Below are 230,686 nucleotides of genomic sequence, written 5' to 3'. Positions count from 1 at the left end.
GGTTACTCGCTGGATGGCAACTACCGGGCGATGGTTGCGCGTTACCTCAACCAATGAAAAACACAGACTGTACTTGATCTTCCACAACGCATCCGGCAACTTGCGCGCTTCTAAAGACAAGGAGCAACCGATGTCCGGTTCAATGGCCCAGGCCTTCGCGCAAAACTTTCTCGGACACTCGCCACGCTGGTATAAGGCGACCATCGTCGGTTTTCTTATCCTCAATGCGCTGGTGCTGTTCACGGTTGGCCCGGTCGCGGCCGGCTGGTTGCTGGTGATTGAATTCATCTTCACCCTGGCGATGGCGCTCAAGTGCTATCCGCTGATGCCCGGCGGTTTGTTGCTGGTCGAAGCGCTGCTGCTGAAGATGACCACCCCGCAGGCGCTTTACGATGAACTGGTGCACAACTTCCCGGTGATCCTGCTGCTGATGTTTATGGTCGCCGGCATCTACTTCATGAAAGATCTGTTGCTGTTTCTGTTCTCGCGACTGCTGTTGGGCGTGCGCTCAAAAGCAGTCCTGGCGTTGATGTTCTGCTTTCTTTCCGCATTCCTGTCGGCATTTCTCGATGCGTTGACGGTGACTGCTGTGATCATCAGTGCGGCGGTCGGTTTCTATTCCGTTTATCACCGTGTCGCGTCCGGCAACGATCCGCGCCAGGACAGCGAGTTCGCTGACGACCAGAACCTGCCGAAACTGCATCACGATGATCTGGAACAGTTCCGCGCCTTTCTGCGCAGCCTGCTGATGCACGGTGCGGTCGGTACGGCATTGGGCGGCGTCTGCACGCTGGTCGGCGAACCGCAGAACCTGTTGATCGGCCACGAAATGGGCTGGCACTTCGGTGAGTTCTTCCAGAAGGTCGCACCGGTTTCGCTGCCAGTGCTGGCGGCGGGTCTGGTCACCTGCGTGCTGCTGGAGAAATTGCGCTGGTTCGGTTACGGCACACTGCTGCCGGACAATGTTCGCGCCGTGCTGGCCAATTACGCCGCCGAAGACAACGCCGAACGCACGGCGCGCCAACGCGCTGCGCTGCTGGTGCAAGGCGCCGCCGCACTGATTCTGATCGGTTGCCTGGCCTTTCACATTGCTGAAGTCGGCCTGATCGGTTTGATGGTAATTGTGTTGATCACCGCGTTTACCGGTATCACCGACGAGCATCGTCTGGGCAGCGCATTCAAGGACGCCATGCCGTTCACGGCGTTGCTGGTGGTGTTTTTTGCGGTGGTCGCGGTGATTCACGATCAACAACTGTTCGCGCCGTTGATCCAGTGGGTGCTGGCCCTGCCGGTCGAGCAGCAACCGGGCATGCTGTTTATTGCCAATGGCCTGTTGTCAGCCATCAGTGACAATGTGTTTGTCGCGACGATCTACATCACCGAAGTGAAACAGGCGTTCCTTGCCGGGCACATGAGCCGCGAGCATTTCGAGACGCTGGCGATTGCGATCAATACCGGTACCAATCTGCCGAGCGTAGCGACGCCGAATGGTCAGGCCGCATTCCTGTTCCTGCTGACCTCGGCGATTGCGCCGCTGGTGCGCTTGTCGTATGGGCGGATGGTGTGGATGGCGTTGCCGTACACCTTTGTGATGGGGTTGCTGGGCTGGTATGCCGTGAGCTACTGGCTCTAACCAACACTGAATAAACCTGTGGGAGCGAGCCTGCTCGCGAAGAGGGAGTGTCAGACAACGGATTTGTTGAATGACACACCGCTTTCGCGAGCAGGCTCGCTCCCACATTGGTTTTTCGGTGGTGTCAGTGAGGAAGGATGTATTTCTCGATCGCCTGGGCCACGCCGTCTTCGGTGTTCGGCGCGGTGATCACGTCGGCCTGACGCTTCACTGCCTCCTCTGCCTGGCCCATGGCGATCGACAATCCCGCGCAATGAAACATCGCCGGGTCGTTGCCACCATCGCCAATCGCAGCGGTCTGCTCCAGCGGTATCCCCAAGTGCTCAGCCAGAGTCGCGAGAGCAGTGCCCTTGTTGGCCTCCAGCGCCGTGACATCGAGATACACCGGTTGTGACCGCGACACTTGCGCCATGCCATTGACCTTGGGCAGCAGGCGCGCTTCCAGTTCGATCAACAGTTCAGTGTTGTTGCTGGTCGCGACGATCTTGTCGATACGCTCCAGATACGGCTCGAAACTCCCCACCACCACCGGCGGATAACCGAGGCCGTGCTGTTCGCGCGGCACCATCGGCCCGTGCGGATCCTTGAGCAACCAGTCGCCACCGCTGAACACCCAGATTTCGACATCAGGCTGATCGGCGAACGTAGCCAGTGCAATCAATGCTGTCGTGGCCGGCAAGTAATGCGCCACCAACAGACTGCCGTCGGGATTGACGATAGTGCCGCCATTAAACGCGGCTGTTGGCAGATCGACGCCCAAGGCTTCGATCTGCTGCAGCATGGCTTTCGGCGGTCGACCGGTGGCGAGGCTGAACAGCACGCCCGCCTCACGCAGCGAACGCACCGCGTCGATGGTGCGCTGGCTCAGTGTGTGATCGGGCAGCAATAGCGTTCCGTCCATGTCGCTGAGCAAAAAACGAATCGGTTGGTTCGGCAAGTCACTCATCCCAGACCATGCCAGACGCGACCATCGCGAGTCAGCAAATCTTCCGCAGATTGCGGGCCATCTTCACCGGCGGCGTAGGTTTGCACACTGGCGTCCTGCTGCCAGGCGTCGAGGAACGGCTGCACCGCGCGCCAGCCGTTCTCGATGTTGTCAGCGCGCTGAAACAGCGTCTGATCGCCGGTCAGGCAGTCATAGATCAGGGTTTCGTAGCCGGTCGACGGCTGCATCTCGAAAAAGTCTTTGTAGGCAAAACCCAGCTCGATGTTGGCCATGTTCAACGCTGGGCCTGGCCGTTTGGCCAGCAGGTCGAACCACATGCCTTCGTTGGGCTGGATCTGGATGCGCAGGTATGTCGGCTGCAACTCGTCGACTTCAGTGTCACGGAACTGCGCGTACGGCGCCGGTTTGAAGCAGATGACGATCTCGGTGTCACGCACGCTCATGCGCTTGCCGGTGCGCAGGTAAAACGGCACGCCGACCCAGCGCCAGTTGTCGATCATCACTTTCAGCGCGACGTAGGTTTCGGTGCTGCTATCCGGCGAGACGTTGGCTTCCTGGCGATAACCGTTCAACGGCTTGCCATCGACTTCGCCGGCGCTGTACTGGCCGCGAACCGAGTTGGCCCGCGCCTCTTCAGTGGTCCACGGGCGAATCGCACCCACAACCTTGGCCTTCTCGCCGCGCACCGCATCGGCGCCGAAAGCGGCCGGCGGTTCCATGGCGACCATGGCGAGCAACTGGAACAGGTGATTGGGCACCATGTCGCGCAGTGCGCCGGTGTGTTCGTAAAAACTGCCACGGGTTTCGACGCCGACGGTTTCCGCGGCGGTGATTTGCACGTGGTCAATGTAATGGTTGTTCCAGAAGGCTTCGAAGAGGCTGTTGGAGAACCGGCTGACCAGAATGTTCTGCACGGTTTCCTTGCCCAGGTAATGGTCGATCCGATAGATCTGCTTCTCGGACATCACCTTGAGCAAACAGGCGTTCAGCGCTTCGGCAGTTTGCAGATCGGAGCCGAACGGCTTTTCGATCACCACCCTTCTGAACGCTTCGGGAGTTTCTTCAAGCAAACCGGCGCTGCCGAGTCGGCGCACCACTTCGCTGAAGAAACGCGGCGCGGTGGCCAGGTAGAACACCGCATTGCCGGTGCCGCTGTCGGCGATTTTCGCCGCCAGCGCGGAATAAGTGCTGTCGTCCAGAAAGTCGCCCTGGACGTAGCTGATACCTTTGGCGAGCTTGGCCCACAAGGCCGGATCAAGCATCTGATCGCCCTTGCCGACCTTCGCCGCCACTTCGGTACGGATGAAGTCTTCGAGCTTTTGCGCGAAGGCCTCATCGGTAATGGCGTTGTGGTCAACGCCAACGATCCGCAGATTTTCGTCAAGCAAGCCGTCGCGACTGAGGTTGTACAGCGCCGGCATCAGCAAGCGCTTGACCAGGTCGCCGTGGGCACCGAACAAAAACAGCGTGGTCGGTGGTGCGGGTTCTGCCTTGGATTTTCTGCGGATCGTATGGGTCATTTCTTCGGTGTCTCCACGTGGCCGCCGAAGCCGAAGCGTTGGGCCGAAAGAATCTTGTCGCCAAAGGTGCCCTGACCGCGCGAACGGTAGCGCGAGAACAGCGAGTTCGACAGCACCGGTACCGGCACCGCTTGTTCCATGGCCGCTTCGATGGTCCATTGACCTTCGCCGCTGTCGGCAACCGAGCCGGAGAAGCCGTCAAGCTTCGGATCGCTGGCCAGTGCATCGGCGGTCAGATCGAGCAACCACGAAGACACCACGCTGCCGCGACGCCAGACTTCTGCGATGTCAGCCACGTTGAGATCAAAACGCTGATCTTCCGGCAGGCGCTCGCTGGACTTGGTCTTGAGGATGTCGAAGCCTTCGGCGAATGCGGCCATCATGCCGTACTCGATGCCGTTGTGAATCATCTTCACGAAGTGCCCGGCACCGGCAGGACCGGCGTGGATATAACCGTGCTCGGCGCGATGGTCATCGGACTTGCGATCCTTGGTGCGCGGGATGTCGCCCATGCCCGGCGCCAGTGCGGCGAACAGCGGGTCGAGGCGCTGCACGGTTTCAGCGTCGCCGCCGATCATCATGCAATAGCCGCGCTCCAGGCCCCAGACGCCGCCGGAGGTGCCGACGTCGATGTAGTGCAGGCCTTTCTCGGCCAGAGTCTTGGCGCGACGAATGTCATCCTTATAGTTGGTGTTGCCGCCGTCGATGATGGTGTCACCGGCTTCGAGCAGCGTGCTCAGGGTGTTGATGGTGTCTTCGGTCGGTGCGCCGGCCGGCAGCATGACCCATACCGCACGCGGTTTGGCCAGGCCGGCAACCAGAGCCGGCAAATCGGCGACGCCAGTGGAGCCCTCGGCGACCAGGTTATCGATGAAAGCGGTATTGCGGTCGTAAACAACGGTGGTGTGACCGTTGAGCATCAGACGCCGCGCAATATTGCCGCCCATGCGGCCCAGTCCAATAATCCCGAGTTGCATGTGCTGATGCTCCTTACTACAAATAAATGTGTGTCATTGGTTATAGCCCAACGCGACTGATGGAGGTTAGTCCAGAGCGTTGCGATGAAGTTTCCGGGCATTGTGCCCGATCCAGACTGATAACGCCCCGAATCCTGCAGAAGACACACCGACCATGAAAAATAAAAAAGTTCCATTCACAGGCAAAAGAAATCAAAATCGGCGCCGATAGTAGATCAGTCCCGCAAACCGGGACGACCTACAGTTGATGCACGCCATTTGCGAGGTGAGCAATGGGCACAGTACACACAGCAATGCCGCCACAAACCCTGTACGTGACGATCCGTCGCGATGAATTGCGTCAGTTGAAAGACGAACGCGACCAGTTGAAGCAGGAGCTGGCGCAGCTGCGCCTGTTGACCCAAGGTGCGCAACCGCAACCTTTGCCGGTCGTTCAGCGTCACCCCCACGCCTGATCCCCGCCTGATTCGGGAACGGCAGCCGCTGTTCCCGACACGTTTAGCTCTGGTTGCCTCAGTCAACTAACAAACTTTTCACATTCTCTTGGTAATACTCCGCGCCATTCTGGCCGTACCTGCGTGTACGGCTTCCGTTCGTCGGCTTCATGGATGTTCCGGCGGTGGTTGTAACGAATGAGCTGGAGCGCCGAATGGCATTGTTCAAACGCAGCAAAACGACTGCGACAGGTTTCGATTGGGCCGGTTTTCTCTGGCTGTTCGTATTCTTCTGGTACTTCTCGGGTATCACCCAACTGCTGATCCAACTGACCGGTACCTCCGGTTTCACCGGCTTCCGTCAGGCGTTCGTCATGAGCGCAATCTGGCTGGCACCGATGCTGCTGTTCCCCAAGCGCACCAAACTGCTCGCCGCCATCATCGGCGTGGTGTTGTGGGCCTGCTCGATGGCCAGCCTGGGCTACTTCTTCATCTATGAGCAGGAGTTTTCCCAGAGCGTCATCTTCATCATGTTCGAGTCGAATGTGTCCGAAGCCGGCGAGTACATGACCCAGTACTTTGCCTGGTGGATGGTGCCAGCGTTCCTCGCCCACACCGCCTTCGCTTATTTCTTGTGGACGCGCCTGCGTCCGGTGTACATGCCCCGTGGTCGCGCATTCGTCGCGGCGATGGCCATCCTGATTGCCGTGATCGGTTATCCGCTGGTCAAACAAACCCTGCGCATGGGCACTTTCGCTCAAGGCTTCGAGAAGTTCGAAACCCGCATCGAGCCCGCAGTGCCGTGGCAGATGGTGGTCGCTTATCACCGCTACCAGGAAACCCTCGCCGACATGCAGGGCATGCTGCACAACGTGAGCAAGATCCCGCCGCTGAAAAATCTTCAGGACGCCTCGGCCGATCAACCGAAAACGCTGGTGCTGGTGATCGGTGAGTCGACCAACCGTCAGCGCATGAGCCTTTACGGCTATCAGCGCAACACCACGCCGGAACTGGACAAGCTCAAGGATCAACTGGCGGTGTTCGACAACGTCGTCACCCCTCGCCCGTACACCATCGAGGCCCTGCAGCAGGTTCTGACCTTTGCTGATGAGGAAAGCCCGGATCTGTACCTGTCCACGCCGTCGCTGGTCAGCATGATGAAACAGGCCGGCTACAAGACCTTCTGGATCACCAACCAGCAGACCATGACCAAGCGCAACACCATGCTCACGACCTTCTCCGAACAGGCCGACGAGCAGGTGTACCTGAACAACAACCGCAACCAGAACGCCGCGCAATACGATGGCGACGTGATCGAGCCGTTCAACAAGGCCCTGGCTGACGCGGCACCGCGCAAGTTGATCGTCGTGCATTTGCTCGGTACGCACATGAGCTACCAGTACCGTTATCCGCCGACGTTCGACAAGTTTCAGGATCGCAAAGGCGTACCGCCCGGCGTGCGTGACGACCAGGTACCGACCTACAACAGCTACGACAACGCCGTGCTGTACAACGACTTCGTGGTCTCGAGCCTGATCAAGGATTACGCCAAATCCGATCCGAACGGCTTCCTCCTGTACCTCTCGGACCACGGTGAAGACGTGTTCGACTCGGTGGGCCACAAGACCCTGGGCCGCAACGAAAACAAACCGACCGCGCCGATGTACACCATCCCGTTCATGGCCTGGGCATCGCCGAAGTGGAAGGAAGCCCACGACTGGAACTTCGCCGGCGACCTTGATCGCCCCTACAGCAGCTCGCACTTGATCCACACCTGGGCGGATCTGGCCGGTTTGAGTTTCGATGAACTCGACCGCAGCAAGAGCCTGGTCAGCGACAGCTTCAAGGCGCGACCATTGCTGATCGGCGACCCGTACCAGACCGATCAGCGCGCGCTGATTGATTTCAGTTTGATGAAGCCGAAGAAACCCGATAACGCCGTCGCCGACGCGGCGGAGCAGTAACACCGAAGGGGCCTTGAACGGCCCCTTTTTCATGCGTTATCAGGGACAGACCACCTTTCCCTTCAGATCTTCGCCCGACTTTTAGCCTTTAAACTGGAATGTTTAAAAGACACCTCCAGACACGCCTCCAAGGCTACACATCCTTGCGCCTTTGCCTACAGCTACGCCAAAATCCGCCGGCTTGTGCGTCTTGGGGTCGGGTTCTATTGTGGTGCGGTCGCTGACGAATCAGCGATCGGGTTTCGCAGCCCGGATCAATCAAGGCGCACAGCGCTCCGGTTCATTGCCATCAAGTTTCATGGCAATGGTGCTTCATGGCGGCTGTGCGCGGGATACCTTCGGGTATGCCGGGTTCCTTGATTCCCGGTCTGCGAACCTGCGTACAGCTGCCACCTCTCTTCGTTTCGCAGCGAAATGTGGCGGCTCCAATAATCAAGGAGTTTCACCATGATCAAACCAACACCCAACCCACCCGAAACCGACGCCACTTCCCCCTACGAATCCCTCGATTCAAAAAAACTCAACGACGCCGCCGAGCGCGCCCTCGATCACTACCTCTGCCCACCCGGCTCCACCCCACCGCCCCGTAGAACCCGCCGGATGTACGCCGTCACAGCCGACTTCAAAAACGAGGAACTGCTGGCCGATGCCAGCGAAACCCTCGCTTCAGCCAGAACCATTGCCCATGACTTCGCCCACCTCATACCCGCGTCACAGCGCAGGACGCTGCTGGGGATCGCGCAATTGATCATGCTCGGCGAGCTGGCAGTGAATCGGGTGATGGATAATCTGGAGTTGCCGGGGTGATGCGGTTCGGCTAAGTGATTCGGTGACAGTGCCGGCCCCTTTGCGAGCAAGCCCACATTTGTTCCAAGGCGAATACAAAACTTGTAATCAATGAAGATTCCTGTGGGAACTTGCTCACGAAAGCGCCCTCGCGGCCACTACATGTCTTGAGGCGTAAAAAACCGCAGCCCCTTGTATCGGGACAGCGGTTTTTTCGTTTCGGCTACTTTCCTTTGCCTCAGCGGACTGAAGGCGACGCTTAAGGTTTTAGACAAATCTCTGTTTGGCTGTTGATACCCTTTGAGTGAGTCCCCCCCGGTCACCAATTTTTTACAATGTTAAAAAAGGTTGGGGTTAATGGGCACAGATCTTTCTTCCCAACTCCAATCCCCCCACGGTAACGCTCGTGCCGGTACCGAATAGACTGATTGCAAATCCGGTCGGACCGCTCCCGACCGGTAGTCGCCAAAACTCAAACCTTCGCCGCATCAATCACCGATACGACATTATCAATTCTCGCGCATATAAAAACGCGGGTACCGTCCGGGCTGAAGGCCACTCCGGCCGGGTTCCACCCGAGTTCGATGGTCTTGAGGACTTGGTTCGATCTCGTGTCAATCACCGAATATTCCCTTGCAGATAAGCTGACATACATGCGGGTACCATCCGGGCTGACAGCGATTCCCGTTGCGTTGCTGTCAAGTGGGATGCTCGTCAGGACCTCGGCCATCGCCGTATCAATCACCAAGACCGTGCGGTCGTGGGTGCCGACATAAACGTAAAGACCGTCCGGGCTGACGACGACATGGGACGACTTGCTCCCGATTTGGAACCTCGTCAGGACTTGATCCGTCGCCGTATTAATCACCAAGAACGTGTCCGTACTGCCGCTGCAGGCATAAACTCGTTTACCGTTCGGGCTGACGGCAATACGGTATGGGCCTGGATCGACCGGGATGCTCATCAGGACTTGATCCGTCGCGGTATCAATCACCGAGACCGTGTCGCTGTAAAAGTTGCAGACATAAGCGCGCTTACCGTCCGGCCTGATGGCAAGCCCGCGCGGAAAGTCCCCGACCGGGATGCTTGTCAAGACCTGATTTGTCGCCGTATCAATCACTGCGACCGTGTTGTGGTTACGCAAGCCGACGTAAGCGCGGTTACTGTCCGGGCTGACGACAATCCCTTCCGAATTGGAGCTGACCAATATGTCCGTCAGAACTCGATTCGTCGTCGTATCAATCACCGAGACCGTGCCACCTGACAGGGAGACATAAGCGCGGGTACCGTCCGGGCTGACAGCGATTTCTACCGGATAGCCGTCGACCGGGATGTTATCGACCGGCCCCAGCTCTGTAACGGTTACGGTTGCCCTGGCGGTCAGATTACCACTGGTAGCGGTCAGACTGTAATCGCCGAGGACGGGAGCGGCCTTGACGCCCTTGACCTTGATCATACCGTTCTCGTCGGTGATGAAGTCGCGCTGGCCGCTGCCGCCATCGGCGTACGTAAAGTTGGCCGGGAGAATCAGCTTAACCTTGCCTCCGGGGACGGGATCAACACTGCTGGTGAGTATCAAGTCAATGTTTTTGAGCCGGCCAGACGGGGCGATGTTAATGAGATGGGGCTCGGTGCCGAAATTTGAGTAATAGATCGTTCATGGGGTGAGACTCCTGTCGCGGGTGGTATGGATGAAGCTTTATTTACACCTGCGACAGGCAGGGACGGCTACTGTCAGAAATTACAGGTAGGCGCAGATTTCCGACGGACGGCATTGCGGCACAAACACAAAAATCAGACCATCAGTAGCTGTTAAATTTTGCGCGTCGCACCTACATTCCAATGAACGAAGTTGTCTATCATCCACACCTCCCCCCTACGAATCCCTCGATTCAAAAAAACTCCACGAAGCCGCCGAACGCGCCCTCGATCACTACCTCTGCCCACCCGGCTCCACGCCACCGCCCCGTAGAACCCGCCGGATGTACGCCGTTACCGCCGACTTCAAAAACGAGGAACTGCTGGCCGATGCCAGCGAAACACTCGCTTCCGCCAGAACCATCGCCCATGACTTCGCCCATCTCATACCCGCGTCGCAGCGCAGGACGCTGTTGGGGATCGCGCAGTTGATCATGCTCGGCGAGCTGGCGGTGAATCGGGTGATGGATAATCTGGAGGTGCCGCAGTAGCGGGCCTCGACGATCGTTCCCACGTTCTGCGTGGGAATGCCTCAACGGATGCTCCGCGTTCGGCTTTGGAAGGGACGCGGAGCGTCCCGGGCTGCATTCCCACGCGGAGCGTGGGAACGATCAACACGGGCACGATCTTTTGCTTTGGCAAAACTGGCGGAAGGCAGCCGGAGTCGAACCTGCCCGGGAACGGATGCCGTCCCCAACCGGGTTTGAAGCCCGGCCGCGCCACCGGGCGCGATTGCCTTCCTTGAACTCATTGCGCGTTGGCGTGGGCCAGCGCGTTGTCGGGGCGGATCTGGCGGGATTCGCCGAGGCGTCGGGTCAGGCCGACGCGGTCGAAATATTCCAGATACTGAATGCAGCGTTTGCGTCCCAAGCCTAGCGCATCGCGGAAGGTTGTCACCTGGATCTGCGGATTTTCCTTGGCGAGCTTCAGGAGCATGTCGGCCATTTGGCGCAGTTGCACGTCACTCAAAAACAAGTCGCGCACCACTTGATGCATCAGCCCGAGCCGCGCCAGTTTGCGCAGCAGCAAGCGCACGACCGCATCGTCCTGGCCAAGCATTTTCGCGATGTCGCGCACCCACGGCGGGTCGAATCCGGCGTTTTCGAACAGCGGTTGTAATACCTGCCAGAGGCTTTCGTCCTCGGCGTTCAGGCGCACCTGATGATCCGGCAGATGCAGCCATGGGCCGCTCGCCTGCACCGATCCGGCCGCGAGCAACTCATCCAGCAAACTGACAAACGTTGAACGCTCTAGCGCCAGACCACTGAAGCGCCGCAAGCGATCGCGATCGGGGCCCATCTGGTCGGGTTCCAGCTCATGGAACTGTGCGAGTTGTTCCAGCAAGGTGAATTTCAATTGCGCCCAGCGCTGCACGTTGAACAGCAGCGGGCCTTGGCGGGTGTCGATCAGGCGCACGTTTTCCGCTAACGCCCAGGTTGAACACGGACGATTGAACTGACGTTCGAGCCGTTGCGGGTCGAGGCCGCCGGCACTGTGATTGAGCAACACGGGCAAGACTTGTTCAAACTCGTCGCCCGAGACCAAAGCGCGCAGTTGCGCCAGACGTTCGGGGCTGCGACGTTGTCGCGCCGGGGCGAACGGGTCGAGGACCTGACCGCCGCCCAAGGTGCGTTGCGCACTCTGATCACGCAGGATCAGTCGATCGCCCTTCACCGCGTGCACGGGCGCATTGATCAACAGTTGCGCGAACATGTGCTCGCCGGGACTCAAGCGCGGACCTTCGAGCAAGGCCACCCGGGCGATGACATCCTGGGTGCCGAGGTGCACGTGCACCGGGTGAAAGTGTTGGAAAGTGCGTTCGCCGGGCAGCAGTCGAAAGTCGATGTCGATCCGTTGCGTCGGCGCATGCAGCCATTCGCTCAGTAGCCACTGACCGCGATGGATCTGCGCCAGTTCGAGGCGTTCGCCGGTCAGGTTCAACGCCACTCGCTGGCCGGCGAAGGCTTGCTCGGCGGGTTGATTCTGCGCATGCAGGCCGCGCACTCGCACTGTTTTTCCGGAAGGCGCCATACCCAGTTTGTCGCCAACCGCAACCGTGCCCGACAACGCTGTGCCCGTGACCACAATCCCCGCACCCGCGACGCTGAACGCCCGATCGATCGCCAAACGAAAACCGCCCTCAAAACTGCGCGCCTGCACCACGTTTTGCACCTGCATCAGCGCCGCGCGCAATTCATCAACGCCCTTCCCGCTCACACTCGATACCGTAAAAATCGGCGCCTCGACAAACGGCCCGGGAGCAAGCAGATCGAGCACCTGACGCTGCACTTCTTCCACCCTGCCCGCTTCGACCCGGTCGCATTTGGTGATCGCCACCAACGCGCGGGGGATGCTGAGCAATTCAACAATCGCCAGATGCTCGCGGGTTTGCGGCATCACGCCGTCGTCCGCCGCGACCACCAGCAACACCAGATCAATGCCTTGGGCGCCAGCGAGCATGTTGTGGGTGAATTTCTCGTGGCCGGGGACGTCGATAAACCCGGTCAGCCCCGCGCCGGGTTCGAGCTCGGCATACAGATAACCGAGGTCGATGGTCATCCCGCGCTCGCGTTCCTGCGGGCGGCGGTCGCCGGTTTGACCGGTCAGGGCTTGCAGCAGCGACGTCTTGCCGTGGTCGATGTGCCCCGCCGTGCCGACGATCACGGGGCGACCTGCAAGTGCGGTAACTGCGCGAGCCACGCTGGTTCATCGTCGAGCTGACGCAGATCCAGCCACAGGGCATCGTCATCAATGCGCCCGAGCACCGGGGTCGGCAAGGCGCGCAACGCCGCTTCCAGATTCAGCAGGCAATGCCCGCGCAAACGCTTGGAGACTTGCGGGCGCATACACAATGCCGCACTCGGCAAACGCGCGACCGGTTGGCTGCCGCTGCCGATCATGCCCAAGGCCTCAACTGCACTGACCTGCCAGCGCTCACCCAACAACTCAGCCATCAACGGCTGCAAACGTAAGGCCTGGGCGAAGATGTCAGCTTGCGGGCGAGTCAACAGACGCAAACTCGGCAGACGTTCAGCGAGACGATCAGGATCGCGGTACAACCCGAGCACCGCTTCCAGTGCCGCCAAGGTCAACTTGTCCACGCGCAAAGCACGTTTCAACGGGTTCTTCTTGATCTTCGCGATCAGCTCTTTGCGCCCGACGATCAACCCGGCCTGCGGGCCGCCGAGCAACTTGTCACCACTGAAAGTGACGATGTCCGCGCCATCCAGCAACGCCTGACGCACCGTCGGTTCCGCCGGCAAGCCCCAGCGTGTCAGGTCCAGGAGACTGCCGCTGCCAAGATCCTCCAGCAACGGCAAGCCATGTCGATGCGCGAGCTCGGCCAATTCCGCGGTCGGCACGCGGGCAGTAAAACCTTCAATGCTGTAGTTGCTCGCGTGCACACGCATGATCAAACCGCTGCGTGGATTGATCGCCGCTTCATAGTCGCGAGCATGGGTGCGATTGGTCGTACCGACTTCGTGCAGGCGCACGCCGGCGCGGGCCATGATGTCGGGGATGCGGAAGGCGCCGCCGATTTCGATCAGCTCGCCACGGGAAATGATGCCTTCCTTGCGCGCGCCCAGACTGTTGAGCGTCAGCAGCACGGCGGCGGCATTGTTGTTGACCACGGTGACGGCTTCGGCGCCGGTCAGTTCGCGGATCAGGCCTTCGATCAGATCATCGCGATCGCCGCGTTTGCCGCTGGCCAGATCGAATTCCAGATTGAGCGGATAACGCGCGGCCATTTGCACCGCGTCGATGGCTTCGTCGGGCAACAAGGCACGGCCCAAATTGGTGTGCAGGACGGTGCCGGTGAGGTTGAACACTCGGCGTACGTTGCTGCGCTGCTGCTGGGCCAGACGTTCGCCGACGCGGCCGGCGAGCACTTCGGGGCTGATTTCGACGGCGGATAATTGCCCGCTTAACACGCTGGGGCGCAATTCATCGAGCAACTGCCGCAAACCCGCCAGCAGCGATTCACGACCGTGGCGTTCGAGCAAAGGCACACACGCCGGATGACGCAACACACCATCAATGGAAGGTAACCGCAGGGACATCAGTCACTCCTGGAGACAGATCACTGCGCAAGAGTGTAGACCCTGCTGTCATTCGTCTCCCGGAGCCAGCAACAGATTCGGTGCCAGACGCTGATAGCCATCCTGCGCCAGGCGCATGTCCAGCAACAAACTACTCAAGTCTGCCGACAAGGCTTCGGCGTCGGCATCGTTTTCCAGATAGACCAGTTTCAGATAACTGTTGCAGCCAGGACAGACTTCCGCCCTTAGCGGCGCCTGATTGGCGGCGTGGCGATCATCCTCAAGGCTCAGATAATCCAAGCCCTTGCTCGACTCGCAATACACGCACTTGACCCGCACCACATGCCATTCGCAGGCACACAGCGAACACACCAGATAACGCAAACCGTTGTGCTTGCCGCGATGGCGGATCACCCCGGCCATCGCCGGCGAACCACAGGCCGGGCATTGGCTGAGGCTGTCGCCGGGTTTGAGTTTCAGGTCCGGCGCGCTGAGCAACCAATGACTCCACGCCACTTGCAGCGCCGCGCCGAGAAACGGCACCAGTTGCGCCGGTACCATTGAATATTGACCACTGACCAACGCCACCGCCCACGCGCGCAACTGGCCGGGACTGGCTGAGCGCAAGGTGTCCACCGCATCAATAACGGCGGGTTGTTCAACCGGCGCATAGCGTTTCAATAAAGCATCGAGATAAGCCTGCCAGCCCTCTTCACGCACCAACGTGTCGGCAGCAAATGGCGGCAAACCATGCTGCTGGCAAGCCTCGATCCGTTGCTGATCGAACGGTGCCGGCAACGGCGGATCGTCGAATACCTGTTGCTGAACCCGGCACAACCCGGCGATCAAGCATAGGTACTCGCTCAACGGGTGCCCTTGCGCCAAAAACTCTAGACGATCAGCCCGCAGCGCAAACAGGTTCGAAGGTGGCAGATGCAGAAACGGCGGCGAACTGGCCGCCGCTTCGATTTCCCCAGGTTCCAGAATCGTTGGCAAAAGTCAGCCCTTTTTGGTGATCGATCGCTCCGGCACGTCAGGATGACGCTCATCGCGGGTGACTTCGCGATACCAGAGTTCATGGTGTTTCTTTGCCCAGGGGCGGCTCACCCAGCCATGCAGCATCGCGTCCACCGAACCCTTGATCCACAGCCCCGCGTAGATGTGAATGATGATGCTCAGCACCAGAATAAATCCGGCCAGCGCATGCAACAGCATCGCCCAACGGATCACGGTGATGCCGAAATACGCACTGAACCAAGCGCGCCAGATCACCAGCCCGGTAAACAGCAAACCGAGCATGCACAGCAGTAAAGTCCAGAACAGCAGCTTCTGCCCGGCGTTGTATTTGCCCACGGGCGGCACGCTTTCTTCGTCGTTGACCAGCACCCGGTCAATGCGCCGCAACCACTTGCCGTCGTTGCTGATGAAGAAGTTGGCGCGCCAGAAACTCAGCACCAGACCGAGGAAAAACACAAACATCGCGATACCCATGTACGGATGCAGAATCCGCGTCCACGGCCCACCGCCGAACAGGTTGCTCAGCCAGAACAGCGACGGATGAAACAACGCCAGCCCGGACAGCCCGGCCATGAAAAACAGGATCGCCACCAGCCAGTGATTGGTGCGCTGGTTGGCGGTGTAACGCAGGATCGTCTTGTTGCTCATGGCCGGTCCTCCCCGCGTGGATCGAAGGTGTGCACTGCCGGATCGACAACGTGCACCGAGGTGTCGGGTGGCGTTGGATGTTCATCTTCTTCGACCCGGTTCGGACCGATGCGCACGTAATGGAAGAACCCGGCCAACACTGCCGCGCCCATGGCCAGCAAGCCCAGCGGTTTGCTGATGCCTTTCCATAGGCCCACCAACGGACTGATCGCCGGATCCTGCGGCAGGTTGGCGTAGATGGTTGGCGTGTCGGCGTGGTGCAACACGTACATCACATGGGTGCCGCCAACGCCTGCCGGGTCATACAGACCGGCGTTTTCGAAACCACGGCTTTTCAGGTCGACGATGCGTTCGGCAGCGTGTTCCTTCATGTCTTCCTTGGTGCCGAAGACGATGGCGCCGGTCGGGCAGGTTTTCACACAGGCCGGTTCCAGCCCCACGGCCACGCGATCTGAACACAAGGTGCATTTGTAAGCCTTGTGGTCTTTCTGCGAAATGCGCGGAATGTTGAACGGGCAACCGGTGATGCAATACCCGCAACCGATGCAATGATCCTGATCGAAATCGACGATGCCGTTGGCGTGCTTGATGATCGCGCCGGGACTCGGGCACGCTGCCAGACAACCCGGCTCGGCGCAGTGCATGCAGCCGTCCTTGCGGATCAGCCATTCGAGGTTGCCGGCGTCGGTTTCGTGCTCGGTGAAGCGCATCAACGTCCAGGTTTCCGCGCTCAGATCCTGCGGGTTGTCGTAGGTGCCGTGGTTGTGGCCGACTTCGTCGCGCAGCTCGTTCCATTCCGAGCAGGCGACCTGGCAGGCCTTGCAGCCGATGCATTTGGTGGTGTCGATCAGCTTGGCCACCGCCTCCTGATTCCTCACCGACGGCGGCACGGTCGTGGTGGCCGAGCGGGCAATGATGTCTTGGCTGGCCATTTAAAGATTCTCCATCAGAGCTTCTCCACGTTGACCAGGAATGACTTGGATTCCGGGGTCTGAGTGTTGCCATCGCCGAGGAACGGCACCAGGGTGTTGGTCAGGTAACCGTGGCGCGTCAGGCCGGTGAATCCCCAGTGCAGCGGGATACCGATCTGATGCACGACCTGGCCGTTGACCTGCAGCGGCCGGATCCTTTTCGTCACCACCGCCACCGCTTCGATAAACCCACGCTTGCAACTGACGCGCACCCGATCTCCGGCAGCAATGCCCTTCTCTTTCGCCAGCACTTCGCCGATTTCCACGAACTGCTCAGGCTGAGCAATCGCGTTCAACTTGCAGTGCTTGCTCCAGAAGTGGAAATGCTCAGTTAGCCGGTAACTGGTGCCGGCGTACGGGAAGTCCTTGGCCTCGCCGAGGGTTTCCCAGACCGAATCGAAGATCCGCGCCGCCGGGTTGCTGGTGGCCTTCTTGTTTTGCGGGTGCAGCGGGTTGATGCCGATCGGCGTTTCGAACGGCTCGTAGTGCTCGGGGAATGGCCCTTCGTTCATCTTGTCGACGGCGAAGAACCGCGCCACGCCTTCGGGGTTCATGATGAACGGGTTCATCCCGGCTTCCGGTGGTACGTCGGCTTTGTAGTCCGGCACGTCGGTGCCGGTCCAGGCCTTGCCGTTCCACCACACCAGGCGTTTTTTCGGATCCCACGGTTTGCCGGCGACGTCTGCCGAAGCGCGGTTGTAGAGAATCCGCCGATTCGCCGGCCACGCCCACGCCCAGCCCAAATGCTGGTGCATGCCATACGGATCGGCATTGTCGCGTCGGGCCATCTGATTACCCGCTTCAGTCCAGCTACCGGCGAAAATCCAGCAACCAGACGCGGTGCTGCCGTCATCCTTGAGCAAGCCGAACCCGGCGAGTTGCGAGCCGGCCTTGACCGCGACGCCAGTGGCATCGGTGAAATCAGCCACGGCGCTGCCGTTGATTTCCTTGGCCAGTTCTTCCGGCGAAGGCTCGTCGGGGATCTTGTACGGCCACGTCAGTTTCAGCAGCGGATCGGGGAATTTGCCGCCCTCGGCCTGATAGCGCTTGCGCAGGCGCAGGAACAATTCGGCCATGATGCGGATGTCGGTTTGCGCTTCGCCCGGACCGTCGGCACCTTTCCAGTGCCATTGCAGCCAGCGGCTGCTGTTGACCAGCGAGCCGTCTTCTTCGGCAAAACAGGTGGTCGGCAGGCGTATGACTTCGGTCTGGATTTCGTCGGTTTTCACGTCGTTGTACGGCCCGACCTTTTGCCAGAACTCCGAGGTTTCGGTGGCCAGCGGGTCCATCACCACCAGCCATTTCAGCTTGGCCAGTGCGCCCATCACGCGGTTCTTGTCCGGTAGCGCAGCGATCGGGTTGAAACCTTGGCAGAAGTAGCCGTTGACCTTGCCCTGGCTCATCAGGTCGAACATTTTCAGGACGTCGTAGTTGGGGATGTCGAGTTTCGGCAAATGGTCGTAGCACCAATTGTTCTCGACGGTGGCGTTGGCGCCGTACCACGACTTCATCAGGCTGACGTGGAACTTGCTGTAGTTCTGCCAGTAGGACAACTGCCCCGGTCTAAGCGGAACCTGCGTGCGTTTGTGGATGAACTGACCGTAGTCCTGCTCGCTGTCCTGGCCCAAGGTCAGATAGCCCGGCAGCGCATTGGAGAGCAGGCCGAGGTCGGTCAGGCCTTGGATGTTGGAGTGCCCGCGCAAGGCATTCACCCCCCCACCCGGCATGCCGACGTTGCCCAGCAGCAATTGCACCATCGCCGCGCTGCGGATGATCTGCGCGCCGATCGAGTGCTGGGTCCAGCCGAGGGCGTAGAGAATCGTCATGGTCTTGCCCGGGATCGAGCAGGTAGCGATCTCTTCCCAGATTTTCTGCATGGCGTCGACCGGCATGCCGCAAATCTGGCTGGCGAGGTCGATGTTGTAGCGGCTGTAATGCTGCTTCATCAATTGATAGACACAGCGCGGATGTTGCAGGGTCGGGTCGACGCTGGCAAAACCGTCCGCGCCCATCTCGTAGCCCCAACCGGACTTGTCGGTGTAGCTGCGCTTGGCGACGTCGTAACCGCTGAAGATGCCGTCTTCAAAGCCATAGCCTGCTTTGACGATGAACGACACGTCGGTGTAGTTGCGCACGTACTCGTGCTGGATTTTGTCCTCGGTCAGCAGGTAATTGATCAGCCCGCCCATGAAGGCGATGTCGGTGCCGGTGCGGATCGGCGCGTAATAGTCGGCCACCGAAGCGGTGCGGGTAAAACGCGGATCGACCACGATCAGCCGCGCAGCGTTGTGCGCCTTGGCCTCGGTCACCCATTTGAAGCCGCACGGATGCGCTTCTGCTGCGTTGCCACCCATCACCAGGATCAGATTCGCATTGGCGATATCGGTCCAGGTATTGGTCATGGCACCACGGCCGTATGTCGGGGCAAGACTTGCCACCGTCGGGCCGTGTCAGACACGCGCCTGGTTATCGAACCCCAGCATGCCGAGACTGCGAATCACCTTCTGGGTGATGTAACCGGCCTCATTGGACGCTGCCGAGGCGGCGAGGAAACCGGTGGTGAGCCAGCGATTCACCGTCTGCCCGTTGGCATTTTTCTCGATGAAGTTGGCGTCGCGGTCGGTTTTCATCAGGTCGGCGATGCGGTCGAGCGCTTCGTCCCAACTGATCCGCGTCCATTCACTGCTGCCGGGTTTGCGCGTTTGCGGGTAGAGCAAACGCCCGGGGCTGTGAATGAAGTCGAGAAGGCCTGCACCTTTCGGGCAGAGGGTGCCGCGATTGACCGGATGGTCGGCGTCGCCCTCGATGTGAATGATGCTTTGCGCGACGTTCTTCGCTGCATCGCCCTGGCTGTACATGATCAAGCCGCAACCGACCGAGCAATACGGGCAGGTGTTGCGGGTTTCATGGGTGTGGGCAAGCTTGAAGTGGCGCACCTGCTCGGCGAAGGCAAGCGTCGGGGCCATGCCCAACGCGCCCAGGCTCGAGCCTGCAAGGCCGATACCAGCGACCTTGAAGAACTGACGACGGCTGAGATCCATCGTGCACTCCTGATCAGGTGGAACCCGGTACTTGTGCCGGGTTTTATCTGGACAATCACGGTTGCGGCAAACGTGTGCCGACTTTTTCACTGTAGACAATGACCTTACGTTCTGTGTGAAAACCGACCGTCGGCCGTTTGTCAGGCAATACACAAATCTGTGTAGGAGCTGCCGAAGGCTGCGATCTTTTGATGTTGCTCTTTAAAAACAAAATCAAAAGATCGCAGCCTTCGGCAGCTCCTACAGGGGTTGTAGGTTTATCATGCCCGCAGGACCAACCCCGCCTTCACGAGACTGCGCATGACTTTCGATTTTGATCAGCTATTCGACCGCCACAACACCGGCAGCACCAAATGGAGCCGCTATTCGGCCGATGTGTTGCCGATGTGGGTCGCTGATATGGATTTCGCCGCGCCGCCGGTGGTGATCGAGGCGTTGCAACAACGCCTGCTGCATCCGCTGGTGGGCTACAGCGTGGCGCAGGACAACCTGCGTGAAGCCATCGTCGCCGACCTCTGGAACAAGTTCGCCTGGCAGGTCAAACCGCAAGAGCTGATTTTCCTGCCGGGCGTCGAATCGGGTTTCAACATGGCTTTGAAAGCGCTGGTGCAACCGCAGCAGAACGTCGTGGTGCAAGTGCCGAACTACCCGCCACTGCGCCATGCGCCTGGGCATTGGGGCTTGAATAAGGTTGAGCTGGAATTCGATGCGCAGGCGGATGGCACTTACCTGACGCCGCTGGACGTGCTGCGTGAATCGCTGAATGGTGGCGGTGCGTTGTTGCTGAGCAACCCGCACAACCCGATCGGCAAGGTGTTTGGCCGTGAAGAACTGCAAGCCGTGGCCGATATTTGTGCGGAGCAGGACGCGTGGATCATCTCCGACGAAATCCACGCCGAGCTGTGCTTCGACGGTCGCGTGCACATTCCGACCGCCTCGTTGAGCGCGGAAATCGCCGAGCGCACCATCACTTTGATGTCGGCGAGCAAGGCGTACAACATCGCCGGCCTGAAGACCTCGTTCATGATCATCCAGAACACCGCCCTGCGCGAACGCGTCAACCACGCCCGTTGCGGCATGGTCGACAGCGTCAATCCGCTGGGCATGGAAGCCACCCGCGTCGCCTACAGCGCAGGTGGGCCGTGGCTGGCCGAGTTGAAAACCTATCTGCAGGCCAACCGCGACTGGTTGGTTGAAGCCGTACGCAGCCGCTTGCCGGGCGTGACCATCAATGTGCCGCAGGGCACGTATCTGGCATGGCTGGATTGCTCGGCGCTGGATCTGGACAACCCGCAGCAGTTCTTCCTTGAGCAGGGCAAAGTGGGCCTCAGCCCGGGTCTGGATTTCGGTGATCAACACCAGCAGTTTGTACGCCTGAACTTCGGCTGCCCGCGTTCGTTGCTGGAAGAAGGCATCGCGCGGATGGAGCGCGCCCTGACTAATCGCAAATCCTGAAACCTCAGATGATCCCCTGTGGGAGCGAGCTTGCTCGCGAAGGCGGAGTGTCAGCCGACCTCAATGTTGACTGAACCACCGCTTTCGCGAGCAAGCTCGCTCCCACAGGGGGTTTGCATTTCCAAGTCAGAAATGCGGTGTAAATCCGATCGAACTCACGGCAAACACACCGGGTCAACCGCCCATACCTGCCATGAGACCTCGGAGACCCGCGATGACCGACTATCCAAAACCACCTTTCCCCGCACAAGCCCAGGCCGTTCCCGGTTCGCAACGCAAAATGGAGCCATACCCGGATTGCGGCGAGCAAAGCTATGTCGGTTCCGGGCGACTGGCCGGCAAGATTGCCCTGATCACCGGCGCCGACAGCGGCATCGGCCGCGCGGTGGCCATTGCATTCGCCCGTGAGGGGGCCGACGTTGCAGTCGCCTATTTGAATGAACACGAAGACGCCAAGGAGACCGCACGCTGGGTCGAACAGGCCGGCCGCCAGTGCCTGCTGTTGCCGGGTGATATCGCGCAAAAGGCTCACTGTCAGGCCTTGGTCGACAAGACCGTCGAACGCTTCGGCCGCATCGACGTGCTGGTCAACAACGCCGCGTTCCAGATGACCCACGAAACCTTCGAAGAAATCCCCGACGAAGAATGGCTGATGACCTTCGACGTCAACATCACCGCGATCTTCCGGCTGTGTCAGGCGGCGATCAAACACATGCGCGCCGGTTCGTCGATCATCAACACCAGTTCGGTCAACTCGGACATGCCCAAACCCACGCTGCTCGCCTACGCCACCACCAAAGGCGCGATTGCCAACTTCACCGGCGGTCTGGCGCAGATGCTCGGACCGAAGGAAATCCGCGTGAACAGTGTGGCGCCCGGGCCGATCTGGACGCCCTTGATCGTCTCGACGATGCCCGATGAAGAAGTGCAGAACTTCGGCGGCAACACCCCGCTCGGCCGCCCCGGGCAACCGGTGGAAGTGGCGCCGATCTATGTACTGCTGGCATCGGACGAAGCCAGTTACATCACTGGCCAGCGCTATGGCGTGACCGGTGGTAAGCCGATGCTTTGAGCCGTGCGTTCCCACTCGTTCCCACGCTCTGCGTGGGAACGTAGCCCGGGACGCTCTGCGTCCCCTTGAAGCCGAGCGCGGGGCGTCCGTAGAGGCCAGAGCGTGGGATCGAGCTGACCGTCTGCGAGAAAAACTGAACCCGCTGACACAGTACTTCTCCATACCTTTAAGAGCCCCAACAGGTCGCCAGGATCAGGAGATTGTCATGTCCGCCCCTCTCATCAAGCTCTTCACTCAACCCAACTTCGCCTGGACCGATATCCGTCGCGAAGAAGAAGCCCATCCCCGGCATTACCTCGCCCATCTGCTGGTGCTGGCGTTGATTCCGTCGGTGTGCCTGTTCATCGGTACAACCTATGTCGGCTGGAGCCTCGCCGCCGGTGAAACCGTACGGTTAAGCAGCGCGAGTGCATTGCAACTGAGCATCTTGCTGTACATCGCCATGGTTGCCGGCGTTGCGGTCATTGGTGGTTTCATTCGCTGGATGTCACGTGCATTCGATGCACGCCCGACGCTCAACCAATGCATCGGATTCGCTGCTTACACGGTGACGCCGTTCTTTGTCGCCGGCATCGCCGGGCTGTACCCGAGCCGTTGGCTGGCCATTCTGGTACTCGGCGCGGCCTCGGTGTATTCGACGTTTCTGTTGTTCGTCGGCCTGCCGACCTTTATGCATGAGCGCAAGGAGCAAGGCCTGCTCAACGCCGCCTGCGTGTGGGGCGTCGGTTTGCTGGTGATGGTGACTATTCTGGTGTCGATGATTCTGCTGTGGTTCAACGTGCTCACACCTGAGTATCTGCGCACGACCGTGGGCTGACCCGGTGCGATTGCCGTCATATCGACCACTTGAGGGCGGCAGATCATGAGTTTTATCGTGTGGGTGGCGGTGCTCGGCGCCGTGCTGTTGACCTTGGCACTGACGTCGTCGTACCTGCGCTGGATGCCGGTGACCACCTCGGCGGTTTGTCTGTTGTTGGGAATCGGCATTGGCCCCAGCGGCCTCGATCTGCTGAAACTGTCCCTGGAAAACGCTTCGCTGTGGATGGAGCACCTGACGGAAGTCGCGGTGCTCTTTTCCTTGTTCGTCTGCGGTTTGAAGTTGCGTTTGCCCTTGCGCGACAAGCGTTGGCGAATTGCTTTTGGCTTGGCTGGGCCAGTGATGGTGGTGACCATCGCCGGGGTGTGTCTGCTGTTGCACTTTGCGTTGCAATTGCCTTGGGGTCCGTCGCTGTTGATCGGCGCGATTCTGGCACCGACCGACCCGGTGCTGGCGGCGTTGGTGCAGGTCAACGATGCGCGGGATGTCGACAGCGTGCGTTTCGGATTGTCGGGTGAGGCCGGGCTCAATGACGGCGTGGCCTTTCCTTTTGTGATTCTCGGCTTGTTGTTGATCCACGGTGACGGTTCTGCCGCCGAATGGCAGGGCTGGGTATTACGCAGTTTATTGTGGGCGGTGCCCGCCGGATTGCTCACTGGTTACTGGATGGGCCGCGGTATTGGCCGCGTGACTTTATCGCTGCGTATTCACAATGACGACAGCACGCTCAGCCCCAATGATTATCTGGCGTTGTCGTTGATTGCTCTGGCGTATGTCGTTGCCGAGGCCATCGGCGGTTACGGCTTTCTGTCAGTGTTCGCTGCCGGGTTGGGATTGCGTCAGGTCGAAGTCAAATCCACCGGCGCCGGCCAGCCACCCGCCGAGCATCTGGTGCAACCGGTGGTCGGTCATCAGAACGTCGAACCGCAACACGCGGTGCATGGCGATACCGAACGGCTGGAAAGCAGCCAGGTTGCCGCCGGCATCATGATGGGCGATATGTTGTCGTTCGGCAGTCTGGTCGAGCGCGCCATGGAAGTGTTTCTGGTGACCCTGCTCGGCGTGGTGCTGGTGGCGCACTGGGACTGGCGGGCGTTGCTGGTGGGCGGCGTGTTGTTCTGCCTGATCCGTCCGGCCTGCGTCGCGCTGATGCCTTGGGGCGCGTTGCTGCAGGGACGGCAACGGCTGTTGATTGGCTGGTTCGGCATTCGCGGGATCGGCAGCCTGTTCTATCTGTTTTATGCCTTGAATCACGGGCTGACCGATAGCGTGGCCACTGTGTGTACCGACTTGACCTTGTCGGTGGTGGCGCTGAGCATTTTGCTGCACGGGATCAGCACGCAACCGATCCTCGCCCGCTACGAACAACACAAAAAACGAAAAACCTGATTTTTCCAAGCGGATATCAACAGTCGATTGATCGAATTTTTTTCTGTAAAAAAATGGATCCCGGGTTAGCGGCCGACAGTCACAAGCATAACCCCCCGCCAGATGAGTCCAGCGGGGCCCGGCAGGTTCGGTTCCCCTGCGGCGCCAAGCCTATGAAACGGAACCCTTGAAGAAAAAGGTCACGGTCATGAAAGAATGCTCGACTCCTGCACAAATCAAGGCTTGCAGAGCACTGGCTCTGGAACGTAATCGTCAATTGTTCGATAACGCCCACACCCTCAACCGCGCAGCCAATGCGCTGCTCGATGTGGCTGATCTGGACATCGAGCAGTTTGAGCGCTACCGAGCGCTGCGCAAGAAAGCCGATGCGATGTTTGAAGATGCCATCGACCATTTGTGCGTCTTGAACGAAGACTTCCCGCCGATTCCGATGTCGTCGCAGAACTCGGTAGCGTTGCGTCGAGAACTTGAGACCGTGGAGTGAGCCAGAGCAGCCCCTCACCCTAGCCCTCTCCCGGAGGGAGAGGGAACTGACCGAGGTGAATGGTTGAGGTACGCCGACTTGGGATACCGGGTTGAACGCAGATTTGACCACGACAGAGATCGGCTCCCTTCCGAGTGAACCCTGACAGCCCCTCACCCTAGCCCTCTCCCAAAGGGAGAGGGAACTGACCGAGATGGATGTTTGAGGTATGCCGACGTGAGATACCGAGTCGTACGCAGATTCTGACCACGACAGAGATCGGCTCCCTTCCGAGTGAACCCTGACAGCCCCTCACCCTAGCCCTCTCCCAAAGGGAGAGGGGACTGACCGAGGTGAATGGTTGAGATACGCCGACGTGAGATACCGAGTCGTACGCAGATTTTGGCTACAACGAAGATCTGCTCCCTTCCCCCTCGCCCCCTTTGGGGGAGAGGGTTGGGGTGAGGGGGATCGATCTGAATGGCAACACAAATTCCAAGCGAATGAAAAAGCCCGGCCACATAAGCCGGGCTTTTCTGTACCCGCAAATCATCCCCCCGGATTGGTCACCTGGATAAACACCGCATAACTCCCCAACAACACCCAGAACGTCGCAAAAATCCACGGCGTGCGCACGGAAAACAGCAGCGACTTGCGATAACCCTTGTGGCTCGACTCCATCTCGCTGAACAGCGGCGATTCGTCATACGCCAGGCCCATCAGCGGCTCGCTGTGCAGCAAGTGGCTCTGCTTGAAATGCCAGTGATCGATGATGTCGTACGCGGCGCGAATCCCCGGCCAGGCATTCAGCGAGCTGAGCAACCCGAGCAGCGCCAGAAACGGCGGCACCACCAGCGTGAACAACTTGCCCCACTCCGGATTGAGGTTGGCCATGCACGAGGCAAAGGCAATCACCAGAAACGACTGGGCTGCCAGATAAGCATCGGTGCGGTTGGCGAGGATGCTGGTTTCGTACTGGATCTCCCGCCGATAGAAATCCAGCCGTTCCTTGGGTGAGCCGAACATCTTGGCGTCGTGTTCGGTCAGGGTTTCTTCAGCAGTTGGCTCAGTCAGTATGCGAGACAAAAGACGCACGCTCCGGGGTGGGGAAAACACTTAGAAGTCCCCGTTGGCGCGCAAGTTCAGCCGGATTGCCCGGCGCCTCACTTCATCGATTGCGCAATGATCGCCACCAGATTCATCTGCGTGAACGGCTTGGGCAAGCGTGGCAGTTGCGCGGCAAAACCTTCCAGGCGCTCGGCGTATCCGGTGGCGAGGATGATCGGCAGATCCGGTTTGAGTAGCCGCACCGCGTGGGCCAGTTGCGCGCCGCTCATCTGCGGCATGGCCATGTCGGTGATCATCAGGTCAATCACCTCGCCCTGATCGAACAGCGCCAGCGCCTGCGCCCCGGACGTCGCACTGACCACCCGATGGCCAAGGTCTTCGAGCAGCAGGCTGGTGCTGGTCAATACCAGCGAGTCGTCATCCACCACCAGTACGCTGAGTCTTGGCACCACCACCGGTTCGGCATGTGGCAGCAGCGGCTTGCTGGTCATGCCCTCGACGGCCACCGGAATCCACAGTTCAGCCGTGGTGCCCTGGGCCTTTTCGCTTTTGAGGACAAAACGCCCACCGAGCTGTTCCATGAAGCCGTGGACCATCGACAAGCCGAGCCCAGTGCCTTTGCCCAGACCTTTGGTGGTGAAAAACGGATCTCTGGCCGACGCCAACGTGTGCTCGTCCATGCCCTCGCCGCTGTCGATCACGCTGAGACAGACGTAACGACCTGCCGGCAGATCCGAATGACTGAGTTCGAGCACCACCTGCGGTTCAGCACTGATGCTGACCGAACCGCCGTCGGGCATGGCGTCGCGGGCGTTGGTCGCCAGGTTGAGCAAGGCCAGTTCCAGCTGATTGGTGTCCGCCAGCACCGGCTCGAGATCTTCGGGAAACCGCGTGTCGATACGGATGCCCGGACCCAGGGAGCTGCGCAACAACCCGGTAATGCCTTGAACCAATTGCGCAATATCCACCGACTCGGTCTTCAGCTCCTGACGCCGGGCGAACGCCAGCATGCGTTGGGTCAGTGACACCCCGCGCAAGGCACCTTGGGTGGCGTTTTCCAGCAGGCGGCTGATTTTCGCATCGTCGCCCACGCGCTTTTGCACGATCTCGAGGTTGCCGAGAATCACCGTCAGCAGATTATTGAAGTCATGGGCGATGCCGCCGCTGAGTTGCCCGATGGCTTGCATCTTCTGCGCCTGGAACAGCGCTTCGCGGGTTTTCTCCAGCGCCTGCTGGGCCTGATGGGCTTCGGTGATGTCGCGGGTGATCTTGGCAAAACCGAGCAAAGTGCCGGTGTCGCCTCGAATCGCATCAACCACCACATGAGCGAGAAACCGCGTGCCGTCCTTGCGCATGCGCCAGCTCTTGTTTTCGAAGCGGCCCTCGCGGGTGGCGATTTCCAGCGCCCGTTGCGGCTCGCCGAGCTCGCGGTCTTCGGGGGTATAGAAAACCGAAAAGTGCTGACCGATGATTTCTCCCGGCAGATAACCCTTGATCCGCTGGGCACCTTGATTCCAGTTGCTGACCCGGCCTTCGGGGCTGAGCATGTAGATCGCGTAATCGGTAACGCCCTGCACCAGCAAGCGGAACTGCTGCTCGCTTTGCTTGAGGGTTTCCTCGGCCATTTTGCGGTCGGTGAGGTCGCGGGTGATCTTGGCGAAGCCGAGCAATTTGCCGTTGGGATCAATGATCGGATCGATCACCACGTGCGACCAGAAATTGGTGCCGTCCTTGCGCACCCGCCAGCCCTCGCCTTCGAAACGCCCTTCACGGATCGCCGTATCGAGCGCCCGTTGCGGCAGGCCAGCGGCGCGATCATCAGCGGTGTAGAAACGCGAAAAATGCTCGCCGAGGATTTCCGCCTCCTCATAACCCTTGAAGCGTTTGGCGCCGGAGTTCCAACTGGTGATGATGCCGTCGGGATCGATCATGTAGATCGCATAGTCGACCACCGCATCGATCAGCAGACGAAAACGCATCTCTTCGATCGCCGCGGTCTTGTTGTTTTCGCTCATCACGCTCACCAGCCATTGTCATGAGCAGAAGTATGCGTCAATCCGGCGAATTGGGAAGCGGCCGGCTCATTTTTGATTGCCCACCAGCTTGGCAGCAGTTGTTTGATCCGGCTCTCGGCAAAGCGGTCGTCGATCAGCATGACCACGCCGCGATCCTCGCGGGTACGGATCACCCGGCCGGCAGCCTGCACCACTTTCTGCACGCCGGGGTACAAATAGGTGTAGTCGTAACCGGCACCGAAGATGGCGGCCATGCGGTGTTTGAGCTGTTCGTTGACCGGATTGAACTGCGCCAGCCCCAGTGTCGCGATGAATGCACCGATCAAGCGCGAACCGGGCAAATCGATGCCCTCACCGAATGCACCACCCAACACGGCAAAGCCGACGCCTTGGCTGTGCGCGGTGAACTGATCGAGGAATGCCTGCCGTGCGCCTTCGAGCATGCCCCGCGATTGTTGCCAGAGGGTGATGTGCGGATAACGCTCGGCCAGTAACGACGCCACTTGTTGCAGGTAATCGAAGCTACTGAAAAACGCCAGGTAGTTGCCGGGGCGCTCACTGAACTGCCGCGCGATCAGTTCAACGATCGGCTCCAGCGAAGCCTGACGACGGTTGAAGCGCGTCGAGATGCGGCTGACGATTTGCACCTGCAACTGCTCGGCGCTAAACGGCGATTCGACGTCGATCCACACCGTGTCGGCGGGCGTGCCGAGCAAATCGGCGTAATAGTGACGTGGGCTGAGGGTGGCAGAAAACAACACACTGCTGCGCGCCGCTTTCAGGCGCGGACCAATGAACGCGGCCGGCACCACATTGCGCAGGCACAATTGCGACAGCGGCTTTTTGCGGTCGAGGTCGCGCTTGCTGATGTCGAACAGGTAATGCTCGTCATACAGCTCCGCCACCCGGGCGAATTGCAGCAGGTCGAAATAGAAGTTCTGCAACGCGCTGTCGAGACCCTGCGGATGGTCATTGAGGTAATCGCCAATGGCTGCGCAACACAGCGAGATCGCTTGCAGGAGTTTTTCCGGGGCCTTGTCGTAGGCCTGATACGCCGCCAGTTGCGGCGCATGCAGGGCGTTCCATTCACGATTGATGCGTTGCAGGGATTTTTTCAACGGCGCCGGTGCCGTTTTGCGCACGCTGCCCAAGGTGAACTGATCGAGACTGGCGCTGTACATCTGCCGGCCACGTTCGACGAGATTGTGCGCCTCGTCCGCCAGCACCGCGACTTTCCATTGATTGAGTTGGGCGAGACCGAACAGCATGGCGCTGAAGTCGAAGTAGTAGTTGTAGTCGGCGATCACCACGTCTACCCAACGGGCCATCTCTTGACTCAGGTAATACGGGCACACCGCGTGCTGCGCGCCGACTTCGCGCATGGCCGCTTGATCGAGCAAACGGATTCGACTGGCCGCTTCCCGCGCGGCCGGCAAGCGATCATAAAAGCCTTGGGCCAACGGGCAGGATTCACCGTGGCAGGCCTTATCCGGGTGTTCGCAAGCCTTGTCACGGGCGACCATTTCCAGCACCCGCAAGGGCAAGGCTGGCGACTGATCGAAGAGTACCTGACTGGCATCCAGCGCCAGTTTGCGCCCGGGTGTCTTGGCAGTGAGGAAGAACACCTTGTCCAGTTGCTGCGGCGCCAGCGCTTTGAGCATCGGGAACAGCGTGCCAAGGGTTTTGCCGATGCCGGTCGGCGCCTGGGCCATCAGGCAGCGCCCGGTGCTGACGGCCTTGAACACCGACTCAGCCAGATGCCGCTGACCAGGACGAAAATCCGCATGGGGAAACGCCAGTTGCTGCGCCGCCAGATTGCGCGCCTCGCGATGGGCCATTTCCTGTTCGGCCCATTGCAGGAACAGCGTGCATTGCTGCTCGAAAAAAGCTTGCAACGCATCAGCACTGAACGCCTCGACCAGGCAAGTCTCTTTCTCGCTGACGATATCGAAATACACCAGCGCCAGATTGATCTGTTCAAGTTGGAGCTTACGGCACATCAACCAGCCATAGATCTTCGCCTGCGCCCAATGCAACTGGCGGTGATTAGCCGGTTGTTTGCTCAGGTCGCCCCGGTAGGTTTTGACTTCTTCCAGGCAGTTTTGCGCCGGGTCATAGCCGTCCGCCCTGCCCTTGACCTTCAATTGAAGGAACTCGCCTTCGAGCGCCACTTCGCTTTGATATTTCTCGTTGCGCCGTGAGGCCACGGTGCGGTGGCCGGCGATGCCTTCCAGCGCCGTGGGTGATGGTGTGAAGCGCAGGTCGAGGTCGCCGGTCTTGGCGGTGAACTCGCACAGTGCGCGCACGGCAATGCTGTAGCTCAAACGCTCTGCTCCGCCCATTGCACGTAACACACCGCCACCGGCATCTGGTGTTGATGGCAGAACTCAAGCCAGCGCAACTGGTTGTCCTGCAGGCGATCGCCGGGGCCTTTCACTTCAATCATTCGGTAGGTTTTGTGCTGCGGCCAGAACTGGATCAGGTCGGGCATGCCGGCGCGGTTGGCCTTGATGTCGAGCAGCAAACGGTTGAACCAGTGCTTGAGGTGTTCGGCGGGCAGACAGGCGAGTGCCTGCTCCAGCAACGTTTCATTCAATGCCCCCCAGAACACGAACGGCGACTGGATACCCCATTTGTCGACAAAGCGCTGGCGAATGGTCGCGGCATAGCGGCCGTCGTCGAGTTCGCTCAGGCAGGCCTCAAACAGCTCGGCGCGGCGTTGCTGGAAGTCTTCGTTGAGCAGGTCCACCGGGCCACGCTGGAACGGGTGAAAAAACGCCCCGGGCAACGGCGCGAAGATCGCTGGCCAGCACAACAGGCCGAACAGCGAGTTGATCAGGCTGTTTTCCACGTAATGCACCGGGCCGTGGTCATCGTGCAGATGCGCTTGCACGTAATACTCCACGGACAACGCCGGATCGCTGCGCGGCAATTGCAGATCCAGCCGCTCGACCGCTTTCGCCGGCGTGCGCTTGAGTGGCGGGCCGCCGAGTTTGCGCCGCACCCTTGGCAGAATCCGTTGCAGGCCCTGCTGCTCGGCAGCGCTTTCCGGCGCCTGTGCCGCCAATGTGGCGAGTTCCAGCGCCAACGGGTATTCGCCGCTGCGCTCCAGCACGCGGATCATGCGCAAACGGGCGCCGGGATAGGCGCAGTCACGGTAAATGCTCAGGGCCAGGGCAAATTCGCTGATGCGCTCGCAGTACTGGCCGATCTGAAACAGCACTTTGCCGCGCCGACGTTGCAGCCACGGGTTGTCGAAGTGCAATGCACTGACCTGCTCAACGATGGTTTCCAACGGCTCGCCGGCCTCGAAACGCAATTGGCAGTGGTGCAGGAACAGGCAGGCGTCGACGTCTTCGCGGCTGCGCAGCCCTCGCGAATCCGCGCAGAATTCGACTTTTTCATAGGTGAAGATGCCAAGGTCGGCGAGAACGAACTCCGACCAGTCCTGGTACAGGTTGCCGAAGAACATCAGCCGCAAGCGGTCGCACAGGTCCATGATGGTCAGGCTGAACAAGCGATCATCGAGCAGCGGCGCCCAGTCGCGCAGGCTGCGAGGGTCTGCAAACTGCTCGGCGAGGAGCGCCAGCCAATCGTCCTTGCGGCCCTTGGGCTGCTCAATGAAGGCTGCAAACGCTTGCAGGATCTCGGCCTTGAGTAACACGTCGAACAATTCGGCGAGGGCCAGCGGCGCGTGTTCGTCGATCCAGCCACATCTGAGCAAAGGTTGCGCGGCCTCGGCGATGTCACCGATTTCAACATAATTGAGTTTGCCGGCGCGAAAATGCACGCCTTTGCGCATGACCATCCGCACCAGCAAACCCTGCGAGGCACGGGGCAAGGCTTTGAAGTCGCGGATGAACGCATATTCCGGTTCGCTCATCACATCGGCATAGCGAAGCTCAAGCCAATCAAGCACTTGCCGGAAGTTGTTAAGGTAATAGAACGGGTCGTCGAGGGGATTGGCAGTCACGGGAATTCTGGGCCATGGCGAGCGAGTACTGGTTATGCGTACAGATAACAGCTCTGCCCGGTCCGGCGCAAACGGAAAAGGATCAATGGCATTTTTTTCCCGGACCGTCGAACTTTTCCCCCGGGGATGGCACCAACCGCGGTAGAGGGCCGACAATGCTCGGCATCACATCGAATGAGGATTTAGAGGTGGGTATGAAAATCAAATCACTGGGCATCCCTTTCGCCGTCGTTGCCGCGCTGGCACTGGCCGGTTGCTCGACCCCGACAGTGGTCACCCTGCAGAACGGCACCCAGTATCTGACCAAGGACATGCCGAAGACCAAAACCAAGGACGGCTTCTATGAGTTCGAGGATATTTCCGGAGCCAAAGTGAAAGTCCGCGCTGATGAAGTGGCCACGGTGCGCGAAGAAGACTAGGTTTCGCTCATGCCGATCGTTCCAACGCTCTGCGTGGGAATGCAGCCCGGGACGCTCCGCGTCCCATCCAGAGCCGAACGCGGAGCGCCCGTTGAGGCATTCCCACGCAGAGCGTGGGAACGATCATTGAGTGTTATTCGAAAGTCGGCATGCCCGGCAGGCTGCCGTCGCACGGCATGTACGTGCCACCGCGCTTGACCACTTCACCCTGCAAGCGCCGGCAGCGTTCCAGATCCTGCTGCGCCATGCGATCGATGCTCAGATTGCCGGTGGTTTGCGGCTGCTTGCCGTCACCCAGGCGGATGGTCACAAACGGTTGTTCGGGCCGAATCTGAAAGCGGCTCGTCTCTTCGACCGGTTCGACTACTTCGGTTTTCGCCGGGCTCGGCAGTTGATCGGTGGTCACGCCATAACGGCTCAGAATCGAGCTTTGAGGCAGATCGGCGCAGACATTGGCCGAACACAGCGCCAGTGCGACGAACCCGACATACCCCTTGAAACCTTTCACGTTTGAATCTCCTGTACTCAATGGCGGCTAGCTATAGAACGTGTGCGCACGTGCTGGCTTTAGGCCGCAATTCCTGTTTTGCAGGGGTTTGAGTCAGGTCGTGGCCATCGAGTCACTTTTGAAACCGAGTTATCGTTCTTCGCGAGCAAGCTCGCTCCCACAGGGGATTTGTAAACGACACAGACCCAGTGTGGGAGCGAGCTTGCTCGCGAAAGGGCCCTCACCGGCGCCCCATCAACATCAAGCGATCACAACACCGTCAGCACTCAGGCTATTCAGCGACACCCCGACCAACGTCACCGAATCGTTGCCAAACGTCAGCACCGTATCCTGTCCAACGGTCGCGGCATGAGCACGGAAATCCTCCGCCGGCAACACACCCTGCACCCCGAGAAACACCAGTTTGTCATTCGACGTATAACCGACCACCCGGTCCTGCCCGAACGCACCGTTGAACAGAAACGTATCCGCGCCGCCGCCCGACTCCATCAGGTCATTGCCGGCACCGCCGACAAACACGTCATTACCGGCGCCGCCAATCAGGTGATCGTTGCCGTCCAGGCCGAACAACCAGTCACCACTGGCGTGTGCCTTGAGCGTGTCGGCGCCGCTGGTGCCTTTGACGCTGGACTCGTAAGCAGTGAGGTTGTTGCCGACCTTCAAGCCGCTGGCCGAAACGCTGTGGGTCACGTCGTCCTTGAACAGCCCCCAGAGAAAGCCCGGTTCCTTGGTGACAATGCTGCCGATGTCGCGGGTGATGCTGATCCCGCCGTTAGCATCGCGGATGTACAGATTGCCGGCACCGTCATTGGCGAAGTCGAAGTTCTTCACTGCGCTTTGCAGGTCGAGGGTGTTGCTGCCCTGCCCGCCAAGGATGACGTTGTAGCCGCCGCCATCGCGGAAGGTGTCGTTGCCGGCGCGGCCTTCCAGGTAATCGTTGCCGCTGCCGCCCTGGATCAGGTCATTGGCGTCGCTGCCGATGATAAACGTGCTTCCCTTGTGGGTTTCGGCGTTGCGGTTGAGGTCCTGCACCCAGGTGTTGGCCCGCGCCGGATCCGAGAGGTTGGCGACGATGATCGTCGAGTCGCGGCTGGTCAGGTCGTAGAATTTCGAGTCGATCACCCGGTTCATACCGTCGCCATACGCGGTCGGCAAGTGCGAGATCCAGGTGGGGATGTTGAGGATCGAGTACGGCAGCAGATTCCACGCGGTCGAGGCGTAGTGATCGTTGAAGCTGACGATGTTGTCGGTGGCCGACTCCTTGGGCGCATCATGGACACCAACGGAGGCGCCGGTGAAGGTCGAGCCGTCGAGGGCGCGGAACACCGGGTCGTTTTCATAGCCGACGTTGAGCACTTTGTCGGTGCTGCTCTGGGTCGGCGAGGCGTAGGCGATGTAGTTGGAATCGGCAAAGAAACCGCCCCACTTGCCGCCGCTCAGGTCGGCCATGCTGTTGACCGCCAGGCCGCCGAGGCTGTGACCACTGACGAGAACGTCCTTGCCGCTGAGGCCGTTGGCCTTGGCAAACGCCACCACATCATTGAGCAGATTGCCGAAGGCTTCGCCGACGTAGTTCTTAGCGTAATCCTTGGGGCCGAAGGCGGCGAGCAGGTCGTTGATCACGTCGCCAATCGAGTCGAGGATCAGGTTTTCCCGCGGACCGCTGGTGCCGCGAAAGGCAATGCCAAGTTCCGTGAGATGGCCCTGAGCGTCGTACTTGCCGAGAATTTCTACCTGGGCGGTGGTGTAACCGGCCTTCTCGCCGAAGAAGGTTCCGCGCGCATCGGTCTTGCCGTCGTAGCCCAGTTGCGAGGCGGTAATGGGCGTCCAGCCGGCCTTTTTTACGGCGTCGAGGGCGAGTTTTTCCGAGTCGGGGTTCCACGGAATGCCGGGAATCACCCCTTGCGAATCGGTGCCGCCGAGCAGCGCCGTGACCAGCGTGGCGGGCAGGCCGAGGCCGAAACCGTTGTGCTGATAACCGGCGGCAAAGCCGTTATCGAGGTTGTGATAGGAATACAGCGTGATCGCCATGGCATCGCTGAACAACGCCTTGGAATCGGCTGTACCGAAGTTCTTGTAGTCATACACACCCATTGCTATTGCCTCTCTCTTTGTTGGAATTGTTAGAGATAGCTCACAGCCAGGGCGCCCCACGGGGACGCCCCGGAGCATTTCAGTACTACTTGTTGCTTTTAACTGTGGGAGCGAGCTTGCTCGCGAAGGCGGTGTGTCAGGTACGAAGACTTCAACTGACACTACGCATTCGCGAGCAGGTTCGCTCCCACATTGGATCTAGGCGAACACGAACGCCGAGTCCGACAGGTTAGCCACTCCCACCCCGATCAGGGTCACGGCATAGTCGCCAATCTTCAGCACGGTATCGTTGCCGGTCTGCGACGCGTGTTGCTTGTAGTCATAGCCCTGCCCCGCGCCTTCAACGCCCATGAACACCAGTTTGTCGCTGCCCTGATAACCGTTGATGGCATCGAAACCGAACGCACCGCTGAACAGGAAGGTGTTGTTGCCACCCACTGCGCTCATCACGTCATTGCCGGCGCCACCGACGAAGGTCACATGGCCCTTGTCGCTGATCAGTTTGTCGTCGCCACCGAGGCCGAACAGCCAGTCACCGTCAGCCGTGGCGTGCAACGCATTGCCGTAACCATCGCCGCTCAGTGAGTGGTTGTACTGGGTCAGCTCATTGCCATTGGTCAAGCCTTTGGCGGTGACGCCCCAAGTGATTTCCTTGCTGCCCCACCACGAGCCCGATTCCTTGCTCACCAGCGCGCCGATGTCGCGGGTCATGCTGATGCCACCGTAGGCGTCGCGCACGTACAGCGTGCCGTCGCCGTCGTTGGCGAAGCTGAAGTTCTGCAACGGTTTCTGCAGTTCGAAGGTGTTGTGACCCTGGCCACCGAGCAGGATGTTGTAGCCGCCGTCATCGCGGAAACGGTCATCGCCACCCAGACCTTCAAGGAAGTCATTGCCCGCGCCGCCCTTGAGCCAGTCATTGCTTTGCGTGCCGATGATGAACGTGCTGCCGGTGTGCGGCTCGCCGCTGCGACCGAGATCTTCAACCCAGGTCTTGCCGCGAGAAGCTTCTTCCAGGTTGGAGACGATGATCGTCGAGTCTTTATGCGTCAGGTTGTAGAACGTCGAATCGATCACCCGATTCAAGCCATCGGCATAGCCCAGCGAGCTGTGGGCCGACCAGTTCAGCGGGTTGACGATGCTGAACGGCACCAGGTTCTGCGCGGTGGAAGCGTAGTTGTCGTTGAAGTTGACGATGTTGTCGGTGGTCGAATCGTGGGGTTTGTCGTGCTTGCCCATCGAGGCTGTGCTGAACGTGGTGCCGTCGAGCACACGGAACACCGGGTCGTTCTCGAAACCGATGTTCAGCACGTTATTGCCGGTACTGCTCTGGGTTGGCGAGGCAAAGGTGATGTAGTTGGCGTCCTTGAAGAAGCCACCCCAGTTGCTCGCGCTCAGCTCGGCCACGCTGTTGACCCCGAGCCCGCCGAGGCTGTGGCCGCTGAGCAGCACGTCCTTGGCGGCGATACCGTTGGCAATGGCGAACGCGGCGACTGCCTTGAGCAGATTGTCGAAGGCATTTTTCGCGTAATTGCTCGCGTAATCCGACGGCCCGATGGCGGCCAGCAGGTTGTTTTTCAGGTCGCCGAAAGTGTCGCTGTAACCGAGCCCGCCGGTGCCACGAAAGGCCACGCCGATACCGATCAACTTGCCGGCAGCGTTGTATTTGCCGAGCACTTCGGCTTCGGCGCTGGTGAAGCCGTCCTTCTCACCAAAGAACGTACCTTGTGGCCCGACCTTGCCTTGATAACCCAGCGTTGTCGCGGTAACCGGCGCCCAAGCGGTGGCCGGCAACGGTTTGCCGGTCGGCGTGTAGGCGTACAGCGTCAGTGCGATGGCGTCGCTGTACAACGCTTTGCCATCGGCATTCTTGTAATCGAACAGTCCCATGTTGTGCTCTCTCTTCCTTAAAAAACCGGCAGCTCTCCCAAGAGCTGCCGGTACACCTTAGAACTGCCAGTCGAGGGTGAGGCCCATACCGTGGTCCTTCTCGTTCGAGCCGATCAGCCCGTTGTAATCCAGGTTCACCCGCACATCGCGGTTGAGCGCCAGACCCGCCCGCACGCCGACCACTGCAGCATCGCGATCCATCGACACGCCCTGCACGGTGAACGCGCTGTTGCCGTTGGCAAACGCCAGATGGCTGTCGGCATCAACGTTGTTCAGGTTGTGCTGCCAGCCGAGGCTCGCACCCAGCTCCAGTTGATGCTGATCCGACAGGGCGAAGCTGCGCTTGGCGCGCACGCCGAGGGTCGACAGCACCACGTCGCGATTGTCCTCACCGCCCTTCAACGCTGCCGCGTCACCTTTTTCGGTGAAGCTTTCAGTATTGAGGTGCACGTAAGACAGATTGGCGAACGGTTCCAGGTTCATCGGTTGCAGGCCCAGATCATAAGCGGCCTCGGTGAACACTTGAGTGGTTGCGGCATCGTGCTTGGTTTTTTGTTTACCGCTGACGTCCCCGAATTGCAGGTCACGTTTGACGTCGACACGGTGCCAGCTGTAAGCGCCACCGACGGTCAGACGCAGCGCATCGATCTGATGCCCGAGGTACGCACCCAAGTGGTAGCTGTCGACCGATGCCGACGAATGCGTGCCGCTGCCCATGCTCAACGAGCTGTCGCTATAACCGGTAACGAAACCCAGACGGGTATCTTCAGCGATCAGGCCATCGACACCGGCCAGCAGGCCACCGATGGAGCTGTTGGAATCAGCATTGTCATGCCCGCCATCGCTCTCGCCCCACGAACCCAACACTTTGACCCAGGCGTTGCTGCGCTCATCGGTCGGTGCACCAGCGTTGAACAGATCACGCTCGCGCAGACGCTCGCCCACGGCTTCGCGCAGGTAACGGCTGTCATTGATCAGCATGGTGCCAATGGCCGGATGGATCTCGCCGGACAACTGTTTGAAGGCTTGCTGCGCCGACGCCGCATTCGGCGACAGCAACAGGGTTTCGAACAGCGCATTGCCAGCGCCCAGCCGTTCAGCCGCCGCACCCACGGCGCGCTGGTTTGGCGTCAGACCGACGCTGGCGAACGAAGCCTCGTTTCGACCGACCGCCAACTGGATGCCAGTGGCCGAGTACGCCAGCGTGCCGCCGAGGAAGGCGTAATCCGGTAACACCTGACCGAAGCGCCCTTCAATGCCGCCGGCCGCTTCCAGGATGTTGTACTGAGTGCCGAGCAGGCTTTGCACTTCGTTGGTGCTCAGCAGCGTCGGGCTGTTTTCCAGCGACATGCTCACGGTGGCGCCTTCAATGACCGCTTTGCCGGTGGCGATGATCTGATCGCTGCTGGTCGGCGACAGCTCTACGGCGTAGGTCGAACCCGGTGCAAATGTCACGTCACCGGCCACGTTCAGGGTGCCGATGGAATTACCCGGCGCCACCGTACCGCCGCTGTTCACCGACAGCGCGCCAATGTGGCCGTTACCGCCAAGAATACCGCCGTCATTCACCGTCACCGCCGATTGCAGCGAACCGTTGATGGCCAGGCGGCCCTGATTGACCAGGGTCGGGCCGCTGTAAGTGTTATTGCCGGTCAACACCAGCGTGCCGATACCTTGCTTGGTCAAACCGCCGTGGCCGGAAATGTCGTTGCGCCACGTATCGAGGCCGCAGGTGATGTCGGTGCACACGCGTTCGGTCGGTTTGCCCTGATCGATGATCGCGCCGATGCCCGGCAGGTCCGCGACAAACTGGCCGGAGCCGTAAGCGCCGTCGATACGGAATTCCGCCGGAATGTCCTGTTCAGTGACGAACATCGACGGGCCGTCGATGCCCTTGCGCAGGTTGATCATGCCCCAGCCGTACAAGGCGTCGATGCCCGGCGCGCCGAGGTCGGTAGCCGTGGTGCGCAGTACCGTGGCGACTTGATCGCCAGTCATGTACGGGAAGCGCTCCATCAGCACCGCCATGGAACCGGCGACGTGCGGCGCGGCCATCGAGGTGCCGTTGTAATTCTTGTAGCTGGTGGTCAGGTTGTCGGCGTTGGTGCCTTCGATGATCGAGCTGAAAATCTTCGTGCCCGGCGCCGAGACGCAGAAACTCGCGGTGTAGCCGCAGCGCGAGGAGAACGTGCTCATGATGTACGGATTGGCGCTGGCCAGGTCCGGGTTCTGCTGCAACGCGGCGACGGTGATCCAGTTCGGCGCGATGTCCGGAACGAAATAACCGAGGCCGGCGATGGCGTCCGGGTTGTTGAGGTTGTAATCGTTGCCGGCGGCGAAGATCGTCACGATGCCGCTGCGCGCGGCGGCAATTGCGCCGTCGTAAGCGCCGCCGGGCTTGGTGCCGAGCAGTGTGCGGATCTCATTGAACTGCACTTGCGCGTCATTGACGGTGAAGTGCGGGTACGCCGGATTACGCCCGCCGAGGTCGAAACGGTCAGTGATGCCGATGCCCCAACTGTTGTTGATGATCCGCGCGCCGCTGGCGATCAGCGCATCCCAACCGGCCTTGTACACCGCGCCGTCGTTGCCGCGAACGATGCCGTCTTCCGGGCCCGGGTCACCGTTGTCGGCGCTGATGATCTGCGCACCGAACGCCACACCGTGCATCGGACCGCCGTCGCGACTGCCCGCAGCGATACCGCCGACGTGGGTGCCGTGGGCGCCGAGTTTGCCGTCGGAGCCGACCGAGGGCGAACCGTCATAGCGGAACGCATCGCCGGCTTTGACCGGGATGTACGGGTCGGTGTATTCGCGGATTCCGCTGGTGACCAGGGTGACGACTTTATTGCTGCCGGAAAACTCCGGGTGCGCGGCATATACCGGCTGGTCAAAGATCCCCAGTTTCACGCCTTTGCCGGTGTAACCGGCGGCGTAAGCATGATCGGCACCAATCGCGCCCAGACCCCAGTCGGCCTGAAACTCGGCACTGCGCCAACTCGACGGATCGCCCGTGCGACCACTCTCCACGTAAGGCGCAGCGTGTGCCGTGCCGATTGCACAGAGTACGGCGAGCGTGAGGGTTTTCAGGGCAAAGCGGCCTCCCGTTTGCGCGGGGGTATTGTTGTTATTCATCCAGCGACCTTCCTTAGTGATGTTGCGAAAAATCCGTCTCTTCAGCTCTGATCGTTCCCACGCGCAGCAAAGGAATGCCTCTAGGGACGCTCTGCGTCCAGTGACGCGGAGCGTCACGGGCTGCGTTCCCACGCAGAGCGTGGGAACGATCAGTGTGGGATTAGAACTGCCAGTTCAGGCTCAGCCCGACGCCATGGCTTTTCTCGCGATTGGCCAGTTGTCCGTTGTAATCAAGGTTGACGCGCACGTCCTTGCTCAACGCTAGGCTGGCCTGCACGCCAACCAGCGCAGCATCACGCATCAGCGCCGAGCTCTCCACCGCGTACGGCGTGCCGCCGCTGGCAAAGCGCAAATGCTGCTCGGAATCGATGTCGCTGAGGCTGTGCTGCCAGCCGAGGTGGCCGCTCACGTCCAATGATTGTTGAGGCGAAAGATTGAAGGTCTTGATCGCCCGCACGCCGAGGGTGCTCAGCACCGCGTCACGTTGATCACCCGAACTTTTCAGCGCCGCGGCGTCGCCCTTCTCGGTAAAACCTTCAGTGTCCAGATGCACGTAAGCCAGGTTGGCGAACGGTTCCAGCGCCAGTGGTTGCAGGTGCAGGCGATAAGCCGCTTCGCCGAATACCTGCGTGGTGGTGGCATCGACCTTGGTTTTCTGTTTGGCACTGAGGTCGCTGTATTGCAGATCGCGTTTCACATCGGCGCGATGCCAGCTGTATGCCGCGCCGGTGCTCAAGCGCCACGCGCCGATTTCACGGCCGGCGTACGCGCCCAGGTGATAGCTGTCGACCTTGGCCGACGAATGCGTGCCCGAGCCCATGCTCAGCGAACTGTCGCTATAACCGGTGACCAGACCGATGCGCGTCTGCTCATCCAGCGCGCCATCGACACCGGCCAGCAGACCGCCAATCGAAGTGTTGTAGCCCGCCGTGTCGTGACTCGAATCGGTCGTGCCCCAAGCGCCGAGCGCCTTGATCCAGCCATTGCTTTGCGCAGCATCGGTATCGCGCAAACGCTCGCCCACTGCATCACGCAACTGGCGGCTGTCGTTGATCAGTATCGAACTCAACGCCGGGTAGATTTCACCACTCAATTGCTGGAACGCTTGTTGCGCCGAAGCGAGTGTTGGCGAGCGCAACAGGCTTTCGTACACCGCGTTGCCGGCGCCCAGACCTTCAACGGCAACGGCCACCGAGCGCTGGTTTGGCGTTTGCCCGACGCTGGCGAAGGGTGTCGCATTACGTTCGATACCGAGTTGAATACCGTTGGCGGCGTAATCGAGGCTGCCGCCGATAAACAGGTAGTTCGGCAGCACGGCACCGAACTGGCCCTGAACCCCACCGGCCGCCTGCAGGATGTCGTACTGGCGGCCGAGCAGGCTTTGCGCTTCGGTGGTGCTGAGCAGCGTCGGGCTGTTTTCCAGCGACAGGCTGACGGTGGCGCCGCTGATGTTGGCGGTGCCGCCGGCAACGATGCGGTCGCTGCTGGTTGGCGACAGTTCAACGGCGTAGGTCGAACCGGGCGCGAACGTCACGTCACCGGCAACGTTCAAAGTACCGATGGAGTTGCCCGGCGCCACGCGAGCACCGCTGTTGGCGGTCAACGCACCGATCCGCCCGGAACCACCGAGGGTGCCACTGTCGTTCACCGTCACAGCGGAAGTCAGCGAACCGTTGACCGTCAGCAAGCCGCCATTGACCGTGGTCGCACCGCGATACGTGTTATCGCCGGTGAGAATCAACTGCCCACCGCCGGACTTGATCAGGCTGCCCTGATACACACGATTCGCCGCGGCTGCATCGCGAGCGGTGCCGACTGCGTAGTCGGTCTGATCCTGTTGGCTCGCGCCAGCGGCAACGCCGTTCTGCCAGCCCTTGTCTTGCAGGGTTTGCTGCCAGGCACCGTGCTCTGCGAGGTCTTCACTCTGCCGCTGAATCAGCGCCCTGTCAGAGATGTCATTGCTCCAGACATCGCGCTGCCCGGCACCCAGACTGGCGTCAAACGCACCGAGCAACTGCCCCGGCCCGCGCATCGCCCGATTCAGATTGGCCACGCCCCAACCGACGCGCTCGGTCGGCGCATCGGTGACCGAACCATCCAGTTGCGTCGCGGTGGTCAGCAGCACTTCGAGCGCCTGCTGATTGTTCATGTACGGGTAGCGTTCCATCACCAGCGCCAGCGCGCCGGTCGCATGCGGCGCCGACATCGAGGTACCGGACTTGATCGCGTAACCGCCACCGGGAACAGTGCTGTCGATCTTCGCCCCCGGCGTGGTGATGCACCAGTATTTGGCGATGCCGCACTGGTTGTACTTCTGCTGATTGCTTTGATCGAGGCCCGACACGGCCAGCCAGTGACCTTCCAGATCCGGTTGAAAGTATGGCAACGCGGAACGCACGCTGGCATTCGGATAACCGCTGTTGCCGGCGCTGAACACGTTGATCACCCCGCGCCGCGAGACATCGGCCGCCGCGTCAAGCCAGGTGCCTTGGTTGTAGTGCTGGGCGTAAGCCTTCTGCACATCCGCGAGGGTGCGGTAACTGACATCTGGCGGCTGGCTGCCCCAACTGTTGTTGATCGCGCGCACGCCGGCATCGGCCAGCGCGTCGTACACCGCTTTGAAATAACGCGGATCGGGATTGGGGCCGAACAGAAAGCTGTCGTTCTTGTTGGTGTTGCCGACGTAGATCTGCGCGTTGTACGCCACGCCGTGCATGCCGCTGCCATCGCGCGAGGCGCCCATGGTGCCGACGACGTGGGTGCCGTGGGAGTCGTTGTTGGGATTGAGGGTGCCGTCGACGTTGAACAGTGAGCCATCGACGTAGCTGCCAGTGGCCGTCACCGGGTGATAGCGGTCACTGGCGAATTCCGGGTGGGTGGCATCGAAACCGGAGTCGAGGGCGCCGATTTTCACGCCTTGGCCGGTGATGCCGGCGGCGTAGGCTTGCTCGGCCTGCATGCGGTTCAGACCCCAGTCGCGGAGAAATTCGGCGCTGCGCCAACTGCCGGGATCGCCGGGTTGGCCGCTTTCGAGGTATTGGGCCTGCGCCGGAGTTGCAGAAATCACAAGCAACAGCGTTCCGACCGAAATCGGCTTGATGCGTACGTCCATGTTCACCACTCACTTTTATTGTTTTATGCAGGTTCTTTGCGGTGTTGCCTGTTCCCCTCACCCCAGCCCTCTCCCCCAGGAGAGGGAGCTGACCGAGTGGGCTTGCGTCATGCATCGACCTGGAAAACCGGGTCGACTATGGATTCGGTAGAGCACATCCTCGCCAAGGCAAACGGAGCTAATCGATCTCGGATTCAGTGACGCTCGATCAGGTCGACGTACTTCTCGAATATCCCCGGATCGGTCCCCTCTCCCCCTGGGAGAGGGTTAGGGTGAGGGCTGTTGAGCGACCACAAAAGCCTCATCCACCCGCGCCAGATCCTGCTCGTTCAAGGTCCCGGCGTAGTAATGCAATTTGGTCCAGGCCATCAAATAGTCGTACCGCGCCTGCGCCAGATCACGGCGGGTGGTAAACAACTGCTGCTCGGCGTTCAACGCGTCGAGGTTGGTCCGCTCACCACCGAGAATGCTCTGCTTGGTCGACACCACCAACGCTTCCGCCGAGCTCAGCGCTTTCTGATAAGCGCGCAGTTTGCTCACCCCAGACAAGCAAGCACTGAACTGCCGACGCAGTTCGATCAGCGTCTCACGCGTCTTGCCATCCAGCTCGTACTCGGCCTGCTCCATGGTGCGACTGGCCTGACGCGTCGACGCCGACACCCCGCCACCGGCATACAACGGCACACTGACTTCAAAACCAATGGTGTTGGTTTCGTAACGCTGGTTATAGGTATTGCCGCTTTCCGATTCGTTCTGGCGCATCGAAGCGTAAGCACTGACTTTCGGCAGATGCCCGGCGCGATTGCGCTCCACTTCGTAACGCGCGACTTCCACGGCCTGACGCTGCGAAGCCAGATTCGGGTTATTGCTGATAGCCATTTCATGCCAGGTGTCGTAATTGGCAGGCATCAGCGCGAAGGTCTGGAAGTTTTGATCCAGCGGCGCCAGATCACCGATGTCTACCGCTGGCGTGCCGACCAACGCACCCAGTTCCCGCAGCGCGGCGTCTTGCTCGTTGCGCGCCTCGATCTCTTCGGCAGTCGCCAGCTCATAGCGCGACTCGGCTTCAAGAATATCGGTGCGCGTGCCCTCGCCTTGCTTGAACATGTGTTCGTTCTGCTGGAACTGCTGCTCGTACGCTTTCTTCTTCGCCAAGGCGATGTCGATCTGATCCTGTGCGAACAATGCCTTGGTGTAGTTATCCAGCACGCGAACCAGCAACTCCTGGCTCTTGCCGCGAAAGTTCTCGTCGGCAAACAACGACTGCGCGACACCTTTGCGATACGCGGCATAAGCCTCGTAGTCGAGCAGCGGTTGTTGCAGGGTCAGGGCCGAGCCGTAACTGCTGTAGTTGCGATCATCGGTACGGTTACGTGCACGCTCATCGAGGGAAGTGGCTTTCGACGAGTTGCGGCCCTTGTTGTAGGTGTAACCGATACGCGGCAGCAGGCCGGCGCGGCCAATCGCACGGTTCTCCAGACCCGCATCACGTTCCTTGATCGCCCCGAGGAACACCGGATCATTGCGCAACGCCTGTTCGTAGATCTCGAACGGCCCCATGGCCGCCACTGCTGAGTGACTCGCGAGCAGCATCATTGCCGCCCCGAGCATGGAAAGCTTATTCATACAGCCGAACATCCTTATTCCTCGGTCAACGCGGAGCCGGCCCGGTCGAGCAGCGGTTTGAACAGATAGTTGAGGAGTGAACGTTCGCCGGTGCGCACGAACATTTCTGCCGGCATGCCGGGCTTGATCACCAGACCGTTGAGTTTTTCCATGGCCTGATCGCTGACGCTGCTGCGCAACACGTAGTACGGCACGCCGGTTTTCTCGTCGACCATCTGGTCGGCGGAAATCAGGCTGACTTCGCCCGGTACACGCGGGGTTTTGCTCTGGTTGAACGCGGTAAACAGGATGTCCACCGGCAAATGCGCGCCAACCTTGTCGATCAGGTTGATCGGCAAGTGCCCTTCCACTTCCAGCGTCGTGCCTTGCGGGACGATTTCCAGCAGCGTTTCACCCTGACGCACCACGGCGCCTTCGGTGTGTACGCCGAGGTTGACCGCGACACCGTCGGCGGTGGCGACAATCTCGCTGTGTTGCAGGTCGAAACCGGCGGAGGTCAGTTGCTCGGACAGGGTCACGCTTTTCAGTTGCGCGTCGGCCAGTTGCGTGCGGACTTCCTTCTGATACTCCTCGCTGTGCTGTTGCAGCTTCAGCCGCGATTCGAGGATGCCCTGCTCCACGCGGCCGCTTTCACCGGTGTTTTCCGCCAGTTGCTGCTGCACCTGCGACAGTTGACGCTGGTATTCCATCAAGCGGTTGCGCGGGATGTAACCGTTGTCGGCCAGCGGTTGCAGGTTGCTCAACTGCTGTTGCAGCGAGTCGGCCTGGGCATTCAGATCGGTGCGGGCGCGGCGCATGCCGGCCAGTTGCGCGGTGGCGCCTTCGATGCTCGCACGCAGCCCGGCCTGCTCGCGGTAGTACGCCTCGCGACGGCTGCTGAACAGTTGGCGCTGACCTTCCAGCACCAGCGCCAGGCGCGGATCGGGATCATTGCTCAGTTCTGCGGGAAAGGTCACTTGCTTGAGGTTGTCACGCTCGGCCTGCCAACGCGCGAGGCTGGCCCAGGCCATGCGGTACTGCGCTTGCAGCGACTGCACGTCAGCGGCGACTTGCGTCTGATCGAGGCGGAACAGCGGCTGGCCCTGCTTCACGATTTCGCCTTCGCGCACCAGAATCCGGCTGACCACGCCGCTGCTCATCGACTGCACGGCTTTGCGTTTGCCCGACACGACGACAGTGCCCTGCACCGGAATCCCTTGATCCAGCGGCGCCAATGCCGCCCAAGTGAAGAAACTGCCAGCGCCGACGATGGCCAGAATCCAGCCCATGCGCGCGAAAAACTTCGCGTCGCGCTCCGGGCGTTCGGTGATGTAGGCGTGTTCCATGCTCGCTTCGTTTTCAGTGTTCATGCTGGCGCTGCTCATACACCCGTATTCCTTGTCGAGGGCTGATACTGTCGGCTCATGCTGAGCCCGCCCGGTGCTTGTGCAGCTTTTTCCCGTTGTTGATCCTGCTGACCGGAGAGTGCCTTGAGCACGTCCTGACTTGGACCGAATGCCTGCAAACGACCGTCGTTGAGCACCAGCAACTTGTCAGCCTGGGCCAACACCGAAGACCGGTGCGTCACCAGCACCACCGTAGTGCCTTGGGCTTTCAGCGCGGCGATGGCGCTGGCCAGCGCGGCTTCGCCGACGGTGTCGAGGTTGGAATTCGGTTCGTCCAGCACCACCAGACTCGGCGTGCCATACATCGAACGCGCCAGTGCCACGCGTTGTTTCTGGCCGCCGGACAAACCACTGCCGTCCTCGCCCAGTTGTGTGTCGTAGCCCTGCGGCAGGCGCAGGATCATTTCGTGCACGCCAGCCTGTTGCGCAGCGGCGACGACTTTCTGCGGATCGGCGTCGCTGAAACGGGCGATGTTCTCGGCGATGCTGCCGCTGAACAGTTCGATGTCTTGCGGCAGGTAGCCGATGTACGGGCCGAGTTGGTCGCGATTCCAGCGATGAATATCCGCGCCATCGAGGCGCACGGTACCGCCGAGGGTCGGCCAGACACCGACCAGCACGCGGGCCAGGGTCGACTTGCCGGAGCCGGATGCACCGAGCACGCCGAGCACTTCGCCGGCATTCAGATTGAAATTGACCATTTGCAGAGTCGCCGCGCGTTGCCCCGGTGGGCCGGCGCTGACTTGTTCGAAGGTGATCTGGCCTTTCGGCGCTGGCAACGCCATGGCGTCGTCACTCGGCGGGAAGGCTTGCAGCAGCGCATCGAGACGGCGGTAAGCCAGCTTCGCCCCGCTCCACTGTTTCCACACGGCTATCAACTGGTCGATCGGGCTGAGCACGCGGCCCATCAGGATCGAACCGGCAATCATCATCCCGGCGGTCATGTCACCCTTGATCACCAGCAAGGCGCCCAGGCCCAGCACCAACGATTGCAGGCACAAACGCAGGGTTTTGCTCAACGAGCTGATCACTGCACCGGTATCACTGGCCTGGTTTTGCAGACCGAGGAAACGCGAGTGCACCTGAAACCAGCGCTTGCGCAGGGAACCGAGCATGCCCATCGCCTGAATGGTTTCGGCGTTGTGCAAGTGGCTGGTGGCCAATTGGCTGGACCTCTGTGAATAACCGGCGGCTTCGCCCAACGGCTTTTTGGTCATGTATTCGTTGAGGCAAGCCAGGCCGATCAGCAACAACGCGCCTGCCGTGGCGAGTACGCCGAGCCAGACGTTGAACAGGTAGATCACAAACAGATAGACCGGGAACCACGGCGCATCGAAAAACGCGAACAGCGCCGGTCCGGTGACGAATTGGCGAATGTGCGTCAGGTCGCCCAGCGATTGCCCGGCGTTGCCCTCGCCCTTGAACAGGTTGCGCTCGAACGCGGCCTGGTAGACGCGCAGGTTGAAGCGGCGCTCCAACTGGCTGCCGATGCGGATCACGATAAAGCTGCGCACCACTTCCAGCAGGCCGATAAAAGCGAAGAAGCCGACCACCATCAGCGACAGCATCGCCAGGGTCGTTTCGTTCTGCGACGACAGCACCCGGTCATAGACCTGGAGCATATAGATGGAGGGCACCAGCATCAGCACGTTAATCAGCGCGGTAAAGCAGCCGACGCTGATCAGGATGCTTTTATAGTCACCCAAGGCCTTGAATAAGGGAGCGGTGGCTGGGGCCTTCGCCATCTTCATTGGTTATTCCTGGAAAGTATCTCTCGCCACTCATTGGCGAGACTCGAATTAATTATCCGCACGACGTCGGAACTTGCTTTTTGGTTTGCCGCTTACACTTTCATAACAACTTCAGCAATTAAATGCGGTGCAGTTGCCACTCAGCGTTACTTATAACCATCGCGTGGCGCTTTATATTAAAACTTTGTCGCCGTTTGGATATTCATGGCTGTTGCGCCGCGCGCTCAAGCGTAATCACCAGACCCGACTTCAAAGTGGTCAGATAAAGCCCGTCACGTTGTCGGCTGAAGAACTGGATTCTTGAGCCCTCTTTGCCAGTAATCGACAGACCGTCAGGATCGACAAACCAGCCGATCGGGGTTTGTTCAAGCCATGCACCGACACAATCGGCGCCCTGGCCCAGGGTCTGGTTTTTTTCCAGTTCCAAAAGGCAAGTGTTCGAAGGTTTGTCCTGCTGCTTTTGCGCTTGGGGATCATCATTGTGGGTAGACAACGTCGCTTGCCACTGTCCGGCCAACACCGAGGGTTCTTCGAGTCTGAGGCTGCTTGCCATACCGGTTTCTCCTGAAATCATGATGAGCGCCGCCGAAAGCCACGCCATTGCCTTGTAGGTAAAAGCTTTACAGATCATGGGAATATTCGCTCCGGCGTGTAGCCTTGCTTACCGATCAACGCGATGCAAGCAAAGAAAGCGGCGCATCACACGCCGCTTTCCACTGCTACATCACGCCACGATGTCGCTGGTCGCTGCCTGGCCCACGGTGCTGACCTGGAAATCAGCCACGCCGTGCCCGGAGAAGTCCACCGACAGCAGGCTGTTGCCACCCGACGACGTCAGGATCGCGTCACCGGCGGAACCGGTGAAGCTGCTGACGAAGTGCAGGCCGGCGCCATTGGTGATACCGGTCAGGTCGATTTTGTCCAGACCGCTGACGAAATCGAGGATCTGATCGATGGCACCTGGCTTGGAGTCCGAGCTGGCGGCGAACACAAAAGTGTCCGAACCGGCACCGCCCCACAGCTTGTCAGCACCACCGCCGCCCCAAAGGATGTCGTTGCCGGCACCGCCCTTGAGTTCGTTGGCCACGCTGTTGCCGATCAGCAGATCGTTGCCGGAACCGCCAATGGCATTCTCGATGATCGCGCCCTTGGCGATGGACACGTTGCCCACCAGGCCGCCAACGTCGGAGAACGAGGCGTCATTGAGGTTGATCTTCTGGTTCTGGGTGAAGCCGGAGAAGTCCAGAGTGTCCTTGCCGCCCGCGTCCCACACCGAGAACACCACTTTGTCACTCGACGATGAAGCGCTGAGGAAGTCGCGGCCAGTGTTGGAGTTGAAGCCGTAGGTGGTGTCACCGGTACGGGTGGTGGTGTTGGCACCGTAGAGCTTCTGGATGGCAGCGATATCGTCCATCAGCGGACCGGACGAATACGCTTCGACGCCGCCCTTGCTGAAGTTCTGATTGGTGTTGCTTTCGCTCCAGTAGCTCATAACGCTGTAGCCGCGGGTGTCTTGCCCGTAGGACGCGTCGTTGTAGGTCGGGTTGCCATTACCGGCGTTGTAGTCGCCAGGGTGAGCGAGACCCAGGCTGTGACCGATTTCGTGAGTCAGGGTCTGACGACCGTAGTTGTTCAGATCCGGATTCTTGTTCTGCGTGTAGCCACTGTTGATCAGGTACCACGAAGTGCCGTCGTAACCGGCGCCGGTGCCTGGCAGATAAGCGAACGCTGCAGCGCCATCCTGGCCACCGCTGTAGTTACCGAAGGTCATGTGACCGTCACCGCCGGTGGCTTTCTCGGTGAAGGTTACATTGGCCACGTCAGCCCAGGATTGCATGGCTAGCTTGGCCTGGGATTGTTGTTGAGCACTGAACTGACTGAACCCAGTGATCCCGTGCTTGTTCATCGTGCTGGACGATGCCGAGGTCAGGAACGTATAGGTGAGTTCGATCTTGCCGCTGCCGTCCTTGTCCTGGTAGGCAGCGCCGTCGCGCAGCAACTGGGTTGCGGCCTGGTCGACGGAAAAGGAGGGTTTGCCATTGACCGTGAGGTTGCCACCACGATCGTATTGATGGCTGAAGCTATTGATCTGGTTATACGCCGAGCTGAAGGCTGACAGCTGGAAAGCCTGTTCGGCGGTATCAATAGCGTTCGTTTTTACTTTCGACATAAACACACTTCCTTGTTTAGCAATGGAACAGTTTTTGTCCGACAGGACGATCTCTGGCGAGGTCGTCCTATCACTCGCCCAATGAAGGCGTAAGAAACCTGACACAATTTGAAATCTGCCGTAAAGGATTTTTTTGAGATCAAATCGGGCTGTTTCACAAAACTGCCGTAAACAAAGCGCGAGGCGATGAAAGATTGTTTTAGTTGCGCAGCTTTTGCCTAATTGTCTGACGATTTTCTATTTAAATATTAAATATGGGTAAGTTGTTTTTTGTTAGACGCGTCTCAGTTTGCTGCACTTTATTAGTGCGATGCCAGTGTATTGATATCAACCAATTAAACGCCGAAAGACATTGTGGGAGCGAGCTTGCTCGCGAAGGCTTCGGGTCAGACAACATTGATGTTGAATGACAGACCACCTTCGCGAGCAAGCTCGCTCCCACAGGGGATTTGGGTATGCCTGAGTGATCAGCTACCGGTGCGAATCTTGTTCCACACCCGCGTGCGGATCCGGTCAATGTTCAACGGCATTGCCTCCAGCGCAAACAGCTTGCCCATCATCTCCGGACTTGGATAAACCTTGGTGTCGTTCTTGATGGCCGGGTCGATCAGGCTGTCGGCCTGCTCGTTACCGTTGGCGTAATGCACGTAGTTGCTGATGCCGGCCATCACGTCCGGGCGCAGCAGATAGTTCATGAACGCATAACCGGCCTTCTCGTCCGGCGCGTCGGCGGGCATGGCGACCATGTCGAACCAGATCGCCGCGCCCTCCTTGGGAATCGCGTAGCCGATGTCGACGCCGTTTTTCGCTTCTTTGGCGCGGTTCTCGGCTTGCAGGATGTCGCCGGAGAAGCCGACCGCCACACAGATGTCGCCGTTGGCCAGGTCACTGGTGTATTTCGAGGAGTGGAAGTAGCTGACGTACGGCCGCACTTTCATCAGCAGCGCTTCAGCCTTTTTGTAGTCCTCGGGATTCTTGCTGTGGTGCGGCAGGCCCAGGTAGTTGAGCGCTGCCGGCAGCAGTTCCGGGCCGTTGTCGAGGATCGCTACGCCGCACTTCTGCAGCTTTTCCATGTATTCGGGCTTGAAGATCAGGTCCCAGGAATCCACCGGCGCGTTGTCGCCCAGCACGGCTTTGACCTTAGCGATGTTGTAGCCGATGCCCGTGCTGCCCCACAGATACGGAAAGCCGTGTTCATTGTTCGGGTCGTTGGTCTGCAGCGCTTTGAGCAGCACCGGATTGAGGTTCTTCCAGTTCGGCAACTGACTCTTGTCGAGCTTTTTCAGCGCCCCGCCCTGAATCTGCCGGGCCATGAAGTGGTTGGACGGAAATACCACGTCGTAACCGGATTTGCCGGTCATCAACTTGCCGTCGAGGGTTTCATTGCTGTCGTAGACGTCATAGGTGACACCCACGCCGGTCTCTTTCTCGAAGTTCTTGGTGGTGTCCGGCGCAATGTAGTCGGACCAGTTGTAAACCTTGACCGTTTCCGCGGCCTGAGCAAGGGAAACGGCGAGCATCAGCGGTGCCAGAGCGAGGGTCTTGCGGATCATGGATCGATTCCTGTGTGGGTTTTCTTTTTTGTTGGCAGGCAATCAAAGGATCAAACAATCAGAAAATCAGCACGTAGCTCTTGCGCACGGTTTCCTGGATATCCCAGATTCCGAGCGTGTTGGCCGGCAACATCAGTGCGTCGCCACCTTGTATGTGCAGGGTTTCGCCGCCACCGTCCGGGGTGAACGTGCAGCGCCCGGAAATGAAATGGCAGAACTCCTGCGCGGTGATCTGCCGGCGCCAGCGCCCGGGCGTGCATTCCCAGACGCCGGTTTCGACGCCGTCGTCGCGCTCGACGCTGGTGGTTGAAGCGATCGCCACTGGTTCGCCGAGGGGGACGGCCACCGGGTTGGATTCATCGAGTGGCAGGGTTGCGGTGTTTTTGAACTGGGTAATGCTCATGGTCTGACCTGTCTTTTGGGCTTTCTTCAAGTAAATCGGCGTTCAGTGCATGAAACCTTCCATGAAACCCGCGACCTGACTGGCGAGCTTGCGCCGCCATGGCGCGGTCGCCGGGTTGGCCAAGGTCTGATCTTCGTGAACGAAGCTTTTGATGATTGCGTTGTAACCGAGCCAGCGGCACGGCTCCGGCTCCCACGCGCGCAACGCATGAATACCGCCGTCCGGCAGCACCCAGGGCTGCTGAGTCAATTCGGTGTCGCGCTCAAGAATCAGATCGGCCAGGGTGCGCCCGCCGAGATTGCTCGCGCCGACGCCCTCCCCGCCATAACCGCCGGACAACGCGATGCCGTTGGCGCGATCGCAGAGCATGTGCGGCTTGAAGTGCCGCGACATGCCGAGATTGCCGCCCCAGGCGTGGGTGATCTGCACGTTTTTCAGTTGCGGGAACAATTCGCCGAACAGATAGCGGCGCAGCTCGACTTCATCGCGGGTCAGGTCGAAGTTATGGCGCAGCTTGCCGGCGAACTGATAACCGCCCCGGGCACCGAAAATCAGCCGGTTGTCGGCACTGCGCTGGCCGTAAGTCACTTGGCGGCTGAATTCGCTGAACGCTTGGCCACGATTGAGGCCGATCTCATCCCAGGTCGCGGCAGACAAGGGTTCGGTGGCGACGATCAGGCTTTGCACCGGCAATTGATAGCGACCCAGCGGCGGCAAGGTCACCGAATAACCTTCGACGGCTGGCACGATCCAGCGACTGCGCACGCTGGCTTTCGCCGTGCGCAGGCTGCCCGACTGCCAATGGGTGACCGGGCTGTTTTCGTAGATCTTCACGCCCATGTTCTGCACGGTGCGCGCCAGACCACGCACCAGTTTCGCCGGATGGAGGGTCGCCACGTGTGGCGCGTAAATCCCGCCATAAGGCTTGGCCACGCGGATCTGCTGGGCGAGTTGTTCGGGGCTGAGCCAGCGGTAATCGTCGTCGGTCAGGCCTTGGGCGTGCAGTTTGCCCAGGTATTCGCGCAGGGAGGCTTCCTGCTCCGGATAGCGCGCCGCGCAATAGAGCACGCCGCCCTTGCGGTAATCGCAGTCGATACCTTCGCGTTCGAGGACGACTTCCACTTCATCGGGAATGCTATGCAGAAGATCGAACGACGCGCGGCGCTGCTCTGGCGACAACCCGGCCAGCAGACGATCCTCGCCGAGCAGATTGCCCATCAGCCAGCCGCCATTACGACCGGATGCACCGAAACCGGCGGTCTGCGCCTCGACGATGGCAATGTCGAGCCCCGGCGCGAGTTTCTTCAGGTAGTACGCGGTCCACAGCCCGGTATAGCCGGCGCCGATGATCGCCACGTCGACGTCCAGATCTCGCTCAAGCTCGGGCCGCGCGGTCAGCGGCTCATCAAGTTGATCCATCCACAAACTGATAGTGCGCCACGCCGGCATGCAAGACTCCGCCACTGAAAACCTTCGATGGCGTCGATCCTAGTGGCTGCGATCAATCGATGTCTTGCGCGCGTGCCCGCAAAGAAATTTGTTTTGCATAGGCCTTGGGCGACTGGCCGGTGTGTTGGCGGAAACAGCTGTAGAACGCCGACAACGAGTTGAAACCAGCGGCGAACGCCAGCTCATCGATGCGTAGCGGCGGCGTGGCGTTATCAAGCGAGCGCAGCAGATGTTGCAGGCGCGCCTGATTGACGTAGCGATAAAAGCTTTGCCCGAGCACCTGATTGAGCAGATAGGAAATCTGATTGCGGCTGTATCCGCACTCCTTCGCCACTCGCTGCAAGTCGAGTTCGGGATCGAGGTACGGCTGCTGTTTTTCGAAATACTGCTGCAGGTCTTCAGCCATAAAACTCAACTGGCGCGGCGAAAGGCCCAGACGACTGACTGCCGGACGCTGACTCGAGGACGCCGTGCCAGCAGTTTGCGTGCGCACCAGCGAGGCATATTCGTTGACGCGCCAGATCAGCCCGTCCCTGACCGTGATCGCCTCGCTGGAGCGAAACGACACGAGCCCGTCGCCGCCACGCAAGGTCACTTCGTATTGAATGAACGCGGTATTGCCGTCGACGCGAATGCGATCGCAATGCTCAAGCAATTCGTCGGATTCGCGCGGCATGCTGACGCGCACGTACTCGCGCAACTCGTCGAGGCCGAGCACGCGGTTCTGGAAGAAATCGTTGTACTGAATATCCGGGTGATAGAGCGCCATGACGCTGTCCAGGTCGCGGTGTTTCCAGCTCAGGTGATAGCGCATCACCGTGGCCGCCGTGGCTTGGGTCTGTTCTGGGCCGTCGTCGTCGGCGTACATAAAGGGCTCGGCGCAAAAGAACCGAGCTTGCCCAAGTTCGCCACAGCCTTCAACGATTAATCCGTAGTGGCATTTTGGCGACGTTTGCGTAGGCCGTGACTTACATCAAAAAATGCGAAGCAATCGCAAAATGAACTGAAAAATCTCACAGGAATTTCACATCTGGATGCTACTTTTAATAACTATCACCGGTTGAGCCAATGAAGGCTCTTCCCACCTAACATGAGCAAACGGAAGCGCTCGATGAAGAAGGCGGGCAACATATGAATAAAGGGTCAAGCAAAGTCACCTTTCCCAACGCATGCCAATTGATGCGTTGGCATTTTCATCCCATGGGTTTCGAGGCAACGATGGATGCGCCGGGCAGTATGATCGCCCGTCTGTTTGATCGTGCCAGTGGCGAAACCATGATCGCCATCGCCGGTATCCCGTGTGCAACGGTGATGAATGCAGCGGATGTCGAGCGAATCATCGAGGCTGTGGAGGATGAGCTGGAAGCGTTCATTCCTCCGGAGTCTCTCAAGAGTTACGCATAAGCTTATGATTTGAAACGAAAAGCCCGCAGCGATGCGGGCTTTTTTGTGCTTACGCAGTTTGCTTTGCGATACGGTGATCAACGAAAAAAGGCTTGCCCTTAGCCACCCGGTCCGACGCCCGGGGCATGTTCACCGCTTGCGCTTCCTGCGGTTCGACATACCAGTAGCAATGGCTGACCGCCCGCGTAATGCCGACATAGGCCAGACGCAGAATTTCGTCCCTTTGCGCCGTGTCATACGGTTCGCTGTCGCCCGACTTACCTAATCCGGCCATGCGATAAACCTGATTCTTGTAGGGCGAACTGGTCAGGTGCTGACAGTCACCCAGTAAAAACACCGCATCCGCCTGCAAGCCTTTGGCGCTGTGGTAGGTCAATTGCTTCAGGCGGCGCGCTTCGTACGGCAAGCTCGAATCTACATTAACAACAGACTGAATATGCTCTTCAATCAATAACTTATCGCTGCTTTTTCGATAAAGCATCAAGATTGAATGACCCTGACGATAGTGCTCGGCAAGGCGCTGGCCCAAGGCCTGATCGTCGCGCTCCAGCACATTGACCGGTTGCAACGGCTTGGGCGCGCCGCTGGCCTTGGCTTTTTTCCCAGGGATCGCCGGCGCGGCGCGGACGATATGTTCCGCGGCATCAATGATGTGCTGATGGCTGCGGTAATTATCACTGAGCATGACTCGCGTGGTGCTTGGCGACGGGAACTCCTTGTCGAACGCCATGAAGTAACTCGGCGAACTGCCGCGCCAGCCGTAAATCGACTGCCAGTCATCGCCGACGCATAGCAACGACGAACGTTGCGCGCCCCGCCCGACGTGCATGGCCGGGCCACGGCTGCGGATTTCCGTGAGGCTGGCGCGAATCCACGAGACGATCTGCGGCGATACGTCCTGAAACTCATCGATCATCAGGTGCGATAGCGGCCTGAGCAACTCATCGCTCAGCAGCTTGAGGTTTTCCGGCGAATGCTCGCTGAACAGCGCGAACATGCGGTTGTAGGTCATGACCGGCGGCTTCTGATCGAGCAAATGGTCTTCAAAGGCCCGCCAGAACAGACTCAGTGCCTCGAAGAAAAACCGGTCCGGATCGTCCTTGGCAAAACTCATGCGACCGACCGCGTCTGGCACGTCCAGGCCGAGGTTCTCGATGAAACCTGCCGCTGCCACGAAGCAGTCGAGCAACGGCGCGGAGGTCAATTCACCTTTGACCTTGTAATCAAAGCCAGGCCCGGCGCTGGCATCGCCTGCCAGCGTTGCCAGAACGCGCTTCGATGACTCATAACTATCTAGCCAAATCAACGGCTTACGACAGAAAGCTTGAAACAGTGTGCGCTTGACAGCCCACTCGGCACGTACGCTGAGCTTGGCGTTTGGCCGGCTCAACTGCGGGTTTTCCCGCGAATCGAAACCGAGCATCACCCAAGCATCCAGGCTCGGAATGTAGCCATGGCAATGAAATTTTGCGCCGTTGATATCGAAACTCTGCCGGTTCGGCTCAATGCCCTTGATCGGCCAAGCGCCGGCGCGGAACCACAGATCTTCGATGGCATCGCACAATTCTTCGTCGCGCCGCGACGCCAGCTCCGTCACCGCGACGCGCTTCTGTACATCCGGGTGATCTCGCTCCAGCTCCCTGAGCTGCAAACCGGCGCGCGACAGCGGCTGAATCAACTCGCGGAAACGCTCGTCGTCATTGAACAAGCGGTGATAACAGGCGTTGAGTTGCTGGCGCTGTGCATCGTTGATGCGCAGGTCGAACGGATTGCTGTCGACCTCCTCTTCAACACCCTGAACCCGATGGCTGAGGTTTTCAAAGGCCTGAAGACGTTCGAAACCCGGCAAGCTGCGCACCATCGGCAGAATGCGCGAGTGGAAGGTCCGCACCAGTTCCCGCGCCTGGCGCAGGTTCAGCGCCTGCCCCCAGAGTGCAAACAGCTCAATCAGTTTGTTGATGAAATCCTTGCGCGACTCGCGGGTGAAGGTCACCACGGTCATCGAATCCAGCTCGAAACCCAGATAGTGGTTGAGCAGCAGAATACGCAGCACCAGCGTGGTGGACTTGCCCGCGCCCGCGCCGGCAACCACTGAGGTTGACGGTGTTTCGCTGAAAATCATCTTCCACTGCGCGGTGCTCGGCTGCGCATGCTCAGGCAATAAACGGGCGACATCGGCCTTCATGCGCTTTTTCAGCTCGGCCGTCAGCGGCAAGCGCCAATCGTCAAACAGGTGGTTATCGACACTGGGCAGGCGGTGCTCAGTGTTGCGACTGTCACGGATCAACAACACCTGGCGACCTTCTTCCAGCCCCTCGAGCTTGCCCTCCTTAAAGCCATATTCGACGCCAGCGGTATGGCCGCTGCGGAAACCGTCGGCCTGACCGTGTAACCACGATGCGCGGTGCTGCGCGCGTAAACGGGTCAAGCCGTGGCCGAAGAAGCGTGCCGCCAGGCGTTTAAACCATGGCATCTCGGCCAGGGGGCGAAGTTCAGGAGGAAGATCGGGGGTGTGTTGCGCCACGCTGATGGCTCCAGTGTGTAAGGCTGTTGCGGGTATGGTGTCTGCATTTGCCGCGCAGTTCTAGCGAAATGCTTACAGCTCATTGGTTTAGGCGATGAACTGAAGGTTGGATGAGATCCAATGGCGCCTTTTCTTATCAGTCGTTTCGATGGTAATGCCGCACTTTTTACGCTTTTTATCGATAGTTGACTGATAGATGATCGCCGTCATAAACCACTGGTGTCGCGTCGAGTGCAACCCATCGCACCCCATGACGAACCTATTGAGGAGACGATCATGCTTGAACTCAGACCTTTCAGCTCGCTGGGCGGCGCCCATCACGGCTGGCTGGATGCCCATCATCACTTTTCATTCGCCGAATACTACGACCCTCAGCGCATGAACTGGGGCAATCTGCGAGTGTGGAACGATGATGTGATTGCTGCTGGCACAGGCTTTCCGCAGCATCCGCATCGCGACATGGAAATCATCACGTATGTCCGTGAAGGTGCGATTACTCACCAGGACAACCTTGGCAACAAGGGCCGTACCGAGGCTGGCGACGTCCAGGTGATGAGTGCCGGCACCGGCATCGCTCACAGCGAATACAACCTGGAAGCGAAAGACACCAAGATCTTCCAGATCTGGATTCTGCCCACGGAAACCGGCGCACCGCCTTCGTGGGGCGCAAAACCGTTCCCGAAAGGCCAGCGTGAAGGCTTTGTTACCTTGGCCAGCGGCAAGGACGGCGATGACCAGAGCCTGCGGATTCGCGCTGATGCGCGATTGGTCGCGGCCAATCTCAAGGCAGGTGAAACGGCGGAATATCATCTGGATGAAGGTCGTCGTGCGTATCTGGTGCCGGCCACTGGCGTGATTGAAGTCAACGGCTTGCGTGCACAAGCTCGAGATGGCGTGGCGGTAGCGCATGAGCAAGTGCTGAGCGTCACGGCCCTTGAGGACAGTGAAATTGTCCTGGTGGATCTGGCCTGATGGCTTGAATGGCAGGCAAAAAAAGGGGCAACCATCACGGTTGCCCCTTTTTTCATGCGCTTGCCAACATCATCAGCCGGAGATAGCGCCATCCACCAGCGTTTGCGCTTCGACGACCAATTGCTTGAGGTGGTCGTCACTGATGAAGCTTTCGGCGTAGATCTTGTAGATGTCTTCGGTGCCCGATGGACGCGCGGCGAACCAGCCGTTTTCAGTCATCACTTTCAGACCGCCAATCGCCTGATCGTTGCCCGGCGCATGGCTGAGAATGCTCTGGATTTTCTCACCGGCCAGTTCGGTCGAGGTGACCTGTGCAGGCGACAACTTGCTCAGCAACGCCTTCTGCTCAGGATTGGCCTTGGCGTCGACACGTACCGAGAACGGTTCGCCCAGCTCATCGGTCAATGCCTTATAGGCTTGGCTCGGATCGCGACCGGTGCGCGCGGTCATTTCGGCGGCCAGCAAAGCCGGGATCAGACCGTCCTTGTCAGTACTCCACACGCCGCCGTCCTTGCGCAGGAACGATGCACCCGCGCTCTCTTCGCCGCCGAAACCCAGCGAGCCATCGAACAGGCCGTCAGCGAACCATTTGAAACCGACCGGAACTTCGTACAGACGACGGCCCAGACGCTTGGCAACGCGATCGATCAGACCGCTGCTGACCACGGTTTTACCTACGCCGGCATCCGCACGCCATTGCGGGCGATTCTGGAACAGGTAATCGATCGACACCGCCAGATAGTTATTCGGCGCAAGCAAACCACCGGACGGCGTGACGATGCCGTGGCGGTCGTGATCCGGGTCGCAGGCGAAGGCGACGTCGAAACGCTCTTTCAGGCCGATCAGGCCTTGCATCGCGTGGCTGGATGACGGATCCATACGAATCTGACCATCCCAGTCGACGGTCATGAAACGGAACGTCGCGTCGACTTCCTTATTGACCACTTGCAGATCCAGTCGGTAATGCTCGGCAATCGCCGACCAGTAGCGCACCCCTGCTCCGCCCAGCGGATCAACGCCCAGACGCAGTTTGGCGTCACGAATGGCGTCGAAGTCGATCACATTGATCAGATCGGCGACATAGGTGTTCACGTAGTCGTGACGATGGGTGGTGCTGGCCTTGAGCGCTTGCTCGTAGCTGATGCGCTTCACACCGGCGAGTTTCGCGGCCAGCAGCTCATTGGCCTTGGCTTCGATCCACTTGGTGATGTGAGTGTCGGCCGGCCCGCCGTTGGTTGGATTGTATTTGTAGCCACCGCTTTGCGGCGGATTGTGCGACGGCGTGATGACGATGCCGTCCGCCAGGCCCGAGGTGCGGCCACGGTTGTAGCAGAGAATGGCGTGGGAAATGGCCGGCGTCGGCGTGTATTCATCACCTTCGGCGATCATCACCGTCACACCGTTGGCGGCCAGAACTTCCAGCGCGCTGGCCCCGGCCGGAGTCGACAGTGCGTGGGTGTCGATGCCGACAAACAACGGCCCGGTGATCCCTTGGGCTTCGCGGTACAGGCAGATCGCCTGACTGATGGCCAGAACGTGCCACTCGTTGAAACTCAAGTCGAACGAGCTGCCCCGGTGACCGGATGTACCGAACGCAACGCGCTGAGTGGAAATCGAGGCGTCGGGCTGTCCGGTGTAATAAGCCGTTACCAGTCGCGGGATGTCGACCAACAATTCTGCCGGTGCCGGTTTGCCCGCAAAAGGACTGAGTGTCATGCAAAACCTCTGAAATAGAGTGATTCAGGAATAGAGCGCAGTTTACTGGCAGTTTGACCGTAGCGCGATGGGATCTATCCGGGACACTCCCGATGTTTTTTAACGTTAGTCAGCGGGTGCCAGGCGCAAGGCGTCACCGAGCAGTCCGACCACGCTGGCCAGATCATGATCACCGTGGTTCAGCGGACTCAAGCGCAAATGCTGCGCATGCAGGCCTTGCAGGCTGAACAGCTCACCCGGGGCAATAATGATCTGCTGCCTGAGCAGGTGCTGGAAAACCTGCCCCATATTCACGGGTCGCAGCGACCGCACCCAGACGGTCGCCCCACCTTGGGGCTCGACAACTTGCAACGCGTCACCAAGACGTTCGCGTAATAGCTCGATCAATTGCGTGCGACGTTCCTTGAGCATCCGTCGCAATATCGACAAATGCTGATCCAGCCGACCACCCCCAAGCAGCCTGGCGATCGCCTTCTGGCGAATCGGCGACAGGCGAAACGCGCGCAACAGAAAATGCCGCTGCAACTCATTGCGCCAATGCCGTGACAGCAGAAAGCCGAAAGGCGCCTCGGCACCGATGAACTTTTCGAAGGATGAAAACACCAGCAAACGATCAGGATCCAGCCATTCACGCAACGGATGAATGTCAGTACTTTCATGGAGTTCGCTGTAACAATCGTTTTCCAGCACCCAGGTGCCATATCGCCCGAGCAAATGCGCAACTGCCTGCTGGTTGGCCGGTGGCAACAGGCTGCCCCGGGGCATGCTCAACGCCGATGACAACAGAATCAAACGCACCGACTCACGCTTGAGCAGCGACTCCAACTGCTGCAGATCAATCACCCCGCCGGCGAGTAATGGCAACTCGACAACACGCACCTCGGCGGCTTGCAGCAGGCGCAAAATCACCCAGTCACAGGGCGACTCGACAACCACGGTGGCTTGACGCAACTCAAGCACTGCAATCAGTATTTCCAGCACTCCGCGCAGGTCTGCACCGATATAAACGTCATCTGCACGCCAGTAATTGGCCGTTGATGAGGTGTAGCGCGCAGCCAATACCGTGCGCAGTTCCAGCTCACCACAAGGTTGCACCAGCGCTTGCGGCTGGCGCGGATATTGACGCAGCAGTTCGCGCTCCAGCATCAGTAAGGGGCTGTCCAGCGGTTGCAGCGAGGCCGGCTCATCGGCGCTCAGGACGCACATGCCCGGACGCCTGGCATTGACGTAAACGGTTTCCAGCAAATCACCGCCGCTTTCCGGCGAATCCATCACCTGCAGCGCTCGCGCGTAGTACCCGGACTTGGCAACTGAATAGACCCGGCCTTCCTTTTCCAGCAACGAATAGGCGTACTGGACGGTCGAGATCGACACGTTGAGGCGATCAGCCAACTGCCGCAACGAAGGCAGGCGCACCGCCGCGCTGCTCCCCGCCTCTTCTATCAACAGCGTCAGGTAGCGATACACCGCCTGATAAACGAAGTCATTTTCCCTCGACGCCTTCACGAGTCCGCATCCGTGGGCAGGCGTTCATCTGCCAACAACTGGCTCACGCTCAACCTTCTGCCGATCGGTCGACTGCCGACTCGACGACCGCGCCCTGCGAGATTGATTCGTCGGCTACCGGCATGCGAACCGGACCCATTGCATACAGCCGCACGATCAACCTGACCGGCAGACCACTGACATCGGTCATCCACTTCAGGACCTGTTCCGGCGCATGCAGGCCCTGCATGGCCCGGTGCAGCTCCGGCAACGCCACCAACATGCCGGGATGACAATTGCGCAAGAACCGCTCGAGTCCGGCGCCCGCATCAATGAACGGCGCGAACAGCAGGCACGTCAGCTGGATTTCATTCAGGTCAAAATTGGCCAACAAGGTACTTTCTGCCTGAGCCCGCAGATGTTCAGGCTCCTGAAGATTGCCGAAGCTGGTCAGCAACTGCTCGCAAACAGATTCGGGGACCTGTTTTTGCCGCATCGTGATCAGGCTGCTTTTCAGATAATCGCCGACGCCGGCCTCGTAGGTCCGCCCCTCGATGAATTGCGCCTGCAACCCTCGCAGATGCGCAGCCACAATGGGTTCCACGTGTTCGTCGTCACCTTGATAAAGGGTCAGATCATCCGCCTGAAAACCTAAAAAATCACTCAGCAAAGGCCAGCGCTCTTCGAGCTTGCCGACAATCATGTCGTTGATACTGATAAAACTGGTGCGCCGACAGGCTTCGAATTGACCTTCCGGTCGCCAGGTCACGCGCTCCTCTTCGGAATAAAACTCGCGGTAATAATCACCACCCAGTCCGTCGAGCAGCGGGAACAGCATTTCAAAGCCGACAGAACTCACCTGAGGCCCGGCGATCGCGGCCTTCTGCACCGCGCGGCCCAGACCGTCGAGGAAATGGTTTTGCCGACGCGCGGACTCACTGCCAATCATGGCATCGACGCCATTGTTCCAGCGGGCCACCTGCCCGTAGAACTCGGCAGTGGCCAGATAAGCGTCATCCCACAGCTCCAGCGTTTCGTTCCAGGTTCGACGATGCCCGATCAGCAGCAGATTGATACGGTTAGCCTCCCGACCGGCCTCGCCAATCGGAGCTTGATGATCGAACGGTAAAACCTCGCGATGATCCACCATCACCAGTTCCACCCGTGGATCGTCATACAGAAACAATGCGCTGTAGCTGCGGTGCATGTTCTCCAGGGACGCCTGGCTGTTACCGTTCCAGCGCAGGGTGGCCACCCGCAGCTGAAAGGTTGCGGGTGAACGACCCGCGATGGTCAGCTGCGCCGCCCGCAGCAATGCCAGCGTGTAACAACTGTCGCGCGACCCTGACTGGTTCACCAGCACCTTGAAATGACCCATGTTCTCCATGCCGCCGGCAGCCACCGCCAGTCGCTGGATCAGCAATTGCAGCGCCGTGCGTTCGGCGCGGGAAAAAAAACTCAGCAAACGTTGCAGTACTTGCTGGTAGACATAGTTCATTGCCTGATCATGGATCGTGCTCATCGGTATTTACCCGGTATCGAAAGTTTCATGCCACGCCGACTGAAACATCAGTCGGACGACAATTCATCAATAAGTAATAGACGTTCGAATGCTAACACTTACAAGTTTGTAGTTATTTGAAACACTTGATCTGAGAAAACCCCAATCACCAGTGAATCGAAGCCTTAACCCCCTGTAATTGCTGGGATATTTTTTCTGGACGCAGTCCTAGGAAACTTCCCACAAGATCCCACGGAAAGTGAGTACAAGAAAAAGAGAAGCGGTTTCCGAATAGCCCTACAACTATTAAACAGAAATTGACTTGATCAATCGATTTATTCGTTTGATATCGCGCAGGACAAATTGAATGCACAGCCATGACTCATTCCTTGAGATGAAAGTAATCATTCAATTATCAGGGCTTATATTGTGATTAGAAGATACAGATCGAGAGCAAAAACCAGTTCAGTTGCTGAACAGTCGCGGCTGTTGCAGCCGCAGGCTCTGTTTTTCAGGTGGGAAGCTAAACGCAGAAGAGTCCGTGGGGCCACGGACTCTGATGACAGGTCTTACGCCGATTCGACTTGCAGGGCGACCCGTTCGCGGCATGGGCATTCGTCCATGTAGCGATGCGCTTCGACGAACTCGTTGAACGGAAACACACGCGTCTTCAGCGGCAGCAACACGCGGTCAGCGGTCAACTGGTTGATGTCACGCAAGGCACGTTGCAACGCGACGTGATCCTGAGTGATGCCCAGTTCCGGCTTGCCGGTGAAGTTGCCGATGCAATGCACGAAGAACTGGATATTCTTCTGGAACGCTGCGCAGGCCGGGAACGGCGTCTGATTGCCGCCCTGCAGGCCATACAACACCAGGCTGCCACGCGGCGCCAGCACATCGCCAAGCAACGACATCTGCGGGCCGCCGAGGCCGTCGAACACCACGTCGACACCACGGTTGTCAGTGATCTTGTTGATTCGCATCAACAGATCCTCCTCTTCGGTGACGATGACCTTCTCAGCGCCCAGCGACAGCAGGTACTCGCGCTCCTCGGCTTCCTTGGTCGCGGCGATCACCCGCACCCCCATCGCCTTGCCCAACTGGACAAACGAAGGACCGGCGCAATGACTGGCGTCAGTCACCAGAGCGAACTGCCCCGGTTTGACCCGCGCCAGATCGGCGTAGGCAAAGTAGGCGATCAGCAACGGCGTGTAGTGCACGCTGGCTTCGATCGGACTGAGCACATCCGGATAACGGGTCAGTGCGGTACGCGGCAGCACGATCGATTCGCCGTAGACCGGGTAGTCGTTCGCACTCTCGGCCGGAAAGCTGGCGACCTTGTCACCCACTGCCAGATCATCGACACCGTCGCCGACAGCGGTGATCACACCGGCCATCTCGTGACCAAGACCCGCAGGCAGTCGCGCCTGAGACGAGGCCAGGTTCTGACGCCAAAGGGTGTCGTACCAGCTGATGCCGATCGCCTCGACACGCACCTGCACTTCGCCAGGACCTGGCTGAGCGGCCGCATGCTCTTCGCACTTGAGCACCTCGGCCGGACCAAACTTGTGAAAACGGATCGTGCGGGACATCGCAAACCTCGTCAAAGTAACCTCTAATGCCATGAACTCTATCTGGGCTTTCGACCCAAGACTATCAGTGGCTATTAATAGTCGACATGCCTGTCATTGATTCCGCAGTATGGGCGGCATTGGCAAAATCCATGAAAAAACTGCTGCCACCGTCTCAGTAAAGCTGAATTTTCCGGTGCAGAGTACCAGCCTTTCCCCGTAAGATTCATGCCGGCCATTGTTCTCATATGGCCGCTCTCGTCAAGCTTGATGACTCTGCCAGGACTCCAGATGAATCGTAATGACCTGCGTCGTGTCGACCTGAACCTGTTGATCGTATTCGAAACATTGATGCACGAACGCAGTGTGACCCGGGCGGCAGAAAAATTGTTCCTCGGTCAACCAGCGATCAGTGCGGCGCTCTCGCGCCTGCGCAGCCTGTTCGATGACCCGCTGTTTGTACGCACCGGGCGCAGCATGGAACCGTCCGCCCGCGCGGTGGAAATCTTCGCCCTGCTCTCGCCGGCCCTCGATTCGATTTCGACCGCCGTCAGCCGTGCCGCCGAATTCGACCCGGCGACCAGCACCTCGGTATTTCGCATCGGTTTGTCCGACGACGTCGAATTCGCCCTGCTGCCGATGCTGCTCAAACGCCTGCGCGCCGAATCCCCAGGCATCGTGCTGGTGATCCGTCGCGTCAACTACATATTGATGCCGGGCCTGCTGGCTTCTGGCGAGATCTCCATTGGCGTCAGCTACACCACCGACTTGCCGGCCAACGCCAAGCGCAAGGTCCTGCGCCGTAGCGCGCCGAAACTGCTGCGCGCCGATACCGTGCCGGGGCCGTTGAGCCTGGATGACTACTGCGCGCGACCGCATGCGCTGGTGTCGTTCGCTGGCGACCTCAGTGGCTTTATTGATGAAGAGCTGGAGAAACTCGGGCGCAAACGCCATGTGGTGCTGGCCGTGCCACAGTTCAATGGCTTGAGTACGTTGCTGGCGGGCACTGACATCGTAGCGACCGTGCCGGATTACACCGCGGAAGCGTTGACGGCTGCCGGTGGTGTTCGCGCGGAAGATCCGCCGTTGCCGACGCGCACGTTTGAGCTGCACATGGCTTGGCGGGGGTCGCAGGATAATGATCCGGGTGAGCGGTGGTTGCGGTCGCGGATTCAGATGTTTTTCGGGGATCCGGATAGTCTCTAGGGGTCTTCCGAAAGCTGTTCATCTGATCATTTTTGCCTTTCCTTAAACCATGGAGCTCCATTCACTACCAGTGGATGGCTACATTGGGGGCACATCTGAGGGCATGCTTTGGATGGTTTGAAAAAGATGCCCCCAGCCTAAGGACGAGTGGACTATTGATGAAGAGAACTCCGAGCGGGCCGGACTTGGAAATCTTTAAAATGGTACAAACGCGCCCCTCGGCACATAGCTTTGAACTTGCATCGAGAGAAGAGTCACCTCCGCTTTAACGGCCAAGTGACGCTTGACCATAAACGGTATTTAATCTTCACCAGCTTCGACTCTCCGGGGATAGCGTAGTGCTTCCACTAAAAGGCTGAACGCAGGTGAAGATTGAAGGCGACTGGGGTAATACAGGTGAAACCCGGCGAACGGCGGGCACCAATCCTGCAACACTCGAATCAAGTCACCACTGTCGATGTGCCGTTGAACAAGTGTTTCTGGTAAATATCCCAACCCTGCCCCGCTCCGGCAAGCATCGAGCGTTTGATAAACTCCATTGACGACGAGTTGCCCACTCACTTGAATATTTTTGGTGATACCTTCTTTTTCGAACTCCCAAGTGTAGATTCCACCGTGGGTGGGGAATCGCATGTTGATGCAGTTGTGGCTGCCTAGATCGTGGAGCTCTCTGGGCGGCACATGCAACCTGAAGTAGTCTGGCGTTGCTACGACGGCCATCCGCATGTCAGGGGCAATTCTTGTCGCGATCATCCCTTCCCCCACAGTGTCACCGTATCTCACGCCTGCGTCGTAACGTTCGGCTACGATGTCGACCAGTCGATAGTCACAGTTGACCTCCACGTTGATGTCCGTGTACCTCGCCAAAAATACTTCCAGCACTGGCCATAACACGGTGTGAAAGCTGAAATCTGCTGCGCTGATCCGTATCGTACCGGCGGGTTTATCTCGAAGGCCCAGCAGTGTCTGAAAATTGGCTTCCATTGCCTCGAAGTGCGGGCTCATGCTGTCGTAAAGCGCCTGCCCGGCATCAGTCAATGTGACGCTTCGCGTAGTGCGGGTCAAAAGCCTGAGGCCTAACCTTTCCTCGAATGCCTTGATGGTATGACTCATCGCAGATTGAGAGACACGAAGCTGTGAAGCCGCTTTCGTGAAACTTCTTTCCCGCGCTACTGCAATGAAGACCAGCAGATCGTTCGCATTCTCGCGCAGCATTTGTCGACTCCCTGATTATTGCGCCGATACGCCCTCAATCAAATAGACGTCTGTCCTGGCTGAGCGCTGGCGGACTTTTCTCAGTTCGGTGTACTCCGCAGAGTTGTACCAAGCCTGGGCTTTTTCGACACTTGCAAACTCAATGACAACACGTCGACGCTTAGGCGCTTCACCTTCAAGCGAAATGGTCTTGCCACCACGCACAATGAAATGCCCTCCATAGGGTTTGAAAGTTGCCTCTACCTTTGCACTGTAAGGCTTCATCCCTTCGGGATCAGTGACCTCAAACTCGGCGACATAGTAGGCCGGGGGCTTTGCCGAAGGAGCCTCGGATGCAATTACCCGGCAGCTGCCTGCCCCGAAAAACGCCAGACCCACCATCGAAAACGCCAACACCTTCACATTTTTCATCACTTTCCTCCATTGAAAAACCAATGTGTTCAGCACGCATACCTGGCAACGACTAGCCCTCACGGAAAATCGTGTCATCGACCACGCTGAGTGCTGAGTTGAACCGGTTCGGTTTCGGTTAATACTCTGGACAGGATCATCGACTGCGTCGTTTTCACGTACTTTCGAAAATGCGCAGACGCAATATGGCTTCGATACGCCGCCTCATCCGCATAGATTTCGAAGAAGTGCAGCCGATTCGGATGATCTTTTTCTGCAACCGAATAGATAGCTATTACACCCGGCTCAAGGCGAACGGAATCGGCCATTTCCTCTTTGACCGCAACTTGATAGGCCGCCAGTTGCGCCGGATCAATCACAAGCTGCGCAATACGCACGACTTGCTCTGCTGGTGGCGCAGCAAACACTGCCCCCACCCAGAAACAGCCCATGACAGCAGTGGCCCGCAGGACTGATATACGCATTCTTAGTTCTCTCAGGGTTATTAGCGCAGACATGCTACAGCCCACATTCGATGAGCACTCATGAGTAAATCAGATAACTGTTATGAGTGCATGCAACCTCGCTAGCGAGCTTGTCCAATTTGGGAGGGTGATCCATGCCCACACGGGGTAATGCCGTAGATTGCTGAGAACCGCTCATGGATTCATTCTGAAAACGCCAGTTATCAGCAGCAACACAGTGCCATAGGCTCCCATGATGGACAGTCCGGCAACATTGCTTCTTCAAGCCGCGCACTCGCCGTGAGAGATGTGCAACGCAAAGGAATCATCTAGGAGCACCCGGCCTCAGCCACCCACACTGCGAATGGAGACGTTGATGAACCCTGGAAACCCCACCGTACCCGGAGCTGGAATAGAACTCTCCCGACGACAATTGCTGATCGGCACTGCAGGAACTGCAGTTACAGCCGTTTTAACGAAGGTCGATGATGCCCGAGCGGTTGCCAAGACAAATGCAGCGCCGCAAAGCCCACCAGGCAGTCATGTAACGTTCAGCCTCAACGGGCGGCGAGTCGCCTTGGATGTCGACAACCGCACCACTCTCCTGGACGTCCTTCGAGAGAGGCTGCATCTAACTGGCACCAAAAAGGGCTGTGACCACGGCCAATGCGGCGCCTGTACGGTGATCGTAGAAGGTCGACGAATAAACTCATGCCTCACGCTTGCGGTGATGCACGAAGGTGACAGCATAACCACCATTGAAGGGCTCGGTACGCCGGACAACCTGCACCCTCTTCAATCGGCGTTCATCAAGCACGACGGCTACCAATGCGGTTACTGCACGCCCGGGCAAATTTGCTCGGCAGTCGCGATGCTTGACGAGATAAAAGCCGGCATACCCAGCCACGTCAGTAGCGACTTGATCGCCAGCAGCACCGCCACAGCCGCTGAAATCCGCGAGCGCATGAGCGGAAATATCTGCCGTTGCGGGGCGTACTCCAACATCGTCGATGCCATTCAAGAGATAGCCGGGGGTGAGGCATGAAATCCTTTACGTACGAGCGTGTCACCTCTTTACAGCAAGCGGTTAACGCCGCCGCCCATCATCCAGGCGCCCGATTCATCGCCGGCGGCACCAATTTGCTCGATCTGATGAAGCTGGAAATAGAAATTCCCCAACACCTGATAGATGTAAACGGACTGTCGCTCGATGAAATCACCCCGACCCAGGACGGCGGGCTAAGGATCGGCGCCCTGGTGCGTAACACTGACTTGGCTGCTGCGCCTCAGGTGCGTCGAGACTACGCCGTACTCTCCAAGGCGCTGCTTGCGGGCGCGTCAGGGCAATTGCGCAACAAAGCCACAACGGCAGGCAATCTATTGCAACGCACCCGGTGCGCCTACTTTTACGATACCAACCAGCCTTGCAATAAGCGGCGTCCGGGTGCTGGCTGCTCTGCAGTCGGTGGAGCCAGTCGGCAACAAGCAATCATCGGGGTCAGCGATGCCTGCATTGCCAGCCATCCCAGTGACATGGCTGTGGCGATGCGAGCATTGGGCGCAAGGGTAGAAACACTTAACTCGGATGGCCAGGTCAGAACGATTGATCTCGCCGACCTTTACAGCGCACCGGGGGCCACCCCACATGTCGAGACCATCCTGAACAACGGCGAACTGATTACTGCCGTGACGCTGCCTAAACCTATAAAGGGCGACCATATCTACTACAAGGTTCGTGACCGCGCCTCCTACGCATTTGCGCTGGTCTCTGTCGCGGCGATCGTGCTGCCAGACCGGACGGGGCAACTCGCCTTGGGAGGCGTGGCGTACAAACCTTGGCGAAGTGACGAGGCCGAAGCTTATCTGCCTGACGGCGCGAAGGCCGTAGCCACTCATTTGCTGGCTGGCGCTAATCCTACCGCGCAGAACGCCTTCAAGATCAAACTGGCGGAGCGGACGATTGGACTTGCTCTTTCCACCACATCTTCCTAAGCAACATCATCGGCATTGCACGGCTGCGGTCGATTGACCAGGAGTAAGCCTCATGAAGTTTGATACGCCTGCGAGCACCAATCCCATCGATCAAATGAAAGTGATTGGTCAACCCAAAGATCGAGTTGAAGGCAAACTGAAAACAACCGGCACGGCGACCTATGCTTACGAACAACAGGCCGCTGTCAGTCCCCCCGCCTACGGCTATGTCGTCGGTTCAGCAATCGGCAAAGGCCGAATTTCCTCAATTGATTCGAGCGAAGCACGCCAAGCCAGCGGCGTGATTACAATCGTCACCCATGAGAATGCGGGTCAACTGGACAGGGGCGAATTTTACGTTGACCGCGCACTTGCCGGCCCAAAGATCGATCACTATCACCAGGCTGTAGCCATTATCGTCGCACAGACGTTTGAACAAGCCAGGGCTGCTTCGGCTCTGCTTCGGGTCTACTACGTAAGAGAGCCTGGGGCCTACGACCTCGCAGCACAGAGAGCGTCAGCCAAGACACCCGCGCCGGGTGCGTTCGGCCCTCCTCCGCACACCGCGATCGGGGATTTCGAAGGCGCGTTCAAGCTGGCAGCGGTCACCCTCGACGATCATTACACTACCCCGGATCATGCCCACGCGATGATGGAACCCCATGCCACTATCGCTCAATGGCAGGGAGACAAACTGACGTTATGGACATCCATTCAGCAGATGAACTGGGGTGTCAGAGATCTGGCAAAAATACTGGGTATATCCAAAGACAACATTCACCTCATCTCGCCCTACATCGGCGGCGGCTTTGGTGGAAAAGGCACAATCCTGTGCGACGCCGTATTGGCGTCTCTTGCCGCTAGAGCGGCCGGGCGCCCGGTGAAAGTCGCACTCCCCCGCCCGCTCATGTTCAACAACCTGACCCATAGACCCGCGACGATTCAAAGAATCCGGCTCGGTGCAAATCCGGACGGCACCCTCACGGCCATCGGCCACGAGAGCTGGTCGGGCAATCTGCGCGGTGGTCGCACTGAAGCCGCCACCGCATCCACCCGAACCTTGTATGCCGGCGCAAACCGCATGACACGCTTGTATCTTGCCGAACTTGACCTTGCTGAAGGTAGCGCCATGCGCGCGCCTGGTGAAGCACCAGGCATGATGGCTCTGGAAATTGCCATGGACGAACTGGCTGAGAAGCTGGGGATGGATCCTGTGAAGTTTCGCGTCATCAACGACACCCAGGTAGACCCGGAGCAGCCGGATCGCCGGTTCTCTCAGCGCCAGTTAGTCGAATGCTTGAATACGGGAGCCGATCATTTCGGCTGGGCCCGACGTAATACCCATCCGGCTAAAGAATTGCGTGACGGTTGGTGGATCGGGTTGGGGATGGCGTCCGCAATTCGAGGCGCACCCACGACGAAGTCAGCTGCTCGCGTACGGCTTGATCGCAAAGGCATGGTTACCGTCGAAACCGACATGACCGATATTGGCACCGGCTCTTACACAATCATTGCTCAAACGGCTGCGGAGATGATGGGCGTGGACATGGACAAGGTGAACGTCTACCTGGGCGACTCACGGTTCCCGGAATCGTCGGGTTCAGGTGGCCAATGGGGTGCAGCCTCGTCCACTGCAGGCGTCTATGCTGCTTGTGTGAAACTCAGGGAGGCCATCGCTACGAAGTTGGGCCTGGACCCGACAAAAGCGGAGTTTATCGATGGCCACGTTCGTGAAGGTTCGAAAAATCTGCCCCTGGTACAGGCGACAGAACACGGTGATCTGGTGGCCGAAGACGTCATGGAGTTCGGCGACCTGGCCAAGCAGTATGCTCAGCAAACCTTTGGCGCACACTTCGTCGAGGTGGGTGTAAACGCCGCCACCGGCGAAATTCGCCTTCGCCGGCAGTTGGCGGTCTGCGCAGCAGGCAGAATACTTAACCCGAAAACAGCACGCAGTCAGATAATCGGGGGCATGACCATGGGCGCAGGTGCTGCGCTGATGGAAGAAATGGTTGTCGATCATCGCTTGGGCTTTTTTGTTAATCACGATCTGGCTGGCTACGAAGTGCCGGTGCATGCCGACATTCCCCATCAGGAGGTGATTTTCCTTGATGAAGCAGACTCCTATGCGACACCGCTGAAGGCCAAGGGTGTCGGCGAACTCGGTATTTCAGGAGCGGCAGCGGCGATTGCCAACGCTGTTTATAACGCCACCGGCATTAGGGTTCGTGATTACCCCATTACGCTCGACAAGTTGATTGACCACTTGCCCGCTGTGGGCTGACCTTACCGCTTTTTGCTTCGGAGTCATCAATGCAACTGAGCCGCACGAACCTGGCAGATATTGTTTATTTCCTTGCCATCGCTCGGCATCAAAGCTTCAGAAAGGCGGGGCTAGACGTGGGCATCAGCGCGTCTGCGCTGAGCCATGCCATGAAAGGTCTGGAGACACGGCTTGGCGTTCGACTGCTCAATCGCACCACCCGAAGCGTGACACTCACGGCGGCTGGCGAGGAGCTGCAAAGCCTCATCAGCACTCCCGTAAATGATATCGGGCAGGCGCTGGAGACACTGAATCGGCTGCGCGATGAGCCCGCCGGGCGTATCCGACTAAACGTGTTGAGCGACGGTGCAAAACTGCTGCTCGGCCCTGTTCTCCCGGTTTTCATTGATCGCTATCCGGACATCGAGGTTGACCTCACCGTGACTAACCGAATGGTCGACGTTATCGGCGATGGCCATGATGCAGGGATTCGTTTCGGCGGGACGGTGCCCGAAGACATGATCGCTCAACGACTCTCTCCCGACGTGGCATGGGCCGTCGTTGGAGCGCCTGACTACCTTGAGCGATTCGGTACGCCACTACATCCGGAAGATCTGTGCCAACATCGTTGTTTACGCGTGCGTCTGGGGAATGCACGTATCTACCAGTGGCAATTCTCGAAAGAGGGTCAACAGATGGAGATAGACGCGCCGGGCGCCATCACTATCGATGAGACCCGGGTCGGTGTAGCGATGGCAATGCGCGGCGCCGGCTTGATGTATGTGCCTGCGAAGGTAGTCGAACGACAGATCGCGGAAGGCTCCCTGCGACGAGTCTTGGAGGACTGGACTCATCATGACCCCGGCTTTCACATCTATTACTCAAGCTTCAGACAGGTTCCCGTAGGCATTCGCCTATTGATTGACCTTATCCGCGAACTCGAACCGATGGGGCCACTCCCCTAGCGATTTCAGCTCGCCTGCCGCTTCGTGAAGACATCGCTAAATACCGGCACAGCTGAGAAGGCGTTAGGCCAGCCAGCATAGAACGCCAGATGTGAAAGCAACTCGGAAGCCTCAGTCTGCGTCAGGCCATTGTCCATTGCACGATTGAGGTGGTAACCGATCTGCGCAACCTGACCGTTTGCCACTAACGTCGTAACAGTAATCAGACTACGGTCTCTGGGCGCAAGGCCCGGCCGCAGCCACAGATCGTTGAATAACGCACTGGTGGTGAATTTCACTAACCCAGGCAAAACCGGGCCAACAGATTTGTCGACGGCCGCGACGCGTGCGTCTTCGGCAGCGTGATCGATAGGCAGTAGCACGGGCGACACCGGCGCCAGTTGGTCAGAGGTTATGCCGTGCTTGCTAAACACCTCTTTGGCAATCGGCGCTGCTCCAGCGGCGTTGCCCCAACCTGAATAAAACGCGAGATGGTTGATTGCTTCGGATAGCTCCAAAGGCGTCACTCCATTCTTCAATGCAAGATCTAAGTGAGCGGCCAACTCGGCTGTCTGACCTCTTGCAATCAGGACGGCTACCGTCGCCAGGCTCCGGTCGCGAGCAGACAACTCCGAGCGTTTCCAAACCTCACCAAGAAGAAGGTTGTCCGCGTTGTGAGCCATTATCGGAGATGTGGCGCGTATATCGGCTGAAGTAGGCATGTTAGAAGTTTCCTCGGTCGGCGCCCCCTGAGGGGTGGCGCATGCAGACAAACACATCGCTAATATTGCTGCTACAAATGTGCGAATAATCATAATGAAGCGCCGTACTGGGCTTCGGTGACAAGCTCAAGCCACTCAACATTTTTGCCGTCAAGCGCCTCTTGAATGGCCATGTGAGTTACGCCGGTCGTGCTCGTCGCACCGTGCCAATGCTTGACGCCTGGAGGAGTCCAAATTACGTCTCCAGGCTTGATGACCAGTTTCTGGGCTCCCTCTTGTTGAACCCATCCGGTGCCCATCGTGACCACCAACATCTGTCCAAGCGGATGGGTATGCCACATCGAGCGCGCCCCTGGTTCAAAGGTCACATACCCTGCCGAGACTTTCGATGGAGTCGGTGCGGCAAAGAGAGGCTCAATGCGTGCATTGCCCACGAAATTTGTGGAAGCTCCGATTACTGATGCCTGCTCACCATTTCTCACAATAGTCATGAATTGTTCAGAGGGGGCATCAGCAGCGCATGCATTAAATGCCATGGTGGCCAATAGGGCGACTCCTGGCATGGCAACTCTTGGGCGCATCGGTAGCTCCTTGCTGAATGAATAGAGTTGCGACCAACCTAATGGATGTCTCTACGTCCAACTACCGGCTGTTGGGTTTATGAACCGATGAGCAACACTCAACAATACGCCCGTGCACTCTCATCCAAACTGTTCCTTAAGCATGGTTCTAATTCATGAGCACAGCTCAGTGGTACATCCTGATCGGCCTTATTTTTTTCTGGCAGCCTTCGCATTAGGCTGGACATCCAACCTAAGCACCTGAGTGGGAGCTCTAATTTTTCTCCATGAATCAACTGGACGTAACCTACCAAAAGCCCGAGCAACTGCAATCACAAGATTCGGAGACACATCAGGATCACGGTCTGCGTATCTTGTTGATTCTGAGTCTGTTGATGGCGTTCGCCTCCATCTCCACCGACTTATACCTGCCAGCCATGCCGGAAATGGCAAAGGCACTAAACGTAAGTGGAGGTACTCTGCAGTTTACCGTCACGGGCTACCTCATCGGGTTCAGCACGGGGCAACTGTTTTGGGGGCCAATCAGTGATCGCTTCGGACGAAAACTTCCCGTTGCCATCGGCCTGCTACTTTTCATCATTGGCTCGGCAGGTTGCGCACTGGCCACGGATGGCACCCAGATTATTATCTGGCGCGTCGTGCAAGCGCTGGGGGCATGCGCAAACGTCGTGTTGGCGCGCGCGATGGTGCGAGACCTTTATCAAGGCCGCAAAGCGGCTCAGAAAATGTCTACGCTCATGACGATCATGGCCATAGCCCCGCTCGCGGGGCCGACAGTGGGTGGGCAAATTTTACGGTTCGGCTCATGGCAAGCCATTTTCTGGAGCCTGGTGTTCATCGCCGTGGTGACGTTGATCAGCCTCTACAAGCTGCCGGAAACCCTGCCACATCAGCGACGCAGCCCTGCGTCGCTCAAGCAAATTATCAAACGATATGGCAGTTTCTTTCGTAATAGTCGCTTCTTGGGCTACACAGCAGCCGGCGCATTTTTTTACGCCGGAACATTTGCTTACATCGCCGCCTCACCCTTTGCGTACATAACTTACTACCACGTTTCACCGCAATTTTACGGTCTGCTATTTGCGGCAGGGATTATCGGCATGATGGTCACCGCCCAAGTAAACGCGAGGCTCCTGAAGCGCTATGACACCGAAACGATGATGCTGATAGGGGCGTCACTGTCAGCCTGCGCCGGTATGATACTGGTGGTAAATACTTGGGCAAATTGGGGTGGGCTGCCGTGGATGATCTTCGCTTGCCTGCTCTTCGTTGCAGCGACAGGGATGGTGTTGGCCAACTCGGTAGCGGGCGCCCTGAATTGCTTTCCAGACGCCAGTGGCTCCGCATCTGCCTTGATTGGAGCATTGCAATACGGCTGTGCCATGCTCGGATCAGCAGCAGTGGCGGCTTTTGCCAATGGCACGCCTCTACCGTTGGGCTCTGTACTGGCCGTCTGCGGTACAGGTTGTTTGCTTTGCGCATTCTGGGTGTCAAGAACCCGAACCTGGCGCTTTGACTAAGCTGATTATCAAACCTTCCCTGACTGGATAGTAAATCCACATGAGAAGAACTGCCCCGAAGGGCAGTTCATAGACTGGGTTCAATTACGCGTATTCATAAGCTCGAACATGGCGTCTCCCATTTGACGCGTTTTTACCGAAACCCCCACCAGAATCTCATCTTTACCTGCTGCGAGCTGGGCAAAGGTTTCACTGACGAAATCATCGGCCGACATCATCATATGGCTGGCTGCACCGGCACTGCGAGTACCGCCACCGAGCGCGGTATTGACCAATGGCGGAGCAATTTCAATGACGCGGATGTTAGAAAACTTCATTTGGTGCCTCAGGCTCAGCGTGAAAGAGTGAATAGCCGCCTTGGTTGCGCAGTACACCGGTACGTCAGCCATAGGCGAGTACGCCAGACCCGAGCTGATGTTTAGAATGTAAGCATTGTGTTGCTGTTTGAGGCTCGGCAGCAGCTCTGCTATCAGATGGATAGGCGCTGTGAAGTTAACGGCGACCTCTGCATCAAGCGAATCCATATGTGGGTCGCTGTTGAAGTCACGTTGGCGCTGAACACCTGCATTGTTGATCACAACGTTGAGGTATGGATAGTTGGATTTAAGCCATTTAACCATCGCACGGCGACTGTCAACGTCGGCCACATCGCATGCATAGGTGATTAACGCTGAAGCATCATCTTTAGCCCGTTGCAACATGGCCTCATTGCGGCCGCAAATGATCACCGTATTGTTTTCGGCGAAGCGTTTGGCGAGGGAGAAGCCGATGCCGGTGGCACCGCCAGTGATCAGGATTGTATTGCCATCAAGTTTCATGAGCGCTTGTCCTACTTTTAATAAGAAGGTGCGCTGCAATAGGAGAGAATCCGCAGGCACACCTTCGCAACCGGCATGCCGGGCAAGGTGTCGCGGATACCCTTTCGGGAGGAGTTGGCGTTCCGGGGAACGATGACCGGGCTACCATCCGGCCTGCACTCTTTCGACTGACAATTTCTACCAAGCTTTTATGCGGATCACAACCCGTGCTGTTCAACACAGCTGAAAATATCGAGCATCGTGAAATTCGATCCGCATTTCGCTCAAGAGTGATCAGCGCGCCCCAGGTCACGTACGTGCAGTGTGACCTAGTTCTCCGGCGCCTGACTCTCCAGGATTTTTGGCAGCTCGGCTGCCAGCAAGTCAATAGCCAGGCGTGATCGTAATGGAAGGTGCTGGGCGTCAGGCCATACAACATTACATTCCATCGCCGCACGAGGTCGCTCACCCCAAATCTCGATTAACTCACCGCGTTGAATACGTTCCCGAATCAACCAGTACGGAAGCCACGCAATACCCATGTCTGCAACGGCCGCATGGGTGACCATCTCGAGGTCATCCAATCGAATTCGGGAAGACACAGGAACCTCGACTATCACACCATTTTCCCCAGGGAGCCGCCAAGGCATCGCCTGACCGTTGCGGCAGTAAGGCAGTAGCTGATGACTCGACAGATCTATCAATGAGTCCGGCGTCCCATGTTGATTAAGGTATGAAGGAGAAGCACACAATAACTTGGGTTGGCTGACCAGTCGGCGTGCGCGCAGGGTGGCCCCATTCCCTAAAGAGCCACTGCGCACAGCGAGGTCGAACCCGTCAGATACTAAATCTATCTGACGATCGCTAAAACCGAGTTCGATCTCCAAGCCAGGATGCTCGCGAGCAAACCTGAGCAGAATCGGCGCAACGCAGTACCTACCAAATAGTACGGGAAGCGAAACGCGCAACCTTCCGACCACTTCACGGCGCCCTGTCTCCAGCATGATCTCGCCGGCGCGGAGCTCCTCAACAGCTCGCAGACAACGCTCATAATATTGCTGACCGTCTTCAGTAATGCATTGTGTCCTTGTCGTGCGCTTAAAAAGCTGGACACCCAACCGCTCCTCCAGACGCGCGATTGACTTTCCCACTGCCGAACGCGTGAGTGATAAACGCTCGCCAGCCTTGGCAAAGCCACCCGACTCCACCACCTCAACAAACAGTTGCACACCATCGAACATATCCCGCATAGCACGTCCTCAAAACTTCGAAACTGTAGAATTTTTGGAACCACTAATGAGACCAACCGCCACCAATGAGTATCAAAATTCTACTTTATAGTAAGTAGGAGATGAGCAAGAAATGCTTTTAAAATCTAATGTGCTGCGTGCCGGTATCACGTTGCTGCGCCAGGCGCGTCGTGCAATCAAGGGCGGCAGATGATTATTACAATCGTATATGACAGTGGCTATGGACACACCGAACGCGTTGCTAAGTATTTAGCTCAAGGTGCGTCTGAGGTTGCAGGAACCGATGTAAAGGCTATTTGCGTCAATGATGGACTCACGGATTGGGAGCGCCTTGAGAATAGCGATGCGATTATTTTCGGCTCGCCTACGTACAACAGTCTTATCAGCGCAAAGCTGAAGCAGTTTTTCGAAGACTCCACCAAGGCAGCCTGGACTCAACAGAAGTGGCGCAACAAGATCGCAGCCGGCTTCACGAACTCCGGTGCCCAACACGGAGACAAACTGAACTCCCTTATGTCGATGGCCTTGTTCGCAGCACAGCACGGAATGATTTGGGTCGGACTCGACTTGATGCCCGGCAACAGCAGTAGCACTGGATCAGCCACCGATCTGAACCGTCTAGGAAGTTGGCTAGGGGTGATGACGCAAGCAAACACTGACGAGGCCCCAGAAGTCTCGCCGCCAGACAGCGACTTGCGCACAGCCGAATACTTTGGGCGTCGCGTGGCTCAAGTCGCGGCTCGATTCTTACCAGTTTGACGCTCATACCATCAATTAAGGAGACATCTCATGAAGCTGCTTTGCTTAGACATTCCTCAGCCCGGCGCCACCTTTGCTCAGTATGAGCCACACATGAAGGATGAAGTCCGTCATAGCTGGAAACTGTACAAGGAAGGTGCGATCCGCGACATCTACTTCCGTCAAGACCGGCCAGGCGTTGCCATCATCGCCGAGTTTGATTCTGTTGAGGCAGCCAGAAAGTCTCTTGCCGAGTTCCCTCTTACATTAGCTGGTTTGATTGGTTGGGAAGTAATCCCATTGGGGCCATTTACAAACTGGGAATCGCTGTTTTCCTCCGAGAACGATTGATTATCTCTCAACTGCGCTTGAAACCCTCTGCCACATAGATGGAGCACCAAGCGCTTTAACAGGATCATCAGCATGAAAGTATTGGGCTTCGCAGCGCACTCGGCAACGGCCTCACTCGAGCCGTTTTCATTTACAAGGCGCGAAACACGAGATGACGATATCGTCATCGACATATTGTATTGCGGCGTCTGCCACACAGACTTGCACCTTGCTCGTAACCATGGAGGCTATACAACGTATCCGATCATCCCAGGACACGAGATCATCGGCAGAGTGCGGCAAGTTGGAGCACAGGTATCACGCTTCCAAGTGGGCCAGTTAGTCGGCGTAGGCTGTATGGTTGACTCTTGCCAGCAATGCCAGCCGTGTCAACACGGGTGGGAACAGAACTGCCTGGAGGGATCGACCTTTACCTACAACAGTAAAGACAGACGCGACGGCAGTGTTACCTTTGGTGGTTATTCTCAATCCATCGTAGTCCGGGAAGCGTTCGTGCTATCCGTACCCGCCGGACTCGACCCTGCTGGTGCTGCCCCCCTATTGTGTGCGGGGGTCACTACATGGTCACCACTGCTGCACTGGAATGTTGGCGCCGGCAGCAAGGTCGCGGTTATTGGCCTTGGCGGGCTTGGTCACATGGCCTTGAAGCTGGCAAAGGCATTGGGTGCAGATGTCAGTCTGTTCACTCGAACTGAGGGCAAATCAGAGGATGCATTTCGATTGGGCGCCGATCATGTGGTGGTGTCGAGCGATCCAGAACAGATGAGCGCAGTGAAGGGCCAATTCGATGTGATCATCGATACCGTGCCCTACGATCACGACATTAATCCGTACCTACCCACCCTTGCGTTAGAAGGCGTATTGGTTCTTGTGGGCTACATGGGCCAACTTTCTACAGCGGTCAACGCGGGCATGCTGGTCAGCGGCCGCAAGGCTGTCACCGGCTCCTTTATCGGAGGGCTGAAAGAAACGCAGCAAATGCTGGATTTCTGCGGCGAGAAAGGGATCGTCTCTGACATCGAAGTAATCCCGATTCAAAAGATAAATGAGGCCTACGATCGGATGTCGCGGAGCGATGTAAAATACCGCTTCGTCATAGACATGGCATCCTTGAAAATCTAACGCAGATGCTCCTGGGAGATGCCAAGCGCGTCCCCAGGTAGCTAAGACACGGTGCGGCCGACAGCGGCCGCCTCGTCAGATTGAATCCAGGCGGAATGGCTTCGTTGCAAGCGCTACAACGTCTAGGTCGATCAACTCTAGAGACTGGACGATACCTGCGACCTCCGCTTTGTAGTGTCTGAACGACTCCGTCTCAAGATGTGCCTTATACGCCTCATTATCGCGATAAATTTCGACAACGAAGAAGCTGCCTGACACATCGCTACGCTCCAATGCGTAAAAAGCCAGAACGCCAGGCTCTTGGGCTACCAACTCTTCCACAATGCGCTTGGAGGCATCCCGGTATTGCTCCAACTGCTTTTGGTCTACCTGGATCTTGGCAATACGAATAAGGGGCGCACATCCCTTGTGACCAGGTTCAGCTTGAGCCATTAGTTCTGTGGCATCAGGTTTGGCAGACATCTTAAAACCTCGATGATTTCTGGCGCGGGCTTACGCATCGACAATCCCAGATTCAAAGCCTGAATAGCTTCTCGGCATTGCCGTGGGCGATCAGCGCTTTCTCCGTCTCGCTGATTGGCAGGTTCTCAATAAATGCGCGGGCGCCGTCCAAACTCTGGTAAGGGTAATCGATGGAATAGAGGATGCGCTCTGCCCCCATCAACGAGTACACAAACTGAAAATGCGGCAGGGTGAGCATACCGCTGGGCGAAACATAGACATGTTCACGATAGGTCTGAACGATTGGGCGGTTAAGCCCCGAGGCTTCCTGTGGAATCGAATCCTCCAAGCGCTGCAGGAAAAAGGGCACCATTTCCCCCCAGTGACCACTGATGACTTGCAGTGAGGGATAGCGGTCAAATACACCCGCCAAGAGCATACGGATTACTTGGATCCCCGCTTCGTTGTGCCAACCCCACGCGAACATGGAAAGCCGAGCACTCAGCTCACGATCAAAGCCACCATAGTACGGCGCCTGTACGGCGGGCAGAGGCAAACCTGGATGCACATACAACGCAACATTCAATTCATTGAGAGCACTCAGTATCGGTGCATATTGCGGGGCGTCCAGGAAGGGTTCGCCAGGTCGACCGTTAATCAATGCGCCTTTGAGGCCCAACTGCGTAACCGCCCTCTCCAGCTCAATCGCTGCCGCCTCTGGAGCCTGCCAAGGAAGTGTGGCAAAGCCTGAAAAGCGAGTGGGATTGGCATGCGCCGCCTCGGCCAGTTTATCGTTCGCGGCACGGCACACATCAACAGCCTTTTCCGCTGATAGCATTTGAGGGAAGCCGCCATAGGAGAGCACTTGCATACCGATGCCTGCGGCATTCATGTCGGCAAGCCTTGATGCTCCCATGTCTAGCCCTTTGCGCGCTGATTCAGCAGGTGCAATTACATGAGGCCGACTTGTATCAGTGCCTGAGTTTACGCCATCCACAACTCGGCTGCCCCAACCCGAAAGATAAGGAGCCTCTGCACCGACAAGCGCCTGGCAGGCAGCACCTGTTGCTGGATCTAGAACGTGTTCTTCTACACAAATCAGCTTCATAGCCCTGTCCTCTGTCCGAAGTTAATGCCTATGACGCCAGCAATGCGTCTCTTAGCGCTTCTCCCAGGCTCGAAGCAGACTGCGGGTTCTGACCAGTGATAAATCGACCGTCAACAACGACATTATCTGCCCAGTTAGCTGCGTGTTGATGAAGCGCCCCGCGCGATGTGAGCGTAGAAGCGAGCAAGAAAGGAACCACGTGAGTGGACTCCACCTCCTCTTCCTCTTCGTCGGTAAAAGCAGCCAGGTGTTTGCCCGCAACCAAGAGGGTGTCGTCTGTGCGGCGAGCATTGACGAAGGCCGCCGGGCCATGACACACCGCAGAAATGATTCCACCTGCAGCATCAATCTCTCGAATTGCTCTTTGCACGGAAATGTTGTCAGGAAAGTCCCACATAGTGCCGTGGCCACCGGCGAAAAAGATGGCGGAATAGTGTGAGGGATCAATCTCATCGATTCTCAAGGTATTGGCCAATGCCTGACGAAAATCGCTATCCGCCCAAAAGTGGGCAATTACCGGATCGGCCATATCCTCCATGCCGTCGAGAGGCGCAGCGCCTCCCAAGATGGAAGCAAGCTCAACGCGAATACCCGCCGCCTGTAGCTTTTCCAGTGGGTGAGTGACCTCCGCCAAATTGAAGCCAGTAGGAATACCTGTTTCTCCCTTCACCGCATTACTGGTAACCACGAAAAGTACGGGTTTTACTTCTGATGCCTGATGGCTCATGTTATCTAAACCTTTGAAACAAGATTGAGGATAGATGGAGTGCTCGACACTTAGACATCGCAGAGCACCAATTTGAAATAAAGTAGCAACCACTTATAGACCAGCCCGATCTCAAACTATGAGCAGCCTACCGCGCCTCATATTTCTGCGATTCGCCAGGAATGACCTTAAAATAGAAATCTATTCAGTATTGGAGAAATATCCTCCTATCTCTGTAGAGCGTCAGTAGCCAATCGCACCGTGTATCTGAAAGACCAGTAATTAATACTGGAAGGTGATCTCGACATAAAATGCCTCTAGAAAATTGGCAACTCGATCGAATGGTGACAAAAACTGTCCACATAGCCTTATAGAGTCGTCTCCGTGACTACCTCAGTCACTTTTGGAGCTTGGAGACGCATGATGAAACGCATTCAGTACGAGAACTACGGCGGGCCGGAGGTAATGCGGATTGCCGACTTTAACCTACCTACCCCAGGCAAAGGTGAGGTAGGAGTAAGGGTCAAATTTGCGGCGATAAACCCCATTGACTGGAAGTTGCGCGCCGGGCAAATGAAGATCGTCACTGGCAACACATTCCCTCGCGCAATGGGTATGGATTTCTCTGGCACAGTGGTATCTGTTGGCCCAGGTGTCACCCGCCTAAAGGTGGGCGATTCAGTCTTCGGACTTGCCCGCTTCAAGGAGAGCGGTGCGTTTGGCCAAGCCGTCATCACAAAAGAAGCATTCCTAGCACATAAGCCTGATGATGTTTCTTTCGAGGATGCCGCGTGCCTGGGCACACCGGGTATAACCGCATGGAACGGACTAATAGACAAAGCGAAGCTGCAAGCTGATCAGCATGTCTTCGTAAACGGTTGTGCTGGTGCTGTCGGCGAAGCCGCCGTTCAAATAGCGCTGATGCATGGCGCTGTCGTCTCGGGAAGCTGCAGCGCTAAGGACATACAGCGAGCAAAATCGCTAGGGATGCAGACAGTCTATGATTACAGGAACACTCAGGTATCGAGTATCACCACCCGATTCGATGTAGTTTACGACACTGCAGCGACGCTACCGGTTTCGCCAGGCGTTGCAATGTTGCGAGCCGGAGGCGTATTTCTAGATCTGAATCCAGATCTCGGCAAGTTTATTCGAGCTATTTTTGATCGCAGACTTAAACCAATTATCGGGTCGCCGCGCGCTGACATTCTGGATAAGCTTGCAGAAGCTGCTAGTGAAAGGATCTTCAGGATCCCGGTAGGAAAAACCGTTTCCCTAATCGATGCAATTCAACTGATCGGGGAGCTCGAAAAAGGTCAAAAACTCGGCGGCAAGGCCGTTATTGAGATGGAATAGGCATGGCCAGAAGTGACCGGTTGTTTGAGCTAATGCAAGTGCTCCGCCGACATCGCAGAACGGTATCGGGGCGAACGCTTGCTCAGGAGCTTGGGGTGTCACTTCGCACCATACGTCGCGACGTTTTGACGCTACAGGGGATGGGCGCGGAAATCGACGGTGAGCCAGGGCTCGGTTATATTTTGAAGCCTGGCTTTCTTTTACCCCCACTGTCGTTCACAGAAGAAGAAATACAGGCGCTTGTAGTAGGAGCCCAGTGGGTCAGTCGACAGACAGACGATAAATTTGCTTTCGCTGTGAAGAATGCGCTGGCCAAAATTAACGCCGTTTTGCCTTTGGATATGCGTAACACCTTCGAAGATGAAACATTCTACGTAGGCGCCCACTCTCCCCCCTCCATTTCAATCGATCTAAGTGAAATCCGGTTTGCATTACGTGAACAACGTAAACTTTTGATCACTTTGTCGATTGTCCATGCACCTTCTGACAAACAATATATATGGCCGATTATGCTTGGCTTTATTGATTCAAAACGCTTTCTAGCGGCTTGGTGCGAGGCAGACGATCAATTTAGAGTGATTTCCTTGGACGACATTGCGCAGCTAGAGGTACTCGACGAGCGCTATATTCGTAACCGGCGCCAACTTATTAAACAATGGCGTGTTCAGGGGATTTTACCTTGTAATGGACGTGGTGAAGTTTGCTAATGGGGGCAACTGGCTCGGTTCGGCCGAACGTGAGCGCGGCAACCTATCTGGACGAGAGCCTTATCTTTCTGTTATTCACTGACCAAGATCTAGGCCTTGTCGACCAACGCCTGCGCCAATCGAGAATGAGCCAACTCAACCGCACCTCGCGAATAAAATGCAAAAAGGGCTCTCCAGGGCCCTTTTGTGCTCAAACAAAAATTATTTGGGCAGCCCGGATTCGACATTATCGGAGTCGTATGTCGCTTTGCCCTTCAGTCATCTGAATTGAACTCAAAGCGCCGGAAAAATTATATTGACTTCAGAAAAGCCATTTAAAATCCATATAATCGGCTTGGATTTTCGACAAGAATTCGCCGGCGCAAGGATTCGTCAGGAGCCCAGCGTACAAGCTGGTTGACTACATTCCCGTCATCGATAGGCAACGGGATAGCGGGGTCAAATGGCTTACGCCCTTTTACTGGTTCGCTGTTTGTATGCGGCCAGTCGCTACCCCACAGAATTCGATCTGGGTTGGCATCAACGAGTGACTGGGCAAAAGGCACCAGGTCTGAGTAGTTAGTTGCTTGAGCCGATGCCCGATACGCCCCGGAAATTTTCACGTATGCTTTGCCGGAACGAACGAGATCAAGCACTGCACTGAAATCGCCATTAGGTTCATCAATCGCAGTTCTCACTCCCGCAAAGTGATCGAAAACCAAAGATACTGGAACTGTAGCAAGTACGTCTTTCAAGGCTGCAATTACGGAGAGTCGGGCATAAATCTGTATGTGCCAAGGTAGCCCAGCGATTTGCTGTGCCGTAGCCGCAAGCTTTTCAGCAGCGGCTTTTGGATCAAATACTCCGGCCGTTTCAAGGTTAATGCGTACGCCGACTATTCCTTTGTCAGCCAACCCTCTGAGCTCAGCAGCCGGCATGTCAGGACTTATTACGGCAACGCCTCGAGCCCGATTACTGCCTACCTGCTCTATTCCGTAAATAGTAGAACTGTTATCTGAGCCAAGAACACTTGGTGTGACGATAACGACTCGGCTCATATGAATTGACTTTTCGAAAGTTATGAGTTCATCAGGACTTGCGCTTGGCGGCGTATAGCTACGGCCCGACCAATATGGAAATCGCTCAGGCATAAGGACATGCACGTGACAATCACAAGCGCCATCCGGCACCGCAAACGAAACTGGGGTTTTTACGGTCGGTGAAGATGTACTCAAGAGCTGACCGAAACTGAACTGCCCTGCCAATCCACTAGAAACTCCGAGCGCTACAGCACCCGTCAATGCCTGTCTGCGAGTGAGCATGTGCTTCTCCTGTTGCGGAATTGATGATCCTCGACCAACGCTTCGCCAGGCTTCAGCCGGCAAGATGCTGAGCACTAGAGGTGTGCAAGTTTCGAGCTTTTACAAAAATAATGGTCAGCATCATTGCGATTGCACTTAGAGCTGCTAGTGCATACAAACCGCTAGCGTAATCGTCTGAATTACTTTTGAGGCTGCCCACGATGTAAGGCCCTGCGAAGCCACCCAGATTTCCGATTGCGTTTATAAATGCGATGCCTCCGGCCATGGCTTTGCCACTCATGTGCATAGAAGGCAGCGCCCAGAAAGGCCCCTTGCATCCCAAAATACCAATAGCAGCAATGCTCAACGCCCCGATCGACCAAGGGGAAGCCCCAAGGTATCCGGCCATTGCGAGACCGCTTGAAGCTAGCAACATCGTGAGAGCCAAAAAGCCACGACGCTCGGCAAAACGGTCAGAAAGCTGACCAATTACAATCATCCCAACGCAACCTGCGATGTACGGTATAGCTGTGATCAAGCCCACGTGCAGCGTGTCATATCCCTGGCTTTTGAGAATCTGCGGCAGGAAAAAGGAGAGACCAAGATTCGCGCTGATGGCGCAAAAGTAGATAGCGGCCAGCGTTAAAACTGCTGGATTGGTAAAAGCCTGTCTCAGCGCACTAACACTGTGTCCCTCGTTCGCCTTCGACTCTTGAGTTAGCTTGTTTATGAGCCAGTTTTTTTCCTCGGGCGCAAGCCACGTCGCTTGATCAGGGCGATCCGTGAGGAATCGTAGTACGAAAAAGGTGCCAATGACTGCCGGCAATCCTTCAATAATGAAAAGCCATTGCCAACCTTTAATACCCAGAAGACCATCCAGCTGGAGCAGCGCGGTCGAAAGTGGAGCCCCGATCGCTATAGCTAACGGAATCGCTAAGCTGAACGTTGCGATGATGCGGGCTCGGTAATGAGAAGGGAACCAGAAGGTCAGGTAGAGAATTACTCCAGGGAAAAAGCCAGCCTCTGCAACGCCAAGCAAAAACCTGAGAATCAGGAAACTGGTGGGCCCCTGCACCAAAGCCATTGCGCAAGAAAGTACGCCCCAGGTTATGAGAATCCTGGCGATCCAACGACGGGCTCCGAAACGCATTACGCACAAATTACTGGGGATTTCAAAAAGGCAGTACCCTATAAAAAATATACCTGCACCCAAACCATATGCATAAGACGAAAGTCCTATATCTTGATTCATAGTGAGTGCAGCAAAACCAACATTGATTCGGTCGATGTAGGAAATTATGTATAGGATCATTAAGAGCGGTATCAAGCGCCAGAAAACCTTGCGCATGATTAATTTTTCGTTGGGCTGTTGCATATATACTCCGAAACTAATTTATGTTTATTTTGTTCGGGCTTTACAGCGTAAACTTAATTCATCCAGCCTGGCGAGCTACCGCCGACTGGATGAATTTTGTAAACTGTGCGTCAAGGCGAATACAATGCATCCAACATAGCGCACTAATAGTAAAACTTACTCAAGAACCACCCACGGCCCCTCAGCTCCTTTGACCAAAGAGCGTTTGGCAACAACGCTTTCTTCAAAGTTAAAACCTAAGCCTGGAGTTTGGTGCAGGATTACGTCGCCATTCTCATGATCAAGCTGACGGTCGATCAGCTCTCGGAAGTTCAGAACCTGGTTGTCCCAGAAGAACTCCACGAAACGAGCATTCGGAGTAGCCGCAACCAGCGGTGCGTGCAGGTCGTGGAACCAGTGAGGATACATAGGTACACCATAACCAGCGGCCATGGCTGCAATGCGACGCCACTCGGAGATGCCGCCACATACCAGCGCATCCGTTTGTAAAATTGCTGCTCCGCCTTTGTCCAAAAGCTCCTTATGACGCCAGCGGCCAGCTTCGATTTCACCAGTGGCTACAGGAATTGAGGTTGCCCTTGCCAGCCTAGCGTGACTATCAATGTCGTCAGGGGAAAAGGGTTCTTCAATGAAGCTTGGAGCATATTTTTCAAAGCGTCGAACTGTTTGCAAGGCTTCTGTGACGTCACTCCAGGCATTGTTCGCGTCAAGCATGACTTCAATGTCGTAGCCGACTCGCTCACGTACCGCACGCAGGCGGTCTTCTTCTTGCGCAGGCGTTCCTCGACCGGTTTTCATCTTGACGGCTTTAAAACCGAGGGAGACATAGTGAGCCATCTCAGCGGCCAAATCGTCAGGCGTCTTTCCGTCGACATAGTAGCCACCGCTCGCATAGGCAGGGACTTTGTCAGCGTTCACCGCGCCTAAATATTTGTGAAGTGGAAGGCCAACTGTACGAGCGTTCAAATCCCACAAAGCCGTATCTAGGATGCTGATAGCCCGCATCACGGTACCAGCGCGGCCTTGAAGCAGCGCTTCTTGATACATCTCTTTCCACAACCCTTCAACTTCCAGCGAATCGCGGCCAATCAATAAAGGTGCCAAGAGGTGTTCGATAATCACAGGAAGAATTTCGCCTGCGCGATTACCTACATAACAAAAGCCAATGCCTTCGATGCCGTCAGTAGAGCAAATCTTGACCAGTCCGTAATCACGGTGAGCAACCGTGCGACTTGAGAGATAGGTAACGTTGTCGAGCGGAACGCGCGCCGCAGTTACAGAAATAGATGCGATCTTAGGCATGAGTGCCTCCGTTGTGTTTGTTGTGCCTTCAATCTGCTCCGAGAAAATGTCGATGTCAACAGTATTATCGATAATCTGATCAATAACAGAATTGACGAAAAATGTGCTATTTTTTGGGCGACTGCGATTGATCTGGATTTTGAGAGGGCTAGGAATTGACTGACTCTAAACGTGAGGAAGATGTGGATCCCTCGTCTGGACTTGACGGCTGGATCCCCCTTACCAGGCAGCTGGAGCAAGATATTGCGCTGGGTCGTCTGAAGCCGCGCGAACGGCTCGTGGAAGGCGAGCTTATGCTGCGGTTCGGCGCCAAACGCAATGCTGTGAGGCAGGCTCTCTTGGAATTAGAAAGCATGGGCGTCGTATTACGCCCTCCAAACAAAGGTGCGGTAGTTCGAGACTTCAACGCTAAAGAAATCGAAGACCTGTACATGGTGCGGGAGTTGCTAGAGACGAAAGCGCTCGAAATCATCCCTTTTCCGGTGCCGGATGAGTCGATCCAAGCGTTGCGAGACATTCAAGCCAGACATCGTCAAGCGGTTCAACAAGGCGAGTTGGAAAGGGTTTTCAGGGAAAATTTAGCCTTTCACCGTAAGCTCTTCAGCTTTTGTGAAGTGCCGGATTTGGTTGAAGCGATAGAGATTTTCCAGATGAAGTCACACGCTATACGCTCTTTTAGCATTTCCAACTCCAAGCTGTTGGCACGAGTGACTGAAGAGCACGAGGAGATGATCGACGCGCTGGAAAGGCAAGACAGGGAGTCTTTGATGAACCTGTCCAAAGCCCATATCCAGCCTGCAAAAAATCTTTATCTGGAGTTGAATGTCCGACAGTGACCCCGCCCAGCGGATGGCCCTGGCTGCTCATGCAGGTTGGCCTGAAGGCAGGGCGGTTGCGTTCGCGCATTTGCAACGCCTACTTGCGGCACTTGGCGCTCTTCGATTTTGGCAATCGGAGTGCCGCTACGTCGATCGAGCCTAAAGATCCCCCGCGCTTGGTCCTTTGAATCAACGCTGGAGCGTTCCGCCGTGACCGTCAGGCACCGCTTACAGCGCTGGCTGCGATGGCACATCGTAATCCCATAGGTCATGACGCACAGTCTGCAAGTGCCAACGCTCACGACCAGTGGTGATATCCAGCGCTACGATTAATGAAGAGTAACGATCAGCGGCTTAAGTCCTGTGTCCACTCCAAAAATCCGGAGTGGCATTGCCGGTCGGAAGGTAAATCAAACCAAGTTCATCGTCGAAAGCCGGGGTCGACCAGACATTGGGCGTTCCAGCTGAATAGCTCTTGCCGACACCTGATGGTTCACCCGTTTTCTGGTTGTTTCACACTCGGCTCCCGACCAGGATCAGGTTGCGTCTGCGTCGACCAACCCCCACCTAACGCGCGTATAAGCTGGACCGTTGCCCTGCGCTGTCTGGTGTTCAAATCCAAGGCATTACGTCGCGATTGGAGATTCGCGGTCTGTGCAGTAACGACCTCGATGTAACTCACCGCGCCGTCGCGATAGAGGTTATTCGCCAGATCAAGAGCATGCTGGGTCGCAACTACTGCTCGCTGTTCGTCGCTTGCCGCCTCGCCGTACCTGTTTAGAGACGAAAGCTGATCCTCAACCTGCTGGAAAGCCGTCAATACTACGCCTCGATACACATGCCCTTCTTGATCAAGCACGGCTTCCGTACGGGCGATTTCAGCTTTGCGGCGGCCACCATCAAAAAGGGTTATCAGTACGCCGGGGCCAGCCGCCCATAAAATATTCGGGGCCGCGAGGAAATTACCGAAGTCATCGCTTTGATACCCACCTAAGGCGCTCAATCGTACGGATGGAAAATATGCCTTGCGGGCAACGCCGACGTTGGCATTGGCTGCGGCAATTCTATGTTGCGCGGCCGCGATGTCAGGCCGACGTTGCAATAGGTCGGAGGGTATGCCCAACGGAATCACAGGGACTTCATCGGCAAGCAGTTTTGGCTCCATCGTGAAGCTTGAAGCACTCGCTCCTACCAAGGCTGCAATGGCGTGCTCAAGTACCGCCCGCTGTGCCTGAACCTGATGCAATTGCGAGCCCGCAGCTTCAAGTTGCGCCTGCGCTCGGGCAACATCCAGACCGGATGCAACGCCACCCTGGTGCCGCTCGGCAGCCATGGATGCTGCCCGCGAGTACGCATGCTCCGTATCTTGCAGCAGGCCGATTTCCTTATCAGCGCCCCGCAAAGCAATCACTGTATCGGCCAGCTGAATTTGCAACGCTAAACGTGCTGACGCGAGATCTGCTTGCGCAGCCTGTTCCTGGGCTACACCTGCGGCAACTTGCTGGCTGACACGTCCCCAGAGATCAAGTTCGTAATCAAGGTTCAATGCCAATGTGGCGCTACTGTAGTTATCTGGAGATGACTCACCACGCAACGGCCGACGTTCCGATTGACGATTGCGAGCCACGGCAACGCCCGCGTCAACAGACGGCATTTGCGCGGAGCGAATGCTATCGGTCGCGGCGCGAGCTTGCCGATAACGCGCCAGTGCGCTTCCAAGGTCAGGACTGTTTTCGACCAGGCGAACCTCTAGCCGATCAAGTTCAGGGTCTGTGTAGAAAGACCACCATTTGTCCTGTGCCAAGGGAATCGAAGTGGTAGCGGAACGCTTCGAGTTTTCCTTATAAACGTCTGTGATCGGCACCTGTGGCAATGGAGGTTGTGGAGCGGATGCACATCCGACCAGCATAGCGAGGGCAGCAACGACGGCAGGCCCTCTCATGGTTTTGCTCCTTCAGATTCGGCTACTGCGATACGCACCGGGTCGCCATCGGCGATACCGTCCGGTGGGTTGTTGATGACATGATCGGACTCCTGCAAGCCTGCCAACTCAATGATATTTCCGTAGTCACGGGCGATAGTCACTCGGCGCAACTGTGCAAGTCCGTCATTTCCGACTGACGCCACTTGGACGCCAGACTTGCCGAGAATCAGTGCGCTAGGAGGCAAGCCGAATTGCTGTGCCACCTTACTCTGGCCGTCGAATCGCACTAGTGCAAAGCCACCCGGCAATAGCTCCCCGCTTGGATTATCCACTGTGAGCTGCACTCTCATGGCACCAGTTCCTGTATTGATGGCCTGGGCAAGCGACTGCACGGTTGCGGAATATGTCTGATCAGGCCGCTCCGGGACACTGAGCTGTGCGCGACTGCCTTCCTGTATGTCGGATACCTGGCGTTGCGGCACATCCACATACACTCGTAGGCGACGCGTATCCGACACTACAAAAAGCTCGTTGCCGGAGTTCATACCTCCGTTGATCAATGCCCCTACATCGGTATTGCGCGCGGTGATGACACCATCAAATGGCGCGACAAGGCGCTTGAATTGCTGCTGGGCCAGCAAACGCTCGACGTTCGCTGTCAGTGCGCTCACCTCTGCTTTTTTCGCCTGAAAGTCCGCCGCGCGCTCCTCGGCTTCCTGACGAGAGACAGAATCACTGGCGAGTAGGGCCTGCCAGCGCTTCGCAGTGGTTTCAGCGAGCGCAGCATCACTGCGTGCTCGGACCAGCTCTGCCCGAGCCTGAAGGATCTGCTGGTCAAGATCTGGCGTTTCGATCTCAGCCAAGACCTGACCTGCTTTTACCTTGTCACCAATATCAACCATCCAGCGTTGGAGATAGCCACTGACTCGCGCATGAATAGGCGCTCGCGACCAAGCTTCGATACGCGCGGACAGCTCAATTGTTGAAGCAGGGACGGGCTTAGGCGAAATCAATACAACAGACCTGGTGCTTTGGTCTTGGGCTCGACTTTCGAGTGCCTCAGCGCGAGACCAGCGTAAAAACAGGCCACTAATAACCACGATGAGAGCGAGACAGATCAGGGCCAGCGCAACTGGGCGCCGTAAGAGGTGGACGGGTTCATTACGCATATCAGGCAACTCCAGAGGCGGGCAACGCTTGGGCTAGTTCGGCGCGATTGGAAACGCGCTCATGCACAAGGCTGAACAGCACAGGCACAAACATTAGGGTGGCGATGGTGGCGAAGATCAGGCCGCCAATGACGGCGCGACCCAGCGGCGCGTTTTGCTCACCGCCCTCGCCCACGCCAAGCGCCATTGGCAACATCCCGATAATCATCGCCAGCGCGGTCATCAACACAGGTCGAAAACGTACGAAACCAGCCTCCAGAGCGGCAGCTACTGGGTCTCTGAGTATTTCGAGCTGCTCACGGGCGAAACTTACGACAAGAACACTGTTGGCGGTCGCCACTCCCATGCACATGATTGCCCCTGTGAGCGCTGGTACGGAAAGCGTGGTGTCAGTGGCAAACAGCATCCACACGATCCCCGCCAGCGCTGCGGACAAACCCGACACGATGACCGCAGGATCCAGCCAGGACTGGAAATTGACCACGATGAGCAAGTAGATCAGGACAATTGCGCCGATCAGTCCGAATAGAAGTCCGGAGAACGCTTTTTCCATAGTCTGTACCTGCCCAAGGAGATGCACGGATGAGCCTTTGGGCACCTCAGCGTTCGTCTCGGCAAGCACCTTGCGGATATCGGCGGCAACAGCAGCGAGGTCTCTGTCCTGCGTGGCTGCATGTATCTGCACCATTGGCTGGATGTTGTAGTGGCTCACGAGTGCGCTGCCGGCAGTTCGCTCGAAACGAGCGACACCTCCCAACGTCGTACCAGCAGGAGAAACACCGTTACCGACGGGAAGATTCGACAATGCGGCCAATGAATCGAGGTCGTACTGAGGGGTCTGCATCACAATGGAATAGCTGACACCATTTGCGGGATTCAGCCAGTAAGTCGGTGCGACTTGGCTGCTCCCAGCAAAATTAATAACCAGGCTGTTGGCGACATCGCGTGTATTGAGCCCAAGCAAGCCCCCCTGTGTCCGGTCAAAATCAATGTTGAACTTAGGTGCATTGTTCGACTGCTGGATACGCGCATCTGCAACACCGGGTATCGCACGGATGCGTTTGAGCAAATGCAGCGCATATCCGAAGTTTGCGTCCGTGTTCGATCCTCTGACCTGGATATCAATGGGTGCGGGCGCGCCGAAGTTAAGGATTTGGCTGACGATGTCAGCAGGTGGAAATGAAAATGTCGCGTCGGGAAAACGCTGAGGTAGGGTCTCGCGCAAATGCCTCACGTAATCGGCTGTGGGCCGATGCCCATCTCGCAATGCGATCTGGAAGTCACCATCTTGGGATCCCATTACGCCAGTGTTGTTGTAGGTCGTGTTGGTAGGGCTGTTCGGCAAGCCTATATTATCGACCAGCGTCTCGATTTCTCCGGAGGGAATGATTTCGCGAACAGCTCGTTCGATGTGCGCAAAACGCGCAGCGGTTTCTTCTACCTGTGTACCTACCGGAAGGCGCACATGCATCAGAACCTGCCCCGAGTCGACCGTGGGAAAGAAATTAGCGCCGAGAAAAGGAACCAGTCCGAAGGACAGCACTACCACGCTTAAGAATCCAATGAGGAAGGCTTTCCGGGCAGACAACGCCCGCTCAAGAAGATCGCGATAGCCACCACGGAAGCGTTCAAATTGAGTTTCAAAATTTTGCTGAAGTCGAACCAGTGGATTGCGCGACTTTGTCGCTACTTTCGTATCAGCGTGCAGGTCTTCGTCCGTTGCGTGCGGCTTAAGCAGATACTTGGCCATAGTCGGCACCAAAGTACGCGACAGTATAAAAGAGCAGACCATTGCAAAGATTACCGACAATGCCATCGGTACGAAGAGGAACCGCGATACGCCCTCCAGGAAGAACATCGGTACGAATGCTATGCATATGCACAGGAGCGAAACGAATGCTGGCGTGACGATCTGCCGAGCACCATCAAGGATGGATGTTTCCACATCTTTTCCTTGTTCTAGATGCCAGTTAATGTTTTCGATGGTGACCGTGGCGTCATCGACCAAGATGCCAATAGCCAGTGCCAACCCGCCAAGCGTCATGAGGTTCAATGTCTGCCCTAACGCGGACAGAGCCAGGATCGAGCCCAGGATCGACAGAGGGATTGAAACCGCGATGATAATCGTCGACCGCCAACTCCCTAAAAACAGCAGGATCATGATGCTGGTCAGTACGGCTGCAATAGCGCCTTCGAGCGCCACCCCTTTAATCGCAGCTCGAACGAAAACGGACTGATCATTGATTGCCAAGACCCGCAAGGAGTCGGGTAACGCCCCGCGCATCTGGTCAAGTTTCTCGCGTATGCCATCAACGATGGCAAGCGTCGATACCGACCCGTTTTTCAGTACGGAGAGCAGGACCGAGCGTCCACCGTCGACGTGGACTATGTTTGTTTGCACGGCACTACCATCACGCACGTCAGCGACATCACGCATGAAGATGGTAGATCCGTTGACGACCTTGACCGGAATTCGTCCGATATCCTCAATCAACGTTGGTGCGCTATTGAGCTGTAACGTGTATTCCAACCCCCCAATCTTCTGGGTTCCGACGGGGATGAGCACGTTGTGCACGGCCAATGCGGCCGCAACATCCTGCGCTGAGAGTCCTCGGGCCTGAAGCGCTTCCGGTCTGACATCAATCTGGACCTGGCGCTGTTTACCACCGTATGGCCATGGGACCACCGCGCCAGGCACTGTAATGAGTTGAGTACGCACATCATTCGTTGCAATGTCGAAAAGCGACTGTTCCGAGAGCCCTTGCCCTGACAATGCCAGTTGCAGAATCGGAACAGTTGCGGCGTTGTAATTGAGGATCAGGGGTGGCTGACTCCCCACCGGCATCTGCCGGACAGTCGTTTGAGAGATCGCAGTAACCTGAGCATTTGCTACCGCGATATTGACCCCAGGTTGAAAGAAAATTTTGACGATGCTGATGCCGGGATAGGTGTTTGACTCAATGTGTTCAATGTCATTCACATTGGACGTGAGCCCACGTTGGAAAACAGTCGAGATTCGACCTGCCATCTCGTCTGGCGGCAATCCGGTGTATTGCCAAGCTACTGCGATGACTGGTATTCGGATTTCCGGGAAAATGTCCGTAGGCGTACGCAATGCCGCGAGAATCCCTCCAATCAGGATCAGCAGCGCTAAAACAACGAAGGTATAGGGTCGCCGCAGTGCGACGATAACGGCACCAATTAGCACAGTGCCTCCGTGTAACTCTTCAGACCGTGACTAGCAATCTGCAAGCTCGCCGATACTGCAACACAATCATCGTCTATCAATACCGAGACATTTCCCATACCGCAAAGAACTGCACGGCAGTCATGATGATCTGTGCCTTTTTGCTCAATATTCATAATAAATTCCTGCCAATAAGAGTGTGGTCGCATCAAGCTCTCAGCACGTCGGCGAGCTGTAATCTTTAGTACTGCAACTTTGTTTTCGGCTCACAACAATTCACTCCATTACGGCGCAGGCGAAGATAAAGGCAGTTAGATAAAATAGTTGGGAAGCTGTCTTTAGTGAGACTGGACAGTTAAGAAGCGCTATTTAGTTACCACTAAAAGCACCCTCTGAATTTCCAAGAATGCAGGGTGCAGCCTTTCAAAAACCTGAGTAGCTTTCAATGTAGGCGTCAAACCTCCGGCATGCCGTAAAAATAACGAATCATGAAATTTAACCCGTAACTTTGCGAGTGTGTTACTTACCGCAGGCTGCTTAACATTCATGCGTAGTGCAGCCTTCGTCACGCTCTGCTCACGATAGACAACCAAAAAAGTCAGCAAAATATTTAGATCTACCTCTTGAAATTGGCGCTCATCAAACGTCACTTTGCGAACTCCCACCTAGAACTGGTGCAAAACTAGAAAACTTTAAATTTGCACAAAACTCAATTAACAAGTTAACAAGACACGTCATGGACGGACTCGAAAAGTGCTCAGTCATATCAGAAGTTGTGGCCCAGCAACCACAAAGTATCCATACTTGCGGGCTCCTAATACTTTCGCCAAGAGAAATCCCAATGCATCCCGGGTCGCTTTTTAACTGATCAACATATTCGCGTAAGCGCTCAATACAACCTGGATCGGCTTCGTCAAAAAAACTTATTTCGAGCGTATTAACGGCCCTGATACCCATGGAGTTTCTCCTGCAATCTTTACTACTATTGGGTTCATAAAGCTCTCAGGATTCAGATATTTATCTGCTCCCTGATCTACCTATAAAAAGCCAAATGCCGAATGCACTGACCTGCGATCGACGCGTGACGGCGACGGTGCCGTTGCTAACCTAACGAGCCCGTTGCTTGATGACTACATTGCTATTCTGAATGCAAAGGTGAGCGGGATTCATTAATGAAGGATGACAGAAGGGACGTGAGACAGACAAAGCTTGATCCCTCCAAGATTACGCCGACTCTTCTGGTGAGATTTGAGAGTCGTAAATCGAACCGTAAACCCCCCTGCCCCTTTCAAATCGGGGCTTTTGCCAAGATCCGTTTATAGTTTGTCAGATGGCTTCGCTGTCTCGGCGACGTTGGAACGGCTTAGCCAGGAACTCCCCATACGCCCGAAAAAAACCGTAAGAAAAGGATCTATTTAGCTGCCTTGGGATACATTCAGCAATGATTTGACGAGTTAATTAATAACCCAGGGCCGATGCGCGAAAGATTTTAATCGTTATGCGAAAAAGGCTAGGCCGACAGTTTCTATCCGAAAACCGCACTGGAGAAAGCCGATGGTTTATACAGCAGCAAACGGAAAACTGGACGCCCTACATTGTCGTAGAATTGCGAGTTGATCACCTGCCAGACTCCCGCCTTGGCAACTAAGGTCGGTAAGGCATTGCTCGGCTGACTGAAACAACCCGCCCGCTGGTGTGTAGAGACAACGCCCTACACTCCCACGGAGCCCGGGTGATCAACTGGCTTTACGCCTGCTTCGCTTATACCGATACCTCTATCAGGAGCAAGTTACTCATGCAGTGAAATCGCACTGATCATCTGCTGTCAGCGGTTATTTTCTCGGTGCAACTTGAGCGCCCCGTAGTCTTCGAAGAGCGTCTCTTGCGTTGAGACCTCCGAGAGCATCTTTGACAAATGCAGTTAGCTGACCGTGAGTACCAGCTTGGATGCACGAAACGTGAGTGCGAACTGGCTACTGCTTATACAAATCTGGCTTTGAGCGATTCGAGAGAGTCTTCGTAGAAACCCAGGAAAATCTCCTCGGCTTTCTGGGTAGTGACACCCTTCGCGGTGAACTCTCCAGACCATTCAACAATTGATGCATTTTCACCATCAGGTAGCACGGTAAAAGTTGAAAAATAATCGCTAACCGGAAACGCCCCTCTGGTAATGGAATAGCTATAAGTACACCCTAGGTTATCGAAGTATTCGAGTCGCTCAACGCTGACTTCACCACTTTCCAGACAAATGCTGCGTGAGCGCCCGCCCTCGCTAAGTTCGCTGGTTTTCACACCCGACATCCAGTCAGGCAACGAATTGAATCCACCGACCAAATCCCAGACGTTTTCCGCTGAAGCTGCTACACGAATTGATGCCGATGCACTGGCCATGACTGTTCCTCATCAAACTTGGATTGCCAAAATTCATTCCCGCCGCTGCCTATGCCGCGGCTGTGTTGTTACAACTTGGTGCATCCATCCAGGGCATCCAATCAACCTGAACTTCGAGGTTTAACTCCGCGCTGACTGACGTCAGCGCTTTATCAATAACAGGGAGAGTGGATATTCGAAGGAGATCAGCCGTCCCACCCTCCTCCCAACGCCTTGAACAAATCGATGGTCGCTACTCGCTCAGACAACTGATCACTGATCAACGCTTGCTGTGCAGCGAACAGCGTCCGTTGCGCGTCTAAAAGAGTCAAAGAGCTGTCGATGCCTGTCAGGTAGCGACTTTGCGCCAGCCGATAGTATTTGGCGCTCGCGCTGACCAGCCCTTGTTGCGCCTCGATCTGCTGCCCAAAGGTATCGGTTGCGGCCAGCCCATCACTGACTTCTCTGAAGGCTGACTGGATAGCCTTTTCATAACGCGCCACTTGAATATCTTTTTCGATCTGAGAGACATCCAGACTGGCCTGCAAGCTGCCAGCATTAAAGATCGGCAGGCTGATCTGTGGAAAAAAGCTCCAGGCTCCCGACCCTGCGTTGAACAGCCCGGACAATGCCTCGCTGGAGGAACCGGCGCCCGCCGTCAGGCTGATTCGTGGAAAAAACGCGGCCCGTGCAGCGCCGATATCCGCATTGGCAGCCTTCAGCAGAAATTCGGCTTCCAGTATGTCGGGTCGACGATTGAGCAAATCTGACGGTAACCCGACCGGAACCTCAGGCAGGGATTGCTGTTCCCAATCACCGGCAACCAAATCTGCCGGGATTTCAGCCCCGATCAATAACGCCAACAGGTTGCGGTCTTCGGCGACCTGCCGGCGATAACGGGCTATCGAGCCGCGAGCGCTTTGTACGAGGGTTTGTGACTGGCTTAACGCCAAATCTGAAACGGTACCCACTTCAGCGCTGCGACGTGTCAGCTGGTAGCTGTATTCATAAGTATCGAGAGTGTCGCTGGTCAATCGCTCCAGTGCCTGATCAGCTTGCAAGGTGAGCCAAGCGCTCGCAACGCTTGCAACCAGCCCGATGTGGGCTGAGCGCTGAGCCTGTTCGCTGGCCAGATAACGCTGCAATGCTTCTTGATCGAGACTACGCACACGGCCGAACAGGTCCAGTTCATAGCTTACGTTCAGCCCGACAGAGTACTGACTCTCGATCGTGGCTTTATCATCAGATGCCAGATCTGCCGGGACACGCTGACGACTACCGCTTCCTGCTGCCGAGACCTCAGGCAACAGGTCCGCGCGGCGAATGCGATAACGCGCCTGATAGGACTCGACATTCAATGTGGCCACCCTGATATCCCGGTTATTGGCCAATGCTGTCTCGATCAAGCGATGCAACACCGGATCGTGAAAGAACTCGCGCCAATCAAGCGCTGCCGCACTCTCATCACGAGTCATGGGCGCCAATGGATAAACGGCCGGCACCGGAGCCTGTGGCTGCTCATACGCTGGGATCAGGGAGCAACCACTGAACAGCAGCGAAGCAAGTATTAGAAAGCTGAAAGGCTTGATCATGAAATGACCTCCTTACGAGCAGGCACGACCGGAGCGGCGGACGATCGACGTTCGAAGAGTGAGGACACCGACACATAAAAGAGCGGCACCCAGAAGACGGCCAGGACGGTGGCGGTCAGCATGCCGCCGATCACGCCTGTGCCGATGGCGTGCTGACTACCAGAGCCCGCACCGGTAGAGATGGCCAACGGCACAACTCCGAGAATGAACGCCAGGGATGTCATGACAATCGGGCGCAAACGCAGGCGTGCCGCTTCAATCGCCGCTTGCGTATAGCTCATACCCTGCTCATGCAATTCCTTGGCGAACTCCACAATGAGAATGGCGTTCTTCGCCGCCAGCCCTACCGTTGTCAGCAGGCCCACCTGGAAGAACACGTCATTGGACAGACCGCGCAATACGGTGGCGAGCAATGCACCGACAACACCCAACGGCACCACCAGCATCACGGCTAACGGGATAGACCAGCTTTCGTAAAGGGCCGCGAGACAGAGGAACACTACCAGCAGCGAAAGTGCGTACATGATCGGCGCTTGAGAGCCGGATAGCTTTTCTTCATACGACAAACCCGTCCACGCCAGTGCGACCCCGGGCGGCAACTGAGCCGCGATGGCTTGTGCTTCAGCCATGGCATCACCCGTGCTGTAACCCGGTGCAGGGCTACCCAGTATTTCCTCCGCCGGTACGCCGTTGTACCGCGCCAGTTTGGGAGAACCGAAGACCCACTCGCCAGAGGCGAAAGCGGAGAACGGCACCATTTTTCCATCGGCGTTGCGTACGTACCATTTGTCCAGATCTTCTGGGGACATGCGTGCGCTGGCCTGGCCCTGCACAAACACTTTTTTGACTCGGCCACGGTCGATGAAATCATTGACGTAGTTGCCGCCGAAGGCCACGGACAGGGTGGTGTTGATGTCTGTCTGTGAAACCCCCTGCGCCCTCGCCCGCCGGTCATCGATCTTCAATCGATATTGCGGCTCATCGCTCAGGCCGTTGAGCCGCACCGCCGCCAGTACTTTGCTTTCGGAGGCCAGACGCAAGAACTGATTGCGCGCTTGTACCATCACCTCGTGACCGACACCGGCCTGGTCCTGAAGGAATAAATTGAAGCCCGAAGCATTGCCCAACTCGCGCACGGCAGGAGGTACCACGGCGAAGACCATTGCATCGCGCATGCTCTTGTATTTCGCTTGAGCGCGCGCCGCCAATGCAAGCGCCGAATCTTCCGGACCGCGACTTCCCCAAGGTTTGAGCAGCACAAAGGCCATGCCGGAGCTTTGCCCGCGGCCAGCGAAGTTAAATCCATTTACGGTGAACACCGCCTCCACCGCGTTAGCCTCACCGCCCTCATCATGCGTGGTAAGCAAGTACTGACGCACACTGTCGAGCACTTTCTGCGTGCGCTCGGCACTGGATCCAGCGGGGGTCTGCACCTGGGTAAAAATCACGCCCTGGTCTTCATCGGGCAGAAACGCGGTGGGGATGCGGTTGAACAGCAGGACCATACCAGCGACGATCAGCAGGTAAGCCAGAAATGCCGGCGCCTTGTGCCGTAGCATCCCGGTGACGCCGCGCTCGTAGCGTTGCACGCCGCGATCAAAACCACGATTGAATGCACGGAAGAAACCGAGCCGGGCTAGCCCATGGTCGGGATCGTGCGGCTTGAGCATCGTGGCGCACAAGGCAGGCGTGAACACCAGCGCAGTGAGCACTGACAGGGCCATGGCCGATACGATGGTGAGCGAGAACTGACGGTAGATAACACCGGTAGAACCGTCGAAGAACGCCATTGGCAAAAGCACCGCCGACAACACCATGGCGATGCCGACGAGCGCGCCCTGGATTTGTTTCATGGAGCGAATCGTGGCTTCTTTCGCCGACAAATGCTCCTCTCGCATAACGCGCTCCACGTTCTCGACCACGACGATGGCGTCATCCACCAGGAGGCCGATGGCCAACACCATGCCGAACATCGACAGCGTGTTGATACTGAAACCGGCGACCGCGAGGACACCGAATGTACCCAGCAGGACGACAGGAACGGTCAGCGTGGTAATGATAGTCGCGCGCAGGTTCTGCAGAAACAGCAGCATCACCAGGAACACCAGCACGACCGCCTCGCCCAAGGTATGAAACACGCCATGGATCGAGTCGCGCACAACAGGTGTGGTGTCGTAGGGATAGACCACTTTCATGCCGCGAGGGAAAAAGGGCTGCAGTTGGTCCAGGGTGTCGCGAATTGCCTTGGTGGTATCCAGCGCGTTCGCCCCGGGGGCGAGCTTGATGGCAATACCGGACGCCGGCTTACCGTTGAACTGGGCGTTGACGCTGTAAGTTTCGCCGCCCAGCGTAACCTCGGCGACATCGGCCAGGCGTACCTCCGAGCCGTCGGGATTGACTTTGAGTTGAATGTCTTTGAACTCGTCAGCCGACTGCAAGCGGGTTTTGCCAATGATGGTGGCATTGAGCTGTTGGCCCGGCAGTGCTGGCAGGCCGCCGATCTGACCGGACGACACTTGCACGTTTTGGGCCTGGATTGCACTCTTCACATCGACGGGCGTCAGGCCGAAACTGACTAGCTTCGAAGGATCAAGCCAGATCCGCATGGAATACTGCGCGCCAAACACCTGGAAGTCGCCGACGCCAGAAGTACGCGACAGCGGATCCTGCATGTTGGACACCACGTAGTTGGCCAAGTCCTCGCGGGACATGCTGCCGTCTTCGGAGACAACACCAATGACGATCAGGAAATTCTTGACCGCTTTGGTCACCCTGATTCCCTGCTGCTGGACTTCTTGCGGCAACAGTGGCGTGGCCAGGTTCAGCTTGTTCTGAACCTGAACCTGGGCGATGTCGGGGTTCGTCCCTTGGTTGAACGTAACCGTGATCGCCATGGTGCCGTCGGAGTTGCTTTCCGAACTGACGTAACGAAGGTTGTCGATGCCGTTGAGCTGTTGCTCGATGACCTGAACCACGGTGTCTTGCACAGTCTGAGCCGAGGCCCCTGGGTAGGTCACCTGAATCGAGATCGCTGGCGGAGCGATGTCAGGGTATTGGTTGACAGGCAGCTTGAGGATTGCCAGCCCGCCGGCCAGCATGACGATCAATGCAAGTACCCAGGCAAAAATAGGCCGATCGATAAAGAACCTGGACATGCTCAGTTCCCCCCGGCCGTGGCACCGGCCAACGCCGGCGCCACGTTTTGAGCGGCGGTCACGGTGACTTTCATGCCCGGTTTGACGAACTGTAGCCCCTCAGTGATCAAGCGATCCCCCGCCTCGAGGCCATGCTCTACCAACCATTGATTACCCACTGTCCGATTGGCCGTCAGGGGACGCTGTTCCACGGTTCCGTCAGCGCTGACCACCAGTGCGCTAGGATTGCCCTTCAGGTCGCGAATCACCCCTTGTTGCGGAGCGAGAATGGCGGCCTGCCGCACACCGCTCTGGAGTTTTGCCCGTACAAACATGCCCGGTAGAAGCAGATGTTCGGGGTTGGGAAACACCGCGCGCAGGGTCACCGAACCCGTGGAGGGATCGACTGACACCTCAGAAAATTTCAGGCGCCCAGGCAGTCCGTACGCGCTGCCGTTTTCCAGCGCGAGGGTCACCACGGCGGCGTCCGACCCCGCGTTCTCCAGGCGACCTTGCTTGAGGTCCTCACGCAACCTGAGCAGGTTCGCAGAGGACTCGGTGATATCAACGTAAATCGGGTCGAGCTGCTGAATGGACGCCATGGCTCCCGTCTGGCCGTTGTTCACCAGCGCCCCTTCGGTCACGCTGGAACGGCCGATGCGGCCGGCAATCGGCGCGAGCACACGGGTGTAGCGCAGGTTGATTTCGGCACGCTTGAGATCAGCCTCCGCCGTCAGTTGTCGCGCCTGCGCATCCTCGAACTCCTGGCGGCTCACGGCTCTTTCACCGATCAACTGTCGATAACGGTCTGCGAGGGAACGAGCTTGTTGAAATGAGGCGCGGGCACGAGCCACGTCTGCCTCGTATGGCGATGGATCAATGCGGTACAGCGCTTGGCCGGGTTTGACCTCGCTACCTTCATCGAACAAGCGTTGCTGAATGATTCCGTCCACTTGTGGCCGAACTTCCGCGACACGAAAAGGTGCGGTACGCCCCGGCAGTTCGCTTTGCACGGTGTAAGTCTCTGCTTGAAGAGTGACGACTCCAACCTGGGGCGGTTTGACGTCTTGCACGGGCGCATCTTGCTTGCAGCCCGCCAGCACGACCGACAGCGCCAGCGCGGAGACGATCAAGGGAACCGTCTGTGTAGGTTTCATGGGGCATTCCTCATACTTTCGCCAGGCGATAGCAAGCCGTAGCCGGCCGAATCAGGGCGAGTTCTAAACGAAATTTTTTGTCAGTGGCCGCGGGATGCTGCTTGGACGACCGGGGTCAGTTGATGGGTGCCACTGTACGAAGCCGAGCACGCGGGGAGAATCGCTGCCCTGTGCAAGGCTTCATTGCGCATTCGACAACGCTGCTTTTGCCGAGCAGCCAATCAGAGCGGCCGACCGCGCGCCGCGCTGGTATTTGCCGGCAGTAATTCGACCAAAAGCGACACGCAACGCGGTCTTGCCTGATGCACAGGACGTGCTTAGGGCGCGAGTATTTCCTGAAGAAACTCTATGAATACATTGATGCGACTGGAGCCACGGTGGTTGGGCAGATACAGCGCATTGATGCAGGTGCTTGCACTACCAGGGTTGACTTCATATTGCTCCAGCACCCGCGTCAGCCGACCTGCGCTGACATCCTCACGTACCAGCCAATCGGCCAATAGCGCCACCCCACCACCAGCCAAGGCCGCCTCGCGCAGAATGTCGGCATTGTTGCTTTTCAGCCGTCCCTGCACATTCAAGCGGATGACGTCCTCAGCGCCTTGGAATGTCCAGTTGTGGTGGCCAGTGCGGTAATCAAAACGCAAGCACTGATGCTCCAGCAGGTCACGGGGGGTTCGGGGCAGGCCGGTTCCCGTCAGGTATTCGGGACTCGCCACAACCCAACGCTGGAAATCACCCAGCCGCTTGCTGACGATGTCATCACTGACGACCGATGAACCGAGGCGCACTGACACGTCGATTTGTTCGCTGAGCAGGTCACTGACCTCGTCGCTCAGCGAGAGGCTGATCTCCAGGCCGGGATGGCGCTCGAGAAGCCGCCCCAAATGTGGAGCGATGATTCGCCGGCCGAATTCCACCGGGACACTGACCCGCAAACGCCCCTGAGCTTCGCTGCCACGGTCGGCAACGGCGGCATCGGCTTCGTCGATGGCATCGAGGATCGCCACGGCTTTATCGAAATAGTGCTGCCCCGCCACCGTGACGCTCGTGTTGCGCGTGGTGCGATTGAGCAGGCTGGCGCCCAACTCACTTTCCAGCCCCGCGACCTGCCGGGTCACCGACGATGTGGAGATGCCGAGCTTACGCGCCGCAGATGAGTAACCCCCACAGCGCACCGTTTCGACAAACATTTTCAGTGCCAGCAACTTATCCATGAACGGATTCCGAGATTGAAAGTAAAGGTAGCGACTGTGCATGACCAGGCAATGGGAAATATTGCATTGCTGTGCTCATTGGCCTGATTGATTAAAGATGCTTGCGATTTCCCAATTGATCGGATGATAATCAAAATTCATCAAATGATCGATTGATTAATAGAGCGACAATCTGGGAGCAGACCATGCCCACGGCGTGGACCGGCCCTTGAGCCCCATAAAAGCACAAAGGCGCGCACCTGACCCGCTACGACAACAATAAAAAGGAGATCGACGATGCAATGTCCCTGCTGTCTTTCAAAGACCCGTCGCCAATTGCTAGGCATCATGGCAGCTACCGCCGGTGGCCTGCTGGTTACCCGTTTATCACCCACCACGGCGGCACCGATCAACAGAGGTGCCGGTGTCCCGGTGCGATCAGTGGACATCCATGCGCATTACTACCCTGAAGAGTTCTTACACCTCTTGGGAAGTGAAGGCAAAGCGTTCGGCGCAAGCTATATCCGCCAAGAGACTACTTTCAGCTTCGCCACACCCGCCGGCGGATTAGGACCGTTGCCCTTGAAATTTATCGATGTGCAGGCGCGCTTGCTCGATATGGACCACTCCGGCGTCGATGTACAGGCGCTGTCCCTTAGTGTGCCGATGGTGTACTGGGCAGATCGACAACTCAATGCCCGCCTGGCACGTGCCTGGAACGATGCCGCATCGACGGTCCATCGCCAACACCCACAACGTTTTGTGGTGCTGGCCACGTTGCCGATGCTAGAGGCTGACGATGCCATTGCCGAGTTGGAACGCGCAGCCGAATTACCTGGGGTTCGGGGAGTGTATATGGGCACCAACATCAATGGCCTGGACCTGGATAATCCGCGATTCGCGCCGGTCTTTGCCCGCATAGAACAACTGGGACTCCCGGTATTCCTGCACCCGCAACAAACGGTCGGCGGCAACCGTCTGAGCAACTATTACTTGAGTAACCTGCTGGGCAACCCGTTCGATACCGCTATCGCGGCTTCACACCTGATCTTCGGCGGAGTATTGGATCAATATCCTCTACTGCATGTGTCATTGCCCCACGCCGGTGGGGCTTTGCCAATACTCGTGGGACGTCTCGATGCCGGGTGGACCTCACGCCCTGAGACACGACGCCTGGCCCAAAAGCCGAGCAGCTATTTGACGCGATTCAGCTACGACACCGTGTCGCACTCCGGGCCGGTGCTGGATTATTTGATCGCCAACGTCGGTATCGACCATCTGGTCTTGGGCAGCGACTATTGCTTCGACATGGGCTATGAACAGCCGGTGCGTTTTGTTGAAAGCGTGGGCTTGGGTCCGCGCGAGAAAGCGGCAGTACTCGGCGCCAACGCGGCCAGAATCCTGAAACTCCCCGTATAGCGTTAGTGAAACTCTCGATTTCCCTTTGGCCGGTCTGACCGGCCTTTTTTTGCCTGTCATTTAAGAATGGGATGACCAACAAGGAATAGTGATAAGGCTAAACGAGGACGCAAATTGCGCTCATCATCAATCGCTCAATGATCAGCGCAACCCGGTACTTCAAGAAAAATGCTTAAGGTGGGTTCAGACAGTGATCCCAGTCCGAGCCTCCGCCAACTCCAGTAAACAATCGCCAACACGGACCTGGGCCAGGGCACGCTTGCAAATCACTTCGCCACTCCCGACAAAGTCGACCGTCACGGGCTCACGCAGAGGCTCGTCAGGAAAATGGATCAACGCCGCAGCCTGCCCGGCTTCGACGTGATCGCCCAGTTCCACCAGAGGTTCCCACACCCCGGCGTTGAGCGCATAGACGTAGTGAGCGCCCCTGTCGATCCGCATCATTCGAGGAACGGCCGGCGCCGATGCCGGAACCAGCTCTCCGCTCAGGATCCCGACATGTGCCAGCAGGTTTAGCAGCCCCTGCCGAGCCAAGTCCACCAACCGTGAACTCACCTGGCCGCCACCACCCAACTCGGTCAGAAAGCAAATGGCGCCTTGGCGGCGAGCGGCGGCGGTCACGTTGACAGGGTTGGGCTGGTACAGAAATGCCTTGGGCAACCCGAACGCCCTAAGCAACCCACTGACTCGCACCTCCTCCTCGGCATCCCGCGGTTCCAGCCCCATCATATTGGCCCCTTCATAGACCAACGAGGTGCCGCCGGAATGCAAATCAACCATGTACTCGGCCCGGGCCAGCAGCACCGACTCGATGTAGTGGGCGATGACCTGTGTCGGCGTGCCCGCGGGATTGCCCGGATACAGACGATTAAGATTGCCATCGTCCAGCGGCGAAGTGCGAGTCCCCGCCTCCGCTGCCGGGAAGTTGGTCATCGGCAACAAAATGACTTGGCCTTGAATCATCGACGCTTGCAGCTCTCGGATCAGACGGGCGACGATAATCTGACCTTCATATTCATCGCCATGGCTGCCGGCCGTTATCAGGAAAGTCGGCCCTGTGCCGTTGCGGATGGATGCAACGGGGATTGGAATCCAGCCATAGGCAGAGCGGTTCACGGAATGAGGAAGACGCAGGTATCCAACCTGTTTGCCTGGGGCATCGAAGTTGATATCGCTTTTGATCGGGTTGGCGGTACTCATTGCTTACTCCAGGATAAATGAAGACTCACGAGATAACTTGGGCTCACCATTTGTATTCCGACCGCGCCAGATCCCCCACCACGTCATAATCATCACCCAGGTATTGCTTCGCCAGACGTGCGATCGTTCCATCCGCGATCATGCCTGCGATGGCCTCGTTCATTGCCAGCCTGAGTGCATCCGCTCCTTTCGGTACAACCGCAGCTCCTAATGAATAAGCCACTGGCTCACCCGCCAGCTTGATAGGCAAGCGGTTCACTTCCTGCATTTTCTTGCCGGCGAAATAGGATTCGATAATGGCGTCAAGCCGCCCAAGAGCCAGATCGTTGTAGAGCAGACCGCCGGCGTCATACGTCAGTATTTCTGACTCCTTCAGATTCTGCCGCTCCCATAACTCATTACTTGTGCCCAGGCTCGCCCCCACTTTTTTGCCCTTTAAACTGGCGACATCCTGTATGTCGACATTCTTTGCATTCACCCAGATACGAAACTCTTCAACACCGTAGGGCGATGTGAAGTCCACCACGGCCGCCCGATCCGGGGTTTTGGTCATGCCGTTGATGACCACGTCATACTTTCGGGTCTGAATGCTTTGAACAAAGCTTGAAAACTTATCCGCGACAAATTCGACGTTCGGCACGCCGAGGCGTTTGAAAATTTCCCGGGCCACAGCGATGTCATAGCCATCCGGTTTATTGTCAGCGTTAATGAAACTCAAGGGCGGACTGGTCTGGGTATTAGCAACGCGAACGGTCCCGGATTTAACCAGACGAGATAACGAGTCATCTTCGGAGGCGTGTACCCATGAACAAGAAATAAGCGCCAACCCACAAACCAAACCCTGAAAGTAACGTTTAAACATTGCTGTATTCATGATCTGCATGCCCCATTCGAATAAATTGCTGGATACGTTCATTGCTCGTGGAACCAAAGAACTCCCCGGGAGAGGTGTCGTGCAAAATCAGCCCGTTCTCCATAAAAATCACCCGATCAGCCGCCTGCCGGGCGAAGCTCATTTCATGGGTGACGATCACCATGGTCATCCCGGCGTTCGCCAGGTCCCGCATCACGGTGAGCACTTCATCGCGTAACTCAGGGTCCAGCGCCGAAGTCGGTTCATCGAACAGAATCACTTCCGGTGTCATCGACAATCCCCGGGCGATGGCCACCCGCTGTTTTTGCCCGCCCGACAACCTCGCGGGATAAAACATGGCCTTGTCGGCCAGGCCCACCTGCGCCAGTAACTCTCGCCCACGAATCATCGCCACACGCCTGGGCACATGCTTGACGCTGACCAGGCCTTCGATCACGTTCTCCAAAGCGGTCAAATGCGGAAACAGGTTGAATGACTGGAATACCATCGCAGTTTTGCGCCGCAGTGCCGCGATTTGCGCCTGATCGTCAGGGCTTAGCGCACGGCCTGGTCTGAGGGTGACCCGATGCCCGCAGACCTCCAATGCCCCACTGTCCGCCTGTGCGAGGAAGTTGAGCGAGCGCAGCAACGTCGTTTTCCCGGAACCCGAAGGGCCAAGGATGACCACCACTTCACCGCAGCGTATTTGCAGATCGATGTTATTCAGGATGAGCAAGTTTCCATACGACTTGGACAAGCCCTGAACATTGATTTTCAATTCACTCATGACATACGCCTCGACAAGCGACCTTCGATATAGGTTTGAACCAGCGTCAGGCATTGGTTGATCGACCAATAGATAAACCCGACTATCAGGAACATCTCCATGTAACGGAAAGTCGCGGCCCCCATTTGCTGAGCAACACTGGTCATTTCCACCACGGTAATAATCGACGCCAGGGAAGTGTCCTTGATCAACGCCACCAGTTGCCCGCCCACAGACGGTAACGCGACACGCATGGCCTGGGGCAGGATGACTCTTTGCAGGCACTTCCAATACCCCATGCCCATCGCAAACGATGCTTCCCATTGCCCCACGTCAACTGCATTGATACCCGAGCGAAAGTTCTCGCTCAGATAAGCAGCGGAAAACAGACTTAGAGCAATCAACGACGACGTTATAGGGCCCAGCTCGATACCGTAATTAGGCAATCCGAAATAAATTAGAAGCAGCTGCACTAATAATGGAGTACCACGGAAAACCGACACATACATGAAAGCCGCGAATCTCAGCAGCCGGTAAGTAGAGTTTCTCATCAGTGCGATCAACATGCCGAGGATCGAACCAAAGACAAACGCTCCCAGCCCCAGCCACACAGTGACCCATATGGCGGTCTTGAGCAGTGGCCATGAACGAATCAATAATTCGAACATGTCACGGCTCCTCTGCTGCGACAAACCCGTGCCTTTCCTTGGCCTTGATAAGCTCTGCGTTGACTTCGGTATTTTTGCAACACGTGTTCAGAACGCTGATCTTTGTTGTCATTTTTTCCATCCTTTCTTCAGGCCGGCTCGATGTGAGGACCTTAAGGTGGCAGCTGTTCAATTGTGCAAAGAGTGGCGAATTCTGGTGTTTCGCCGACCCGGATCGGTGGTCAGGCCTCGGTGAACGAACGATATTGACGCAGTGCTTTTTCCAGGTCCGCGATGAGCACATCGGGATCTTCCAGGCCAATGGAAATGCGAATGATCGGCTGATCGGTCAGGGCAAACTTGCGAGCCTTCTGCTGGTTGGCGGGGTAATAGGCAACAAGGCTATGGGTGCCCCCCCAACTGGCGCCGATGGGAAAGTGCTCAAGGGCGTTGAAAAACTTGCTGAAGGCTTCTTCTGGAGCTGGTTTCAGGATGAAGGAAAACAAGCATCCGCTTCCTTCAAATTGCTCCTTCCAGACTCGATGGCCGGGGTGACTTTCCAGGGCCGGGAACAGGACATTGGTAACCAGCGGATGACTCTCCAGCCAGCACGCGATTTTCAGCGTGCTGCGGCTTTGCTCATGCATCCGTAGCGGGAAAGTATCCAGACCGCGCATTACCAGGAAGCAGTCTTCCGGACTGACCGCCAGGCCCAACACACTCTGGGTTTCCCGCAGGATTTCATAGTGGCTGAAGTCATTCATGCAGATGCTGCCCATCAACAGGTCGGAATGCCCGCCAAAGAGTTTGGTCGCCGCTTCCACGGCAAAATCCACACCATGCTCCAAGGGACGGAAATACAAAGGACTGGCCCAGGTGTTATCCATCATGGTCAGCACGCCATGACGCTTGGCAACGGCCACGATGGCATCGACGTCTTGCATCTCCATGGTGATGGTGCCCGGGGCCTCGATGCAGATCATCTTGGTATTGGGCTTGATCAGCGCCTCGATTCCTCCATCCACCGTGGGCGGGTAATACTCAACCTCGATGCCCAATTCGGCCAGCCAGTAGCTGGCGAATGCCTTCAAGCCGCCATAGGCGGAATCCGACACCAGTAGGTGATCGCCGGCCCGCACAAATCCCATGACTACGGCCATCAAGGCAGCTTGACCAGAAGGCGTCAGCACGCAATGCCTCGCATGTTCGAGGTCGGCAATTCGCCGCTCCAAGCCGCGAGCCGTCGGTGTTCCCGTCACCCCGTAGCTGTAGCCGTCGGGTTGGCGCTTCTTGCGTGCAGCGAAATCTTCGAACGAATCAAATACCACGGTGGACGCCCGCCACACGGCAGGTGACAAGCTGGCAAACGGATTATCGGCGTGATCTTTAAAGCTCATGATGGAAAAACCCTGTGTTGTTGTGTGAACCGAGTCTGTTCTCGAAAGCAACTGGCAACAACACTGAAAACTATTTACCCTATAAGCTGAACTTATAGGGTAATAGAACTGACATGGGCTTTCGTGAGATCGAGATTTTTCGCGCGGTGGTGAACGCCGGTAGCACCATCAAGGCTGCCAACATGCTGGGTATTTCCCAGCCGGCGGTCAGTCAGGCCATCCGTAAACTGGAGGACAGTTCGGGCCTGCAATTGTTCGTTCGTGCCCGTGGGCGCCTGGTGCCAACCCAGGAAGCCACGGCACTGATGGTGGATGTCGACAAGTTCTACATGGGCTTCGAGGCGATCGAACACCGTATCAAAAGCCTGCGCCAGTACGGTATCGGGCGCCTGGTAGTGGCCGCCCACCCGGCCCTGGGCAATTCATTTGTACCCCGCGCATTGGCGGCTTTCGAGCCCGGTAAAAAAGATATCCAGGTTTCGCTGAAAATCCTCAGCTCCCGCGAAGTGCATCAGGAAGTGGCCGCCGGCCAATGTGACTTTGGCCTGATGGCCGATGAGATGCCTGTCGCGGGGCTAGAGCATTCGCCTTTTGTCGACACCATGGGCTACGTAGTGATGCATGCCTCCCACCCGCTGGCCAAGCGAAAAATCATCCATCCCGCCGATCTGGCTGATGTCGACTTTATTGCCCTCAACCCCGAAGACAGCAGCAGACATCGGCTTGAGGAGTCAATGGCGGCGGCAGGGGTAACGTTAAAAGTACGCATCGAGACCCCTTACGCACACACCATCTGTGAACTGGCCTTGCTCGGACAGGGCGTAGGCGTGGTAGCGCCGATTACGGTGTGTGATTTTCTTGACCGGGGATTGGTTGTAAAGCCTTTCAGCATCGACGTGCGCTTTTCCAGCATTCTTATCTTTCGCCCCGGTAAACCTTTGCCCGATAACGCCAGACAGTTCATTAGTGCCATGCGTATCCAGTTGAACAAAGATCTGAAAAAAGCTCGAAGCAAAGTGTCAGCCATCCAATAGATCGCCTGCAACAACCCGATAGAGAACACTTTTTCACTATTAAGTGATTGTTCAATCCATCAGGGTTACGCACCCATGAGTCAACCCGCGCCACATCAATTCCGATGATGCCAAGTATCCAAACTGAAGATTTTTTTAAAGCACTTTTTAGTCTCACAATCAGCGCCAGAAGCAACCGAGAGATCTTGTTTCCTCTCTGACTCTTACTGGAAGACACCCTGATGAAATATGCAATGCTCGCCTCACTCATGATGTTTAGCGTTTACGCTTCGGCCCATGACGGCGTCAACAATACTGCCTCGCCCCCTGAACCTGAGCAGTACAGTTATTCCGAACACCTGGATATCGCCAAGGTCATCGACATCACTACGGTCGAAGACACTCGGAACGCCTGCGGTCCAGTGGACGCGCACATGGTGTATGTGGATCACAAGGGCACGACGCACGACCTGCAATACAAGATACTGGGTGGCGACTGCCAGAATGGTTAATGCGTCAAAAGATACGGATGCAAAAAAGAGGAGATAGCTTCGATCTAAAGCTAATCTCCTCTTTTTATTCAGTATTGAAAAACTGCACTCATTCCTCGGTTACACCCCTCTTTCATCCCGCCAATGAATCCGGTGTCAGCCGCCGAATCAGGCTTGAGCAATCCCCATAATCCGATTGCCCATACTCACACCCCAATCTGCCATGCGCTTGCCTTCAGACAGTTGTTGCTTCTGCCAGGCTAGCAGGGCTTTATCAATGTCGCCGACGGCGTCGATTGACTGAGCCAGAGACAGTGCATTCCGGGCTGCCTTTGCCGTACTTCCGGCGGTATGAGGGCGCGGCACAAAAGCCGCGTCGCCAGTCAACAGCACACGGCCAAACACCATTTGCGGGACTTTGAGATCAAGGATCGCTTGCACAAAGATATCCTTGGTCTGGCGAATCACTTCTCGAAAAGCCGGGTTCGTCTGGCGCTCACCCATTTCCCGTATGTAAGCATTCTGCTCAGTGGCCAAGGCCCCGGGCGGAATGGAGTGATTACGCCGAAGGCCATTGCTGTCAGTGAGCACAGCGTCCAGCTGCGCACCTTGCGCAGCTTTCAAATACCACAGCCAATTGAACCGACGCTCCCCAGGATTAACAGAGCCATTCACACCCGGCACCATGTATTCCAGCATCAGCGATTCAGGGTCCTGTTGAAAAACAAAGTCCTCATAAAGCTGCGTTTTGGCGAAGTCCGGAAGTTGATCTTCATCGACAAGCCCACGCCACACCACATAACCCGAATAGGTAGGTGCCGCCCCAGGCAACACCACGCTTCGCACGGTTGAACCCGCGCCATCAGCACCAATCAGCAAGTCACCCTCTGCACTGCTGCCATCTGTAAAAGTCGCAGTCACCCTGTGCTCATTCTGGGTCAAATCTACCAACGTCTTGCCACGGTGATAATGCTCAGCAGGAAATGCAGAAAATAATGAGCTGTACAGCGTATTCCAGGACGTCTGAGTTTGCGGCATCGGCTCTTTATGCACGACGCCACCGGCTCGATCCAGATAGAGACGATCATGGGAGCGGACGCCGAGCGCACCTGCCGGATGAATGCCCGCATAGCGGAAATGGTGCAGGACCTCCGCTTGCAGAACGATGCCCCCGCCACGGCTGTCCATCGCCGCGGGGGACCGCTCGAAAATATCGACGTGCCAGCCAATCGCGCGTAACGCTGTGGCGGCGAACAGTCCTCCCAGGGAACCACCGATGACCAAGGCCTTCGGAACGTCTGAACTCTTCATTACCTTTCTCCTCGTTGCAGCGTGATTCCCCGAGCTCTGTTTTACAGCTGCGTTATGCCAACACCGGATAGTCGATGTACCCCTTGGCGTCGCCGCCAAAAAAGCTGTTGCCGTCCGCCACGTTGAGTTCGTTGCGACCACGCAAGCGAGCCGGCAAGTCGGGGTTGGCAATGAACGGGCGACCAAACGCAATCAGGTCTGCACGGCCCTGCGCAAGGGCCTGCTCGGCCGTTTCGCCGGAATAACCACCCGCCAGCATCAGGACACCGTGGAAGTCGGTACGCAGTTGCTTGATGATCGCGTCCCAGCGTGGATCGTTACTTTCATCGAGTACTGTGCCGACCATCATCGGTTCTACCAGGTGCAGGTAAGCGAGATTCCATTGATTGAGCCGGGATGCAATGTAGCCAAAGGTTTGCTCCGGGGTGTCATCGCCCATCCCCATGAAACGTCCCATCGGTGTCAGACGAACAGCAACGCGCTCGGCACCTACTTCCGCAGTCACGGCTTCCACGACTTCAAGCAGTAACCGCGCACGGTTTTCGATACTTCCGCCGTAGCGATCACTGCGCTTATTGCTGTCGCTATTGATGAATTGGTCGAGCAGGTAACCATTGCCCGCGTGAATTTCCACTCCATCCATACCGGCCAGAATCGCGTTGCGAGCGGCCTTGCGGAAGTCGACAACGATCGCTTCGATCCCTGGAATGTCCAGCTCCTGAGGGACAGGCACGTCACCCCATACGCCCTCGCCTTGTTCATTCAGGATGAAGGTCTTGCCGGGCACCGGCTGCGCGGTCGGCGCCACCGGCAAACCGCCATTGGGCTGGAACACTGGGTGCGACACTCGTCCCACATGCCAGAGCTGCAGGAAAATGCGCCCGCCTTCTGCGTGCACCGCATCGCTGACGGCCTTCCAGCCCTGAATCTGCTCGTCGCTATGGATGCCAGGCGTCCAGGCGTAACCCTGGCCCTGCTGCGAAATCTGCGTAGCCTCGGTAATGATCAGTGCGGCACTGGCACGTTGACGGTAGTACTCGACGTTCATCGATGTCGGTACGTTGCCAGGTTGCCCCGCGCGCGAACGAGTCAGAGGCGCCATGGCGACACGGTGATCCAGGGTGAATTGGCCGAGTTTGACAGGGCTGAACAAATGATGAGTCATGATGATTTCCTGAATGGATTGGGATTGAAAAACGCCTATGCGGCTTGGCTTCGTTTCAGTATCTGGATCATTATTTCGATGGGCTGCGCGCCACTGATTACGTCATCTGCGATTTGAATACTCGGTACCGAGCGCACACCGGAGGCCTTGGTTTGGGCTTCGAGTTTCAAAACTTCGGCCGTGCCTTCATCGGCCTTGAGAAAGTCGACAATGACCTCTCGGTCCAGCCCGGTTTCGGCAGCGATGTCGGCCAACACACTGAGGTCGCCGATATCCCGCCCTTCGCCGAAGTACGCCCTGAAAATGGCCTTGACTAGCAAGGAAGCGTCTCGACCCACCTGTTGCTCGCGCCATACCAACCGATGCGCGGCCAGGGTGTTGGGCGTTTTTTCAACTCGCTCATAATCGAACTCAAGGCCGACGGCCTTACCGGCGTGGGTGACCTGTGCGTCCATGGCCTGGCTACGCGCCCAACTGCCGAACTTGCCAGAGCGATAGGTTTTGCGATCCATGCCTCGAACAGGCATGTCCGGATTTAACTGATAAGGAAGGAAACTAATGGGGCGGGCCGTTGAAAAACCCGAAGCGGCCAGCGCGCGTTCAAGATTTTCCTCACCGATCCAGCACCATGGGCAGATGAAATCGTAAGTCACCTGAATTTTGGATGAGTGCAAACTCATGACGGTCTCCGTGGTTGTATGTTTCACCGTCCCAAGGTAGATCCGCGGGCCCTGCCAGAGAATCCACCCGCTGAACAACGTTGCTTTTCGTAAAACGCAACGATGGAGCGATTCCTGGGCTGAGGGCAACTGGCGTTGCGACTTACGCAATGTAGCGTTGCGCCCTAATGGGGTACTCCATTGCAAGCGCCCTATCTAAGCTCTCGACATGGAAAATCGCCGTACGCCAAGCGCACGCGGCGGATTGAAAAATCTGTCGTTAATTCAGCTGAGAGGTAAGGCGATGAAGCGCAAGACGATCATCGGTGCCGTTCTGGCAATCGGCGTCGTGGGGTTAGGGTTTGCGTTCTGGATGATGTGGAGGCCGGAAATTGCCACTGTCAGCCAACGCTTCGATTCTGATCGCGAGACGCAGGAAAGAGGCCGCCGCGTCGTCGAAGCGGGCGACTGTGCGGTCTGTCATACACGGCCAGGGGGCGCTTACATGGCCGGCGGTTTGCCGCTGGTAACGCCCTTCGGAACCCTCTTCACCACCAACATCACCCCGGATCCGCAAACTGGCATCGGTCAGTGGTCGCCGGACGCCTTTGAACGAGCCATGCGTGAAGGCATCGCGCGTGACGGACACTTTCTCTACCCGGCCTTCCCCTACGTGCACTACCGGAAGATGAGCGATGCCGATATCGCCGACGCCTATGCCTTCTTGATGAGCGTGGACCCGGTCAAATACACCGCTCCCGACAATCATATGGTCTTCCCTATGAACTTCCGCCCGCTGGTGTCTTTCTGGAACTTGCTGTTCCTGCATGGGGATCCGCTGGAACCACTTCCCAACCGATCTGCACAATGGAACCGCGGACGTTATCTGGTCGAGGGCGCGGGACACTGTTCATCCTGCCATTCGCCCCTGAATCTGATTGGCGGGGAAAAAGGCAGCGAACTGTTCAACGGAGGCGTCGTCGACGGCTGGACAGCACCTGCCCTGCGCGGAATGACCGAGGCACAACATCCCTGGAATGAAGACCAGTTGGTCGCCTATCTGACGGGCGAGGTTGCCGAAGGACATGGCGCAGCGGCGGGCCCGATGTTGCCGGTCAGCCTGAGCATCGCGCAATTGCCGGCTGAAGACGCCCATGCCATCGCGCAATACATTCTTGACCTCAAGAAAACGTCATCGGATGCACCGTCGCCGCCCTGCACCTCTGGGGTCAAGCCCAGCGCCAGGGCGCTTCTGGGTGCCTCGTTGTTCGACGGGGCCTGCGCGAGTTGCCACGGCAGCGCAGCACCGATGCGCGTCAATGAATCGCGGCCTGCACTGGCAAACACCTCGGCGGTGACGGCGGACTCGCCACGCAATTTGATCCAGACCATCCTGCAGGGCATCCCGATGTCCAGTGCCGCTTCCAGCCACTATATGCCTGCCTTCGACCATAGCCTGGACGACAGTCATGTGGCTGCACTTGCCGAGTTCTTGCGCAACGAAAGCTGTGCGAACCGCCCCTGGACGGACCTCGACGAGACCATCAAAAGCATTCGGGCACAGGAGCAACAACCGTGATCACACTCGACATCAACGGCAAGACTCACGAACTGGACATCGCGGGCGACATGCCCCTGCTGTATGCCTTGCGCAACCAAGTGGGGCTCAATGGCGCCAAATACGGCTGCGGCCTGGGTCAGTGCGGCGCCTGCACTGTGTTAGTGAACGACAAACCGGTGTTTTCCTGCCTGACGCCGTGCGGCGCGCTGGCGGGCAAATCGGTGCGCACCGTCGAGAGCCTGGGCAGCGTCGACCAACCGGGTCCGTTGCAGAAAGCCTTTATCGATGAACAAGCGGCCCAGTGTGGTTATTGCATCGCGGGGATGATCGTACGGGCACAGGCCCTGTTGGAGGCCAACCCGCATCCGGACGATGAAACGATCCGTCGCCACATGGCGCCCAACTTGTGCCGCTGCGGCACCCATGTACGGATTCTCGCCGCGATCAAGTCGGTTGTCGCGCAGGGAGGCAAGGTATGAAAACCCCCACGCAAAACGTCAATCTGAGCCGCCGCGCCTTCGTGATAAACGGGGCATTGGTGATGGGGTTCGCGATGCTTCCGGGCATTCCCCGCGCCTTCGCCGACACTGAAGTGGACACCCTGGGGACGGCCATCCTCGCGCCTGGTCTGCCCGGCAGCCTGCGGGCCACGCCCTATCTGGACGCCTGGATCCGTATCGATGCGAAAGATGGCATCACCGTCTACACCGGCAAAGTGGAGCTGGGCACTGGTATCAAAACTGCGCTCCTGCAGATCGCAGCAGAACGCCTTGAAGTGCCACCCGGGCTCATCCGTTTTCTCACTGCCGACACCGCGCTGACACCCAATGAGGGTTACACCGCCGGCAGCCATACAATCGTCGACAGCGGTACTGCGCTGTTCAACGCCGCGGCCCAGGTGCGTCAGTTGTTACTTGAGTCCGCAGCCCGGCAATGGCAGCGCAGCATCGATAGCCTGACCACGCGGGATGCGCTGATCTACGATGCACAAGGCCGCAGCATGACCTACGCGCAGGCAGTGGTGGGGGTTCAACTGCATCGCTTTGCGTCGGCCAACTCGCCCTTTAAGCCAGCTAGCAGCTTCACCCTGATCGGCAAATCGTTGCCTCGGCTGGACATCCCGGCCAAAGTCAGCGGCGGTGCAGCTTATGTGCAGGACATGCGCCTGCCCGATATGCTGCACGCCCGGGTGATACGCCCGCCCCGGCGGGGCAGTCAGCTTCTGGAGATTGACGAGGCCGCCCTCAGGAAACTTCCTGGCGAGGTTAGACTGGTCCGAAATGGCAGCTACCTCGCCGTGGTCGCCACCGATGAATGGCTAGCGATCAAAGCGATGCGCGAGGGCTACGCCAAGTCCCGCTGGACAGAGGGGAATCCGCTGCCTGACTCGACACACATTCATCAACTCCTCACCGAATTGCCGGCGCGGCGCTACCCGGTGAGTGCCAAGGGTGACCTGCCGCAACCAGTGCCGCGCGCCTATAAGGCTCGAGTGACCAAACAATACCTGATGCACGGCTCCATCGGGCCCTCCTGCGCAGTGGCCTGGTTCAAGGACGGGACACTGACCGTCTGGACCCATACCCAAGGTGTCTACCCTCTGCGCAAGGGCATCGCCGAGATGGTCGGCCTGCCGGTGGTTCAGGTGCGTTGCATCCACGCTGAAGGATCCGGTTGCTATGGCCACAATGGTGCCGATGACGCCGCCGCCGACGCCGCGCTGATCGCCATGGCCATTCCCGGCAAGCCAATACGGGTGCAATGGATGCGCGAACAGGAAAATCTCTGGGAGCCCTACAGCTCGGCCATGCTTGCGGAAGTGGAGGCGGGACTGGACGACAGCGGGCATCTTCGTGACTGGAAATACGAACTCTGGAGTACCCCGCACAACGAACGTATTGTCAATGCCGGGCGCCTGTTACCGGCGTGGCTGTTGGCCAACCCCTTCACCCCCGCACCTTCAGTCCCGATTGCTCAACCCGAAGGTGACGGCGACCGGAATGCCGTTCCGTTGTATGAGATACCCAACCTGAAGGTGGATCTGAACTTTGTACTGACTATGCCATTCAGGACCTCGGCCATGCGTTCGCTCGGAGCCCATATCAACGTGTTCGCCATCGAGAGCACCGTCGATGAGTTGGCGGCCAGGGCCACCATCGACCCGGTGCAATTTCGCCTGAATCACTTGAGCGATCCGCGAGCGCGGGCGGTGGTGGAGCGTGTGGCCGCGGAGTTCCGCTGGCCGCAAAAAGCAACGGGATCCGGCAGCGGAATCGGCTTCGCCTTTGCCCGCTACAAAAACATCATGGGTTACTGTGCGATCGCCGTGCAGTTACATGTGCAGCGCCAGACCGGGCAGGTAATGATTGATCGCGTAGTCGCCGCCGTCGACGTGGGGCAAATTGTCAGCCCCGACGGGCTGCTCAATCAGATCCAGGGTGGCATCGTGCAGTCCGCGAGCTGGACGCTCTATGAACGAATCCTCTATGACGCGAGCGGCATGCACAGCTTCGACTGGAGCGGCTATCCGATCATGCGTTTTCCGGATTTTCCGCAACAGGTCGAGGTCCACATGATTGATCAGCCGGATCAGCCATTTCTCGGAGCTGCGGAAATCGTCCAGGGCCCCATGGCCGCGGCACTGGGCAATGCCATCAACAATGCCACCGGCAAACGCCTGCTCGATCTGCCCCTGGCACGACGTGGCTGGCAGGATGCGCTGGGGGCATGATCGATCCGGGCGGTGTCGACGTTATACCCTGTAATGTTTGGCGAGCAGGGCTGACGTCGCCGCCCAAAGGTCCTGGCAGGCGGCTGCGTTATCCGCTGGAGGCGTAGGCTGTATCGATTTCGCGTCCTTCACCGAGAAGTAGCCACCCGATGCCGGAGAGATATCTGAATCGGTAGCCAAGCGGACGATGATGTCCGCACCGCGCCGCGGATCACCGATGCGCAACCAATTGAGAGCCTTAGCCAGCAACGTAGAGAATCCCAGTTCGCGGCCAAGCCCCGTAACGTTGAAGCCTGGGTCCAGACAATGCACCGCAACGCCGGTGTCTTGAAGCTGACGCGCCAGCTCCTGCGAAAACATGATGTCCATCAGCTTGGTTTTCGAATAACGCTTCGAAGAGCCAAGGCGCGTGAATGGCGCGGTGTCGAAGAAATCTCGTTCCAGATCCAGCCCACCGCTGCGTCTCGACGCCTCTGAAGCGACAGTGATAATCCGCGAGGGAGCCGAACCAGCCAGCGTGTTTCGCAGGATATTTGTCAGCAGCCATGGAGCGAGGTAGTTCACCGCAAGCATCTCGGCGTGGCCATCAACGGTGACACGCTGCTCAAATGCGTGAAGGCCTGCGTTGTTGATCAACACATCAATACGCTCGTATTGCGAAGCGAGTTCGAAACCAAGTGCCGCAACGGAATCGAGGCTGCTGAAATCCGCGTGATGAACGTCGACACGCGCATCAGGTGCAGCCGCATGAATGCGCTTACAGGTTGCAGCAGCCTTTGCCTTGTCACGCGCAGGCAGAACGAGGTGGGCACCTCGCCTGGCCAACTCGATGGCAGCAAGCTGACCAATTCCGCTGGTAGCTCCTGTAAGGACAATGGTGGTGTTGATATTCATTGTGGTGTTTTCACTATCGGACAGGACATTTAATGGATTAATGTCCACTATAATCGCAAATATGCATTTGTCCATAAACGAACAGCCGGCAGGCTTTGGTTGAAAGAAACGGGAACAGACGAGAATGGAAACACCGAAAAACAAACCGCTCACTCAGACCGTCCACGATCGGGAGCGCCAGGTTCTGGCGCTGGGTGAACAGCTCAGTGCGTTGCTGAGTGCCTCACGTGCACTGACGGTTGCGACATCAGCCGAATTTCATCCAGAGTTGCCACCGGCGGCATTCCATATCGCGCACTGGCTACACGCGTTCGGGCCGGCGAAGGTCAGCGGTGTCGCCGATGCCGTGGCTATGGACCGGAGCGCGACGAGCAGGTTGACGGCAAGGCTCATCCACCTGGGACTGGTGGAGGCGCATCCGGATCCATCGGATGGTCGAGGCACCCTTTTGAATTTGAGCCATCAAGGCCGGACCAGAATCCGCCACGCCATTGTTCACAAGGGCGACGTCTTTCGGCAGCGTATCGACGGCTGGAACGATGAGGATCTGGGACAACTGACGCAATTGCTGCGTCGATTCAACGGGCTATCAGCGTGAAGGAATAAAAAAAGGCGGTGAAGGATCACTTGCACCGCCCTACCCCAACCAAGGGAAATGTTACTCTTCTACAAAAACATGCCGTTGGAAGAGAACGACATGTACACGCAACACTCGTAAAAGTGTTACCTGTCAGTTACAGCGGCCAGTCACACACGACCGGACCACCGGATACATTTTTTGATACTTGGCTATATGTTCTGACGCGGTCTCGATTGAAAAACTAAAACAACGCCAATTGGTAATTGATAATCACGCGATTCTCGTCTTGTTGACGGGCATTAGGGATATTGTTCCGCACCATTGCATTTTTCCACATTACGCCAAAGCCTTTTAACGGGCCCGATTGAACGACATAGGCCAATGTAATATCTCGTTCCCATTCGCTGGAATTGCTGGAAGCAATAGTGTTGATATCATCACCTTTGACATATACAACACCCGCCGTCGCACCTGGCAAGCCCACTTTTGCGAAGTCAAAAGAGTAACGAGCTTGCCATGATTTTTCGCCAGCACGAACGAATTTCTGAACCTGCATCTCCGTAATGGTATAGGTGGTTGGGCCATCACCCTGATTTAAATACGGGAAGTCACTTTTACCATTGCTGACTTCATAACCTGCACCAAAGGTGTGGCCCGCAACGGCGTAGGTAAACAATCCACTGAACAGATTATTGTCGACCTCCCCCTTTAATGTATTACCTCCGTAGTAGCCTGCCGTGAAATACGCAGGGTCATGACCGTTTGCACCGTCATTTTTGCTATTGAAGTATCGAACATCACTGGTCAGTACCCCTGGACCGATTGCCCAGTTGTGAATGAGACCCAAGAAATTTTGCTTATAAAAATCTTTCAGGTTGCCGTAATAGTATTGCAAGGTTAGATCTTTAGTCAGCTTGTAATCGCCACCGGCATAGATGAACTTATTACTGAAGCGACCCGAGATCGCATTGTTCGCACCCGCAATTGACATATTTTCATTGTTGCTGGAGTTACGCCCCTTCACCTCATCAATTTGGCCCCCGACCAACGTCAGATCCTTAATGTCGGCCGAAGTTACCTGGGTGCCTTGCCAGGTTTGCGGCAATAGTCGTCCATCATTACTGAAGATCACCGGCAGTTTCGGGACCAAGGTTCCAAGCTTCAGCTCGGTTTTGGATATTTTTACCTTACCGGTCAACCCCAGGTTGGAGACATCGTCAACCGCATGGTCGCCGTCGCTTGGAAACACTATGCCGCCGTAGTTTGTCCCCGTTGGATTCCCATGCTTGCCAGCGCTTGAATCCAGCCTGACACCCAACATGCCTAGCGCATCAACACCGAAACCTACTGGGCCTGGGGTGTAACCCGATATGAATTCGAGCTGAAAGGCTTGTCCCCACTCCGCTTGATAACTCTGGTTGGCGGCCTTCTGAGCGGGTGTCGCTGAATCTCGGTAATCGCTATTGATATAGAAGTTACGCAGTTTAAGCGCCGCCTTACTGTCATCGATGAAACCTGCCGCATGGGCTTGCTGCGCCAATACACATAGGGCGACTGTAACAGGCAAAGTACATTTCATTGTTTTCGCACCAAAGTAGAGTTTATTATTTTTGTCCACACTTTTAAGCGACTTTCCAGGCGCAAGAATACCAAAGACCCAAGCGCGTGCGAAAAGCACAGTAGAGCCATTTTCACAAAATTAGAATAACGAGTAGCGCTGCACTTTCGTGCAGCGAATTGATCACGTCGCTTAAGTAAGGTATTCCTATCTGAATCAATCAGCTTTCAGCTGCGCGTTCCATGTAGCCGGCGTACCCAATTCAGAATCGACCAATTGATTCTGGAACCGATTTCGCTCATCGATGGCGCTGACCGAGCGATCAGTAACAGAGAACCAAAAGATACCGACAAATGCCACGGTCATGGAAAACAAGGCCGGATATTCGTATGGGAACCAGGCTTGCGGATTATGCAGGATCTTGACCCAAACGGTCGGGCTAAGAATGCATAGCATAATAGCTGATACCAGTCCCAACGATCCGCCAATTACGGCGCCACGTGTCGTCAGCCCCTTCCAGTAAATCGACAACAACAGCACGGGGAAATTGGAACTCGCGGCAATGGAGAACGTTAAGCTCACAATAAATGCGATGTTCTGTTTTTCAAAAGCAATGGCCAATAGAATCGACAACACACCCAACACGATGGTTGTAACACGAGAGACGCGCATTTCTTCACGGTCGCTGGCGTTGCCTCGGCGAAAGGCGTGTGCGTAAAGGTCATGTGAAACAGCAGACGAGCCTGCAAGGGTAAGCCCTGCCACTACCGCTAATATCGTCGAGAACGACACTGCACACATGAATCCCAGGAAAACATTCCCGCCAACGTTGTGTGCGAGGTGAATCGCAACCATATTAACGCCGCCTAATATGCCACCTGATGCATCGTGATAATCGGGATTGCTGGCCACCAGGGCGATGGTGCCGAAGCCGATAATAACGATCAGGGCATAACCGATACCGACCAGACCTGTGGCATAAAGAATGCTTTGTCGCGCAGCCTTTACGTTACCAACAGTGAAAAACCGCATGAGAATATGTGGAAGGCCAGCCGTGCCAAAGACTAATGCCAAGCCTAGCGAAATCGCAGACACCGGATCAGTAATCAAACCACCTGGGCTCATGATTGCGACATGCGAAGGATGCACTTGGGTCGCTTGAGTAAACAACTGGTTCAGGCTGAATCCGAATTGGGACAGCACCATGAAAGCCATGAAGACGCAGCCAGTCAGCAGTAGTACGGCCTTGATAATCTGAATCCAGGTGGTGGCTAACATCCCACCAAAGAAAACATAAATCACCATCAGCGTGCCTACTAAAAGGACCGCCGCGGTGTAATCAAAACCAAACAGCAACTCCACCAGTTTTCCGGCACCTACCAGTTGAGAAACGAGGTATAGCAACACGATCACAATGGAACTGGAGGCCGAAAATGCTCGTATGGGACGTTGTTTCAGACGATAAGACAGTACGTCTGCCAGGGTGTAGCGCCCCAGATTTCGCAATGGCTCCGCAATCAGAAAAAGAATGATCGGCCAACTGGCAAGAAAGCCGATAGAGTAAATCAGACCATCAAATCCACTGGTGAAAACCAACGCGGAGATACCTAGCAAAGACGCCGCGGACATATAGTCGCCCGCGATAGCCCAGCCATTCTGAAAACCGGTGATTTTTCCGCCTGCGGCGTAGTGATCCGCGACGCTATTGTTTTTGCGTGCCGCCCACCGTGTGACGAACAGCGTAAAGATAACGAACGCCAAAAACATGCCGATGGCGATGGGGTTATGTTTGTTCACGGCGGCAGGGACGTCGGCCGCAAAGACAACTGCCGACGCAAGAATCGCCGAAAGAGTAATGAGTAGACGCTTCATTTATTGAAGCTCCTGATAATTGTTTTTATTTTTGGGTCGTAGCAAGTGTTAGTGCGCCAGACATAGACAGCCACGAGCAGAATCGTGAACGCCAGCATGCCAAAACCAATTGGAATGCCCCAGGTCATCGGTTGCCCTTCGCTGATAGGCGTACCTAAGCGGGCCGGTATAAAGGCTAGGGAAAGAATGAAGCCGAAATACACCGCCAACATGAGCGCAGTCATGCTCCAGGAAAATATTCGGCGATGTTTGACCAGGGCACGAAACTCTGGATTGGTGAGAATCGGATTTGGAATCGGCTCAGCATCGCGCTCAGCGAGCACGGCCGGCCCACCGTCTTTTGGATATGCATGTTCCATGGTGATCTCCTGCGAAGGAATTATTGTTGGAATTAAAACTTCACGGGCACTGCGGTTTCACGCATTACAGCTTCTGGAGTACGGTACAACTCTGCCATTTCACGCTCTTCCGCGCTTTTGAGCTGCGCCTGCATATACGCGCCAAGATGCCTGGCGTGCTGAACAATCGATGCCCCGAAACGGCAACGTTGCTCGCTATAGTCCACAAGTGCCTCTTCAACGGATGCATGTCGCTCTAGCGCTTCTACGATGGCTAGCGCATCACCGGCAGCTTTAGTGACGCCCATTCCGCAATGGGGACGGACCACGAATGCGGCGTCGCCGAGCAAAGCAACACGTCCGAAATTCATCTTCGGTACTTCCAGATCGTAAATAGGCTGGAATAACGGCTGCGCGGCTTTTTTTACGACTTCGGCGAACTGCGGAGCGAGCAACGTTTCTGCCGACTTGTACATACTGTCGAGCACGTCGCGGCGTATCAGTGCAGGAGGAATTCCGCCTTCAAATTGTTTACCGCTTTCATCCCGTAGCAGATCTTTCAATTCCTCGTCGCCGCTGGTGCGATACCAAACAAAGTTGTAACGACGTTCACCGACGAGGGTGCTATTAGAATGCCCGGCAACCGGATACCCAAGAATCTGCTCGTGTGGAGGCAAACAGAACGCGAACTTGTCGAATAAGGAAGCGTGGGCGGCGTCGGAAAGAGCTGCTTCATCCACAAGTCCACGCCAAGCTATATAACCGGCGTACTGCAGGTGCACGTCGGGCAATAACTGTTGGCGAATTGTCGACCGAAATCCATCAGCCGCAATGATAATGTCGGCTCGATGAGTCGTCCCATCGGTCAATGTGACGCTGGCATAGGCTTCAGTACTTTCGACCGAAACGACACTGCCGCCACAGCGATACATTGAATCTGGGAACGCTGAGCGAAGCACTTGGTACATCTTCCCCCAGGCGGTCAACGTTTGTGGGAGTGCGTTCTCAAGTACGACATCGCCGTCCTGGGCCAAAGTGACGCGCGAAAGCACATCGATACCTACAGATGCGTCGAGGGGAATTCCCGCTGCGGCCATCGCTTCGAACAATTCCGGATGCGTAACGATTCCCGCGCCTCGTCCAGCGAGTTCATCCGGAACGCGTTCGAAGACCTCTACGTCCCAACCTTTGCGCAACAGCATATTTGCTGCAAACAGGCCGCCCAGCGAGCCGCCCACGACAATGGCGCGGGGTTTTTTCTCGGAGTTCATCATGGCTGTTCTCCCACCGTTGCAGCGGCATGGGAGGCGTAAGAACCCACCGCATCAATCTCGGAGGCCGGGAAATTGAGCTCGATGGTGACACCAGACGGATCTTCGATGAACACCTGATGCAGGCCCAGGCTCGGCACGGTACGGTCGCGCCACGCAATCCCTTCGGCTTCGAGGACGTGCCAGAACTCGACCAGGCCGGTAACCAGAAAAGCAATGTGATCAACGGTTCCTGTGCCTGTCAGCGGGATTTCTTTGTCGCCCAGGTAGTTCTTCAGACCTTCAGGGTTGGAAGGATCAATCCCGATAATGTGGACCGTGCCAAAATCCTTTTCATCCCCTCCCATGTACAACCAGACGCCAGGAAAATCGAATGGCGGCCGGTAGCCAGGAGTAAAACCGAGCACCCTTTCATAAAATCGACTGGACTTTTCCAGGTCGAACGACCGGATCGAGTAATGAGCGAGTTTCAGGACTTTCATGATGCCTCCAACGGTTTTTGTATTTATTTATCATGTGATAAACAATACGACCTGACGAAATTGAAGTAAATAGCTGGACGATCAAATTATTGAGGATTGGTCTGAACAACGACGGGGCATCGCCAATAAAAGAACGGGCTTCAGGCGCTGGGAAAGGGCTTTTCAGGGCAGAATGGTGCGCACACGACCCTCATCACCTACTCAGTTGAACACTGAAACAGGTGATGAGTGGTCGACAAAAAGAGGGGCAAAAAAAAGAGATCAGGAGGCAGGAAACGTGGAATCGAAGCCGATCAATTCAAGTGAGGCTTTTCACCGAGATCGTTATCGACCTGCTGCAGTACGTGGGGGCTGCCGTTAAGGAACGCATCGACCATTTGCTCGATTAGCGCATCAATGTCCTCAGTCACTGGAAGATCGTAAATCCATTTGCGCACGCCGATATAGAAAATGCTGGCATGCAGACTCCAGATCAGTTCGAGTTCTTTTTCATTGATCGTTTCACCTGAGGACGGCGCCAATCCATGAGCGTGGCGGATTTCTACAATGACAGGAATGAAGACCCGCTCACGCAATTTAGCCAGATACCGATCATTGATACCTTCACGTGTCAGCCCGGCGAATACGAAGATACGAATCCACTCTCGACGCAAAATCACACGAGCGTATGAGGTGTAGAAATGCACCAGGCGCGACTGAAGGGGCTCGGAGCGATCCTTGATCATCGCCTCCCACGAGGAATCCCACTGATACACCTCGTCGTACACGCGGTCTATCAGTGCCTCTTTGCTTGGGAAGTATCGATAGAGTAAAGGTTGGGTAATGTCCAGTTGTCGCGCCAGTTCACGGGTACTGCCCGAGAACCCGCACGTCGCAAAATGCTCAATGGCTTTTTGCACAATCAGCTTTTCCCTGACTTCAGGCGAAAGGCGTCGAGTCGTCGATTTGACGAGGTCTGCTGATTTCGCTGACTTTCCCGACTCTTTCCCGTCTCTATCTTTTGAGTCTTGCATAACGCCTCGCTGGAACTTCATTAAGGCATCATACAAAACAAAAGAATGCACTGGCTATGAACCACATCTATTTGGCCAGACGGTTTTCAATATCCTTCTTGAACACGGCGGGTCGACTTAAGTAATGCCCCATGGCCAACACCTCCATTTCTCCATCGATCTCCAGCGCAAATGCCGGAAAGCCTCGAGCATTCAGAGCGTCAAGCATCCCATTACTGCGGTCGAGATGGCCTTGCAGTGAGTCTGCAGTGATCGCATCAAAAGTTGCCAAAAACGCATCGGACTCGAACCCAAGCTCAGTGGCAATGTTGGCGATTACCCCTAGATCAGCGATAGCTTGTCCCTCTTGGTAGTAAGCAATTTGCAGGCGCTTGAGCATTTCGACACCGCGTCCTGACAGCTGTTGAGCAGTCAACATCGCTGCAATCGGTGGTGATGAGTCCAGTTGGACATTTTCATGTTCCAGCACGCCTTGAACATAGGCGTCTGCGAAGATTTGCTTGCTGAATGCTGTAATCCGAACTTCGTGCGGACGAACAAAGTCGCGCCACTCGCCCGACATCAACTTGCTTTTTTCTCCCGACAACATGCCCACCCCATGGGCATGAATTTCCAGCTCCGGAATGGCAGTGGCCGCCGTAATCATCGGCGCCGCGCCATAGCACCAGCCACAGAACGGATCGTAGACGTAATGCAATATCGCAGTGGTCATTCAAATCTCCAAGGTCTGCCGTGCGCACACGGCGAAATGGGCTCGTTATGTTGAGGATCAAACGATCGAAAACAGTAATGAGGAGATCAGCTCTCGGCTAAGCCGTCAGGTCCGAGCAACTCGCTGATGAAATCGATAAACGCACTGACGCGTTTGGAGCCACGATGATTGGGAAGATACAACGCAGAAATAGCCGAACTGGCATCGTTCGGATTGATAACAAATGACTCGAACAATGAAGTCAAATCACCGCTGCCAATATCGTCATTGACGAGCCAGTCAGGTAGCAACGCCACCCCGCCACCCGACAGCGCAACCTCACGTAAGACTTCCGCATTGTTGCTTTTGAAGCGCCCCTCAATCGGTACTCGAGTCTCCTCACCTTCTTTTAAGAACGTCCATACCTGTTGCTTAGGGCCATAACTGAAACGCAGACACTCATGCTGCATGAGGTCCATGGGATGTTCAGGAAAACCATAAGCATCCAGGTACCCGGCGCTGGCGACCACCCGCCGTATGAAATGACCGACGGGACGGCTGACGACACCGTCCATGGCTGCTGCCGATCCCAGTCGGATCGCCAGATCGATGCGCTCATCCAATAATTCAACGATGTCGTCGGAGAGCGTCATGTCCAACAAAAGTCGCGGGTAACGCTCCAACAGCGAAGCAATATGCGGCGCAATCAGACGGCGCCCCAGTGCTACGGGCACGGAAATACGAAGATGGCCAGCAGGGAGTTCCCCGCGATCTGTGACCGAGGCATCCGCCTCGGCGACAGCATTCAGCACCTCCCGTGCTTTCAAATAGTAGGCAGCCCCGGCATCTGATAATGAGATTTGACGCGTGGATCGATTAAGCAGGACAGCCCCTAGTTCCGCCTCAAGCCCATCGATCATCCTGGTCACAGAAGACGTCGCCAACCCTAACTGTCGAGCGGCAGAAGAAAAGCCCTTCGAATCCACAGCCTGGACGAACATTTTCAATGCGAGCAGCTTGTCCATGACGCTCCTTGACTCACCCGTTGTTCATCTTGAGCATTGCGCCAACTCGGGCCCGACGAGAAACCACCGAGAAGACGATTAAAGCGATCAATGACAATCCGCTTCCCACTGCAGCAATCGCCAACCAGCCGGCGTGCTCATAAAGCGAACTGGCCACCGAAGAACCCATTGCACCACCAATAAAGATACTGATCATGTACAACGCATTCAGGCGGCCTCTGTTGGCAGTGCCCAAGGCATAGACTGCTCGCTGGCCAAGTACCATGTTCATTTGCACCGCAAAATCCAAAGCTACACCGGTAACAGCTAGCCCAATCACACCGTAAAAGGGATTGATGAAGGCCGGCAGAAAACTCAATACCCCCAGCACCATGGCCAGTTGGGACGCTCGTCGGGTATGCCCGGCATCAGCGAGTCGACCACTGATGGGCGCGGCAATGGCACCGATGGCCCCGACCAGGGAGAAAATCGCAATCTGACTTTGCGTGAGGCCGAACTCACGACTCAATATCAACGGCACTGCAGTCCAGAACAAACTGAACGCAGCAAACATCAGTCCTTGATAGAGCGCGCGCTGCCGCAGTACGGGCTCGCGACAGAACAGTTGTCCAAGGGACCTCAACAATTGGCCATACGACGCGCGATGAGCCGGTTGCCATTTGGGCATGGTCATGCCAATCACGATGGAGATAACGAGCATCAAGGCAGCGGCGCCGATAAACACTGCCCGCCAGCCCAAATGATCGGCAACCAGACTCGAAAGTGGCCGTGCAAGCAGAATCCCCAGCAGTAAGCCACCCATAATCCCGCCAACCACCCGACCGCGAGACTCCTCCGGAGCCAGATGTGCCGCCAACGGAATAAGCATCTGCACGGAGACTGAGCTGAATCCGATGAGTGCCGACATCACTAGAAATACACTCGGCTGCGTGGATAAGCCGGCGGCGATCAGGCTGAAGATCGTAATAACGATCGTCGCGATCATCAGCCGACGGTTTTCTACCAGGTCCGCCAATGGCACCAGGAAAAACAATCCGAGTGCATAACCAATCTGAGTCAGCGAAACAATAAGGCTCGCGCTACCACCCGACATGCCGATATCCGGGGCGATCAAGCTGATAATTGGTTGTGCGTAATAGATGTTGGCTACGATGGCACCGCAACAAAAAGCAAACAGAAGCACAAGCCCCTTTGTCATTGACGCTTTTTGTATCGTCGCTGCCGTTCCAATTGTAGAAACGCCCATGCCATATGCTCCTCAGTTCGCGAGCGGTGACTCCCCAATGAAGGTCACTCGCATTCATGTTTGCCAGGCCAACAACATAGGCGGCACTGCACCCCGAGAGAATATGGCCAAGACGCAATGTCGCGTTGCGCCTTGCGCAAGATACCCAGGCTCAGTAGATACCGGCGCTCGAATCAATGACGAGGAATTGATCTAGGCGCCTCAAAGTCGACCCCTTCTTATAACTATCGATATCTAACCTGAACGGGGTGAATCCGCCGTCTGAGTCCGGGCATCGACAAGCCGTTTCGGCTAAGCGTAGACTACTATTGATCGATCGATTAATAGAAGGTTTTTTTCATAAAAATGGCGAGCCGTAACCTCTTCTGGCTCAGCAGCTTCAACCCCAAAACGCCCCCTGCTTTTATGCGCTGAGCCTATTAGGCTCGAGGTAAAAATGGGCGGATCACAATAAAAATCTCTTGAGTGAGGCGAAACTCGTCGTGAAGCTAAATCTTCGTAGCAAAGTCATCCTTCTGGCGATCATCCCCGGTCTTTTACTAACGGCGATGATCAGTGGCACCACCTTTTGGGTTTTGCAAAAGCTGGCATCCGAGGAGGTAGCGCAGACGCGCGAGCTCCTGACCAACGAGAGGAAAGCTTCACTAAAGCACTATATGGAAATTGCCCTCGCGTCCATTCAGCCGATATATGACGCTTCTCGCTATGGAGATCTGGAGGATCGCGATCAGGCCGTCAAAATTTTGCAGACTCTGAATTTCGATAAACAAAACTACTTTTACGGCTATGACTCCTCGTCTGTTCGAGTGTTCTCTGCAAACCTGAACACCGATATCGGCAAGAGTTTTGTCAATACCAAAGATGCCAATGGCGTGTATGTCATTCGCGGGCTGGTTGAAGCAGCCAAGGCCGGTACTCATTTTCTCCGCTACGACTGGCAGACGCCCACCAGCCCTAAACCTACGCCCAAACTTGGTTACACCGTCTACCTGGACAAGTGGGACCTGATCTTGGGCACCCAAGTAAATCTGGACGATCTTGAAATTCACGTTCAGGCCATCGCCAGTGAGCGCTCTACGCGGATCAGTAAGTACACCACGTACATCCTCACCCTCGCTATTTGCGTGCTACTACTCGTAGCGCTGATCGGTATTTGGCTTGGCAACAGCATTGTTAAGCCGGTGCTGGTCATCAAAAAGAATCTGGACGACATTGCCGCTGGAAATGGCGACCTGACACACCGTTTGCCAGTCTCGAGCACCGATGAGCTGGGCGATTTGGCGCACTCGTTCAACGTGTTTGTGGAAAAAATTCATAGCCTTGTGCGTCAGATTGCTGATATGACCGGACAATTGACAGAGCTGGTCGAAGATATGTCGACCCAGGCACAAAGGTCAGAACAGGCCATGGATCTTCAGCGCCAAGAGACAGATCAAGTAGCGACAGCCATTCATGAAATGTCCACGGCTGCGCAGCAAGTTTCCGTCAGCGCCCAAGGTGCTTCACACGCTGCGCGAGAAGCCAGCGATGTAGGTGGGCAGGCAAGGGATGTCGTCAACAGGAGCATCGAAAGCATTCATTCGTTGATTGAAGAGATCGGGCAAAGTAGCTCGTCCCTCGACAGCCTGAACAAGGATGTGCAGTTGATTGTTGGTGTAGTCGACGTCATCCGCTCGATCGCAGAACAAACCAATCTATTGGCATTGAACGCTGCCATTGAAGCCGCACGGGCCGGCGATGCGGGACGTGGATTTGCAGTGGTCGCGGACGAAGTTCGAGCCCTCGCCAGCCGCACGCAAAAGAGCACTCGGGAAATCCATGGGATGATCAGCCTGCTTCAAAAGGGCACTCAAGACGCTATGATCACGATGGGCCGCTCCAGCGAATCAGGGAAAATAACTGGAGAGCTGGCAAATAAAGCAGGGTTGTCGCTGGATGCCATCAGCCAACTCATTCATACAATTAACGACATGAACGCGCAGATCGCCAGCGCCTCCGAAGAACAGACTGCCGTTGCCGAGGAAGTAAACCGTAGCATGACTCATATCTCCCAGGCCGCTGACGTGGTCGCCGGGGACGCAAAAAATGGCGCGAAAACCTCTAGAAGTCTTACTGATCTGGGCAATCGACTGGGCCTTTTGGTTGGGCAGTTTCGGATTTAGGTGTGAGCCTTTGTAGATATCTGCGGATCGGAGGCGACTCTCTAAGCAGGCCTAACAGGCAAAAAAGACTCCATAACGTTTCGTTACGGAGTCTTTTATTTCGCTAAATACTGTCAATGGAAGACGACCAAGACAGGTACAACAATTATTCAGACGAAAACTTTACGCCCACAATTCTTTTATCCAGGAACGCAACGTCCAGATAATTTACCTTCCCGGTAGAGGCTTTATAGGTACGATGAATAATAGCGTTTTCCTTTGACTCACTAACTTGTACCAGCCGAGTATCATTTGTAACTTTGTTGAAAGACGCTTCTATCTCTGATACGTGTTTATCGTTAAAAGCCTTGCGTATTTCCGGGCTTAACAATGGATCGCCTTTACCATTCATCAAGGCAATAATTGCCGTTTTTGTCTTTTGAGTCGCAGCCGCAGACCCTTCCATTTCTTTTTCAGGCGGCAACAGACTTGGATCAATAATCCCGGCAATGCGTTTAACGATGTAATTGCTACGAGCTGACTCTAGATTCGCCAGAAAACCTATGGAAAGACCATTGTCGAACCTTGCATAGTGCGCATGAAACCCTTGGAACGATCCCCCATGATCAATCAGCCGACGTCCATTCACGATATTGTTGCGCCATCCAAATCCATAACCAGTGATGGGTTGACTGCCGTCGGCCATCAACGGTACTTCCCACTCGGTATCAATCGATTTTTTGGACAATGGTTTGCCTTTTGAAAGACAAGCGTCCCACGCAGCCAAGTCATTGATCGTCAGCAACAGGCTCCCGTCGGCGGTCTGAGCCAGGCTCTGCGAGACCGGCCCCGGGTTTTCCAGCTGTCCATCACTGGAAACGTAGCCTGACGCCCGGTTGGGGACGATAGTTTTCAGCATATTGACTTGCGCCGTTTGCATATCGCACTGGCTGAACAGCCTTTCCCGAAGCAAATCTCCGTAGAATCTTCCGCTCGCACGCTTGATCAGCATTCCCAGCGCGACGTAGCCTGAGTTACTGTAGCGGTACTGAGTTCCCGGTGTGAAATCCAATTTCTTGGACGCAAGAAGAGCGATAAGTTGTTCGTCGGTGTAGTCTTGCTTTATATCAATACTGTTGAACTGTTCATAGTCGGGTATGCCAGAACGTTGCTGCATGACCTGGCGAATGGTAACGCCGTCCCACATGCCTTTTGCTTCAGGAAAATAGGGGGCAATCGGATCATCAAGTTGAAGCTTACCGTCTTGTACCAAAAGCATGATGACGGAAGAGGTAAACATTTTACCGACTGAGCCGGACTGGAAGACAGTCGCCGTCGTTGCAGGCGTTTTGGTCTCCAGATTACTGAACCCGTAAGCTGAGGTATAAAGTGGTTTCCCGTCTTTAAGAATTGTAATTGCGGCCCCGGGAATACCTTGCTCCTTCATAAGAGTCCCCATAACACCATCCACTTCACGGGCGTTCGAGAACGGCGCAGCATTGCATACAGTTACCCATACTAAACTTATAAATAACAAACTCTTTGAGAGTACAGAGGCTCGATTTTTAGAATTCTTATCCATTGTAAATCTCCAGAGAATTTCTAGCGGCTAATCATTTCTGTGGTCGGTTTGACGCCAGTTGATTGGTGTGAGTTTTCAGATTCTCCTTTAAACAAAAAAACCAGAGGGGCCTGCCTATGCTTGTTCAGATCAAGAATTTAGACTATTGATTCCATACTGGATTTTAAAGTCCAAACAGTCAACCCTTCAAGAGACGTATTTTTCGAACCAAGAAACGGAAAAATGAGCGAGATTGCCGGAGGGCATGCTGCCAATCTCGGTTCATCACAGAGCGGTGCTCTCTACACTTCATAGCAACTGCCTAACCTCAACCTCCTCCCTGTTCGACGATGCACAGATCGCAAGCTGCACTGACGATCACAAGTCGCGCATCATGCTGCTGGTCGATCCGCGATCGCTCGCTCAGCCGCCTACCGGTTGAAGAATCCGCACGTCTGCAAGAAAAAACTTCGGCGCAGTGATTCGAATCCCCCCAGGGCTGCCACTGCCCGACGAAGTACCCGAAAGGCACCTAGCGCGATCTCGTGTCGTAGTCGGAGGGTGGGTCTGATGTCCTCTGGAGCTGCAAGATTCGATGTCGCCGGCATTCAAAGCGCAGATCGATTTAATTCGCTTACATCTGGCGCCACTCGCACTCTGGTTCAACATGAGCGCAAATTGCCACCGAGGCCGGCCCCGACTCCTGCCATTCGAGCTCATCAAGAATGAGCCGCCCGGTGAAATCAGGAAACTGCCCCACCTTAAGCTCGCTGGGTGGGGCGTTTTCTGACTTTGCTGGCCGGTGTTCCAAGGCCTTGCGCACTGGTGTCTCAGGTTGCCTTCATTGCAGGGGTCAAAGGCACATTTTACTGAACAGGTTTCATGGCTGTGATGCGCCAAACCTTGTTGCCCACATCATCGGCAACCAACAATGCCCCACGTTGGTCAAGAGCCACGCCCACTGGACGCCCTTGTGCTTCGCCGTCGGCAGTTAGGAAACCAGTCAGAAAGTCCACCGGCAGCCCTGAAGGTTTGCCGTCGCTGAAAGGAATGAACACCACCTTATAGCCGGCTTGGGGATTGCGGTTCCACGAGCCATGCTCGCCGACGAACACGCCATTAGCGAAGCTGGCGGGCATGCCTCGGGCATCGGAGAACGTCAGGCCCAGCGGCGCGACGTGGGTGCCCAACGCGTAGTCCGGCGCGATAGCCTCGGCCACTTTGTCCGGGCGCGGCGGGTCCACGCGAACATCGACGTGGGCTCCGTAGTAACTCCACGGCCAGCCGTAGAACGCGCCGTCCTTCACCGAGGTCAGGTAATCCGGCACCAGGTCGCTGCCGATTTCGTCCCGCTCATTAACCACGGTCCACAATTGGGTCGAACCGGGCTTCCAGGCCAGGCCATTGGGGTTGCGCAGGCCACTGGCGAACAGGCGCTTGTTGCCGCTTTTGACGTCTACTTCCCAAATCGCCGCGCGCCCTTCTTCCGCCTCCAGGCCGTTCTCGCCGACGTTGCTGTTGGAGCCCACGGTGACGTAGAGCTTGCTGCCCTCGGGGTTGGCGATGACGTTTTTGGTCCAGTGGTGATTGATGCCGGCGGGCAGGTCGGTGACTTTCACCGGTGTGGCGCTGACCTCGGTCTGCCCCGTGTTGTACGGCACTTTGACCAGGGCATCGGCGTTGGCAATAAACAGCTCATTGCCCACCAACGCCATGCCAAACGGTGATGTCAGGTTGCTCATGAACACCGTGCGCACTTCGGCGCGGCCATCGCCGTCGGCATCACGCAGCAGTGTGATGCGATTGGCACTCGGCGCATCCGCCCCGACCCGGCCCATCACGAAGCCCATGACCGTGCGTTTGGCCCAGGCAATCGGTCCGCTGCCGCCGTCGGTGGCGCCTTCCGGCATCGGCGGGTGGTTGCTCTCAGCGACCAGCAGGTCGCCATTGGGCAGGGTGTAGACCCAGCGCGGATGATCCAGACTCTCCGCCAGTGCGGTCACCTTGAAACCGGCGGGCGCCGTGGGCATGGCATTGCCCGGCCAGCCGATAGCCTTCGACACTTTCAACGTGGGGATCAGCGACGTGGTGGGCTCCGGCAACTGCGGCGCCGGGCCGACGCTGGCCTGGGGCGGTAATTTGGAAGATTCGCCACAGGCACTGAGCAGTGCGGCGGCGGTGATCAGGAGCGCAAGTCGGTTGGACACATTCATTGTTCTAACCTCGCGTTGGCCATCCATGGGCCCGTTATAAGACAGACAAAATCCCGGCGGAGTATCGCGGCGCCGATCCCTGACAAACACCGCGTCTAGCTCAAATCACATTTGCCTTAATTGCACGAATGCGCTGTTTCAAACCCCGTCAGTATTCGAAGAGCCTCACACCGGGTTCAGCAACGCCTCCCGTAACAGCCGCGCGGCTGGCGAGTCCGGCACGTTTTTGCGCGACACCAGTTCATAGGGTTCGCTGCGCGAGGTGATCGGTAGCGGCAGCGTGGTGGTGAAGCCGTAGCCGGAGCAGAACTTGGCCACGTCGGTGGACACCAGTGCAACGAGGGTCGGGTTTTCCTGGAGCAGCGACAACGTGGCGAAGGCCGAGGTGGTTTCCAGCAGGTGCACCGGGAAACGCAAGTCGGCTTCGTGGAATTCGCGCTCCAGCAGCAATCGCATGGGCATGTTGGCGCGATAGACCACCCAGCGGTAATCCATCAGGTCCTTGAGCGAGAGCTGCCGAGCGTAGGCGAACGGATGTTGGGTGCTGGCGATCACCGCCAGGGTTTCTTCGACGAACGTCGAGCTCTCATACAAAAAAGGAGTGGTGCTGATCGTAGTTCGGCAGATCGCCAGGTCCAGACGCCCGGCGTCGAGTTGGCTGAGCAGCGCGGCGCTGGTGTCTTCGACGATTTCGATGGACAGCTTGGGGTGGTCGGCAATCACCCGGCTGATCGCGGTGGTCAGCAGCGGCACGGCGCCCATGATGGTGCCAACCGAAACCCGCCCGCCCTCGCCGCTCATGATGCCGATAATCTCTTCGCGCAGGTGCGCGAGGTCGGTCTGGATCAACCGCGCGTAGCGAATCACCGAGCGCCCGGCGTCGTTCGGTTCAAGCCCGCGGTTAGTCCGGGTGAACAGCGAAGTGCCGAAGGTGGTTTCAATTTCCTGCAGGGCTTTGCTGGCGCCGGGCTGGGTCAGCGCGACCTGTTTGGCCGCGCCCAGCAAGGAGCCGTGCTCATCCAGCGCAATCAGCAAACGAAGCTGCTTGATGTGCAGGCGGGACATGATCGAGTTCAGTGAGGGCGTCATCAGGCTTAACTAAAAGTTATAGAGGTATCGAAAGTTGTCAGTATCGTGGCTCGCCACGACGGCCCTATAGTCCACCCCACAACCAGGCAATGCAATGGGTTTGACCAGAGAGCAATAGCCCTCCTGCCCCGGACCGATTGCAACAACAACAATCCTGTATAACTTGTGGTCAATCATGTCCCTCATCAATTACGTCACCAAAATCCAGTTCGGCTACGACAGCCTGGCGCATCTGGCCGCCGAAGCCGAGCGCGCCGGCATCACCCGGCCACTGATCGTCACTGACATTGGCGTGCGCAACGCCGGCATCGTCGACAAAGTCATCGCCGCCCTCGGTGGCAGCGCCCCAACGATTTTCGACGCCACACCACCCAATCCCAACGAACACGCCGTACGCGAAGCCGTCGCGCAATATCGCCTCGGCGAGTGCAACGGCATCATCGCGGTCGGCGGTGGTTCGTCCATCGATCTGGCCAAAGGCGTGGCGGTCTGCGCCACCCACGACGGCCCGCTGCAAAGCTTCGCGGTGATCGAGGGCGGACTGGATCGCATCACCTCGGCTACCGCACCGCTGATCGCGATTCCGACCACCGCCGGCACCGGCAGCGAAGTCGGTCGCGGCGCCATCCTGATTCTCGACGACGGCCGCAAAGTCGGCGTCATCTCACCGTTTGTGGTGCCACGCGTGGCCATCTGCGACCCGGAACTGACCCTCGGCCTGCCACCGATGCTCACCGCTGCCACCGGCATGGACGCCATCGCCCATTGCATCGAAACCTTCATGGCTCCGGCCTTCAATCCTGCGGCCGACGGCATTGCCCTCGATGGCCTGTGGCGCGCCTGGGAGCACATCGAACGCGCCACCACCGAGCCCGGTGATCGTGAAGCACGGATGAACATGATGAGCGCGTCGATGCAAGGCGCCCTCGCGTTCCAGAAAGGATTGGGTTGTGTACACAGCCTGTCCCACGCCTTGGGCGGGATCAATCCGAGGCTGCACCACGGCACGTTGAACGCGATCTTTTTGCCGGCCGTCGTCGACTTCAACGCCAACGCCCCGACCGTGCGTAACGAGCGCAAACTCGAACGACTGCGCCACGCCATGGGCCTTGCAGCCGGGGCCGATATCGGCGTCGCCATCGAAGACATGACCCGACGCCTGGGCCTGCCGACCCGCCTGAGCGAGATCGGCGTCGATGAAAGCCTGTTCGCCGGGATCATCGAAGGCGCCCTGCACGATCACAGCCACAAGACCAACCCTCGGGAAGCCTCGCCGGCGGACTACCGGTCGATGCTCGAACAATCGCTGTAAGCAAGCGCTATCCAACAACAATAAATCAGGAGGCAACCGCGTCCTCGGCCCAGCTGACGACAGCGGAACAATCATGAAGCCCACCGTCCTTATCGAACGGCAAGCCGCCATTGTCATCGTCACCCTCAGCCACCCTGGGAAAATGAACGCCCTGACCCTGTCCATGTGGCAGGACCTGGGGGACGTCATGCGCGAACTGTCCGCTGACACCAGCGTGCGTTGCGTGGTGTTGCGCGGTGCCGGCGAGCAAGCCTTTGCCGCTGGCGCCGATGTCAGCGAGTTCCCGAGCGTGCGTGCCAATCAGGGCCAAGCTCGCCACTATGCCGAAATCACCTCGGCGGCCATGCGCGCCGTCGTCGAATGCCCGCACCCGGTGATCGCCATGATCCACGGCGTGTGCGTCGGCGGCGGTCTGGAAATCGCTGCGTTGTGCGACCTGCGCATCTGCGGCAGCTCCAGCCGTTTCGGCGCCCCCGTGGGCAAGCTCGGGTTGGTCATGTCCTATGACGAAATGGCCGGGCTGGTGGCGCTGGCCGGGCGCTCGACGACCCTGGAAATCCTCCTGGAGGGCCGCATTCTCGACGCCAACGACGCCTATGTGAAAAACCTCGTAACCCGGGTCGTCCCGGACGCCGAGGTCGAATCCGAAACCCTCGCCACCGCCAAACGCATCACCCAGGGCGCGCCGCTGGTTGCCCGTTGGCATCGCCAGGCGGCGTTGCAGCTTGAGGCCGGTGTGGCACCCACCGCCGAGCAGATCGACGCGAGTTACTCCTGCTACGACACCGACGATTTCCAGACTGGCCTGAACGCATTCATCGCCAAAGCCAAACCACACTTCGAGGGTAAATGACATGGGACCGCTTACAGGTATGCGTGTTGTAGAACTGGCTCACATCATGTCCGGGCCGGTGTGCGGGATGATGCTGGCCGACATGGGCGCCGACGTGGTGAAGGTTGAGAAAGTCCCGGACGGTGACGACTCGCGGCGCTTCTCGCCGATCATGGCCAGCGGCGAATCCGCCTCGTTCATGGTGGTCAACCGCAACAAGCGCGGGATCGGCCTGAACCTGAAGACCGACGGCGGCCGCGACGTGCTACGTCGCCTGCTGCTGGATGCCGATGTGGTCACGGAAAACTACCGGGCCGGCACCATGGAAAAATTCGGCCTGGGTTACGAAGCGCTGAAAGAGATCAATCCGGGGTTGATCTACTGCGCGATTTCCGGCTACGGGCGCAGCGGGCCTTTCGGTGAAAAAGGTGGTTTCGACCTGATCGCCCAAGGCATGAGCGGCATGATGAGTATGACCGGTGAGGCGGGGCGTGAACCGGTCAAGGCCGGCTCGCCGGTGGCGGACATCAACTCCGGCATCCTCGCAACTCTAGGCATCTGCGCCGCCTACGCCGCGAAGCAGAAAACCGGTCTTGGGCAAATGGTCGACACCTCGCTGTTCGAGGCTGGCCTCCAACAGATGTACTGGCCGGCGGCGGCGTTTTTCGCCGACGGCACCATCCTGCCGAAGATGGGTTCGGCCAACTCCACCAGCGCGCCGTACCAGGTGTTCCGCACCGCCGATGGCTGGATCAACATCGGCGCCGCCAACCAGGCCAACTACGAGCGCCTGGTCGAAGCCCTGGCCGTGCCGCAACTCAAAGCCGACCCGCGCTTCGCCAGCAACGCCTTGCGCATGGAGCATCGCCTGGCCCTGGTGGACATCCTCAACGAAGTGCTGGTGGCGCGCACTACCGATGAATGGATGGTGTTGTTCGACAGCCTCGGCCTGCCCGCTGGACCGGTGCTGGACATCGCCGCCGCCCTCGCCCACCCGCAAACCATCGCGCGCGGCATGGTGGTGGAAACCGAACACCCCACCGAAGGCCGGGTGCGCGGCATGGGCCTGCCGATTCACTTCTCCGACATGGACAACGCCGCGCCACCGACCAGCCGCCATGCGCCACTGCTGGGTGAGCACACCCGTGAGGTACTGAGGGAAAGCGGCTACGCGGACGATGAGATCGACGAATTGATCAAAAGCAAAGCCGTGGTGGCACTGGCCTGACGCAATTCCCCTTGTGGGAGCGAGCCTGCTCGCGAAGGGGCCGTCAGCCTCGACATCTGTGTTGACTGACCCACCGCTTTCGCGAGCAGGCTCACTCCCACAAGGAACCGTGCTCGCTTAACGAACTGAACAACTACAAAAACAATAAGGTGAACATCATGAGCCGTATCTTGACCGAGGCCGTTAGCCGCCGATCATTCCTGCAATCTGCCGGCATCACCGTGGGTGGCGCCTTCGCCGCCAACCTGCTGCCCTCCGGCGTCTTCGCCGCGACCAAACCCATCGTGTTGCGCTACACCAGCAGCCTGCCCGACACCCATCCGCTGAACAAACAGATGAAAGCCGCGTCCGAAGCGATCAAGGCTGAAACCAACGGTGCCGTGGACTTGCAGGTGTACGCCAACGGCGCCATGGGCGGCGACACCGACATGCTGTCCCAGGTGCGTGCCGGGGCTATCGATTTCATTCCGTTGCCAGGCGCAATTCTTTCGACCCTGGTGCCGGCCATGTCGATCGAAAGCATGCCCTTCGCGTTCAAGGATTATGAGAGTGTCTGGGCTGCGCTGGACGGCAAGCTCGGCGAGTACGTGCGCGCCAAGACCGAGAAAGTCGGCCTGATCCCGATGGAAAAAGTCTGGAACAACGGCTTCCGCCAGATCACCAGTTCGACCCGGCCGATCAACACCCCGCAAGACCTCGCTGGTTTCAAACTGCGCGTGCTGGTCAGCCCATTGTGGACCTCGATGTTCAGCGCTCTCGGCGCCTCCCCGACCGGCATCAGCATCAACGAAACCTACTCGGCGTTGCAGACCAAAGTCGTCGACGGCCAGGAAAACCCGTTGGTGGTGGTCGAGTCCGCACGCTTCTATGAGGTGCAGAAATACTGCTCCATGACCGACCACATCTGGGGCGGTTTCTGGATCGTCGCCTCGGGCAAGACCTTCCCCAAATTGCCCGCCGATATTCAGGAGATTGTCTCTCGGCAGATCAACGCTGCAGCGCTGGTTCAGCGTCAACAAGTCATCGACCTCAACACCAGCCTGGAGCCGTCCCTGACCGCCCACGGCATCACCTTCAACAAAGTCGACCGCTCACTTTTCCGCGCAGACCTGCAATCGAAAGGCTTCTACACCCAATGGAAAGACAAGTACGGCCCGGAAGCCTGGAGCTTGCTCGAGCAGTACGCGGGTCAATTGTCCTAAGCCGGAGACCAGGTCATGAAAAACCAAATACCAATGACGGACGTTGCTCCCGCTGACGGACTCAGCCCACGCCAAACCACTTTTCGTCTCGGTCGCGCCCTCGATACCGGGTTGCGCTGGCTGACCGAAGGCAGCGCGGCGTTGCTGGTGGTGGTCGAAGTCACCCTGTTGTTCTGCAACGTGTTTTCACGCTACGTGCTCAACCAGCCGATTGTCTGGGGCGACGAACTGGCCTCGCTGCTGTTTCTGTGGCTGGCGATGCTCGGCTCAGTGGTGGCGATGCGGCGCGGCGAGCACATGCGCCTGACCTCGTTTATCGGACGCTTGCCTGCGGGAAAACGCGCCTTCGTCGACACCCTGGGCGCAGTGATCGTCATCACCTTTATCGGGCTGCTGTTCACCCCGGCCTGGGAGTACGTCAGCGACGAGTGGATCATCACCACCGCCGCGCTCGAAATCCCCAACGCCTTTCGCGTGTCCGCCATAGCCGTCGGCCTGAGCCTGATGCTGATGACCTGCGTCGCCCGCCTGCTGGTCAGCGCGCGGCTGATCGACTTCTCGGTGTCGGTGGCGATGCTCGGCTCCCTGGCGGCGCTGTTGTGGGTGGCGGAAGGCCCGCTGTTGCTGATGGGCAACTGGAACCTGATCGTGTTCTTCATGATCGGGGTAATGGCGATGATCATCATCGGCGTGCCGATTATGGTCGCGTTCGGCCTGGCCACCGTGGCGTACCTGTCGACCATGACCGCCACGCCGCTGACCCTGGTAGTCGGGCGCATGGACGAAGGCATGGCGAGCCTGATTCTGCTGGCGATTCCGCTGTTCGTGTTTTTGGGCGCATTGATCGAAGCCATGGGCATGGCCCGGGCGATGATCCGTTTCTTGTGCTCGTTGATCGGCCATGTGCGCGGCGGCTTGTCGTATGTGCTGATCGGCGCCATTTACCTGATCTCGGGCATTTCCGGTTCCAAGGCTGCGGACATGGCAGCCATCGCCCCGGCGCTGTTTCCGGAAATGAAAAAACGCGGCGAGGACGAAAACGAACTGGTGGCGATGCTCAATGCCTCCGGGGCGATGTCGGAAACCATTCCGCCGAGCCTGGTGCTGATCACCATCGGTTCGGTGACCGGTGTGTCGATTTCCGCACTGTTCACCGGCGGCTTCATGCCGGCAGTGGTGGGCGCGATTGCCATGGCGGCGGTGATCTGGTGGAAGAACCGCAAAGGCGAAGCCTCCACCGGCAAACGCGCCACGGGCAAGGAAATCGGTCACTCGCTGCTGGTTGCATTACCCGCGCTGGCCCTGCCCTTCGTGATCCGCACGGCGGTGGTCGAAGGCGTTGCGACGGCTACCGAAGTCGCCGCGATTGGCGTGGCCTACACCTTTATCGTCGGTTTGCTGTGCTATCGCTGCTTTGACTGGCGACGCCTGTATCCGATCCTGGTCAGCACCGCGTCGTTGTCCGGCGCGATCCTGATCATCATCGGCAGCGCGACCGCCATGGCCTGGGCGCTGACCCAGTCAGGCTTCTCCCATCAACTGGCGTTGGTGATGTCGACGGTGCCGGGCGGCGCCATGGGCTTCCTGATCATCTCGGCGGTGGCGTTCATCCTGCTCGGCAGTTTCCTTGAAGGCATTCCCGCCATCGTGCTGTTCGGGCCGCTGCTGTTTCCCATCGCCAAGACCTTAGGCATCAACGACGTGCATTACGCCATGGTCGCGATCTTCGCCATGGGCCTGGGCCTGTTCGCCCCACCGTTTGGTGTGGGTTTCTATGCCGCGTGCGCCATCGCCAAGGTCGACCCCAGCGGCGCCATGCGTCGGGTCTGGCCGTACCTCGGCGCACTCGTGGTGGCCTTGGGCGTGTTGATCGCCGTGCCATGGATCTCCATCGGTTTCCTGCCTAACGCCTGACTCATTCTTTGATATCCCGAGGTTTCTCATGAATTTCTCCACGCTGGAAACAGGCACCGCCACCGAACGCAAACTGCTCATCGACCGGGAACGCACCATTTCGTTTCTGGGCGAGGATTTGCGCATCTACGCCACGCCGCGCCTGGTCGATGACATCGAACAGACCTGTCTCGACTATCTGTTGACGTTCCTGGATGGCGGCGAAAACACCGTCGGTGCGGCGGTGGATATTCGCCACGTCGGCGCCACGCTGCTGGGCATGTCGGTGAGCATTGTCGCCACCGTCACGCGGATCGAGGGGCGTAGCGTTACCTTCAATGTCGAAGTACGCGACGACGTCGAGCTGGTGGCCACCGCCGCGCATACCCGCGTGGTGGTCAACGTCGCCAAGCTGCGCAGCCGGGTCCAGGCCAAGGCTGAAGCGGCTGCCGCCGGTGAAGTCGAAGACGGTGTACTCAGTCCTTCCCAATTCGCCTCGCGCTAAGCCAAGGGACGCCCCCATGATCACGCTGCACCAACGCAATGGCTTGCCGAACCTTGCCGCCGAGGATGCGCTGCCGATTGTCGATGCTCACCATCACTTGTGGGACCTCGGCAACGGTCGTTATCCGTGGTTGCAGGACGAGTATCACGAAGAGTTTTTCCTCGGCGACTATCACAGCTTGTGCCGTGATTTTCTGCCAGAGGACTTCCTCGCCCTAACCGAAAAGCAACGGCTGATCGGCACCGTACACGTCGAGGCCGAACGGGCTCGGGATGAGCAAATCGCCGAAACCCTCTGGCTGGAACAGGTCAACGCACGCTACGGATTCCCGAATGCCATCGTCGCCCACGCCTGGTTCGATCGCGAAGACAGCGCCGAGATTCTTGCGGCCCAGGCTGCGCGTCCGCTGGTGCGGGGGATTCGCTCCAAACCGGTGACTTCGATGTCGCCGGACGTCTCGATTGCCGGCGCTCGCGGCACCATGCAAGACCCTAAATGGCTGGAAGGTTTTTCGCGGCTGGCTGAACACGGTTTGTCCTGGGATTTGCGCGTGCCACCGTGGCACTTGGCGGAAGCCGCCGAAGTAGCGGCGATGTTTCCGCAGATCCAGATCGCCCTGAACCACACCGGTTTCGCCTGGGATCGCAGCCCCTCGGGCATGGCGCGCTGGCGCGAGGGGCTGGAAGCATTGGCGATGCAGCCCAACGTGCATATCAAGCTTTCGGAGTTCGGCCTTAAGGATTCGCCCTGGAGCTATCACGATAATCGTGTGGTGGTGATCACAGCGCTGGAAATCTTCGGCCCCGAGCGCTGCATGTTCGCCAGCAATTTCCCGGTCGCCGGGTTGCGCGCGTCCTACGACACGATTGCCGATGGCATGGCCGCGATGCTTGCGCCTATGGGGCGTGCCGTGCAGGAAGCGGTTTTCGCCGGCAATGCTCAACGCTTCTATCGCCTGGAGCCGCAGCATGGATGACTGGCGCGCGCGCTTTCTGGCCAGCGGCGAAGACGTAGATCTGCCCATCGTCGACGCCCATCAACATTACTTCGATATCGAGGCCCACTATTACCCGTGGCTCAACGACCGGCCATTGCGACCGTTTCGTTATGGCGATTACTCGTCGATCTGCCGCACCTTTCTGCCCCAGGACTATCGTCGGCTGACCGGACAGCATCGCATCGTGCAGACGGTGGTGATCGAGGGTGAATGGGACCCCGAAACTCCGGGCGAAGAAGTGAGTTTTATCGAGTCATTGGCGCAAGACGAACCGACCCTGGCGGCCATGGTCGGGCAGGCCTGGCTGGATCGCGAGGACGCGCCGAGCCTCTTGCGTGAATACGGCAAGCACCCGCTGGTCCGCGGCGTGCGCCACAAACCCACGGTCACCAGCCGTGAAGACTGGCGCGAAGATTACGTGGCGCCGGGCTCCATGCGTGATCCCCGTTGGCGCGAAGGTTATGCCCAATTGGCTGAGAACGGGCTGCACTTCGAATTGCAGGCGCCTTGGTGGCATTTGCCTGAAGCGGTGGAGCTGGCCAGGGACTTTCCCGACGTGACCATCGTGGTCAATCACACGGCGCTGCCGGCGGATCGCTCGGCAGAAGGTTTGGCTGGTTGGCGCGACAACCTGGCGCTACTGGCCCGCGAGCCAAACATCGCGCTGAAGATTTCCGGCATTTGCATTCCCGGCCAGGCATGGCCCGTCGAAGCCAACCGCGTGGTGGTGAACGACGCGATTGCGATTGTCGGGGTCAGTCGCTGCGCGTTTGCCAGCAACTACCCGGTCGATGGCGTGGTGAACAGCCTCAGCGAAGTGTTCGACGGTTTCAAAACCATCGTCCGGGAGCGCTCCCGCGCCGAACGCCTTGCCCTGTTTCACGATAACGCCCGACGCATTTATCGGCTCACTTGATCACTATTTTGAACAGCCCTTAAGGAGTTCCCATGTTTGAAGTTTCAGGTCACAACTACATCGCCGGCGCCCGCTCGGCACAAGGCTCGAACACCGTGCAAAGCCACGACGCCAGCACCGGCGAAGCGCTGCCGTATCGGTTCCATCAGGCGACCTTGGAGGAAGTGAACGCCGCTGCCGAAGCGGCCGCCACGGCGTATCCGATATTCCGTAATCTTTCCGCCGCCCGACGTGCCGAATTCCTCGATGCCATCGCCACTGAACTGGAGGCGCTGGACGATACCTTCATCGCTTTGGTCTGCCGCGAAACCGCCCTGCCCGCCGGGCGCATTCAAGGTGAGCGGGCGCGCACCAGCGGCCAGATGCGCCTGTTCGCCACGATGCTGCGCCGGGGCGATTTCTACGGTGCGCGCATCGACCGCGCTTTGCCGGAACGCCAACCGCTGCCGCGCCCGGACCTGCGCCAATACCGCACCGGCCTCGGTCCGGTCGCGGTGTTCGGTGCCAGCAACTTCCCGCTGGCCTTTTCCACGGCTGGCGGTGACACCGCGTCCGCCCTCGCCGCCGGTTGCCCGGTAGTGTTCAAGGCGCACAGCGGGCACATGGCGACCGCCGATTACGTCGCCGACGCGATCACCCGTGCCGCGCGCAAAAGCGGCATGCCCGATGGCGTGTTCAGCCTGCTCTACGGCAGCGTCGGCGAAGCGCTGGTCAAGCATCCGGCGATTCAGGCCGTAGGCTTTACCGGGTCGTTGCGCGGTGGCCGGGCCTTGTGTGACATGGCGGCGGCACGGCCGCAGCCAATCCCGGTGTTCGCCGAGATGAGCAGCATCAACCCGGTATTGCTGATGCCCGCAGCGCTCAAGGCGCGGGGTGAAAAAATCGCCCGCGAACTGGCGGCTTCCGTGGTGTTGGGCGCCGGGCAGTTCTGCACCAATCCCGGTCTGGTGCTGGGTATTCGCTCGCCGGAGTTCAGCGCTTTCCTCGAACGTTTTAGCGCGCTGATGGGCGAGCAAAACTCGCAGACGATGCTCAATACTGGCGCGTTGAAAAGCTATTGCCACGGCTTGGACAACCTTCAGGCACATGCCGGTATCACCCATTTGGCCGGCGCCGCACAACAGGGCAATCAGGCGCGGCCGCAGTTGTTCAAGGCCGATGTCAGCCTATTGGTTAACGGTGATGAGTTGCTGCAAGAAGAGGTCTTCGGGCCGACCACCATCGTGGTCGAAGTCGCCGATCACGCCGAGTTGCTCCGGGCGCTGCACGGCTTGCGTGGGCAGTTGACCGCGACCCTGATTGTCGAGGATTCGGAACTCAACACTCTGGCCGAAGTACTGGCCCTGCTGGAGCAGAAAGTCGGGCGCGTGCTGTTCAACGGTTATCCGACTGGCGTGGAAGTGAGCGATGCGATGGTGCACGGCGGGCCGTATCCGGCGACCTCGGATGCGCGCGGCACTTCGGTCGGGACATTGGCGATCGATCGTTTCCTGCGGCCGGTGTGCTACCAGAACTGCCCGGATGCGTTGTTGCCGAATGCATTGAAAAATGCGAACCCGCTGGGCATTGCCCGACTGGTTGACGGTGCCAGCAGCCGCGCTGCGCTGTAAGGCATTCAGACCAGGCAACCACTAACAACCTAGAGCAACTCCTGCGCCTGTTGAAAAACAGGCGCTGGACACGCTCGCCTTCAAAACCGCTGTAGCCCCATAAAAATAACAACAGAGGAACACCCATGAAAGTTCAACTTCACCCGACACTGCGCTTGTCCCAGTTAATGTTGGCGCTCACCGCAGCCGTACTGATCAATACAGGCGTGTCCCCACTCGCGGTTGCAGAAACCGCCCCCACCGCGACGGCAGCACCCATGCAATGTGCAACTGAAACCACACCGCGCTACACCAAAACCCCCACCGGTTACCTCATGGTTCTGCGCATGGGCGACAACGCCTTCAAGGAGCTGACCAAGCTTGCCATCGCCGAGAAGATCCCGAGCGCTTCCATCAGCGGTATCGGCTTCGGCAATGTGAAGTTCGGTTTCTGGAACAAGGATAAAAAAGACTTCGACGCCAAGGTCTTCAGCAACGTCGAGATGGCCAGTATCACCGGCTCCGTGGCCTGGAAGAACGACCTGCCTTCGATCCATATGCACGGTGTCGCCGGTGACGCGACCTTTCAGGCCTACGGCGGCCACATCCTCGATTTCGACGTGACCACCGGTTCGATGGAAATAACCGTGATCGTGCATCAGCGTCGCCTGGAGCGCGGGATTGATCCGTGCATTGGCGCCAACGTTCTGGGTCTCTGACGCAAGTTCCAGGCTCCTGCAGTTGCGGGAGCCACCCTCCTGAATTCGAATTACAAAAAATAGGGGCGATTTAGATGAGCAACAAAAGCACGGCTGTCACCCTCGCACTAGGCGCCATTGCATTGAGCACCCAGGCACACGCGGACTTCCTGAGCGATAGCAAAGCCAACCTGGGCCTGCGCAATTTCTACTTTAATAACGACAATCGCGATGGCACCGCCACCCCTTCGAAAACCGAAGAATGGGCACAAGGTTTCATGCTGGATTACAAGTCCGGCTACACCGATGGCGTGGTGGGTTTCGGGATTGATGCCTTGGGTTTGATGGGCGTTACGCTGGACAGCGGCAAGGGCCGGCATGTGGGCAGTTCGATGATTCCTTCGGACACTGATAACAGCGCGGTCGATCAGTGGAGCCGGCTGGGATTGACCGGCAAGGTCAAGGTATCGAAAACCGAACTGCGCCTCGGCACGCTGATGCCGAAGCTGCCGATCCTGGTGTCCAATGACGGCCGCCTGCTGCCGCAGACCTTTGAAGGTGGCCAGATCACTTCGGGGGAGTTCAAGGACCTGACCTTCACCGGTGGTCGAATCGAACACGCAACTGGCCGGGGTTCAAGCGACCAGACCGGGTTGGCGGCCACGGGCGGTACGCGGGAAAGCAACGCATTCGACTTCGCCGGCGGCGACTGGAAAGTCACCAAGGACCTGACCGCGCAGTATTACTACGCCAACCTCGACAACTACTATACCCAGCAGTTTTTCGGCCTGATCCACACGTTGGCGATATCGGAAGGTCAGTCCCTGAAAACCGACTTGCGCTACTTCAAGACTGACTCGTCCGGGGCCAATAGTTCGGGCACGTCGGGCTACAAGATCAGTGGTTATACCGAGGGCGGTGATGGCGAGATCGACAACAAAACCTGGAGCGCGGCGCTGATCTACAGTCTCGGTGGCCATGCGATTACCGCCGGTTATCAAAGCGTGTCCAGCGGCAGCGGTTTTACTCAGCTCAACCAAGGCGCCTTGCCGGACAAAGGCGCTGCGGGGGTCAGTCTTTATTTGTACACCGATCGCTTGATCCAGACATTTACCCGAGCCGGTGAGCGCACGTCTTTCGGGCAGTATGCGTATGACTTTGCAGCACTGGGAGTGCCGGGTTTGAAAGCGTCGGTCATGTACCTGAGCGGGGACAACATCAAGACGATTTCTGGCGATAACCAAAAGGAATGGGAGCGGGATATCAGCTTGGATTACGTCCTGCAATCCGGTGCGCTGAAAGGGGTCGGGTTTGGTTGGCGCAACGGCAAATCGAACAGCGAGGCGTCGCGCAACCAGGATCAGAATCGGTTGATCGTAAGCTACAGCATCCCTTTGCTCTAACATCAATCACGCCAACGCGTATTTCGAGGATGCGTTGTTGCTTTGCCTCAGCGCTGACATCGCGTCAGCGCTCTTCTTGTTCTCCAAGCGATCGGCTGGGCCGTTTGGTTGGGCAGTTTTGAATTTAGCTGTGAGCCAGGGTAGCCATGAGAGCAGACCTGAGACGACTCTCTATAAGCATACCTAACCGGAAAAAGACTGCGAACGTTTCGAGAAATCAGTGGCGCTCGGCAAAGCAAGTAGTAAACGGGGTTGCCCGCTTACTGCTTGCTCAGTTTTCAAGCCATCAGTCCAACTGTTGACGCACGGCCAATTCCACACCGCGGATTTCTGCGAGGCCCTTGAGGCGGCCGATCAGCGAATAGCCGGGGTTGCTTTTACGGTGCTGGTCGTCGAGCAGTTGATGCCCATGGTCCGGTCGCAACGGCAAGCGCGGGCCTCCTTCGCGTTCACGCCTGCGCTCTTCTGCCACCAGGGCACTGATGACCCCAACCATGTCGACGTCGCCGTCCAGATGATGGGCTTCATGGAAGCTACGCGGGTCGGCCTCCCGGCGGGTTGAGCGCAGGTGGGTGAAGTAGATGTAGGGTGCAAAGTGCTTGGCCATCGCCACTAGATCGTTGTCTTCACGTACGCCATAGGAACCGGTGCAGAACGTCAGGCCATTGGCCGGGCTTGGGGCGGCGTCCAGCAACCATTGGGCATCTTCGGCGGTGGACAGGATACGCGGCAAGCCAAGCAGGGCACGGGGTGGGTCGTCCGGGTGAATAGCCATTCGTACGCCCACTTCCTCTGCAACCGGAATCACCGCGCGCAAAAAACACCCCAGGTGTTCACGTAATTTGGCTTCATCGATTTCGGCGTAGGTACGTAACAAGGTCCGGAAGTCTTCCAGGCTGTAATGTTCCTCGGCGCCGGGTAAACCGGCAATCAAGGTGTTGACCAACGTTTCGGTCTGGACTGGCGTCAGTTCCTCGAAGTAGGCCTTGGCCTTCTGGATATCCTCGGCGCTGTATTCGGCTTGCGCACCCGGTCGCTGGAGGATGAACAGGTCGAACGCGGCAAACGCGGTTTGATCGAAACGCAGCGCCCGACCGCCATCCGCCAACTCCCAGGCCAGGTCGGTGCGGGTCCAGTCCAACACCGGCATGAAGTTGTAGCACACGATATCGATGCCGCAACTGGCAAGATTGCGCACGCTTTGCTGGTAGTTGGCGATGTACTCGTCACGCCGACCACAGCCACGCTTGATATCTTCATGTACCGGAATACTTTCCACCACCGACCAGCTCAAGCCCGCTGCTTCGATCATCTGTTTGCGCGCCGCGATGGCGTCCACTGGCCAGACTTCGCCATTGGGGATTTCGTGCAACGCGGTGACGATACCGGTCGCACCGGTTTGGCGGACGTCCGCCAGGGAGATCGGGTCTTTGGGCCCAAACCAACGCCATGTCTGTTCCATGTTTGTTCTCCTTTCTTGTTAATTGAGTGCGGCAAAGTTGCGCAAAAGACGGCCCATGCCATCGCGGGCCAGTTCGTCATAAGCGCATTGCACGGCATCGCGAAAGGCTGTGCGATCCGACAATGCGGCAGGGAAAACTTCGTTCAGGTCGAGAAAAGCCTCCACCAACGACGTCCCTTCAAATCTTCCTGCGAGATCTGCAAAGGTCGCGCTTAAGGGGTCGTAGACAAGGTGAGCCGAACCGTCAGGCAACGGCTGCGTGCAGTAGCGAATCCAGGCTGCGATACCCAACGCGGTGCAGGCAAGGCCGCGTCCGTCGTCGAGCAACCGCTGGGCACCGGTCAACCAGCGTTGCGGCAGTTTCTGCGAGCCGTCCATGGCGATCTGACGCAGACGATGTTTCAGGCTGTCATTGGCAAAGCGATCCTTCAAATCGTTGGCATAGTCCACAAGATCGATGCCCGCCGGCATGTCCAAGGCAGGCGCCGCTTCCTGAGCCATGTAGCGCTCGATGAAGTGCGCCAGATCCGCATCGTTGATGGCATCGAACACAGTTTCGTGGCCGACCCACAAACCCACGTAGGCCAGCAGCGAATGGCTGCCGTTGAGCATGCGCAGTTTCATCGTTTCAAACGGACGGACGTCGTCCACCATTTGTACTCCCTCCACCTCCCAGTCCGGACGCCCGAGAGGAAAGTGATCCTCGATCACCCACTGGCTGAAACTTTCACAGACCACGGCCGCACGGTCGTGGCAATCCAGTTGCTGTTCCAGCCGAGTGAAGGACTCCCCATCCATGGCGGGAACGATTCGGTCAACCATGCTGCCAGGGAACGCCACGTGTTCGATGACCCACTGCATCAACCCATCGTCCTGCAGCGCCGCCAATGCGCTCACTGCCTGGCGAGTGCGCTGGCCGTTGTCTGGCATGTTGTCGCAACATAGCACCGTGAATGCTGGAACGCCTGCGGTGCGACGGCGCCGCAAGGCTTCGAGGACGATTCCAGGTGCTGTGCGTGGCGCTTGCGGATGAGCGATGTCATGGGCAATCGCCGGATCTTCAATGCGCAACTGCCCCGTGGCAGGGTTCAGGCAGTAACCTTTCTCGGTGACGGTGAGCGTGACGATCCGCGTTTGCGGCGCGGCCATGCGCTGCAACAGCAATTCCAGCTCATGCCCGCCCTCGCCCACATACAAGGCCTGGCGCAATACACCGATCTCACGCAGGGTCACCTGCTCGCGGTCGCGATACTCGGCCACATGGTAGCGGCCGTCCTGCTCGCGCAATTGATCCACCAATGTGCGATTCGAGCGCAGGTTGGCGCTGCACAACCCCCAGTCACTTTCGCCATGACGGTTGAGATGGCGTTGCAGGTAAACCGCTTGGTGGGCGCGATGAAATGCCCCCAGGCCAAGATGCACGATACCGATCTCAGGGGAAGGACGGTTAGAGGGCACACGTTTCACAACAGGCATCGACACGCTCCTTCTGCTTAATACTGGGTTATTGCTGGCTCATGGCCGGACCTGGTTGCGGGATTCGCGTCTGCGACCTACCGGAATCCACCGCCGACAGGGGTTTGACATAGCGAGCCACACACACAGCGCCAATCACGGTCAACAGCCCCGCCAGCAAGAATGCACTGGTGAACGAACCGGTGAACTGCACCAGGAAGCCGGTCAGGGTCGGACCAATGATGCCCGAGGTGTTCGCCAGAAAGTGCATGAAGCCACTGACGCCACCCACCCGCGCGGCCGGCACGGTGTCCTGAATAATCGCCCAGTAGATGGCACCGGTGAGGTACAGGAAGAACACGGCCAAGGCGACGAGGATGACCGCCGGATAGAGGGTTTTGACTACCCCGGCGACGGCGATACACGCGGCGCAGAGCAACAGGCACGTCACCAGAACCACCTTGCGGGAAAACATCATCCGCTCGGTTTTCTTGAACACGAAGTCGGAAATGAAACCGCCCATGGCCAAACCGAGGAAACCCAACAACCAAGGAATGACCGTGGCAATGCTCATATCTTTGACGTTCAGGCCATGGGCCATGGTCAGGTAGCTGGGGAACCAGGTCAGGAAGAAGAACAGTGTGTAGTTGTAGGAAAAGAACGCCAGCGCGGTGAACAGCACCGTCGGTTGCTTGAGGTAATAACGCAGCGGATGAACCGGCAGCGCCGCCGTTTCACTCTTGGCCTCAGCCTGCAGAATTTCCTCGGCGACTTTGCCTTGAGGTTTGTCCTTGACGAATTTGAACCACACCAACGCCCAGATCAGGCCCAACGCCATAATGATGATGAACGACACTTTCCACCCGTAACTGATGGCGATGAAGCCCACCACCGGCCCGGAAATCGCGCCGCCCAACGGTGTGCCGGACATCGACGTACCCAGCGCCCGCGCCCTTTGTTTCGGGGTGTACCAGTTGTTGACCATCTTACTCGTGGTGACGCTCAAAGGCCCTTCACCCATGCCGAACAGGATGCGGATGAACACCAGCGAGGCGAAACCTATCGTCAACACCGTGAGACCGCTGAACAGTGACCACAGCACCATCGCCAGCAATAGCGTGGTTTTCGCGCCGTAGCGGTCGGCAGCCCAACCGCCGACAAAGTTGAACACGGCATAACCGACAAAAAAACTACTGAAGATCATGCCCATCTCACCCGTCGTCAGACCGTAGTCTTTCTGGATGAACGGAGCCGCAACGGACAATGCCGAGCGGTCCAGATAGTTAATGACGCCTGCCAGGAACAGCATGATGATGACTAAAGTACGACCTTGACCAAACATTGGAACCTCCCGCTTCTTGTGTTTATCGGTGAGGGTGCCCTGAGGGGCACGAGTATCTACAGACGGCTATGGATGGGCAGCGCTCAGTTCCACGAGAACCTTGCGGGTCTGTTCCGGATGCTTTTCGATCAAATCGATGGCACCCGGCATGTCGTCGAAGCTGACGCGATGACTGATCAGGTCGCGCACTTGCAATTTGCCGCTGGCAATCAGCTCGATCACCTTGGGGAACTTGCGATTGTTCAGGCGTGATCCCACCAGCGTCAGTTCTTTCTTGATCATTTCCAGCTGCACCAAGTCGCTCGGCACCGCGTTGAACCCCAGCAGGCCGATGCGCCCCGCTGGCGAGGCCAGCCGCACCATTTGCGGCATCAGCGACGGAATGCAGGCTGCATCGACGATCAGCGGCACGCCTTCGCCATGAGTTAATTCGCGCATGGTTGCCTCGACATCAACATCCTTGCCGTTGAGGGTGCGGGTGGCGCCCAGAGCCTTTGCAGTTTCCAGGCGTGTATCGATGACGTCGGTCACGGTGATATCGGTCATCCCCAACGCCCGGGCCATTTGCACCAGCGTCAGGCCGATCACGCCCGCGCCGTAGATCAACAGGCTATCTCCCGGCTGGGGCTGCATGCGATCGAGCACGTTAAGGGCGATGGTGTAAGGCTCCACTAGCGCCGCGTGGCTCAGGGACAGCGAGTCAGGCAAGCGGTGGGCATTGGCGGCAGGCACACACACTTGCTCGCTGAAACCGCCATCGCGGTGCACGCCAATTACTTGCAGCCGCGTGCAGACGTTTGGCCGGTTTATCCGGCAGGGGTAGCAGGTGCCACAACTGATGACTGGGTCGATACACACACGGTCGCCAACCTTGAGCTGCTCGACCCCCTCGCCTACTTCCCGCACCACGCCAGAGAACTCATGGCCGGTTACCCGTGGAAACTGCACAAAGGCGTTTTGCCCGTGAATGATGTGCATGTCCGAGCCACAGATACCGGCGTAAGCCACGTCAACCTTGACTTCACCGGGCGCCACTTGGGGCATATCGACGTACGCCAGGCCATATTCAAAGGGTGCTCTTACTTGAAAAGCTTTCATCAGGTAACTCCTGACAGGGCGGGGGGGAGCCCTGTGTTCTTGTCGTTATTGATCAGTTGACGCTGCGCTTACCAGTGCCAGAGCGTGCCGTCCTCCAGGCGATTGACCGGCAGGCTGGCGCGTTTGTAGGGGTATTTCGCCGCCAGGTTCTCGTCGATGTCGACGCCATGCCCTGGTGTTTCGCCGGGGGTGAAATGGCCATCTTCAAAGCGATAGGCGTGGGGGAAAACTTCGTCGATACGTTCGTTGTGAGGCATGTGTTCCTGGATCCCGAAGTTGGGCACCCAGGTATCGAAATGCAGCGCCGCGCCCATGCAAACCGGCGACAGGTCGGTGGCGCCATGAAAACCGGTGCGCACCTGATAGAGCGCGGCAAAGTCGGCGATGCGTCGCACATGGGTGATGCCCCCCGCATGCACCAGCGTGGCGCGGATGTAGTCGATCAACTGTTCCTGGATAAGCTCGCGGCAGTCATGAATGGAGTTGAACACCTCACCCACCGCCAGCGGCGTGGTGGTGTGCTGGCGAATCAAGCGAAACGCTTGTTGATTTTCGGCCGGGGTGCAGTCTTCAAGCCAGAACAGGTTGAATGGCTCAACCGCCTTGCCCAGGCGCCCCGCTTCGATGGGCGTGAGGCGATGGTGCACGTCGTGAAGAATGCGCAGGTCATCACCGAAACGCTCGCGAACGGCGGCAAACAGTTTGGGCACGTGGTTCAAATATTTGGCGGTGTCCCACACATGTTCAGCGGGCAGATCGCTGTCGGCCGGCTCATAACGCTCGCCGCTGCGCTTGGCCACGCCATAAGTGGTAGCAATCCCGGGAATCCCGCACTGCACGCGCACGGCCTTGTAACCCAGCTCGACATGACGGGCGACTTCGTCCAGACACCCTTCGATATCCTTGCCCGTCGCATGCCCGTAGACCATTACCCGCTCACGGCTCTTGCCGCCGAGCAACTGGTATAACGGCATATTGGCGGCCTTGGCCTTAATGTCCCAAAGCGCGATATCCACTGCCGCAATCGCAGTCATGGTCACCGGGCCACGGCGCCAGTAGGCCCCGCGATACAGGTATTGCCAGATGTCTTCGATGCGTTGCGCATCGCGACCGATCAATGCGGGCAGCACATGTTCTTCAAGGTAGGCGACCACCGCCAGTTCCCGGCCGTTCAAGGTCGCATCGCCGATGCCATAGAGACCGCTATCGGTGACGATTTTCAGGGTGATCAGGTTGCGACCCGGGCAGGTAACAATGACGCGGGCTTCAATGATTTTCATAAGATCGGGCCTCTGCGACAGAAGAAAATGAAGGCATGTTCAGGCTGGGCATGGCGGCGCTGGGGATCAGCGCACCGCGATGCTGGACGACTTGAGCCGCGAGTCGATGGCCCCAATGCGCCGCCAACTGTGGGTCACCGCCTTGCAGGCGACACGAAAGATAGGCCGCGCTGAAGGAGTCGCCCGCCGCGGTGGTGTCGACGACGTGCTGCACCTGCTCGGCCGGCACCTCGAAACGACCGGAGGGGCACTGGATCAAGCACGAGGCCACACCGCGCTTGAGGGCGATTTCAGACACACCAAATTCTTCATAGGCGCGGAACAACGCCTCGACATCGGCATAACCGAACAGAGCTGCGTCGTCCTCCCAGGTAATCAGCGCCAGGTCAGTCAGGCGCAGCATGTCACCAAAGGCCTGGCGCGCAGCCTGGGCATCGGGCCACAGGTGGGGACGGTAGTTGTTGTCGAAGACAATGCGCGTTCCGGCCTCACGGGCCAGGCGCAAGGCGTGCATCAGGCGCTCGCGGCCATCGGCCGTAAGAACCGCCAGGCTGATGCCACTTAAATAGACGTAGTCGTAATCCGCTAGGGCCTGCAACGCAGTAGCGGCTTGAGGACCGTCGAACATCTGCCTCGCGGCCGCTTCGCCACGCCAGTACAGAAAGCGACGTTCGCCGTGTGTGTCGGTCTGGATGAAATACAGCCCCGGTAGTGCATCCTCGATTACGCGCACATGCTGGTCGCCGACACCTTCGTCGCGCCACAACTGACGCATTCCGTTACTGAAACTATCGGCGCCGACGGCGGTGACGTAGTCCGCGACAATCCGAGCGGTCGGATTCAGCCGGCAAAGATAAACGGCAGCGTTTAGCGTGTCGCCGCCGAAGGTCTGGCTGAAACCCGAGACCGGCTCGCCGCGAATCTCGATCATGCACTCGCCCACCAGCGCCACTTTAAGGGGGCGGGGTAAAGCGGTTTGCGGGCATTGCCCTGGAATTACCTTCATCACTGCGCGCCCTTATTATTTTTAAAACGGCGTTTCATTTTAAAGCTTGTGGTCGAGTTTAATCCTATTCCCCGCATCGTCAAGAAAAATGAAACAGCGTTTTGATCCATCAGCGTATATCCTTGGGTTTTCCGTTCCAGTTGGAGCCTCCATGGACAACAGCGTCATTCAGAACAACGAACTGGTTTCCGCCGTCGGACGGACTATGGCCGTCCTTGAAGCGCTGGCCGAGCATCCCGAGGAAAGCGGCGTATCGGAAATCGCGCAGAAACTGGACATGTCCAAAAGCACGGTTTACCGGTTTTTGCAGTCACTCAAGGCTCGCGGCTACGTGGTTCAGGATGCCGAAGATCGCTATCGGCTCAGCGTTCGGCTGTTTGAGCTGGGCGCGCAGGCCCTGCCCCACCTGGACATCGTCCGCGAGGCGGAACCAGGCATGCGTCGCATCAACGAACTGACCAGTGAGACCGTGCACTTGGGAGTTCTTGACGAAGGCAGCATCGTCTACGTGCACAAGATCGACTCCAAATACAACCTGCGCATGTACTCGCGCATAGGCCGACGTGCGCCGCTGTACTGCACCGGAATTGGTAAGGTATTGATGGCGTGGCTGGAGCTTCCCGAGTTGATCGCTCACTTAGAAGAGGAAAGCTTCGAGCGCCGCACCGCCAACACCCTGACCAGCATCGATGCGTATCTGGAAGAACTGGAAGTAGTTCGCGCTCAGGGCTACGCCGAAGACCATGAAGAGTTTGAAGACAATATGCGCTGCCTGGCCGCACCAATACACGACCGTTTTGGCCATGTGATCGGTGGCATGAGTGTGTCATTTCCCTGCTTTCGTTTTCGCGAAGACCTCAAACAGGATTACGTCAATCGGCTGGTGGAAGCCACTCAGCAGATTTCCAGGCAATTGGGCTGGCACGAAAAGTAGCCGATTCAAGCCGACGCGAAAGGCACTGACAAAAAATTTACCAGCCTTTGCAATTAGCAGACTGAGGATTTGCATAGTTGCGACAGTTCTTTCGGGTTCTAAGCAATTGCCCAAAAATCCAAAATACTCGAGCAAAGGTCGATACTCGTTCATTTACGTCGGCTAGTGGCAAACTACGACCTGATTGGGTCGTCCGACTCCTTCATGACTGCCGAACGACTGATCAGCGACCTGGCCTAAGGGCTTAACCGGCCATGAAGTGCGAAGATAAGCCCCCCTACATGCCTACCTTAGCCCCCTGCTGCCAGCCGACTCGGCGGCCAGTTGAAGCGCGAGGTTCTGGGTCCGACCGGAATATCGAGATCCATGACCAAAAACACGATGTTCAACTTTTCCCACCACTCAATGTTGAACAAGCGCTTCATGTGCGTTTTTGGTGGCTAGGCGCCTGGCATGGCGCTACAACTGCCGATGGATACACGGATTGATGCCCCGGCGATCAGCGCCCTTGCAACCTCACGCAGAGCACGAGCGTCTCGCGAGTCGATTTCAGGATAGGCGCTAAGAGCGCAGACCCGACAACTCCGCTAAAAGTATCGGATCATTACCCATATCCTCTTTCGAACGAGCAATAATTTTGCCAGATACAGGTTGCTCATCCTGTTCAATACCAGTCACTGCCATGATGGAGTCCCCTCAGAAATCGCCTTCGCGGTCGCTCACAGACACTGTGCGAATGGGGGCATAACTGGGGGCATAATTCGTTTTTTCCAGGCTGTAACTACCGCCCTAGAGCCAAGTCAAAATGTTTTTTGGCGACCCTGACAGTCTCTAGGGGTCTTCCGAAAGCTGTTCATCTGATCATTTTTGCCTTTTCAAAAACCATGGAGCTCCATTCACCTCCAGTGGATTGCCACACGCGGGTCATATCTGAGGGCATGCTTTGGATGGTTTGAAACGGCTCCCACCGAGTGACGCGCGTGTGTTGTATCGCGGGGTGACGCTGGACTTCTGATCGCTTCACCGCTGCGCCTCATCTTCCGTCGCCGTGTCGCGCTGCTTCATTTGCTTGCCTTTGAACAACGACGAGACGGCTACGAAGAACAGCGGCACCCAAAAAACTGCCAGCACCGTGGCGGTGATCATGCCGCCGATTACGCCGGTACCGATGGCGTGTTGGCTGCCGGAGCCGGCACCGCTGGAAATGGTCAGCGGCAGCACGCCCAGGATGAAGGCCATCGAGGTCATGATGATCGGGCGCAAACGCATGCGACTCGCCTCGACAGTGGCTTCGAGCAGCGGTTTGCCTTTCTCATGCAGTTCCTTGGCAAACTCAACGATCAGAATCGCGTTTTTTGCCGCCAGCCCTACGGTCACCAACAGCCCTACCTGAAAGAACACGTCGTTGGACAGTCCGCGCATGGCGGTGGCCATCAAGGCGCCAATCACGCCAAGGGGCACTACCAACATCACCGCGATCGGAATCGTCCAGCTTTCATAGAGCGCCGCGAGACACAAAAACACCACAAGTATTGATAACGCATACAAAGCCGGCGCCTGCGAGCCGGAAAGGCGCTCTTCATAAGACAGGCCTGTGAATGAGATACCTACACCTGGCGGCAGTTCTGCAGCGATACGCTCGACTTCGTCCATGGCCTCCCCCGAGCTGTAACCGGGCGCAGGCGTGCCGAGAATCTGTTCGGCGGCTACACCGTTGTAGCGCGACAATTTCGGTGAACCGAACCCCCACTCGGCGCTGGCAAATGCCGAGAACGGGACCATCCGCCCCTGACTGTTCCGCACAAACCATTTGGACAGATCTTCGGCTGAGTTACGTGAGTCCGGGTCACCCTGCACATACACCCGCTTGACCCTGCCACGGTCAATGAAGTCGTTAACGTAGCTGCTCCCGTAAGCCACCGACAGCGTGGTGTTGATGTCGGTAAGGGAAATCCCCATCGCACGGGCGCGTTCGTCGTCGATGGTCAGGTGGTACTGCGGTTCATCCGTCAGCCCATTGGGCCGGACGGCCGCGAGGATCGGGCTTTGCGCGGCCAGCTCAATGAACCTGCCTCGCGCCTCCATGAGCCTTTCATGACCCACGTTGTCCAGGTCCTGCAGGTAGAAGTCAAAACCCGTGGCGTTACCCAGCTCCCGCACGGACGGCGGCACAATGGCGAACACCATCGCGTCGCGGTATTTCAAGAACGCCTGCTGCGCGCGCTGTGCAACGTTGAACACCGTGTTGTCGCTGTCGCGCTCGTCCCACGGCTTGAGCAGTACAAAGGCAATCCCTGAGTTCTGTCCTCGGCCAGCAAAGTTGAAACCATTGATGGTAAACACCGAACTCACCGCCTTGCCCTCACCCTGCTCCGTATCGAGAAGAAACCGAGTCATGCGGTCGAGGACTTTTTGCGTGGTTTCGGCGGAACTGTTGGCCGGTGTCTGCACCTGCGTAAAGATCACACCCTGATCTTCGGCAGGCAAGAACGAGGCAGGAATGCGCGCAAACAACCAGACCATGCCAGCTACGATCACCAGGTACACCACAAAGCCCGGCACCTTGTTACGGATGATCTGGCCCACTCCGCGCTCGTAGCCATTCACAAAGGCATCAAAGACGCGGTTGAACCAGCCGAAAAAGCCGCGCTTGGGCTTGCCGTGCTCACGTGGATCAATCGGCTTGAGCATGGTTGCGCACAATGCCGGCGTAAAGATCAAGGCCACGAACACCGAGAGCACCATGGCCGAAACAATCGTGATCGAGAATTGGCGGTAGATCACCCCGGTGGAACCGCCGAAGAACGCCATCGGCACCAATACCGCCGACAGCACCAGCGCGATACCAATCAGGGCACCCTGGATCTGCTGCATCGATTTACGCGTAGCGGCCTTGGGCGACAAATGCTCCTCAGCCATGACCCGTTCAACGTTTTCGACCACAACGATGGCGTCATCCACCAGCAGACCAATGGCCAGGATCATGCCGAACATGGTCAGCGTATTGATCGAAAACCCCGCCGCGGCCAGTATTCCGAAGGTTCCCAAGAGTACTACTGGCACCGTCATGGTGGTGATGATCGTGGCACGCAGGTTCTGCAGAAACAGCAACATCACCAGAAACACCAGTACCACCGCCTCCATCAGCGTGTACACCACACCCTTGATCGACTCAGTGACCACCGGAGTGGTGTCATACGGGTAAATCGCCTCGACCCCGGCCGGGAAAAATGGCTTCAAGCGGTCCACCGTCGCGCGGATCGCTTTGGCCGTGTCCAGCGCGTTGGCGCCCGTGGCCAATCGAATGGCGATGCCCGAAGCGGGCCGGCCATTACTTTGTGCATCAATGCTGTAGTTCTCGCTGCCCAAGCCAATGCTTGCCACATCACTCAGGCGCACCTGGGAACCGTCGCCGTTGACCTTCAGCAATATGTCACCGAACTGCTCTGAGGTTTGCAGGCGCGTCTTGCCGATGATGGTCGCAGTGAACACCGTGCCACTGCGCGCAGGCAGGCCGCCAATCGCACCTGAAGCGACCTGCACGTTCTGCGCTTCAATCGCTTCAGTCACATCCACCGGCGTCAGCTGGAACTGGTTGAGCCTGGCGGGATTGAGCCACACGCGCATCGCGTATTGAGTGCCCCATACCTGGAAATCACCCACGCCGGAGGTTCTGGAAATCGGATCCTGAATGTTCGAAACGATGTAGTTGGACAGGTCTTCCTTGGTGTATCGACCGTCAGTGGACACCAGCCCGATAAACATCATGAAGTTTTGCTGGAACTTGGTGACCCGCAAGCCCTGTTGTTGCACCTCACGCGGCAGCAGCGGCGACGCAAGGTTGAGCTTGTTCTGCACCTGGACCTGGGCGATGTCCGAGTCGGTGCCTTGGTTGAAGGTTACGATAATGCGCATGCTGCCGTCGGAATTGCTCTCTGACGCGATGTAGCGAAGGTTATCGATACCGTTCATTTGCTGTTCGATGACCTGCACCACGGTGTCCTGCACGGTTTGGGCGGAGGCACCAGGGTAGTTGACCTGAATCGCAACAGCGGGCGCCGCGATGGTGGGGTATTGGTTGATGGGCAGGTTAAGAATCGACAACGTGCCCACCAGCATGACAATCAGCGCCAGCACCCACGCAAAGATCGGGCGCTCAATGAAAAACTTCGACATGTATCACTCCGGTTCAACGCGGGCGGTTTAAAGCGCGTCTATCTTCGGCGTTGCACCCCATTCGCGACTTGCCTGATTCAAGGCAAAGACTGCCTGTTCCGCGGAGCTTCGAGCCCGCCAGGGCTGAGTTTTCGCGGCGGTTGAATAATCGTCAGTTCAGGCAAGGCTTCCCCCGAATCGGGCATATAGCCAACAGCAAAGGCGCCCAAAATAGACACGTTTCTTGCACGCGCAAGTGTGCTGAGCGGTGCGCACTGCGGTTGGAAAAGGCAGTGGCGCTTATGGGAGTCAAGAGCGGAGAACAGCATGAAAACCAGGACACTAGGTACCAATGGGCTGGTGGTTTCAGAATTGGGTTACGGCTGCATGGGGTTGAATACCACCTACGGCCAACCGTTGGACAAGGCTGCGGGCTTGAGAATGATCCACGCCGCCGTCGAATGCGGCGTTACCCTCTTCGATACTGCGGAGGTCTATGGCCCGTTTATCAATGAATCACTGGTGGGCGATGCCCTCGCCACCTATGGCGATAACGTACACATCGCGACCAAGTTCGGCTTCGGCTTGAACCCGGATGGATCGCGCTACGGCCTCGACAGTCGCCCCGACACCTTGCGCAAGGCAGTGGACGGGATGCTCGCACGGCTGAAGGTCGAAAAGATTGACCTGCTCTACCAGCATCGTGTCGATCCCAACGTGCCGATTGAAGACGTTGCGGGTGCGGTCGGTGAGTTGATCGCCCAAGGCAAGGTCAAGCACTGGGGCCTGTCAGAGGCAAGCGCAGCCACCATTCGCCGCGCGCATTCGACCCAACCGGTTGCTGCTGTACAGAGCGAATATTCGCTGTGGACTCGGGATGTCGAACATAACGGCGTACTCGCGGCATGCGAGGAGCTGGGTATTGGTTTTGTTCCGTGGAGTCCACTGGGCGCGGGCTTCCTGACAGGTTCCATTACCGCCGATACCAAAATTGACGAGAGTGATTTCCGCAGTGCGGTGCCACGCTTTTCAGCAGAGGCGCGCTTGGCAAATATGGCGCTGGTGGATGCCTTGAAGCGAATCGCCGGAGACAAGGATGCAACACCGGCCCAACTCGCCTTGGCCTGGTTGCTGGCGCGCAAGCCCTGGATCGTGCCGATACCCGGCACGACAAAATTGCATCGACTGGAAGAAAACCTCGGTGCAACGACTGTTCGGCTGACCGAGCAGGACCTGCACACCATCGAAGAGGTGCTCGCGCGCCTCCCCGTGCAAGGACAGCGCCTGCATCAAGCGGCGCTTGGCCTGGTCGATTCCTGAGGTGAGCGTGAAAGGCGACGCACCCGCGTCGCCTGTCGACCTTCTAGACCCGGTGAAAAATATAGTCACCCTGGCTCTGCTCAGCCAATGCCACACCGAGTACATGAAGTTGCGCGCGCAGGATGTCGTCATCCGCTCGCACCTTCCACGCCTGCGCGGCTGGCGAATGTTCCCCCGCATCGTAGCGATTGATCGCCGCCAACAGCGTCGCGTGCGCGGGTAGATAAACTGCCAGCGCATTGCCTTTCCACGCGGCAACGTTCAGCCCCAGATCTTCACACACGGCGATCTTCGCCTCGGCATCGTCGCGGTCGGCCTGCCGGGAGCGCTCAACCTGGTCATTGAGTACCGGGTCGACGATCCGGTCCGTGAACAACACCTCACCCGCCTCCCAAACCTGCGGCGCACAGGCCTTGTTTTCCGGGCGCAAGGCAATGAACGGGTTGATTTCCATCGGATAGATGCGGCACACCAGCGGCCGCTGGTCATAAATACCGCACCGGTCATCCGCACCCAGGTTCGGGCACTGCCCAAGTGCATTGGCGGCCATTACCGCAACGACACGAACGGGTGCACGCCCACTCACCACTTCAACCGCACGCTTGGCGCTGTGAGCGTATTGGCCAGGCTGTGCTGTCCAGGTCGATTCATCGAAGGCTTCCAGCAGCACAGCCACGTCGTGTCCTCGCTGCAGCCATTGCCGGGTTTCACTCAACGTCAGGGGAATCAGGCGGCCCTTGCAGCAAACGCCGCAGCCGTTGCAGGCAAATCGAATTGCGTTGTTATTCATAAAACCTACTCACACGGGTCGGGAAAGCCTTGGCGCCGGTGAGTATGAAAAGTTAATCGCGCCTGAAATTGCCTTATCCAGCGGCATCATTGCCTGATTCAAGACGTTTGATGCCCAGCTGTTTGCACAGTCGAGACAGGCACTCAATATCGCCATATCAGGCAATCATCTGCACCGTTTGAGCAAACGAGCGACCAGGGCGCCCACTTATAATTTTTACTATTCAGCCCCAAGCCGCCCCCGGAGTCAGCCATGAAAAGAAGTGACGTAGACGAAAATCGCCGTATTTTCATTGGTACCTCAGCAGTCGCGTTGTGCAGCGTTGCCATTGCCGGGTCTGGATTGCTCGCACCGCGCCTGGCGTCTGCCCAAACGAAGGTTTCGAACGGCCCGGCTGTGATTGGCCAGCCTGACATGCAGGGTATTTCGGTCGATCGTGTGAGCTACCCCAACCGCAATACTGGCAGCCATATCACTGCCAATCTGTTCAAACCCGCCAACTTCGATGCCAAAAAGCAGTACCCCGCCATCGTCATCACTCACCCCATCGGCGGCGTCAAGGAGCAAACCGCAGGCTTGTACGCGCTGCGCCTGGCACAGCAGGGCTTTATCACCTTGGCTTACGACGCCTCTTACCAGGGCGACAGCGGCGGTGAGCCACGCTTGATGGAACTGCCTACCGCGCGCGTCGATGACATCAGCAGTTCCGTGGACTTCCTCAACACATTGCCCCAGGTAAATGCCAATCGCATCGGCTCCCTCGGCATATGCGGGGGCGGAGGCTATGTGCTGAACGCGGCTCAGACAGAGCAACGCATCAAAGCCGTGGCCACCGTCAGCGCGGCGGATATTGGTGACCTGCGCCGCAACGGCCTGGCCAATGCACGTAGCTACGAGGAGCGCATGAAAATGCTGCAGGACGCCTCGGCGCAGCGCAGTCGCGAAGCGCGTGGCGAGCCGATTCGGCTGACACCCACGGTGCCAGAGTCAAGCAAGGATTTTACCGCCAGCACGCCGGTCATGTACCGCGAAGGCTACGAGTATTACCGCACACCGCGCGGCCAGCACCCGAACGCCCCCGGCCGCTCAGTGTTCTCCGCCCTGCCCGCGCAAATGGCGTTCTTCGCGTTTGATCAGATCGAAACCATTTCACCACGGCCTGTGCTGATGATCGCTGGCGGTAACGCCGACAGCCTGTACTTCAGCGAAGTGGCATACAAGAACGCCAAGCAGCCCAAGGAACTGCACCGGGTGCCCGGCGCGACGCATATCGACATGTACGACAAACCGCAATATGTAGGCCCCGCCGTTGACAAATTGTCAGGATTTTTCAGTCAGCACCTGGTTTAAAAGGATCTTTCACATGCCACTACTTCTACGCTACTTCGTATTCGCACTCCTTGCATTCTGGACACTCGGGCTATGCCCCATCACCGCCAATGCGAGCGAAAAACTGCGCATCGCGATCATCGGGGCGGGCTCACACGGTGGCACCATCGGCCAACTGCTGGTCAAGGCAGGCCATGGCGTGATGTTTTCCTCACGCAACCCGGCAGGGCTTGAAGCGCTGGTGAAGGAGCTCGGCCCGCTCGCGTCGGCTGGCACTCCCCAGCAGGCCGCGGTGTTCGGATCGGTAATTGTGTTCGCAGTGCCTTATAACGCCCTGCCCCAACTCGGACGCGACCTGGGCCCGCAACTGCGCGGAAAAATAGTGCTTGATGCGACCAACCCGCCGCCGGATGAAGGCAATCCCCTCTCGCGCGAAGCCTATGCCAACGGTGTCGGCGAAACCTCGGCCAAGTACTTGCCCGGCACTCGGCTGGTCAGGGCCTTCAGTGCGGTGGATGCCACGGCGGTCAATGCGTCCGCTCGCGGTAATGGTGAAACCTTAGGCGTGCCCATCGCCAGCAATGATCCCGAGGCTCTTCAAGTGGCGGCACAACTGGTACGCGATGTCGCCAGCGAGCCCGTCGTCACTGGCGATCTGTCCACGGCGCGCAGCTTTCAACGCGGCGGCGCCGGTTTCCGGGCCAATACCGACGCGCCGGCACTGCGACGCTTATTGAATTTGCCGCCTGATGCATGACCAGGTGACGGCTGTCGCCAGCGCGCACCTCATGTTGAAAACACTGATCCGACTGATTTTCAAGAGAGCTGTCAACTATGAGCGTCCTCAATATCAATGGTCGTGACTACACCGTCGACGTCGACCCCGGCACTCCCATTCTCTGGACCCTGCGCGACGCGCTGGGCATGACCGGCACCAAGTTCGGCTGCGGCGCAGCCCTGTGCGGCGCGTGCACCGTGCACCTGGATGGCCAGGCGATTCGTTCGTGCGTCACGCCGATAACCGCCGCCGAGGGACGCAGGATCACCACCATCGAGGCGGCTACCAACGGCAGTGACCCCGTCGGCACGGCCGTGCACGAGGCGTGGGTCAAACATGACGTGGCGCAATGCGGCTACTGCCAGAGCGGCCAGATCATGAGCGCGACAGCCTTTCTCAAGGCTCAACCCAAAGGCAAGCAGCCCACGGCGGCTGAGATCGACTCGGCGATGATGGGCAACATCTGTCGCTGTGGCACTTATGTGCGCATCCGTGCTGCGGTGGCTGATGCCGCCAAAGCCCTTGCCTGACAGGAGCAGCCCCATGCTGAACGATCTTTTTCCAGAGGAGCTGCCTCGCGCCTTGCAACATATGCTGGAGCGCGAGCAGGTCGACGGCCCTGCCACCTACGCGCGGCGGAGTTTCTTGAAGATACTGGGTATCGGCGGCCTGGCCCTGGGCGCCTTTCCTCACCTGGCCTTGGCACAGCAGGCCAACGGCGTTGCGGTGGAACCACTGAAGCCGACTCAACAACCCAACGCTTTCGTACAGATCGCCTCCAATGGCGAAGTGACGGTGACCATCAACCGGCTGGAGTTCGGCCAAGGCGTACAGACCGGCTTGCCGATGATTCTCGCCGAAGAACTGGATGCTGACTGGAGCCTGGTGCGCAGTCGCAACGGCACCAATGACATCGCCTATCAGGACCCACGCTTTGGCATGCACCTGACCGGGGGTTCCAATTCCATCAAGAACAGCTACACCCAGTACCGCGAGCTCGGTGCCCGCGCCCGCGCCATGCTGCTGGCTGCAGCAGCTGCGCGCTGGGAAATCGACGTGGCCCGCTTAAATACCCGCGCCGGCCATGTGCTCGGCCCGGGAGGCCGCACCGCGAGCTACGGCGAACTGGCCGAGGCCGCGATGGCAATGCCGGTACCGGACCAGGTCAGCCTCAAGGACCCCAAGGATTTTCGCATCATTGGCCAGGCTACGACGCGCATCGATGCCAAGGCCAAGAGCAGCGGCCAGCAGGATTTCGGGATTGACATGCGCCTGCCCGAGCAACTCACCGCCGTGGTGGCGCGCCCCCCGGTATTCGGCGCCAGGCTGGCGGCTCTGGATGACAGCGCAGCACGCGCCATCCGTGGAGTTAAAGCGGTCTATCGCGTGCCGCTTGATGGAGGTGCCGAAGGCGTGGCGGTCGTGGCTGAAGGCTATTGGCAGGCCAAGCAGGGACGTGATGCCCTCAATGTTCAGTGGGATACGGCGGCGGTGGAAAGGGTCGACAGCGAACAGCAACTGGCCGACTACAAAGCCTTGGCCGGCCGCCCTGGCCCCCACCATTTCGACGCGGACATGACGCCGCTGGCAACGTCGCCGCATACCCTCGAAGCCGAGTTCGTGTTTCCGTACCTGGCCCATGCCCCCATGGAGCCGCTGAACTGCACAGTCCAACTGTCGGAGGGCCGCGCCGAGTTATGGGTCGGTACCCAGTTTGCCGGTGCCGACAACGCGGCGGCCGCACGCGTGCTGAACCTCAAACCCGAACAGGTACAGATCAACGTACAGACGGCTGGCGGCGGTTTCGGCCGGCGCGGCATCGCCACCAGCGACATCGTGGTGTTGGCCTGTGAAGTGGCAAAAGCGGCACGAACGGTGGGGTTAACCGTCCCCGTGCGCACAGTGTGGAGCCGCGAAGATGACATCAAGGGCGGCTACTACCGCCCCATGCACCTGCACCGCGCGCACATCGGTTTCGACGACAGCGGCAACGTCCTGGCCTGGGACCACGTGCTGATCGGGCAGTCGATTGTGACGGGCACCATGTTCGGTGGACGGGTAAAGAATGGCATTGACCCCACGGCCACCGAAGGCATGCGTGAGCCTTATCCGTTTCCGATGCGCCTGACGGTGCATCACCCCAAGCTCAACGTGCCGGTGCTGTGGTGGCGCAGTGTGGGTTCCACCCATACCGCGTTCGTGATGGAGACCTTGATTGATGAAATTGCCCGAACCACCCAGCAGGATCCAGTGGCTTACCGGATGAAACTCTTTGCCGACAAAAGCCCGCGCCATAGTGCCGCGTTGCAATTGGCGGTGAGCAAGAGCGAATACGGCAAACGCCAACTGCCGGCGGGTCGCGCCTGGGGTGTGGCGGTACATGAGTCGTTCAGTTCGGTAGTCGCCTATGTCGTCGAGGCCTCGGTACGGGACGGCCGTCCTGTGTTGCACCATGTGACCGCAGGCGTGCATTGCAACCTGGTGGTCAACCCTCGCAGCGTGGAAGCCCAGGTACAGGGCGCAGCCTTGATGGGGCTGTCGATGTGCCTGCCGGGCGGCGCCATCACCCTCAAGGACGGTGTGGTGCAGCAAAGCAATTTTGCCGACTTCAGCGTGCCACGCATTGCGGATATGCCTGAGTTTTCGGTGCACATTCTGCCGAGTGCGGAGCCGCCCACAGGCATGGGCGAACCTGGCCTGCCGCCGCTTGCTCCGGCTTTCGCCAACGCCATAGCGCGGATCACCGGCAAGCCTGTACGTGAATTGCCCTTCAAGCTCGCTTGAGCAATGCGGTGCAGTCGACTGCACCGCCTTTTTGATTGATGAGAGAGAATCCAATTGAACCAGTACCTGAAATTACCGGGGGTTCCCCAGGCACCCTTCCTGGCACACAGCGCCATGCTCGCCACGCTTGTGCTGTCACTGGGCACACTGGCCAGCGCCATTTGGCCGGTGCAGGCGGTGGCGAGCCAGGCACTGGTGCAGCGTTACGCTTGCGTGGGCTGTCATCAAGCCAATGCGCAGGTCGTGGGCCCCTCCTGGAAGGGGATCGCGCAAAAGTACGCTGGCAGCGAAACCACTGCTGAACAACTGGCAGCCAGCATCAAGGCCGGTGGCACCGGCAAATGGGGGCCGATGCCGATGCCGGCGCAAGCCCAGGTGTCTGACGCCGACGCGAAGTCAATCGCCCAATGGTTGCTGGACGGCGCACAATAACTGCCTATTCGGCATCAGTTGATTGAACTGATGCCTTGGTAGCCATCTGTCGCTGACGTCTTGCCAACCAATAGCACACACCGCCCCACGCGCCTGCGACCGGCACAATCAACACGGCGACAACGCCAAACCCGGCGCCCGCCGCAGCCAACCCGACCGAAAGCCAACCGCTGACCGCATCCCCGCCCCGATACACTAGCGTTTCGATGACATTCTTGGCCTTGTACTTTTCCTCACGGCTGACGACGGTCCAGAGCACTTCGCGCGCCGGACGCACCACCGAAAATTCAATCGCACGACGCAAGCCCTGCGCCAACGCCACGGTGGCCGGCACGGGTGACAACGCCATTGCAGTGAATGCCACCAGCGTCACCACAGGCAGCGCCACCAGTGCACCGCCGACGCCAACCCGGCGAATCAACGGTCCCGTGAGCAAGAGTTGAAAGGTCAAGGTCAACGCCGAAACGATAAGGTCGATGAATGCAAAAAACCGGGTTCTGCTGGCCACATCCGAGTAGCTCCCAGCGACTATCCGACCCTGCTCGAAGTACAGAAAAGTGGCAGCCGTGGTGTGTAGGAGCATGAACAGCACCAGCCCCAGCAGATAGGGGGAACGAGCAATAAGCGTGAGGCCGGCGAGCATGCTGCCGCCCATCCGGCGATGTCCTTGCGCCAGGCAGGCCGCCTGCGCATCGGTGCGTGACAACAATGCCCGATAGCAACGCACCGCCAGTTCCAGCAGCAGTGCTGCCGCCAGCGTCAGTGCAATCGGCCCAAGCCGGGTGGCCAGGGTGGCGGCCAGCAGTGGGCCGACGAACGTCCCCAACGTCCCACCCGCCGCAATAAAACCAAACAAGCGCAAGCCTTGCTCGCTGGAAAAGCGGTCGACCAGAACGCTCCAGAAAATCGAAACGATGAACAGGTTGTAGACGCTGATCCACACGAAAAACACTTGGCCGACCTGCACAGGCGCAATTTTTGCGGCAATCAACACACCAAACATCAGCATGGTCAATGCGACGAATCGATAGATCAGCGGGATAAACCGCGTCGCCGGCAGCCGTGACACCAACGCGCCGAACAGCGGAACCATCAGCAGCATCACCACAAACGTCGCGGTGAACAGCCACTGCAATTTGTCTGCGCCGCCTTCGAGGCCCAATGCGTCGCGCAACGGCCGCACCAGGTAGTAGCTCGCCAGCACGCAGAAATGAAAGGCGAACCCCAGCACCAGCGCTGTTCTTTCCGACGGCAAGACGTGCGCCCACTTGAGCGTCCCCGCAGGCGTCATTGCTCCCCACCTTCGGCAACCGGTACTGCGCACACCTGCGCAACCGCATTGAAAGTGCTGAACAACAGAGCGCTGGCGTGGTGCTGGCGTGCCAGATGAAACAGATCGGGCTCAACCGCTTGGGCGCGTTCAATCGCGAGTTCGCTGTCTCGTTTGGAGGGCCACAACAGTTGCATCAGCACCCGATCGCCGGCCTCACTGACGTGCACCTGCGCGCTGATGAATCCGGGGCATAGACAGGTAAAGCGCTCGACGCGTGCGATCAAAGCCGTTACCAGCTCCTGCACATGAGGTGGGTCGACAACGAATTCGACGAACTGGCTGAACTGGGTGCTGCGGTCAGGCGAACGCATGAGTGTTCTCCAAAAAAGGCGCACTTGACGCTTATCGATTGGGTAAGTCCTCACCAGTATGCTGTGCCCCCGGCACCCCATGGTTGCCTGATCGACGCGATTGCTTGCCCGATATGACGTGGCAAAAACGCAAAAAAGTCCACACCCGCGGGGGCGTGGACTGTTTGAACCAGCGGTTACTGCTTGGCGTGTTTCACCTGCGCTTCAGGCATCGCCGAGGAGTGGTGGTTGAGGATTTTCCACTGACCGCCAACCTGCTCGTAGACAAAGGTGTAGCGCGCCTGCACGTGGCGGATCTTACCGTTCGCCTCGGTCAGGGTGAACGTGTAGACGCCGCTGTCCATCGCCACGTTAGTACCCAGCTGGCGGATCTCACGGTAGTTGATCTGGCCTACCGGCTTGAGCATCAGGAAGTGATCGAAGTAGTCCGTGATTTGCTCCGGAGTGCTGCGTACCTGGTTGGACACGGTCGGCTGCAACACCGCGCCTGGGGCATACAGGTCGACCACTGTCTTGACGCTACCGGTCTGCAAGGCGCTGTTCCAACGGTCAAACAACCCGGCAATCTCGCGGTCTTTTGCATTCACAGGCGCCTGAGCCACTTCGCGGTAGACATAGGGGGACGTCTCGGCAGCCTGCACAAAGGGGGCGCTCAAGGCGAAAATCACGGCGATCGACACGGTTTTGAAGTTCATTTGTATGCTCCTGTTGTGGGTGAGCACACTTTGCCAATCGCCCGCCCGCTCGCCATCGGCCAACCGGAGTCATTTAACTATGCCGTTTGGCAGATGGCGCCTGACCCGCTCAACAAGGTTTAATAGCCTCCCTCGCGCCCGCGAGCCCGTGACTCCGGAGCCCAAGCATGCAAAACACGCCACACGATCCCGGTAGTGCCCTAGCGATCCGCGCGCATTATCGACAATCCGAAAGTCGTACTGCGCGTTTGCGCTTGCTGGTGGACACGGGGCAGGCATTGCCGCAACTGGCGCCTGGTGCCATGCGCGAACGCGTGTTGGTGCGGGCATGCGCGTTCCTTGCGATGGACCATGGGCTGATTCAAGAGTGGGATGCCGAGGGATGCGTCACAATCACAGCACGCCATGGCAGCCAGGATCGATTGAGCAGTCTTACCGCCATCGCCGATCGCCGCTTACGCTCACCGTGCTGGCTGGAGCAGCCGGGAAGCGCCCTGCCCAGTGTGCTGCAAGTGCCGCTGCGCGGCGGTCATGGTGATGCCTTTGGCGTACTGATACTGGGCAACAGTGTCAGCCTGCGCGCGCCAGACCATGAAGACAGTGAATCCCTGCAGTTGCTCGCCACGCTACTGGCCGCGCACCTGGAAAACGAACGATTGCTGACCACCCTCAAAACGCGGGACAGGACGCTGTCCGACCTGGTCAGCCGACTGCTGCGCGCCCAGGAAGACGAGCGCAAACGGGTGGCTTACGACCTGCACGACGGTCTGGCGCAAACCCTCGCCGGTTTGCATCAGCGCTTGCAAGGATTCGCCGGCCACTGCCCGACGCTGCCAGGCACGTTGAACGCAGATCTGCAGGCGATTCTGACCCTGGCCCAACACTCGGTAGGTGAAGGCCGGCAACTGATCGCCGGCCTGCGCCCGACGGTGCTGGATGATTTCGGCTTGTTCAAGGCGCTCGACAAAGAGGCCGACCGCCTGCGCGAAGCCGCTGTCAGCGTGCAATGGGCCACCGCCTACGAGGGGCGCTTGCCCAGCCAGGTGGAAATCGCCTTGTTCAGGATCGGCCAGGAAGCCATCAACAATGTCCTCAAACATGCGCAGGCCAGCCATGTGCAACTGGCATTGGAGTTGCACAAGGGCCAGGCTTCACTGCAGGTAAACGACAACGGCAAAGGCTTTACCCCAGACCAGCAACTCAACAACCAGGACGCCCGGCACCTGGGCCTCGCCACCATGCACGAACGCGCCAGCTTGCTGGGTGGCCAGCTCAATTGCACCAGCGCGATCAACGGCGGCACCCAACTGCACGCCCGCGTACCGGCCGATCTGAACGGACAACTGCAATGAATGCCGTATTACGTCTGGTGCTGGCGGATGATCATGAAGTCACGCGTACGGGCTTCGTCGCGTTGCTGGCCGGCCATCCGCAGTTCGCAGTGGTCGGCCAGGCCCGTGATGGCCAGCAAGCGTTGGAGCTGTGCGAACAGTTGCTGCCTGACATCGTTATTCTCGATATTCGTATGCCGGTGCTCAATGGTCTCGGCGCCGCCCGCCTGCTGCAACAGCGCCTGCCGGCCATCAAAGTAGTGATTTTCACCATGGATGACAGCCCTGACCATCTGGAAGCCGCGATGAATGCCGGCGCGGTGGGCTACCTGCTCAAAGACGCCAGCCGTTACGAGGTGATCGATGCCTTGCAACGGGTCGCCGCCGGTGAAGAAGCGCTCAACAGTGCGGTGAGCGCTCGCCTGCTGCGGCGCATGACCGAGCGCAATGCCAATGGCGCGGCAGCAACGGAAAACCTGACCCCACGGGAGCGTCAGGTGCTAGGGCTGGTCGCGAACGGCATGAGCAACCGGGAAATCGGTGAACACCTGGGGATTACCACCGGCACCGCTAAAGCCCATGTCGAACGTGTGATCGGTAAACTCGGTGCGGCCGATCGCACCCAGGCCGCCGTGCGGGGTATCGCGCTGGGCCTGGTAACCCAGGCATGAGGGTCTTCTACGCCAGGCGATGGGCCGACTTGCCCCTGCGCGGCAAGGCGCTGGTGGTGATTTCACTGCCGCTGGTGGTGCTGCTGTTGTCATTGGTGCTGATCTACATCACGGAGCGTCAGACAGCCCGCGCTGAAGAGGACGTTCGCCGCGTGTTGCGCGTGCAAGGCGATATCCGCGCCGTGCACACCCTGCTGGCCGAAGCCGCCGCCAGCGTGCGCGGCTACCTGCTGACTCGCCGCGATGATTTCCTGCCGGGCTACCTGAACGCCAAGCCGCAGATTGAGTCAGCCCTGCGTCGACTCGACGGCGATGTTCGCGATCCGCGGGTGCGTGAGCAGCTCGCGTCGATCACGCCGCTGATCAACAGCAAAATCGATGGGCTGGAGGACATGCTCAACGACCCGACGACAAGACCTGAGTCGATTACCAGCATTCTCGTCAACAACAAACACATCCTGGATGCCTTGCGTCAGCACATCGGCACCATGCTCACCCTTGAGGACTCTTTGCTGGCTGAGCGCACGACGGCCGCGGCCGAGACGCGCCAGCGGCTGCTGCTGTCCACTTGGCTGGCGGCCATCTGCGGGCTGTTTGGCGCAATCGTTGCGGTACTGTTTCTGTCCAAGGGCATTGTCGCCCGGGTGCAGCAAGTACAAGGCAATGCGCAACGCCTGGCCCTGGGGCAACCGCTGCGGCCGCAGCCGCCGGAAAACGACGAGATCGGCCAGTTGGGCACGCGGTTGGTGGAAGCCGGTTTGCTGCTGGCCGAGCGCGAGCGTGCGTTGCGCGAGAATGAAGAGCGCTTGCGGCTGATCATCGATGGGGTCAAGGACTACGGGATCTTTGCCCTCGATATTGCGGGCCATGTCACCAGCTGGAACGCCGGTGCGGAGCGGATCAAGGGCTACACCGAACAGGAAATCATCGGTCAGCATTTTTCGCTGTTCTACCTGCCGCAGGAATGCCCGCAACACCCGGCCATGGCGCTGGATGAAGCCACCCGCGATGGGCATTACATGGAAGAAGGCTGGCGCCTGCGCCAGGACGGCACGCGCTTCTGGGCCAGCGTGGTGATCACGGCGCAGTTCGATGCGACCGGAGCCTTGCGCGGTTTCTCGAAGATCACACGCGACATCACCGACCGTCGCGCGGCGGAGATTGCGCTGGGCACCGCCCGCGAAGAAGCCGAACGTGCCAGCCGGGCCAAGAGCGAGTTTCTCTCACGCATGAGCCACGAACTGCGCACCCCGCTCAACTCGATCCTGGGCTTTGCGCAACTGCTGGACCTGGATTCGGCGGCAGGGCAAAAAGCGCAAGTAGGTCACATCCTGCGCGCCGGCCAACATCTGCTGACGCTGATCAACGAAGTGTTGGACATTGCCAAGATCGAGGCGGGACGCTTGCCGTTGAACATCGAACCGATCCCTTTGGCGGGCGCGCTGCAAGAAGCCTTGGCGCTGGTGTCACCCATGGCCGCCGACGCGGGCATCCAGTTGCAGGCACTGCCCACGCTGGCGGCAGATATCGGCATCGTTGCCGATCGACAGCGCCTGACACAGGTGCTGCTGAACCTGCTGTCCAATGCCATTAAGTACAACCGGCCTCAGGGTCAGGTGAGCATCGAAGTCAAGGTCGAGGGGCAACGCATCGGCGTGTCCGTCTGCGATACCGGCAAAGGCATCCCGGCCGATCACATCGGGCAGCTGTTCAAGCCGTTCGAACGCCTGGGGGCCGACCCGAACGTCGAAGGTAGCGGCCTGGGCCTGGCACTGAGCAAAAGCCTGCTGGAAAAGATGAATGGCGGACTGAGCGTGCACAGCCAGCACGGCATCGGCTCACGCCTCACCCTGGAACTGCCCTTCGTGCGCGTACAGACGCCCAGTGACCTGGCCGCAGCCGTGATCGATACCACGCCGGTGCGCCCAGCCCCCTCGATCCAGGGCAAGGTGCTGTATATCGAAGACAACCTCTCCAGCCTGGCGCTGATCGAAACCTTGCTGCACCGCAGGCCGGGAATAAAGCTGCTGTCCAGCATGCAAGGCCAACTGGGCCTGGACCTGGCCGCACAGCATGCGCCCCGGTTGATTTTGCTGGACGTGTCACTGCCGGACATCGACGGCCTCACAGTCCTGCAGCGCTTGCGTCGGTCTGCGATCACCCGGCACACACCGGTGCTGATGATCACCGCCGATACCAGCGACCTCACCCGCCAGGCCCTGCACGACGCTGGTGCAACGGCGATATTGCATAAGCCGATTAACGTCCCCGCATTTCTTGCCCACCTCGACCAGTACTTTCCGGAGCCCGCGTGAACCTCGACCTGCGCATTCTGATCATCGACGACCAACGCCCGAATCTCGAACTGGTGGAACAACTGCTGGCGCGTGAAGGGTTAAACAACGTGCTGAGCAGCACTGAGCCATTGCGCGCACTTGAGTTGTTCAACAGTTTCGAACCGGACTTGGTGATTCTTGACTTGCACATGCCCGAGCTCGACGGCTTTGCCGTGCTGGAACAACTCAACCGGCGCATCCCCAATGGGGAATACCTGCCGATCCTCGTGCTGACCGCCGATGCCACCCGCGACACCCGCCTGCGCGCCCTGGCGCTTGGCGCGAGGGATTTCATCAGCAAGCCCCTGGATGCGCTGGAAACCATGCTGCGGGTGTGGAACCTGCTGGAAACCCGCGTGCTCTACAAAACCTTGCGCACGCTGGTGCCGGCAGATCAGATTGAGTTGTTGCAACGGCGCGGTTCAACGGACAGCACCGGGAACAGGGAGGCGGCACCGCCCTCCACTATCCGACGCTGCTAGACGCGGATTCGCTTGATGTCGCGTTGCGGTGGCTCGCCAAACAGACGGCTGTATTCACGACTGAACTGCGACGAGCTTTCATACCCCACCATGCCACCGGCACTGCTTGCATCCACGCCCTGGCTGAGCATCAGCTGCCGTGCAGTTTGCAGCCGGAGTTGCTTCTGGTACTGCAACGGACTCATGCCCGTCAAGGCGCGAAAATGCTGGCGAAACGTCGACGGGCTCATATGGGCGCGGGCGGCCAGGTCATCCATGCGCAGTGCCTGGCGATAGTTGAGTTTCAGCCAAGCGACGGTCTTGGCGATGTGCTGGCTGGGCGACCCGGCAGCGATTACATGCAGCAACTGTGGGCCATGAGCACCGCTCAACAGCCGCGCAATCAGTTCTTCCTTGATCAGCGGAGCCAGGGTCTCAAGCAACTGCGGCTCGCCAAGCAGGTCGACCAGGCGCCGCACGGCATCCAGCACACCAGCGTCCAGGGGTTGTACGGTGACCGCTCGGAACTCTTCCTCGCGCATGCGTCGGGACAGTTTCATACGGTCCGCCACTTGCATCACGGTGGCGTTGTCCAGCGCCAACATAATCCCTAGGAACGGTTGCGCCGTACTCGCCTGACTGACCTGTGAAATGACCGGCAGATCAACGCTGGTGACCATGGACTGGCCAGGCCCGTAGGTCAGCACTTCATTGCCGACCAATACCCGCTTGCAACCTTGCAACGTGACGCCAATGCCCAGGCCGTAAATACAGTGCATGGGTGCCGTGATGTCGGGGCGGCGGTACAGGTTCAGGCCAGGCAATGCTCCAATCCTGTCGTTATCGCTGCCCAATACCAGATCAACCGCGCCCGCAAGGCGGCTGACGGAGCAAGCCATCGGTTCTTTCATGAGCACAGGTAGCACCTTTGATTCCTTGATCAACACAGGTCTAGAGTTGGTCACGAACGACTCCGTTGCTCAAGCGAACAATATCCGCCATGACTGCCAGAGCAATCTCGGCTGGGGTCTTGCTCCCTAAGTTAAGTCCAATCGGCGCATGAATGCGTTCGAGTATCTGCGGCGGCAACGCGCCAATGCGCTTGACCCGCTCAAGACGCTTTTCGCTGGTCCGTCTGGAGCCCATGGCGCCGATGTAAAACGCGCGGGTCCTCACGGCCTCCAGCAACGTCAGGTCGCCCATGCGCGGGTCGTGGGTCAACGCCACAATCGCTGTGCCGTCATGGCATCCGCCTTCGGCAATGAACGTGGCAGGAAATACCTTGAGTACTTCCACCCCGGCCATACTGAAGGCGGCGGTCAACTCGCCGCGCGGGTCGCATACGATCACCTCATAGCCCAAGGCAACCGCGAAACCGGCGCAGAACTCGGCCACCGGGGACAGGCCGGCGATCAACAATCGTTGGGCGGCCCCCATTCGTATCCGCACCTGATCGGCTTCAACGACGACCGGCGCAGCGACACCCGCATCGCTCTGATTATGTCGGGCATTCGTTCCAAGCGTGATATGCCGCACCACGCGCTGGCGCCCTTGCAGCGCGCCCAACAATACTGCGAAGTGCGCTTTCGCTGCGCAATCGGGCTCGAACTTTTCGACCAGTACGTCGAGTACGCCGCCACACGGTAGCTCCAGGGACGGTGCAAGCCCGCCCTCACCGTAACGCACGACATGGTTGTGCTCGACGAATTCATGGCGCCCCAACCGTTCAAGGAAGTCCTCCTCTACACAACCTCCCGAGAGCGAACCGCAGAACTCGCCTGTCGACCGGGCTGCCAATAGAGACCCGGGCCCTCGCGGTGCCGAACCAAACGTCGCAAGCACCGTGCACAGCCAAACGCAGCGATTTTGTTCGAGCCACATCGTGGCTTGCTGGATAACTTGGAGATCAAGGTTTTTCATGAAATACGAGCCGGCCCGGTCTTCCTCCGATGAGTTTCCCAGCGTGATCGGCACGCCTTTTACGGACCTGCACCGTGGGTTGAGGTGCAGGCCCTTTGAGTGCGGCCTCACGATTGAACGAAGTATGTGGAGTTAACCGGTAGAGGTGATTGCCTGATCAAGGGAATTTATTGCCTATTTCAACAGGAATCGGCAAAGAGACTTGCATGTGACAAATTGTTTCTGGCTTAGACAATGCTCAAACTGATGAAAAGCGGATTTTGATCAGTGAGTCGCCCCTCATTTCGTAGCTATTGAAAGTCCTCTACCCTTTGTGGGAGTGCACCACTATGGCGGCCCCGCGGCTGATCAAAGGTGTAACACAGGTTTAGACTGGCGGATGCCATGGCCAGAAGGGACGCGGACACGCAGGGCAATCAGCAACGCGGCCAGCAGCATCAGCACGGCTGCCGCTACGAATACGCCTGCGCTGCCACCGAGGCTGAACATTGCACCGCCAGCGGCGGCGCCAGTGGCGATGGCTGACTGCACAGAGGCCACTACCATGCCTCCGGCGCTTTCCGCCTGATCAGGTACCGAGCTGGCGACCCAGTTCGACCATGCCACCGGCACACCACCAAAGGCCATGCCCCAGACTGCCAGCAGTAGCGCCTGTCCCGGTGCCGAGGCAGGCAACAGCACCAACGCCAGTGCTGCAACGCCGACCAGCGCGGGCATCAGCACCAGAGTGGCCAGCGGGTGGTGCTCCAGCAGCCTGCCGGCCAATAGCGTGCCGACGAAGTTCGCCACACCGAACCCCAGCAGCATCAGTGACAACCCTTGCGCGCCGATGCCGGTAGTCCCTTCAAGGAAGGGCCGAACATAGGTGAACATCGCGAAGTGCCCGCTGTGCACCAGCACACAACCGAACATGCCCATGGCGATGCCTGGGCGCTGCAACACCTCGAGCACAGTGCGCAGGCGTGCCGGTCGGCGCGGCGCAAGGCGCGGCAGAGTGAATGACTGAAATGCCAGGGTCACCATGCCTACCGCCGCCGCGGCAAAGAATGCGCTGCGCCAGCCATATAACCCGCCCAGATAACTGCCCAGCGGCACTGCCACTACCGTGCCGATGGCAATGCCGCTGAAAATGATCGACAGCGCCCGAGGCAACAAGGCACTCGGCACCAAGCGCATCGCTACCGCCGCCGCCATGCTCCAGAACCCGCCAAGGGCAATGCCCAGCAAGATGCGCATCACTAACAGCACCGCGAAGCTGGAGGAAACGGCGACCAACAGATTGGAGGCGACCATCAACGTCGAAAAACCCAACAACACCCAGCGTCGGTCGATACCCCGGGTCAGACCTGGCACCAACAAGCCGGCGAACAGCGCCACCACGGCGGTCACCGTTACCGCCTGGCCAGCCAGCGCTTCGGAGACTCCCAGCTCGGCAGCCATCAGCGTTAACAAACTGGCCGGAAGGTACTCAGCGGTCAGCAATCCGAATACGCCCATTGCCAGCGAAAATACTGCCAACCACGCGGGGGTTGCAGGTTCTACGTCCGCGCCGACGCCGCAATGGCGGTCGGATACGGTGCTACATACACAGTCAGTCATTGCACGGATCTCCCAATCTTCATTAAGAGCCGAAGTCTAGGCGCCGAAAACCGGATGATCTATGATCCAAAGTCTCTACTTTTTGACCAAAACACCTGAACGATGCCTGCAGATCAGTTTGCTCTTTCCTCGGACCTCATCAACGAGCTGTTGCGCGGCATGCGCCTGCGTGGTGTTGAATACCGGCGTATCCAGGCGGGCCCTGCCTTTGGTCTGGGCTTCGCGGAAAAACCTGGGCATGCCTGGTTCCACTTCATGGCCGTCGGCAATGCGGTATTGCGAATGGAGGACGGCAGCACCTACGCGCTGTCTGCCGGCAACGCCGTGTTCATCTCCCATGGCGCGGCCCATCAACTGTTTTCCCATCAGGGCGCGCCTGTCCAGGACATCGATCGTCTAGACGGTGCGCCCTTAGGTGACACCGTCAGCGCGGTGGATACCGGAACCGATGCCGGCGCCGCTCCGAGCACTATTCTGTTCAGTGGTTGTATGGAGTTTGAACTGGGCAGTATCCATGCCCTCGGCCGGCTGATGCCGGGCCTGATGCTGATTGATGCCGGCGGTCAACGTTACCCCGGGCTGGTGCCGATCCTGACCACCATGGAACGCGAGGTCAGCGCCGCACGCGTCGGCTACGCCGGTATCCTCGCGCGTTTGGCCGACGTGGTGGCGGCTATGGTCGTTCGCGGCTGGGTGGAGTGCGCTTGCGGGAATGCCTCTGGCCTGGTCGCCGCATTGCGCGATCCCCGCTTGGCCGGTGCACTGCTTGCGCTCCATCAACAACCGGGCCGCGACTGGACTGTTGCGCAGTTGGCAGAGCACTGCAATACCTCACGTTCAGTCTTCGCGGACCGCTTCCAAGCGACGATTGGCATGGCCCCGCTGCGCTATGTCACCGAACTGCGCATGCGGCTGGCAAGTCAGTGGCTGACCCTCGAAAGGCTGCCGATTGAAGAGGTAGCGCAGCGTTTGGGTTATACCTCCCAGGCCGCTTTCAGTCGCGCATTCAAGCGCATTACGGGTAAGACGCCTGGGTTGAGTCGCAAGGTGAGGCAAGCCGAACGCAGGTAGTCGATGATCCGTGCCACCGGCTCATTTGCCCCCCGTTACATCGAGGAATGTACCGGTAACGAATGATGCCTCCGCGCTCGCCAGCCATAGAATCGCGCGTGCCACTTCCTCAGGCTGTCCGCCCCGCCCCATGGGGATCGAGTCCTTGACACGATCGACCCGCCCCGGCTCACCGCCACTGGCATGCATTTCGGTATAGATATGTCCGGGGCGAATGCAGTTAACGCGTATGCCTTCCCGTGCCACCTCTTTTGCAAAGCCAATGGTGAACGTCTCCAAGGCTCCCTTTGAAGCCGCATAGTCGACATACTCATTGGGGCTGCCAAGGCGCGCCGAGGCCGATGAGACATTGATCACCACACCGCCCGGCCCGTTGTGGCGGTGAGACATACGCTTCACCGCCTGCTGGGCACAGAGAATTGGCCCAATGGCATTGACCGCAAAGATGCGCTGCATCCGCTCGAAGCCGAGGTCTTCCAGGCGTGACTGCGGCGCCAGCATGCCAGCGTTATTGACCAGGACGTCGATGCGTCCGAACGTGCGATCGATGGCCGCGAACAAATCGGCCACCTGTTGGGAATCCGCACTGTCGGCGCGCATCGCTAACGCCCGGCGCCCCAATGCTTCTACATCCGCAGCCACGGCCAGCGCTGCGGACTCGTTGGCAACGTAGCTGATCGCCACGTCATAGCCTCTTTCGGCAGCGAGCCGGGCAGTTGCTGCCCCTACTCCACGACTTCCACCCGTAATTAGAATCAGCGGTGCTTGCGAGACGTTGACCATGAAACATAGCTCCTGAGCCGTTGGCTGGATCAGCCGATAATTAGGGTGCCGCTGGCGATGACTACGCATGCCAGTATCCGGCGCGCGGTGAGCGTCTCGCCGAGAAACACGTAGCCGATCAACGCCGCAAACAGCACGCTGGTTTCGCGCAATGCCGATACCGCGCCCAAGGGCGCTTCGTTCATGGCGTAGATGACCATTCCATAGGCGAGCAAAGAGACCAGCCCGCCGACCAACGCGGTCACTGTTCCGGGCCGGACGGAGAACAAGCTGCGGGTGTCGCGTATGCCGATGTAGACCACTGGCATCAGTACGCCCCACAGGGCGCACATCCACACGGTGTAGGCAAGCGGCGCGCCGGAGAGCCTGGCGCCGATGCCGTCGACCACGCTGTAGGCTGCGATAAAGCCGCCCGTTCCCAGCGCATAAGGCAGGCTGGGAACCGACAGACTGCGCCCTCTGAAAGCCAGCGACATAATCCCGCCTGATACCAGCGCAATACCGAGTAACACGTCAGGCGTGATGCGTTCTCCGGCAAACACGGCGGCCCCCAAGGTGATCAGCACCGGCGACGATCCACGTGAAATCGGATAGGTCTGCCCCAGGTCGCCGACGCGATAACTGCGCACCAGAAACAGGTTGTAGCCGACATGCAGTAACCCCGATAGGACCGCATAGCCCCAGCTCTCAATCCCGGGGGGCACCATGAACATTGCGGCGACGACGCTGGTGATGGCGATGGCAATGCACATTATTGTCATCGACCACAGCCGATCGGCACCGCTACGCAGCAGCGCATTCCAGCTGGCATGCAGGAGCGCGGCGAAAAGCACGAGGAAGATGATATGAATAGGCATGCGCCACTTTAGGCAATGCGGCACCGGGACTACAGCGAAGTCTTCTCATCACAGCATGAGCGGATGCTCATAATTTACTGATCCAGTCGTTGGACTTTCAGCGCCTCGCTGACCAACCATTGGCGAAACCTGGCGATGTGCGGTTGTGATTCGATGCCCTTGGGGCAGACGAAGTAGTAAGCCAATGGCGACGGAAGCGGCACATCGAACAGCCGTACCAAACGGCCATCGCTGATTTCGTTCTCGACATGCCCACTGCGCACCAATGCAACGCCTTGGCCGAGCAAGGCGGCCTCGACCGTCATGTTGGTATCGCCAAATCTGACGCTCTCCTTGAGCGGCAAATAGGCCAGCCCGACGGCTTGAAACCATACCTCCCATTTTGGTACCAGTTCGGCACCATCGCGCGTGAGCAGCGGGAAATGCAACAGTTCTGCGGGGCTGTGCGGAGTTCCGATGCGCCGCAACAGTTCGGGGCTGGCCACCGGAAATACCTGTTCCCCAAACAGGAACTCAGAATGCAGGCCGGGGTAATTGCCCTTGCCGAGTCTGATGGCAACATCAGCCTCGCCGTGAGAGAAGTGGATTATTTTGTCCGTGGTGTCCAGCGAGACCAGCAACTCGGGGTGTTGACGAGAGAGACGTGGCAAGCGTGGCAGCAGCCATTTGAGCGCAAAGGAATAAGTGGTGCTGACGCTGAGTCGAACTCTGTCTTTTTGCTCGCGCAAATCACCCAAAGTGGCCTCCAGGCTGATGAAAAACTCCCGCACGATAGTCGCAAGCGTAGCCCCCGCAGCCGTGAGGCGTAACGCCTTGCCACGTTCAAACAACTGCACCCCCCAAAGGGCCTCGAGATGCTTGAGCTGATGACTGACCGCGCTTTGAGTCACATGCAGCTCTTGTGCGGCCGACGTAAAGGTCAAGTGCCGGGTGGCAACTTCAAATGCGCGCAAGGTCGCGGTGGGCGGCAGGTCTCTCATAAGAGCAGTATCCAGCGAGTTATCAGAAAAGTGCATACATGAACGCTAGCTCATGATAGTGCGAAACTCACTCGAAACGTGGCGACCGGACGATACTCACGGAGCGTTGAATCGCCTCAGCGACTGCAACGCTCCGCATCACCTCACCCCACCGGCTCGCAAACGATGCGGCCGATGCGCAGGAAAGTCTCATGAGCGTTAAGCTCGTAGACGCTCAAAACGGCATGGTCCTTCGCCGCCAGATACCGCCAGCGCCCCTCTTCGAGCATGAACTCCTTAAACGCTTCGCCGTTTTCGCTCAGGTAGATGCGTTGGGCGTCATTGGCTTGGGTAAACAGGCTTAGGCGCTCCAGGTGGAAGACGCTGTCGACGCGCAATTCCTGCGACTGGAGTTTCCAGTCGTAACCCTTGTCCGAAGTCAGGTACTGGTCCCAGCAGACGCACATCAACTTGCCACTCATGCGGGTGATCAGCGGATCGTCGAAGTGGTCCTTGTCGCTGTCCCAGGTGCAGGTGCGCCCACTCTTGCCCGGCAAGTAGTAATTGACGAACGACTTGGCGTCGTTCTTCTTCCTGTCCCGGACGTATGAGTAGCTGTAGCTGCAGAACAGCAAGAGGCACGGCAAGCCCGGCAGCGAGCGCATGCTCTTCGCCTCCACGCCCTCGGGCAGATTAGGTGTGCCATCCCAGCGGGTCCAGGCGCCATCGAGGCGATCGGCACTGTAGATCAGCGTTTTGTAGTAGGTGGACGTTTTTGTGGAGTCGAAGATGATGCCCTTTTCGACATACGAGTATTCCGCTCGTTCGGTGAAGCGCCACAGCCATTGACCGTTGAAGTGCACGACGTCCTCGGTCGCCGAATAGCCGTAGCTGGCAGGCAACTCCGGCGTCTGGCTGCGCTGCCAGGTCAAGCCATCATGGGAGAAGTGGAAGCTTTCGCCGTAAGCCGCGATGAGGATCCACACCCCGTCGACGACGGACAGCTTTCTGCCGTAGAGCTTCTCTTCCTGCGGATCCGGGCGCACGACCTGCCAGTGCAGCCCGTCCTCGCTGCGATGGAACACGCCATCGTCATCGACCAGCAGCCAGACCTTGCCGTTGGTTTTGATCTGGCGGACGTTCTCCGGATCACAGGGTGGATTGTCGAGGTTTTGCCATTCGATACTGAAGCGGTGCGCGCGCCCCTCGATCTCGAGCACGACGGCCGACTTCTCCAGCCGCTCTTGCTGCCGGGCCAGTTCGCGGGCGGCACGCTCCTGCGCCTCGATCTCCACCACCGACCTGTCGAACTCACCAGCCTTGAACAGGTCGATCTGCCGATCCGCCGCGGAGCACGCTTCAGAGAAGGTGGTCAGGGTGTTGTCGACCTGCCTTTCGTAACGACAGAACTGCTCATGCCAGTCGTCATTCGAGGCCGAGTTGTCCAGGTCGAAGTCGCTGTAGCCCAGCTCACTGTCGAAGTTGATCGGCGGCAGATTCATGCGCCGGATCATGCCGTTGGCCGAACTCAAGGCGCCGCCGTGTTCTGAAATCAGCTCGCTGGCCTTCTTGCGCACGGTGTTGAGACTCGACAGCGCCAGGCCGCGGCCTACCGAGCAGGCGGAAGCGCTGACCGCCGAACTGACCTTGGCCAGGAAGCCATCGTCGAACGATTCCATGTAGAACGAATGGTCCGAGGCCTTGCTGGTGACCGCAATCAGGTCGAAGCTCAGGGTCGTCGCAGCCCAACTGGCGGTGTGCAGCTTCTTGCCGATGTCCTCGTAGGTCTGCTCGAAGCTCAGAACGCGGTAACGAACGATGTTTTTCCAGCCCCGGGTCTGCGCGGCCAGTTTCGCGGCAGCGTCGAGCAACGGCTTTTCCTCGGTCTCCCGGAGCAGCGTCTGCATGTGCGAGAAGTTGTCCCGGAACTGCGCCGGCTTGAGGGTCGCGAGAATCCGCGCCACGTACGGGTTCTCGATTTTCCGGCCGCACAGGGTCAGCAGGAAGAAGGCATCCAGCAGCCAGGTGTAGGTGCGGTCATCCTCATTGAGCAGCGTCTGCACGACCGGCAGATAGTCCTGCAGCTTGCGCGGGCTGTCGGCGATCTGGCCGATCTGCCCGACGATGTCCGGGCAACCGGCCTTCTCCGCCAGGTGTTCAAGGAACTCTACGCCTGCTTTGTTCAGCGTTGCAGAACCCTCGATGGCCAAAGCGAACAGGCGCAGGTAGGTGCGCCGGGTTTCTTCGTCGGGTGTCGTGTCGAAGAAGCTGTGCACCTTGATCTCTGGCAACGCCGAGGTCAGCGACAGCGGCTCGCCCTCCTGATGTTCGTGCTCGTCGTCCTGCTCGACGACGTTGAGCCCGTTGACGTCCTTGTAGATGTCGATGGCCAGTGCGCTGCCGCCGATCACCTCGCCGATCAGGTCACGGATGCCGTAGGTGGTCGACAGCCCGGAGAACTCCTCGCCAAACAGCTTCGAGATGATGTTCTCGCGATCCTCGTCGCTGCGGCAGATCTCTTCGTCATCAATGAGGCTGACGATGCGCTCGTACTGATCGGACAAGAAATACAGCGCATTGAAACCAATGCCGGAGATGTTCTTCTGGATGAAGTGCGAATCCACCACATGCTCGTCGAAGCCCAGCGCGATCATTTCGCGGAAGCGATCGATGCCGGCAAGCTCGATGCCCTCGATCAACTCCATGATGAAGTCCAGCAGGCGGACATCTTCGTCGCAGTCGATCCCCAGCTTGTCGAGGGTAACGACCAGGTGGTTGACGTCCCGCGAGGTCAACACCACGTCGCGGTGGCTGCGTATGAAGTCATAGGTGAGGTGCAGCACCAGCAGATTGCGCGGGATCGACTTGAAGCGACGCTTGTTGGCTTCGATGTGCAGCGACCAGTTGGTAAAACTGGCGTGGTTCTCTACCTGCACCAGGCGACTGTTGATCTTGTCGACCGCCAGCGAGAGGAATTCCCGGGTCTCGATGATGTATTCGTTCATCGTCCCCAGGTTGTTGCGGATCACCGCGATGCTCTGGGCGTTGATCAGGTTTTGCTGCTGCAATTGCTTGAGGTAGTGCCAGGCGAATTTCTGCATCTGCAGCATGTCGACCTGGTTGTGCAACTGATCCTGGCCGGTCTTGCCGCTGACCTTGTTGCCCAAACGCTTGAAGAAACCCGCGCCGGTCTGCCTGGCCAAGCGTTCCTGGCTGGACGCCAGGACCCGCGAGGCATCGAGCGCCAACTGCTGGGTCAGGGCGGCATTGCCCTTGTGCTGGTTCACCAGAGCTTCGATCGCTCGAGCGTCTGCGTCTTCGAGAGGCTGTTCGAAGATCTCTTGCGTTACCTCAACAGTGGTGTCGGTCATTTCATTGGCCTTAAAGGTTTTCGATCTGGTGTTTCAGTCGTTTGCTTTGTCCTGCCAGGGTCCGGACCTGCCCGGCGAAATGGCGCTCGGACAGGTACAGGCCCTTGTGAAAATCGGCGTAGAACTGCTGGGAAACCTGCAGAAACTCCAGCGCTTGATGCATGCCGATGGCGCTGCCCACCACCTGCTCGGTACTGGCGAGGGTGAGCTGGAACTCTTTCTCGATATGGTTATCCAGGGCGATGTTCATCGCCAGGGTGGTGATCAAGCCACCGATCAGGCTGCCCACCAGCGCCCCGGGCGGGCCGCCGATGGCCCCCACAGTGGCGCCGACCGACGCGCCGACCACGCCCGCGCCAGTCTGGAACAGGTTCTTGCCGGTGCGGGTTTCCATTTCCTGCGCGCTCATCTTGCCGGCCGAGAACAGCACCAGGCACTGCACTAGGTCGACGGCGCACACTGCCGCACCGGCGACGCCGCCGTTGGCCAGGCTGCGCTTGAACAGAGTGCCCGTGAACAGGCCGGGCATGGAACGCGCGGCGATACTCACGCTGGCATTGGCCACGCCGGCCTTCAGGGCGCTGTCGCCAGCGGCGATCACGGTGTTCTCAAGGATGCGCAGGGTGGCTTGCTCCGCTGTGATCTGGCCGTCCTTGAACTGTTTGATGTACTGGAAGGTGTTAATGCTGCCGGCGATCACCGTGGTGATGACCGCCGCCGAGCCAGCGGCGCGCAGGCTTTGCTGCACTGTTGCCTTGTTCAGGTAGCCAGTCTGCAAGTTGTCGTGCAGCTCCTGCCCGGTCTTGCTCGCGGTACCCAGGTGCTCGGCCTCACGCTTGTTCAAGGAAGTGGACTGCACGCCATCGACGTCCAGTTGCCCGCTGGTGTTGTCCCGGACCTTCTCGGCAGCCCGGGACACTTCCGGCCGGGTCTGCTGATTTTTCAAGACGTCGCGCTCGGCCGAGAGGCGCACGCCTTCGATCTGGTCCGAGGGACCGAGGAACAGGTCGCTGTCCTTGTAGGCGTGCACGCCGTCCTTTGTGGAGCGAAACGCCTTCTGCGTCGCCTCGGCATTCTTGAAGTACTTGAGCTGCGCGCCTAGCAACTGGTCGTCACCGCGCATGACCACGATGTCGTGGGTCATGTCGTTGCGGCCCAGCGGCGTGTTGGCGAAGTTGTCGGTGAAGGCGCGCACGTCCTTATCCTTCAGGATCGCGTCGAGATTGAATGACTCGGCGTGCCAGGTCTCCGCTGCGAAACCGCCCTTGATCGCGGCGTTTTGCGCGGTGGACGAAACCTTGGCGAGGATGCTGTTGGCCTGACCGATTTCCGCAAGCATGCGCCCGGCCTTGTCCGCGGCTTGCACGGTCCAGATCGGGCACAGGCTGACGGACTGCTCAAGCGCGCGTTGGCGTTCTTTATCCATGGGTATTCCTCAGGATGGTTTCCTGGATAGCGGTGTCCGCTGAAAGGGGTTGCCGGCCGTCGAGGCCAGGCATCTGGTAAAGCGCGTGCATGCTGTGCAGGCGCTGGGCGATCTCATCGACCCAGACCTGCGGTGCGTGGACACGAATGTTGTCGTTCAGGCCAAAAATCCACCACAGCGTGTCGCGATCCTGGGGCACCCAGGCGCGCAGGCGCTTCCACGCTTGTTCGGGAATAACCTCGAGGGACTGTCGCGCACTGAGCGGGGTTTCTTCGAGCAGCACGGCGATCTGCGCGCTGACATCGGCGATCAGCTCCACCTGCGTCTCGGCCTGCCGGTGGCTGAAGATCCCGGTGGCGATGTAGTCGTCGACATCGAACTGGCCGTGCAACGGCGACCGGTCGTTGACCACCGAGACCTGCTGCATGCGATGCAGGGCGAACTGGCGCACGTCGTCGTAACCATCTACCGAGGCCAGCAGGTAACTGATGGAGTGCCGCGAAACCAGGCCCGCCGGGTGCAGGCGAAACTGCTTGAGTTCGCACTTGCTGCGGCTGCGGTAGGACACGTCGAGCGGTCGACGCTCGAGCAAGGCCTGGGACACCTGGGCCCAGGTTCTCGGGGTGATGGCGGCCGGGATCAGGGTCTTGCCGTTAGGCACCGCACGCACCCGACGCGACCAGTCGGCCAAGCCGTTGTGGCCAAGGTCACCGAGGAAGTTGCGGGCCCGGCGGAATTGCGGGCCGAGCTGGTCGAGCACGGTCTGCGGTAGCAAGGTGTTCAGGTAGCTTTCCGACAGGTACAGGGCAAGCGCCGTCGAAGCGTCCATGTCCTGCAACTGCAACGGCGCGTCCTTGGTGAAGCTCCAGCGGAACGGCACCTCGCTGTCGTTGCACTGCAGCGAGAACGGGATGGACAGCCGGTTGAGATCGCGCTGGATCGAACGCAGCGTCATCGAAAAGCCCTTGTCGCGCAGCTTTTCCAGCAAGGTCGTGGTGGCGATACGCTGCGGCTCGGTTGGGATAAGGCGCAACAAGGCAAACAGCCTGAGCAGTGTGTCTTTAGCCTGGGACATCAAGACTTCCTTGTACTTTTCGCGACCGCTACAGCGACCGGGCGTCGCAGTGGATCCAATTCAACAGAGTGGCATTCTGCCATAACTTCGTGATGGTTCCACCTCGAAATCATCCTCCAATCCATGACGGCAGCCACGTCAGGAGTCTGCCCGCTGGCGTTGCTCGTGTTTGAGGTCGGTGTATTCGGTGTAGAGCTCGTAGCCCTTTTTAAGCACTACGCACAGTCCAATGAAAGCGAAGAGGTTTTTCATGATGAGGGTCTCGGTGACGTTTGACCCCATCTTCCAGCGCCGGGCGACAAACCGTGTCGCCGGGTTGTTCAGGCAAGGGCGGCAGGCGATCGAGGACAACAATGCCGAGGGCCTGACAAGAGCAAATGTAAAAAATGATGATGGCATAACGCCTCAGCAACCGGCAAAATCCCCACGCCCCCAAAGGATTTGAAGGACCGGTTCCGATGACATGGCCAGTCACACTGAAACTCGACAGCGCAGCCTACCCGCTCAACGTGGTGCAACGCGCTGCTTATTCCCTGGCCGACACTGTCGCGATCCAGGTCGCTATTGAAGCCAGTCAGATAAACCTCACGGCCCACCCAGCTGAAGTAACGCTAACGCTTTCCCCCGAGCAGGCTCACTCGCTGATCCTCCAGCATCTGAACGACTTCGCGCTACGCGACCATATCAACCGCGAAACAGCTGGATTGCGCGAAATCCTGGCCCGTGCCGCGCTCGCTGGGTGTGGGATTTCGCAATGACACTGATTGCGACAGACGCCAGGCACTACCGCTTGCTGCCTTTTCGATTCATGCGCATGAACACCGGACATGAACGTGACATCCTGCTCACCTCCGATACTGGTGAGTACATGCACGTGAACGACGCGCAATTACGAGCCCTCAGTTATTTCGACGTTCAAGCGGGCACGCCTTTTTACAAGGACCTGCTGGCCCGCCACTTCATCCACGAACCAGGCCGCCACGATCCGCTCCCGGAAATGGCCGCGCAATATCGCAGCCGCAAGGACTTCATCTTCCAAGGCCCCGCACTGCACTTGTTCGTGGTGACATTGCGATGCAACCACACCTGCCAGTACTGCCAGGTGTCGCGGGCCCCGCTGGGAGGATCCGGCCACGATCTTTCGGAAGCCGATGCACTGGCGGCAGTAGATCGCCTGTTCGAATCAAACGCTCCTGCTTTGACTGTGGAGTTTCAGGGTGGCGAGCCGCTTCTGGCCTTCGAGCGCGTCCGCCAGATTGTTGAATGGATCGTTGAACGGAACGTGGTCGAACGACGAGATATCCAGTTCGTCATCACCACCACGCTGCACCACCTGACGGAGGAAATACTCGACTTCGCAGAACAACATCGAATCCAGTTTTCGACCTCGCTCGATGGGCCGGCGCCCTTGCATAATGCCAACCGCCCTACACCGTCACGAGACTCCTACGAACGCACAGTAAAAGGCATTCAGTGGGTCCGTGAGCGCCTTGGCCATGATGCAGTTTCCGCGCTGACCACGCTGACTTCAAGAAGCCTCGAACAGCCTGAAGCGATCATCGATGAGTATGTTGATCAGGGCTTCTCCAGCATCTCGCTACGGCCTCTGAGCCCTTATGGGTTTGCCACCAAGAGTGCCCATCGACTTGATTACCCTATTGAGCGATACCTGGCCTTCTACAAGAAGGCTCTGGCCTATTTACTGCAAATCAACCAACAGGGCGTCTACCTCTCAGAGAGTTATACGAGCTTGTTGCTGAAGAACATCCTGACACCCTTTTCCTCCGGCTATGTAGACCTGCGCTCCCCTGCTGGCGCTGGCACTGCGGCGCTGGTTTATAACTATGACGGTTATGTCTATCCCTCGGACGAAGCTCGAATGTTGCTGGAGATGGGTGAAGACGGCTTGAGACTCGGCACCGTGCAGCAACCCTTGTCTGAACTACTCACATCGCCCGTTATGAATGCGCTGCTCGCCAGTGGTGTAGCAGAGGCGCTGCCGGGTTGCTCCGACTGCGCACTTGTCCCGTACTGTGGTGCTGACCCCATCGAACACTATGCCCGCCAGGCTGACCCGATCGGACACCGAGTGTTCAGCAGCTTCTGCAAGAAGAACATGGGGCTACTGAAGCATCTCTTCGGCTTGCTCCGCGATGGCGACGACAACGTGCAGAGAGTGCTGCTGTCCTGGTTGAACAGGCGCTCTTACAACGATGTTCGATTTCCGGGTTACAGGGGCTGATGGCGATGCTGCGCAAAGACACCCACTTCGAAATCCATCACCTGAATGAGCCGAAACTGCTCAAGGTCATCACTCTGGATGAGTTCATCGAACAAGGCTTGGCTGTTTGTGCCGGAAACGCTGAGTTCGCTGACCTGCTACTTTGGCTACCAAACGAAGAACGGCTACGAAGCCCGCATCTATTGTCATTACCAGTGGCTGGATTCCTGACACCGGAGCCTTTGATCGGAGACTTCGACAGCACGCGGCCACACCTGCACACCCCCAAAGACAATGATGTCGTGCAGCCCGGCGATGTCATTGCCGTCACACCAGGCAACGCGTTGGTGCGAGTGCTCTATCGACGAGGCTCAGACAGCAACCTGCTGTTCATGACCGATCGTTGCAACAGCCTCTGCCTGATGTGCTCCCAGCCGCCCAAAGATATCGATGACCGCTGGCACATCGAGGAGAACCTACGGCTGATCGACCTGATGGACCCGGGCGAAGAAAACCTGGGAATCAGTGGCGGAGAACCCACGCTTTATCGCGATGGCCTGCTCGAAATCCTGGCCAAGTGCAAAGCCGTTTTGCCACAAAAATCCATCCATGTACTCAGCAACGGGCGCCTGTTCCAAGACCCGAGCTGGATCGCAGCGCTCTCTGCCATCGGCCATCATCAGTTGAGCTGGGGCATTCCGCTGTATGCCGACAATGCCGAAGACCATGACCATGTGGTGCAAGCGCCAGGTGCTTTCAGCGAAACCCTGCGAGGTCTTTACAACCTGGCTCGCGCGAACCAGATCATCGAGATACGCGTAGTGCTCAATCGTCTGACCACGCCACGCTTGCCCGAGCTCGCCCATTACGTGTTCAGGAACCTGCCCTTCGTGCGACATGTTGCCCTGATGGGTATCGAAAGCACCGGCCTGGCCAGGAAGCATTACGAAGAACTGTGGATTGACCCTCTGGACTATCAGCAGTCGTTGAGCCAGACCGTGTACTTCCTGTTCAACCGCGGCGTGCCGGTTTCGATCTACAACTTGCCCCTGTGTCTGATCCCGGCCCACCTCTCGCGTTTCGCCCGCCAGAGCATCTCCGACTGGAAGAACCTGTTCATCGATACCTGCCAGCAATGCGCTGCCGTCAAACATTGCTCTGGCTTCTTTAAATCCCACACCGACCGCTGGCAGAGCCGCGGCGTACAACAACTATCGACCGAGGCCTTTAGCGCCTATGCAAGGAGTGCACCGTGAAATTGCTCGACCGCTGGAAAGTCATGATCGGGGGAATAAGTCTGCTGCCAATGGCAGGTAGTACCCTGGCGCAGGTGGGCCATCTGCCGCTCGCCGATGCGAACTGGCTAACCCACGACAAGCTACAGCCTCCGGTATTTGCCGATACGCTCAATGCGCCAGATACCGTCAACATTTATGCGGCACATCGCTCGCACAGTTCACACCGGTCCCACAGTTCGCACAGTTCGCACTACAGCGGTTCGGGTGGCTATAGCGCCCCTCGCTACTACAGCCCACCCGCTACCAGTACCCGGAGCTACAGCGCGCCGGGTACTTCTAGCAGCACCTCAAACAGCAATAGCTTTTATCAGTCGTCCGGCACTACCAGTGGGACAAGCTCAAGCAGTTCAAAGAACCGTGCGACCAATGAGCAGAAAAGCAACCTGGTCACCCGTGTGCAGACCGCGCTGATGGTGCGCCAGTATTACCAAGGCACCATCGATGGAGTGATGGGCAAGGCGACACGTGGTGCGTTGATGGCATTTCAGATGGACAGTGGGCTGACCGTGAATGGCCGGATGGATACCCCATCGCTGAATGCGTTGGGTATCAAGATTCCATAAGTCGCTTCAAGTCAAAGCCAATTTCCGCTCAGCAACAAAGGAGTTATCCCATGCAGCACATCATTCAAGTCGACAACACCCTCTGGGCATTGATCAGCCGCCTGCAAGGCAAGGAGCTGCAAACTCCTTCGCGTAAGGCTCGTTTCCGTATCACGACCGTTGAGGCAAATCGCGTTGTGATTGAGACGGGATCGAAAGATTCCCAGTTGGTGCTGACGCGAGCAGCTTTTCAGCAAACGTTGGACTACCTCGCCGATAACAATCATTTCGGTCAAACGCACGCTGTGGAAATCGGCTCCAACCATACGTACAAAGAAGCCGGCCCGCTCTGCCAGGCGGCTCGTTACACAGCAGAAGGCAAGGAGGGCCCTACCAGCATCACCTACATTCTGCCGATTCTGGAGCAATGCCAGGCCGTCGGCATCCGGTCAACCACCCCAAACAGCACTTGGCTGCTGCCCTGAACCGCACCTGATCTCTTCACAAGGACGCCAACATGTTCGCCAAAATGGACACTTTCCGCCCCAACGGTGCTGCCTCGTTCGATGAACCCTGCAAGGTTACGATCGACAGCGAATTTATTACCGTCGCCTATGACCATGGGGGTCAGAGTTGGAAATACCGAGGCCAGGCGAAAGGCCCGGGGCATTACGAACTGCAAGCCGAAGGCTTCGGCGGAAGAGCAACGCTGCACCGCTTCGAGGACTCGAATGTACTGGAAGGCACTTGGGTAGAAGATGGCGTACGCGGGATGTGGCGAATTGTCTGCCAAGCCGATTGATTCGCCAGTCGTGCCCACGTAAATAAGCTGAACTCGTGGTGGTTTGATGGGCCGCCACGGGGTCATCAGTTGACGTCGTCGCCCCCCCCCCGGGAGACCGCTAATTAACCAATTTCGCAGTGTCATTTACCCGGTAGTTCTTCTGTGCACTGGCTGTGTAAAAACGGCAAGCATTCCACCCGCCGACCTTACGTTATCGACGTTCGAGCTCGGCCCCGCCAATCTGTTCACGGCACACTTCAGCTCCACCGTGGATTTGCAGAACGCGTTCAATGATTACGAAAAATCCAATCAGCTCACACCGACTCTGATCTGCTCTCTCGATCGTGATATGGAGTTTTCGTCTGAGCATTCAATCGCGATAAAAGCCGAAGGACGGGTGACCGCGAGCAGTAAAGCCAAAACCAATTACAAGTTTTCCTCTGATCTGATTTTTTACTACACCAATACGAATGGCACGCAACGCGACCTGAATGATTACGACGCCATCAAACCGTTGCTGGCGTTGCAAGCTTCAATCCCCTGCAAAGTTCGCATAACTGCCTATGGGTATGAGGCCTATTACACGAATACGTTGCTGATCCCATCCAGGCTGATGGTGGAGGAGATTTCCAGGTAGCCGCCCTTTGCTGAACTTGGCGCAAGGATTTGCCGAGACTCTGGTCGGCGATTGATCTCACCGATAAACAAGCCCGGGAACCCTCCCCGGGCTTTTTCATTTCTGCGCCCCTTTTGCATTTTTGTGCGACACATCCCCTTTCAGGACTCCCGCAAGGCTCCGGCACGGTGTTAGTTTGTAAGTGTATGTATCTCAACCTTGAGACACGCCTCACTCACTGCCCTGCAAAGGAATGCCCTTCGTAATGAATGTCCCTTTCAAAAAACTGGCTGCCACCACGTTGATGCTGGCCGGTCTTGCCGCGTTTACTGCGCCCGCGCAAGCCAATATCACCCCGCAACAGAGCGCTGAAATTCTCAAGACCTACAGCGCCGACAAAGCCACTGATTTCCGCGAGTTCCTTGGCAATCTGGGCAAGAGCGATCTGGTAAAAACCGCCGACATCGGCCCGGCCATTGGCGCTTACCTCGATAACAAGACTTTGAACGCCGATCAGCAGAACGAAATCTATCGTCTGTTGGGTATCTACACGCGAGCGAAATACAGCGCTGCCGCCACCGAAACCCTGCGCGAACTGGTGGAGATCCCGACCTTTCGCAAGGATGGTGTCGAACAGCATGACAACCCGGAGTTCATCAAGATCGCGGCGAAGATCAAGAGTCTTGCCGAGTCCTTCAATCTGAAATTCCGCAACATCGACAATCGCGTCTACGAGATCTCCCTCGACGGCAGCGGCGATGAAGTGGTTGGCATTCATGCGCATGCCGACGTGGTGCCGGTGACGCCGGAAAACTGGGTGCTCAAGGATGGCACCCGCCTCGACCCGTTCAAGATCACTATGATCGGCGACCGCATGTATGGTCGAGGCACCGAGGATGACAAGAACGGCATCGTGGTCACGCTCTATGCCATGAAAGTCATCAAGGAAGAAAAGCTGCCGCTGGTGCGCAACTTCAAGCTGTTGGTCGACACCACCGAAGAAACCACGGGCGACGCGATCCCCTACTACTTCGAGCGCAATCCGACACCGAACTACAACCTGGCGCTGGACGGCGGTTACCCGGTGGTGATTGCCGAGAAAGGCTACGGCACCGTCATGGCCAACTTCGCCAAGCGCAAGGGTGAAGGCAAAGGTGCGGAAATCATCTCGATGACCGGTGGCCTGGCGACTAACCAGATTCCTTCGGCGTCGGTGGCCACAATCGTTAGCGACAAGCCTGCGGAACTGGCTGCCAGCTTGCAGAACACCGGTGACGAGTTTGCCAAACGCAATGGCGGCGACTTCCAGGTGAGCGCTAAAGTTGATGGCAAAGACGTCAAACTGACGGTGACCGGCGTATCCGCGCACTCCTCCGAGCCCGAATCCGGGGTCAATCCGGTGGCACGGATGCTCGACTTCATCAACAGCATTGATGGCAAAGTCGCGCTCAAGCACAACCACATCACCGATGCGGCACGCTACGCCGCTGACAACTGGGGTCTGGATTATCTCGGCAACAAACTCGGTGTCGGTTTCTCGGATTCCTTCATGGGACCGCTGACGACTTCACTGACCTATGTCGGCATGGACGAAAAAGCCTTCAAACTCGCGGTCAACCTGCGAGTACCGAAGGGCAAGTCGCCAGAAAAGCTCAAGGCTGAAATCGCTGAGAAACTGGCCGCGTGGAGCAAGAAAAGCCACGTAGCCGTTGCCTTCGACTATTCGATCGCCGAGCCGATGTACCGCAATCCTGAGGGCGAGTGGGTCAAGGCGCTGCTGGCTGTCTCGACGGAAAACCTCGGCATGAAACATGAGTTCGGTACCTCCGCTGGTGCCACCTCGGTGCATGAATTGCCCAACGGCGTGCAATTCGGTCTGGCCATGCCGAACGTGAAGTACACCGGTCACACCGATGGCGAGTTCAAGACTGTCGAGCAATTCCAGCTGGATCTGCAGATCGTCACGGAAATGATCGGTCGGATCGGCCAGTTGCCGAAACTCTGATCGTATTGTCGAACCTGCCGCAATGGCGGGTTCGACATTTTTAATCCCCGCGTAATCCCCGCCGCGCAGCCTCACCCCTGACTTTTGCACAGAGGGCAACGCAGAATTGCCTTCAGAGAGATTGATAGCCACCTAACGAAAGGTGCATGCTAGAGGGCTCGTTCGGGCCTTATATCATTCCGAATGATAGTTACCTTTGCTTCATTCGATTCGTGCCATCACACCCCGCCGAGCATCATCCGCCCATCTTCAATACATTGGCGGATGCATCCATGGAACAGTCACTCAAACATTTGCGCTTCCCGTTGGCCATGTTGGCCGTACTGGTGATGAGCGCCTGCGGCAAGACTCCGGAGACTGCCGCCACTATGCCCGCAGCGAAAGTCAGCGTGGCCAAGGTGCTGGAACAACCGGTCAACGAGTGGGACGAATTCACCGGGCGCCTCGAAGCGCCGGAAACCGTTGAAATCCGTCCACGGGTCTCCGGCCAGATTGACGGCGTCGCTTTCACTGAGGGCGCACTGGTCAAGAAAGGCGACCTGCTGTTCCAGATCGACCCGCGTCCGTTCCAGGCTGAGGTGCGCCGCCTCGAAGCACTGGTTGCCCAGTCCCGCGCCAACGCCACCCGCAGTGAAAACGAAGCCGGTCGTGGTGAACGTCTGCGCGCCAGCAACGCCATTTCCGCCGAACTGGCCGACTCGCGCACCAGCGCTGCACAAGAAGCCCGAGCCGCCGTCGGCGCACTGCAAGCGCAACTGGACCTAGCCAAGCTGAACCTCAGCTTCACACGCGTCACCGCGCCGATCAGTGGCCGCGTCAGCCGTGCCGAGATCACCGCCGGTAACCTGGTGACCGCCGACACCACCCCGCTGACCAGTGTGGTTTCCACCGACCGCGTCTACGCCTACTTTGACGCTGACGAGCGTGTGTTCCTCAAATACACCCAACTGGCCCGTAACGGTCAGCGCGGCGCGACCACCCCGGTGTACATGGGCCTGTCCAATGAAGACGGCAACCCGCACCTCGGTCAGATGAACTTCGTCGACAATCAGGTCAACCCGAAAACCGGCACCATCCGTGGTCGCGCGGTGTTCGACAACAGCGACGGCACCTACACCCCGGGCCTGTACGCACGCCTGAAGCTGGTCGGCAGCGGTACCTATAACGCCATGCTGATCAACGACGAAGCGGTCGGTACCGACCTCGGCAAGAAGTTCGTACTGGTGATGGATGCGGACAACAAAACCGCGTACCGCGCCGTCGAACTGGGTCCGAAAATCGAAGGCCTGCGCATCGTCCGTACCGGCCTGAACAAGGACGACACGATCATCGTCAAGGGTCTGCAACGGGTTCGTCCTGGTTCACCGGTCACGCCTGAAGTGATCCCGATGGCCAGCGAACAGACCATCGCGGCACTCGCTCAACAACGTCAAGCGCTGGAAGCCAGCAACCTGCCCAAAGTCGCCCCTGCCAAAGGCGCGTCGGGATCGGTTGTGAAGCTGGCTGCTACGACCCCACGCGGTTAAGGGACGACAACTCCGATGAATTTTTCCCAATTCTTCATTTCACGGCCGATCTTCGCAGCGGTGCTCTCGCTGTTGATCCTGATCGCCGGTGCGATCTCGCTGTTCCAGTTACCGATCAGCGAATACCCGGAAGTCGTGCCACCGACGGTGGTGGTGCGTGCCAACTTCCCGGGCGCCAACCCAAAAGTCATCGGTGAAACCGTGGCTGCTCCGCTGGAGCAAGCCATCACCGGCGTCGAGAACATGCTGTACATGTCCTCGCAGTCGACCGCCGACGGCAAGATTACCCTGACCATCACCTTCGCCCTGGGCACTGACCTGGACAACGCGCAGGTGCAGGTGCAGAACCGAGTGACCCGGACCGAGCCGAAACTTCCCGAGGAAGTGACGCGTATCGGTATCACCGTCGACAAGGCATCGCCCGACCTGACCATGGTTGTGCACTTGACCTCACCGGACAAGCGCTACGACATGCTCTACCTGTCCAACTACGCGATCCTCAACATCAAGGATGAGCTCGCTCGTCTGAACGGTGTTGGCGATGTGCAGTTGTTTGGTATGGGCGATTATTCGCTGCGGGTCTGGCTTGACCCGAACAAGACCGCTTCGCGCAATCTGACTGCAACCGACGTGGTCACCGCCATTCGTGAGCAGAACCGTCAGGTCGCTGCCGGCCAATTGGGTGCGCCCCCTGCTCCGAATGCCCAGAGCTTCCAGCTGTCGGTCAACACACAGGGCCGTCTGGTCAGCGAGGAAGAGTTCGAGAACATCATCATTCGCGCAGGCGACAATGGTGAGATCACTCGTCTCAAAGACATCGCTCGCGTTGAACTCGGCTCCAGTCAATACGCCCTGCGCTCGTTGCTGGACAACCAACCGGCGGTGGCGATCCCGATCTTCCAGCGCCCTGGCTCCAATGCCATCGATATCTCGAACGAAGTTCGCGGAAAGATGGACGAGCTGAAGAAAAACTTCCCGCAAGGCATGGATTACAGCATCGTCTATGACCCGACGATCTTTGTGCGCGGCTCGATCGAAGCGGTGGTTCACACCCTCTTCGAAGCTCTGATCCTCGTGGTGCTGGTGGTGATCCTGTTCCTGCAAACCTGGCGCGCCTCGATCATTCCGTTGGTGGCAGTGCCGGTGTCGTTGATCGGTACGTTTGCGGTGATGCACCTGTTCGGCTTCTCGCTGAACGCGCTGTCGCTATTCGGCCTGGTACTGGCCATCGGAATCGTGGTGGACGACGCCATCGTGGTGGTGGAGAACGTCGAGCGCAATATCGAGCTCGGATTGAATCCGGTCGAAGCCACCAAACGCGCCATGCGTGAAGTGACCGGCCCGATCGTGGCCACGGCGCTGGTGCTGTGTGCGGTGTTCATTCCGGCGGCGTTCATCTCCGGCCTCACCGGGCAGTTCTACAAACAGTTTGCACTGACCATCGCCATCTCGACCGTGATCTCAGCGTTCAACTCGCTGACCCTGTCGCCAGCGCTGGCCGCTGTATTGCTCAAGAGCCACGACGCGCCGAAAGACCGCTTCTCCAAGGTACTCGACAAGATCTTCGGTGGCTGGCTGTTCCGTCCGTTCAACCGCTTCTTCGATCGTGCCAGCCATGGTTATGTCGGCACCGTGCGCCGGGTTATCCGTAGCAGCGGCATCGCCCTGCTGTTGTATGCAGGCCTGATGGTGCTGACCTTCTTCGGTTTCTCCAGCACGCCGACCGGTTTCGTCCCCGGCCAGGACAAGCAGTACCTGGTAGCTTTCGCACAACTGCCGGACGCTTCGAGCCTGGATCGCACCGAAGAAGTCATCAAGCGCATGTCCGACATGGCGCTGAAACAGCCAGGCGTGGAAAGCGCCGTGGCGTTCCCGGGCCTGTCGATCAACGGCTTCACCAACAGCCCGAACGCCGGCATCGTCTTCGTGACGCTGAAACCGTTCGACGAGCGTAAAGACCCGAGCATGTCCGCCGGTGCCATCGCCGGGGCCTTGAACGGCCAGTACGCGAATATCCAAGAGGCGTACATGGCGATCTTCCCGCCACCGCCGGTACAAGGTTTGGGCACTATTGGTGGTTTCCGTCTGCAAATCGAAGACCGGGGCAACCTGGGCTACGACGAGCTGTACAAAGAAACCATGAACATCATCAACAAGAGCCACAGCGTGCCGGAACTGGCGGGCCTGTTCACCAGCTACACGGTGAACGTGCCACAGGTCGATGCCGCCATCGACCGTGAAAAAGCCAAGACCCACGGCGTGGCCGTCAGCGACATCTTCGACACCCTGCAGATCTATCTGGGCTCGCTGTATGCCAACGACTTCAACCGTTTCGGGCGCACCTATCAGGTCAACGTTCAGGCTGAACAACAGTTCCGTCTCGAATCCGACCAGATCGGCCAGCTGAAGGTACGCAACAACAAAGGCGAAATGATCCCGCTGGCGACCTTCATCAAGGTCAGCGACACCTCGGGCCCGGATCGCGTGATGCACTACAACGGCTTCATCACCGCAGAAATCAACGGCGCTGCCGCCCCGGGCTACAGCTCCGGCCAAGCCGAAAAAGCCATCGAGAAACTGCTGAAAGATGAACTGCCAAACGGCATGACCTACGAGTGGACCGACCTGACCTACCAGCAGATTCTGTCCGGCAACACCGCGCTGTTCGTGTTCCCGCTCTGCGTACTGCTGGCGTTCCTGGTGCTCGCCGCTCAATACGAAAGCTGGAGCCTGCCACTGGCGGTGATCCTGATCGTACCGATGACCCTGCTGTCGGCGATTACCGGTGTGATCATCTCGGGCGGTGACAACAACATCTTCACCCAGATCGGCTTGATCGTACTGGTGGGACTTGCCTGTAAGAACGCGATTCTGATCGTCGAGTTCGCCAAGGACAAACAGGAGGAAGGCCTCGACCCGCTCGCAGCGGTTCTGGAAGCCTGCCGTCTGCGTCTGCGGCCGATCCTGATGACCTCCTTCGCGTTCATCATGGGTGTGGTGCCACTGGTGTTCTCCAGCGGTGCCGGTGCCGAGATGCGTCACGCCATGGGTGTGGCGGTGTTCTCCGGGATGCTCGGGGTGACCTTTTTCGGTCTGTTGCTGACCCCAGTGTTTTACGTACTGATCCGTAACTTTGTCGAACGCGGCGAAGCCCGCAAAGCGGCCAAAGCTCTGAAACTGGAGGCGCAACAATGAGTCTGAAAGTCTTCCTGCCGAGTCTGCTGGTGCTGGCCCTCAGTGCCTGCGCCGTCGGCCCCGACTACAAGACCCCAGCCACGGAGGCGGCCAATATAACGGCCGTCACCGACGGCGCGGCCGGGCAAAAGAACTTCGACCGTTCGAAATTCGAAGGCATCTGGTGGCAGCAATTCGACGATCCGACCCTCAACCAGTTGGTGACCCAATCGCTGCAAGGCAACCGTGAACTGCGCGTGGCGTTCGCCCGCTGGAAAGCCGCCCGGGCGATCCGCGACGACGCCAGCAACGACGCGATGCCGACCATCACCAGCCGCGCCAGCAGTGATCTGGCCAAGGGCCAAATCCCCGGCCAGACCACCGACCGGGTCAATAGCGAACGCTATGACCTCGGTCTGGACATGGCCTGGGAACTCGACCTGTTCGGGCGCATCCAGCGCAATCTGGAAGCCAGCGACGCCGACCAGCAAGCGGCCGAAGCCGATCTGTACCAACTGCAAGTCACCATGATTGCCGAACTGGTGGACGCTTACAGTCAACTGCGAGGTGCGCAACTGCGCGAAAAGATCGCCGTGGCCAACCTGAACAATCAGGTGGAGTCGCGAAAGATCACCATCAGCCTGCGTGATGCCGGTGTGGGCGATCAGCTCGACGTCGAACGCGCCGATGCGCGTCTGGCCTCGGTCGAAGCCAGCGTGCCGCAATTGCAGGCAGAACAGGTTCGGCAGAAAAACCGTATCGCCACCCTCTTGGGCGAGCGTCCGGACAAGCTGACCGTCGATCTGAGTCCAAAAGACTTGCCAGCGATTGCCAAAGCTTTGCCGATCGGTGATCCGGGCGAGCTGCTGCAGCGTCGTCCGGACATTCTCAGCGCTGAGCGCAATCTGGCTTCGGCCACAGCGCGTATTGGCGTCGCGAAAGCTGATCTGTTCCCACGGGTCAGCCTCAGTGGATTCCTCGGCTGGACGGCCGGGCGCGGCTCGCAGATCGGTTCCTCGGCGGCCAACGCCTGGGCACTTGGCCCCAGCATCACCTGGGCGGCGTTCGACCTTGGCAGCGTGCGTGCCCGTTTGCGTGGAGCCGATGCTGATGCCGAAGGCGCCCTGGCGAACTACGAGCAGCAAGTACTGCTTGCGCTTGAAGAGTCGGAAAACGCCTTCAGTGATTACGGCAAGCGTCAGCAACGCCTGATCTCGCTGATCCGTCAGAGTGAATCAAGCCGCAAGGCTGCTGACCTGGCTGAGATCCGCTATCGCGAAGGCACCACTGACTTCCTCGTGCTGCTCGACGCTCAGCGTGAGCGTTTGAACGCCGAAGACAGTCAGGCTCAGGCCGAAGTGGACCTGTATCGCGGCATCGTCGCGATCTACAAGGCCCTTGGTGGCGGCTGGCAACCGGAAGCAGTAGCCAGCAAGTAATCGATTGTTAAAGAGCTCCTTTGGTTGGCCGCAACCAACCAATTTTTTTGCCCCGCGTATCATTCGGTCGCGGGGCTTTTTTTTGACTTTTGATCAATGAAATCTTGTGGGAGCGAGCCTGCTCGCGAATGCGCTGTGTCAGGCGACACCATCGGGGCTGATCCAATGCTTTCGCGAGCAGGCTCGCTCTCACAGAGTTAACGGTGTTCTTCAGATTGGGGGTTTTCCAGTACGGTGACGGTCGCTGTGGTGCCCGCACGCAGGCGGTTTTTGCCGGAGTAGTCGCCATCGATTTCGATTCGCACCGGCACCCGCTGCGCCAGTTTCACCCAGGTGTAACTCGGGTTGATATTGGCCAGCAGCCGACTGCCCGGTGCGTTTTCGCGGTCGGCAATGGCGAAGGCGATGCTCTGCACCGTGCCGCCGAAGGTCTCACCGCTCATCAATTGCACTCGTACCCGATCGCCCTCGCCGATTCGCGGTAGTTTGGTTTCTTCGAAATAACCACTGATATAGAACGAGTCACCGTCGACCAGCGCCAACAAAGCGCCGCCGCTCACTGCGTAGTCACCCTCACGGGTCAAGAGGTTGGTCACGTAACCGCTGACTGGCGACTCGACACGGGTGCGCTGCAGGTCCAGTTCGGCCTGGGTCAATGCGGCAATCGCCAACTGCACGTTGGCCTCAGCCAAGCCGAGATTGGCCTGATTGCGTAACAGGTCCGCCTGGGCCACCGCCACATCGGTGCTGGATTTCTCCCACTCTTCCCCGGAAATCGCAAACCCCTGTTTGAGCGTCCGTCGCCGTCGCTCTTCACTTTGCCGCTGTTTGAGCAAGGCTTCACTGGCAACGATCGCCGCCTGCGACTGGCCCAGCGTTGCCTTCGCCACTTCCACCTCGCGGCGCGAGTGCTCAACCGCCAGGCGGTAGCGCGCCGGGTCGATCTCCATCAGCAACTGGCCCTTGTCGACATGCTGGTTGTCCTGCACCGCCAGACTGACTATCCGCCCGGAGACATCCGCCGACAACGTCACCACATCTGCTCTGACCCGTGCATCGCGAGTCCACGGCGCACGGGTGTAATGTTCCCAGGCAAACCAGCCGAGCACGATCGCCAGCAGCACCACCGCCAAGGTGATCAATCGCGTGAATAACACTTTCAAGGCATCAGGCTCCCATCAGCAAAATCAGCGTGGCACAGACGCAGGCATACAAAGCGCCTTCGAACAGCGCTTCATGCCAGACCAGACGCAGTACGCCAAGACGCCGCAGCCCCCAATCCAGAACCATGAATATCGGTATGGCCAACAACAACGCCTGGGCAATGGGCGGCAGGTAGACGCCGCCGATCTCGAAATCAATGGGCAAGGGCCGCTTCTCCTTCCGGGACAGAGTGCTGGATAGCGTCACCGTGGCGCTGCAAAAATGACACCACGATCAACAGGGCGACACGCATTCGAAACAGCGACCACACATGCTCATGGCTGGCGACGTGCAGTTCATCCAGTTCGTCGCCCAATATGTGCAGGGTGGCCAACAACGGCGCCAGTTGCACATCCTGACGCCCGGCAACAAAGCGCCCGGTCTTGTGCACGGCCGAAACCAGACGCTGAGTGAAGGCGTCCGTCAGCAGCGCATTGTTGTGCGCCTGCTGCCGCAACTGGTGCATCGCCACACCCAGTGCGACGCACGCCAGGCTGATTTCATACAGTTGCTGCATGGCACGGCTGTTCAGCGCCGGCAGCAGGCCGAGCATGCTGGTCAGGCGGTCGACCATACGACTTTCAAAGGCAAATTGCTGTTCATCGGTGGCCGGCAACTTGCTCAAGGCATACACCTGTTCGCGCGCTTCGTTGTACAAACGACGAATTCGCAGAGCCGGGCGGAACGGAAAAATCCATGCGTATACGATCAACGCCAGCATCGCCGCGCTGACATAGGCGCCGGCGAACTCGAACCATTGAATGGCAGTGTTCTGCCCGGTACCGACATTCTGCGGGCCGATCATCAGGAAACTCGACAAGCCCAGCCCCATGCCGATACCCGCTGTCGCAGGGCTCGCCAGTCCCACGGCGATGACATACAACAACGGCGCGATCATCAGCGCCAACGGTTCGAAGTCACTGATCGACGGCACCAGCATGAACTGATACAGCGCCGACACCAGCAACGCCAATCCCAACCCCCGTGCGTAGCTCTGCGCGGCTATCAAGGGTCGCGGAAACGTCGCCATCAGCGAACAGAGGATACCCACCAGAATCATTCCGCCCCGCGCGCCGTCCCACGCCGTTTCGATCCAGATCAACCCGGCCACCAGCAACGCGGTGAAGGCGCGGATGGCGTTCATCGACGCTAGAGTGAAATCCAGGTGCAGCGGGCTGGCCTGACCGCGATAAAGGCAACTGGCTTCGCGGCCATCCTGGATGGCGTCGCTCAGCTCCAGTATCTGCTCCAACTGGTGCAACAGCCGCGCCTGTTCCCAGCGCAACGCCCACGCCAGCGAACGCAGGGTGGCGCTCATGTCTTCGGTGAGCTGTTCGGCCTGGTAAGCCAACGCTTCGAACTGTTGCTGGAGCGTAATGAACTGATGTCGCGCCTCGGCAGGTAGCGACCGACCTTGTTGTGCCAACTGATCGAGCAAGGCCAACTCCTCGGCACGCAGTTGCTGGATGTTCTGTGGCAGATCGCCTTCCCAGCGCGCGGTGAGCAACTCGCGCTGATGACGCAAAGCGGTCAACCGCGAGGTCAGCAACATCAATTGATTACCCAGCAACAGCACCAGGTTGTTGGCACTGCGCAGACGTGGCGCATCAAAATACAGATGCCTACGCAGGCCCTCCAAGGCACCGATCTCCCCGAGCAGTTGCATTTGCCTACGCTGAAAATCCGCTTCGCTTTCTTCCGTGCGCAGCACCGCAGCGGCATGGCTGGCAGCCAGTTTGATCACTTGATCGACCTTGGCGAAGTACCCTTTGGCCACCGCTTCCGGCCGCGCCGTGAGCAGACTCACCACGCAGACACACGCCACCGCCAGCAAGGTTTCGGTAACGCGGGTAACGGCCAATAAAAAGGTCCCGTCCTGATCCGGAATTGCCAGTAGCGCCACCACCACGGCGGTGTAACCACTGAGTACGAACGCTTGTGAACTGGTGTAGCGCAGCAACGTACCGCCTGCTGTACACAGCGCGAGCCAAAAGGCCAGGGTGGTAATGAATGGCAGCGGTGCCTGGGGAAAGATCGCCATGATCAACACCGCCACCATCGCCCCGAGAGACGTGCCGATGACTTGGCCGAAACTGCGCGCCAGCGCCATCCCGGCCAACGGCTGGCTGACAATGACCACCGCCATGATCGACCACTTGGGCTGATCGAGATCGAACAGAAACGCCAGATACAGCGTCAGCAACCCCGCTGCAATGGTCCGCAGGGCAAACAGCAGGACGGCCTGGCCGGGGTGGATCACGGCTTTGAAGTAATTGAACAGGGCTTGCATGGGCACACTCATCGAAGCGACTTCTGCAAGCGTAGACACTGCATCGAAAGCCTGACGGGTAACTGAGTCGACGCAGTTTGTAGGGCGATTCGCATGCGAGGGTTTGACTCATGGCCGAAGCTGACCGAAGCTTGCCGCTCTGATCAAGAACGCCTGTTTCGGAAACCTGCATGCCTCAGTCTCGCCGCTACCTGCTTATCAGCCTGGGCCTTGTGCTTGTCGTCGTCGTGGCCTGGTTGTCGGTGCGCAGCACCGTCCCGGTGATCCCCGATGCGATCAAGCACGGCTATAGCGAAGCGCTCGATGCCGCGCGCAAGGGACAACCGGGCGCGGCGCGTCAGTTGTATCAGCAACTGGGCCGGCCGGACATCTCGGTCAAGCGCCGCGTCTGGCTGCACGGTGAGCTGCCCAACTACCCAAGCCCGCAAGCGTTGAAACTGGCCGACAGCGACCTGCAAAACGAAGCCCCCGCCGTACGCTTGGCGGCGATCAAAAGCGTGGTTGGACTGGTGCCGGGCGGGCAACGCAGTCTGTTGCTCGGGCCTATGCTCGAGGATGAAGATCAAACTGTGCGCTTTGCCGCGGTCAATGCCCTGCTCGGCTTGACGCCGGATGAACTGGGCCTGTATTTCGCGCCGCTGCAACAGGCGATCGACGCTTGGGAACAAACGCTCAAGGCACAACCGGAAAGCGCCGCCAACTACGCGCAATTGGCCCGACTGCATATTCACAACGCCGAGTTCAAAGAAGCACAGGTCGCACTCGACAATACCCTGCGCCTGGAGCCCGGCAATCTGCCGGCGCTGGTGATGCAGATCGATGTCCTCGACCGCCAGGGCCAAACCGATGCCGCCCGGCAACTGTTGGGCCGGCAACTCAAGGCACAACCTGACTCTGCCTATCTGCAACATGCTCTGGGGCTTTGGCTGTTGCACCACGATCAGCGCGAATACGCCCTGCTCGGCTTGTCCAAAGCGGTCGAGCTTGAGCCGGACAACAAGGATTACCGCTACGACCTCGCTACCACCCTGCACAGCGCCGAAGAACTGGAGGCGGCGCAAAACCAGTTGCAGGAAATCGTTCAGCGCCATCCCGCAGACCGCAAGGCGCGGGTTTTGCTGATCAACTACTGGAAAGAAAGCGGACAATTGCAGAACGTGCAGATTCTGTTGGCGCAGCTGGAACAGCTCAACCCGGATGACCCGGCCTTGCAGCAGGGTCTCTGAGCCACTTTTGACAGCTCGATCGACACATTTGGCAAGGAATTTCGGAACTGCCATCACGGCGCAAGGTCAAGTTATTCAGGCCGCTCGATTAGTTGGCGGCCTCGCTTCCCTTAGTCATGAGAGGGCATTTTTTGTCTACTTCTAACGAGTTGATCAGTGCGAAAGCCGCTACCGGCATTGTGGGTCTGGATGACATCCTGGCCGGTGGCTTGTCTCGCGGTCATGTTTTCTTGCTGGAGGGTGAACCCGGTACCGGCAAAACCACGGTCGCTTTGCATTTTCTCCTCGCTGGCGCGAAAGCCGGCGAACGCTCGTTGTACATCACGCTCTCGGAAACCGAGCGCGAATTGAGGCAAGGGGCGTTGTCCCACGGCTGGACGCTGGATGACAACATCAAGATCTTCGAGCTGACGCCGCCGGAAAGCCTGCTCAATGCGGAACACCAGCAGAGCCTGCTGTACTCTTCCGATCTGGAACTGGGCGAAGCCACCAAGCAGATTTTCGAAGCGGTGGAACGCTTCAAGCCCACGCGTGTGGTGCTCGACAGCCTGTCGGAAATTCGTTTGCTGGCGCAGAGCTCCTTGCGTTATCGCCGGCAGATTCTGGCCATCAAGCATTACTTCGTGCGCTACAACGCCACCGTGCTGCTGCTTGACGACCTGACCACCGAGTCCCTCGACAAAACCGTGCACAGTGTGGCTCACGGGGTGATCCGCCTCGAAGAACTGACGCCCAATTACGGTGCCGAGCGCCGACGCGTGCGGGTGGTCAAGTACCGTGGCCAGAAGTATCGCGGCGGTTTCCACGACTTCACCATCATGGGTGATGGCGTGCATGTGTTCCCACGCCTGGTGGCGGCTGAACACCGCGGCGAATACGCGCGCCTACAGTTGACCAGCGGCATTCCGGAAATGGACGCGCTGCTCGGCGGCGGTATCGAGACCGGTTCAAGTACGCTGATTCTCGGTCCTGCCGGTACCGGTAAATCGCTGATCTCGATGATCTTCGCCGCCGCTGCCGTGGGACGCGGCGAAAAGGCAGCGCTGTTTATCTTCGACGAAGAGCTCGGACTGCTGTTCGAACGCATGAAGAACATCGGCATCGACCTCAAGGCATTGCAGGCCACCGGCAATCTGCTGATCGAACAGGTCGACGCCGCCGAGCTGTCGCCGGGCGAGTTCTCCCATCGCGTGCGGCGCTGCGTCGATGAAGGTCAAATCAAAACCGTGGTCATCGACAGCATCAACGGCTATCAGGCCGCCATGCCGGAAGAAAACGCGCTGGTGCTGCACATGCACGAGTTGTTGCTATACCTGAACCGCAAAGGCGCGGCGACGTTCATGACAGTTGCCCAGCATGGTCTGGTCGGCGACATGCAAGCGCCGGTCGACATTACTTATCTGGCTGACACGGTGATTCTGTTGCGCTACTTCGAAGCACTGGGCAAAGTCCGCCGCGCGATCTCGATCATCAAGAAACGCACCGGCAGCCACGAATCGACCATTCGTGAATACCGCATTTCCACGCAAGGCATGACCATCGGCGAACCGCTGGAAGCTTTCCAGGGCGTACTGCGTGGCGTCCCCACCTACCTCGGCGCGAGCAACCCATTGCTGCAGGAAGAAACCTTGTGACGGTCCAGGTGCCGCTGGCCGAACGGGCGCTGATTCTGGCGCCCGTGGGTCGCGACAGCCAGATTGCGCTGATGATCCTCAACGAGGCCGGTTACGAAGGAATGGTCACCCCCGGTCTGGGGTCGTTGTGTACGGAACTCGAGCTGGGTGCCGGTCTGGTGCTGGTCGCCGCCGAAGCGTTGCGCGGACCGGAAGTGGAAGCGCTGTTTCTGCATCTGGAACAGCAACCCGCCTGGTCGGATCTGCCGATTGTGCTGCTGACCCACCACGGCGGTCAGGAACAAGGCCCCTCCTCGCGCCTGAGCGATCTGCTCGGCAACGTGACCTTCCTTGAACGCCCGTTTCATCCGGCGACACTGGTCAGTATGGTCTCGGCCGCGTTGCGCGGTCGACGACGACAATACGAGGCACGCGATCGGCTGATCGACCTGAGCGAAAGCGAACGGCGCCTGCAATCGACCCTGGAAACCCTTGAGCAACAGGTCGAGGAGCGCACCGCGCAACTGCGGCACAACGAAGAAGCCCTGCGTCAGTCACAGAAAATGGAAGCGGTCGGCCAACTCACCGGCGGTATCGCCCACGACTTCAACAACATGCTGACCGGCATCATCGGCAGCCTCGAGTTGCTGCGTCGGCGCCTGGCCCGTGGGCGTCTGGACGACCTCGACAGTCTGATCGATCTGGGTGTGACGTCGGCCAACCGCGCTGCGAGCCTGACCCACCGTTTGCTGGCGTTTTCCCGGCGGCAGTCGCTCGACTCCAAAGCCGTGCAGATGAACACGCTGGTGCTGTCCATGGGTGAACTGCTGCAACGCAGCCTCAACGAAAGCATTCAATTGGACATGCGCCTCAACGACAAACTCTGGGTCGCGGAGGCCGATCCCAATCAACTGGAAAGCGCCCTGCTCAACCTGGTGATCAATGCCCGCGATGCCATGCCCGACGGCGGCAAACTGGTGGTCGAGACCAGCAATCAGGTGCTCAAACGCGAATTCACCGAGGCCTACAGCAACCTCGAACCCGGTGATTACGTGATGCTCAGCGTCACCGACAATGGCAGCGGCATGCCGCAGAGTGTCATCAATCGTGCGTTCGACCCTTTCTTCACCACCAAACCGATCGGCCAGGGCACGGGGCTGGGCCTGTCGATGATCTACGGTTTCAGCAAACAGTCCCGTGGTCATGTGTCGATTGACAGTGAAATCGATGAGGGCACCACGGTCAGGCTCTACCTTCCACGTTTTCGCGGTGAAGAACTGGAAAGTCCCGACACAGACATTCAACAGGCTCCGGATGCGCTGGACGGCGAAACCGTACTGATCGTCGAAGATGACCCGGCCGTGCGCGTGCTGGTTTGCGCGGTGCTCGGTGAGTTGGGTTATGCCTTTGTCGAAGCGTGGGATGCCGACAGCGCCGTGCCGATTCTGAACTCGACGCAGCGCATCGATCTGCTGATCAGTGATGTCGGCCTGCCGGGCATGAACGGCCGGCAACTGGCGGAGGTTGGCCGACAGTATCGGCCAGGTCTGAAGGTTTTGTTTATCACCGGATACGCCGAGCACGCAGCAGTGCGCGGCGGGTTCCTCGATTCGGGGATGCAGATGATCACCAAACCATTCACGTTCGATCTGCTGACCGCCAAGGTCAGGGAGATGATCCGGCAGTGATGCGCCGTCAAGGATTCATCGGGTGCATTTCCATGCCGTTCCTGCGCAGGCTGCGCGTCGCTCGTTTTTCTTGCGCAGCTTGCAAATTATCTCCCGTGCTCGCTTTAGAGGTTGTTTCGTTGGGGATGGCGTTCACTTCATCCAGACGCGCACCTGACAGCACTATCTCCCCCACAACTGCATCGGCCTCATTGGCGACCTGAAGATTGTCCAGGCCTGCTCGCAGCGTTGAATCGCCGGTACTTTCACCCAATGAGAGCGTCACCAAGCTATTGATACCCGTGTTGCCGAGGCCATAAACCGAGGACATCGCCGTGTCATGCAAAAATGTCTTTGCGGCTTTTTGTGTCCCCGATAGGGTTGGAAAACTCACCGGATCGCCGTGCCTGCTTTCCTTGTAACTGGCCGGGACAAATTCCGAAGCACGGATATTGTCACCGACGAAGCTTTTCAAAGCGCCATTGACGGCGGACCTCAAGATCGGGTTCACGCTCTTCGATACCGGCCCCAGCCACATACCCTCAACGAAATTGACGCCCAGGCTGGCGACCATATTGATAGCTTGTGATCCCAAGGTGGCGCTGGCGTCATAAGCAATCGAAGGCCCGAAACGAGAGACAACCCTGCCAGCGGTCACCCCACCCAGATCCTTTGCAACGTCACTCAACACACCGATCGGATCAGCATTGACAAAACCGCCTGTAAAACCAGTGGCAAAACCCAACGCCCCCATCGCTCCCACGGCCAGATGTTTCCCCATGCCACCGGTTCCACGCTCGTCAAGAACATGCGCGGCGCTGGCTGCTGATGCATAAGCTAACGAAGCGCCAGTCATGATCGCCAAGGGATAACGAGCCAACTGACCCAAAGCGGCATTAAGGCCCATTTTTGCCAAGTGTTTGGCCCGGTTCCCGGCGATACCCTTGATCGCCCCGCGGATCACCCCGGCTGCTACAGCTTTGCCGCGCTCACCCTTGGTAACCCGGGTCTTGCTCAACCCTTGCAAGTCGACGAAACCGATCGGGTTTCCGCCCACCATACGATACAAATTCAGCCCGTCGTGAACACCACCCGGGTCGGCACTCAGCCATCGTTGACGCCACGGCAGGTAATAGCGAAACCCGTAGTAATACAAGCCTGTCGCATCCCGCTCCTGGCCCGAATAGCGCACCGTCCGGTAACTGGCTTCTACCTTGTCACGCCCGGCCCACCAGGCTGTGCCGCCATACGGGTAGTAACTTTCCTGACTGATGAGTTGCGCATTGGCATCAAGTTCCAGAGTGCTGGAGTTCAGGTGATCGTTAAGGATGTAGCGTTGTTGATCTTTATCGATCCGCGCCGACCTGCCTTGCTCCCAATGTAAAACCTGCACGGTGCAGCGACCGGCCTGAGCGCTGATGACATGCAGGATTTGCTCGGGGGTTTTACGGATTTCCAGCCCGGGCATATATCGGGTTTCATGCAGGCGGATCAGATTGACGCTGTCGGTTGTGCGGATTTTGCATACCCGTTGGCCTTCACCGTTATAGATATAGCACTCGCCATCGTTGGCCGAGTCGGCACGGACGACCTGATCGACCTGAAGCAGTTGGTTGCGACTGCCCCAGCGTAAATTCTGACCCTTTTGCAACACATTGAGGTTTCCATTGGCGTCGTACCCGGCGGCTATCTCTTGTTCTCCCGGCCGGTCACCGTTGGCGGTATACGGCAAACTGCGATTGCTGAATGCGGCCACAGCAGTACACTCGGTGCGCTGACCACTTCCTGCATGGTGGTGCATTGTCAGCAGATTTCCACTTTCGTCGTAATGGTACGTTTGCAGATAGTTTTCCAACTGATTGGGATCTGGCGGAGAGACGAATTCGGGCAATTGCGGGCCTGCTGGCGCATTGATCCGCTGCCAGCCACTGGCTTCAATCAGTTGATAAAGGGAGTCGTAACGGTAGGTATTGACCGCAACGATGCGCTCATTTCGAAAGTATCGGATCGGCTGTGCCCTGTCTGTGACACTGATCAGATTACCCACCGCATCATAGTTGTACGTCAGACTTTGTAGCAGGGGCCGGCCTGCGACCTGGGCGATCAACGTGCTCAGGAGCCCGCTTTCTGCCTGGAACGTGCTGCGCGTGATGACCCCGTTCCCCGCTGTTTGCTGCTCTACCTGGCCGGCGGCGTTGTAGTGAACGTCACCGACCAGTCTGCTGTATTGATCAGCACCCGCCAGCTTCAAAAGGCTTTCGGAAAGCGCACCGGCCAAGGACTGACGCGAACATTGTTCATTGCCCAAGGCATCCAGAACATAGACCGGCTCGCCGACGGCGTTATAGCCCGTGCGGGTGACTGCGGCCTCAGGCTCCAGCAAGATCTCGCGCAGGGCCTGACTCTGCGGCCAGTCCGGCAGATCCAGTGTGTCGAGAAACTGCCGAGCCTGCTTCAGGGGCAATCCGAGGAGGCTGAACTCGTCGAAATTTTCAGTGCCTGCGGTGTCGTCATGACGAATCAACTGTCCGCAGCGGTTGTGCGATGCCGACTCGGCGCTGCTATCCGCATAGGAAAAGCATTCGCTGCGGCGCACCGCCCCCTGCGCCTCATCCTCGAAAACCGATGCTGGCCGCAACAGTTGGTCATAGTCGATGCGATGGTGATTGAGCTTCTGATCCCAGGTATCAATTGGCAGACCGGAGGCCCCGGACAAACTCAACCGCCAGCCCGCGTCACTATTGACGGACAACAGCGACGCACCGGACAGGCTCGTGACGCTGGTTTCGTTGGCCGGTGTCGATGGATCGTTTCGAAACAGCGCAAACAGTCGGGGATCGCGACTGTGCCTGGCCCGATGCTTGAAGTCGTCGACGGTTTGGCTAACGTACGCCTGCGAATCATCCTCGGCAGAACGTCTGCAATAGGCAACCGTGCGCGCCACTGCGCCGCGAGCGTCATACACAGTGATTTGGGGCGTGTTCCGGTGCATGAATCGACCTCAATCGCGAATGAGGTCTTTTATGAGCTTGCGCCGTGATGGCGTCAACTGTCAGAAATTACAGGTATGGCGCCATTCGTCGTGTATTCAGGCGAGCAATTCCTGAATCTTTTCCTGCAACACATCCAGATCAAACGGCTTTTCCAGGATCGGCGCCTTGCGCGTGATCGGGCTGCCGGTTTCGCGGATTTCCTGCGGATAACCACTGATGAAAATCACTTTGAGATCCGGGCGCAACTTGACCGCCGGTTCGGCGATCTGCACCCCGGAGATACCGCCCGGCAAACGGAAGTCGGTGATCAACATGTCCAGATGTGGCTTGCTCGCAAGAATCTCGAACGCCTGCTCGCCGTTTTCGGCCTGCAACACGCGATACCCCTGCCCCGACAGGTAATCCGTCAGGACCATCAAGATAACCGGTTCGTCCTCGACGACGAGTACTACATCTTGTGCATCTACGCTCATGGGAAGCCTTTGTTCGGTCAATAGCTGCTGATACGACCGTACGGTCAATCAGAGGTTGCGTCGGATGTGCCGTTTTCCTGAATTGGCAGACAAACGCGAAACTGGGCGCCTTCGTTGATTTCACTCTCGACGACGATGGAGCCGCCATGGGCGGCGACGATCTGCTCGGAAATGAACAGACCCAGCCCGAGCCCGGCCACTACCGTCTTGGCGGAAACCCGTTCGAACTGTTGGAAAATACGTTTCTGGTTCTCTTGGCTGATGCCAATGCCACGATCCTGCACCTCGACCCGTGCCTCATCGCCTTCACGGTAAACCCGCACCTGAATCGGACTCCGACCGCCATAGCGCAAGGCGTTGGTCAGCAGATTGGTCACCACCTGCTCGATACGGAATTCGTCCCAGTTACCTTCCACCGGGTTTGGCGCGGTAAATGAAACTTCGGTTTCCGCGGCCTCGATCTGTGGCGCGAAGTTTTGCAGCAGATTGCTCACCAATTGCACCAAGTCGAAACGGCTCGGCCGGATCGACAGTTTGCCAGTGCGAATGCGCGACACGTCGAGCATGTCTTCGATCAGACGGATCAGGCTTTTGATCTGCCGCTCATCGCGGTCGACCATGGCGTGCATCTTATCGAGGGTAAACGCGGCAGCGTTGTCACGGGCCAGGTGCATCTTGCGCAACTGGGTTTCGAGGATCAGGCCGTTCAGCGGTGTACGCACTTCATGGGCGACGATGGACATGAAGTCATCGCGCATACGCACCGCTTGCTCGAGCTCCAACTGCGTGCTTTGCAGTTGTTGCAGCAGTGCTTCCTGCTCGCGACGGGCCTGCTCCAGCGCTTCGACCTGCTGTTTCATCGCTTTGCTTTGGCGATACAGATCGACAAAGACGTTGACCTTGCTCTTCACCGCATGGATATCCAGCGGCTTGTGCAGAAAGTCCACCGCCCCACTTTCGTAACCCTTGAACGCGTAATTCAGTTCACGCCCGGCGGCGCTGACGAAAATGATCGGAATGTTCTTGGTTTTCTCGGTGCCGCGCATCAACTCGGCGAGCTCGAAGCCGTTCATGCCCGGCATCTGCACGTCGAGGATGGCCATGGCGAATTCGTGCTGCAGCAGCAGCGACAGCGCTTCATCCGCCGACAACGCTTTGTAGACGGTACGGTCTTCACGCTTGATCAGCGCTTCGAGTGCCAGCAGGTTCTCCGGCAGATCGTCGACGATCAGCAGTTTGGCTTGGATATTACTCAGCATGCGATTCGTTCCAGCTCGACAAGCAGACGGCCGATGCCGTGAATGGGTAGGACATGATCCGGCTGCTGAACCTTCAGTGCAGCCAGAGGCATGGTGGCGACTTGCGCCTCTTCGGGATCCTGAACGATGGTCAAGCCGCCGCAGCGTTTGACCTCGGCCAACCCGCGCGCGCCATCGTGATTGGCGCCGGTCAGCAGCACAGCGGCCAGTGCTGCACCGTACGCGTCGGCGGCTGATTCAAACAGATAGTCGATCGATGGCCGGGAATAATGCACGCGGTCCTCAAGACTCAACGACAGGCTGCGATCCTGCTCCACCGACAGGTGATAACCCGGCGTGGCGAAATACACGTTGCCGGCAACGATGTCCTGTTTGTCGGCAGCCTCGTGCACCGGCATCTCTACACGCCGGGCGAAGACCTCGGCCAACTGGCTGCGGCGCTCTTCGGGCAGGTGCAGGACGACAATGATCGGCAACCCGTAGCCTCGGCGCAGCGGCCCGAGCAGGCTCAACAGCGCCTCAACGCCACCGGCGGAAGCACCGACCACAATCGCCTCAACGCGAGGTAAAGCCACGGCCTCGTTCATGTTTTGCGGTAGATCCGTTCTTGTTTCACCAACGCTTCGAACTCTTTGGCATAGCTGGAAAAATCCAGCGTCTCTTTGCTGCCGAGCACCAGAAAGCCGCGATGGCAAAGCGATTCATGGAACAGACCGAACGCTCGATCCTGTAGCTTCTTGTTGAAGTAGATCAAAACGTTACGGCAGGAAATCAATTGGGTTTCGGAGAACACACTGTCGGTCGCCAGACTATGGTCGGCAAAAGTCACGTTCTCGCACAGGCTCTTGTCGAAAATCGCGTAACCGTACGCCGCCGTGTAGTAATCGGCAAACGAGCGTTGACCACCGGCCTGCTGATAATTGGCTGTATACGCGCGAACATTCTCCATGGAGAAAATCCCCTGCTTGGCCTTGTCCAGCGAGCGCGGGTTGATGTCGGTGGCATAGATGATCGTGCGATCGAGCAAGCCCTCTTCGCGCAGCAGAATCGCCATCGAATAAACCTCCTCACCCGTGCTGCACCCGGCGATCCAGATCTTGATCGACGGATAGGTGCGCAACAACGGCACCACTTCCTTGCGAATCGCGAGGAAGTGCGACGGATCACGAAACATCTCGCTGACCGGAATCGTCAGCAATTGCAGCAACTGCATGAACGCCGTCGGGTCATGCAGGACTTTTTCCTGCAATGCCGAAATGGTCGCGCACTCGAACTGGCTCAGCGCATGCTGCACCCGGCGCTTGATTGAAGCGCCGGAATAATCGCGAAAATCGTAGCTGTACTTGAGGTAGATCGCCTCAATCAACAAGCGCAGTTCGATTTCACTGTTTCGTTCAGCTGGCGTACTGCGTTCCACTAAATGCGTTCCATCTTCGGTAACCACACGCGAATCAGCGAGAACAGGCGATCCAGGTCGATGGGCTTGGCCAGGTAATCATTGGCGCCCGCCTGCAGGCAGCGCTCCTGATCATCCTTCATGGCCTTGGCCGTCACCGCAATGATCGGCAGCTTGCGCCAGCGCGGATCCTTGCGGATTTCAATGGTGGCTTCGAAACCGTCCATTTCCGGCATCATCACGTCCATCAACACCAGATCGATGTCCTCGACTTCATTCAGTTTTTCAATCGCCTCACGGCCGTTCCGGCCGATGACCACGACTGCGCCTTTAGTCTCCAGAGCACTGGTGAGGGCGAAAATGTTACGCACATCGTCGTCCACCAGCAGCACCTTGCGACCCTCGAAGACCTTGTCGCGGCTGCGCGCGGTCTTGAGCATCTTCTGCCGTTCATGGGACAACTGCGATTCGACTTTGTGCAGAAAGAGTGTGACCTCGTCGAGCAAGCGTTCAGGCGAACGCGCGCCCTTGATGATGATCGAGCGCGAATATTTGCGCAGCTCGGCCTCTTCATCGCGGGTCAGGTTGCGTCCGGTGTAGACGATGACCGGCGGAAACGAGCAGATGTCTTCGGTCGACATGCGCTTGAGCAGGTCATTGCCGAGCATGTCCGGCAACTTGAGGTCGATGACCATGCAGTCGTAGATGGTCGTGCGCAGCAGCGCCAAGGCATCCTGCGCAAGGCCGACGGCGGTGATTTCGATGTCTTCGTCACCGATCAGACGCGCAATGCTTTCGCGCTGCAAATCATCGTCCTCGACCAGCAGCACGCGTTTGACCTTCTGGGTCAACTTGGCTTCAAGACGAGCGAACACATCCTTGAGTTCTTCGCGGGTGGTCGGTTTCACCGCATAACCGATCGCGCCCATGTGCATGGCCGCTTCGACGCGGTCCTCGACGGAAATCACATGCACCGGGATGTGCCGGGTTTCGGCGTGCTCTTTCAGGCGCTGCAATACGGTGAGGCCAGAGTGGTCCGGCAGGCGCATGTCGAGCAGGATGGCATCCGGCACGAACTCTTTCGCCAGGTCATAACCCTCATCTGCACCGTGGGCTACCAGGCACTGATAGCCGAGCTCGTGCGCCAGATCGTAGAGGATGTGCGCAAAGTTCGGCTCGTCTTCCACCACCAGAATGCAGCGCGTGGCGAAGGGTGCTTTGTTGCGGTCATCGGCGAAGCGCGGAATGTGTACCGGCGTCAACGGCGAAACCACCGGTGCCAGCGGCGCGCTGGCCATTGTGGCTGGCGGCGTAAAGGTCAACGGTGCGAACGGAACTTCATTGGACTCGTTGAACTGTTGCGGCAACACCAGCGTGAACACACTGCCCTGCCCTGGCGTGCTGCTGACGCTGATCGAACCGCCGAGCAATGTCGCCAGATCCCGCGAAATCGACAGGCCCAGACCGGTGCCGCCGTATTTGCGGTTGGTGGTGCCGTCGGCCTGACGGAAAGCTTCGAAAATGCTCTCTTGTTGATCGGCGGCAATGCCGATCCCCGAATCGCGGACGATGAACGCGATGCGATCGTCAGGCTGACCGGCGATGGTCAGGCTGACGGTGCCTTTCTCGGTGAACTTCACGGCGTTGGACAGCAGGTTCTTGATCACCTGCTCCAGACGCTGGCGGTCGGTGTAGAGCATACCCGGAGCGCCGGGCTGCATATCGACGCTGAAGGTCAGTTGCTTGTCTGCCGCCAACGGTTCAAACACGCTGCGCAAGCCATCGGCCAGACGCGCGACGCTGGTGTTCTCCGGAATGACTTCGAGCTTGCCGGCCTCGACCTTGGAGATATCCAGAATGTCATTGATCAGGTTGAGCAGGTCGTTACCGGCGGAGTAGATCGATTCGGCAAACTTGACCTGTTCGGCGCTGAGGTTGTCCTGCGGGTTCTCCGCCAGCAACTTGGCGAGAATCAGCGAACTGTTCAGCGGTGTGCGCAGTTCGTGGGACATGTTGGCGAGGAATTCGGACTTGTATTTGCTCGAGCGCTGCAATTCTTCAGCGCGCTCTTCGAGTTGTACCTGAGCCTGGTTGAGTTCGGTGTTTTTCAGGTCCATGGCGTCGCGTTGCTCGGCCAGGGTCTGCGCCTGCTCGGCAAGCTGCTCGTTGGTCTGCTCCAGCTCGACTTGCTGGGTTTCCAGATGCGCCTGGGATTCCTTGAGAATCCGTGACTGCTCTTCCAGTTCTTCGTTGGCGGTTTTCAGCTCTTCCTGCTGCACCTGCAACTCTTCGTTGAGTTGCTGGGTTTCGGCCAGCACTTCCTGCAAGCGCTGGCGGTAGCGTGCGGCTTCGATGGAGGTGCCGATATTGCCGGCAATCAGTTCCAGCAGTTCGATATCGCGATCATTGAGCGGCCGCAGGAAACCCAGTTCGATCACACCATTGACCCGATCGTCATCGCTGGTCGGCACCACCAGTACACTGTGCGGCAAGCCTTCGCCCAGCCCGGAGCTGACTTTGAAGTAGTCCGACGGCACCGAATCGAGACGAATCAGCCGCGCCTGCTGCGCCACTTGGCCAACGATGCCTTCGCCGCTGTAGATCGACTGTTCCTGTTCTTCCTGCTCGCGGGAGAAGCCGTAAGTGGCCACACGCTTGAGGCCACCGTGCTCTTCACGCACATACAGCGCAGCCACGGCGGTGCCGAGGTATTGCGCACAGAACTGCAGAATATTGCGGCCCAACAGATTCAGCGTCAGTTGCCCCAGCACCTGCTCGGCCAGTTCGGTCTGGCCATTGCGCAACCACGCCTGCTGCTCCAGACGTTCGGCACTGGCTTGTTGAGCGTCCAGCGTGGCGCTGTAGCTGTCGGAAAGATTGACCAGGTCACGACGGCCGATATAAGCCAGCAAACCACTGATACCGGCGATGAATATGAGGTAGAGGCTGATGCTCCAGATCGTGGTGCGGCGCACCTCTTCATTGCGCGTGGTGCGCAGGACCTGCTCGGTCTCGATAACGTCTTCGAATTGCTTGCGAATTTCGTCCGTCAGGCGCTTGCCACGTCCGGCCTTGACCGCGCCCCGGAAATCGCCGCTGGAACGCTGCAGATCAATCATCGACTGTGCGTAGTTGGCCCACTCAATCTGCAACGCTTGCAGACGACGCAGACGATCGGTCTGCACCGGGTTGTCGGCGGTCAGTTCAAGCAGCGTATTGAGCGCAACGGTAATGCGCGGCTTGGCCGTTTCGTACGGATCAAGGAAGTGCTCGTCACCGCTGAGCAGAAAACCACGCATGCCGGTTTCCAGGTCCACGGTGAGTTTCACCGCTTCATTGGCGTTATTGATCACCCGGTCGGTGTGCTCCACCCACTGGATCACCGACAGCAGATATGTGATCAGCGACACGAAGAACACGGCACTGAGCACACCGACGCCCAAGGGCAGACTGATGTTGCGACTCAGGAGTTTGCGAAACCGTTGCTCATCAACCGTAGACGGAGAGGACATGGGGCAGCCTTGTCGAACTGTTGAAAAACAGGGAGTTTGCCCCAAAACACCGGCATGGATCCATTTTTCTCACACCTTTGGCCGCAAATTCCTACGTATACCGGCACCTTTGCAGCCTTGAACAGTTATCCTTGCGGCCCCGTCTGCGGCTATGCTTTTTTTGTTGCCTTCAGGGAACTTGTGGCACTGCGCCACTTACTGATGAAAGAGCCCGGCATTTTTGATCGGCCGGCGACCCTGAACTGACTTTTGAGAGCCTGAATATGTCTGCCACCAACGCCACCATCCTTGTCGTAGAAGACGATGACATCGTGCGCATGCTGATTGTCGATGTGCTGGAAGAGTTGGAGTTCAAGGTGCTTGAAGCAGACGGTAGCGAACAGGCACTGGAAAAGCTTGAAGATTTGAGTCAGCACATTGACCTGATGATGACCGACGTCGGCCTGCCGGGTATGGATGGCCGTGAGCTGGCGACCGAAGCACGCAAGTTGCGCCCCACCCTGCCGATTTTGTTTGCCAGCGGTTACGCCGAAACCATTGATGTGCCCGCAGACATGCATGTAATCGGCAAGCCGTTTTCAATTGATCAGTTGCGCGACAAAGTAAAAGCGGTATTGAACGATTAACAGCCGAAGCAACTTGTTATATCCAAGCACAATTTGCAACGCACCTACTCTGTAATCACGCATCACCGCAGTTCTATCCTGAGTCAATTCTTTAGTTTCTGGCGACTGACAATTCAGCGCTATCACTAAAGGCCCTTGATACTCACTCGACTCAGGATAGAAGGCATGCGCCCCGCCGTAATCAATAACACCCCTTTCGTCGATCGTTCTTCTTCCGACAAACAGGAAAGAGCAAACATCGTCCAGGCATTGAATGCCGCCGTTCTGCGTTCGAATGCTGCCATGACACTAGGACAGTACAGCGCAAGCGCGTCTTTACCCGAGACAGCCCGACTCAGCCTGCAGAACCTGTTTTTCCCCTACGTCGCCGGCAGCACGTTCGATGACGTCTATAAGCCAGCACGGCACGCCATGCAAAAAATGATCGAAACAAGGGAGTTCTTGCATCTTTGCAGAACTCATGGGTTTCCGGCGAACGCTAAAATCGGTGTCGACGACAAAGGCGATATCTTTGGAATATTTGAACAGGCCAGACATGCACTGCCCATTGGCGGAAGCACAGAGACGGCGATGCTGTTCGAGTTCGCCGAAATAACCGGTGGGTATGTTTATTCGGGTTTCGACATCGGTATTGAGCAATGGCTTGCTTTTCATGGTTTGAGTCTGCCGCAAACCATTGGCGACATTAAACAGTTGGTTGCCTATTTGAATTTTGAACTTCCCGCCCCTCCCGACTCCGGCGACTATCACGAACTATTAAACAGTGAGGCCGCTTCACCGTTTCATCTATCACGCGCTAAACGCGACATCATCACGCAGGTCATTCAGGAAACGACTCAAGGCAGGTCCAGCCTTCTGAAAAAACTGTCCATCGCCGATTCCAATCAGCCCCCCATCGCCACTAAACGCAAGCACGTGAACGACATTATCAGCGACTGTTTGAAACAGAACTTTGCCAGTGACCTTGGCCAAATGCTCCATGAGCGCCTCGACTGGCATCTGGAATCAGACGATCAGCCAGTGCGCGCCAACCAACTGCGCGAAATACTGCAGGCCGCGTTGGTCATCGATCTGGAGTCGCGGACCAACACGCCGGTTCTCGATGGTTACGACCTGTATCAACCGGCCAATGCGACCCGCCATGCTGCACAAGTGCGTGAAAGCCTCGAGCAGCATCTCGTTACCGACGGCCTGGTTGAACCAGAATGCGCGCCGCTGGCAGCCCACCTGTTATTGGCCGGCGCCGCCGCTGAATTCCTGATACCCGATATTCCGCCTGATCTGACCGTGGAAAAACCCGGCTGGGTGGTCATCGCTCAAGCGGTAGCGTTGATCGAACAAGCCTCGCCGGGGTCCTCCCGCTTGATGACGTACACGCAAATCAAGGCATTTGCAGATCTGGCGCCCCTGTCCCCCGAGCAAATCGAACTGCATCAGGCAGCTGGATTTACCCCGACGATCAATTGGGCAGTTCTCAATGGAGTGATCGACTACCGAGCCGCCAAAGATTACGAAAAGGCTGCGCTGGTCATGGCTACCACGCAGTTCGAGCGCTACATGGAGATCCTCAGCCAATCTGAAGCGGGCCTGTCGCAAACACCACCCGATCGCAGAAAAATCGCCCTTGAGGCCCTGAAGAAGGTGATGCCCGATGGCAGTTATCTCGAAAGGAAAGGGTTTTCCATCAAATACCTGCGCAGCTTCAAAGATCGCAGTTGGCTCGAGGCGTTAAAGGCTGCGCATCCGGTCGGCATCCTCAGCGAATCTTATGATGTGCTGCTTAACCTGACCGATAACAGCGAATATTCGATAAACAAGCTACTGCGCCTGCGTTTTTCGATACTGGATCTCTATCTGTCCGGCGATCTCATCGAAAATGGCAAGTTGACAGAGCGGTTCCAGCGACAAAGCAACTTCAAGCCACCCGCTAAAGCGTTTGACCGCTTGTCCGAACTCGAATCGCCGCGCGTATTGTTCGATCAAGCCTTCGATACCTATTACAAAGGCGTGCGTGAAGCAATGTCCTCGGTGATTAAAGTGGCCATTTCGAACATGCCCGAGCGCGATCGCCGTGCGCTCACCAACGGTAACATCTCGCTCTACACCGTCAGAAAGGAAGTCAATCCGCTCAATCCACAAGAAGAAACCCAGTTTGCACGTGACGAAGCGAAAGGTCGCTACGGCATCATCCTGTGCGGTAAGAATGGCAACACACTGCGCGCCTATGAACTGTTCAGCTTGCGCGGTCTGTGTCGCGAACGCGCAGAACTAGTGCCGCTACTGCAACGCTCCCGAGTCATCGATGCTCGCCCGACACTCTCGTATACCGGCAGCCGGTACGATTTCCAGGCAAAGAACAAGGCCCGGGACTGGCCTCTCGATTTCGCGGCTTACAGCGAGGGCAGCGAGCCCCGCAGTGGCGTGACATCTCGCGTGGTGGTGGAAAAGCTCTGGCAGCTGAATCTGGACGCCACGGACTTCCGGCCGGTGTCCCTACTCTTTTCCCCGCAAGTCCATGGCATCGCCGAATGCATACTGAACAACCACCCTGTGGCGAGCCGCGCTGAGCTGTACGCCTCGCTGAATGTGCAGACGGAGTTGGAGGAATGGCGCACAACAATAGAAACCATTGAACGCTTGGCGATCAACGTGGCTGTGCCTTTTAAACAATGTATTGAAGATATCCGTTCGGGGCGCACGGACCGGGTGTCCGAGGGCGTTGGGGGGTGTGTGCTGGACGGCCTGTCGATCATCGGATTGTTGATTGGTCTGGGGGCAACAGCGGCAAGCATCGCCGCCAAGACCGGGTCAACCACGCTCAAGGTATTGAACGTCTCCAGAGCCGTGGCCCGTGCAGCACTGTCGTTGATCAACCCTTTGGATGGCTTGTCGACTCTGGCCCGCACAGGGCTGCGGCTCGCGGGGCGCGGCATCGTCTTCGTGGGCGAAAACGCGTTGAGTGCGGGGAAAACAGCCAATGCGCAATTGCGCAAATTGATCAGTGGTGCAAATGCCTATGAATTGATCAAGGTCGAACGGCTCACCGATGTACGCCAGGCAACCTGGCGCGGGGCGCAGGGCGTGAGTCAGGCCGTCGATATCGCCGTGCTGGAACGCAACAAGCGGTGGCACGCGCTCAACCTCAAAGTCGGCGGCGCCTGGGGGCCACGCCTGAAGTTCCTCAAGCTGGGAAATTTCTCGCCGTTGAAACGATTGTTCGCTCGGTCAAAACCCTTCAGTTACACCCAGGAATATCTGAGCAAAGCCATTCCCCACGCCAAGAGCAAACTCGACAACACAATCGGCATGCTTAGTCAGGTACCTGAGGATGACTACCAGGTTCGCTCATTGCTCAAGCATGTCTTCGGCACTGACTCCGACGAGGCGATTGAATACATCACCCGCAACTTGCAGGCCATGCGCAAGGATCTCGATTCCGTTGATGTCACCAATATGGTGTTTCGACCCCATGAGCCGAAAGTCCTCGCAGCATTGCGTGTCGACACTTACAAACACTGGAAGGCCGGCGTCGACGCCGGCGTTAAAGCAGATAAGAACGCGGGTCAGTTTCTGGCGATCTATCCGGACAATCTGGATGAGTTCTATCAAGTGTCCAAATATGACGATGCCATTATCGGCGATGTCATTGTCCATGAGATGTCGCACGGAACACCGGGAACGCTAGATCTCTACTACGGCGAAGTGCTTGCCGGCGTAACCCCCGCCGAGTTTGACGCCGTCGGGCTGCTGGAATTTGCCAGAGACGCACACAAGGCCCACCCGGAAAATTTGAGCAACCCCCATTTTCGCTTTGCCAAGCGCGAAGAATACATCGAGTTCAAGAGAATCAGGGACGGGCTGCCAAAAGTGGTGCAAGACCATCCCGCCCTGTTGAATGCGGACTCTTATGCCCTGTCCGTCTCGTTGCTGGACCAGCAAAAGACCGCGCCGGCGGCGTTTCAATTCAATCTCTCGACCATGGAAAACGCATTGAAGAACACGGCTCCCGGTGATTTCATCAAGGGCCCCCTGTTGCTCAACCTTGCCAAACCGATATGAAGAGAGACAGGGCGCACCCGATCACAATGGCTGTGTTTTAATTGCGCCCTTTTTTCTCACCTGCTTTAAAGGATCTGCCCTCATGACCCCGTCCTGCACCACTAAAGTCCTGGTCATCGGCTACGTCTGGCCCGAGCCGCGCTCTTCCGCTGCCAGTGGTCATGTGATGCAGATCCTCGAAACATTCCTTCAACAAGGCTGGGAGATTACTTTCAGTAGCCCGGCCGGCCCAGGCGAGCACAAGGCGGATCTTGCCGCACTCGGCATCCGCGAAGTCGCTATCGAACTGAACAACAGCAGCTTCGATCAGTTCATCAGCGAACTGGCGCCGGACATCGTCTTGTTCGACCAGTTCATGATGGAAGAACAGTTCGGCTGGCGCGTTGAAAAACACTGCCCTCAGGCGCTGCGCGTGCTGGAAACCTCAGACCTGCAAAGTCTGCGGCATGCGCGTCATCAGCGACTCAAGACACGCCTCAAGGATAATCCCGACCAGAACGATTTCAGTGATGTATTTGCCCCCGCCCTGCGCGACGAGTTCGAACTGATGGCTGAAACCGATCTGGCCAAACGCGAAATTGCCGCGCTGTATCGATGCGATCTGAACCTGATGATCTCCGAAGTGGAAATTGAACTGCTGATCGAGCAGTTCGGCTTGCCGCGGCAACTGCTGCACTGGTGCCCGTTGATGATCGATCCGCCTGCGGCCACACCTGCAACATTTGCAGAGCGGGCGCACTTTTTGAGCATCGGCAACTTCCGTCATGCGCCCAACTGGGATGCCGTGCTCTGGATGAAGAGTACGATCTGGCCGCTGATTCGCCAGCAATTGCCCCAGGCACAATTGCATATCTACGGCGCGTACACGCCGCCGAAAGCCACGGCGCTGCATAACGCCCGCGAAGGCTTCCACATCATGAATTGGGCCGAAGATGCGTTGCAGGTCATGTCTGCGGCGCGGGTGTGTCTGGCGCCCTTGCGCTTTGGTGCCGGGATCAAGGGCAAACTGGTCGACGCCATGCTCTGTGGCACACCCAGCGTCACCACGCCGGTTGGCGCTGAGGCGATGCATGGCAATCAGGCCTGGCCAGGCGCGGTGACGAACAGCGCGGTCGAGTTCGCCAACAATGCCGTGGCGCTTTATAACGACGAGGCGCGTTGGCAGGAGGCCTGCCAGGCGGGATATACGCTGCTGAATGAACGATATCAACAGTCCGTACACGGTTTGGCATTGATAGAGAAGCTGCGTTACTGCCAACAACATTTGCATGAACTGAGAGCCAAAAACTTTACCGGAAGTATGCTTCGCCATCACTCACATAAAAGCACGCAATATATGTCGCAATGGATCGAAGCGAAAAACCGTAACAACCAGCAAGTAGAAAATCCATAACCATTTACTTCTACACGAATTGCATTAAAAGCCAACTTTGCCAATTAACCGACACCCGTTATAAACATCCTGCGCGCACAACCCTATAAACTTAAAATCCATCGCAGGATGTATGACATGAACAATCTTGATAACTTCCAGACCTCTCAATGGATGGCAGACACAGCACAAATTGATAACTTGTCGCTTTTTGAACTGACCCTGCCAGGCACTCATAATGCTGGCTGCGACCGGGAGGCGAGTTATGCGCTGTTACCGGGCAAAAACTGGCTCGCCTGCCAGGATGTCTCCTTCTACTCACAACTGAATCGCGGCGCACGAGCCCTCGATGTGCGCCTGACCGTTGATAACACGGCGCAGGGCCTGGCGAAGTTTCGCTTTCACCACAACGGCTACCTGTCTTCCCGCACGCTCGAAGATCTCGTTCGTGATGTGAAAGGCTTTTATGAAAGAAGCAACAATGAATTCATCATTCTCGACTTTCATGAACTGGGAAACGGTAAAGCCCCATTCGACCATGCGGAATTCAAGGCATTGATGCTGGAACATCTGGGTGAGCGAATGATACCCAACCGGAACTTGCATATGCCCCTCAGCGAACTCAAGGCGATCAGTTCATTGCAAAGAGTCATGGTCGCAGCCCCCATGACTTGGGACACGCAGGACTATCGATTTTATGGAAAGATCCAGCACAAGTGGATCAACAAACAACTGGTCAGTGCTGTCGACCTGCAGGGTTATATAAAAGAAGTATTGAATACCTACACCAGCAGACTGTATCCATGGTCGCTGTCGGCAACCAGTTTTACCCTTGGCGGCCCGCAACGAATTCTCGACGATCTCGACACCTGGTTCGATCCAGACCAATCGGACTGGGCAAAAAAGTGCAACATCATCAATTTCGACTTTATTAAAAATTCGAACATTGTGCGTTTCTGCCAGAAGGTCAATCAGGAGAAAGCCGTTGAGAAGTCACGGAACATGGCACAGGCGGTTTGAGTGAAGCTGGCGCCCATCCCGAGAAACGAGGCATGATCGGCAGGCGATAACAAAAAAAGTAGCTCGCCATGACTCGAACCGCCCGCGTAACCGACCCCTCGTATGAGTTGATGGATGACCATAACGGCTTGTCCATCATCTACCGCCAGCATGGTTTTCCGTGCCCGCTGGTGCGCTGGCATTTTCACAAGGAATACGAACTGCACCTGATCGTCGCCAGTTCCGGCAAGGTGTTTATTGGCGACTACATCGGCAATTTTTACCCCGAAACCCTGTTTCTCACCGGCCCCAACCTGCCGCACAACTGGATCAGTCAGGTGGCCGAGGACGAGGTCGTGGAAAAGCGCGACATGCTGGTCAACTTTACTGACGAATTATTCGAGAGCGGCCACCAGGTGTTTGCCGAACTGAAAACCCTGGCGCCCTTGCTGGAGCGTGCGCAGTACGGCATCGAGTTCCGCTGCAAACGCACCATTCGCCAGGCCATGACGCTGATGCAGCGCATTGCCGACAGCCAGGGCATCACCCGCCTCGGGCACTTTTTCATCCTGATGGAATTGCTCGCGGCCAGCGATGATTTCCTGTTGTTGTCCGGCGCCACCACCCCGCAACTGGCCGACGAGCACAACATCGATCGCACCAACCGGGCGGTCGATTACATCTTCAGTCACTACGCCCGCGACATTTCGCTGGAGGAAGTCGCCGAGCATCTGGGCATGACGCCGACCTATTTCAGCCGGGTATTCAAACAGGCCACCGGGCGCAATTTCATCGAGTTCGTCAACCGCCTGCGCATCAGCAAATCCTGCGAACTGCTGGCTGACGGTGATAAACCGGTGACCGAGGTGTGCTTCGAATCCGGGTTCAACAACATCTCCAACTTCAATCGGCGCTTTCAGCAGCTCAAGGGCATGACGCCGTCGCACTATCGGCGGCTCGCGGTGCAGCGCCTGACCGAGCAAAACCACCACTGACAACGCAATTCCCTCTGTGGGAGCGAGCCTGCTCGCGAAGGCGGAGGATCAGTTGGCACATTCGTAGCTGACACACCGCTTTCGCGAGCAGGCTCGCTCCCACAATGGACGTCGCAATGCCCTGAAACCTGTACGCATTCGATAACGCTCAACCGCTGAAAACCCCTTCCCTGCGTTTACCCCACAAAAGCCCAGTGCAAAAAAGTATCGATAAAAGTGTTAGGGATGATTTGTCAGCCCTGCGATTGAAGGCTGTAATCAGCGCACATTCTTCCTGCACAGGAAGACACAAAAACAATAACTGTCCTTCTGTTACCCACTGGG

The 230,686-nt window shown here is 57.9% G+C and carries 181 protein-coding genes, 1 tRNA gene and 4 pseudogenes (1 of these 186 running past the window's edge); 77 read left to right on the top strand and 109 right to left on the bottom strand.

Annotated features, from left to right (window positions below; all coding sequences use genetic code 11):
* Both ACZZ0G_RS26420 and nhaB read left to right on the top strand, forming a co-directional pair.
* Nucleotides 1-57, top strand: the end of a protein-coding gene (locus ACZZ0G_RS26420) for an NHL repeat-containing protein (protein WP_463558159.1). 1,245 nt of this gene lie to the left of the window's left edge; the window shows 57 of its 1,302 coding nt (coding positions 1,246-1,302); the start codon falls outside the window, past its left edge; the stop codon is at nt 55-57.
* A 73-nt stretch (nt 58-130) separates the two neighbouring features.
* The gene (gene nhaB / locus ACZZ0G_RS26415; RefSeq protein ID WP_463396332.1) at nt 131-1,633 is read left to right on the top strand and encodes a sodium/proton antiporter NhaB; all 1,503 of its coding nucleotides are present in this window, start codon (nt 131-133) and stop codon (nt 1,631-1,633) included.
* A gap of 124 nt (nt 1,634-1,757) precedes the next feature.
* Here the strand turns inward: nhaB and ACZZ0G_RS26410 are convergent, their stop codons facing one another.
* From ACZZ0G_RS26410 to gnd, 3 genes are read right to left on the bottom strand one after another with little or no spacing between them, the layout of a single operon-like run.
* Nucleotides 1,758-2,579 carry an HAD family hydrolase gene (locus ACZZ0G_RS26410; protein ID WP_463558158.1) on the bottom strand — a complete coding sequence of 274 codons (822 nt, stop codon included), beginning with the start codon at nt 2,577-2,579 and terminating at the stop codon, nt 1,758-1,760.
* Nucleotides 2,576-4,099, bottom strand: coding sequence for a glucose-6-phosphate dehydrogenase (gene zwf, locus ACZZ0G_RS26405; protein WP_463558157.1), 1,524 nt, complete (start codon nt 4,097-4,099; stop codon nt 2,576-2,578). Before zwf ends, ACZZ0G_RS26410 begins: the two co-directional genes overlap by 4 nt.
* On the bottom strand, nt 4,096-5,076 hold the full coding sequence (gene gnd / locus ACZZ0G_RS26400; protein WP_007914838.1) for a phosphogluconate dehydrogenase (NAD(+)-dependent, decarboxylating): 981 nt from the start codon (nt 5,074-5,076) through the stop codon (nt 4,096-4,098). Before gnd ends, zwf begins: the two co-directional genes overlap by 4 nt.
* Before the next feature lie 272 nt (nt 5,077-5,348).
* On the opposite strand from gnd, the gene ACZZ0G_RS26395 reads away from it, so the two are divergent.
* The 3 genes from ACZZ0G_RS26395 to ACZZ0G_RS26385 all read left to right on the top strand — a co-directional run bounded on the left by ACZZ0G_RS26395 (nt 5,349) and on the right by ACZZ0G_RS26385 (nt 8,281).
* Entirely contained in the window at nt 5,349-5,531 is a 183-nt protein-coding gene (locus ACZZ0G_RS26395) for a DUF6026 family protein (RefSeq protein WP_016983768.1), read from the top strand.
* A 194-nt stretch (nt 5,532-5,725) separates the two neighbouring features.
* Nucleotides 5,726-7,474, top strand: coding sequence for a phosphoethanolamine transferase CptA (locus ACZZ0G_RS26390; RefSeq protein ID WP_463558156.1), 1,749 nt, complete (start codon nt 5,726-5,728; stop codon nt 7,472-7,474).
* A 447-nt stretch (nt 7,475-7,921) separates the two neighbouring features.
* Nucleotides 7,922-8,281, top strand: coding sequence for a DUF6124 family protein (locus ACZZ0G_RS26385; RefSeq protein WP_463558155.1), 360 nt, complete (start codon nt 7,922-7,924; stop codon nt 8,279-8,281).
* 451 nt (nt 8,282-8,732) lie between these two features.
* On the opposite strand, the gene ACZZ0G_RS26380 is transcribed toward ACZZ0G_RS26385, so the two are convergent.
* Nucleotides 8,733-9,839 (bottom strand): beta-propeller fold lactonase family protein, encoded by a 1,107-nt coding sequence (locus tag ACZZ0G_RS26380; RefSeq protein ID WP_463558154.1) that lies wholly within the window; start codon nt 9,837-9,839, stop codon nt 8,733-8,735.
* A gap of 295 nt (nt 9,840-10,134) precedes the next feature.
* Here ACZZ0G_RS26380 and ACZZ0G_RS26375 point away from each other — a divergent pair.
* A pseudogene (locus ACZZ0G_RS26375) lies at nt 10,135-10,449 on the top strand (DUF6124 family protein); the annotation flags it as partial.
* 154 nt (nt 10,450-10,603) lie between these two features.
* Here the strand turns inward: ACZZ0G_RS26375 and ACZZ0G_RS26370 are convergent.
* The 7 genes from ACZZ0G_RS26370 to fdnG all read right to left on the bottom strand — a co-directional run bounded on the left by ACZZ0G_RS26370 (nt 10,604) and on the right by fdnG (nt 19,675).
* Nucleotides 10,604-10,699, bottom strand: a tRNA-Sec gene (locus ACZZ0G_RS26370).
* A gap of 6 nt (nt 10,700-10,705) precedes the next feature.
* Entirely contained in the window at nt 10,706-12,622 is a 1,917-nt protein-coding gene (selB, locus tag ACZZ0G_RS26365; protein WP_463558901.1) for a selenocysteine-specific translation elongation factor, read from the bottom strand.
* Complete coding sequence (selA, locus tag ACZZ0G_RS26360) at nt 12,619-14,022, bottom strand: L-seryl-tRNA(Sec) selenium transferase (RefSeq protein WP_463558900.1); 1,404 nt, start codon at nt 14,020-14,022, stop codon at nt 12,619-12,621. The genes selB and selA overlap by 4 nt, the downstream gene beginning before the upstream one ends.
* 45 nt (nt 14,023-14,067) lie before the next feature.
* Nucleotides 14,068-14,994, bottom strand: a complete 927-nt coding sequence (gene fdhE / locus ACZZ0G_RS26355; protein ID WP_463558153.1) for a formate dehydrogenase accessory protein FdhE — start codon at nt 14,992-14,994, stop codon at nt 14,068-14,070.
* 3 nt (nt 14,995-14,997) lie between these two features.
* Nucleotides 14,998-15,663: a formate dehydrogenase subunit gamma gene (locus ACZZ0G_RS26350; protein ID WP_463558152.1), complete on the bottom strand. Its 666-nt coding sequence runs from the start codon at nt 15,661-15,663 to the stop codon at nt 14,998-15,000.
* A complete protein-coding gene (fdxH, locus tag ACZZ0G_RS26345; RefSeq protein ID WP_008082738.1) occupies nt 15,660-16,595 on the bottom strand; it encodes a formate dehydrogenase subunit beta in 936 nt (311 codons plus the stop codon). The genes ACZZ0G_RS26350 and fdxH overlap by 4 nt, the downstream gene beginning before the upstream one ends.
* A 14-nt stretch (nt 16,596-16,609) precedes the next feature.
* The gene (gene fdnG, locus ACZZ0G_RS26340; RefSeq protein ID WP_463558151.1) at nt 16,610-19,675 is read right to left on the bottom strand and encodes a formate dehydrogenase-N subunit alpha; all 3,066 of its coding nucleotides are present in this window, start codon (nt 19,673-19,675) and stop codon (nt 16,610-16,612) included.
* A gap of 300 nt (nt 19,676-19,975) precedes the next feature.
* Between fdnG and ACZZ0G_RS26335 the strand changes: the two genes are divergently transcribed.
* From ACZZ0G_RS26335 to ACZZ0G_RS26315, 5 genes are all read left to right on the top strand, one after another.
* Nucleotides 19,976-21,130, top strand: coding sequence for a MalY/PatB family protein (locus tag ACZZ0G_RS26335; RefSeq protein WP_463558150.1), 1,155 nt, complete (start codon nt 19,976-19,978; stop codon nt 21,128-21,130).
* Between the two features lie 214 nt (nt 21,131-21,344).
* Complete coding sequence (locus ACZZ0G_RS26330; RefSeq protein WP_463558149.1) at nt 21,345-22,202, top strand: glucose 1-dehydrogenase; 858 nt, start codon at nt 21,345-21,347, stop codon at nt 22,200-22,202.
* 205 nt (nt 22,203-22,407) lie between these two features.
* Nucleotides 22,408-23,019, top strand: a complete 612-nt coding sequence (locus ACZZ0G_RS26325) for a Yip1 family protein (RefSeq protein WP_463558148.1) — start codon at nt 22,408-22,410, stop codon at nt 23,017-23,019.
* A gap of 45 nt (nt 23,020-23,064) precedes the next feature.
* Complete coding sequence (locus ACZZ0G_RS26320) at nt 23,065-24,408, top strand: cation:proton antiporter (protein WP_463558147.1); 1,344 nt, start codon at nt 23,065-23,067, stop codon at nt 24,406-24,408.
* 187 nt (nt 24,409-24,595) lie between these two features.
* Entirely contained in the window at nt 24,596-24,892 is a 297-nt protein-coding gene (locus ACZZ0G_RS26315) for a hypothetical protein (protein ID WP_463558146.1), read from the top strand.
* A gap of 528 nt (nt 24,893-25,420) precedes the next feature.
* Here ACZZ0G_RS26315 and ACZZ0G_RS26310 read toward each other — a convergent pair.
* The 4 genes from ACZZ0G_RS26310 to ACZZ0G_RS26295 all read right to left on the bottom strand — a co-directional run bounded on the left by ACZZ0G_RS26310 (nt 25,421) and on the right by ACZZ0G_RS26295 (nt 31,927).
* Nucleotides 25,421-25,957, bottom strand: coding sequence for a hypothetical protein (locus ACZZ0G_RS26310; protein WP_016983364.1), 537 nt, complete (start codon nt 25,955-25,957; stop codon nt 25,421-25,423).
* A 77-nt stretch (nt 25,958-26,034) separates the two neighbouring features.
* Nucleotides 26,035-27,954, bottom strand: a complete 1,920-nt coding sequence (locus tag ACZZ0G_RS26305) for a PAS domain S-box protein (RefSeq protein ID WP_397480650.1) — start codon at nt 27,952-27,954, stop codon at nt 26,035-26,037.
* 5 nt (nt 27,955-27,959) lie between these two features.
* Entirely contained in the window at nt 27,960-30,278 is a 2,319-nt protein-coding gene (locus ACZZ0G_RS26300) for an ATP-dependent DNA helicase (RefSeq protein ID WP_463558145.1), read from the bottom strand.
* Complete coding sequence (locus tag ACZZ0G_RS26295) at nt 30,275-31,927, bottom strand: VRR-NUC domain-containing protein (RefSeq protein ID WP_463558144.1); 1,653 nt, start codon at nt 31,925-31,927, stop codon at nt 30,275-30,277. Before ACZZ0G_RS26295 ends, ACZZ0G_RS26300 begins: the two co-directional genes overlap by 4 nt.
* 194 nt (nt 31,928-32,121) lie before the next feature.
* Between ACZZ0G_RS26295 and ACZZ0G_RS26290 the strand changes: the two genes are divergently transcribed.
* Complete coding sequence (locus ACZZ0G_RS26290; protein WP_077572987.1) at nt 32,122-32,346, top strand: YgdI/YgdR family lipoprotein; 225 nt, start codon at nt 32,122-32,124, stop codon at nt 32,344-32,346.
* Nucleotides 32,347-32,479: 133 nt separating this feature from the next.
* On the opposite strand, the gene ACZZ0G_RS26285 is transcribed toward ACZZ0G_RS26290, so the two are convergent.
* The 14 genes from ACZZ0G_RS26285 to ACZZ0G_RS26220 all read right to left on the bottom strand — a co-directional run bounded on the left by ACZZ0G_RS26285 (nt 32,480) and on the right by ACZZ0G_RS26220 (nt 54,287).
* Nucleotides 32,480-32,854: a hypothetical protein gene (locus ACZZ0G_RS26285; RefSeq protein WP_463558143.1), complete on the bottom strand. Its 375-nt coding sequence runs from the start codon at nt 32,852-32,854 to the stop codon at nt 32,480-32,482.
* Nucleotides 32,855-33,094: 240 nt separating this feature from the next.
* Complete coding sequence (locus tag ACZZ0G_RS26280; RefSeq protein ID WP_463558142.1) at nt 33,095-34,948, bottom strand: polyurethane esterase; 1,854 nt, start codon at nt 34,946-34,948, stop codon at nt 33,095-33,097.
* Nucleotides 34,949-35,146: 198 nt separating this feature from the next.
* The gene (locus ACZZ0G_RS26275; RefSeq protein ID WP_463558141.1) at nt 35,147-36,835 is read right to left on the bottom strand and encodes a polyurethane esterase; all 1,689 of its coding nucleotides are present in this window, start codon (nt 36,833-36,835) and stop codon (nt 35,147-35,149) included.
* A 57-nt stretch (nt 36,836-36,892) separates the two neighbouring features.
* The gene (locus ACZZ0G_RS26270) at nt 36,893-39,970 is read right to left on the bottom strand and encodes an autotransporter domain-containing protein (protein ID WP_463558140.1); all 3,078 of its coding nucleotides are present in this window, start codon (nt 39,968-39,970) and stop codon (nt 36,893-36,895) included.
* Nucleotides 39,971-40,130: 160 nt separating this feature from the next.
* Entirely contained in the window at nt 40,131-43,082 is a 2,952-nt protein-coding gene (gene eprS, locus ACZZ0G_RS26265) for an autotransporter serine peptidase EprS (protein WP_463558139.1), read from the bottom strand.
* A gap of 267 nt (nt 43,083-43,349) precedes the next feature.
* Nucleotides 43,350-44,720, bottom strand: coding sequence for a TolC family outer membrane protein (locus ACZZ0G_RS26260; protein WP_463558138.1), 1,371 nt, complete (start codon nt 44,718-44,720; stop codon nt 43,350-43,352).
* Nucleotides 44,721-44,722: 2 nt separating this feature from the next.
* Complete coding sequence (locus tag ACZZ0G_RS26255) at nt 44,723-46,072, bottom strand: HlyD family type I secretion periplasmic adaptor subunit (RefSeq protein WP_123449744.1); 1,350 nt, start codon at nt 46,070-46,072, stop codon at nt 44,723-44,725.
* Nucleotides 46,069-47,844, bottom strand: coding sequence for a type I secretion system permease/ATPase (locus ACZZ0G_RS26250; RefSeq protein ID WP_463558137.1), 1,776 nt, complete (start codon nt 47,842-47,844; stop codon nt 46,069-46,071). The genes ACZZ0G_RS26255 and ACZZ0G_RS26250 overlap by 4 nt, the downstream gene beginning before the upstream one ends.
* 202 nt (nt 47,845-48,046) lie before the next feature.
* A complete protein-coding gene (locus ACZZ0G_RS26245; protein ID WP_463558136.1) occupies nt 48,047-48,475 on the bottom strand; it encodes an AprI/Inh family metalloprotease inhibitor in 429 nt (142 codons plus the stop codon).
* Nucleotides 48,476-48,568: 93 nt separating this feature from the next.
* A complete protein-coding gene (locus ACZZ0G_RS26240) occupies nt 48,569-50,014 on the bottom strand; it encodes a serralysin family metalloprotease (protein WP_463558135.1) in 1,446 nt (481 codons plus the stop codon).
* A 467-nt stretch (nt 50,015-50,481) separates the two neighbouring features.
* Nucleotides 50,482-51,567 (bottom strand): polyamine ABC transporter substrate-binding protein, encoded by a 1,086-nt coding sequence (locus tag ACZZ0G_RS26235; protein ID WP_007914896.1) that lies wholly within the window; start codon nt 51,565-51,567, stop codon nt 50,482-50,484.
* A 58-nt stretch (nt 51,568-51,625) separates the two neighbouring features.
* Entirely contained in the window at nt 51,626-51,970 is a 345-nt protein-coding gene (locus tag ACZZ0G_RS26230) for a cupin domain-containing protein (protein ID WP_123375153.1), read from the bottom strand.
* 42 nt (nt 51,971-52,012) lie between these two features.
* Nucleotides 52,013-53,419, bottom strand: a complete 1,407-nt coding sequence (locus ACZZ0G_RS26225) for an NAD(P)/FAD-dependent oxidoreductase (protein ID WP_463558134.1) — start codon at nt 53,417-53,419, stop codon at nt 52,013-52,015.
* A gap of 52 nt (nt 53,420-53,471) precedes the next feature.
* A complete protein-coding gene (locus tag ACZZ0G_RS26220; RefSeq protein ID WP_463558133.1) occupies nt 53,472-54,287 on the bottom strand; it encodes a helix-turn-helix domain-containing protein in 816 nt (271 codons plus the stop codon).
* Between the two features lie 263 nt (nt 54,288-54,550).
* On the opposite strand from ACZZ0G_RS26220, the gene ACZZ0G_RS26215 reads away from it, so the two are divergent.
* Nucleotides 54,551-54,823 carry a DUF1652 domain-containing protein gene (locus tag ACZZ0G_RS26215; protein ID WP_025109621.1) on the top strand — a complete coding sequence of 91 codons (273 nt, stop codon included), beginning with the start codon at nt 54,551-54,553 and terminating at the stop codon, nt 54,821-54,823.
* Nucleotides 54,824-54,872: 49 nt separating this feature from the next.
* Here the strand turns inward: ACZZ0G_RS26215 and ACZZ0G_RS26210 are convergent, their stop codons facing one another.
* The gene (locus tag ACZZ0G_RS26210; RefSeq protein WP_463558132.1) at nt 54,873-57,347 is read right to left on the bottom strand and encodes a UvrD-helicase domain-containing protein; all 2,475 of its coding nucleotides are present in this window, start codon (nt 57,345-57,347) and stop codon (nt 54,873-54,875) included.
* Between the two features lie 276 nt (nt 57,348-57,623).
* Here ACZZ0G_RS26210 and ACZZ0G_RS26205 point away from each other — a divergent pair, with 276 nt between their 5' ends.
* Nucleotides 57,624-58,319: a pirin family protein gene (locus tag ACZZ0G_RS26205; RefSeq protein WP_463558131.1), complete on the top strand. Its 696-nt coding sequence runs from the start codon at nt 57,624-57,626 to the stop codon at nt 58,317-58,319.
* Nucleotides 58,320-58,391: 72 nt separating this feature from the next.
* On the opposite strand, the gene pgm is transcribed toward ACZZ0G_RS26205, so the two are convergent.
* From pgm to ACZZ0G_RS26185, 4 genes are all read right to left on the bottom strand, one after another.
* Nucleotides 58,392-60,035 (bottom strand): phosphoglucomutase (alpha-D-glucose-1,6-bisphosphate-dependent), encoded by a 1,644-nt coding sequence (gene pgm / locus ACZZ0G_RS26200; RefSeq protein WP_007914911.1) that lies wholly within the window; start codon nt 60,033-60,035, stop codon nt 58,392-58,394.
* A 105-nt stretch (nt 60,036-60,140) separates the two neighbouring features.
* The gene (locus tag ACZZ0G_RS26195; protein ID WP_463558130.1) at nt 60,141-61,541 is read right to left on the bottom strand and encodes an aminotransferase-like domain-containing protein; all 1,401 of its coding nucleotides are present in this window, start codon (nt 61,539-61,541) and stop codon (nt 60,141-60,143) included.
* Between the two features lie 49 nt (nt 61,542-61,590).
* Nucleotides 61,591-63,042: a hypothetical protein gene (locus ACZZ0G_RS26190; protein ID WP_463558129.1), complete on the bottom strand. Its 1,452-nt coding sequence runs from the start codon at nt 63,040-63,042 to the stop codon at nt 61,591-61,593.
* Nucleotides 63,043-63,590: 548 nt separating this feature from the next.
* Nucleotides 63,591-64,613: a zinc-dependent alcohol dehydrogenase family protein gene (locus ACZZ0G_RS26185; RefSeq protein ID WP_194932977.1), complete on the bottom strand. Its 1,023-nt coding sequence runs from the start codon at nt 64,611-64,613 to the stop codon at nt 63,591-63,593.
* Between the two features lie 270 nt (nt 64,614-64,883).
* Here ACZZ0G_RS26185 and ACZZ0G_RS26180 point away from each other — a divergent pair, with 270 nt between their 5' ends.
* Complete coding sequence (locus ACZZ0G_RS26180; protein ID WP_007914920.1) at nt 64,884-65,798, top strand: LysR family transcriptional regulator; 915 nt, start codon at nt 64,884-64,886, stop codon at nt 65,796-65,798.
* 300 nt (nt 65,799-66,098) lie between these two features.
* On the opposite strand, the gene ACZZ0G_RS26175 is transcribed toward ACZZ0G_RS26180, so the two are convergent.
* The 3 genes from ACZZ0G_RS26175 to ACZZ0G_RS26165 form a co-directional block, all read right to left on the bottom strand.
* Nucleotides 66,099-67,013: a LysR family transcriptional regulator gene (locus ACZZ0G_RS26175; RefSeq protein WP_463558128.1), complete on the bottom strand. Its 915-nt coding sequence runs from the start codon at nt 67,011-67,013 to the stop codon at nt 66,099-66,101.
* Between the two features lie 15 nt (nt 67,014-67,028).
* Complete coding sequence (locus tag ACZZ0G_RS26170; protein WP_463558127.1) at nt 67,029-67,424, bottom strand: DUF1330 domain-containing protein; 396 nt, start codon at nt 67,422-67,424, stop codon at nt 67,029-67,031.
* Between the two features lie 74 nt (nt 67,425-67,498).
* Nucleotides 67,499-67,888 carry a putative quinol monooxygenase gene (locus tag ACZZ0G_RS26165; protein ID WP_463558126.1) on the bottom strand — a complete coding sequence of 130 codons (390 nt, stop codon included), beginning with the start codon at nt 67,886-67,888 and terminating at the stop codon, nt 67,499-67,501.
* Nucleotides 67,889-68,243: 355 nt separating this feature from the next.
* Here ACZZ0G_RS26165 and paoA point away from each other — a divergent pair, with 355 nt between their 5' ends.
* From paoA to ACZZ0G_RS26145, 4 genes are read left to right on the top strand one after another with little or no spacing between them, the layout of a single operon-like run.
* Complete coding sequence (gene paoA / locus ACZZ0G_RS26160; RefSeq protein WP_463558125.1) at nt 68,244-68,912, top strand: aldehyde dehydrogenase iron-sulfur subunit PaoA; 669 nt, start codon at nt 68,244-68,246, stop codon at nt 68,910-68,912.
* Nucleotides 68,909-69,859, top strand: a complete 951-nt coding sequence (locus ACZZ0G_RS26155) for an FAD binding domain-containing protein (RefSeq protein WP_463558124.1) — start codon at nt 68,909-68,911, stop codon at nt 69,857-69,859. Before paoA ends, ACZZ0G_RS26155 begins: the two co-directional genes overlap by 4 nt.
* A 52-nt stretch (nt 69,860-69,911) precedes the next feature.
* The gene (gene paoC / locus ACZZ0G_RS26150; protein WP_463558123.1) at nt 69,912-72,122 is read left to right on the top strand and encodes an aldehyde oxidoreductase molybdenum-binding subunit PaoC; all 2,211 of its coding nucleotides are present in this window, start codon (nt 69,912-69,914) and stop codon (nt 72,120-72,122) included.
* A gap of 29 nt (nt 72,123-72,151) precedes the next feature.
* Nucleotides 72,152-73,066: a LysR family transcriptional regulator gene (locus ACZZ0G_RS26145; RefSeq protein WP_463558122.1), complete on the top strand. Its 915-nt coding sequence runs from the start codon at nt 72,152-72,154 to the stop codon at nt 73,064-73,066.
* Nucleotides 73,067-73,071: 5 nt separating this feature from the next.
* Here ACZZ0G_RS26145 and ACZZ0G_RS26140 read toward each other — a convergent pair whose 3' ends face one another.
* On the bottom strand, nt 73,072-73,860 hold the full coding sequence (locus tag ACZZ0G_RS26140) for a carboxymuconolactone decarboxylase family protein (protein WP_463558121.1): 789 nt from the start codon (nt 73,858-73,860) through the stop codon (nt 73,072-73,074).
* Nucleotides 73,857-74,348, bottom strand: coding sequence for a (R)-mandelonitrile lyase (locus ACZZ0G_RS26135; RefSeq protein WP_463558120.1), 492 nt, complete (start codon nt 74,346-74,348; stop codon nt 73,857-73,859). Before ACZZ0G_RS26135 ends, ACZZ0G_RS26140 begins: the two co-directional genes overlap by 4 nt.
* 266 nt (nt 74,349-74,614) lie before the next feature.
* Here ACZZ0G_RS26135 and ACZZ0G_RS26130 point away from each other — a divergent pair, with 266 nt between their 5' ends.
* Entirely contained in the window at nt 74,615-75,868 is a 1,254-nt protein-coding gene (locus ACZZ0G_RS26130) for a Bcr/CflA family multidrug efflux MFS transporter (protein WP_463558119.1), read from the top strand.
* A gap of 80 nt (nt 75,869-75,948) precedes the next feature.
* On the opposite strand, the gene ACZZ0G_RS26125 is transcribed toward ACZZ0G_RS26130, so the two are convergent.
* Together ACZZ0G_RS26125 and ACZZ0G_RS26120 are read right to left on the bottom strand one after the other, a co-directional pair.
* Complete coding sequence (locus ACZZ0G_RS26125) at nt 75,949-76,686, bottom strand: SDR family oxidoreductase (protein WP_463558118.1); 738 nt, start codon at nt 76,684-76,686, stop codon at nt 75,949-75,951.
* Nucleotides 76,687-76,994: 308 nt separating this feature from the next.
* Nucleotides 76,995-77,915 carry a LysR family transcriptional regulator gene (locus tag ACZZ0G_RS26120; RefSeq protein WP_463558117.1) on the bottom strand — a complete coding sequence of 307 codons (921 nt, stop codon included), beginning with the start codon at nt 77,913-77,915 and terminating at the stop codon, nt 76,995-76,997.
* A gap of 189 nt (nt 77,916-78,104) precedes the next feature.
* Between ACZZ0G_RS26120 and ACZZ0G_RS26115 the strand changes: the two genes are divergently transcribed.
* From ACZZ0G_RS26115 to ACZZ0G_RS26105, 3 genes are all read left to right on the top strand, one after another.
* Nucleotides 78,105-78,674, top strand: a complete 570-nt coding sequence (locus ACZZ0G_RS26115) for a flavodoxin family protein (protein ID WP_463558116.1) — start codon at nt 78,105-78,107, stop codon at nt 78,672-78,674.
* 30 nt (nt 78,675-78,704) lie between these two features.
* The gene (locus ACZZ0G_RS26110) at nt 78,705-79,004 is read left to right on the top strand and encodes a YciI family protein (protein WP_463558115.1); all 300 of its coding nucleotides are present in this window, start codon (nt 78,705-78,707) and stop codon (nt 79,002-79,004) included.
* A 72-nt stretch (nt 79,005-79,076) separates the two neighbouring features.
* Complete coding sequence (locus ACZZ0G_RS26105) at nt 79,077-80,126, top strand: NAD(P)-dependent alcohol dehydrogenase (RefSeq protein WP_463558114.1); 1,050 nt, start codon at nt 79,077-79,079, stop codon at nt 80,124-80,126.
* A 75-nt stretch (nt 80,127-80,201) separates the two neighbouring features.
* Here the strand turns inward: ACZZ0G_RS26105 and ACZZ0G_RS26100 are convergent, their stop codons facing one another.
* From ACZZ0G_RS26100 to ACZZ0G_RS26090, 3 genes are read right to left on the bottom strand one after another with little or no spacing between them, the layout of a single operon-like run.
* On the bottom strand, nt 80,202-80,588 hold the full coding sequence (locus tag ACZZ0G_RS26100) for a putative quinol monooxygenase (protein ID WP_463558113.1): 387 nt from the start codon (nt 80,586-80,588) through the stop codon (nt 80,202-80,204).
* A 52-nt stretch (nt 80,589-80,640) separates the two neighbouring features.
* Nucleotides 80,641-81,675 (bottom strand): amidohydrolase family protein, encoded by a 1,035-nt coding sequence (locus ACZZ0G_RS26095; protein WP_463558112.1) that lies wholly within the window; start codon nt 81,673-81,675, stop codon nt 80,641-80,643.
* 28 nt (nt 81,676-81,703) lie between these two features.
* The gene (locus ACZZ0G_RS26090; RefSeq protein WP_463558111.1) at nt 81,704-82,402 is read right to left on the bottom strand and encodes a type 1 glutamine amidotransferase domain-containing protein; all 699 of its coding nucleotides are present in this window, start codon (nt 82,400-82,402) and stop codon (nt 81,704-81,706) included.
* 402 nt (nt 82,403-82,804) lie between these two features.
* Between ACZZ0G_RS26090 and ACZZ0G_RS26085 the strand changes: the two genes are divergently transcribed.
* Nucleotides 82,805-83,737 (top strand): NAD(P)-dependent alcohol dehydrogenase, encoded by a 933-nt coding sequence (locus tag ACZZ0G_RS26085; RefSeq protein WP_463558110.1) that lies wholly within the window; start codon nt 82,805-82,807, stop codon nt 83,735-83,737.
* 2 nt (nt 83,738-83,739) lie between these two features.
* Nucleotides 83,740-84,444: a helix-turn-helix transcriptional regulator gene (locus ACZZ0G_RS26080; RefSeq protein ID WP_463558109.1), complete on the top strand. Its 705-nt coding sequence runs from the start codon at nt 83,740-83,742 to the stop codon at nt 84,442-84,444.
* 314 nt (nt 84,445-84,758) lie between these two features.
* Here the strand turns inward: ACZZ0G_RS26080 and ACZZ0G_RS26075 are convergent, their stop codons facing one another.
* The 3 genes from ACZZ0G_RS26075 to ACZZ0G_RS26065 form a co-directional block, all read right to left on the bottom strand.
* Nucleotides 84,759-85,745, bottom strand: a complete 987-nt coding sequence (locus ACZZ0G_RS26075) for an amidohydrolase family protein (RefSeq protein WP_463558108.1) — start codon at nt 85,743-85,745, stop codon at nt 84,759-84,761.
* Nucleotides 85,746-85,797: 52 nt separating this feature from the next.
* Entirely contained in the window at nt 85,798-87,099 is a 1,302-nt protein-coding gene (locus tag ACZZ0G_RS26070; protein WP_463558107.1) for an MFS transporter, read from the bottom strand.
* Between the two features lie 156 nt (nt 87,100-87,255).
* The gene (locus tag ACZZ0G_RS26065; protein WP_463558106.1) at nt 87,256-88,401 is read right to left on the bottom strand and encodes a mandelate racemase/muconate lactonizing enzyme family protein; all 1,146 of its coding nucleotides are present in this window, start codon (nt 88,399-88,401) and stop codon (nt 87,256-87,258) included.
* 155 nt (nt 88,402-88,556) lie between these two features.
* Here ACZZ0G_RS26065 and ACZZ0G_RS26060 point away from each other — a divergent pair, with 155 nt between their 5' ends.
* Complete coding sequence (locus ACZZ0G_RS26060; protein WP_463558105.1) at nt 88,557-89,237, top strand: GntR family transcriptional regulator; 681 nt, start codon at nt 88,557-88,559, stop codon at nt 89,235-89,237.
* Nucleotides 89,238-89,447: 210 nt separating this feature from the next.
* Here the strand turns inward: ACZZ0G_RS26060 and ACZZ0G_RS26055 are convergent.
* The 11 genes and pseudogenes from ACZZ0G_RS26055 to ACZZ0G_RS26005 form a co-directional block, all read right to left on the bottom strand.
* Nucleotides 89,448-89,663, bottom strand: a pseudogene (locus ACZZ0G_RS26055) (hypothetical protein); the annotation flags it as partial.
* Nucleotides 89,664-89,712: 49 nt separating this feature from the next.
* Complete coding sequence (locus tag ACZZ0G_RS26050) at nt 89,713-91,161, bottom strand: efflux transporter outer membrane subunit (RefSeq protein WP_463558104.1); 1,449 nt, start codon at nt 91,159-91,161, stop codon at nt 89,713-89,715.
* A complete protein-coding gene (locus ACZZ0G_RS26045; RefSeq protein WP_463558103.1) occupies nt 91,158-92,312 on the bottom strand; it encodes an efflux RND transporter periplasmic adaptor subunit in 1,155 nt (384 codons plus the stop codon). Before ACZZ0G_RS26045 ends, ACZZ0G_RS26050 begins: the two co-directional genes overlap by 4 nt.
* A 1-nt stretch (nt 92,313) precedes the next feature.
* Complete coding sequence (locus tag ACZZ0G_RS26040; protein ID WP_463558102.1) at nt 92,314-95,520, bottom strand: efflux RND transporter permease subunit; 3,207 nt, start codon at nt 95,518-95,520, stop codon at nt 92,314-92,316.
* A gap of 344 nt (nt 95,521-95,864) precedes the next feature.
* Nucleotides 95,865-96,149 (bottom strand): LysR family transcriptional regulator, encoded by a 285-nt coding sequence (locus tag ACZZ0G_RS26035; RefSeq protein WP_463558101.1) that lies wholly within the window; start codon nt 96,147-96,149, stop codon nt 95,865-95,867.
* Nucleotides 96,139-96,456 (bottom strand): antibiotic biosynthesis monooxygenase family protein, encoded by a 318-nt coding sequence (locus tag ACZZ0G_RS26030; protein ID WP_463558100.1) that lies wholly within the window; start codon nt 96,454-96,456, stop codon nt 96,139-96,141. The genes ACZZ0G_RS26035 and ACZZ0G_RS26030 overlap by 11 nt, the downstream gene beginning before the upstream one ends.
* A 1,023-nt stretch (nt 96,457-97,479) precedes the next feature.
* Entirely contained in the window at nt 97,480-97,890 is a 411-nt protein-coding gene (locus ACZZ0G_RS26025) for an SRPBCC family protein (RefSeq protein WP_463558099.1), read from the bottom strand.
* Between the two features lie 185 nt (nt 97,891-98,075).
* Entirely contained in the window at nt 98,076-99,461 is a 1,386-nt protein-coding gene (locus ACZZ0G_RS26020) for an efflux transporter outer membrane subunit (RefSeq protein ID WP_463558098.1), read from the bottom strand.
* Entirely contained in the window at nt 99,458-102,616 is a 3,159-nt protein-coding gene (locus ACZZ0G_RS26015; protein ID WP_463558097.1) for an efflux RND transporter permease subunit, read from the bottom strand. Before ACZZ0G_RS26015 ends, ACZZ0G_RS26020 begins: the two co-directional genes overlap by 4 nt.
* A gap of 2 nt (nt 102,617-102,618) precedes the next feature.
* Nucleotides 102,619-103,752 (bottom strand): efflux RND transporter periplasmic adaptor subunit, encoded by a 1,134-nt coding sequence (locus tag ACZZ0G_RS26010; RefSeq protein WP_463558096.1) that lies wholly within the window; start codon nt 103,750-103,752, stop codon nt 102,619-102,621.
* A gap of 317 nt (nt 103,753-104,069) precedes the next feature.
* The gene (locus ACZZ0G_RS26005; RefSeq protein ID WP_463558095.1) at nt 104,070-104,969 is read right to left on the bottom strand and encodes a LysR family transcriptional regulator; all 900 of its coding nucleotides are present in this window, start codon (nt 104,967-104,969) and stop codon (nt 104,070-104,072) included.
* Between the two features lie 327 nt (nt 104,970-105,296).
* On the opposite strand from ACZZ0G_RS26005, the gene ACZZ0G_RS26000 reads away from it, so the two are divergent.
* Complete coding sequence (locus ACZZ0G_RS26000; protein WP_463558094.1) at nt 105,297-106,367, top strand: amidohydrolase family protein; 1,071 nt, start codon at nt 105,297-105,299, stop codon at nt 106,365-106,367.
* A 183-nt stretch (nt 106,368-106,550) separates the two neighbouring features.
* Here the strand turns inward: ACZZ0G_RS26000 and ACZZ0G_RS25995 are convergent, their stop codons facing one another.
* The 5 genes from ACZZ0G_RS25995 to metC all read right to left on the bottom strand — a co-directional run bounded on the left by ACZZ0G_RS25995 (nt 106,551) and on the right by metC (nt 111,230).
* The gene (locus tag ACZZ0G_RS25995; protein ID WP_463558093.1) at nt 106,551-107,567 is read right to left on the bottom strand and encodes a succinylglutamate desuccinylase/aspartoacylase family protein; all 1,017 of its coding nucleotides are present in this window, start codon (nt 107,565-107,567) and stop codon (nt 106,551-106,553) included.
* Nucleotides 107,568-107,610: 43 nt separating this feature from the next.
* Nucleotides 107,611-108,483 (bottom strand): transporter substrate-binding domain-containing protein, encoded by an 873-nt coding sequence (locus tag ACZZ0G_RS25990; RefSeq protein ID WP_463558092.1) that lies wholly within the window; start codon nt 108,481-108,483, stop codon nt 107,611-107,613.
* On the bottom strand, nt 108,422-109,207 hold the full coding sequence (locus tag ACZZ0G_RS25985; protein ID WP_463558091.1) for an amino acid ABC transporter ATP-binding protein: 786 nt from the start codon (nt 109,205-109,207) through the stop codon (nt 108,422-108,424). The genes ACZZ0G_RS25990 and ACZZ0G_RS25985 overlap by 62 nt, the downstream gene beginning before the upstream one ends.
* Nucleotides 109,204-109,854, bottom strand: coding sequence for an amino acid ABC transporter permease (locus ACZZ0G_RS25980; RefSeq protein WP_463558090.1), 651 nt, complete (start codon nt 109,852-109,854; stop codon nt 109,204-109,206). Before ACZZ0G_RS25980 ends, ACZZ0G_RS25985 begins: the two co-directional genes overlap by 4 nt.
* A gap of 221 nt (nt 109,855-110,075) precedes the next feature.
* Entirely contained in the window at nt 110,076-111,230 is a 1,155-nt protein-coding gene (gene metC / locus ACZZ0G_RS25975) for a cystathionine beta-lyase (protein ID WP_463558089.1), read from the bottom strand.
* Between the two features lie 113 nt (nt 111,231-111,343).
* On the opposite strand from metC, the gene ACZZ0G_RS25970 reads away from it, so the two are divergent.
* Nucleotides 111,344-112,264, top strand: coding sequence for a LysR substrate-binding domain-containing protein (locus ACZZ0G_RS25970; protein ID WP_463558088.1), 921 nt, complete (start codon nt 111,344-111,346; stop codon nt 112,262-112,264).
* A gap of 233 nt (nt 112,265-112,497) precedes the next feature.
* Entirely contained in the window at nt 112,498-112,755 is a 258-nt protein-coding gene (locus ACZZ0G_RS25965) for a DUF2790 domain-containing protein (RefSeq protein ID WP_463558087.1), read from the top strand.
* Between the two features lie 147 nt (nt 112,756-112,902).
* Here the strand turns inward: ACZZ0G_RS25965 and ACZZ0G_RS25960 are convergent, their stop codons facing one another.
* The 3 genes from ACZZ0G_RS25960 to ACZZ0G_RS25950 are packed head-to-tail and all read right to left on the bottom strand — an operon-like array spanning nt 112,903 to nt 115,890.
* Nucleotides 112,903-114,045, bottom strand: a complete 1,143-nt coding sequence (locus ACZZ0G_RS25960; RefSeq protein WP_463558086.1) for an FAD binding domain-containing protein — start codon at nt 114,043-114,045, stop codon at nt 112,903-112,905.
* 52 nt (nt 114,046-114,097) lie between these two features.
* Nucleotides 114,098-115,210, bottom strand: coding sequence for an alkene reductase (locus ACZZ0G_RS25955; protein WP_463558085.1), 1,113 nt, complete (start codon nt 115,208-115,210; stop codon nt 114,098-114,100).
* A 35-nt stretch (nt 115,211-115,245) separates the two neighbouring features.
* The gene (locus ACZZ0G_RS25950; protein ID WP_463558084.1) at nt 115,246-115,890 is read right to left on the bottom strand and encodes a DsbA family oxidoreductase; all 645 of its coding nucleotides are present in this window, start codon (nt 115,888-115,890) and stop codon (nt 115,246-115,248) included.
* 283 nt (nt 115,891-116,173) lie between these two features.
* Between ACZZ0G_RS25950 and ACZZ0G_RS25945 the strand changes: the two genes are divergently transcribed.
* Genes ACZZ0G_RS25945 through ACZZ0G_RS25935 form a run of 3 tightly spaced genes read left to right on the top strand, consistent with a single transcriptional unit; the run spans nt 116,174 to nt 120,161 of the window.
* The gene (locus ACZZ0G_RS25945) at nt 116,174-117,448 is read left to right on the top strand and encodes a c-type cytochrome (protein WP_463558899.1); all 1,275 of its coding nucleotides are present in this window, start codon (nt 116,174-116,176) and stop codon (nt 117,446-117,448) included.
* Nucleotides 117,445-117,909 (top strand): (2Fe-2S)-binding protein, encoded by a 465-nt coding sequence (locus ACZZ0G_RS25940; RefSeq protein WP_463558083.1) that lies wholly within the window; start codon nt 117,445-117,447, stop codon nt 117,907-117,909. The genes ACZZ0G_RS25945 and ACZZ0G_RS25940 overlap by 4 nt, the downstream gene beginning before the upstream one ends.
* Entirely contained in the window at nt 117,906-120,161 is a 2,256-nt protein-coding gene (locus tag ACZZ0G_RS25935) for a xanthine dehydrogenase family protein molybdopterin-binding subunit (RefSeq protein ID WP_463558082.1), read from the top strand. The genes ACZZ0G_RS25940 and ACZZ0G_RS25935 overlap by 4 nt, the downstream gene beginning before the upstream one ends.
* A gap of 21 nt (nt 120,162-120,182) precedes the next feature.
* Here the strand turns inward: ACZZ0G_RS25935 and ACZZ0G_RS25930 are convergent, their stop codons facing one another.
* The gene (locus ACZZ0G_RS25930; RefSeq protein ID WP_463558081.1) at nt 120,183-121,208 is read right to left on the bottom strand and encodes an SDR family NAD(P)-dependent oxidoreductase; all 1,026 of its coding nucleotides are present in this window, start codon (nt 121,206-121,208) and stop codon (nt 120,183-120,185) included.
* Between ACZZ0G_RS25930 and ACZZ0G_RS25925 the strand changes: the two genes are divergently transcribed.
* Nucleotides 121,180-121,653: a MarR family winged helix-turn-helix transcriptional regulator gene (locus ACZZ0G_RS25925; RefSeq protein WP_463558080.1), complete on the top strand. Its 474-nt coding sequence runs from the start codon at nt 121,180-121,182 to the stop codon at nt 121,651-121,653. The two genes, ACZZ0G_RS25930 and ACZZ0G_RS25925, sit on opposite strands and share 29 nt — an antisense overlap.
* A gap of 223 nt (nt 121,654-121,876) precedes the next feature.
* On the opposite strand, the gene ACZZ0G_RS25920 is transcribed toward ACZZ0G_RS25925, so the two are convergent.
* The 9 genes from ACZZ0G_RS25920 to ACZZ0G_RS25880 form a co-directional block, all read right to left on the bottom strand.
* Complete coding sequence (locus ACZZ0G_RS25920) at nt 121,877-123,214, bottom strand: OprD family porin (protein ID WP_463558898.1); 1,338 nt, start codon at nt 123,212-123,214, stop codon at nt 121,877-121,879.
* Nucleotides 123,215-123,409: 195 nt separating this feature from the next.
* On the bottom strand, nt 123,410-125,065 hold the full coding sequence (locus tag ACZZ0G_RS25915) for a cation acetate symporter (RefSeq protein WP_463558079.1): 1,656 nt from the start codon (nt 125,063-125,065) through the stop codon (nt 123,410-123,412).
* The gene (locus tag ACZZ0G_RS25910; RefSeq protein ID WP_463558078.1) at nt 125,062-125,424 is read right to left on the bottom strand and encodes a DUF485 domain-containing protein; all 363 of its coding nucleotides are present in this window, start codon (nt 125,422-125,424) and stop codon (nt 125,062-125,064) included. The genes ACZZ0G_RS25915 and ACZZ0G_RS25910 overlap by 4 nt, the downstream gene beginning before the upstream one ends.
* A gap of 32 nt (nt 125,425-125,456) precedes the next feature.
* Nucleotides 125,457-126,677: an FAD binding domain-containing protein gene (locus ACZZ0G_RS25905; protein WP_463558077.1), complete on the bottom strand. Its 1,221-nt coding sequence runs from the start codon at nt 126,675-126,677 to the stop codon at nt 125,457-125,459.
* Entirely contained in the window at nt 126,674-127,156 is a 483-nt protein-coding gene (locus ACZZ0G_RS25900) for a VOC family protein (protein ID WP_463558076.1), read from the bottom strand. Before ACZZ0G_RS25900 ends, ACZZ0G_RS25905 begins: the two co-directional genes overlap by 4 nt.
* Nucleotides 127,157-127,449: 293 nt before the next feature.
* Nucleotides 127,450-128,169 (bottom strand): TetR/AcrR family transcriptional regulator, encoded by a 720-nt coding sequence (locus ACZZ0G_RS25895; protein ID WP_463558075.1) that lies wholly within the window; start codon nt 128,167-128,169, stop codon nt 127,450-127,452.
* 67 nt (nt 128,170-128,236) lie between these two features.
* Nucleotides 128,237-128,881, bottom strand: coding sequence for a DsbA family protein (locus ACZZ0G_RS25890; protein ID WP_463558074.1), 645 nt, complete (start codon nt 128,879-128,881; stop codon nt 128,237-128,239).
* 86 nt (nt 128,882-128,967) lie between these two features.
* On the bottom strand, nt 128,968-129,885 hold the full coding sequence (locus tag ACZZ0G_RS25885; RefSeq protein ID WP_463558073.1) for a LysR family transcriptional regulator: 918 nt from the start codon (nt 129,883-129,885) through the stop codon (nt 128,968-128,970).
* Between the two features lie 13 nt (nt 129,886-129,898).
* Nucleotides 129,899-131,131, bottom strand: a complete 1,233-nt coding sequence (locus ACZZ0G_RS25880; protein WP_463558072.1) for an MFS transporter — start codon at nt 131,129-131,131, stop codon at nt 129,899-129,901.
* Nucleotides 131,132-131,679: 548 nt separating this feature from the next.
* Here ACZZ0G_RS25880 and ACZZ0G_RS25875 point away from each other — a divergent pair.
* Nucleotides 131,680-132,435, top strand: a pseudogene (locus ACZZ0G_RS25875) (cache domain-containing protein); the annotation flags it as partial.
* Between the two features lie 342 nt (nt 132,436-132,777).
* A pseudogene (locus tag ACZZ0G_RS25870) lies at nt 132,778-133,293 on the top strand (methyl-accepting chemotaxis protein); the annotation flags it as partial.
* Nucleotides 133,294-133,438: 145 nt separating this feature from the next.
* Here the strand turns inward: ACZZ0G_RS25870 and ACZZ0G_RS25865 are convergent.
* The 3 genes from ACZZ0G_RS25865 to ACZZ0G_RS25855 form a co-directional block, all read right to left on the bottom strand.
* Nucleotides 133,439-134,854, bottom strand: coding sequence for a serine hydrolase domain-containing protein (locus ACZZ0G_RS25865; protein ID WP_463558071.1), 1,416 nt, complete (start codon nt 134,852-134,854; stop codon nt 133,439-133,441).
* An 845-nt stretch (nt 134,855-135,699) separates the two neighbouring features.
* On the bottom strand, nt 135,700-137,046 hold the full coding sequence (locus tag ACZZ0G_RS25860; protein WP_463558070.1) for a PQQ-dependent sugar dehydrogenase: 1,347 nt from the start codon (nt 137,044-137,046) through the stop codon (nt 135,700-135,702).
* A gap of 165 nt (nt 137,047-137,211) precedes the next feature.
* Nucleotides 137,212-138,135 carry a LysR family transcriptional regulator gene (locus tag ACZZ0G_RS25855; protein WP_463558069.1) on the bottom strand — a complete coding sequence of 308 codons (924 nt, stop codon included), beginning with the start codon at nt 138,133-138,135 and terminating at the stop codon, nt 137,212-137,214.
* 175 nt (nt 138,136-138,310) lie between these two features.
* Between ACZZ0G_RS25855 and ACZZ0G_RS25850 the strand changes: the two genes are divergently transcribed.
* The 11 genes from ACZZ0G_RS25850 (at nt 138,311) to ACZZ0G_RS25800 (ending at nt 150,710) form a co-directional block, all read left to right on the top strand.
* The gene (locus tag ACZZ0G_RS25850) at nt 138,311-139,447 is read left to right on the top strand and encodes an iron-containing alcohol dehydrogenase (RefSeq protein WP_463558068.1); all 1,137 of its coding nucleotides are present in this window, start codon (nt 138,311-138,313) and stop codon (nt 139,445-139,447) included.
* Between the two features lie 73 nt (nt 139,448-139,520).
* A complete protein-coding gene (locus tag ACZZ0G_RS25845; protein ID WP_463558067.1) occupies nt 139,521-140,300 on the top strand; it encodes an enoyl-CoA hydratase-related protein in 780 nt (259 codons plus the stop codon).
* 1 nt (nt 140,301) lies between these two features.
* Complete coding sequence (locus tag ACZZ0G_RS25840; protein ID WP_463558066.1) at nt 140,302-141,507, top strand: CaiB/BaiF CoA transferase family protein; 1,206 nt, start codon at nt 140,302-140,304, stop codon at nt 141,505-141,507.
* Nucleotides 141,508-141,665: 158 nt separating this feature from the next.
* Nucleotides 141,666-142,709 carry a TRAP transporter substrate-binding protein gene (locus tag ACZZ0G_RS25835; protein ID WP_463558065.1) on the top strand — a complete coding sequence of 348 codons (1,044 nt, stop codon included), beginning with the start codon at nt 141,666-141,668 and terminating at the stop codon, nt 142,707-142,709.
* 15 nt (nt 142,710-142,724) lie between these two features.
* Entirely contained in the window at nt 142,725-144,623 is a 1,899-nt protein-coding gene (locus ACZZ0G_RS25830) for a TRAP transporter large permease (RefSeq protein ID WP_463558064.1), read from the top strand.
* A 28-nt stretch (nt 144,624-144,651) separates the two neighbouring features.
* Nucleotides 144,652-145,107, top strand: a complete 456-nt coding sequence (locus ACZZ0G_RS25825) for a thioesterase family protein (RefSeq protein WP_463558063.1) — start codon at nt 144,652-144,654, stop codon at nt 145,105-145,107.
* A 16-nt stretch (nt 145,108-145,123) separates the two neighbouring features.
* Entirely contained in the window at nt 145,124-146,083 is a 960-nt protein-coding gene (locus ACZZ0G_RS25820; protein ID WP_463558062.1) for an amidohydrolase family protein, read from the top strand.
* Nucleotides 146,076-147,020, top strand: coding sequence for an amidohydrolase family protein (locus tag ACZZ0G_RS25815; RefSeq protein WP_463558061.1), 945 nt, complete (start codon nt 146,076-146,078; stop codon nt 147,018-147,020). The genes ACZZ0G_RS25820 and ACZZ0G_RS25815 overlap by 8 nt, the downstream gene beginning before the upstream one ends.
* A gap of 32 nt (nt 147,021-147,052) precedes the next feature.
* Nucleotides 147,053-148,630: an aldehyde dehydrogenase (NADP(+)) gene (locus ACZZ0G_RS25810; protein ID WP_463558060.1), complete on the top strand. Its 1,578-nt coding sequence runs from the start codon at nt 147,053-147,055 to the stop codon at nt 148,628-148,630.
* Between the two features lie 125 nt (nt 148,631-148,755).
* Nucleotides 148,756-149,328 (top strand): PPC domain-containing DNA-binding protein, encoded by a 573-nt coding sequence (locus ACZZ0G_RS25805; RefSeq protein WP_463558059.1) that lies wholly within the window; start codon nt 148,756-148,758, stop codon nt 149,326-149,328.
* A gap of 74 nt (nt 149,329-149,402) precedes the next feature.
* Complete coding sequence (locus ACZZ0G_RS25800) at nt 149,403-150,710, top strand: OprD family porin (protein ID WP_463558058.1); 1,308 nt, start codon at nt 149,403-149,405, stop codon at nt 150,708-150,710.
* Between the two features lie 286 nt (nt 150,711-150,996).
* Here ACZZ0G_RS25800 and uxuA read toward each other — a convergent pair whose 3' ends face one another.
* From uxuA to ACZZ0G_RS25770, 6 genes are all read right to left on the bottom strand, one after another.
* Entirely contained in the window at nt 150,997-152,172 is a 1,176-nt protein-coding gene (gene uxuA / locus ACZZ0G_RS25795) for a mannonate dehydratase (protein ID WP_463558057.1), read from the bottom strand.
* An 18-nt stretch (nt 152,173-152,190) separates the two neighbouring features.
* On the bottom strand, nt 152,191-153,648 hold the full coding sequence (locus tag ACZZ0G_RS25790; RefSeq protein WP_463558056.1) for a mannitol dehydrogenase family protein: 1,458 nt from the start codon (nt 153,646-153,648) through the stop codon (nt 152,191-152,193).
* A 28-nt stretch (nt 153,649-153,676) separates the two neighbouring features.
* Complete coding sequence (locus ACZZ0G_RS25785; RefSeq protein WP_463558055.1) at nt 153,677-154,969, bottom strand: MFS transporter; 1,293 nt, start codon at nt 154,967-154,969, stop codon at nt 153,677-153,679.
* Nucleotides 154,970-155,035: 66 nt separating this feature from the next.
* Nucleotides 155,036-156,067: a Zn-dependent oxidoreductase gene (locus ACZZ0G_RS25780; protein WP_463558054.1), complete on the bottom strand. Its 1,032-nt coding sequence runs from the start codon at nt 156,065-156,067 to the stop codon at nt 155,036-155,038.
* A 68-nt stretch (nt 156,068-156,135) separates the two neighbouring features.
* A complete protein-coding gene (gene manD / locus ACZZ0G_RS25775; RefSeq protein WP_463558053.1) occupies nt 156,136-157,347 on the bottom strand; it encodes a D-mannonate dehydratase ManD in 1,212 nt (403 codons plus the stop codon).
* On the bottom strand, nt 157,334-158,353 hold the full coding sequence (locus ACZZ0G_RS25770; RefSeq protein ID WP_463558052.1) for a sugar kinase: 1,020 nt from the start codon (nt 158,351-158,353) through the stop codon (nt 157,334-157,336). Before ACZZ0G_RS25770 ends, manD begins: the two co-directional genes overlap by 14 nt.
* 151 nt (nt 158,354-158,504) lie before the next feature.
* Between ACZZ0G_RS25770 and kdgR the strand changes: the two genes are divergently transcribed.
* Nucleotides 158,505-159,287, top strand: coding sequence for a DNA-binding transcriptional regulator KdgR (kdgR, locus tag ACZZ0G_RS25765; RefSeq protein ID WP_463558051.1), 783 nt, complete (start codon nt 158,505-158,507; stop codon nt 159,285-159,287).
* 1,020 nt (nt 159,288-160,307) lie between these two features.
* Here kdgR and ACZZ0G_RS25760 read toward each other — a convergent pair.
* Nucleotides 160,308-163,463, bottom strand: a complete 3,156-nt coding sequence (locus ACZZ0G_RS25760; RefSeq protein ID WP_463558050.1) for an efflux RND transporter permease subunit — start codon at nt 163,461-163,463, stop codon at nt 160,308-160,310.
* A 306-nt stretch (nt 163,464-163,769) separates the two neighbouring features.
* Here ACZZ0G_RS25760 and ACZZ0G_RS25755 point away from each other — a divergent pair, with 306 nt between their 5' ends.
* Nucleotides 163,770-164,762, top strand: coding sequence for an aldo/keto reductase (locus ACZZ0G_RS25755; RefSeq protein ID WP_463558049.1), 993 nt, complete (start codon nt 163,770-163,772; stop codon nt 164,760-164,762).
* Nucleotides 164,763-164,805: 43 nt separating this feature from the next.
* Here ACZZ0G_RS25755 and ACZZ0G_RS25750 read toward each other — a convergent pair whose 3' ends face one another.
* Nucleotides 164,806-165,552: a YkgJ family cysteine cluster protein gene (locus ACZZ0G_RS25750; protein ID WP_463558048.1), complete on the bottom strand. Its 747-nt coding sequence runs from the start codon at nt 165,550-165,552 to the stop codon at nt 164,806-164,808.
* Between the two features lie 252 nt (nt 165,553-165,804).
* Between ACZZ0G_RS25750 and ACZZ0G_RS25745 the strand changes: the two genes are divergently transcribed.
* From ACZZ0G_RS25745 to ACZZ0G_RS25725, 5 genes are all read left to right on the top strand, one after another.
* Nucleotides 165,805-166,902, top strand: coding sequence for an alpha/beta hydrolase (locus tag ACZZ0G_RS25745; protein WP_463558047.1), 1,098 nt, complete (start codon nt 165,805-165,807; stop codon nt 166,900-166,902).
* Nucleotides 166,903-166,915: 13 nt separating this feature from the next.
* Nucleotides 166,916-167,638, top strand: coding sequence for an NADPH-dependent F420 reductase (locus tag ACZZ0G_RS25740; protein WP_463558046.1), 723 nt, complete (start codon nt 166,916-166,918; stop codon nt 167,636-167,638).
* A 77-nt stretch (nt 167,639-167,715) separates the two neighbouring features.
* The gene (locus ACZZ0G_RS25735) at nt 167,716-168,189 is read left to right on the top strand and encodes a (2Fe-2S)-binding protein (RefSeq protein ID WP_101269839.1); all 474 of its coding nucleotides are present in this window, start codon (nt 167,716-167,718) and stop codon (nt 168,187-168,189) included.
* A gap of 13 nt (nt 168,190-168,202) precedes the next feature.
* Entirely contained in the window at nt 168,203-170,443 is a 2,241-nt protein-coding gene (locus ACZZ0G_RS25730) for a xanthine dehydrogenase family protein molybdopterin-binding subunit (RefSeq protein WP_463558045.1), read from the top strand.
* Between the two features lie 114 nt (nt 170,444-170,557).
* On the top strand, nt 170,558-170,875 hold the full coding sequence (locus tag ACZZ0G_RS25725; protein WP_463558044.1) for a c-type cytochrome: 318 nt from the start codon (nt 170,558-170,560) through the stop codon (nt 170,873-170,875).
* 4 nt (nt 170,876-170,879) lie between these two features.
* On the opposite strand, the gene ACZZ0G_RS25720 is transcribed toward ACZZ0G_RS25725, so the two are convergent.
* From ACZZ0G_RS25720 to ACZZ0G_RS25710, 3 genes are all read right to left on the bottom strand, one after another.
* Complete coding sequence (locus ACZZ0G_RS25720; protein ID WP_463558043.1) at nt 170,880-172,166, bottom strand: NTP/NDP exchange transporter; 1,287 nt, start codon at nt 172,164-172,166, stop codon at nt 170,880-170,882.
* Nucleotides 172,163-172,519 carry an antibiotic biosynthesis monooxygenase gene (locus ACZZ0G_RS25715; protein WP_463558042.1) on the bottom strand — a complete coding sequence of 119 codons (357 nt, stop codon included), beginning with the start codon at nt 172,517-172,519 and terminating at the stop codon, nt 172,163-172,165. Before ACZZ0G_RS25715 ends, ACZZ0G_RS25720 begins: the two co-directional genes overlap by 4 nt.
* Nucleotides 172,520-172,695: 176 nt before the next feature.
* Nucleotides 172,696-173,214: an SgcJ/EcaC family oxidoreductase gene (locus ACZZ0G_RS25710; protein WP_463558041.1), complete on the bottom strand. Its 519-nt coding sequence runs from the start codon at nt 173,212-173,214 to the stop codon at nt 172,696-172,698.
* A 167-nt stretch (nt 173,215-173,381) separates the two neighbouring features.
* Between ACZZ0G_RS25710 and ACZZ0G_RS25705 the strand changes: the two genes are divergently transcribed.
* Genes ACZZ0G_RS25705 through ACZZ0G_RS25690 form a run of 4 tightly spaced genes read left to right on the top strand, consistent with a single transcriptional unit; the run spans nt 173,382 to nt 178,034 of the window.
* Nucleotides 173,382-174,566, top strand: coding sequence for a sensor histidine kinase (locus ACZZ0G_RS25705; protein WP_463558040.1), 1,185 nt, complete (start codon nt 173,382-173,384; stop codon nt 174,564-174,566).
* Nucleotides 174,563-175,216 (top strand): response regulator, encoded by a 654-nt coding sequence (locus tag ACZZ0G_RS25700; protein ID WP_463558039.1) that lies wholly within the window; start codon nt 174,563-174,565, stop codon nt 175,214-175,216. The genes ACZZ0G_RS25705 and ACZZ0G_RS25700 overlap by 4 nt, the downstream gene beginning before the upstream one ends.
* A complete protein-coding gene (locus tag ACZZ0G_RS25695; protein ID WP_463558038.1) occupies nt 175,213-177,531 on the top strand; it encodes an ATP-binding protein in 2,319 nt (772 codons plus the stop codon). The genes ACZZ0G_RS25700 and ACZZ0G_RS25695 overlap by 4 nt, the downstream gene beginning before the upstream one ends.
* The gene (locus ACZZ0G_RS25690) at nt 177,528-178,034 is read left to right on the top strand and encodes a response regulator (protein WP_463558037.1); all 507 of its coding nucleotides are present in this window, start codon (nt 177,528-177,530) and stop codon (nt 178,032-178,034) included. The genes ACZZ0G_RS25695 and ACZZ0G_RS25690 overlap by 4 nt, the downstream gene beginning before the upstream one ends.
* Here ACZZ0G_RS25690 and ACZZ0G_RS25685 read toward each other — a convergent pair.
* From ACZZ0G_RS25685 to ACZZ0G_RS25675, 3 genes are all read right to left on the bottom strand, one after another.
* Nucleotides 178,031-178,924: an AraC family transcriptional regulator gene (locus tag ACZZ0G_RS25685; protein WP_463558036.1), complete on the bottom strand. Its 894-nt coding sequence runs from the start codon at nt 178,922-178,924 to the stop codon at nt 178,031-178,033. The genes ACZZ0G_RS25690 and ACZZ0G_RS25685 overlap by 4 nt on opposite strands.
* Before the next feature lie 40 nt (nt 178,925-178,964).
* Nucleotides 178,965-179,933, bottom strand: coding sequence for an XdhC family protein (locus tag ACZZ0G_RS25680; RefSeq protein WP_463558897.1), 969 nt, complete (start codon nt 179,931-179,933; stop codon nt 178,965-178,967).
* A 348-nt stretch (nt 179,934-180,281) separates the two neighbouring features.
* Nucleotides 180,282-181,532, bottom strand: a complete 1,251-nt coding sequence (locus ACZZ0G_RS25675) for an MFS transporter (RefSeq protein ID WP_463558035.1) — start codon at nt 181,530-181,532, stop codon at nt 180,282-180,284.
* Between the two features lie 102 nt (nt 181,533-181,634).
* On the opposite strand from ACZZ0G_RS25675, the gene ACZZ0G_RS25670 reads away from it, so the two are divergent.
* Nucleotides 181,635-182,603, top strand: a complete 969-nt coding sequence (locus tag ACZZ0G_RS25670) for an AraC family transcriptional regulator (protein ID WP_463558034.1) — start codon at nt 181,635-181,637, stop codon at nt 182,601-182,603.
* Nucleotides 182,604-182,624: 21 nt separating this feature from the next.
* Here the strand turns inward: ACZZ0G_RS25670 and ACZZ0G_RS25665 are convergent, their stop codons facing one another.
* The 7 genes from ACZZ0G_RS25665 to ACZZ0G_RS25635 all read right to left on the bottom strand — a co-directional run bounded on the left by ACZZ0G_RS25665 (nt 182,625) and on the right by ACZZ0G_RS25635 (nt 191,473).
* Nucleotides 182,625-183,386, bottom strand: a complete 762-nt coding sequence (locus ACZZ0G_RS25665; protein WP_463558033.1) for an SDR family oxidoreductase — start codon at nt 183,384-183,386, stop codon at nt 182,625-182,627.
* Nucleotides 183,387-183,415: 29 nt separating this feature from the next.
* Entirely contained in the window at nt 183,416-184,243 is an 828-nt protein-coding gene (locus tag ACZZ0G_RS25660; RefSeq protein ID WP_463558032.1) for an EamA family transporter, read from the bottom strand.
* A 74-nt stretch (nt 184,244-184,317) separates the two neighbouring features.
* Complete coding sequence (gene gcvA, locus ACZZ0G_RS25655; RefSeq protein WP_463558896.1) at nt 184,318-185,223, bottom strand: transcriptional regulator GcvA; 906 nt, start codon at nt 185,221-185,223, stop codon at nt 184,318-184,320.
* Nucleotides 185,224-185,366: 143 nt separating this feature from the next.
* Entirely contained in the window at nt 185,367-188,573 is a 3,207-nt protein-coding gene (locus tag ACZZ0G_RS25650; RefSeq protein WP_463558031.1) for a beta propeller repeat protein, read from the bottom strand.
* Between the two features lie 10 nt (nt 188,574-188,583).
* Entirely contained in the window at nt 188,584-189,999 is a 1,416-nt protein-coding gene (locus ACZZ0G_RS25645; protein ID WP_463558030.1) for a hypothetical protein, read from the bottom strand.
* Complete coding sequence (locus ACZZ0G_RS25640; RefSeq protein ID WP_463558029.1) at nt 189,992-191,074, bottom strand: helix-turn-helix transcriptional regulator; 1,083 nt, start codon at nt 191,072-191,074, stop codon at nt 189,992-189,994. The genes ACZZ0G_RS25645 and ACZZ0G_RS25640 overlap by 8 nt, the downstream gene beginning before the upstream one ends.
* Before the next feature lie 138 nt (nt 191,075-191,212).
* Complete coding sequence (locus tag ACZZ0G_RS25635) at nt 191,213-191,473, bottom strand: hypothetical protein (protein WP_463558028.1); 261 nt, start codon at nt 191,471-191,473, stop codon at nt 191,213-191,215.
* A 59-nt stretch (nt 191,474-191,532) separates the two neighbouring features.
* Here ACZZ0G_RS25635 and hxsD point away from each other — a divergent pair, with 59 nt between their 5' ends.
* The 11 genes from hxsD to ACZZ0G_RS25580 all read left to right on the top strand — a co-directional run bounded on the left by hxsD (nt 191,533) and on the right by ACZZ0G_RS25580 (nt 204,679).
* On the top strand, nt 191,533-191,832 hold the full coding sequence (gene hxsD / locus ACZZ0G_RS25630; protein ID WP_463558027.1) for a His-Xaa-Ser system protein HxsD: 300 nt from the start codon (nt 191,533-191,535) through the stop codon (nt 191,830-191,832).
* The gene (gene hxsB, locus ACZZ0G_RS25625; RefSeq protein ID WP_463558026.1) at nt 191,829-193,316 is read left to right on the top strand and encodes a His-Xaa-Ser system radical SAM maturase HxsB; all 1,488 of its coding nucleotides are present in this window, start codon (nt 191,829-191,831) and stop codon (nt 193,314-193,316) included. The genes hxsD and hxsB overlap by 4 nt, the downstream gene beginning before the upstream one ends.
* Nucleotides 193,316-194,551: a His-Xaa-Ser system radical SAM maturase HxsC gene (gene hxsC / locus ACZZ0G_RS25620; RefSeq protein ID WP_463558025.1), complete on the top strand. Its 1,236-nt coding sequence runs from the start codon at nt 193,316-193,318 to the stop codon at nt 194,549-194,551. The genes hxsB and hxsC overlap by 1 nt, the downstream gene beginning before the upstream one ends.
* Nucleotides 194,548-195,156: a His-Xaa-Ser repeat protein HxsA gene (gene hxsA / locus ACZZ0G_RS25615; RefSeq protein WP_463558024.1), complete on the top strand. Its 609-nt coding sequence runs from the start codon at nt 194,548-194,550 to the stop codon at nt 195,154-195,156. Before hxsC ends, hxsA begins: the two co-directional genes overlap by 4 nt.
* A 50-nt stretch (nt 195,157-195,206) precedes the next feature.
* Nucleotides 195,207-195,620 carry a hypothetical protein gene (locus tag ACZZ0G_RS25610; RefSeq protein WP_463558023.1) on the top strand — a complete coding sequence of 138 codons (414 nt, stop codon included), beginning with the start codon at nt 195,207-195,209 and terminating at the stop codon, nt 195,618-195,620.
* Nucleotides 195,621-195,652: 32 nt separating this feature from the next.
* A complete protein-coding gene (locus tag ACZZ0G_RS25605) occupies nt 195,653-195,937 on the top strand; it encodes a hypothetical protein (RefSeq protein ID WP_463558022.1) in 285 nt (94 codons plus the stop codon).
* A gap of 250 nt (nt 195,938-196,187) precedes the next feature.
* Nucleotides 196,188-196,556 (top strand): hypothetical protein, encoded by a 369-nt coding sequence (locus ACZZ0G_RS25600; RefSeq protein WP_463558021.1) that lies wholly within the window; start codon nt 196,188-196,190, stop codon nt 196,554-196,556.
* Nucleotides 196,557-196,800: 244 nt separating this feature from the next.
* Nucleotides 196,801-198,540 carry a dipeptidase gene (locus ACZZ0G_RS25595; protein WP_463558020.1) on the top strand — a complete coding sequence of 580 codons (1,740 nt, stop codon included), beginning with the start codon at nt 196,801-196,803 and terminating at the stop codon, nt 198,538-198,540.
* Nucleotides 198,541-198,812: 272 nt separating this feature from the next.
* Nucleotides 198,813-200,066 carry a multidrug efflux RND transporter periplasmic adaptor subunit MexE gene (gene mexE / locus ACZZ0G_RS25590; protein ID WP_463558019.1) on the top strand — a complete coding sequence of 418 codons (1,254 nt, stop codon included), beginning with the start codon at nt 198,813-198,815 and terminating at the stop codon, nt 200,064-200,066.
* Nucleotides 200,067-200,081: 15 nt separating this feature from the next.
* Nucleotides 200,082-203,261 (top strand): efflux RND transporter permease subunit, encoded by a 3,180-nt coding sequence (locus tag ACZZ0G_RS25585; RefSeq protein WP_038367649.1) that lies wholly within the window; start codon nt 200,082-200,084, stop codon nt 203,259-203,261.
* Nucleotides 203,258-204,679 (top strand): efflux transporter outer membrane subunit, encoded by a 1,422-nt coding sequence (locus tag ACZZ0G_RS25580; protein WP_463558018.1) that lies wholly within the window; start codon nt 203,258-203,260, stop codon nt 204,677-204,679. The genes ACZZ0G_RS25585 and ACZZ0G_RS25580 overlap by 4 nt, the downstream gene beginning before the upstream one ends.
* Nucleotides 204,680-204,876: 197 nt before the next feature.
* Here the strand turns inward: ACZZ0G_RS25580 and ACZZ0G_RS25575 are convergent, their stop codons facing one another.
* From ACZZ0G_RS25575 to ACZZ0G_RS25565, 3 genes are read right to left on the bottom strand one after another with little or no spacing between them, the layout of a single operon-like run.
* Nucleotides 204,877-205,842, bottom strand: coding sequence for an HlyD family efflux transporter periplasmic adaptor subunit (locus tag ACZZ0G_RS25575; protein WP_463558017.1), 966 nt, complete (start codon nt 205,840-205,842; stop codon nt 204,877-204,879).
* Between the two features lie 4 nt (nt 205,843-205,846).
* On the bottom strand, nt 205,847-206,047 hold the full coding sequence (locus tag ACZZ0G_RS25570) for a DUF1656 domain-containing protein (protein ID WP_016987298.1): 201 nt from the start codon (nt 206,045-206,047) through the stop codon (nt 205,847-205,849).
* A complete protein-coding gene (locus ACZZ0G_RS25565) occupies nt 206,037-208,172 on the bottom strand; it encodes an FUSC family protein (RefSeq protein WP_463558016.1) in 2,136 nt (711 codons plus the stop codon). The genes ACZZ0G_RS25570 and ACZZ0G_RS25565 overlap by 11 nt, the downstream gene beginning before the upstream one ends.
* Before the next feature lie 170 nt (nt 208,173-208,342).
* Between ACZZ0G_RS25565 and ACZZ0G_RS25560 the strand changes: the two genes are divergently transcribed.
* The 3 genes from ACZZ0G_RS25560 to ACZZ0G_RS25550 all read left to right on the top strand — a co-directional run bounded on the left by ACZZ0G_RS25560 (nt 208,343) and on the right by ACZZ0G_RS25550 (nt 212,699).
* Entirely contained in the window at nt 208,343-209,398 is a 1,056-nt protein-coding gene (locus ACZZ0G_RS25560; protein ID WP_463558015.1) for a tetratricopeptide repeat protein, read from the top strand.
* A 131-nt stretch (nt 209,399-209,529) separates the two neighbouring features.
* Nucleotides 209,530-211,032: an ATPase domain-containing protein gene (locus ACZZ0G_RS25555; protein WP_463558014.1), complete on the top strand. Its 1,503-nt coding sequence runs from the start codon at nt 209,530-209,532 to the stop codon at nt 211,030-211,032.
* On the top strand, nt 211,029-212,699 hold the full coding sequence (locus ACZZ0G_RS25550) for an ATP-binding protein (RefSeq protein ID WP_463558013.1): 1,671 nt from the start codon (nt 211,029-211,031) through the stop codon (nt 212,697-212,699). The genes ACZZ0G_RS25555 and ACZZ0G_RS25550 overlap by 4 nt, the downstream gene beginning before the upstream one ends.
* Nucleotides 212,700-212,706: 7 nt before the next feature.
* Here the strand turns inward: ACZZ0G_RS25550 and ACZZ0G_RS25545 are convergent, their stop codons facing one another.
* The 6 genes from ACZZ0G_RS25545 to ACZZ0G_RS25520 form a co-directional block, all read right to left on the bottom strand.
* Nucleotides 212,707-215,670, bottom strand: coding sequence for an RHS repeat-associated core domain-containing protein (locus ACZZ0G_RS25545; RefSeq protein ID WP_463558012.1), 2,964 nt, complete (start codon nt 215,668-215,670; stop codon nt 212,707-212,709).
* Nucleotides 215,671-215,766: 96 nt separating this feature from the next.
* On the bottom strand, nt 215,767-216,144 hold the full coding sequence (locus ACZZ0G_RS25540; RefSeq protein WP_003225116.1) for a response regulator: 378 nt from the start codon (nt 216,142-216,144) through the stop codon (nt 215,767-215,769).
* A 44-nt stretch (nt 216,145-216,188) separates the two neighbouring features.
* Nucleotides 216,189-217,403 carry a hybrid sensor histidine kinase/response regulator gene (locus tag ACZZ0G_RS25535; protein ID WP_463558011.1) on the bottom strand — a complete coding sequence of 405 codons (1,215 nt, stop codon included), beginning with the start codon at nt 217,401-217,403 and terminating at the stop codon, nt 216,189-216,191.
* On the bottom strand, nt 217,397-217,990 hold the full coding sequence (locus tag ACZZ0G_RS25530; protein ID WP_463558010.1) for a chemotaxis protein CheB: 594 nt from the start codon (nt 217,988-217,990) through the stop codon (nt 217,397-217,399). Before ACZZ0G_RS25530 ends, ACZZ0G_RS25535 begins: the two co-directional genes overlap by 7 nt.
* The gene (locus ACZZ0G_RS25525) at nt 217,987-218,820 is read right to left on the bottom strand and encodes a CheR family methyltransferase (RefSeq protein WP_463558009.1); all 834 of its coding nucleotides are present in this window, start codon (nt 218,818-218,820) and stop codon (nt 217,987-217,989) included. Before ACZZ0G_RS25525 ends, ACZZ0G_RS25530 begins: the two co-directional genes overlap by 4 nt.
* The gene (locus ACZZ0G_RS25520) at nt 218,820-222,311 is read right to left on the bottom strand and encodes a response regulator (RefSeq protein WP_463558008.1); all 3,492 of its coding nucleotides are present in this window, start codon (nt 222,309-222,311) and stop codon (nt 218,820-218,822) included. The genes ACZZ0G_RS25525 and ACZZ0G_RS25520 overlap by 1 nt, the downstream gene beginning before the upstream one ends.
* Before the next feature lie 263 nt (nt 222,312-222,574).
* Between ACZZ0G_RS25520 and ACZZ0G_RS25515 the strand changes: the two genes are divergently transcribed.
* From ACZZ0G_RS25515 to ACZZ0G_RS25495, 5 genes are all read left to right on the top strand, one after another.
* Entirely contained in the window at nt 222,575-222,937 is a 363-nt protein-coding gene (locus tag ACZZ0G_RS25515; protein WP_463558007.1) for a response regulator, read from the top strand.
* A 165-nt stretch (nt 222,938-223,102) separates the two neighbouring features.
* The gene (locus ACZZ0G_RS25510) at nt 223,103-226,996 is read left to right on the top strand and encodes a M35 family metalloendopeptidase (RefSeq protein ID WP_463558006.1); all 3,894 of its coding nucleotides are present in this window, start codon (nt 223,103-223,105) and stop codon (nt 226,994-226,996) included.
* Between the two features lie 82 nt (nt 226,997-227,078).
* Complete coding sequence (locus tag ACZZ0G_RS25505) at nt 227,079-228,389, top strand: glycosyltransferase (RefSeq protein ID WP_463558005.1); 1,311 nt, start codon at nt 227,079-227,081, stop codon at nt 228,387-228,389.
* Nucleotides 228,390-228,506: 117 nt separating this feature from the next.
* A complete protein-coding gene (locus ACZZ0G_RS25500; protein ID WP_463558004.1) occupies nt 228,507-229,388 on the top strand; it encodes a phospholipase in 882 nt (293 codons plus the stop codon).
* Nucleotides 229,389-229,456: 68 nt separating this feature from the next.
* Nucleotides 229,457-230,362 carry a helix-turn-helix domain-containing protein gene (locus ACZZ0G_RS25495; protein ID WP_463558003.1) on the top strand — a complete coding sequence of 302 codons (906 nt, stop codon included), beginning with the start codon at nt 229,457-229,459 and terminating at the stop codon, nt 230,360-230,362.
* Nucleotides 230,363-230,686: the final 324 nt, after the last annotated feature.

The organism is Pseudomonas sp. AC169 (assembly GCF_979258515.1).
Note: the sequence above shows the minus strand (reverse complement) of the source record. Positions and strands in the feature narration are given on the sequence as shown.

What these genes read in the sequence shown, in the direction of transcription:
- nhaB (WP_463396332.1), top strand. Translation starts at nt 131, where the DNA reads ATGTCCGGTTCAATGGCCCAGGCCTTCGCGCAAAACTTTCTCGGACAC.
- ACZZ0G_RS26410 (WP_463558158.1), bottom strand. Translation starts at nt 2,579, where the DNA reads ATGAGTGACTTGCCGAACCAACCGATTCGTTTTTTGCTCAGCGACATG.
- zwf (WP_463558157.1), bottom strand. Translation starts at nt 4,099, where the DNA reads ATGACCCATACGATCCGCAGAAAATCCAAGGCAGAACCCGCACCACCG.
- gnd (WP_007914838.1), bottom strand. Translation starts at nt 5,076, where the DNA reads ATGCAACTCGGGATTATTGGACTGGGCCGCATGGGCGGCAATATTGCG.
- ACZZ0G_RS26395 (WP_016983768.1), top strand. Translation starts at nt 5,349, where the DNA reads ATGGGCACAGTACACACAGCAATGCCGCCACAAACCCTGTACGTGACG.
- ACZZ0G_RS26390 (WP_463558156.1), top strand. Translation starts at nt 5,726, where the DNA reads ATGGCATTGTTCAAACGCAGCAAAACGACTGCGACAGGTTTCGATTGG.
- ACZZ0G_RS26385 (WP_463558155.1), top strand. Translation starts at nt 7,922, where the DNA reads ATGATCAAACCAACACCCAACCCACCCGAAACCGACGCCACTTCCCCC.
- ACZZ0G_RS26350 (WP_463558152.1), bottom strand. Translation starts at nt 15,663, where the DNA reads ATGAGCAACAAGACGATCCTGCGTTACACCGCCAACCAGCGCACCAAT.
- fdxH (WP_008082738.1), bottom strand. Translation starts at nt 16,595, where the DNA reads ATGGCCAGCCAAGACATCATTGCCCGCTCGGCCACCACGACCGTGCCG.
- ACZZ0G_RS26335 (WP_463558150.1), top strand. Translation starts at nt 19,976, where the DNA reads ATGACTTTCGATTTTGATCAGCTATTCGACCGCCACAACACCGGCAGC.
- ACZZ0G_RS26330 (WP_463558149.1), top strand. Translation starts at nt 21,345, where the DNA reads ATGACCGACTATCCAAAACCACCTTTCCCCGCACAAGCCCAGGCCGTT.
- ACZZ0G_RS26325 (WP_463558148.1), top strand. Translation starts at nt 22,408, where the DNA reads ATGTCCGCCCCTCTCATCAAGCTCTTCACTCAACCCAACTTCGCCTGG.
- ACZZ0G_RS26320 (WP_463558147.1), top strand. Translation starts at nt 23,065, where the DNA reads ATGAGTTTTATCGTGTGGGTGGCGGTGCTCGGCGCCGTGCTGTTGACC.
- ACZZ0G_RS26315 (WP_463558146.1), top strand. Translation starts at nt 24,596, where the DNA reads ATGAAAGAATGCTCGACTCCTGCACAAATCAAGGCTTGCAGAGCACTG.
- ACZZ0G_RS26305 (WP_397480650.1), bottom strand. Translation starts at nt 27,954, where the DNA reads ATGAGCGAAAACAACAAGACCGCGGCGATCGAAGAGATGCGTTTTCGT.
- ACZZ0G_RS26290 (WP_077572987.1), top strand. Translation starts at nt 32,122, where the DNA reads ATGAAAATCAAATCACTGGGCATCCCTTTCGCCGTCGTTGCCGCGCTG.
- ACZZ0G_RS26280 (WP_463558142.1), bottom strand. Translation starts at nt 34,948, where the DNA reads ATGGGTGTGTATGACTACAAGAACTTCGGTACAGCCGATTCCAAGGCG.
- ACZZ0G_RS26275 (WP_463558141.1), bottom strand. Translation starts at nt 36,835, where the DNA reads ATGGGACTGTTCGATTACAAGAATGCCGATGGCAAAGCGTTGTACAGC.
- ACZZ0G_RS26270 (WP_463558140.1), bottom strand. Translation starts at nt 39,970, where the DNA reads ATGAATAACAACAATACCCCCGCGCAAACGGGAGGCCGCTTTGCCCTG.
- eprS (WP_463558139.1), bottom strand. Translation starts at nt 43,082, where the DNA reads ATGGACGTACGCATCAAGCCGATTTCGGTCGGAACGCTGTTGCTTGTG.
- ACZZ0G_RS26260 (WP_463558138.1), bottom strand. Translation starts at nt 44,720, where the DNA reads ATGTTCGGCTGTATGAATAAGCTTTCCATGCTCGGGGCGGCAATGATG.
- ACZZ0G_RS26255 (WP_123449744.1), bottom strand. Translation starts at nt 46,072, where the DNA reads ATGAGCAGCGCCAGCATGAACACTGAAAACGAAGCGAGCATGGAACAC.
- ACZZ0G_RS26250 (WP_463558137.1), bottom strand. Translation starts at nt 47,844, where the DNA reads ATGAAGATGGCGAAGGCCCCAGCCACCGCTCCCTTATTCAAGGCCTTG.
- ACZZ0G_RS26245 (WP_463558136.1), bottom strand. Translation starts at nt 48,475, where the DNA reads ATGATCTGTAAAGCTTTTACCTACAAGGCAATGGCGTGGCTTTCGGCG.
- ACZZ0G_RS26240 (WP_463558135.1), bottom strand. Translation starts at nt 50,014, where the DNA reads ATGTCGAAAGTAAAAACGAACGCTATTGATACCGCCGAACAGGCTTTC.
- ACZZ0G_RS26235 (WP_007914896.1), bottom strand. Translation starts at nt 51,567, where the DNA reads ATGATCCGCAAGACCCTCGCTCTGGCACCGCTGATGCTCGCCGTTTCC.
- ACZZ0G_RS26230 (WP_123375153.1), bottom strand. Translation starts at nt 51,970, where the DNA reads ATGAGCATTACCCAGTTCAAAAACACCGCAACCCTGCCACTCGATGAA.
- ACZZ0G_RS26225 (WP_463558134.1), bottom strand. Translation starts at nt 53,419, where the DNA reads ATGCCGGCGTGGCGCACTATCAGTTTGTGGATGGATCAACTTGATGAG.
- ACZZ0G_RS26220 (WP_463558133.1), bottom strand. Translation starts at nt 54,287, where the DNA reads ATGTACGCCGACGACGACGGCCCAGAACAGACCCAAGCCACGGCGGCC.
- ACZZ0G_RS26215 (WP_025109621.1), top strand. Translation starts at nt 54,551, where the DNA reads ATGAATAAAGGGTCAAGCAAAGTCACCTTTCCCAACGCATGCCAATTG.
- ACZZ0G_RS26205 (WP_463558131.1), top strand. Translation starts at nt 57,624, where the DNA reads ATGCTTGAACTCAGACCTTTCAGCTCGCTGGGCGGCGCCCATCACGGC.
- pgm (WP_007914911.1), bottom strand. Translation starts at nt 60,035, where the DNA reads ATGACACTCAGTCCTTTTGCGGGCAAACCGGCACCGGCAGAATTGTTG.
- ACZZ0G_RS26190 (WP_463558129.1), bottom strand. Translation starts at nt 63,042, where the DNA reads ATGAGCACGATCCATGATCAGGCAATGAACTATGTCTACCAGCAAGTA.
- ACZZ0G_RS26185 (WP_194932977.1), bottom strand. Translation starts at nt 64,613, where the DNA reads ATGTCCCGCACGATCCGTTTTCACAAGTTTGGTCCGGCCGAGGTGCTC.
- ACZZ0G_RS26180 (WP_007914920.1), top strand. Translation starts at nt 64,884, where the DNA reads ATGAATCGTAATGACCTGCGTCGTGTCGACCTGAACCTGTTGATCGTA.
- ACZZ0G_RS26175 (WP_463558128.1), bottom strand. Translation starts at nt 67,013, where the DNA reads ATGCTGCGCGAGAATGCGAACGATCTGCTGGTCTTCATTGCAGTAGCG.
- ACZZ0G_RS26170 (WP_463558127.1), bottom strand. Translation starts at nt 67,424, where the DNA reads ATGAAAAATGTGAAGGTGTTGGCGTTTTCGATGGTGGGTCTGGCGTTT.
- ACZZ0G_RS26165 (WP_463558126.1), bottom strand. Translation starts at nt 67,888, where the DNA reads ATGCGTATATCAGTCCTGCGGGCCACTGCTGTCATGGGCTGTTTCTGG.
- paoA (WP_463558125.1), top strand. Translation starts at nt 68,244, where the DNA reads ATGAACCCTGGAAACCCCACCGTACCCGGAGCTGGAATAGAACTCTCC.
- ACZZ0G_RS26155 (WP_463558124.1), top strand. Translation starts at nt 68,909, where the DNA reads ATGAAATCCTTTACGTACGAGCGTGTCACCTCTTTACAGCAAGCGGTT.
- paoC (WP_463558123.1), top strand. Translation starts at nt 69,912, where the DNA reads ATGAAGTTTGATACGCCTGCGAGCACCAATCCCATCGATCAAATGAAA.
- ACZZ0G_RS26145 (WP_463558122.1), top strand. Translation starts at nt 72,152, where the DNA reads ATGCAACTGAGCCGCACGAACCTGGCAGATATTGTTTATTTCCTTGCC.
- ACZZ0G_RS26140 (WP_463558121.1), bottom strand. Translation starts at nt 73,860, where the DNA reads ATGATTATTCGCACATTTGTAGCAGCAATATTAGCGATGTGTTTGTCT.
- ACZZ0G_RS26135 (WP_463558120.1), bottom strand. Translation starts at nt 74,348, where the DNA reads ATGCGCCCAAGAGTTGCCATGCCAGGAGTCGCCCTATTGGCCACCATG.
- ACZZ0G_RS26130 (WP_463558119.1), top strand. Translation starts at nt 74,615, where the DNA reads ATGAATCAACTGGACGTAACCTACCAAAAGCCCGAGCAACTGCAATCA.
- ACZZ0G_RS26125 (WP_463558118.1), bottom strand. Translation starts at nt 76,686, where the DNA reads ATGAAACTTGATGGCAATACAATCCTGATCACTGGCGGTGCCACCGGC.
- ACZZ0G_RS26120 (WP_463558117.1), bottom strand. Translation starts at nt 77,915, where the DNA reads ATGCGGGATATGTTCGATGGTGTGCAACTGTTTGTTGAGGTGGTGGAG.
- ACZZ0G_RS26115 (WP_463558116.1), top strand. Translation starts at nt 78,105, where the DNA reads ATGATTATTACAATCGTATATGACAGTGGCTATGGACACACCGAACGC.
- ACZZ0G_RS26110 (WP_463558115.1), top strand. Translation starts at nt 78,705, where the DNA reads ATGAAGCTGCTTTGCTTAGACATTCCTCAGCCCGGCGCCACCTTTGCT.
- ACZZ0G_RS26105 (WP_463558114.1), top strand. Translation starts at nt 79,077, where the DNA reads ATGAAAGTATTGGGCTTCGCAGCGCACTCGGCAACGGCCTCACTCGAG.
- ACZZ0G_RS26100 (WP_463558113.1), bottom strand. Translation starts at nt 80,588, where the DNA reads ATGTCTGCCAAACCTGATGCCACAGAACTAATGGCTCAAGCTGAACCT.
- ACZZ0G_RS26095 (WP_463558112.1), bottom strand. Translation starts at nt 81,675, where the DNA reads ATGAAGCTGATTTGTGTAGAAGAACACGTTCTAGATCCAGCAACAGGT.
- ACZZ0G_RS26090 (WP_463558111.1), bottom strand. Translation starts at nt 82,402, where the DNA reads ATGAGCCATCAGGCATCAGAAGTAAAACCCGTACTTTTCGTGGTTACC.
- ACZZ0G_RS26085 (WP_463558110.1), top strand. Translation starts at nt 82,805, where the DNA reads ATGAAACGCATTCAGTACGAGAACTACGGCGGGCCGGAGGTAATGCGG.
- ACZZ0G_RS26080 (WP_463558109.1), top strand. Translation starts at nt 83,740, where the DNA reads ATGGCCAGAAGTGACCGGTTGTTTGAGCTAATGCAAGTGCTCCGCCGA.
- ACZZ0G_RS26075 (WP_463558108.1), bottom strand. Translation starts at nt 85,745, where the DNA reads ATGCTCACTCGCAGACAGGCATTGACGGGTGCTGTAGCGCTCGGAGTT.
- ACZZ0G_RS26070 (WP_463558107.1), bottom strand. Translation starts at nt 87,099, where the DNA reads ATGCAACAGCCCAACGAAAAATTAATCATGCGCAAGGTTTTCTGGCGC.
- ACZZ0G_RS26065 (WP_463558106.1), bottom strand. Translation starts at nt 88,401, where the DNA reads ATGCCTAAGATCGCATCTATTTCTGTAACTGCGGCGCGCGTTCCGCTC.
- ACZZ0G_RS26050 (WP_463558104.1), bottom strand. Translation starts at nt 91,161, where the DNA reads ATGAGAGGGCCTGCCGTCGTTGCTGCCCTCGCTATGCTGGTCGGATGT.
- ACZZ0G_RS26045 (WP_463558103.1), bottom strand. Translation starts at nt 92,312, where the DNA reads ATGCGTAATGAACCCGTCCACCTCTTACGGCGCCCAGTTGCGCTGGCC.
- ACZZ0G_RS26030 (WP_463558100.1), bottom strand. Translation starts at nt 96,456, where the DNA reads ATGGGTATCAGGGCCGTTAATACGCTCGAAATAAGTTTTTTTGACGAA.
- ACZZ0G_RS26025 (WP_463558099.1), bottom strand. Translation starts at nt 97,890, where the DNA reads ATGGCCAGTGCATCGGCATCAATTCGTGTAGCAGCTTCAGCGGAAAAC.
- ACZZ0G_RS26020 (WP_463558098.1), bottom strand. Translation starts at nt 99,461, where the DNA reads ATGATCAAGCCTTTCAGCTTTCTAATACTTGCTTCGCTGCTGTTCAGT.
- ACZZ0G_RS26015 (WP_463558097.1), bottom strand. Translation starts at nt 102,616, where the DNA reads ATGTCCAGGTTCTTTATCGATCGGCCTATTTTTGCCTGGGTACTTGCA.
- ACZZ0G_RS26010 (WP_463558096.1), bottom strand. Translation starts at nt 103,752, where the DNA reads ATGAAACCTACACAGACGGTTCCCTTGATCGTCTCCGCGCTGGCGCTG.
- ACZZ0G_RS26005 (WP_463558095.1), bottom strand. Translation starts at nt 104,969, where the DNA reads ATGGATAAGTTGCTGGCACTGAAAATGTTTGTCGAAACGGTGCGCTGT.
- ACZZ0G_RS26000 (WP_463558094.1), top strand. Translation starts at nt 105,297, where the DNA reads ATGGCAGCTACCGCCGGTGGCCTGCTGGTTACCCGTTTATCACCCACC.
- ACZZ0G_RS25995 (WP_463558093.1), bottom strand. Translation starts at nt 107,567, where the DNA reads ATGAGTACCGCCAACCCGATCAAAAGCGATATCAACTTCGATGCCCCA.
- ACZZ0G_RS25990 (WP_463558092.1), bottom strand. Translation starts at nt 108,483, where the DNA reads ATGAACGTATCCAGCAATTTATTCGAATGGGGCATGCAGATCATGAAT.
- ACZZ0G_RS25985 (WP_463558091.1), bottom strand. Translation starts at nt 109,207, where the DNA reads ATGAGTGAATTGAAAATCAATGTTCAGGGCTTGTCCAAGTCGTATGGA.
- ACZZ0G_RS25980 (WP_463558090.1), bottom strand. Translation starts at nt 109,854, where the DNA reads ATGTTCGAATTATTGATTCGTTCATGGCCACTGCTCAAGACCGCCATA.
- metC (WP_463558089.1), bottom strand. Translation starts at nt 111,230, where the DNA reads ATGAGCTTTAAAGATCACGCCGATAATCCGTTTGCCAGCTTGTCACCT.
- ACZZ0G_RS25970 (WP_463558088.1), top strand. Translation starts at nt 111,344, where the DNA reads ATGGGCTTTCGTGAGATCGAGATTTTTCGCGCGGTGGTGAACGCCGGT.
- ACZZ0G_RS25965 (WP_463558087.1), top strand. Translation starts at nt 112,498, where the DNA reads ATGCTCGCCTCACTCATGATGTTTAGCGTTTACGCTTCGGCCCATGAC.
- ACZZ0G_RS25960 (WP_463558086.1), bottom strand. Translation starts at nt 114,045, where the DNA reads ATGAAGAGTTCAGACGTTCCGAAGGCCTTGGTCATCGGTGGTTCCCTG.
- ACZZ0G_RS25955 (WP_463558085.1), bottom strand. Translation starts at nt 115,210, where the DNA reads ATGACTCATCATTTGTTCAGCCCTGTCAAACTCGGCCAATTCACCCTG.
- ACZZ0G_RS25950 (WP_463558084.1), bottom strand. Translation starts at nt 115,890, where the DNA reads ATGAGTTTGCACTCATCCAAAATTCAGGTGACTTACGATTTCATCTGC.
- ACZZ0G_RS25945 (WP_463558899.1), top strand. Translation starts at nt 116,174, where the DNA reads ATGAAGCGCAAGACGATCATCGGTGCCGTTCTGGCAATCGGCGTCGTG.
- ACZZ0G_RS25935 (WP_463558082.1), top strand. Translation starts at nt 117,906, where the DNA reads ATGAAAACCCCCACGCAAAACGTCAATCTGAGCCGCCGCGCCTTCGTG.
- ACZZ0G_RS25925 (WP_463558080.1), top strand. Translation starts at nt 121,180, where the DNA reads ATGGAAACACCGAAAAACAAACCGCTCACTCAGACCGTCCACGATCGG.
- ACZZ0G_RS25920 (WP_463558898.1), bottom strand. Translation starts at nt 123,214, where the DNA reads ATGAAATGTACTTTGCCTGTTACAGTCGCCCTATGTGTATTGGCGCAG.
- ACZZ0G_RS25915 (WP_463558079.1), bottom strand. Translation starts at nt 125,065, where the DNA reads ATGAAGCGTCTACTCATTACTCTTTCGGCGATTCTTGCGTCGGCAGTT.
- ACZZ0G_RS25910 (WP_463558078.1), bottom strand. Translation starts at nt 125,424, where the DNA reads ATGGAACATGCATATCCAAAAGACGGTGGGCCGGCCGTGCTCGCTGAG.
- ACZZ0G_RS25905 (WP_463558077.1), bottom strand. Translation starts at nt 126,677, where the DNA reads ATGATGAACTCCGAGAAAAAACCCCGCGCCATTGTCGTGGGCGGCTCG.
- ACZZ0G_RS25900 (WP_463558076.1), bottom strand. Translation starts at nt 127,156, where the DNA reads ATGAAAGTCCTGAAACTCGCTCATTACTCGATCCGGTCGTTCGACCTG.
- ACZZ0G_RS25895 (WP_463558075.1), bottom strand. Translation starts at nt 128,169, where the DNA reads ATGCAAGACTCAAAAGATAGAGACGGGAAAGAGTCGGGAAAGTCAGCG.
- ACZZ0G_RS25890 (WP_463558074.1), bottom strand. Translation starts at nt 128,881, where the DNA reads ATGACCACTGCGATATTGCATTACGTCTACGATCCGTTCTGTGGCTGG.
- ACZZ0G_RS25885 (WP_463558073.1), bottom strand. Translation starts at nt 129,885, where the DNA reads ATGGACAAGCTGCTCGCATTGAAAATGTTCGTCCAGGCTGTGGATTCG.
- ACZZ0G_RS25880 (WP_463558072.1), bottom strand. Translation starts at nt 131,131, where the DNA reads ATGGGCGTTTCTACAATTGGAACGGCAGCGACGATACAAAAAGCGTCA.
- ACZZ0G_RS25865 (WP_463558071.1), bottom strand. Translation starts at nt 134,854, where the DNA reads ATGGATAAGAATTCTAAAAATCGAGCCTCTGTACTCTCAAAGAGTTTG.
- ACZZ0G_RS25860 (WP_463558070.1), bottom strand. Translation starts at nt 137,046, where the DNA reads ATGAATGTGTCCAACCGACTTGCGCTCCTGATCACCGCCGCCGCACTG.
- ACZZ0G_RS25855 (WP_463558069.1), bottom strand. Translation starts at nt 138,135, where the DNA reads ATGACGCCCTCACTGAACTCGATCATGTCCCGCCTGCACATCAAGCAG.
- ACZZ0G_RS25850 (WP_463558068.1), top strand. Translation starts at nt 138,311, where the DNA reads ATGTCCCTCATCAATTACGTCACCAAAATCCAGTTCGGCTACGACAGC.
- ACZZ0G_RS25845 (WP_463558067.1), top strand. Translation starts at nt 139,521, where the DNA reads ATGAAGCCCACCGTCCTTATCGAACGGCAAGCCGCCATTGTCATCGTC.
- ACZZ0G_RS25840 (WP_463558066.1), top strand. Translation starts at nt 140,302, where the DNA reads ATGGGACCGCTTACAGGTATGCGTGTTGTAGAACTGGCTCACATCATG.
- ACZZ0G_RS25835 (WP_463558065.1), top strand. Translation starts at nt 141,666, where the DNA reads ATGAGCCGTATCTTGACCGAGGCCGTTAGCCGCCGATCATTCCTGCAA.
- ACZZ0G_RS25830 (WP_463558064.1), top strand. Translation starts at nt 142,725, where the DNA reads ATGAAAAACCAAATACCAATGACGGACGTTGCTCCCGCTGACGGACTC.
- ACZZ0G_RS25825 (WP_463558063.1), top strand. Translation starts at nt 144,652, where the DNA reads ATGAATTTCTCCACGCTGGAAACAGGCACCGCCACCGAACGCAAACTG.
- ACZZ0G_RS25820 (WP_463558062.1), top strand. Translation starts at nt 145,124, where the DNA reads ATGATCACGCTGCACCAACGCAATGGCTTGCCGAACCTTGCCGCCGAG.
- ACZZ0G_RS25815 (WP_463558061.1), top strand. Translation starts at nt 146,076, where the DNA reads ATGGATGACTGGCGCGCGCGCTTTCTGGCCAGCGGCGAAGACGTAGAT.
- ACZZ0G_RS25810 (WP_463558060.1), top strand. Translation starts at nt 147,053, where the DNA reads ATGTTTGAAGTTTCAGGTCACAACTACATCGCCGGCGCCCGCTCGGCA.
- ACZZ0G_RS25805 (WP_463558059.1), top strand. Translation starts at nt 148,756, where the DNA reads ATGAAAGTTCAACTTCACCCGACACTGCGCTTGTCCCAGTTAATGTTG.
- ACZZ0G_RS25800 (WP_463558058.1), top strand. Translation starts at nt 149,403, where the DNA reads ATGAGCAACAAAAGCACGGCTGTCACCCTCGCACTAGGCGCCATTGCA.
- uxuA (WP_463558057.1), bottom strand. Translation starts at nt 152,172, where the DNA reads ATGGAACAGACATGGCGTTGGTTTGGGCCCAAAGACCCGATCTCCCTG.
- ACZZ0G_RS25790 (WP_463558056.1), bottom strand. Translation starts at nt 153,648, where the DNA reads ATGCCTGTTGTGAAACGTGTGCCCTCTAACCGTCCTTCCCCTGAGATC.
- ACZZ0G_RS25785 (WP_463558055.1), bottom strand. Translation starts at nt 154,969, where the DNA reads ATGTTTGGTCAAGGTCGTACTTTAGTCATCATCATGCTGTTCCTGGCA.
- ACZZ0G_RS25780 (WP_463558054.1), bottom strand. Translation starts at nt 156,067, where the DNA reads ATGAAAGCTTTTCAAGTAAGAGCACCCTTTGAATATGGCCTGGCGTAC.
- manD (WP_463558053.1), bottom strand. Translation starts at nt 157,347, where the DNA reads ATGAAAATCATTGAAGCCCGCGTCATTGTTACCTGCCCGGGTCGCAAC.
- ACZZ0G_RS25770 (WP_463558052.1), bottom strand. Translation starts at nt 158,353, where the DNA reads ATGAAGGTAATTCCAGGGCAATGCCCGCAAACCGCTTTACCCCGCCCC.
- kdgR (WP_463558051.1), top strand. Translation starts at nt 158,505, where the DNA reads ATGGACAACAGCGTCATTCAGAACAACGAACTGGTTTCCGCCGTCGGA.
- ACZZ0G_RS25760 (WP_463558050.1), bottom strand. Translation starts at nt 163,463, where the DNA reads ATGTCGAAGTTTTTCATTGAGCGCCCGATCTTTGCGTGGGTGCTGGCG.
- ACZZ0G_RS25755 (WP_463558049.1), top strand. Translation starts at nt 163,770, where the DNA reads ATGAAAACCAGGACACTAGGTACCAATGGGCTGGTGGTTTCAGAATTG.
- ACZZ0G_RS25750 (WP_463558048.1), bottom strand. Translation starts at nt 165,552, where the DNA reads ATGAATAACAACGCAATTCGATTTGCCTGCAACGGCTGCGGCGTTTGC.
- ACZZ0G_RS25745 (WP_463558047.1), top strand. Translation starts at nt 165,805, where the DNA reads ATGAAAAGAAGTGACGTAGACGAAAATCGCCGTATTTTCATTGGTACC.
- ACZZ0G_RS25740 (WP_463558046.1), top strand. Translation starts at nt 166,916, where the DNA reads ATGCCACTACTTCTACGCTACTTCGTATTCGCACTCCTTGCATTCTGG.
- ACZZ0G_RS25735 (WP_101269839.1), top strand. Translation starts at nt 167,716, where the DNA reads ATGAGCGTCCTCAATATCAATGGTCGTGACTACACCGTCGACGTCGAC.
- ACZZ0G_RS25730 (WP_463558045.1), top strand. Translation starts at nt 168,203, where the DNA reads ATGCTGAACGATCTTTTTCCAGAGGAGCTGCCTCGCGCCTTGCAACAT.
- ACZZ0G_RS25725 (WP_463558044.1), top strand. Translation starts at nt 170,558, where the DNA reads ATGCTCGCCACGCTTGTGCTGTCACTGGGCACACTGGCCAGCGCCATT.
- ACZZ0G_RS25720 (WP_463558043.1), bottom strand. Translation starts at nt 172,166, where the DNA reads ATGACGCCTGCGGGGACGCTCAAGTGGGCGCACGTCTTGCCGTCGGAA.
- ACZZ0G_RS25715 (WP_463558042.1), bottom strand. Translation starts at nt 172,519, where the DNA reads ATGCGTTCGCCTGACCGCAGCACCCAGTTCAGCCAGTTCGTCGAATTC.
- ACZZ0G_RS25710 (WP_463558041.1), bottom strand. Translation starts at nt 173,214, where the DNA reads ATGAACTTCAAAACCGTGTCGATCGCCGTGATTTTCGCCTTGAGCGCC.
- ACZZ0G_RS25705 (WP_463558040.1), top strand. Translation starts at nt 173,382, where the DNA reads ATGCAAAACACGCCACACGATCCCGGTAGTGCCCTAGCGATCCGCGCG.
- ACZZ0G_RS25700 (WP_463558039.1), top strand. Translation starts at nt 174,563, where the DNA reads ATGAATGCCGTATTACGTCTGGTGCTGGCGGATGATCATGAAGTCACG.
- ACZZ0G_RS25695 (WP_463558038.1), top strand. Translation starts at nt 175,213, where the DNA reads ATGAGGGTCTTCTACGCCAGGCGATGGGCCGACTTGCCCCTGCGCGGC.
- ACZZ0G_RS25685 (WP_463558036.1), bottom strand. Translation starts at nt 178,924, where the DNA reads ATGAAAGAACCGATGGCTTGCTCCGTCAGCCGCCTTGCGGGCGCGGTT.
- ACZZ0G_RS25680 (WP_463558897.1), bottom strand. Translation starts at nt 179,933, where the DNA reads ATGAAAAACCTTGATCTCCAAGTTATCCAGCAAGCCACGATGTGGCTC.
- ACZZ0G_RS25675 (WP_463558035.1), bottom strand. Translation starts at nt 181,532, where the DNA reads ATGACTGACTGTGTATGTAGCACCGTATCCGACCGCCATTGCGGCGTC.
- ACZZ0G_RS25670 (WP_463558034.1), top strand. Translation starts at nt 181,635, where the DNA reads ATGCCTGCAGATCAGTTTGCTCTTTCCTCGGACCTCATCAACGAGCTG.
- ACZZ0G_RS25665 (WP_463558033.1), bottom strand. Translation starts at nt 183,386, where the DNA reads ATGGTCAACGTCTCGCAAGCACCGCTGATTCTAATTACGGGTGGAAGT.
- ACZZ0G_RS25660 (WP_463558032.1), bottom strand. Translation starts at nt 184,243, where the DNA reads ATGCCTATTCATATCATCTTCCTCGTGCTTTTCGCCGCGCTCCTGCAT.
- gcvA (WP_463558896.1), bottom strand. Translation starts at nt 185,223, where the DNA reads ATGAGAGACCTGCCGCCCACCGCGACCTTGCGCGCATTTGAAGTTGCC.
- ACZZ0G_RS25650 (WP_463558031.1), bottom strand. Translation starts at nt 188,573, where the DNA reads ATGACCGACACCACTGTTGAGGTAACGCAAGAGATCTTCGAACAGCCT.
- ACZZ0G_RS25645 (WP_463558030.1), bottom strand. Translation starts at nt 189,999, where the DNA reads ATGGATAAAGAACGCCAACGCGCGCTTGAGCAGTCCGTCAGCCTGTGC.
- ACZZ0G_RS25640 (WP_463558029.1), bottom strand. Translation starts at nt 191,074, where the DNA reads ATGTCCCAGGCTAAAGACACACTGCTCAGGCTGTTTGCCTTGTTGCGC.
- ACZZ0G_RS25635 (WP_463558028.1), bottom strand. Translation starts at nt 191,473, where the DNA reads ATGCCATCATCATTTTTTACATTTGCTCTTGTCAGGCCCTCGGCATTG.
- hxsD (WP_463558027.1), top strand. Translation starts at nt 191,533, where the DNA reads ATGACATGGCCAGTCACACTGAAACTCGACAGCGCAGCCTACCCGCTC.
- hxsB (WP_463558026.1), top strand. Translation starts at nt 191,829, where the DNA reads ATGACACTGATTGCGACAGACGCCAGGCACTACCGCTTGCTGCCTTTT.
- hxsC (WP_463558025.1), top strand. Translation starts at nt 193,316, where the DNA reads ATGGCGATGCTGCGCAAAGACACCCACTTCGAAATCCATCACCTGAAT.
- ACZZ0G_RS25610 (WP_463558023.1), top strand. Translation starts at nt 195,207, where the DNA reads ATGCAGCACATCATTCAAGTCGACAACACCCTCTGGGCATTGATCAGC.
- ACZZ0G_RS25605 (WP_463558022.1), top strand. Translation starts at nt 195,653, where the DNA reads ATGTTCGCCAAAATGGACACTTTCCGCCCCAACGGTGCTGCCTCGTTC.
- ACZZ0G_RS25595 (WP_463558020.1), top strand. Translation starts at nt 196,801, where the DNA reads ATGAATGTCCCTTTCAAAAAACTGGCTGCCACCACGTTGATGCTGGCC.
- mexE (WP_463558019.1), top strand. Translation starts at nt 198,813, where the DNA reads ATGGAACAGTCACTCAAACATTTGCGCTTCCCGTTGGCCATGTTGGCC.
- ACZZ0G_RS25585 (WP_038367649.1), top strand. Translation starts at nt 200,082, where the DNA reads ATGAATTTTTCCCAATTCTTCATTTCACGGCCGATCTTCGCAGCGGTG.
- ACZZ0G_RS25580 (WP_463558018.1), top strand. Translation starts at nt 203,258, where the DNA reads ATGAGTCTGAAAGTCTTCCTGCCGAGTCTGCTGGTGCTGGCCCTCAGT.
- ACZZ0G_RS25565 (WP_463558016.1), bottom strand. Translation starts at nt 208,172, where the DNA reads ATGCAAGCCCTGTTCAATTACTTCAAAGCCGTGATCCACCCCGGCCAG.
- ACZZ0G_RS25560 (WP_463558015.1), top strand. Translation starts at nt 208,343, where the DNA reads ATGCCTCAGTCTCGCCGCTACCTGCTTATCAGCCTGGGCCTTGTGCTT.
- ACZZ0G_RS25545 (WP_463558012.1), bottom strand. Translation starts at nt 215,670, where the DNA reads ATGCACCGGAACACGCCCCAAATCACTGTGTATGACGCTCGCGGCGCA.
- ACZZ0G_RS25540 (WP_003225116.1), bottom strand. Translation starts at nt 216,144, where the DNA reads ATGAGCGTAGATGCACAAGATGTAGTACTCGTCGTCGAGGACGAACCG.
- ACZZ0G_RS25535 (WP_463558011.1), bottom strand. Translation starts at nt 217,403, where the DNA reads ATGCTGAGTAATATCCAAGCCAAACTGCTGATCGTCGACGATCTGCCG.
- ACZZ0G_RS25530 (WP_463558010.1), bottom strand. Translation starts at nt 217,990, where the DNA reads ATGAACGAGGCCGTGGCTTTACCTCGCGTTGAGGCGATTGTGGTCGGT.
- ACZZ0G_RS25520 (WP_463558008.1), bottom strand. Translation starts at nt 222,311, where the DNA reads ATGTCCTCTCCGTCTACGGTTGATGAGCAACGGTTTCGCAAACTCCTG.
- ACZZ0G_RS25515 (WP_463558007.1), top strand. Translation starts at nt 222,575, where the DNA reads ATGTCTGCCACCAACGCCACCATCCTTGTCGTAGAAGACGATGACATC.
- ACZZ0G_RS25510 (WP_463558006.1), top strand. Translation starts at nt 223,103, where the DNA reads ATGCGCCCCGCCGTAATCAATAACACCCCTTTCGTCGATCGTTCTTCT.
- ACZZ0G_RS25505 (WP_463558005.1), top strand. Translation starts at nt 227,079, where the DNA reads ATGACCCCGTCCTGCACCACTAAAGTCCTGGTCATCGGCTACGTCTGG.
- ACZZ0G_RS25500 (WP_463558004.1), top strand. Translation starts at nt 228,507, where the DNA reads ATGAACAATCTTGATAACTTCCAGACCTCTCAATGGATGGCAGACACA.
- ACZZ0G_RS25495 (WP_463558003.1), top strand. Translation starts at nt 229,457, where the DNA reads ATGACTCGAACCGCCCGCGTAACCGACCCCTCGTATGAGTTGATGGAT.